The sequence below is a fragment of the Acerihabitans sp. genome (genome assembly GCF_036398755.1).
Classification (GTDB): Bacteria; Pseudomonadota; Gammaproteobacteria; order Enterobacterales; family Enterobacteriaceae; genus Acerihabitans.
Genome location: NZ_DASWOM010000017.1, coordinates 1 through 174,926, shown reverse-complemented (window position 1 = coordinate 174,926; position 174,926 = coordinate 1). Strand labels below are relative to the sequence as shown.

At 59.5% G+C, this 174,926-nt stretch carries 148 protein-coding genes, 3 pseudogenes and 1 riboswitch; of the genes and pseudogenes, 58 read left to right on the top strand and 93 right to left on the bottom strand.

Annotated features, from left to right (window positions below; translation table 11 throughout):
* Nucleotides 1-76 precede the first annotated feature (76 nt).
* Nucleotides 77-1,015, top strand: coding sequence for an SDR family oxidoreductase (locus VGC33_RS03505; RefSeq protein ID WP_331119074.1), 939 nt, complete (start codon nt 77-79; stop codon nt 1,013-1,015).
* A gap of 458 nt (nt 1,016-1,473) precedes the next feature.
* Here VGC33_RS03505 and VGC33_RS03500 read toward each other — a convergent pair whose 3' ends face one another.
* The 5 genes from VGC33_RS03500 to VGC33_RS03480 form a co-directional block, all read right to left on the bottom strand.
* On the bottom strand, nt 1,474-2,688 hold the full coding sequence (locus VGC33_RS03500; protein WP_331119072.1) for an MFS transporter: 1,215 nt from the start codon (nt 2,686-2,688) through the stop codon (nt 1,474-1,476).
* Between the two features lie 188 nt (nt 2,689-2,876).
* Entirely contained in the window at nt 2,877-3,782 is a 906-nt protein-coding gene (locus VGC33_RS03495) for a dihydrodipicolinate synthase family protein (protein ID WP_331119070.1), read from the bottom strand.
* 128 nt (nt 3,783-3,910) lie between these two features.
* Entirely contained in the window at nt 3,911-5,128 is a 1,218-nt protein-coding gene (locus tag VGC33_RS03490) for a PfkB family carbohydrate kinase (protein ID WP_331119068.1), read from the bottom strand.
* A 527-nt stretch (nt 5,129-5,655) separates the two neighbouring features.
* Entirely contained in the window at nt 5,656-6,138 is a 483-nt protein-coding gene (locus VGC33_RS03485) for a cold shock domain-containing protein (protein WP_331119066.1), read from the bottom strand.
* Nucleotides 6,139-6,361: 223 nt separating this feature from the next.
* On the bottom strand, nt 6,362-7,270 hold the full coding sequence (locus VGC33_RS03480; RefSeq protein ID WP_331119064.1) for a LysR family transcriptional regulator: 909 nt from the start codon (nt 7,268-7,270) through the stop codon (nt 6,362-6,364).
* Nucleotides 7,271-7,666: 396 nt separating this feature from the next.
* On the opposite strand from VGC33_RS03480, the gene VGC33_RS03475 reads away from it, so the two are divergent.
* A complete protein-coding gene (locus VGC33_RS03475) occupies nt 7,667-8,359 on the top strand; it encodes an SDR family NAD(P)-dependent oxidoreductase (protein ID WP_331119062.1) in 693 nt (230 codons plus the stop codon).
* A 190-nt stretch (nt 8,360-8,549) separates the two neighbouring features.
* On the opposite strand, the gene VGC33_RS03470 is transcribed toward VGC33_RS03475, so the two are convergent.
* From VGC33_RS03470 to VGC33_RS03450, 5 genes and pseudogenes are all read right to left on the bottom strand, one after another.
* On the bottom strand, nt 8,550-9,089 hold the full coding sequence (locus VGC33_RS03470) for a DUF2058 domain-containing protein (protein ID WP_331119060.1): 540 nt from the start codon (nt 9,087-9,089) through the stop codon (nt 8,550-8,552).
* A 163-nt stretch (nt 9,090-9,252) separates the two neighbouring features.
* A pseudogene (locus VGC33_RS03465) lies at nt 9,253-9,710 on the bottom strand (helix-turn-helix domain-containing protein).
* 206 nt (nt 9,711-9,916) lie between these two features.
* Nucleotides 9,917-12,118 carry a TonB-dependent receptor gene (locus tag VGC33_RS03460; protein WP_331119058.1) on the bottom strand — a complete coding sequence of 734 codons (2,202 nt, stop codon included), beginning with the start codon at nt 12,116-12,118 and terminating at the stop codon, nt 9,917-9,919.
* A 128-nt stretch (nt 12,119-12,246) separates the two neighbouring features.
* Nucleotides 12,247-12,417 carry a hypothetical protein gene (locus tag VGC33_RS03455; protein WP_331119086.1) on the bottom strand — a complete coding sequence of 57 codons (171 nt, stop codon included), beginning with the start codon at nt 12,415-12,417 and terminating at the stop codon, nt 12,247-12,249.
* Between the two features lie 231 nt (nt 12,418-12,648).
* On the bottom strand, nt 12,649-13,359 hold the full coding sequence (locus VGC33_RS03450) for a Crp/Fnr family transcriptional regulator (RefSeq protein ID WP_331119056.1): 711 nt from the start codon (nt 13,357-13,359) through the stop codon (nt 12,649-12,651).
* A 184-nt stretch (nt 13,360-13,543) separates the two neighbouring features.
* On the opposite strand from VGC33_RS03450, the pseudogene VGC33_RS23225 reads away from it, so the two are divergent.
* Nucleotides 13,544-13,630: pseudogene (locus VGC33_RS23225) on the top strand (SAM-dependent methyltransferase); the annotation flags it as partial.
* Nucleotides 13,631-13,745: 115 nt separating this feature from the next.
* Here VGC33_RS23225 and VGC33_RS03445 read toward each other — a convergent pair.
* Together VGC33_RS03445 and VGC33_RS03440 are read right to left on the bottom strand one after the other, a co-directional pair.
* A complete protein-coding gene (locus tag VGC33_RS03445) occupies nt 13,746-14,309 on the bottom strand; it encodes a class I SAM-dependent methyltransferase (RefSeq protein ID WP_331119054.1) in 564 nt (187 codons plus the stop codon).
* Nucleotides 14,310-14,561: 252 nt separating this feature from the next.
* Nucleotides 14,562-15,203, bottom strand: coding sequence for an aspartate/glutamate racemase family protein (locus VGC33_RS03440; RefSeq protein ID WP_331119052.1), 642 nt, complete (start codon nt 15,201-15,203; stop codon nt 14,562-14,564).
* Between the two features lie 194 nt (nt 15,204-15,397).
* Here VGC33_RS03440 and VGC33_RS03435 point away from each other — a divergent pair, with 194 nt between their 5' ends.
* The 3 genes from VGC33_RS03435 to VGC33_RS03425 all read left to right on the top strand — a co-directional run bounded on the left by VGC33_RS03435 (nt 15,398) and on the right by VGC33_RS03425 (nt 17,825).
* Nucleotides 15,398-16,060: an ABC transporter permease subunit gene (locus VGC33_RS03435; RefSeq protein ID WP_331119050.1), complete on the top strand. Its 663-nt coding sequence runs from the start codon at nt 15,398-15,400 to the stop codon at nt 16,058-16,060.
* A 262-nt stretch (nt 16,061-16,322) separates the two neighbouring features.
* Nucleotides 16,323-17,204: a DMT family transporter gene (locus VGC33_RS03430; protein WP_331119048.1), complete on the top strand. Its 882-nt coding sequence runs from the start codon at nt 16,323-16,325 to the stop codon at nt 17,202-17,204.
* A 96-nt stretch (nt 17,205-17,300) separates the two neighbouring features.
* The gene (locus tag VGC33_RS03425; RefSeq protein ID WP_331119047.1) at nt 17,301-17,825 is read left to right on the top strand and encodes a 5' nucleotidase, NT5C type; all 525 of its coding nucleotides are present in this window, start codon (nt 17,301-17,303) and stop codon (nt 17,823-17,825) included.
* 19 nt (nt 17,826-17,844) lie between these two features.
* Here VGC33_RS03425 and pbpC read toward each other — a convergent pair whose 3' ends face one another.
* The 3 genes from pbpC to VGC33_RS03410 form a co-directional block, all read right to left on the bottom strand.
* On the bottom strand, nt 17,845-20,211 hold the full coding sequence (gene pbpC / locus VGC33_RS03420) for a penicillin-binding protein 1C (RefSeq protein ID WP_331119045.1): 2,367 nt from the start codon (nt 20,209-20,211) through the stop codon (nt 17,845-17,847).
* Between the two features lie 56 nt (nt 20,212-20,267).
* The gene (locus VGC33_RS03415; protein ID WP_331119043.1) at nt 20,268-26,285 is read right to left on the bottom strand and encodes an alpha-2-macroglobulin family protein; all 6,018 of its coding nucleotides are present in this window, start codon (nt 26,283-26,285) and stop codon (nt 20,268-20,270) included.
* 615 nt (nt 26,286-26,900) lie between these two features.
* Nucleotides 26,901-27,227: a YebG family protein gene (locus VGC33_RS03410; protein WP_331119041.1), complete on the bottom strand. Its 327-nt coding sequence runs from the start codon at nt 27,225-27,227 to the stop codon at nt 26,901-26,903.
* A gap of 548 nt (nt 27,228-27,775) precedes the next feature.
* A riboswitch (guanidine-I (ykkC/yxkD leader) is annotated at nt 27,776-27,893 on the top strand.
* A 68-nt stretch (nt 27,894-27,961) separates the two neighbouring features.
* Between VGC33_RS03410 and VGC33_RS03405 the strand changes: the two genes are divergently transcribed.
* The 7 genes from VGC33_RS03405 to atzF all read left to right on the top strand — a co-directional run bounded on the left by VGC33_RS03405 (nt 27,962) and on the right by atzF (nt 37,779).
* Nucleotides 27,962-29,029, top strand: coding sequence for a putative urea ABC transporter substrate-binding protein (locus VGC33_RS03405; RefSeq protein ID WP_331119039.1), 1,068 nt, complete (start codon nt 27,962-27,964; stop codon nt 29,027-29,029).
* A gap of 15 nt (nt 29,030-29,044) precedes the next feature.
* Nucleotides 29,045-29,857 carry an ABC transporter permease gene (locus VGC33_RS03400; protein ID WP_331119036.1) on the top strand — a complete coding sequence of 271 codons (813 nt, stop codon included), beginning with the start codon at nt 29,045-29,047 and terminating at the stop codon, nt 29,855-29,857.
* A gap of 10 nt (nt 29,858-29,867) precedes the next feature.
* On the top strand, nt 29,868-30,647 hold the full coding sequence (locus VGC33_RS03395; protein ID WP_331119034.1) for an ABC transporter ATP-binding protein: 780 nt from the start codon (nt 29,868-29,870) through the stop codon (nt 30,645-30,647).
* A gap of 27 nt (nt 30,648-30,674) precedes the next feature.
* The gene (locus VGC33_RS03390) at nt 30,675-31,415 is read left to right on the top strand and encodes an urea amidolyase associated protein UAAP1 (protein ID WP_331119033.1); all 741 of its coding nucleotides are present in this window, start codon (nt 30,675-30,677) and stop codon (nt 31,413-31,415) included.
* Complete coding sequence (locus VGC33_RS03385; protein WP_331119031.1) at nt 31,412-32,047, top strand: urea amidolyase associated protein UAAP2; 636 nt, start codon at nt 31,412-31,414, stop codon at nt 32,045-32,047. Before VGC33_RS03390 ends, VGC33_RS03385 begins: the two co-directional genes overlap by 4 nt.
* Nucleotides 32,048-32,150: 103 nt before the next feature.
* Nucleotides 32,151-35,885 carry an urea carboxylase gene (uca, locus tag VGC33_RS03380; protein WP_331119029.1) on the top strand — a complete coding sequence of 1,245 codons (3,735 nt, stop codon included), beginning with the start codon at nt 32,151-32,153 and terminating at the stop codon, nt 35,883-35,885.
* Between the two features lie 76 nt (nt 35,886-35,961).
* A complete protein-coding gene (gene atzF, locus VGC33_RS03375) occupies nt 35,962-37,779 on the top strand; it encodes an allophanate hydrolase (RefSeq protein WP_331119027.1) in 1,818 nt (605 codons plus the stop codon).
* A gap of 142 nt (nt 37,780-37,921) precedes the next feature.
* Here atzF and VGC33_RS03370 read toward each other — a convergent pair whose 3' ends face one another.
* From VGC33_RS03370 to VGC33_RS03335, 8 genes are read right to left on the bottom strand one after another with little or no spacing between them, the layout of a single operon-like run.
* Entirely contained in the window at nt 37,922-38,836 is a 915-nt protein-coding gene (locus VGC33_RS03370) for an MBL fold metallo-hydrolase (protein ID WP_331119025.1), read from the bottom strand.
* 32 nt (nt 38,837-38,868) lie between these two features.
* Nucleotides 38,869-39,585 (bottom strand): GntR family transcriptional regulator, encoded by a 717-nt coding sequence (locus VGC33_RS03365; RefSeq protein ID WP_331119023.1) that lies wholly within the window; start codon nt 39,583-39,585, stop codon nt 38,869-38,871.
* Nucleotides 39,586-39,608: 23 nt separating this feature from the next.
* Nucleotides 39,609-41,063 (bottom strand): zinc-binding metallopeptidase family protein, encoded by a 1,455-nt coding sequence (locus VGC33_RS03360; RefSeq protein ID WP_331119021.1) that lies wholly within the window; start codon nt 41,061-41,063, stop codon nt 39,609-39,611.
* Between the two features lie 29 nt (nt 41,064-41,092).
* The gene (locus tag VGC33_RS03355) at nt 41,093-41,740 is read right to left on the bottom strand and encodes a cysteine hydrolase family protein (protein WP_331119019.1); all 648 of its coding nucleotides are present in this window, start codon (nt 41,738-41,740) and stop codon (nt 41,093-41,095) included.
* Nucleotides 41,741-41,756: 16 nt separating this feature from the next.
* The gene (locus VGC33_RS03350) at nt 41,757-42,557 is read right to left on the bottom strand and encodes an ABC transporter permease (protein WP_331119017.1); all 801 of its coding nucleotides are present in this window, start codon (nt 42,555-42,557) and stop codon (nt 41,757-41,759) included.
* Nucleotides 42,554-43,432, bottom strand: coding sequence for an ABC transporter permease (locus tag VGC33_RS03345; RefSeq protein ID WP_331119015.1), 879 nt, complete (start codon nt 43,430-43,432; stop codon nt 42,554-42,556). The genes VGC33_RS03350 and VGC33_RS03345 overlap by 4 nt, the downstream gene beginning before the upstream one ends.
* A gap of 15 nt (nt 43,433-43,447) precedes the next feature.
* Nucleotides 43,448-44,494 carry an ABC transporter ATP-binding protein gene (locus VGC33_RS03340; protein ID WP_331119013.1) on the bottom strand — a complete coding sequence of 349 codons (1,047 nt, stop codon included), beginning with the start codon at nt 44,492-44,494 and terminating at the stop codon, nt 43,448-43,450.
* Nucleotides 44,495-44,504: 10 nt separating this feature from the next.
* Nucleotides 44,505-45,599, bottom strand: coding sequence for an ABC transporter substrate-binding protein (locus VGC33_RS03335; RefSeq protein WP_331119011.1), 1,095 nt, complete (start codon nt 45,597-45,599; stop codon nt 44,505-44,507).
* Between the two features lie 81 nt (nt 45,600-45,680).
* Between VGC33_RS03335 and VGC33_RS03330 the strand changes: the two genes are divergently transcribed.
* A complete protein-coding gene (locus VGC33_RS03330; protein ID WP_331119009.1) occupies nt 45,681-45,869 on the top strand; it encodes a hypothetical protein in 189 nt (62 codons plus the stop codon).
* 39 nt (nt 45,870-45,908) lie between these two features.
* Here the strand turns inward: VGC33_RS03330 and hxlB are convergent, their stop codons facing one another.
* The 9 genes from hxlB to VGC33_RS03285 all read right to left on the bottom strand — a co-directional run bounded on the left by hxlB (nt 45,909) and on the right by VGC33_RS03285 (nt 54,642).
* Nucleotides 45,909-46,472, bottom strand: coding sequence for a 6-phospho-3-hexuloisomerase (gene hxlB / locus VGC33_RS03325; protein WP_331119007.1), 564 nt, complete (start codon nt 46,470-46,472; stop codon nt 45,909-45,911).
* Nucleotides 46,473-46,484: 12 nt separating this feature from the next.
* Nucleotides 46,485-47,123, bottom strand: a complete 639-nt coding sequence (hxlA, locus tag VGC33_RS03320; protein ID WP_331119005.1) for a 3-hexulose-6-phosphate synthase — start codon at nt 47,121-47,123, stop codon at nt 46,485-46,487.
* A gap of 172 nt (nt 47,124-47,295) precedes the next feature.
* A complete protein-coding gene (locus VGC33_RS03315; protein WP_331119003.1) occupies nt 47,296-48,465 on the bottom strand; it encodes a mannitol dehydrogenase family protein in 1,170 nt (389 codons plus the stop codon).
* A 32-nt stretch (nt 48,466-48,497) separates the two neighbouring features.
* The gene (locus VGC33_RS03310) at nt 48,498-49,313 is read right to left on the bottom strand and encodes a PTS system mannose/fructose/sorbose family transporter subunit IID (protein WP_331119001.1); all 816 of its coding nucleotides are present in this window, start codon (nt 49,311-49,313) and stop codon (nt 48,498-48,500) included.
* Between the two features lie 9 nt (nt 49,314-49,322).
* Nucleotides 49,323-50,060, bottom strand: coding sequence for a PTS mannose/fructose/sorbose/N-acetylgalactosamine transporter subunit IIC (locus VGC33_RS03305; protein WP_331118999.1), 738 nt, complete (start codon nt 50,058-50,060; stop codon nt 49,323-49,325).
* Between the two features lie 2 nt (nt 50,061-50,062).
* Nucleotides 50,063-50,560 (bottom strand): PTS sugar transporter subunit IIB, encoded by a 498-nt coding sequence (locus tag VGC33_RS03300; protein WP_331118997.1) that lies wholly within the window; start codon nt 50,558-50,560, stop codon nt 50,063-50,065.
* A 4-nt stretch (nt 50,561-50,564) separates the two neighbouring features.
* Nucleotides 50,565-50,978 carry a PTS sugar transporter subunit IIA gene (locus tag VGC33_RS03295; protein WP_331118995.1) on the bottom strand — a complete coding sequence of 138 codons (414 nt, stop codon included), beginning with the start codon at nt 50,976-50,978 and terminating at the stop codon, nt 50,565-50,567.
* A gap of 84 nt (nt 50,979-51,062) precedes the next feature.
* Nucleotides 51,063-51,866: a sorbitol-6-phosphate dehydrogenase subunit gene (locus tag VGC33_RS03290; RefSeq protein WP_331119082.1), complete on the bottom strand. Its 804-nt coding sequence runs from the start codon at nt 51,864-51,866 to the stop codon at nt 51,063-51,065.
* Nucleotides 51,867-52,017: 151 nt separating this feature from the next.
* Nucleotides 52,018-54,642 carry a sigma 54-interacting transcriptional regulator gene (locus tag VGC33_RS03285; RefSeq protein ID WP_331118992.1) on the bottom strand — a complete coding sequence of 875 codons (2,625 nt, stop codon included), beginning with the start codon at nt 54,640-54,642 and terminating at the stop codon, nt 52,018-52,020.
* Between the two features lie 151 nt (nt 54,643-54,793).
* Between VGC33_RS03285 and VGC33_RS03280 the strand changes: the two genes are divergently transcribed.
* Nucleotides 54,794-55,732: a 5'-nucleotidase gene (locus VGC33_RS03280; RefSeq protein WP_331118990.1), complete on the top strand. Its 939-nt coding sequence runs from the start codon at nt 54,794-54,796 to the stop codon at nt 55,730-55,732.
* A 178-nt stretch (nt 55,733-55,910) separates the two neighbouring features.
* On the opposite strand, the gene VGC33_RS03275 is transcribed toward VGC33_RS03280, so the two are convergent.
* Nucleotides 55,911-56,567, bottom strand: coding sequence for a GntR family transcriptional regulator (locus tag VGC33_RS03275; RefSeq protein WP_331118988.1), 657 nt, complete (start codon nt 56,565-56,567; stop codon nt 55,911-55,913).
* A 213-nt stretch (nt 56,568-56,780) separates the two neighbouring features.
* Nucleotides 56,781-57,665, bottom strand: coding sequence for a transporter substrate-binding domain-containing protein (locus tag VGC33_RS03270; protein ID WP_331118986.1), 885 nt, complete (start codon nt 57,663-57,665; stop codon nt 56,781-56,783).
* A gap of 206 nt (nt 57,666-57,871) precedes the next feature.
* Here VGC33_RS03270 and VGC33_RS03265 point away from each other — a divergent pair, with 206 nt between their 5' ends.
* Complete coding sequence (locus tag VGC33_RS03265) at nt 57,872-59,305, top strand: flavin monoamine oxidase family protein (protein WP_331118984.1); 1,434 nt, start codon at nt 57,872-57,874, stop codon at nt 59,303-59,305.
* Between the two features lie 111 nt (nt 59,306-59,416).
* Here VGC33_RS03265 and VGC33_RS03260 read toward each other — a convergent pair whose 3' ends face one another.
* The 5 genes from VGC33_RS03260 to VGC33_RS03240 all read right to left on the bottom strand — a co-directional run bounded on the left by VGC33_RS03260 (nt 59,417) and on the right by VGC33_RS03240 (nt 64,863).
* A complete protein-coding gene (locus VGC33_RS03260) occupies nt 59,417-60,397 on the bottom strand; it encodes a dihydrodipicolinate synthase family protein (protein WP_331118982.1) in 981 nt (326 codons plus the stop codon).
* 60 nt (nt 60,398-60,457) lie between these two features.
* A complete protein-coding gene (locus VGC33_RS03255) occupies nt 60,458-61,366 on the bottom strand; it encodes a dihydrodipicolinate synthase family protein (protein ID WP_331118980.1) in 909 nt (302 codons plus the stop codon).
* Nucleotides 61,367-61,390: 24 nt separating this feature from the next.
* Nucleotides 61,391-62,452, bottom strand: coding sequence for a proline racemase family protein (locus VGC33_RS03250; RefSeq protein WP_331118978.1), 1,062 nt, complete (start codon nt 62,450-62,452; stop codon nt 61,391-61,393).
* On the bottom strand, nt 62,442-63,557 hold the full coding sequence (locus VGC33_RS03245; RefSeq protein WP_331118976.1) for a mandelate racemase/muconate lactonizing enzyme family protein: 1,116 nt from the start codon (nt 63,555-63,557) through the stop codon (nt 62,442-62,444). The genes VGC33_RS03250 and VGC33_RS03245 overlap by 11 nt, the downstream gene beginning before the upstream one ends.
* A gap of 85 nt (nt 63,558-63,642) precedes the next feature.
* Nucleotides 63,643-64,863: a D-arabinono-1,4-lactone oxidase gene (locus VGC33_RS03240; RefSeq protein WP_331118974.1), complete on the bottom strand. Its 1,221-nt coding sequence runs from the start codon at nt 64,861-64,863 to the stop codon at nt 63,643-63,645.
* Between the two features lie 141 nt (nt 64,864-65,004).
* On the opposite strand from VGC33_RS03240, the gene VGC33_RS03235 reads away from it, so the two are divergent.
* From VGC33_RS03235 to VGC33_RS03220, 4 genes are all read left to right on the top strand, one after another.
* Nucleotides 65,005-65,943 carry an amino acid ABC transporter permease gene (locus VGC33_RS03235; RefSeq protein WP_331118972.1) on the top strand — a complete coding sequence of 313 codons (939 nt, stop codon included), beginning with the start codon at nt 65,005-65,007 and terminating at the stop codon, nt 65,941-65,943.
* Nucleotides 65,944-65,945: 2 nt separating this feature from the next.
* Nucleotides 65,946-66,737, top strand: coding sequence for an amino acid ABC transporter ATP-binding protein (locus VGC33_RS03230; protein WP_331118970.1), 792 nt, complete (start codon nt 65,946-65,948; stop codon nt 66,735-66,737).
* A 20-nt stretch (nt 66,738-66,757) separates the two neighbouring features.
* Entirely contained in the window at nt 66,758-68,230 is a 1,473-nt protein-coding gene (locus VGC33_RS03225) for an aldehyde dehydrogenase (protein WP_331118968.1), read from the top strand.
* A gap of 121 nt (nt 68,231-68,351) precedes the next feature.
* Nucleotides 68,352-69,929, top strand: a complete 1,578-nt coding sequence (locus tag VGC33_RS03220) for an aldehyde dehydrogenase (NADP(+)) (RefSeq protein ID WP_331118966.1) — start codon at nt 68,352-68,354, stop codon at nt 69,927-69,929.
* A 168-nt stretch (nt 69,930-70,097) separates the two neighbouring features.
* Here VGC33_RS03220 and VGC33_RS03215 read toward each other — a convergent pair whose 3' ends face one another.
* The 7 genes from VGC33_RS03215 to VGC33_RS03185 all read right to left on the bottom strand — a co-directional run bounded on the left by VGC33_RS03215 (nt 70,098) and on the right by VGC33_RS03185 (nt 81,118).
* Nucleotides 70,098-71,144, bottom strand: a complete 1,047-nt coding sequence (locus tag VGC33_RS03215; protein WP_331118964.1) for a proline racemase family protein — start codon at nt 71,142-71,144, stop codon at nt 70,098-70,100.
* Nucleotides 71,141-72,196: a proline racemase family protein gene (locus tag VGC33_RS03210; RefSeq protein WP_331118962.1), complete on the bottom strand. Its 1,056-nt coding sequence runs from the start codon at nt 72,194-72,196 to the stop codon at nt 71,141-71,143. Before VGC33_RS03210 ends, VGC33_RS03215 begins: the two co-directional genes overlap by 4 nt.
* A 60-nt stretch (nt 72,197-72,256) precedes the next feature.
* Complete coding sequence (locus VGC33_RS03205; RefSeq protein WP_331118960.1) at nt 72,257-73,177, bottom strand: transporter substrate-binding domain-containing protein; 921 nt, start codon at nt 73,175-73,177, stop codon at nt 72,257-72,259.
* A gap of 227 nt (nt 73,178-73,404) precedes the next feature.
* On the bottom strand, nt 73,405-75,615 hold the full coding sequence (gene katG / locus VGC33_RS03200) for a catalase/peroxidase HPI (RefSeq protein ID WP_331118958.1): 2,211 nt from the start codon (nt 75,613-75,615) through the stop codon (nt 73,405-73,407).
* Between the two features lie 260 nt (nt 75,616-75,875).
* Nucleotides 75,876-78,410, bottom strand: a complete 2,535-nt coding sequence (gene treY, locus VGC33_RS03195; protein WP_331118956.1) for a malto-oligosyltrehalose synthase — start codon at nt 78,408-78,410, stop codon at nt 75,876-75,878.
* A complete protein-coding gene (gene treZ / locus VGC33_RS03190) occupies nt 78,407-80,194 on the bottom strand; it encodes a malto-oligosyltrehalose trehalohydrolase (RefSeq protein WP_331118954.1) in 1,788 nt (595 codons plus the stop codon). The genes treY and treZ overlap by 4 nt, the downstream gene beginning before the upstream one ends.
* Before the next feature lie 171 nt (nt 80,195-80,365).
* Nucleotides 80,366-81,118, bottom strand: a complete 753-nt coding sequence (locus VGC33_RS03185) for a sulfite exporter TauE/SafE family protein (protein WP_331118952.1) — start codon at nt 81,116-81,118, stop codon at nt 80,366-80,368.
* Nucleotides 81,119-81,539: 421 nt separating this feature from the next.
* On the opposite strand from VGC33_RS03185, the gene VGC33_RS03180 reads away from it, so the two are divergent.
* Entirely contained in the window at nt 81,540-81,848 is a 309-nt protein-coding gene (locus tag VGC33_RS03180; RefSeq protein WP_331119084.1) for a hypothetical protein, read from the top strand.
* Here VGC33_RS03180 and VGC33_RS03175 read toward each other — a convergent pair.
* The 8 genes from VGC33_RS03175 to VGC33_RS03140 form a co-directional block, all read right to left on the bottom strand.
* Nucleotides 81,784-82,047 (bottom strand): helix-turn-helix domain-containing protein, encoded by a 264-nt coding sequence (locus VGC33_RS03175; protein WP_331118950.1) that lies wholly within the window; start codon nt 82,045-82,047, stop codon nt 81,784-81,786. The genes VGC33_RS03180 and VGC33_RS03175 overlap by 65 nt on opposite strands.
* A gap of 186 nt (nt 82,048-82,233) precedes the next feature.
* Entirely contained in the window at nt 82,234-83,085 is an 852-nt protein-coding gene (locus VGC33_RS03170) for a PA4780 family RIO1-like protein kinase (RefSeq protein WP_331118948.1), read from the bottom strand.
* Between the two features lie 453 nt (nt 83,086-83,538).
* Nucleotides 83,539-85,137: a rhodanese homology domain-containing protein gene (locus VGC33_RS03165; RefSeq protein WP_331118946.1), complete on the bottom strand. Its 1,599-nt coding sequence runs from the start codon at nt 85,135-85,137 to the stop codon at nt 83,539-83,541.
* Entirely contained in the window at nt 85,130-85,726 is a 597-nt protein-coding gene (locus VGC33_RS03160; RefSeq protein WP_331118945.1) for a cysteine dioxygenase family protein, read from the bottom strand. The genes VGC33_RS03165 and VGC33_RS03160 overlap by 8 nt, the downstream gene beginning before the upstream one ends.
* Before the next feature lie 89 nt (nt 85,727-85,815).
* Nucleotides 85,816-86,721 (bottom strand): LysR family transcriptional regulator, encoded by a 906-nt coding sequence (locus VGC33_RS03155; protein WP_331118944.1) that lies wholly within the window; start codon nt 86,719-86,721, stop codon nt 85,816-85,818.
* A gap of 19 nt (nt 86,722-86,740) precedes the next feature.
* Entirely contained in the window at nt 86,741-88,249 is a 1,509-nt protein-coding gene (locus VGC33_RS03150; protein ID WP_331118943.1) for a tripartite tricarboxylate transporter permease, read from the bottom strand.
* An 11-nt stretch (nt 88,250-88,260) separates the two neighbouring features.
* Complete coding sequence (locus VGC33_RS03145) at nt 88,261-88,698, bottom strand: tripartite tricarboxylate transporter TctB family protein (protein ID WP_331118942.1); 438 nt, start codon at nt 88,696-88,698, stop codon at nt 88,261-88,263.
* Nucleotides 88,699-88,726: 28 nt separating this feature from the next.
* Nucleotides 88,727-89,743 (bottom strand): tripartite tricarboxylate transporter substrate binding protein, encoded by a 1,017-nt coding sequence (locus VGC33_RS03140; protein WP_331118941.1) that lies wholly within the window; start codon nt 89,741-89,743, stop codon nt 88,727-88,729.
* A gap of 489 nt (nt 89,744-90,232) precedes the next feature.
* Between VGC33_RS03140 and VGC33_RS03135 the strand changes: the two genes are divergently transcribed.
* On the top strand, nt 90,233-91,600 hold the full coding sequence (locus VGC33_RS03135; RefSeq protein WP_331118940.1) for an MmgE/PrpD family protein: 1,368 nt from the start codon (nt 90,233-90,235) through the stop codon (nt 91,598-91,600).
* Nucleotides 91,601-91,631: 31 nt separating this feature from the next.
* On the top strand, nt 91,632-92,957 hold the full coding sequence (locus tag VGC33_RS03130; protein ID WP_331118939.1) for an MmgE/PrpD family protein: 1,326 nt from the start codon (nt 91,632-91,634) through the stop codon (nt 92,955-92,957).
* Between the two features lie 92 nt (nt 92,958-93,049).
* Here VGC33_RS03130 and VGC33_RS03125 read toward each other — a convergent pair whose 3' ends face one another.
* On the bottom strand, nt 93,050-93,388 hold the full coding sequence (locus VGC33_RS03125) for a DUF7940 domain-containing protein (RefSeq protein WP_331118938.1): 339 nt from the start codon (nt 93,386-93,388) through the stop codon (nt 93,050-93,052).
* A gap of 131 nt (nt 93,389-93,519) precedes the next feature.
* Complete coding sequence (locus VGC33_RS03120; RefSeq protein WP_331118936.1) at nt 93,520-94,653, bottom strand: iron-containing alcohol dehydrogenase; 1,134 nt, start codon at nt 94,651-94,653, stop codon at nt 93,520-93,522.
* Nucleotides 94,654-95,029: 376 nt separating this feature from the next.
* Here VGC33_RS03120 and VGC33_RS03115 point away from each other — a divergent pair, with 376 nt between their 5' ends.
* Nucleotides 95,030-97,081 (top strand): hydantoinase/oxoprolinase family protein, encoded by a 2,052-nt coding sequence (locus VGC33_RS03115; RefSeq protein WP_331118934.1) that lies wholly within the window; start codon nt 95,030-95,032, stop codon nt 97,079-97,081.
* Nucleotides 97,078-98,757 carry a hydantoinase B/oxoprolinase family protein gene (locus VGC33_RS03110; RefSeq protein ID WP_331118932.1) on the top strand — a complete coding sequence of 560 codons (1,680 nt, stop codon included), beginning with the start codon at nt 97,078-97,080 and terminating at the stop codon, nt 98,755-98,757. The genes VGC33_RS03115 and VGC33_RS03110 overlap by 4 nt, the downstream gene beginning before the upstream one ends.
* 9 nt (nt 98,758-98,766) lie before the next feature.
* On the opposite strand, the gene VGC33_RS03105 is transcribed toward VGC33_RS03110, so the two are convergent.
* Nucleotides 98,767-99,501, bottom strand: a complete 735-nt coding sequence (locus tag VGC33_RS03105; RefSeq protein WP_331118929.1) for a GntR family transcriptional regulator — start codon at nt 99,499-99,501, stop codon at nt 98,767-98,769.
* 307 nt (nt 99,502-99,808) lie between these two features.
* Here VGC33_RS03105 and VGC33_RS03100 point away from each other — a divergent pair, with 307 nt between their 5' ends.
* The 4 genes from VGC33_RS03100 to VGC33_RS03085 are packed head-to-tail and all read left to right on the top strand — an operon-like array spanning nt 99,809 to nt 102,882.
* Nucleotides 99,809-100,555: an amino acid ABC transporter ATP-binding protein gene (locus tag VGC33_RS03100; RefSeq protein WP_331118927.1), complete on the top strand. Its 747-nt coding sequence runs from the start codon at nt 99,809-99,811 to the stop codon at nt 100,553-100,555.
* A 12-nt stretch (nt 100,556-100,567) separates the two neighbouring features.
* Nucleotides 100,568-101,425 carry a glutamate ABC transporter substrate-binding protein gene (locus VGC33_RS03095; protein WP_331118925.1) on the top strand — a complete coding sequence of 286 codons (858 nt, stop codon included), beginning with the start codon at nt 100,568-100,570 and terminating at the stop codon, nt 101,423-101,425.
* 18 nt (nt 101,426-101,443) lie between these two features.
* On the top strand, nt 101,444-102,091 hold the full coding sequence (locus tag VGC33_RS03090; RefSeq protein WP_331118923.1) for an amino acid ABC transporter permease: 648 nt from the start codon (nt 101,444-101,446) through the stop codon (nt 102,089-102,091).
* The gene (locus VGC33_RS03085) at nt 102,088-102,882 is read left to right on the top strand and encodes an amino acid ABC transporter permease (protein ID WP_331118921.1); all 795 of its coding nucleotides are present in this window, start codon (nt 102,088-102,090) and stop codon (nt 102,880-102,882) included. Before VGC33_RS03090 ends, VGC33_RS03085 begins: the two co-directional genes overlap by 4 nt.
* Before the next feature lie 61 nt (nt 102,883-102,943).
* Here VGC33_RS03085 and VGC33_RS03080 read toward each other — a convergent pair whose 3' ends face one another.
* From VGC33_RS03080 to VGC33_RS03045, 8 genes are read right to left on the bottom strand one after another with little or no spacing between them, the layout of a single operon-like run.
* Nucleotides 102,944-104,611, bottom strand: a complete 1,668-nt coding sequence (locus VGC33_RS03080) for a hydantoinase B/oxoprolinase family protein (RefSeq protein WP_331118919.1) — start codon at nt 104,609-104,611, stop codon at nt 102,944-102,946.
* Between the two features lies 1 nt (nt 104,612).
* Complete coding sequence (locus VGC33_RS03075) at nt 104,613-106,700, bottom strand: hydantoinase/oxoprolinase family protein (protein WP_331118917.1); 2,088 nt, start codon at nt 106,698-106,700, stop codon at nt 104,613-104,615.
* Between the two features lie 38 nt (nt 106,701-106,738).
* A complete protein-coding gene (locus VGC33_RS03070) occupies nt 106,739-107,845 on the bottom strand; it encodes a DSD1 family PLP-dependent enzyme (RefSeq protein ID WP_331118915.1) in 1,107 nt (368 codons plus the stop codon).
* Nucleotides 107,842-109,245: an MmgE/PrpD family protein gene (locus VGC33_RS03065; protein WP_331118913.1), complete on the bottom strand. Its 1,404-nt coding sequence runs from the start codon at nt 109,243-109,245 to the stop codon at nt 107,842-107,844. The genes VGC33_RS03070 and VGC33_RS03065 overlap by 4 nt, the downstream gene beginning before the upstream one ends.
* A gap of 15 nt (nt 109,246-109,260) precedes the next feature.
* A complete protein-coding gene (locus VGC33_RS03060) occupies nt 109,261-110,016 on the bottom strand; it encodes an ABC transporter ATP-binding protein (RefSeq protein WP_331118911.1) in 756 nt (251 codons plus the stop codon).
* Nucleotides 110,013-111,071: an ABC transporter substrate-binding protein gene (locus VGC33_RS03055; RefSeq protein ID WP_331118909.1), complete on the bottom strand. Its 1,059-nt coding sequence runs from the start codon at nt 111,069-111,071 to the stop codon at nt 110,013-110,015. Before VGC33_RS03055 ends, VGC33_RS03060 begins: the two co-directional genes overlap by 4 nt.
* A 35-nt stretch (nt 111,072-111,106) precedes the next feature.
* On the bottom strand, nt 111,107-111,868 hold the full coding sequence (locus VGC33_RS03050; protein ID WP_331118907.1) for an ABC transporter permease: 762 nt from the start codon (nt 111,866-111,868) through the stop codon (nt 111,107-111,109).
* Nucleotides 111,865-112,683, bottom strand: coding sequence for an ABC transporter permease (locus VGC33_RS03045; RefSeq protein ID WP_331118905.1), 819 nt, complete (start codon nt 112,681-112,683; stop codon nt 111,865-111,867). Before VGC33_RS03045 ends, VGC33_RS03050 begins: the two co-directional genes overlap by 4 nt.
* A 211-nt stretch (nt 112,684-112,894) precedes the next feature.
* Between VGC33_RS03045 and VGC33_RS03040 the strand changes: the two genes are divergently transcribed.
* Entirely contained in the window at nt 112,895-113,659 is a 765-nt protein-coding gene (locus VGC33_RS03040; RefSeq protein WP_331119080.1) for a GntR family transcriptional regulator, read from the top strand.
* A 141-nt stretch (nt 113,660-113,800) separates the two neighbouring features.
* Here the strand turns inward: VGC33_RS03040 and VGC33_RS03035 are convergent, their stop codons facing one another.
* The 5 genes from VGC33_RS03035 to VGC33_RS03015 form a co-directional block, all read right to left on the bottom strand.
* The gene (locus VGC33_RS03035) at nt 113,801-114,217 is read right to left on the bottom strand and encodes an RbsD/FucU domain-containing protein (protein ID WP_331118903.1); all 417 of its coding nucleotides are present in this window, start codon (nt 114,215-114,217) and stop codon (nt 113,801-113,803) included.
* Nucleotides 114,218-114,289: 72 nt separating this feature from the next.
* Nucleotides 114,290-115,054: an SDR family NAD(P)-dependent oxidoreductase gene (locus tag VGC33_RS03030; RefSeq protein ID WP_331118901.1), complete on the bottom strand. Its 765-nt coding sequence runs from the start codon at nt 115,052-115,054 to the stop codon at nt 114,290-114,292.
* A 176-nt stretch (nt 115,055-115,230) separates the two neighbouring features.
* On the bottom strand, nt 115,231-116,280 hold the full coding sequence (locus VGC33_RS03025) for a LacI family DNA-binding transcriptional regulator (RefSeq protein WP_331118899.1): 1,050 nt from the start codon (nt 116,278-116,280) through the stop codon (nt 115,231-115,233).
* A 34-nt stretch (nt 116,281-116,314) separates the two neighbouring features.
* Nucleotides 116,315-118,174, bottom strand: a complete 1,860-nt coding sequence (locus VGC33_RS03020) for a TRAP transporter large permease (protein WP_331118897.1) — start codon at nt 118,172-118,174, stop codon at nt 116,315-116,317.
* 78 nt (nt 118,175-118,252) lie between these two features.
* The gene (locus tag VGC33_RS03015) at nt 118,253-119,299 is read right to left on the bottom strand and encodes a TRAP transporter substrate-binding protein (RefSeq protein ID WP_331118895.1); all 1,047 of its coding nucleotides are present in this window, start codon (nt 119,297-119,299) and stop codon (nt 118,253-118,255) included.
* Between the two features lie 375 nt (nt 119,300-119,674).
* Here VGC33_RS03015 and VGC33_RS03010 point away from each other — a divergent pair, with 375 nt between their 5' ends.
* A complete protein-coding gene (locus tag VGC33_RS03010) occupies nt 119,675-121,273 on the top strand; it encodes an ABC transporter substrate-binding protein (RefSeq protein WP_331118893.1) in 1,599 nt (532 codons plus the stop codon).
* A gap of 137 nt (nt 121,274-121,410) precedes the next feature.
* Here VGC33_RS03010 and VGC33_RS03005 read toward each other — a convergent pair whose 3' ends face one another.
* From VGC33_RS03005 to hutC, 12 genes are all read right to left on the bottom strand, one after another.
* The gene (locus VGC33_RS03005) at nt 121,411-122,385 is read right to left on the bottom strand and encodes a chemotaxis protein (RefSeq protein WP_331118890.1); all 975 of its coding nucleotides are present in this window, start codon (nt 122,383-122,385) and stop codon (nt 121,411-121,413) included.
* 229 nt (nt 122,386-122,614) lie between these two features.
* Nucleotides 122,615-123,664 carry an ABC transporter substrate-binding protein gene (locus tag VGC33_RS03000; protein WP_331118888.1) on the bottom strand — a complete coding sequence of 350 codons (1,050 nt, stop codon included), beginning with the start codon at nt 123,662-123,664 and terminating at the stop codon, nt 122,615-122,617.
* A gap of 20 nt (nt 123,665-123,684) precedes the next feature.
* Nucleotides 123,685-124,680: a TauD/TfdA dioxygenase family protein gene (locus VGC33_RS02995; RefSeq protein ID WP_331118886.1), complete on the bottom strand. Its 996-nt coding sequence runs from the start codon at nt 124,678-124,680 to the stop codon at nt 123,685-123,687.
* Nucleotides 124,677-126,233, bottom strand: a complete 1,557-nt coding sequence (locus VGC33_RS02990) for an FAD-dependent oxidoreductase (protein ID WP_331118884.1) — start codon at nt 126,231-126,233, stop codon at nt 124,677-124,679. The genes VGC33_RS02995 and VGC33_RS02990 overlap by 4 nt, the downstream gene beginning before the upstream one ends.
* 17 nt (nt 126,234-126,250) lie before the next feature.
* Entirely contained in the window at nt 126,251-127,966 is a 1,716-nt protein-coding gene (locus VGC33_RS02985; RefSeq protein WP_331118882.1) for an ABC transporter permease, read from the bottom strand.
* A complete protein-coding gene (locus tag VGC33_RS02980) occupies nt 127,963-129,075 on the bottom strand; it encodes an ABC transporter ATP-binding protein (RefSeq protein WP_331118880.1) in 1,113 nt (370 codons plus the stop codon). Before VGC33_RS02980 ends, VGC33_RS02985 begins: the two co-directional genes overlap by 4 nt.
* Before the next feature lie 191 nt (nt 129,076-129,266).
* Nucleotides 129,267-130,079, bottom strand: coding sequence for a phytanoyl-CoA dioxygenase family protein (locus VGC33_RS02975; protein WP_331118878.1), 813 nt, complete (start codon nt 130,077-130,079; stop codon nt 129,267-129,269).
* A 99-nt stretch (nt 130,080-130,178) separates the two neighbouring features.
* Nucleotides 130,179-131,138, bottom strand: coding sequence for a cucumopine synthase-related protein (locus VGC33_RS02970; protein WP_331118876.1), 960 nt, complete (start codon nt 131,136-131,138; stop codon nt 130,179-130,181).
* A 60-nt stretch (nt 131,139-131,198) separates the two neighbouring features.
* A complete protein-coding gene (locus VGC33_RS02965; RefSeq protein ID WP_349256807.1) occupies nt 131,199-131,993 on the bottom strand; it encodes an amino acid ABC transporter ATP-binding protein in 795 nt (264 codons plus the stop codon).
* Nucleotides 131,990-132,781: an amino acid ABC transporter permease gene (locus VGC33_RS02960; protein ID WP_331118874.1), complete on the bottom strand. Its 792-nt coding sequence runs from the start codon at nt 132,779-132,781 to the stop codon at nt 131,990-131,992. Before VGC33_RS02960 ends, VGC33_RS02965 begins: the two co-directional genes overlap by 4 nt.
* A 35-nt stretch (nt 132,782-132,816) precedes the next feature.
* A complete protein-coding gene (locus VGC33_RS02955; protein WP_331118871.1) occupies nt 132,817-133,656 on the bottom strand; it encodes an ABC transporter substrate-binding protein in 840 nt (279 codons plus the stop codon).
* A 362-nt stretch (nt 133,657-134,018) separates the two neighbouring features.
* Nucleotides 134,019-134,846, bottom strand: a complete 828-nt coding sequence (gene hutC, locus VGC33_RS02950) for a histidine utilization transcriptional repressor HutC (protein WP_331118869.1) — start codon at nt 134,844-134,846, stop codon at nt 134,019-134,021.
* Between the two features lie 335 nt (nt 134,847-135,181).
* On the opposite strand from hutC, the gene VGC33_RS02945 reads away from it, so the two are divergent.
* From VGC33_RS02945 to hutH, 9 genes are all read left to right on the top strand, one after another.
* On the top strand, nt 135,182-137,227 hold the full coding sequence (locus tag VGC33_RS02945) for a hydantoinase/oxoprolinase family protein (RefSeq protein WP_331118867.1): 2,046 nt from the start codon (nt 135,182-135,184) through the stop codon (nt 137,225-137,227).
* Nucleotides 137,228-137,229: 2 nt separating this feature from the next.
* The gene (locus VGC33_RS02940; protein WP_331118865.1) at nt 137,230-139,197 is read left to right on the top strand and encodes a hydantoinase B/oxoprolinase family protein; all 1,968 of its coding nucleotides are present in this window, start codon (nt 137,230-137,232) and stop codon (nt 139,195-139,197) included.
* A gap of 64 nt (nt 139,198-139,261) precedes the next feature.
* Nucleotides 139,262-140,782 (top strand): ABC transporter substrate-binding protein, encoded by a 1,521-nt coding sequence (locus tag VGC33_RS02935; RefSeq protein ID WP_331118863.1) that lies wholly within the window; start codon nt 139,262-139,264, stop codon nt 140,780-140,782.
* A gap of 13 nt (nt 140,783-140,795) precedes the next feature.
* Nucleotides 140,796-141,713, top strand: coding sequence for an ABC transporter permease (locus VGC33_RS02930; RefSeq protein ID WP_331118861.1), 918 nt, complete (start codon nt 140,796-140,798; stop codon nt 141,711-141,713).
* On the top strand, nt 141,710-142,588 hold the full coding sequence (locus VGC33_RS02925; protein ID WP_331118859.1) for an ABC transporter permease: 879 nt from the start codon (nt 141,710-141,712) through the stop codon (nt 142,586-142,588). The genes VGC33_RS02930 and VGC33_RS02925 overlap by 4 nt, the downstream gene beginning before the upstream one ends.
* Before the next feature lie 4 nt (nt 142,589-142,592).
* Nucleotides 142,593-143,615 carry an ABC transporter ATP-binding protein gene (locus VGC33_RS02920; protein ID WP_331118857.1) on the top strand — a complete coding sequence of 341 codons (1,023 nt, stop codon included), beginning with the start codon at nt 142,593-142,595 and terminating at the stop codon, nt 143,613-143,615.
* Nucleotides 143,612-144,544 carry an ABC transporter ATP-binding protein gene (locus tag VGC33_RS02915; protein WP_331118855.1) on the top strand — a complete coding sequence of 311 codons (933 nt, stop codon included), beginning with the start codon at nt 143,612-143,614 and terminating at the stop codon, nt 144,542-144,544. Before VGC33_RS02920 ends, VGC33_RS02915 begins: the two co-directional genes overlap by 4 nt.
* A 133-nt stretch (nt 144,545-144,677) precedes the next feature.
* On the top strand, nt 144,678-145,631 hold the full coding sequence (locus tag VGC33_RS02910) for a cucumopine synthase-related protein (RefSeq protein WP_331118853.1): 954 nt from the start codon (nt 144,678-144,680) through the stop codon (nt 145,629-145,631).
* Nucleotides 145,632-145,734: 103 nt separating this feature from the next.
* On the top strand, nt 145,735-147,267 hold the full coding sequence (gene hutH, locus VGC33_RS02905) for a histidine ammonia-lyase (RefSeq protein ID WP_331118851.1): 1,533 nt from the start codon (nt 145,735-145,737) through the stop codon (nt 147,265-147,267).
* 176 nt (nt 147,268-147,443) lie between these two features.
* Here hutH and VGC33_RS02900 read toward each other — a convergent pair whose 3' ends face one another.
* From VGC33_RS02900 to VGC33_RS02870, 7 genes are all read right to left on the bottom strand, one after another.
* The gene (locus VGC33_RS02900) at nt 147,444-147,950 is read right to left on the bottom strand and encodes a helix-turn-helix domain-containing protein (protein ID WP_331118849.1); all 507 of its coding nucleotides are present in this window, start codon (nt 147,948-147,950) and stop codon (nt 147,444-147,446) included.
* A gap of 3 nt (nt 147,951-147,953) precedes the next feature.
* Nucleotides 147,954-148,316 (bottom strand): type II toxin-antitoxin system HigB family toxin, encoded by a 363-nt coding sequence (locus VGC33_RS02895; RefSeq protein ID WP_331118847.1) that lies wholly within the window; start codon nt 148,314-148,316, stop codon nt 147,954-147,956.
* A 216-nt stretch (nt 148,317-148,532) separates the two neighbouring features.
* Nucleotides 148,533-149,363, bottom strand: a complete 831-nt coding sequence (locus VGC33_RS02890) for an ABC transporter ATP-binding protein (protein ID WP_331118845.1) — start codon at nt 149,361-149,363, stop codon at nt 148,533-148,535.
* 6 nt (nt 149,364-149,369) lie between these two features.
* Nucleotides 149,370-150,389 (bottom strand): ABC transporter ATP-binding protein, encoded by a 1,020-nt coding sequence (locus tag VGC33_RS02885; RefSeq protein WP_331118843.1) that lies wholly within the window; start codon nt 150,387-150,389, stop codon nt 149,370-149,372.
* Entirely contained in the window at nt 150,386-151,273 is an 888-nt protein-coding gene (locus tag VGC33_RS02880) for an ABC transporter permease (RefSeq protein ID WP_331118841.1), read from the bottom strand. Before VGC33_RS02880 ends, VGC33_RS02885 begins: the two co-directional genes overlap by 4 nt.
* Nucleotides 151,273-152,229 carry an ABC transporter permease gene (locus VGC33_RS02875; RefSeq protein WP_331118839.1) on the bottom strand — a complete coding sequence of 319 codons (957 nt, stop codon included), beginning with the start codon at nt 152,227-152,229 and terminating at the stop codon, nt 151,273-151,275. The genes VGC33_RS02880 and VGC33_RS02875 overlap by 1 nt, the downstream gene beginning before the upstream one ends.
* Before the next feature lie 30 nt (nt 152,230-152,259).
* The gene (locus VGC33_RS02870; protein ID WP_331118838.1) at nt 152,260-153,777 is read right to left on the bottom strand and encodes an ABC transporter substrate-binding protein; all 1,518 of its coding nucleotides are present in this window, start codon (nt 153,775-153,777) and stop codon (nt 152,260-152,262) included.
* 154 nt (nt 153,778-153,931) lie between these two features.
* Between VGC33_RS02870 and VGC33_RS02865 the strand changes: the two genes are divergently transcribed.
* The 5 genes from VGC33_RS02865 to VGC33_RS02845 all read left to right on the top strand — a co-directional run bounded on the left by VGC33_RS02865 (nt 153,932) and on the right by VGC33_RS02845 (nt 159,389).
* Nucleotides 153,932-154,642 carry a GntR family transcriptional regulator gene (locus VGC33_RS02865; protein ID WP_331118836.1) on the top strand — a complete coding sequence of 237 codons (711 nt, stop codon included), beginning with the start codon at nt 153,932-153,934 and terminating at the stop codon, nt 154,640-154,642.
* Nucleotides 154,635-155,729: an enolase C-terminal domain-like protein gene (locus tag VGC33_RS02860; protein ID WP_331118834.1), complete on the top strand. Its 1,095-nt coding sequence runs from the start codon at nt 154,635-154,637 to the stop codon at nt 155,727-155,729. Before VGC33_RS02865 ends, VGC33_RS02860 begins: the two co-directional genes overlap by 8 nt.
* Before the next feature lie 182 nt (nt 155,730-155,911).
* Nucleotides 155,912-156,934 carry a LacI family DNA-binding transcriptional regulator gene (locus VGC33_RS02855; protein WP_331118832.1) on the top strand — a complete coding sequence of 341 codons (1,023 nt, stop codon included), beginning with the start codon at nt 155,912-155,914 and terminating at the stop codon, nt 156,932-156,934.
* Nucleotides 156,935-156,981: 47 nt separating this feature from the next.
* The gene (locus VGC33_RS02850) at nt 156,982-158,100 is read left to right on the top strand and encodes a mandelate racemase/muconate lactonizing enzyme family protein (protein WP_331118830.1); all 1,119 of its coding nucleotides are present in this window, start codon (nt 156,982-156,984) and stop codon (nt 158,098-158,100) included.
* 74 nt (nt 158,101-158,174) lie between these two features.
* A complete protein-coding gene (locus tag VGC33_RS02845; RefSeq protein ID WP_331118828.1) occupies nt 158,175-159,389 on the top strand; it encodes an MFS transporter in 1,215 nt (404 codons plus the stop codon).
* Between the two features lie 35 nt (nt 159,390-159,424).
* On the opposite strand, the gene VGC33_RS02840 is transcribed toward VGC33_RS02845, so the two are convergent.
* From VGC33_RS02840 to VGC33_RS02825, 4 genes are all read right to left on the bottom strand, one after another.
* Complete coding sequence (locus VGC33_RS02840) at nt 159,425-160,966, bottom strand: DHA2 family efflux MFS transporter permease subunit (protein WP_331119076.1); 1,542 nt, start codon at nt 160,964-160,966, stop codon at nt 159,425-159,427.
* A gap of 53 nt (nt 160,967-161,019) precedes the next feature.
* On the bottom strand, nt 161,020-162,102 hold the full coding sequence (locus VGC33_RS02835; protein ID WP_331118826.1) for an HlyD family secretion protein: 1,083 nt from the start codon (nt 162,100-162,102) through the stop codon (nt 161,020-161,022).
* On the bottom strand, nt 162,099-162,656 hold the full coding sequence (locus tag VGC33_RS02830; protein WP_331118824.1) for a winged helix-turn-helix transcriptional regulator: 558 nt from the start codon (nt 162,654-162,656) through the stop codon (nt 162,099-162,101). The genes VGC33_RS02835 and VGC33_RS02830 overlap by 4 nt, the downstream gene beginning before the upstream one ends.
* A gap of 142 nt (nt 162,657-162,798) precedes the next feature.
* On the bottom strand, nt 162,799-163,788 hold the full coding sequence (locus VGC33_RS02825) for an aldo/keto reductase (protein ID WP_331118822.1): 990 nt from the start codon (nt 163,786-163,788) through the stop codon (nt 162,799-162,801).
* A 168-nt stretch (nt 163,789-163,956) separates the two neighbouring features.
* Between VGC33_RS02825 and VGC33_RS02820 the strand changes: the two genes are divergently transcribed.
* From VGC33_RS02820 to VGC33_RS02765, 13 genes and pseudogenes are all read left to right on the top strand, one after another.
* Nucleotides 163,957-164,643 carry a GntR family transcriptional regulator gene (locus tag VGC33_RS02820; RefSeq protein ID WP_331118820.1) on the top strand — a complete coding sequence of 229 codons (687 nt, stop codon included), beginning with the start codon at nt 163,957-163,959 and terminating at the stop codon, nt 164,641-164,643.
* A 280-nt stretch (nt 164,644-164,923) separates the two neighbouring features.
* A pseudogene (locus VGC33_RS23220) lies at nt 164,924-165,118 on the top strand (hypothetical protein); the annotation flags it as partial.
* 93 nt (nt 165,119-165,211) lie between these two features.
* The gene (locus tag VGC33_RS02815; RefSeq protein ID WP_331118818.1) at nt 165,212-165,781 is read left to right on the top strand and encodes a MurR/RpiR family transcriptional regulator; all 570 of its coding nucleotides are present in this window, start codon (nt 165,212-165,214) and stop codon (nt 165,779-165,781) included.
* A gap of 104 nt (nt 165,782-165,885) precedes the next feature.
* Nucleotides 165,886-166,710: an alpha/beta fold hydrolase gene (locus tag VGC33_RS02810; RefSeq protein WP_331118815.1), complete on the top strand. Its 825-nt coding sequence runs from the start codon at nt 165,886-165,888 to the stop codon at nt 166,708-166,710.
* Between the two features lie 21 nt (nt 166,711-166,731).
* Nucleotides 166,732-168,102, top strand: a complete 1,371-nt coding sequence (gene dcuC / locus VGC33_RS02805) for a C4-dicarboxylate transporter DcuC (RefSeq protein WP_331118813.1) — start codon at nt 166,732-166,734, stop codon at nt 168,100-168,102.
* A gap of 307 nt (nt 168,103-168,409) precedes the next feature.
* Entirely contained in the window at nt 168,410-170,122 is a 1,713-nt protein-coding gene (locus VGC33_RS02800; RefSeq protein ID WP_331118811.1) for a nitrilase-related carbon-nitrogen hydrolase, read from the top strand.
* A 17-nt stretch (nt 170,123-170,139) separates the two neighbouring features.
* Nucleotides 170,140-171,303: a transporter substrate-binding protein gene (locus VGC33_RS02795; RefSeq protein ID WP_331118808.1), complete on the top strand. Its 1,164-nt coding sequence runs from the start codon at nt 170,140-170,142 to the stop codon at nt 171,301-171,303.
* 20 nt (nt 171,304-171,323) lie between these two features.
* Nucleotides 171,324-171,938 (top strand): ANTAR domain-containing response regulator, encoded by a 615-nt coding sequence (locus tag VGC33_RS02790; protein ID WP_331118806.1) that lies wholly within the window; start codon nt 171,324-171,326, stop codon nt 171,936-171,938.
* A 394-nt stretch (nt 171,939-172,332) separates the two neighbouring features.
* Nucleotides 172,333-172,956 (top strand): nitrile hydratase subunit alpha, encoded by a 624-nt coding sequence (nthA, locus tag VGC33_RS02785; protein WP_331118804.1) that lies wholly within the window; start codon nt 172,333-172,335, stop codon nt 172,954-172,956.
* A 13-nt stretch (nt 172,957-172,969) separates the two neighbouring features.
* Nucleotides 172,970-173,287, top strand: coding sequence for a hypothetical protein (locus VGC33_RS02780; RefSeq protein ID WP_331118802.1), 318 nt, complete (start codon nt 172,970-172,972; stop codon nt 173,285-173,287).
* A complete protein-coding gene (locus VGC33_RS02775; RefSeq protein WP_331118800.1) occupies nt 173,284-173,637 on the top strand; it encodes an SH3-like domain-containing protein in 354 nt (117 codons plus the stop codon). The genes VGC33_RS02780 and VGC33_RS02775 overlap by 4 nt, the downstream gene beginning before the upstream one ends.
* 12 nt (nt 173,638-173,649) lie before the next feature.
* Nucleotides 173,650-174,141 (top strand): nitrile hydratase accessory protein, encoded by a 492-nt coding sequence (locus VGC33_RS02770; RefSeq protein WP_331118797.1) that lies wholly within the window; start codon nt 173,650-173,652, stop codon nt 174,139-174,141.
* Between the two features lie 137 nt (nt 174,142-174,278).
* A partial coding sequence (locus VGC33_RS02765; protein ID WP_414636876.1) for an ABC transporter permease occupies nt 174,279-174,926 on the top strand: 648 nt, incomplete at its 3' end.

Below are 174,926 nucleotides of genomic sequence, written 5' to 3'. Positions count from 1 at the left end.
ATCGGCTCAGGCAGCATGGCTGAGCGCCCCCGTAGCACCACTTTCTCGCACCATATCACTCACAAGGAGCAGTAATATGCGCGTTTTTGTTACTGGCGGGACCGGCCATATCGGTTCGTACATCATCCCCGAGCTCGTCGCGGCCGGACACGAGGTCACTGGCCTGGCCCGGTCGGACACGGCCGCGGCCGCAGTGTCCGCGCTCGGCGCCAAGGTGCGCCGCGGGGAACTTTCCGACCTCGATGGACTCAAGGCGGCGGCGGCGGCCGCTGACGGCGTCATCCACGTTGCGCACAGGCAAGACCTGCTTCCCTCCGGCGGGATCGACGCCGTGGCCGCCGCGGAACTCCAGATCATGCTGGCATACGGCGAGGCATTGGCCGGAACCGGAAAGCCGCTGGTCGTATCGGGGAGCATTGGCTCGCCCGGTTGGGAAAACCTGGGCCGGCCGGCCACCGAGGAAGACCCGGCGCTTCCCGGTGGCGATGCTTACCAGGGAACCCTGCGGGTTCGCAATCGTGTGGAACTCGCCGTGGTCGGCCTCGCGGAGCGCGGCGTGCGGTCTTCGGTGGTGCGCATTGCCACCATCGCGCACAGCACGACCGATGCCGGCTTCCTCCCGCTGCTAATTGGACTCGCGAAGGAGAAGGGCGTCGTCGGCTATCCCGGGGACGGCGCGAACCTGTGGCCGGCCGTGCATAGCCGCGACCTCGCCTCCTTGTTCCGTCTGGCACTGGAGAAGGGTCCGGCGGGCAAATATTGGCACGGGATTGAGGGCGCGGGCATCCGGTTCCGCGCGATAGCCGAAGCCATTGGCAGCCGCCTCGGCCTGCCGGCCGTGAGCATTCCCGCGGACGTGCTGATGCTGCCGGGGTACTTTGGGTTCCTCGCGAATTTGGTCACGCTGGACCTCCCGGCGTCCAACGCCATCACGCGCCAGGTTCTCGGCTGGGAACCTTCTCAGCCCAGCCTGCTCGCCGATTTGGACAACGGCCATTATTTCCCTGTCGGCTGATGAGCTGACGGCTGGGAGCCGGGTCGCAACGAGTCCGGCGAACAGCAATGTCGTGATGCCGTGGTCCGTTCGACCAAAGACTCTGTCGACCCGGGCGTGGCGGGAAGGGCGAGTGCTAATAGCCAGAGCGCCGATGGCCATTGAATACGAACGACGAAATGTGGGAATGCGTTACCTCTTCGATCAATCGGGGGAAGATGGGAAAGCTTAATCCGATCCCTACCGCATCAAGCCCGATGGTAGCAAAAATGACGACAAGGGGGTTGGTCATAGGAGGGATGGAGCCATTGGCTCCCCGCCAAAAAAGAAACCGCCAGACGGACCATCATCATCGAGCGTAGCTGCCCTGACGATGCCCTTAGCGGCTTCGGCTGGGGCACGATCATCGTTATCATCATCCCGTTCGGGATGAGTGCTGACAGGACCCGCTATCAGACCACCCTCCCCCTCGTTTAGGGTCACTCACCCGCTTCGTTACGCAGCGCCAGGGCGCACAAGGCCGACAACAGGGCGATACCAATCATATACACCACAACCATGTGGTAGTTGTGGTACTGCACCAGCAGCGCGGTCGCCACCAACGGTGAAATCCCGCCGCCGAGTATCGGTCCGATTTGCTGTACCAGGGAAAGTCCGCTATAGCGGATATTGGCGGGGAAGAGCTCCGAGAAAAAAGCGCCTTGGGCGCCATAGACCGAGCCGTGCCCCAAGGCTAAACCCGCTGCGATCGCCAGATAAATCAGCCAGACATCGCCGCTGTTGAGCAGAAGAAAAAACGGGTATGCCAGCAACGCCTGGAAGATCATGCCCGCGATATAGATTTTCCGCCGGCCGAAACGATCGCTGAGCGCACCGAAAACCGGCAGAGTAAAACACTCGATAAAGCAGGCCAGCAAGACACCGTTTAGTATTAATTGACTGGGCAATTGCAGCACGTTAACACAATAGCTGATGACAAATACCGCATAAATATTAAACAGACCACTTTCCGCAATCTTGGCGCCAATACCGTAAATCACGTTGCGATGATGATTTTTTACCGCTTCGAATGCCGGCACGTTAACCGTTTTTCCCGCCTGCAGCACACGTTTAAATGCCGGCGTCTCCTCGATATGAAAGCGTATAAATAGCCCCAGCGCCAATAAAACAATGCTCAGCAGGAAAGGAATGCGCCATCCCCAGGCGAGAAAGCCCTCCTGTGACATAACGCTGTTTAATACGCCGATCAATACAATCGGCAAAAGAAATCCGGCGGGCACGCCGATATGCATAAGTGAGCTGTAAAAGCCTCTTTTTTGTGGCGGCGCATGCTCCACCATCATGGTCATGCCGCCTCCGTACTCCCCGCCGATGCCAATACCCTGCAGAACACGCAGTATCACCAGGATAACCGGCGCCCAGATGCCGATCTGCGCATAAGGCGGGATCAGGCCTATCAGGAAGGTACCGGCCCCCATAATCATCAGGGTAATCAGCAGCATTATTTTCCGGCCAAGACGATCGCCAAAATGGCCGAATAAAATACCCCCCAGGGGGCGTGCGCAATAACCGACAAAATACGTGGCAAACGCCGCGAGCGAGCCAATAAGCGGATCGTGGCTGGGGAAAAATATTTTATTAAATACCAGCGCGGTTGAAGTGGTATAGAGCGTAAAATCATAATATTCAATCATGGTGCCAACAGCACTGGCTAACGCAACTTTACGCATATCCTGAGATGAGGACGGCGTAGAGACATTAAGTTTAATACTACTTTCCTCAATGTTCATTTTATATTCTCCAATCACTTGTGTTGGTGGAAGCCGACCAACGATCGCGGGTTGCCCGGCGCAAACCGCACGGGCAACCCGTCTCCCGCCAGTTAAAGAAGATCGGCCAGCAATTTATCCACTTTCTTTTTATTTGCGTCATCCAACGCGCGCAGGGGCCGGCGTGGTAAACCCACCTCCAGCCCCTGCGCGGCCAACACATATTTACAAATCTCCTGCCAATGGGGAACGCCATTAACCTTATCGTAAAAGAAATAATCGATAAAAGGCTGCATTTTATATTGCTGCCGGTTGGCCTTTTCCACATCTTTTTCCTTCACGCAAATATCAAACAGTTGGCGACAGGGTTGCGGCAGAATGCCGGGGAAGCCGCTTAACCAACCGTCGGCCTTGGCTAATAGCGCCTCCATGGCGGCATAATCATGGCCATAAAAAACGTCCAGCCGATCGCCGCAGTGGAATTTAAGTTCATGGACCCGATTGGCATCCCCGTGGGCCGCCTTAATCGAATTGATAACACCTTCATTGAGTAACGTCTCAATCTCGACCGGGGTAAGCTCATAGCCGGCAAACCAGGGATTATTATAAATCATAATATTGATATCTATATTTCGACGCAGCTCGCGAAAATGGTCCATTACCGCGCGTTTATGCGGATTCAGGTAAAACGGCAAAATAACCATTACCCCATCGGCCCCCACATCTTGGGCAAATTTACTTAATTCGACGGTGTGTAATGTGGCATAACGGCCGGTTCCGCAATAAACAGGTACCTCGCCGTCAATAAACCTGACCACATGTTCGATAATCTCCTTTTGCTCATTCATTTCCATGGCAATATTTTCGCCGGTGCTGCCACAGATAGATAAACTATGCGCACCCTGGTCGATCAACCAACGCAAATATTTTTCCATCCCTTTTTTATCATAGGATTGATCGGATTGCCAAATCGTCATTGATGCCGGCATTACGCCAAATGCTTTCTTAATTTCTTTCATTCTCATACTCCGAGGTTATTTTCAACTAGATCAACATAAGACCCGGCGCATCATCACAAATATAAATGATAACGGCAGGCAGCGGTAACACGCATCCTGGATAGGTATGGTTTATAACCAAATGCTAATTAAACTAATTCGTAGTGGCTTGTTCTTCTTTTTAAACGATAATTAATCTCCTCGCCGCTGGGCATATTGGCCGCGCCTTCTTTTTCCACCACCAATGAGGCAAATGCCGATGCGTAATTAATGCAATACAGAATATTCTCCCCTTTGGCCATCATTGCTGAAAACGCTCCGCAAAAGGCATCGCCCGCGCCGGTGGTATCGATCTGCACCGACGTATAGGCGGGAAAATGATAAAAAGACGAATCGAAATACAGCAGCGCGCCAAAACCGCCCATGGTGATAATCACCGTATTGACACCCAGGGCGTGAATTACCTTGGCCGCCAACTTGGCCGAATCCAGATCCTGCACCTCGATGCCGGAAAGCCGGGTGGCCGCGATAACATTGGGAATAATAATATTGACCATCGGCAGGCAGGACTTTATTTCTTCGGTGATGGGGGCCGGATTTAATATCACCATGACATTTAAAAGATTGGCCAACTTTATGGCGCTGGTAACCGCACTGATATTATTACCCGTATGGAGTAAAAAAATATCCGCCGCGGATAATTCCTGGTACATCGCCGCGATTTCAAGATCGGTGATTTTTTTATTCGCCCCCGGGCTGATGGCGATAATACTTTCCCCATGCTCTTGGGAAACATAAATAACCGAGCAACCCGTCGATGCTTCCGGCGTTTGGTACAGCGTGAAGGAATTGATGCCCGATGACACCAAATGATCGTGGGCCATCTGGCTGAACTGGTCAGTACCGACTTTTGCGACAAAGTGCACCCAGGCGCCGGCCGCCGACGCCGCCAGAGCCTGGTTTGCGCCCTTTCCACCGGGACCAAAAGAAATATCCGACGCCAGCAGCAATTCTTCCCCGTGCGTCGGCAGGTGGTCGACCTTGGTGATGATATCGACAAAAAATGTGCCGAGGATACAGACTTTACCCGAGTGCTGTTTATTCTCAGGCGCTGCGCATGGACGCTTAACATTGCGGATAATCTGGCCGATGCCGTTTTTGTCATCCCTGGTCAGTTGCGTTAACAAGGCATGATGAACAAAAGCCGCGCCGCCATGCACGCGTTTTATCAAACCAAAGGACGCCAGGTAAGCCAAATCATTGCGAACGGTTCTGCTGGATATGGAAAATAACGCCGCCAGCGCGTCAACGCTTACCACATTATGAGCTTTGATATAAACCAGGATATTTTCCCGTCTATGCTTCATATACATCATCAGCCTCCGGTTCGCAGGTCTAAGCGTCAACCCCGCTATGCGACCATTAAAAACTAGTCGATACAGTGGGGTAAAAAATTGACTTAGATCATGGTGTCAAAAACCAAATGGAAGCAAATGGCAACGTCGGTTATCACGCCGGCATGGTTGTCCGTACTGCAAAATTCGCGCGGAAAGCATATCCCGCAGGCCAACCTGCCGAAAAACCGCAACGCCGGTAGGAAATATCTCGCGGTTTTGAATCAGGGCTGAGCGATGTATTACGGTTGAATATTGCCTTTGGTCAATTAAAAAAACAGTTGATCAAATGAATTGCTCAGTTAGCCAGAATGGAACCAAGGTATTCCTAGCGATATTGTACCCTCAGGCCATATTTGACTTTATATGCTAGACGCGAATAGCGGCGTAAACTCAGGACCGTATTGACGCTTGCATATATCATATCGGTCAGTAAGCAATGCCGATACGCTGCTTATGCCCGGCGCAGGATCCCGGCACAGGGCCAGCCGGCAATTATGTCAGACCTTGAGCAGTTTCACCGTGGCATCCACGTCTATCTCATCTTCCGAAAAGATTAACGTCGTTCCCTGGAAGGTGGTGATCGCCAGTTTTTTCAGCGAGCGCATTTCGCCAGGCTTCGCGGCTGATTTCGGCCTGATGCTATTCATCAGTACCCCTACGGACAGTACCGCGGTTTCTTTATCGATGCGGGTATCGGCAGACACTTCTTCGCTGTAAACCAGGTAAGACCTGATCGACGTAAGCTTAAGGCGTTCACCCGCGATATAGATGTACTTGCTTTCCGGTACGACTTTCACAGCATACGCCGACAAGCCCTTGTTATTAGTGGTGGCTTCGAACGTCACCACCGCATCTTTCTTGATAAGCTCCGGGTTGGCGACCTTAATCACATGAAAATAACGGTTATCACCGTTTTCATCTTTGATAAATCCAAAACCTTTATCTTTAAACCACGTTGTGATCGTTCCGTTCATCGCCATTACCCCTACTTGATCGTTTATCTACTCAGTTTTTGCAGCGCGCAGTGTAAAGCACAATGCCTGCGCAGACTATGATTTTGCAATGGCAATCCATCGACTCGTGGTAGTTTTTACCGAACGCTCGGCCAACTCCAGACAAAGATGGGCAAGCGGTGCGCGACTGATCGAATTTGTTACCGTCATGAGTTTCTGCATTTCGGACGGCTCGTCAAAAAGAGAGTCATCAGCACGCGACCACCGAAGAGACAAAATCCAGGAAGGTACTGGTTTTAGCCGGGAGATGATTGCGCGACGGATAGAGTGCGTAAAGTGGAAAAACTTCGTTAGACCATTCAGGTAACAAATTGACCAGTTTCCCTTGCGCCAATAAATGTTCGATGCCCAGCTCCATGACCTGAGCTATACCATATCCTGCCAGACAGGCTCCATGCATAGTGCCGACATTATTGACAATAAGCTGGCCACTTAGCGTCAGCGATGTTATTTCCTTGCCGCGTTTAAATTCCCAGGTAAAGAGTTTGCCGGTCTCCGGGGAGCGAAATTGAATGCAGGAATGTTCGGGTAATGCCAAATCGTCTGGGGTAATGGGTTTTCCATGCTGCTCAATATAAGCAGGCGAAGCGACTGTGAGAATACGGGTATCAAGTAACTTACGCGCAACCAATGTCGAGGATTTATGTTCGCCGAAACGAATCGCCAGGTCAAATCCCTCGGCAACCAGATCACCCAGTTGTTCACGCGTGGCAAGTTCAACCTGCAACTCCGGATATTGGCGCAGAAAGCCTCCCAATTGTGGTCCGAGTATCAGTCTTGAAAAGAACGGATGCACATTGACCCGCAAACGTCCACGTACCGCAGTGCTACCCTCTAGAGCACAAGCCGCGGCATCTTCCAGCCCGGCAAGTAACGGAGCAATTTGCTGAAAAAAACGGTGCCCCTCATCGGTTAAGGCTATCGATCGGGTGGTACGGTCAAACAGACGGATACCAAGCCGGCCTTCCAGCCGGACGATCGCGCGGCTTACGCCTGAGGGGGACATATCCAGCGCCTCGGCAGCAGCGGCAAAACTCCCCCCGTTTACCACCGCAGAGAGTACGCCCATGCCATTTAACATCCGCTCGTCGAATGCCATTTTTCCACCTCTCTTCTGGCTAGTTGGGGCCTCTCAATATGAAGACTCATGACATTTTGTCACGGGTTACCTATTATTCATATCATTTTTGCCCAACGGGACCCGGTGGGATCAATATCAATATGTTGTCATTATTAATGATTTTTTGTCACTTTAAATATGACAATCATGATATGGATTAACTCATTTTTGCGCCGTAGACTCTGCACCCGTCACCATTGATACATTAAAGCGTCCGTACCGCGCTGGAGTCAACGCGCCCGGGTGGTGTGACTACCACCTGGGCGCGCAGGTCGCACAGCAGCATCTGCTGACGCCGCTGGGAATGATGGCTGGAACCGGGAATCGCACTGAACACATTGATTAAAAAACATTTTCTGAACAACCGGAGATTTTATGAGTACGATGGCAAAGCAACCCGTTGCATTAATTATTGGGGCCAGTCGCGGCCTGGGGCTGGGGTTAACCGAACGTTTTCTGGAACGCGACTGGCGAGTCATTGCGACTGAGCGTGAGGATACTACCCGTGCTGATCTGCGCCAGCTCGCTGCACGCGACCCGCGTTTGTCTGTCGAAACGCTGGACATGAACAGCGAAGAGTCGCTCGCGGCATTACATTCTCACCTGGCAGGGAAAACGCTGGATCTGCTGATGGTGAACGCCGGTACGGCGGGTTCTCCTGATGAATCTTTCGCTCAGCGGCTGTTGGCGGTAATGCGTACCAACGTCGCTGGTGCAATGTCCGCTGTGCGCATCCTGTCACCGAACGTCCGAGCGGGTGGTGTGGTCGCCGTGATGTCATCGGAACTGGCAAGCATCGCGGGGAATACGCAAGGCGGCTGGGAACCTTATCGTTCCAGTAAATCGGCTCTGAATCAGTCACTGCGCAGCTATATCGCGGAAAACCCACTGGTGCCCTGGTCATTGACAGCGGTAGCGCCCGGTTGGGTACGTACTGAACTGGGTGGCCCCGATGCGCTACTGGATGTCGACACCAGTACACGCGGCGTCACGGAAATGTTGATGACCCGTTTTAACCAGAAAGGCATCGCTTTCCTAAATTACCAGGGAAAAACGCTGGAATGGTGAGTAACCATTGCCATTGATGATTGTGGAAACACAGTAGCTTTTGAGACTGAGGAACACTATCTCACCCCCCTATTCCGACACTATCCCTGTTTCAGCCGGTACCGCCGGTTAAGGGGCCACTGGTTTTGCCATGTTACCGGTCTTGCCGCAAACAGGGGTATTCCGCCCGGTTGAAGAAACAGGTGATTGACTACCACATTAAATCATCGGGCACTTTAAAATCGGCATACGGATCTTCTTCATCTTGCTCTTCCTGACTAAGCGCGCTGTTTAATACGATACTGTACGCATCTCGCTGGGCAATTTTATCGGCTACGCTTGCGGGGATAATAGCGTATTCACTCACGCCACTGTTATCAACAACCAAACGGGCAATGGCGAGACGACCACTAATCAGCTGGGCTTGGGTTGTCTTATCCACATCTATTTTTTTAATTAAATTATTATCTGTGAAGTTGAAACCAATATTACCTTTTGAAATGTCGACTCTGTTCATTTCAATTAACTGTTTCACCTGAGCTTTATATTCTTTAGATAAAGCAGCCTGTTTTTGCTGTTCGCTTAGCTGTTTATCACGTTCAAGCTGTGCTTTTTTATTTTCTTCCACAGCTTCCCTTGCCTCACGGGCCTGAGCGCGTGATTTTTTAGCCGTCTTCTGGACTTTGGCTATTTTTTTGCTGGTCACTAATCCCGCTTTGAGCATCTGCTCTTGTAAGGTAAGTTTTGTCATCGTCGTTTCTAAGCAAGTTGAATGATTTGTGGGATTATACCTGTAATTTTTGTGGCTGTACCAGGTTGAAGTGTAATCCCCCCCGAATGCGGCGACGCGATTGATCGTCAGCTCGGACGGCACCCATCACCACGGTCCGCTGTTCCCCTAGGTTACCGCTGATTTAGTTAATCATCGCATTGCCCTTTTTTATCTTGGCAACATCTCCTGAGGGAGGATGGCCAAAAAATCGCGCATATTCCCGGCTGAATTGAGTATGGCGTTGATATCCCACCGATAAGGCGACGTTTGTCATGGTAGCGCTTGTCGTGGTTAGTTTTGACCGGGCATGCATCAGCCGGATACGTTTCTGATATTGCACCGGGCTAAGCGCTGTAACCGCCCGGATGTGGCGATGGAATGCCGAAACACTCAGCGCGGCCTGTTCTGCCAGATCCTCTCCCCGACCCTCATGCTTTTCGAGCCGGTCAGGATCAGGTTAATCATCGGTTCATAAACGGCAGACAGCCTGTGTTCAGGAATGTCTCCCCGCACCATCGCCAGACGCGGTATACCTGTTTCAATGCGCTGATTGCCAGCCCCGGGGGCGGGCTCGCGCAGTTCCCGTAATCGTTTTTCCATTTTCGACAAATAGCATGCCGCCGTACCGGTAACAAGAGAAAAGCAGGCTCAGGCAACGCTCAAACAGGAATGCATAAGCCATGAGCCAGCGCGAAAACCCATGGCTGATCCATGTCGGGTACGGCTCCGCTGAAATCCATCCAGCTGGAGCGCGACATTACGATAACCCACGCGACTGCGCGGCACATTGGCTCTGCGACAAAGGCTTAGAAATCGTAGCTCATCGACACTTTCAGGGTGCGCGGCGCGCCCTGGAAAACATAGGTGCCGTTGTCTTCAATGCCAGACCAGTATTTCTCGTCGGTGACATTATCCACACCGACACGCCACACCATTTCATTCTCATCCTGGTTCAGACGGGTGCGGTAGCGAACGCCCAGATCCAGCGTGGTATAGTCATCGATTTTCTTGGTATTCGCCGAGTTCGCATATTGTGAACCCGAATGCGTGACGCGCGCGGTCGCGGTGAGGCCGTCTACCGGTTTGATGTCATACTCCGCGCCCAGCACCGCGTAGAATTTTGGAACGCCGATGGCATTTTTGCCGTCGTAGGTACCGCTGTTCGTTTTGACCATCTCCGGGTCGATCCAGGTTGCACCGGTGTTAAGACGCAGGCCAAGCACCGGTTCGCCGAATACGTTCAGCTCAACGCCGCGGTTACGCTGTTCGCCGTCGAGCGCATAACGCAGGGTGGCGTCATCCTGGATGGCGGAGGGTTTCTTGATTTCAAACAGCGCCAGCGTGCCGCCGATCCGACCGAAATCCGTTTTCACGCCCACTTCGTTCTGTTTTGAGTGTGCAATACCGGTGGTCTGTCCGTAATTGGACGATCCGATAGGCGCCACGCTACCCGGCTGTAGCGCTTCGGTATGGTTGGCATACAAGGAGACTTCTTCAATCGGCTTGTACACCACGCCGTAGGTCGGCATCCAGCGGTCGTCGGTAAAACGCGAGGTGGTATCTTCGTCGCCGGTCGAGTTGCTGTAGTTGCGTACCCACACTTTCTGATAACGGGCGCCGACGGTGAACAGTAGGTGGTCATCCAGCACGCCCAGGGTATCGGCCATCAGCCAGCCTTGAGTGCGGTTGCGCGAGGTCGTCAGCGGATCGGTGTAATCGCCGCCGAAATAAGCATTATCCGGTGCGGGGACACCATGGTTATGATAAATATTCGTGGTCGGGTTATTCGCCGACATACGCCATGCGGTGTTATCGCTTTTCAAGAGCGCGGAATAGCCCAGGTTCACTTTGTGCGATACGGCACCGGTATCAAAGTTACCGCGAATACCGGCCATGCCGCTGTAGGCGTTTATAATGCGGTTGACGTCCAGGCGGCCTGCGGTGGCATCGCCGTTGGCGTTAAGCAGCTTTGGCGCGCTGTAAAGACCTTCCTCATGCGCGTGCTGCGCGCCGAATGCGCCATAGGCCGTCCAGGCATCGGTCAAATCGTACTCGGCGCGCGCGACGCCGAATTCGTTGTCGATATCGCTGTGGCTCCATTTCTGGCTGTAATTTTTGCTGGGGTCCGGCACCTCGGGAACGAAGTCAACGCCGCTGATGTTGAGGCCGGTAGTGCCGCCGTGGAAGGTCTTTTTCTGATAGCCCACGTCGAGCGAGGTCCGCAAACGCTCGCCACGGTAATCCAGCCCTAAGGACAGCAGCGTAGTACGACGTTTGTCGTCATCCACCGGCGCTTCACCTTCACGATGCAGCAGGTTCACGCGCGCGCCAAACTGGTTGCTGTCGCCAAAGCGACGACCCAGATCCAGCGAGCCTCCGACCTGTGAATGGGTGGTGTAGTCGACACCCACACGCGTCAGCGGCGTGTCTTCGGCATGTTTCGGCTCCAGATTTATCATGCCGCCCACGCCGCTGCCCGCGGCGCCGTTCAGCAAGGCATTGGCGCCTTTGAAGATTTCCACGCGGTCAAGCATTTGCGTGTCGACAACCTGGCGCGGGACGATGCCCGGCAGGCCGCCCAGGGTCACATCGTCGCCATCCAGGTTGAAACCGCGAATACGGTAGGTTTCAGCGAAGTTACCGTAACCCTGCGAACTTTTCACGCCCGCATCATTGGCGATCGCTTCCGCAACGGTTTTCGCCTGGGTATCCTGTACCGCTTTGGCGGTATAGCCGATGACGTTGAACGGCACGTCCATCGCCTTTTGTTCGCCCAGCATCCCCAGACGCCCGCCGTGCGCGATCTGGCCGTCAAGATAGGCGGGGACCAGCTCATCGCCACCGGGTTTGAAATCGCCGGCCGGTGCCGCCTGCACAATAATTGTATCTTCCTGGGCTTTTTTGGTGGTGGTCGCCGTCGTCGCCGCACAGGCGGAATGAGCTACCGCGCCGATAGACAGCGCAAGCAATGTCTTGCGCAAAGGAGAGTTGTTTTTCGCGTTGTTCATTATTGACTCATATATAAGAGCAAGTGGCTATGATGGCCTGGTGCCAGGCCGGTTAAATGGCTTGTTCGGTGAAATACGGAGCACGCCGTGTCCGTACCGCCGGTAGCATGATCTTTATTAACGGCTTGCTAAATGGGCACGAACAGGCGCCCGGTCTGTTCAGCCCCAGCGATATTCAGCAGCAACGTGTCTTTGCCGCCCGGCGGTGTCCAACGGTATTCGATAAAGTTATTGCGCGGGATAATCCCCGTGATTTCGCCGCCGCCCTCGGCGGCGTAAATGCGTTGGGGACGAGTCAAATCAGGGCGGGATCGGCAACGGCATACGGCACCCCCCGGGCGGGTTTGAAACCAGTTTTCATGGCATGCGTTCAGCGGCATCACAAATGGTAATGATAGTGATAATGATACGCATTATGTTTGTTTTATCAAGAATAATTACTGTTGGTAACTAAAACAACGGTTATGGCGGCTAAAGGGAAAGCGAAATAAAGGGCGCGCCCTGCCTTCCATCCCGGCATCGGCAGGTTTTTAAAAATCGCGTTTAGCGGACAGGGTCAATTCCCTGAGACGTTCGGCGGCAAGGATCCTCACTTGCCGTCCCTGCACCGTGATATCACCCCGCCGGCGCCAGTCGGACAACATGCGGCTTAGGGTCTCAAGCCTCACCCCGAGCTGCGTGGCCAACTGCGCGCGACTGACGGGAAGAGTCACATACAGGCTTCCGGCGTTTTCACTCAACGCCACCAGATATGCCGCCAGACGTTCAGCGGTAGAACTTGACGTCAGCCAGTCGACTTGATTGATAACCCCATACAGCTGATTGCAAAAATAACTCAACAGCCGCAGAGAAAATTCCGGATAGCGCAGGCAGATGTCCTTGAGCAATGTACTGGGTATGAGCAGCGCATTTCCTCCCTCCACCGCCTGAGCGTTCATCGGAAAACGACCGTGTTGCATAAAGACCGCCGCCAGCGCCACAACATCGCCTTGCCTTGATTGGCCGAAAATTTTTTCTTCCCCCGCCACCGTAACGCGAAACACTTTGACCATGCCGCTTTCAAGCAGCAGGCAATGCGCCATGGCATCGCCTTCGCGAAACAAGGTCTGGCCTGGCCTGAAGTTTATGCGCCGGCAATGCGCCGATAAATTAATCCGTTCGCTTTCGGGCAACATGGCGAACCATTGTTGTCTGCTCAGGGCGACAACGGCATTGGGCGGGGGCTTTTTGACATTTGTCATTGGCGTTGCTTTATCCGGTCTGATAACAAGAAGGAAAAAAATGATAATCATTCCCGAAAATACACTGTTTTCTTAACGGCGAATATCATCGCCGACCAAAATATTAATCCCCTCACCGGCGCATGATATCCCTGGTCTGATTCCCCCTGCCGTTGTCCGCAAGACGGCCGATATTCCCCATAAACCATGGGCGGACAACCGTATGGATGTGGTTATCAATAAAGCCATGTTGACGATGTACGTTGATAAAGCCATGTGGCGTCTGGTGGCAAGAGCACTTTCGCGTACTCTGTTTCGTGAGGCGGGATTAAGCCGGGTTGAGACGCATCAGGGGGATATGTCTTTGATTTTTGCGATGGCAAAAAAATTAACGCCCTACGCGTGCACTATTTGCAGAAACTCAAAATACAGTGATTCGGGCAACCGGTCATATCCCTGCCTACCAGGACAAAACCGGCGGCGACCACCTCTTCCTGCGCCTTCTGGGGGGGAACCTGCGACTGCTCGCTATTTAGATCGACAATCATGACCCGTACGCTGTCGCCCGTTTGCTCATAAAGATGCTTAAGAAACGTTTGCCGCGATGTGATGAACCGGTAAACGTTGGCCATAAACACCACATCCACGTCCGGCGGCAAACAAGGATCGTCGGACTTGCAAGGGCGAATGTCGATGTTGCGGCGCCCTTCTTTCGCAAAGCGCTTTTGCATAAAGTCCAGCATGTTGGGTTCGGTATCCAGCGCATAGACATTGCCCCGCGGCAAACGGTCGCTCAACAGGCGCGAAAAATAGCCTGTTCCCGCGCCCACATCGGCGATGATTGTATCCGGCTGCAGATGAAGAACATCAAGAATATGCGACGTTCGCTGCCATTCTTCCCGATTTTCAGCGTCGAAAATCCGGCTGAGGCGTTCCGCCTCGCTAAAACTTATCGGTGTAGGGGAAATCATAGATTCGGCAATTGGCTTTAAGGTTTGTAGTCATTAAAAATAACCCTGCGCGAGGCGCAGGCAAATGACAAATGTCAAAATCGGCGTATGGAAAAACCGCACCCGACAAAAAATGGAGCGGCGTCCCGCTGGATGCGGCTGTACCGCGGCAAAACAATGCGCGGGCCAGATTCCGGCTCAGTTGGCACCGACAGCGAACTGGCCCATCCGCCTACTGCCGGCATCCTCATCCACCGGGCAAAAGCCGGCGCGTTATTCGGGTGGCCGTGGCGCCAACTGGCTGATAAACAATCCCGCAGCGCTGACCGCATCAATGGCGATTTTGCCCAAATGCTGTCGAATGCGCTCGGCCAGGGCGATGGTGGAAAAGCCGGTGCAGGAGAAGGCAATCACCTCCGCGCCCTGGCGATAAAGCGCGTCGGCGCAGGCCAGCGCGCTTTCCCGCCCTTGCGGGGTTAACAGATCGGTGGTGTTGAAGACCCCTTCCGGCCGCGCATACGTCACCGATTCGCCGAGCAGTTGTTTAAACGGCAGCGGCGCGCCGGCCCCGATGCCCATGACCGCTACCGGCCGCTTAAGCATGGCGGCCACGCTTGCGCAGGCGCTGCCGGCGCTGATAACAGGAACGGTTACCGCCCGGCGCAGTTCCGCCAGCCCCGGATCGGCCGCACAGCTCAGGAACAGCGCATTACACCCCTCGGCCTGCAACGCCTGGCCCAGCGCAACAATCTTGGGTATCGCCAGTGCCTGGCTGGCATCATCATAAATCCCTTTATGCTGATCGGGTATGCAACGACTCAGGGAAACAACCCCATATTGCTCATGTATCAACCGGCCATGTTCTTCCACAAAGGTCCGATCGTCATGAGTTAATACCCTGATAATACCCAGCATAAAAAAACTCCTATCAATAACAACGATGTGCTATGGCCGCGGTGTCGCAGCCCGAAATCCGACCAACACCATAAAACCCCGGGCGGTAAAACGCAAGATTTTGCCACCGCGCACGCCGGCTTTCCGGCGATACGCCAGCACGCGGATATTGATCCCCGCCAGCCGCTCGGCGCGCTGAGCATCGCCGGCAGCAGATGGTGGAAATCGCCCGCGCCGTCGGCGAGGATGCGCGCGTCCTGGTGCTTGACGAGCCGGTACAGGAATTATCCGGCGGCAACCAGCAAAAGGCGGCGCGTCTGGCCGGGGTGCGGGTCAATCGCATCACCACATCGGTATATGTCATTGCCGGAATCTGCTCGGGCCTGGCGGGCATTATCTTTGCGGCGCGGGTTATCTCGGCCCAGCCCACCGCGGGCACCGGCGCCTTCGATCTTGAGCTCTGCCGCGGCACCGCCCTGGGGGTAGGTTCATCGAAATGGGGCATCCGCCATTTCCGCGCCGTCGCCGATGGCGTTGAGCTGATGGCGTCCGTGAATTACGCCATCGGCGGTTTCTACGGCCCCTTTTTCACCCCGGAAAACGGACTGATCACTCCCCCCGAACATACCATAGTGGCCATTGAAACCGTGGAATGCGGACCGGTATTGCATCATTACCGCATGCACGGGCTGATTCCCGACGGCCTGCTGCCGGAATTGCGCGGCAAACGCTTCACCATCGACGGGCAATTTACTTACAACACGCCGTTCTTCCAGCGCTGCTACCGGGTCGATAGCTTCCAGACCGTGATCAACGGTCGCTCGGTAACCGATAAAATCACCGTGGGCGATGAGTTTGAGGGCGGCGCGGGCCGGTAGGTATTTGTTCACTTCGCCGCCTACGGCGGAACGCGCTATCGCGCCGGCGATCCCTACGCCATGGTCTGGTGGACTTCACTACCCTCCGGCGCTTTCCTTATTGTGCAGCGCCGCCAGTCCGGCTGGGTGAACTGGGGCAGCAACGCCGTGACGCCGCTAAATCAGCGTATGGCAGTGCTGTTTGTCTTGATTTTATACATGCAATTTATGGTCAAAACGTTCAGGATATTATAATACTCATTTTTGCAGCGATAAATCAGTCATGGGAAGCTTACAACGACGCGCGGATTTATTATTAGTCGCGACAACATTAATTGCCGGTTTTGGATGGGTTTTTTCCAAGGAGTCCTTGCAGGGAATGCCGCCGTTTGGCTTTATAGGCCTGCGTTTTTTATTAGCCGGCGTGTTCTTGCTGCCTTTTTGTGTTTGGCAGCGAAGCCGGATAGCCTTATCGGCCGTCCCCGGTATCATCGGGGTGGGCTGCCTGCAAGCGCTGTCGTTATTACTGTGGATCCTGGCGGTATCGTTGAGTCATGCGCTGGGCGAAGGCGCTTTTATCATGAGCTTATCCATGCTGTTTGTGCCCCTGGTGGCATGGGTATTGCTCAGGCTCAAACCAACGCGTCCCTTTTGGGAATCCTTGCCGCTAGCGCTGCTGGGATTGGCCATGCTGACGTTAACGCAAGGGTGGCGGATATCAGCCAGCCAGTGCTGGTTTCTTGGCGCAGCGCTGGCGCAGGCGGTCTATTTCTGCGTAAACAGCCGTTATGCCCTGTCGCTGCCCGTCCTGCCGTTAACCTGCATTCAGCTTTTTTGTACCGGCATCTGCGGCGTGATAATTTCAGTATGCTTTGAAACCTGGCCTTCCGTCATCCACGCATCGATTTGGTTGTGGTTCGTCGCCAGCGCGATTATCGCGACGTCGATACGTTTTCTGCTGCAAATAGCCGGTCAGAAACGGACCAGCGTGGCCAATGCCGCCATTATCATGGTGTTGGAACCCGTATGGACCGTTATTCTTTCCGCCCTGTGGTATGGCGAAAAAATGCCCACGCAAAAGGCGGTCGGATGCATGCTGATTATGCTCGCATTAGTCTTGTATCGCGGACGGCAATACCTGCTGCTCAAAAGACTGAACGCCTAGCGGCAAAACCCCGGTCAATTCGGTGGCCGCGCGGCGAACCGCTGCCAATTGACAGCAACCAAAATGTTCAACGCCAGAAAATGGTCAGAGGGTTAAATGAAACGAATAGCTATTGATATGGATGAAGTTATTGCAGATTTTAATAGCAAAATGGTTCCCAGCTTTAACCAGCGTTTTGCCAAAAGCATTACGCATGATGATCTTGACGGGCACACCATTCAGCAGCTTTTTCCTGAGTTGAAATCAGACATTAATATCATGATCGGTGAGTCTGATTTTTTCGCTGACCTCAGCGTTATCGTCGACAGCCAGAGCGTCATCAAGCAACTGAGTGAACGTTATGACATTTTCATCACCACCGCCGCGATGGAATTTCCTGGTTCTTTTACGGCCAAATTTCTTTGGCTGGAAAAGCATTTCCCATTTATCGATCCCATGAATATTGTCTTTTGCGGTAATAAAAGCATTCTTCACGCCGACTATCTGATTGATGATAATGCCCGTCACTTCAACGGCTTCTCCGGGGAGGGCATTCTTTTCTCCGCCCCGCATAATGCACAGGTCGAAGGATTTCGCCGGGTCAACAACTGGCAGGAGATCGCGGCGCTGTTCCTGCGCTAATGCCGGTGAAAGGGCCGCCTTAATTCACAATCTCGATATTGATCCAGCGGCTGTCGGCCCGTCCGCGATCGTCGACCGCCCGGATGCGATAGCGCCCGTTATTGACAGGCCGCCAATCGATGGCCGATTTACTGGCGGAGCTGCCAAGGTATATCTCATCGACAAACCAGTACACCGTTTTGCTATCGGCGTCCGTCACCGCATTAAATGAAATCCGGTCATTGCCCTGCTGCGATTGTCTGAGAGTATAAGTGGTGTTGAGCATGGGTGACGTAATGCGCGGTGGATTACCGCTGACGTCCGCAACGTCATCTTTACAGTGATTGACCGGTGGCTTGCGCTTTGGCAAACCGGCCTGCGCAAATACGTTTGCCAGATCCGACGGCCAGAATTCGAATACCTCGGTTCGGGTCTGGTCTTCATTGTAGGGCCGGCAGGCCACCTCGCCGGTCAGTTTATCCAACCGCACCGGGCGGTAAACCGTATCGACCTTGATCGGCGACTTGCCGGGAATAAACCAGGTTGTGCCTTTCTGTTGACACCAGGTTGTGGATAAATCCCCGCTGGCGAGGCAGATCTCGACCCGCTTGAGCTGCTTTGGAAACGGCTGTTTCGGTTCCTGCAACGCGGGATAACTGGCGTTGATGCTATCGATAATATTGAAGAACAGCGGTGCGGCGGCGTCCGCGCCGACAAACACATTATTGCCTTTGCTGTCGAAATTCCCTTCCCACACCACCAAAACATAGGGGCCGAAAATCCCGGCGCTCCATGCATCGCGAAACCCCCACGAGGTACCGGTTTTCCAGTACACCGGCAGCGTGGAGAGCCGCTGCGCCAGCGTATCGCCGGGACGACGGTGCTGGCGTAGCATATCGAGGGTAATGAAACTGGCTTCCTCGCTCAGTAACCTTGTCGGCTTCGGGGCGGGATCGTTTTTTTGCATCCGCAGCGGTTGAAGCTCGCCGCGATTCGCCAGTAACGCATACAGTTTTGCCAGTTCCTGCATCGTCACCTCGCCGCCGCCCAATACCAGCGACAGGCCATAATGGTTCTCGCTGGACATATCGGCGATGCCGGCAAGCCGCAGGAACTGATAGAACGTCGGCTGGCGAAGCTTGGAAGCGATATAGACGGCGGGAATATTACGGCTGAAGTTCAGGGCATCGGTGCCGGTGACCGGGCCGAGAAAACGCCGGTCAAAATTCTCGGGCGCGTAGGCGCCGAATGCCGACGGCACATCTTTCAGGATGGTCATCGGATGCAATACCCCCTGCTCCATCCCCAGCGCATAGATGAAGGGTTTAAGCGCCGACCCCGGCGAGCGTTTGGCCGTCGTGCCGTTCACTTGCCCCTGGATCACGCGATTGTAATAATCAGCCGACCCCACCAGCGCGCGGATGCCCATATCGCGGGTATCCACCAGCAGCACGGCGGCATTATGGATGCCGCGGCTTTCGTTACGCAGGATGAAGGCATTCACCTGCCGTTCGACAAGCCGTTGTAAACCGGCATCCAGCGTCGTGTCGATGCGAGTATCGGTGCGGATATACTGTCGATTTTGCCGGCGGAGCTGCTCGATAAAATGCGGCGCGATATAAGGCATCTGCTCGGGCTGACGCAGCGCCAGGGGTAGCCTGAACAATGCGTTCTGGCTGCCGTCGGTGGTGTAATACGTCTGCCAGCGCTGAAATAGCCGGTTGCGCGCCTGCGCCAGCCCGGCGCCCAGCACTCCGGTTTTGACATCAATACGGTAACTCGGCGATTGCGGCAACACGGCCAGCGTCAGCGCTTCCGGTAAGGTCAGATCGTTCGGCGCCTTGTTGAAATAAATCAAGCTGGCGGCGCCTATGCTTTCGATATTGCGGCCATAGGGCGCGTAGTTCAGATAGGCTTCCAGGATATCGTGTTTGGAATACGCCAATTCCAGCTGCACCGCGCGCAGTACCTGCATGATTTTGCCCGACGGCGTGCGGGTGTTCAGATGCCAGCGCATGCGCGCCAGTTGCATGGTGATGGTCGAGCCGCCCTGCCTTGTTCCTCCGGCGACGTAGCTACGCCAGAAACCCCGTATCAGGCTGAGCGGGTTGAAGCCGGGATTGTAATAAAACCAGCGATCTTCGTGCAGCAACAGGCCTTGTACCATCCATGGAGAGACCTGTTCCAGCGGTGTCCACAAACGGTAGCGGTCGTCGTTGGCAAGGGTAATACGCATCAGCGTGCCCTGCCGGTCATAATAGACCGACGAAAAGGGTAGCCCCCGCGAAAGCGGGGGATGAGGATACAAACGGCACGCCAGCACGATAAGCGCCAGGAGAAAAACCGCCATGGCGATGTTTTGCAGCAGGCGTTTAACCGCGTTGGCAACAGTGTGAAGGTTGTTCATTTTGCTACTCGGCACAGGTTACGCCCCCAGCCGCGGAAGGGGCGAGACCCGGATTATTATTTTTTAGCCGCAGCCGCGCCGTCGGCGGGCACGACCACCAGCTTACCATCGCTGACCGACAGTGCCTGAATCTCACGGTCATACATGGCTTCGCCATACGCCGGCGGGACAACGAAGCTGCCGGTGTTGGTGGCTTTGATCTGATATATAAATTCCTGCACATCGGTGCCGACGCCGCCGTAGATAACGACGCGATCTTCACGGATATCGCTGTAATCCGGCGCCCAGGTCGAACCGGAGGCAGCCAGCGGCGATTGCCATGAGGCCGAAGCGTCCGCGTCGCCGTCGTCAGACTCCGGTTCCGGCGGCGTTTGCTGTACCACTTCAAAACCGCCCGGCAATAAATCGACAATCGCCAGATTGCCTTGGCCTTGTTTCGCGTTGGCGCGGATTTTCAGATGCACGTTTATTTTCTGCCCCAGTGTCACCTCGGTCACCGGTTTGCCCTGTTCGTCGGTATAATCACGGGTAATTTCCAGACCGCGTGAGATGGCTTTTTCCGGCGCGGCCAGATCGTAACCGGCCTGCGTCACCACATACCAGGCCGGCGCGTCATTATTATTTTCAAAGCGGATAGCTTGCGCTTCGCCCGTGAAGCGCCCTGTGGCGAACAGACCCTGCAGGCTGGAAATCACCTGGGGTCCGATGGCGCTGTTTTTATCGATCTGCGTGATTTTCAGCGCGTCCGGCGCTTTGGCTTGCGCCGCCACCTGGGTGGAATAACTCTCCAGCGCCAGAATGCTCATCGCCGATGAAAACGTGGTGTAACGCTCCTCTTTGAGAGCGCGGACCATATTTTCCAGCACCTGCGGCGGAATCGAGGCTACTTTTTCAGGGAAGTGGCGGGTGATCAGATACAGCCGCGTGGCATCCTGAACCAGCGGGTCGAAGTAATTCTGCGTCCACCAGGATTTTCCATAGGCATTGCTCAGCTGTTTCCAGGTAGGCTGCAACAACGCATCGGCCTCCTTATCCATTTTCAACAGACGATAGGACGATGCCAGGTACAATGCGCCCAGATCGGTCGCCCAGCCGTCAGGATAGCGTTGCCGTAAGGCGTCCTGCACCGACGCCAGCTGGCTGGTGGTGATTTCCCCCTGGCGGGTCAACAGATAAACCGCCCACGCGCGCAGGCGTAAAAAGTATAAATCGTCTCTCTGATTAGCGGCCAGCTCGCGCAATGACGCGTTGGCCTCTTCCAGCATGCCGGCCGGCAGGGCATACCCCGAGGCTTTGGCTTCCAGCAGGAACTGCACCACATACGCCGTCACGAACGGATCGCTTTCCGGCGACGAGCGCCACAGACCGATCGCCCCGCTGTCATTCTGGCGCGAGCGCAGGACGGCCAGCATGTTTTTCAGCTCTTTACCGTTTTCTACCCGGCTTTTATTACCTTGCAGCTCCGGGTGCAGGCCCTCAAGGATCAGCGGAATCGACCGGCTGACAATCTGTTCGGAACAGTAATAGGGATAATCCGCCAGATATTGCGATAACCCGCCGGCCAGCACCAACGGCGAGTTGGAGACCGCCGCCTTGCGCACCGCGTAGGCATCGAACATCCGCCGCAGATTATCGACGCGCTGGCTGCCGCCGCTCATGCGTCCCATGATCGACTGGGTACGGAACGGCATCGCCGGACGCACCGAGGTGCTGAGGGTTCGGCGGCTGATTTTGTCCCTGGATCCGTCTTCCAGGATCCGGGCATCGAACGCCAGCGGCGCATCGCCCGGAACGGCTTTGGCGCGCAAGCGGAAGTTGATCACGCCTTCGCGTTTTTCAGCCAAAGACAGGGTTTGATCCGCGCTCCCGAGCAGCTCCAGCTGAGGAGGAACAGTCAGATGCACCACAATGGGCACCGCGCCGGCGTTCAGCCCTTCGCGATTGTTGCTGACACCGACACTGACATCGAACTCATCGCCGGGCGCGACCATCGACGGCACATTCGGCGTCATTATGACCTCGTCACGCACGGTGGCGGAGGTCTGCGCCTTACCGATTTTGTCCGCCGTCACGGAAATCGCCATTACGCGGATAGTGCCGTTAAAATAATCCGGCACCGGATAGTCGAACTGCTTCACACCGTTGACTTCGGTGATACCGGACCAGTATGCCACCGGCTTGTCGCGCTTGCGTTTGAACGGATTCACATTGAGATCCAGCCCTTCGCCGCCGTCGCCGCCCGGCGCGGCCGCCAACTGCATAAACTTGCTGAACTCCGGCAGGATCAGGTCAAGGATTTGTGAACTTTCAACACCCAATATGCGTTTGCGGAAAAAGTACTCGAGCGGATCTTTCAGGCGATAACGCGCCACCTGCAAAATGCCTTCGTCGACAGCAAACAGCGCAACCTGCTGCGGTCCATCGGTCTTCACGGTCATCGGAAGATTTTCGCCGGGTCTTATCAAGGCGGGCGCGGCGACTTCCAGCGCGTTTTGACGAGCCTGGGTGCTGATGTTGAACGGCATGACGCCGTAGCTCAGCGGGCTCATGAAAATTTCATTGGAATTCACGTCACGCACAAACTGTACGTTAATGTAGCCGTTGCCTTCCATGCCGGCCGGCACGCGGATCTTCTGCACCGAACTGGTGGTATCGGTGTGGAACCACTGCCAGCCATAGACTTTTTCCCTTTCAATGGTGATAAGCCCGCTGCCGGTATAGGGCGCGTTGATTGACACCTCGATATCTTCGCCCGGCTGGTATTTCGCCTGATTCAGATTCAGCTTGAGTTCAGCATTACGGTCCAGGGAACGGCTGAGATTGGCGTCGCCGGCGACCATATAGGCGATGCGGTTCAGTACCTTGCCCTGGGCGTCCTCAACCACCAGCACAAAGTTGCCCGGCCTGTCGGTTGCAAGCGTTATGTCATTTTTTTGCGCATTCAGCGCCAGCGGTTGTTCCGACAACCGCACTTCTTTGAGCTTCGACTGATATTTGTAGACGCCGGAATTCTGCCGGGTCAGCACGGAAATGTATTTCTGCTCAATAAGCACCGTTTTCAAATCCGGCAGCGCGATGCGTTCAAGCGAGGGATCGACGGCAACTATATCCAGTCGCCGAACGCCGGCACGCGGGATGTAGCCTAAATCGCCATCCGCTTTCACACCGACCAGATAATCATAGGGTGACACCAATACGCGCGCGGTTGCCGCGACGGAGCGCCCGCCGCCCGCCGCAAAGGCTTCCGACAGCAATTGCAGCTGATAGGTCGCGTCAGCGTAGGATCCGAGATCCAGCGGTATGTCCGCCGCGCCGTTGACATCGGTTGTGCGCTCCTCAAGCTCGGTTTCAAAGCCGTCGCTGTTGCCGCGGTTTTCATAAAACGCATATCCAGGGAACTGCCCGAAGCTGGGATACATCGGACGCAACGTCAGCTTCGACGTCACGCGCCGGCCCTGCGCCGGCGTTCCGAACAGATTCTGGACATCGATACTGGCCTGCAGCTGCGACGGTTTGACCCAGCCCTGCTTACGATCCGGTACCAGCTGCAATTTCACTTTCAGCTGATCCGGTTCGAATTCCTTCACGTTGACCGAGGTATGGCCCAGCAGCGTGGACGATTCGTTATTTTTGCCCACCAGATACAGATAGATGTTCCACTCACCCGTCGGAGAATTGTCGTCGGTGGTATAGCTCAGCTCGTTGAAGCCATTGTCGCCCAGCGCCAGCGGGATAGTGTTCATCAGTTTGTCGCGCGGGTCATGAATCTCCGCGCGCACCGGCACGCCGGCCAAGCCGGTACGCCAGTCGGCAGCGCGGGTAATCAGGCCAATATTAAACGTGTCGCCCGGCCGGTAAACACCGCGATCGGAGAACAGATAGCTGCTCAGCGCGCGCGGATCGTCCGGCGTTTCATCACCGTCGACGTCGAAACGAGAGAAGTCCAGGCCGCGGTCATTGTTACGACCCGTCGGCAGAAAAGAGACATCGCCCTCTTTTTCCACCAGGAACATGACCGGCTGGCGCTCGTTGGTATAGACATCCAGCGGTGGGAAACGCACATGGCCGTCGGCGCCGGTGGTCTGGCTCAGCAGCGTGGCGCCGTTTTTGGCGATAACCGACACTTTGGCGCCGCTGACCGGCGTACCGCTTTGGATTGACTGCACAAAGACGTCGCGGTTCTTATCCTGCGAACGCTTGGCGATAATCCCCAAATCGGTCACGACGACAAAGCGCGAATCGCCGACCGAGGCCTCCTCCGCGTATGGGTCTTCATCCTGATCCTGATTGCCGTCATCCGTGGCCGGGGCCTCTTTCTTGACCTGCGGATCCCATTGCGAAAGCGTCAGCAGGAAGACGCCGCGATGCGAACGCGGGTCGGTCGATAAATAACGCGAGAGATCGACGCCCTGATAATTCACCTCGCCCGGTTTTTCGTTATTCACCGCCGTCCGGTAGGTGAAGTGTTCGGTAAAATACTCGTCATTGAGGCGGTTGAATCCCACCGAGGAATATTCACGGCTCTTGAAGGAAACGATATGTTGCAGCTGGCTCGGGATCACCCGTTTGATATCAAGACGCAGCCCCGGCACATTACGCGCGGCGATACTGATTTGCTTGTCACCGTTCACTGACAGCAGCGACCCCTGCGACATGAATTGCAGGGATTTGGGATAATCCGGCACCTCCACGATGCGGTAGACCTTTTCCGGCATTTTATATCCGCCGGAAGAGGTCAATATATTATCGATTTCCACCAGCATAGCGCGTTGCGCCGGCGCGTCGAAGCGGAAACTGAACTGCGGCTGGTAGTCGTTTTCCGCATCATTGAGCTTGATATCCAGCGGCGTGGATGACGCGAGCACGTTGTTTTCGACGCTCGCCACATCCCAGTGGGCATAATCATCCGAGCCTTGGCCGGCTTGATGATCATTGGGATTGTGCTGCGGCAACAACCAGACTTTCACCGCGCGGCGGATATCTTTATCTTTTACCGCATCGCTGAAGGCGATAATCAACGCGCGTTCGCCTTTAGCGCCTTCGGCATCGACAACCTGCGCACGGGCTTCATTTACCCTCAGGCTGTAGAGCGTCGGTACGGAAACCCGGCTCTCGCGGGCAAGCGCGGTGGCATTGGACGGCACCGACGCTTTTACGCCCTTACCGATGGCAATATGCACCGCACCACCGTGGTCAAGGGAATTCAGCGGTTCGGAATGCACCCAGGCGTTGAGCTTTTTCTGGTCATAGACCACGGAATAATTGAGCCTGGATTCGGTCTTGGCATTGCCTTCTATCAGGCCGAGGGCGATCTGCTTTTCGAAACTGGCGACATCGACCGGCGCGTTGAATTTGACGTTGAAAATCGCGCTTCGCTTTTGCGGGTCCCGCGGGTCCTGGTAATACTCGGCCTGGCCAAGGGTATAATCGAACGCCGGCGCGCTGAATTCATACCGGGTGACACGCAGCTTGATGTGCGGCGCAAGCAACAGGTCGGGCCTGAAATCCACCTCATAGCCGGCGCCCATCGGCAGCGGACTTTTCGGCGTGAAGACCAGCGTGCCGCCGCTCGCCCATCGCCACTCCCCCTCGACGGCCGGTTTCAGCGCTATGCCTTTGTCCACCACTTTGCCGATGTCGGTCAGCGGTGCGGCGGAGTGGTTGAACGTAAAAAACACCTGCTGCGGCGCAGGCATTTGCGCCGCATAATTCACCGCTTGCGGGTTAATGACGCGCAAATCGGTATTTTGCAATACCATCGGCGCCGGCTCGATCGGCCGCGGCCGGTTCTGCCACCAGTGCCAGCCGTAAACCGCCGAGCCGGCGGCGCACAGCAGGACCAGCATCGTCAGGCCGATGGCTTTTGGATGCCGGTCCACCCCGCCTTCGAGATACCGCCAGCCGCGCCTGAGCCAGCCGGACATCGCCAGCCACCAGGCCGGCGCGCGCCAGTCGATATTACCGACAACCGGCTTGAGAACGCGGCCCAGCAGACCCAGAATAATGGACAATATCCAAAGAAGGCATTTTATCAGGGTAAAGGGCAAACGTAGCAAGAATCTGAGTAAATCCATTTTAGAGGTACCCCTAATCCCTTTAAGGGATAATTGTTCAGCTTAATAATAAAATGATATGAATTAATCTACTAACAAAAAAAGTTTGCCCCTGTCGCGCGGGCCGCCTTTAATCGGGCCGCCGTGATGAACAAACAGCGTGCTGTTATATTTGGTCCTTAATAATTTCGAAGGCATAAAAAATTTATTTTAACCCCCCATGATATAAAGTTTTCTGGAGACCCCAATATCCGCGACGCTACATCATCAACGGCGGAAGTTAAAGAATACCATTATTAAGATGCCGGCACACTGCGGCCGGCAATTATTTGAATATGATGCCGGTCACATATTCAACAACGGCATTATAATTCCGCTATTCGTGCATTGCCGGGAATAACATGCGCCCGGTCTGGTGCGGGTCGCGACCAAATTTCCGGCTTATCATCTGAAAATAATGGGGGTGGGCGTTCGATTGGCTCCGATAGCGAAGAGCGCCGACAGGGCAATCTGGCGAGAGAACCGGACTGGCCAAAAAATGTGTTCTGGCGGAAATGAGCTGCCTGTTAAGACATCAACGCCGTAAGAGTTACCACTAACGGCGCTGTTTCGAACGCGTACCCTCGTCGGAGGCGATCAGGCCGCTTTCACCGCTCTGATTTTTTTTGTGTCGGCATCGGCTTCGTCGCTTTCCGGCTCATCCGCAGCAGCCTGAGCGCCGGCGGCCTCCGGCGATTTGCTGGTACGCAGGATATGCTGAACGTCATCTTTATGCTCGGCCAGATAAAGACCCAGATTTTCAGCCTGTGTTTCATCCAGTTGCGTTACGCTGTTCAACAACCAGTGGCTGAACGCTTCGGCCATATCGAGCATCTTGTCGTAGGCCTCGGCTTCTTTCTTACTGGCAAATGTCATTTTTTCTTCACCTTTTCTGACGACCACAAATTTTATTTCAATAGCCATAACCGCCTCCATAACTGTAATTATAACCAGTGTACCAGCAAGCGCCGCTCATCGTCCACAACACATTCCGCCATGCCGATCGCGGTGGGCCGAGTACATCGTCGTGCGCGGGGATGATGGACCCTGCGGGATAATCGCCCGTACACACAGAAAATACCGGCGGCTGACGCGTTGGCTTCAGATAATGGCCGTGTGGGCACATCTGTCCCGGTTCCACGCGCATGTTAAAATTTTTCAGCGTCCCGCCCCGTTCAGCCGCCGCCCGCATCTTCGCCCCGCCAAGGTGCAGCCATCCCCTTTTAGTGCATCCGCCCGCCCGTCCGGCCGTTTTTTTGGCCGCGCGCGCAAGAATACGGCGATGCGCCGCGCGGCTTTGGTCTTTTTTTATCAGAAAAAATGTCGCCCAATATGATATAACCTATTGATAAATATTGATTATATTGATAGAGGTCACTTGACCCCGCCGGCCGATGATAGGAAATGGCAGGTTTTTTGCTTTAGACAAAGGGCAGGAGCGACAGCGGGTGACCGGTGTTGCCATACAATCTACAACAGGTCACTAGGGTTCCGGTTCGTTTATCGAATGTCTGGTCCGAGAGCGACCGACCACCATTTGACGGTTAATACCCTCTGGCGGTTACACGGCGGGATAAAAGCCCGGGAGGCCAAGGCGAGACGAGTTCTCGCCGCTGCCCTCCTGTGTCTATTTGTCTTTGTCAACGTCAGAGGTGTTTATGATAACGCTTTTCAAACGATATTTATTGCCCTGCGCGCTCTCCTTAGCCGTCGTGTTCAGCCAGGTGGCGTCCGCCGCCGATAAACCCGCCTTTAAAATCTGTTGGTCCATTTATGCCGGATGGATGCCATGGGATTTCGCCCAGCGATCGGGGATCGTAAAAAAATGGGCCGATAAATATGGCATCGATATTCAGTTCGTTCAGGTCAACGATTACATCGAATCCGTTAATCAGTATACCTCGGGCGGTTTCGACGGTTGCACCATGACCAATATGGACGCGCTGACCATTCCCGCCGTCGGCGGCGTCGACAGCACCGCGCTTATCGTCGGCGATTATTCCAACGGTAATGACGGCATCCTGCTCAAGGGCCAGGGGGATATCCGCTCGCTGAAAGGCCAGCCGGTCAACCTGGTGGAACTGTCCGTATCCCATTACCTGTTGGCCCGCGCGCTGGCGAAAAACGGCATGAGCGAAAAAGATATCAAGGTGGTCAACACCGCCGACGCCGATCTGGTGGCGGCGTTCAGCACGCCCGAAGTGAAATCCATCGTCACCTGGAATCCGCTGCTGGCCGCGGCCAAACAGCAGCCCGATAGCCATGAAATCTTCTCTTCCGCTCAAATCCCCGGCGAAATCCTCGACCTGCTGGTGGTTAATAGCGACCGGCTCAAGGCGCATCCGGAACTGGGCAAGGCCCTGACCGGCGCCTGGTATGAAACCTTGGGCGCCATCAGCGGCGACGGCGCCGCCGCCATCGCGGCCAGAACCATGATGGGTCAGGCGTCGGGCACCGATCTGGCGGGCTTCGACCAGCAGCTGGCGGCCACCTTTTTGTTCAAGGACCCGCGGCAGGCGCTGGAATTCGTCCAGGGGAAAAACCTGCTCGCCACCATGCAATCGGTCGCGGAGTTCTCGTTTAAGCACGGACTGCTGGGCAACGGGGCGCCGGGCGCCGACGTGGTCGGCATCAGCGCGCCGGCCGGGGCATGGGGCAACGCCGCCAATATCAAGCTGCGTTTCACCGATACGTTCGTGAAGCTGGCCGCCGCTGGCCAGCTGTAAACCAGGAGTCTTCCGATGCGCAAGCTGATCAACTATCAACCGCAGCGGCTTTCCCGCAGCCTGTTGGGCGTTTTGCCGCTGCTGTTACTGCTGCTGGTCTATCTGATTGCGTCGGATGCCCGCCTGACGGCCAATGCCGCCGATAAACTGCTGCCGGGCTTTAATAGCATGGGCGATGCCATCTATCGCATGGCGTTGCAACCCGACCCGCGCACCGGCTTGTACCTGCTGTGGGCCGATACCCTGGCCAGCCTGACCCGCCTGCTGTCGGCCATGGCCATCAGCGCGCTGGCCGGCCTGCTTTTCGGGCTGTTCTGCGGCGCGCTGCCGCTGGTCAGGGCGGCGCTGTCGCCGCTGGTGATGCTGGCGGCGCTGATCCCCCCGCTGGCGATCCTGCCGATCCTGTTTATCTGCTTCGGCCTGGGGGAGTTATCCAAAGTCATGCTGATCGTTATCGGCGTCACGCCGTTTATCGCCCGGGATTTACAGCAGCGGGTGGAAAGCATTCCGCCCGAGCAGTTGATCAAGGCGCAGACGCTGAGCGCCCACAGCGCGCAGATCCTCTGGCGGGTGATCCTGCCGCAGATACTGCCCAGGCTGCTGGAGGCGGTGCGCTTATCCCTGGGGTCCGCCTGGCTGTTCCTGATCGCCGCCGAAGCGATCGCCTCCACCGAGGGGGTGGGCTATCGCATTTTCCTGATGCGCCGGTATCTGGCCATGGACGTCATTTTGCCTTACGTGGCCTGGATCACGCTGCTGGCCTTCGCCCTGGACGCCGTGCTGCGTGGCGCCAGCCGCCGCTGCTGGCCCTGGTATCACGTTAAATAAGGAACCGCTTATGAGCCTGTTAAGCCTGCGCCGGCTGGAAAAGCATTATGGCCGGCAGGTCGTGCTGGAAAGGATGAACGCCGACGTGGAGGAAGGGGAATTTATCTCCATCGTCGGCGCCTCCGGCTGCGGCAAAACCACCTTTCTGAATATGATGCTGGGCATCGAACCGCCCAGCCGCGGCGAACTGTTGCTTGATGGCCGCCCGATTCCGCAGGAGCCGGGGGAAGATCGCGGGGTGGTGTTTCAGCGCTACTCGGTGTTCCCCCATCTGAGCGCGCTGGAAAACGTCATGCTCGGCGGCGAGTTCAGCCAGGCCCGCTGGCTGGGGCGGACCTGGGGCGCCCGGCGCCGCGCCATTGCCGTCGAGGCGCGGGCCATGCTGCAACAGGTGGGGCTGGAACATGCCGCCGATAAATATCCACACCAGCTTTCCGGCGGGATGCAGCAGCGCCTGGCCCTGGCGCAGGCGCTGACTAAAAAACCGCGCATCCTGCTGCTCGACGAGCCGTTCGGCGCGCTCGACCCCGGCATCCGGCGCGAAATGCACCAATTGATTACCGATCTGTGGCGGCGGCATCGGCTGACGATTTTTATGATTACCCACGATTTGCGCGAGGGGTTTTCCCTGGGTTCGCGGCTGTGGGTGTTCGACAAAGTACGCCACGACGCCCAGGCGCCGGACGCCTGGGGCGCCAGCATTACCTATGACATCCGGTTGGACCGCGCGCCGGCCGGGCTGGAACAGCGGATCAGCGCCAGCGTTTATCCGCCGCGGCACGTGGCCTGAACCGGCTTTAGCTATAAAGGAGACATCATGACCGAGAACATCACCACCGAATACCGCACGGTTATACCGGCCGGTGCGCACTGGTCGCTGCGCGTGCGCCGCGGCGGCGCCCTGCGCCTGACGGATCTACAGGGGGGCGCCAACGTGGGTTTGCTGTTTTATAACCCGGAAAACCTGCTGGAGCGCTATAACGCCCCCGATACCCTAAAATGCCAGCATACGTTTCGCCTGACCGCCGGCCACTGCCTGTATTCGGATATGGGCCGCATTTTTTGCGGCATTGAACGCGACGATTTCGGCTGGCACGACACGGTATGCGGCGCCATGAACGCCGCGTCGACCCTGGCGCGTTTTGGCGCGGCGGATTACCAGCAGGCGCGCAATGAACGCCACCAAAACGGCTATGACAGTTTCCTGGTGGAACTGGCCAAGTACGGGCTGGGCAAGCGGGACATGGCCGCCTGCGTGAATCTGTTTTCCCGGGTCGGCGCCGACGACGACGGCAACCTGCGGCTGGTGCCGGCCTCATTGCCCGGCGCGGCGGTAACGCTGCGTTTCGCCATGGATACGCTGGTGATCCTGCATACCTGCCCCCACCCGCTCAGCGCGGCGCGGCAATATCCCCGCGGCCCGGTGGAGATCGCCCTGCCGGCCGGCAGCGCCCCGTTGCCCCCCGCCTGTCTGGCGCGCGAGGAAAACCAGCGCGGCATGGCCAATAATGCCCTCTATTATTTCGGCGAATCCGCCCGTACAGGAGTTCCATCATGATCGTCACCAGCTCCCTGCGTCATCAGGACGCGTACTACCGGCAACGGATCAATGCCGGCGATTATTGGCTGTACCGCCTGGAAGCGGGCCGGACGCTGCGCATTACCGATTGCGAAGGAAATCAGGCGGCGGATACCCTGTTTTTTAACGCCGACGATACCGCCGAACGCTACAGCATGATGGATACGGTGCGCGGCCAGAATAATCTGTTCCTGAGCACCGGCAGCGTGCTGCGTTCCAACGAGGACCGGCCGATGCTGGCCATCGTGGCCGATACCTGCGGTCGCCATGATACCCTGGGCGGCGCGTGCGCCACCGAGAGCAATACCGTGCGCTACTCCCTGGAAAAGCGCCATATGCATGCCTGCCGCGACAGCTGGATGCTGGCGGTGGCCGAACATCCCGAATACGGCCTGACCAAGCGTGATATTACCCATAATATCAATTTCTTCATGAATGTACCGGTGACCGCCGATGGCGGACTGACCTTTGCCGACGGCATCTCCGCGCCGGGTAAATACGTGGAGCTGGAGGCGCTGATGAATGTGCTGGTGCTGATCTCCAATTGCCCGCAGCTCAATAACCCGTGCAACGGCTATAACCCCACCCCCATCGAGGTGAGCCTGTGGTAGGCGGGACCGGCACCCGATCAAGGCGCGCCGCGGGACGTCCCGCCGGCAACCGCGCCATGCATAATCGCAGGACGACCTGCCGGGCATTAAAAGAGAGTTAAGCATGTTCAATTGCATCCTGATTGCCAATCGCGGCGCCATTGCGGTGCGCATTATCCGCACGCTGCGCGCCATGGGTATCCGGGCGGTGGCGGTATATGCCGAAGCGGACCGGCATTCGCTGCACGTGCGCCAGGCGGACGAAGCCCATAGCCTGGGGGACGGCAGCGTGCGCGAGACCTATCTCTGCCAGGATAAACTGCTGGCGATTGCCGCGCGCTGCGGGGCGCAGGCGGTGCATCCCGGTTATGGCTTTCTCAGCGAAAACGCGCAATTCGTCACCCGCTGCGCTGAGCAAAATCTGGTGTTCCTCGGCCCCACCGCGGAGCAAATGCGGATTTTCGGCCTGAAACACCGAGCCAGAGAACTGGCCGAACGGCAGGAGATCCCGTTATTGCCGGGCAGCGGATTATTAGCGGACGTTGCCGGCGCCCTGGCCGCCGCGCAACGCATCGGCTATCCGGTCATGCTGAAAAGCACCGCCGGTGGCGGCGGCATCGGCATGCAGCGCTGCGACGATGCCGATGCACTGCGCGACGCCTTTGAGCGGGTCCGGCGGCTGGCGGGCAATAATTTCGCCGACGACGGGGTGTTTCTGGAAAAATTCGTGGCGGCGGCGCGCCATATCGAAGTGCAGATTTTCGGCGACGGCGAAGGGAACGTGATTGCCCTGGGTGAACGGGACTGCTCCGCGCAGCGCCGCAACCAAAAGGTGCTGGAGGAAACCCCGGCGCCCCATCTGCCCGAGCCGGTGCGCCAGGCATTGCGCGCCGCCGCCATACGCCTGGGCCGGGCGGCCGATTACCGCAGCGCCGGCACCGTGGAATATGTCTACGATGTGGACAGCGCAGCGTTTTATTTTCTGGAGATGAATACCCGGCTCCAGGTGGAGCACGGCGTCACCGAAATGGTCTACGGCGTGGATCTGGTGCGCTGGATGGTGGAGCTGGGAGCCGAATGCCTGCCGCCGCTGGCTTCCCTGGCGGTGGGCGCGCCTGACGGCCACGCCATCCAGGTCAGGCTGTATGCCGAGGACCCGGCCAAAGAATTCCGCCCCTGCGCCGGGCTGCTGAGCCGGGTGGATTTTCCCGCCGCGGCGGACGGCGCCGAGCTGCGCATCGACCGTTGGGTGGAGAGCGGCAGCGACGTTTCGCCCCATTACGATCCCATGCTGGCCAAAGTGATAGTGCGCGGCGCGGATCGGGCCGCGGCGCTGCGGGCGCTGGCCGCCGTCCTGGCCGGCACGACGCTTTATGGCATCGAAACCAATCTCGGTTATCTGCGCCATCTGCTGGCGCTGCCCGCGCTGCGCCGGGGCGAAGTGCTGACGTCCACGCTGGGCGCGGTGCGCTACCGCCCCGCCACCCTGGATGTTATCGCCCCCGGCACCCTGACCAGCATTCAGGATTTTCCCGGCCGCGCCGGCTACTGGCACGTGGGCGTGCCGCCGTCAGGCCCGTTCGACAGCCGTTCGTTCCGCCTGGGCAACCGGCTGCTGGGCAACGACGAGCGCGCCGCCGGCCTGGAAATCACCCTGCGCGGACCGGTGCTGCGTCTGAATCATGACTGCGCGCTGGCGATTACCGGCGCGCCTATCGACGCGACGCTGGACGGCCGGCCGCTGCCCATGTGGCGGCAGGTCCGGGCGCGCGGCGGCCAGGTGCTGGCGCTGGGGGCGATCGCCGGCGACGGCTGCCGCAGCTATCTGCTGCTGGCCGGCGGGCTGCAGTGCCCCGAATATCTCGGCAGCCGCAGCACTTTTACCCTCGGCCATTTCGGCGGGCACGGGGGACGGGCGCTGCGCAGCGGCGATGTGCTGCATCTGGCGGCGCCCGGGACGGGAGGGGCGGCGCGATTTCCCGCTGCCTTGCCCGCCCCCCTGCCGGCGCATCTGCGTCCGGATTTGGACGGTGTGCGCCAGCTGCGGGTGATTTACGGCCCGCACGGGGCGCCGGAATTTTTTACCGGGGCGGATATCGAGCGTTTTTTTTCCGCCACGTGGCAGGTGCATTACAACTCCAGCCGCACCGGGATCCGGCTTATCGGTCCCAAACCTCAATGGGCGCGCAGCGATGGCGGCGAAGCGGGTATGCATCCGTCCAATATCCACGATAACGCCTATGCGTTCGGCACGGTGGATTTTACCGGCGATATGCCGGTGATCCTCGGCCCGGATGGCCCGTCGCTGGGCGGTTTTGTCTGCCCGGCGACCGTTATACACGCCGATCTGTGGCGGCTGGGCCAGCTGAAGTCCGGCGACCGGCTGCGTTTCGTACCGGTATCCCTGGCCCAGGCCGACCGCCTGGCCCGGGAGGCTGAAGCCGAAGCCGGCGCAGACACCCCCTGGATGTATCCGGCTGCGGCGCGGGAAATAAACCCGCCGCCATCGCCCGCGGATACGGCCGCCGTGCCGGAGCAGAGGTCCGCCGGCGCGCAAACCGTTCGCGCGCCGCGGGTAAATACCGCCGACGGCGAGCTTGACCCGCCGATCCTGTGGCGACGCGCGGCGCGGGATGCGCTGCCGTCGGTTGCCTACCGCGCCGCCGGCGACCGCTTTATTCTGGTGGAGTACGGCGAGCAGGTTCTGGATATAACGCTGCGGTTTCGCGCCCACGCGCTGATGCAATGGCTGGAGCAGCATGCCCTGGCCGGGGTGCAGGAGCTGACGCCGGGTATCCGCTCGCTGCAAATCCACTTTGATAGCCTGGCCTGCCCGCGCGGCGACCTGATCGCGCACTTGCAGCGGGGCGAACGGGAACTCGGTGATTTACGCCAGGTGGTGGTGCCGTCGCGCACCGTCTGGCTGCCCCTGAGCTGGGACGACGACGCCTGCCGCCAGGCTATCGAAAAATATACCCAGTCGGTGCGTCCCGGCGCGCCCTGGTGTCCGAGCAATATCGAATTTATCCGCCGCATCAATGGACTGGACTCGGTGGAGCAGGTCAAGGACATCGTCTTCAGCGCCCGCTACCTGGTGATGGGGCTGGGAGATGTCTATCTCGGCGCCCCGGTGGCCACGCCGCTGGACCCGCGCCATCGTCTGGTGACCACCAAATACAATCCGGCCCGCACCTGGACCGCCGAGAACTCGGTAGGCATCGGCGGCGCGTATCTGTGCGTTTATGGCATGGAAGGTCCGGGCGGCTACCAGTTTGTCGGGCGCACGGTGCAAATGTGGAACCGCGATCGCCAGACCGCGGATTTTACCCGGCCTTGGCTGCTGCGCTTTTTCGATCAGATCCGTTTTTATCCGGTGAGCGCGCAGGCGTTGCAGGATTTGCGCCAGCGTTTTCCCTACGGCCAAAGCCCGTTGCGCATCGAGGAGGGCAGCTTCCGGCTGGCGGACTATCAGCAATTACTGCTGGATCAGCAGGCGGAGATCGCCGGGTTCCAGCAGCGGCGCCTGCGGGCATTCGACGCCGAACTGGCCCGCTGGCGCGCCGACGGACAATTTACCTTCGACAGCGCGCTGCCGGATGAACCGTTGCCGGCGACCGAACTGCTGCCGGAGGGCTGCGTCGGGGTGGACAGCCAGGTGGCCGGCAATATCTGGCAGTGGCTGGTGCGACCGGGAGACCGGGTCAGCGCGGGACAAACCCTGGGTATCCTGGAATCCATGAAAATGGAAATCCCGATACCCGCTCCGGTGCCCGGCACTATCCGCAGCTTGTCCCGCCAAGCGGGACATCAGGTACAGGCGGGGCAACTGCTGCTGGTCATTGAGGAACTCCCGGCCTAGGCGCGGGGTTCCAGTCCAGCTCAATAATCAATGCGCGGCTTTGCTCCGGTGAGGCCGCCCTATATGGATGCGATTTATGCACACTATCACCATCGGTACTCTACAGGCATGGCGGGACTTTTATGGCGAGCGCGCCGCGCCGCGCCTCATCAGGGAAACGGTAAGCGCGCTGGTCGCGCAGTTTGACGCGCGGGATACCGCCTGGATTTATCTGCCCACGGCGGATCGGCTGGCCGGGCAATTCGATGAACTGGAAGCGCGTCTGGCCGCCCTGGACGGCGACCGGTCATCGCTGCCGCTGTACGGCATTCCCTTTGCCGTCAAAGATAATATCGATGTGGCCGGCTGGCCCACCAGCGCGGCCTGTCCGGGATTTATTTATCAGGCCGGGCAAGACGCCCATGTGGTGGCGCGGCTGCGGGCCGCGGGAGCCATTGTGGTCGGCAAAACCAATCTCGATCAGTTCGCCACCGGTTTGGTGGGGACGCGTTCCCCTTACGGCGTGGTGCCGAACAGTTTTAATCCGGCCTATGTCAGCGGCGGATCCAGCTCCGGCTCGGCCTCGGTGGTGGCCCGCGGCCTGGTGCCTTTCGCACTCGGCACCGATACCGCCGGCTCCGGGCGCGTGCCGGCCGGGTTTAACAATATCGTCGGGCTTAAGCCTACCAAAGGGTGGTTATCCAATCGCGGCGTGGTGCCCGCCTGCCGTCTGAATGACTGCGTCTCGATTTTAGCGCTGACCGTGGCGGACGCGCGGGAAGTGGCGGCGGCGGCCGGCGGTTACGACGCCGGGGATGCCTATTCCCGGCATAACCCCTTTACCGCGCCGGCGGCGCTGCCCGCCGCCCCGCGTTTTGCGCTGCCGGATCGCCTGGAATTTTTCGGCGACCGGGACAGCGAGCGGGCGTTTGCGCAGGCAGTGGAATCTTTGACCGCCTGCGGCGCCGTGCTGGAGACCATCGATTTCGCCCCGTTCAGCCAACTGGCCGAGCAGCTCTACGCCAGCGCCTGGGTGGCGGAGCGCACCGTGGCGGTGGGCGAGATGCTGGCGCAAGGCGCCGGCGCGATGGACCCGGTGGTGCGGGAGATCGTGGGCAACGGCAATAATTTCAGCGCCGCCGATGCCTGGCGGGCCGAATATCTGCGCGCCGAGCTGGCGCGGACCATCAACCAGACCCTGGCGGGCTATGACGCGCTGGTGGTGCCCACCTCCCCCACTATCCGCACCCTGGAAGAAATGAAACACCAACCGGTGCGCTACAATTCGCAGTTCGGTTTTTACACCAATTTTACCAATCTGGCGGATTTGTGCGCCCTGGCGCTGCCGGCGGGGATGCGCGCCGACGGGCTGCCCGCCGGCATTACGCTGGTGGCCCCGGCCTGGCACGACGATGCGCTGGCAAGCTTTGGCCTGCGCTTTCAGCAAACCCTGCAATTACCGCTGGGCGCCACCGGCCTGCCGCTGCCGGCCCCCTCCGCCGGAACGGATGCGCCGCCTGCGCCGGCCGGCCAGGTGCGGGTGGCGGTAGTGGGCGCCCACCTGAGCGGCATGCCGCTTAATTTCCAGCTGACCGGGCGCCAGGGCGTGCTGGTGGAACAGGCCGCCACCGCCGCCTGCTACCGCCTGTATGCCCTGGCGGACAGCCGGCCGCCCAAGCCTGGCCTGGTCAAATCGGAATCCGGGGCCAGTATCGCGGTGGAACTGTGGGATATACCCTTGGCGCGCTTCGGCGAGTTTGTCGCCGAAATCCCGGCGCCCCTGGGCATCGGCACCCTGACGTTAGCGGACGGGCGCAGCGTTAAAGGATTTATTTGCGAACCGCTGGGGCTAAAAGGCGCCAGGGATATTACCGGATTCGGCGGCTGGAAGGCCTATCAGGCCCGCGGGGAATAACCAGGACTGTGCCGGCCCGCGCGGCCGGCAAAGGCGCCGCGCTTCCGGGCTGCGTTAACGCGTAATGCCGCTGGCCGGCGCAGGCGTCGACGGCCAACGGCGCGCCGCAAGTCCGCGCCGCGGCTTCAGTATGCCGCCGGCGCTATTTGCCGTCGGCGCTATTTGCCTTGACCGCGGCCAGCGCCAGCATCTGGCGGATATTATTGCGATGCACCGGTTCATACGGCGCGAAGTAGGCTATCGCCCCGGTGGCGAACGCCCCGGCGGCGAACTCCTCCAGCGGCAGTTCGGCCAGCTCCGGTCGCTCGACCAGCTCCAGCAGGCGTTCGGTGTAACGCTGGGTGGCGGTAATCAGGTTGCGCCCGTATCCGCCCGCCGCGATCGTCGCGTAACGACCGTGATTGGGTAAAATCCAGTCGAATTCCCAGGTCATAAACTGCGCCAGGCCGCGTAAATGAGGGTTAAGTCTGGCGGGCTCGGCCACGTAGGTCAGGGGATCTTCCAGGGTATCGCCGGCCAGCACCAGCCGCAGCGCGGGGATCGCCACCAGCACGCCATCACGGCTGTGAATATCCAGCTGGCGCAGTTCCAGCTCAAGCTTGCCCACCCGCAGCGCCAATTGCCCTTCGAAGGTGGTGGTGGGTAAAATCAGCGGACGGATGGGCGGTGCGCCGTGCTCCAACTGTTCCCGATGTTCAATCAGCAATTGCCGGGTCAGCTCGCAGGCGATGATTTCGCAGTCGGCGAATACCTGGTTGCCCGCCACGTGATCGGTATGCCAATGACTGAGCACCACGCGAATCGAGGTGACGCCCTCCTCTTCCAGCGTGCGGCGAATCACCCGCGCGTGATCCTGCGTCATATGGGTGTCGTAGACCACGGCCTCGGCCCCGTCGACGATGGCATAGCTGGCGGTTCCCAGCGAGTAGGCGCCGTTATCCAGCCAATTATCCTGTTCGGAATACAGCCGCTTGCCCGCGATGCGGCCGTCGTAAAACGCGATGATACCCGGCCAGGGGCGGCAGATTTTCATGGTGGCGGCGAGTGAGGTCGGCATGGTTAATCTCTACCTTGTCGGTTGGTTGGTTTTTATAGCGGCGTGCGCGCCATGCTCAACATGTGCAATGTAATATTGCGCACCACCAGTTTACTGGCCAGTATATGCTCCGTCAGCAACCGCTGCGCCTGCGGCAGTTGCCGCGCCAGGATCGCCTGCAAAATGGCGTTGTGCTCCTGGTAGGTGGCGGCGATACGCACCGGCTGGGTAAAATCCAGTCGCCGGATAATGCGGATTTTTTCGGTCACTTCCCAATGCATGGTGGTCAGCTGCCGGTTGCCGGTGGTTTCCACCAGCGCGTTATGGAAGCGCTCATCCAGCGCGGACGCGTCGGCGCAGGCGGTAAGCTGCCGCGCCGGGGGGACCATCCACGCGGCGCGCAGTTCGTCCAGCTGCGCCGGATAGACATCGGCCTGCGCCCGTTCGCACAGGCGCTGCACCGCCGCCAGTTCCAGTACGATGCGGACATCGTACAATTCTTCAAAATGACGAAAATCAAACGGCCGCACCTGCCAGCCGCTGCGAAAATACACTTCCAGGTAGCCCTCGCGTTCCAGGCGAAACAGCGCCTGGCGCACCGGCGTGCGGCTGACTTCCATGCGCCGGGCGATATCCCCTTCGCTGAAACGATCGCCGGGCATCAGCCGCAGTTCAAAGATATCATCGCGCAGCTGCGCATAAATACGTTCGGCGATGCCTTCGGGACGGTCCTTGACCGGCCGATCTTGTGGGTCAGATGTCGCTTGCATAGCCTTCCTCGGGAAATCCAGCGTTATTTATTGATAGCCGTTCCACTGATAGTCGCCCCATCGATTGCCGACCCGGCCGCGCCGCCATCGGCCGAGCTTTCGCCCTCGGTCCAGGTGGCGTCCCAGAAACTGCGCGGATTGCCGGTCAGGGTGAGCCAGGCGCCCAGGCGCGGCGGGCTTAACTCCCGGCCGCCTACGCGCCGGGTTAATTCATCCTTGGCCTGGGCGACCAGCGCCGGTTGCGCCAGCAGCCGGACGCAGGCGATGGCCAGCGCCTCCGAGGCCATTAACGCTCCGGCCCGGCCCGCCTGATGCCCGGTCAGCGCGGTCCAGCCCCAATGATGGATCGGCACCTGCTGCGGAAACGCCCAGTTCACCCGGCCCAGGGGGATGCGCCAACTGACTTCGCCGTCATCCTGGCAGAAGTAGTCCTGCCCCTCGTCATAAAGGGCCAGGCCGCGGTCCAGTTGCATCGCCTGTCCCGGCGCGCAGGCCGTCGACAGGCTCTCCATCCAGGCCAGATCCGCGTCGTCCCACCGCGGCGGCCCCACCGTGCGCAGGCCGTCGAACAGCACCTGGCCCAGCGCCGCGTTGGGCAGGTAGCCCCGGCAGCTGGCAATGGGCAGATGGCGCCAGGCCAGGCCGGCGCGCTCCGCCACCGATCGGCACAGATCGATAACCGCATCGTACACCTCTTGCGCCCGCGCCACATCCGGATGACGCAGGGTAAAATAGAGCCTGACGTCGTCCGGCACCACCCCGGCCATATGCATATTGCCGCGTATCACATGCTTAAGCGGGGTATCGGCATAACGCCGGCCCAGTTCGCGCAAGGCGACAATGGCATCTTCCGCGCCTTCCAGGGCGTTGATTTTACCATTGAAACCGCCGTGGCTGCTCTCGCCGAGAAAAACGAATTCCCCGGTGGCGGCTGACTGGCACGGCCGGGAGATAGCGCCGTTCTGGTAATCGCCGTGCGAGGTGAGCAGCGCGTCGCAGCCGGCAAACGCGCCGGTGTGAAACAGCGCCACCTTGCCCCACAGGATCTCTTCCGCCGGGCAGCCGATCACCCGGATTTCCCCGCCCAGTCCCGCCCGCTGCGCCGCATCGGCGGCGGCGATGGCCGCGCCGGCATTGGTGGGACCGATCTGGTTATGCCCGCAGGCATGGCCCGCCTCCTGGGGCAGCGGCGCGCGCTGCGCGCTGCAGGCGTTGGCCAACCCCGGCAGGGCATCGTACTCCGCCAGAATGCCGATGCACGGCCCCGGCCCCAGGTATTTGCGGGCGATAAAGGCGGTGGGAATGCCGTTAACCCCGCGCTCCACGCTAAATCCGTGGCCTTCCAGCCATGCGCACAGCGCCTTTGCCGCGCCGTACTCCATGCACGGCAGTTCGGGCGAATTCCAGAGCACGCCATAGTGGCGCTCTATTTCCTCACGCACCGCCCGCCAGGCGGTGCGGACCAGGGATGTCTGCATGGAACCCTCCTGTTTAGCTGACTTCCGGTTTACGCCGACGCCTGCAGCGGCAATGCGCCGCGGCCGTGTTCGCCAAAGGCGGCAATCATCTCTACGGCGCTGCGCCGGGCCCCGTGCTGCAAATATTCCATCGCGGTCAGCGCGGCCTGATGGGCCGCCAGGTCCGACCCGCCGACGCAGTCTTCCACCACCCGGCAGTGGTAATCGCTTTGATGGCCGTCGGCAAAGGTGTAATGGATGCACACATTGGTCAGCCCGCCTACCAGGATCAGGGTTTCCGCTTTCAATCCGCGCAGCAATATCGGTAAATCGGTGCCGATAAACCCGGAATAACGGCGTTTTTGGATCACATAATCATCCGGGCGCAGTCCCACCACGTCGGCGGCGATCTCGGTGCTTTCCCAGCCTTCAACCAAATGCTCGTCCTCGTCCCCGTCCAGCTCGCGGCCGAAATCCACGCCGGACGGGCGATGGACTTCCTGTAAAAAAATAATCGGCACCCCATTGGCGCGCGCCGCGTCAATCACGCCGCGCGCGCGTTGCATGTTGGGGATCATGCCCGGCATGGAGGCGATGCCGCAGGTGTCGTCCTCGCTCAGGCCGCCTTTTTGTATATCGACCACAATCAACACGGGCCGGCCGACAATAATCGGGTTATTTTTACGTTTTGCCGTCATGGTATTCCCTTTAAGGTTAATGTTTGCCGCCCAGCAGCCTGGGCAAATTGTCCAGCCAGGCGATGGCGATAAACCCCATCAGACCGACCAGCATAAATAGCACCGCCCCGACGCACATGGTGGGGGTAAAACCGGTCCGCAGGCTGGAAAACACCTTGACCGGCAGGGTTTCAACCGTAAATCCGGCCACCATATAGGCAATCAGATACTCATTCATGCTCAGGATGGCGACGAAAATCAGGCTGGATGCGATATAGGGCGTAATCAGCGGCAATACGATGCCGCTGATGATATGGCGCTGGCGCGCGCCCAGCGTCCTGGCGGCCTCCACCAGGCTGGAGTCGATTTGTTTAAACCCCAGGCTGAGCAGCACCAGCGGCAGGGCCAGAAAGGTCATGCCGTGGCTGATAATGGTGTTTTCAATCTGCCCCACGTGGCGCAAGAACCCCCACAACAGCATAAAAAGGATGGCGATAATCACCGGCGGCAGCATAAAAGGCATGGTGCCGGCGCCGCTTAATAACCGCGCCAGACGCGAACGCCGCTGCCAGGCGATAAACGCCAGCGGCAAAGCGATGCTGGTGGCCAGGAGCGAGGCCAGCGCGGCGATGGCCACGGAACGTTCGAAGGCCGCCACCCAGCCGGGATCGGAAAAAAAGTCCTGATACCAGCGCAGGCTCCAGGCGTCCGGCGGAAACACCATCCTGGACGTGGCGTTAAAACTGATGGCCACCACCACGCACAGCGGCATGGCGATAAACAGGGCCAGCAGCAACAGCAGCAGGCGTTGGGACATCAAGGCCACTAGACGATTCATACGGTCTCCCCTTTCGCGCTGAACTTCGCCACGCCGCCGATCAGCAGCAGCGTCACCGCCAGCAGCAGCACCGATATCGCCGCCGCCATCGGCATATTATGTCCGCTCATGGCGGTTTCACTGATGACCACGCCGATGGTCCAGTTGCCGGGACCGCCCAATACCAGCGGAGCGACGTACGACCCCAGGGTAAAAACCAGGCTCATGATATAAGCCGCCCCGAGCGGCTTGCCGATAAGCGGCAGCAGCACGCTGCAAAATGCGCGCAGCGGCCTGGCGCCGAGGGTGCGGGCCGCCTCCAGATAACTGTGATCGAAACGGGACATGGCGGGATAGAGCGTCAGGATATTGAACGGGATCACCATATAGGTAATGCAGGCCACCATGCCGCCGAAGCTGGGCAACAGCGAAACAGGCTTGTCCAGCAGCCCCGCCAGCACCGCCAGATTGGAAATCCCGGCCTTTTTCGACAGCAGGATTTGCCAGGCAAACGTAATAAGCACCTCCGACAGGGCGAAGGTGCTCAGCAGGGCAATCAGCCAGACAACCTGCCCGCGCCGCGACATACCCGCAATCGACCAGGCGGTGGGCAGCGCCACCAGCAAACTGATGCTGGCCACGATAAAGGCCAGCATCACCGAAAACCCGATAGCGTCCAGCACCACCGGCTGCAGCAGTTGACCGTAGGCATGCAGGGTAAAACCGCTGCCCTCGATGGCGTTCGGGTCCAGCCGCGAAACGCTGGCGCGCAGCAGCAGCACAAAGGGGATGGCGATAAATACCAGGATCATCGCCAGCGGCCACAGCAGGCCCCAGCCGGGGCGCCGCCGCGCCACGGGCGACGCCGGGGCGCGGGAATGAACAACAGTCGACATAACGTACCTCGGCGGCTAATGGGAGAGCAATTGCGCGGCGTCGGCGGGGAAACTGACGCCGATACGGGTGTACGCCGACAGCGGGCGCCAGTGGGCGGCGGTGGTGCTGGCCAAAATATCCGTGTGCTGGCAGCGCAGCCGGATATCAATGCTGCTGCCCAGATCGCGCACCTGCACGATATCGCCCTGCAGCAGGCCGGTCCCCGGCGCACCGAGCAGCACATCCTCCGGGCGGATGCATAAGGTGGCGGTGGCGCCCGCCGCCACGTCCGCCGGCACGCGCGCCACGGCCAGGGTGGCGTCGCCCAGGCGTACCTCGCCGCCGCCCAGGGATTGCACCTCGAACAGATTGCTCTGGCCGATAAAATTAGCGACGAACCGGTTGGCCGGCTGGTGGTAAATTTCGCTGGGCGTGCCGATTTGCTGTACCCGGCCGTTGGCCATCACCACGATGCGATCGGCGATGGTCATGGCTTCCCGCTGGTCGTGGGTGACAAAAATAGTGGTGATTTTCAGCTTCTGCTGCAACCGGCGGATTTCCAGTTGCATATGATCGCGCAGCCGCGCATCCAGCGCCGACAGCGGTTCATCCATTAAAAACACCGCCGGCTGCTGCGCCAGGGCGCGGGCAATGGCCACCCGCTGCCGCTGGCCGCCGGACAATTGATCGATACGCCGCTGGCCGACCCCGTCCAGATCGATCAGGGATAATAATTCGGCGACCCGCGCCTGGCGCTCGCTGGCCACGATGCCCTTGATCTTCAGGCTATATCCTATATTTTCCGCCACGCTAAGGTGGGGAAATAGCGCCAGCGCCTGGAATACCATGCCGAAATTGCGTTCATGCACCGGCCGGCGGGTAATATCCTGCCCTTCCAGCACGATGGCGCCCGAATCGGGCTGCTCCAGCCCGGCTATGATGCGCATCAGGGTGGTTTTGCCGCATCCCGACGGCCCGAGGAAGCACACCAGCTCGCCCCGGGGCACATGCAGGGAAATATGGTCCACCGCCGGCTGCGTACCGTACATCTTGGTGATCTCCACCACCGCTAACCCGTTCATCGCAAGCTCCTCAGACGGTCAGCATTTTCAGAAACTGCTGCGCCAGATAGTCGGCATACTTCACCTTGACGGCGGCATTGACCAAAATGGGCGTGGATTCCGACGACACGGCGGCGAATTCGGCGTCCGTCAGGTTGAGTTTGGCGCGCGGGAGCAGCGGCGCGGCGCCGACGCCCCGGGCAATCAGCTGATGGCATTCCGGCGTGCAGCTCCAGTTAAGGAACTCCTGCGCCTCGTCGGCGGACTGGCCGGCCTTGGGCAAACACCAGGAGTTAAATCCCTGCACCGCCCCTTCCTGCGGGAAGGTGGACAGTACCGGCGTGCCTTCGCCTTTCATGATCATCGACACATCGTGGTAGTACAAACCGCCCTTCACCTCATCGTTTTGCAAGGCGGTTTGCATGGTGCCTTCATCGGTCCACCAGATTTTGGCGTTGGGTTTCAACTCGGCTATCTTGGCGATGACCTGGTCGATGCCTTCTTTGGTTTGCAGCGTTTTACCGCCTTCAAAGAACGTGGCGGCGGTGATTTCCAGCAATACCGTCGAGGCGCCCCCCTGCAATCCCCAGGCCTGGGGATTCTTTTCCCACAGCGCCCGCCAACTGGTGGGGGCGGTCGACACCTCCTCCGTATTGGTGACAAACGTCAGGTACCAGCCCATGGCCGCGACATTATCCACATCCGCGCCCGTCTCCTGGCGATAGGCCGGCATCAGGTTGCCCAGATTCGGCACTTTGCCGGCGGCAACGGATTTCCACAGACCCTGGCTGCGTCCGCGCAGCAGATCGCTTTGCTGGACGCAGCAAATATCCATCGGCACCGACCCGGCTTTATTGGATTGGCTCAGTTGCATCAGGAACTGCTCGCTGGCGGATTGCGGCGACGACACAACCTTGATGCCGGTGGCCTGGGTAAAAGCCGGATAAACATGTTCCTTAAAGGCCTTTTCAAAAAATCCGCCGAAGTTGGAAATGCGCACGCTGCGCTCTTTGGCAAAGGCGGGAGCCATCGACAGGCCCGCGGCGCCGGCCAGCGTAGCGATACCCATGCCTTTTAACAGACCCCGGCGGGAGATCCCCTGGCCGCTTGCTTTTTTTTTCATCATGTCTTCAACCCGACCTCATGCAGTGTGATTAATAAACACCCTTTTAAACTTTCCCGCCCCGTTCAACGGAGAATGCGGAGAATGATTAAACTTGTATACCATCTTATATATATGCTGGTATGCAAGAGCTATGCCAAAGGGAAGTTCATTGATTTATCGGGTTTTATTCAAAAAAAGCGCGGCCATGCACTGGCGCTGTGCACCTACTGTGCCGGCGGGGCGCCATATTTTGGTGCAATAAAGGCGGGAAAAACCGGCATGATGGCGTGAGGGAACCCGGCGGAGCGTCCCGCCGGGTTCCCTGTCTTTTCATTCCAGATTGGCATGGCGGCAATACATTTGCGCGTCCGTCTGTTGTTTGATTTCTTTCAATTTGATAATGACGCTATCATAGATTAACCAACTCAACTGTTCGAACGAGGAGCCGGACGGCTGTACCGAATCGGCCTTTTGGGAGAGCTCTTCACTTTTGGCGGTCACGCCGGGAATTTTAACGCATACCGAGGATAACGCGCCGATGGTATGCTCGGGGAAAATCGTTAAGGTCGCGATTTTAGCCTGTTGCTTATGCGCTTTTTGCGCCATGGAGACCAAACTTGCCGTTTCTCCCGAGCCCGATCCTATCACCAGTAGATCATTTTTCTGGATGGACGGCGTCGTGGGTTCGCCGACAAAATACACGGTGAAACCCAGGTGCATCAGCCGGTTGGCAAACGCCCGGGCGGCAAACCCGGAACGCCCGGCACCGGCGACAAACACCCGCCCGGCATTCAGGGTTACATCGCACAGTTTGTCCACGCTCGCCCCGTCCACCTGTAAGGCATCTTCAGACAGCTCTTTGATAATAGAGAGAAGATATTGACAATGCGCCATTTTATTCACTCCTTATGATAGATGCTGCAGCATGGCCTGCTTGATGAGGCGGGCCTCTTGCGCCGGATCGGCGGCATGGGTAATGGCCGAACCGACAATAACAATATCGGGCCGCAGGACGGCATACTCCTCAATGGTTTTGCTGTTGATTCCCCCCGCCACGGAAACTTTTGCACGCGTGACATGCTTGAGCATGATTTTGAGATCCTCAATGGGATGCCGCCCCGCCGCTTGCTGATCCGCCCCGGTGTGCACCGCCAGGATATGCGCGCCGGCGGCTTCCATTTCCCGGATCCGGGCCGGCAGGTCATCCACGCAAATCATATCCACCACCACCTGCCGGTGATACTCATGGGCTGCCCGTAAACAGGCTTTTACCGTCAGGATATCCGTCACCCCCAAGACCGTGACATAGTCAGCGCCGGCTTCAAACGCCAATGTCGATTCCAGATAACCGCCATCCATGATTTTTTCATCGGCGAGAATTTCTTTACCGGGGAAGCGCGATTTGAATTGCCGTACCGCATTCATTCCCTCATCGATAACAAACGGCGTACCAATTTCAATAATATCGACGTAATCAATGACTTTTTCCGCCAATGCCAACGCATCCACCAGCTTTAACTCGTCAAGGGCCAATTGAAGTTTCATACAGTCATTCCTTATTTACATATTGATTAAGAAAACCACCGCACCGTCTATTTCGTTTGAATAAGCTTTATTGGCTTGCATACTGGCCACCAGCTTTACGGCAATAAGGAATCCTTCTTTATTAGTAAAAGACATCGTCCTCACGCGTAACGGAATATAATTTCAGTTCAAATTAACGGTGCGTATTTTTAATTTCTTTTAACCTGGCATAGCATTGAACAATTTCCCGATGCATACGCGACGCATCCCCAATACCGGTATAGCGCGTGACGGCTTTGCCGATGCCCTGTTGCTGAATAGCCGCCTGCAATTCATTGCATTGTTCATCCATCGGATTCTCGAATAAAAACGCCGCAGCGATCCCCGCCAATAAGGCGCTATTTTCTAATCCCGCGGCCTCGCACTGCGCGCAGGGCCCGACCAGGCGGTCATTGGGCGACAGTTTACGGATGGGCGAGCGGCATACCCGGCTTATGGTGTCCCTGATGCCGGGGGTTTTAAACCGGTTAATGGCAAAATCGATATAACGGTCCAGATCGTCACGGCTGAAATCATATTTATGGCTTAGCAGGTCCGCCGCCTCCCCCATGGCGTTTTTCACTGCAAGAACCTGCGTATCGTCGGCAAAGACGTCCTGGATAATGTCGTAGCCCAGTACATACCCCATGTAGCCGGCCCAGGCGTGGCCGCCGTTAATCACATAGAGCTTGCGCTCCAGGTATTGCTGCAAACCAGCGGTATAAACGGCGCCGGTAATGGGTGGTTTTTCCGGATCGGCCAGCCGGCTGCGTTCAATAACCAGCTCGTATTCCACGCCGATATCCACCGTATCCTTGCCGTCGCGGCGGGAATTCAGCACCATGCGGTCAACGGCGGTATTGGGAAAACAGGCTAACGCGTCCAGCGCCGGCGCCGTTAGGCTGTTGTCCAGATCAAGCACGGCCCGGCGCAGCATATCGCCGTTGAACAAGGCGTTTTCACAGGTGATGATATTGATTCTTGCTTTGTGCCGATGCCGCCTTTCTTTCAGCCCGTCCAGTATCACCGGGGCGATTTTCGCCAGATTGTCGGCCCAGACCGAGGTGGTGATAATGTCCGCCTCGACGAACAGCGCACGTATTTTTTCCCGGTCCGTCAGTGGGGACCAGGCGGTACAGCGATCAATGGATTTTTTTTCATAGCCCTTTTCAATAATGTATAAATCATAACCATTGTCATGATTGATTTGTTTATTGAGTTCAGTATTGACATCAACAAAGGCAATGGCATAACCGTCATTGTGCAATAAATCGCCAATAAAACCCCGGCCGATACTGCCCGCACCAAAATGAATGGCGTTCATGACTCCTCCTGTTTAAGGACGGCATTCATGGATTAAAATAATCCCACCAATGAACCCGCTATAGAGATAAAAATAATCAACACCATTATGATGGTGAAATTCTGGTTCTTTTTCAGCAGCCACCAATAAATACCGAACACCGCCAGCAGGGGTAATATTCCCGGGACAATATTATCAATGACATTTTGCAATACAAATGGTTTGTTCCCTGAACCAAAGCTGAATTGGATGGGCGTGCTGATTTTCACATAGGTGGATGACAACGCCCCCATCATGAATAAACCCAGGGTGCTGGCGCCGGTGATCAGGGTTTTTATATGGCCGGACTGCAAAATTTCCCTGATGGACGCCTGCCCGGTGCGGTAACCGTAGGCGGCGAGCTTGCGCCCCACCACAATCTGGATGATCGGCAATAACAGCAGGAAGAATGCCCCCAGAATACTGCCGTTGGTTGAAAGCGTCACCGCCAGGCCGAAAATAATCGGTTTTAGCGTGGCCCAGTCGATAGAGTCGCCAATGCCCGCCATCGGCCCCATCAGCCCGGTTTTAATGCCGGTGATGGCGTCATCGTCAATATCGGCGCCATTGGCTTTCTGCTCTTCCATCGCAATCACGATACCGTTGATGGGAGCGCCATAAACGGCTTCGGTGTTATAAAACACCAGATGACGCTTAAGGGCCTGCTTCAAATCTTCTTCATCCGGGTAAAGCTTTTCCAGAATGGGGATCAGCGACGTGACAAAACCCAGCGCCTGTAAGCGTTCATAGGAAATGCCCATTTCAGCGACGATATAATAATAGAGCCAGCTGTTCTTGACGTCTTTTTCAGTAATCAGTTTCTTTTCCATTTTTCCGCCTCACGCTTCTTTTTTGTTCTGGTAATGAGCCAACAACAGTACCGCGCTCAGGCCGAAGATCGCCGCGCCGAATACCGGAATACCGCTGAACTGCACGAGGAAATAGCCGATGATAAACCATGGCATCAGCTCCTTTTTGCCGATGACGAACATGGTCAGCGCAAAGCCCAGCGCCGGCAGCAATCCGCCCGCGACGCTGAAGCCGTGAATCAGCCATGGCGGTACGCTATTGAGAAAATTATTGATGGTGTCCTTACCGTACATATTCGCCAGAAAAGGAATGGGGAATCGCAGGAAAAATCCCAGAATGGTGGGATACACCATGGCGCACAGTTTGATCTGTGTGGTGTTGCCCTCCTCGGCGTATTTATCCGCCATATGGACAAAAAAAGCGTTGACGGTTTTGCGGAACTGATCGATAAAGACGCCCATCACCCCTACCGGCACGGCGATGGCGATGGCCAGTTCCGGGCTTAGGCCGGTATTGAGCGCCAGGGGTATGGCAATCAGGCCGGCCAGGCAATCATCGGCCGGCAGGTTGGAGCCGGCGGCGACCAAACCGATATACAATATCTGTATGGCGGCGCCGATAATAATTGCCTGGGTAACGTCTTGCATCAGGATACCGATAATCAATGCCGAAAATAGCGGTTGACGGATGGCATGCGTTATCGCATAACCAATATCGGTTTTACATATCCAATACCAAAGACCGGTGAATATCGCTACTTCTAACATGATCATCCCTCTAATTTAGTAATTGCTTTTCCCAACGTCAGCCTGACTTCTTCCGGCGTCACCTGGAAATAGATATTGATGTTTCGCTGCTGGAGGTATTTTAAATCTTCCAAATCCTGATCATCGATGGAAATACCGTTCACGACACTCTTTCTATTAACGCCACCGCCCAAGCCGCCAATTTGCAATTCAGGAAAATGCTGTCCTTTTTCGATGATTCTGCGTACATTGGCGATTGATTTGAATAATATCAATACATTTTCCTTACCGTCGCTGAAATTACCCTGTGTTGCCTTTTCGATATAATCGCTTTCAGACAGCACCAGGACTTTAACGCCCGGCGGTGCCGCCATGACATAAATATCCGACAGAAAACCGTCTTTGGATAATTTATCATCGATAATGATGATTTCCGTTGCGGCAATGATATTGCGCCATTTGGTGATGACCTGGCCGTGGATCAGACGAAAATCGACTCGTACCAGTTTGATGTTCTTCATAAGATTACCTCTCATTTATTATTCTGGTAATATTTTTTATACTTTCGTTGCCCGCATCGATAATTCTCTTCGCCCATTCATCCCCCCCGGTTTCCGCGCGCGACATTTCCGCTTCGATAAGCATGGGCAAATTAAGCCCGCAGATGACCGGACACTGTTTTTTTTTGGCGAAAACCGCCGCCACGTTCGATGGTGTGCCCGCATAGATATCGGTGAGAATAATGCTGTGCGCCGGCGCGCTATCCATTACCGCCGCCACATTTTCGATCAGTTGTTCCGGCGGCATGCCCACAAGTAAAGAAAAACAGTACACATTTTCCATTTTTCCCAAAACCATTTCGCAACTATTGAGCAACTCTTTGCCAAATTGCCCGTGCGTTATAATTAAAATCCAGGGTCTGTTTTCTACATCATGCATTGGTTATACCCACCCTTTACGACGTCATTTGAAAAAATATCACTCCCGGACCACCCGCCCGGTTTAAAAAGCGGCCGGCCGGTTTTAACCTTTCGATTTTCCTCCGGTGATGTTAATGGTTGTCCCGGTGATATAACTGGAATGATCGGAGACCAGGTAGCAAACAAGGTCCGCTATTTCCTCCAGCCTGCCGCTGCGGCCAAGGGGTAGTTTTTGGCTATAATCCCCGTCTATTTCCGCCATATCGATGCCGCGGGTATAGGCCAGCGCCTTGCGGTGCAGATCGTTTCCCATCGGCGTACGCTCGTTGATGCCGGGCGCGACGCCCACCACGCGGATCCCGAAGCCGCCCAGCTCCTTGGCCCAGGAGAGGGTAAAACCCTGGACCGCGCCTTTGGTGGCGGCATAGCAGCTTTGTCCTTTCGATCCCTCCAGTCCCGCCTCGGACAGAATATTCACAATCACGCCGGACCGCTGTTTAATCATCAGCCGCGCCACTTCCTGCGAGCAGACAAACAGGCCTTTCTGGTTAACCCCCACCATAAAATCGAAATCTTCATCGGTAAGTTCATACCCCGGCTCCTTTTGGTAATAATCCACCAGCAGGCGCGCGCGGTTTACCCCGGCATTATTGATAAGGCCGTCGATACGGGTAAATTTGGCCGCGACGTTCCGCACCATGTGCTCCACGTCCCCGCGGCGGGTAATGTCGCATGTGATATAGTCCACATCAGCCAAACGTTCCGCCGCCGCCGGCTGGCTGATATCCGCCACCACGACCCGCGCCCTGTTTCCATGCAGATTTTCAACTATCTTCTTTCCTATCCCCGAATTTCCGCCGGTGACAATCACGACCTTGCGCTGTAGATCCAGCCACGTATTTTCCATCATTGCCTTTTGCCCCCACCTTTTTTTCGACGTTGGGAGAATAAGAGCAATAGGCGTGCCATGTTATATATAACAAGTAAAATCAATAAGATAGTATGTTAAAGGGAGGGTTTTAGACGCATTATCCGTTTTTAGACAGATTGCCCGACCGTTATTTAGACAGCGTCGGCAGGCCGGTTTCCGCGGTAATCCAAGGCTCCATGAGTTCATAAATCATCAGCGATTCCGTCAGCGTTAGCACCACCCGGTATTTGCGATGAAGCATTTGGAATATCTCCGGCTGGATTTCAATAAAAGCCCGCTGCTGCGGCGTGAGAATGGCATCGTCCCGGTGGCGCATGGCGTCATTTATCATCAAACGCTCGATCATCGCCGCAATATGCATAAACAGATTGATCCGCAGATAGCTTTCGAAATGGATTTTATAATACCCTTCATATTGTTTGATCACGCTGTCGATCTCCTCGATAACCACCGTTGGATTAAGGAAAGCAAGATGGCTGGCGACACCTTCGACGGTAAACAGTTTCACCACATCATCAATCAAGGGTTCAATGCGTTCCGGCGGAATCAGCCCGGTAAAATAGTTCTGCCATAACAGCGCCGACTTTTCCTTTAGCAATTGCTGGACATTGATCAGCGGGATATAGCCGACATCCAGATCGGTCGTGGTAATAATCAGCTTGGTGCCGTTCAGCGCGCTATCCGATTTGCTGAGTTTCCATTTCAGGTCATCATATTCCATCGTGACGATATCAATGCGATCATTGATAAGATAGCGCTGCACCACTTCTTTGAGCTTACGCGATATCCCGGCGCCGGAAATGCAGGAAATAATGACCTTGTTGCCTTTGACAATGCCGGCGTAATAGCGCGCCTCCACCTCATAAGCGCCTTTTATACTGTCCACTATTTCTTTCATCGACAGCCGGTGCTGGATTTTATCGGCAATATCCAGGGCCATCGAGGTGGTAACGTTGTTCATGACCAGTAAATCACCGTGCAGATGCAGCTTAATCTCTTCGTAGATTTCTTTCAGGGAACCCATGTCCACCAGGATAATCAGGCCGGTACTGTTTTTTATACTTTCCAAATGCTGAATCAGCATATCGATAATGCCGCGGGTATTCACCGAAAACGGCATATCGAACGCCTTGAGATAATAGCCCCCGGTCAATTTGTTGGCCGTGCCGGCAATACTTGACGCCGTTGCTTTGCCATGGGAGACGATAACCCCTTGCATAAACTCCTCTTTTTCCACCCCATGGTGAAACGCGGCGCTCAACAGCGGCATCATCAGGCCGATGTCCCCCTTGCCCAGCCTGGCGCTCAAAAGCGCCAGGCACTCCTCCGCCAGCATTTTGGCTTTCTGCGCGGTATAGTCGGTGATTTCACGCAGGCCGGCGATACGCTCGGGCAGCATCGGCACATTCAGACAATACACCAGACACAGATAAATGAATTTACGTAATCCCGGACCCGCCTCTATGCCGGTGTTTTCTTCCAGTTCATCCATTACCTGCGTCAGCCATTGCCAGATCACGCCGGAATAGACCCTTTCCGGCGGCAGCAATCCCTTGCCGCCGGTGAGCAGGTATTCCAGCTTGCGGGCAAACAGGGGAATATTGGCGCTGTGGCAAAATTCCTCTAGCAGCTTATCGTCATCCAGCTCATTGGCCAGCAGGCGCAACAGCACGGCGTCGTGATCCTGCCTGCCGGCGTGGCCGATGGTCAGGATATCGCGCGGGCCGTCGCCGGCGGGCAATGGCGCAGCCAGGACGAGCGCGCTTCCGTCCAGATGACGAGAATAGGCCGCCGCGCACAGCACTTTTATCTGGTTTTTGATTTCCCCGATATTACCCAGTACCGGCGTGGTGATGAGCTGATTGACCAACAGCGTATCGACGGTAATGTCCTGCCGGAGCCGTCGCGCCTCTTGCCGTATAAAGGTCTCCACCAGCGCAAGCTTCTCCGTCAGCGGACGCGCGGAAAAATTGGGCAGTTCCACCTTGATGGGAATACGCCGCCGGAAGGTGTTGAGCAACACGTTATCGGTATTTTCGGTGGTGGCGAACAGGAAACGCACCTCCACCTTGTGGGGCGTGCGGTTATCGCCTAAACGGTAGAAATAGCCTTTATCCATAAACAGGAACAGTTTCTCCTGGTTTTCCGCCGACAGGCGATGGACTTCATCGAGAAATAAAAAGCTGCCGTCCGCTTCATCCAGCAGACCCGGCCGGTCCCGATCCGCGCCGGTAAATGCGCCTTTGATGTAGCCAAACAGCGTACCCGACAGCAGCTCAGGATTATTGGCGTAATCCGCGCAGTTCAATTCCACCAGTCCCCGGCCCGCCCTGATCAGGCCTTTTTCGGCGGCATAACGGTGGATCAGGGCGGCAAGATAGCTTTTCCCTACGCCGCTCTCTCCCACCAACAGCAGCGGCAGACCGCCCGACGGATAATTTATCGCCGCCCGGCAGAGATCCACATGCTGTCGCAGGCTGCCGCAGGCGCCGATAAAAGCGTCGAAGGGGTCGGAGGTATGCCGTGTCCTGGCATCCTTTACATCATTTTCACCGTCGGCCGCCAGATAAAAACGAACCGGCCGTCCGTTCTCTTTCCGCAGTTTCCCGTCTTCGCACAAACGATTAAGGTAATGGCTGATAACACTGCGATTAAGTGAGATAAAGGATTCGCAATCCTGGGCGGTAAAACCATGGGACTTATCATGATACGCGGCGGCAACCTGCTGGAAGATCTTTTCTTTGGCACCCATGGGCTTCCTTTTTCGACACTCGACACTAAGAAAAATCTATCGATACCTGAGAATGCTGGTAAGGTATTCCAAAAATCAAGCTGCCGCTTTTATGCAGATGATCTCCATCACAGCATTTTCATTGCGGTGGACTAAAAATAAGGGAGTGTAAATGGCTTACGACCTTGAACACCGTCTGGTCATCGGTGTCGCCTCGAGTGCTGTGTTTGATTTGAAAGAATCCGATGAAATATTCAAAAGCCAGGGTGAGGAAGAATACAGAAGATTCCAGGAGGCGCACCTTAATCAAGCCCTGCCCCAAGGGATCGCCTTTCCCTTTATTAAACGCTTACTTTCCCTTAATGACCTCAGCCCTGATCCGATCAACGACCCGCTTGTTGAAGTCGTGTTGCTGTCAAGGAATGATCCCGATACCGGATTGCGGGTGATGAAAACCATCGAACATTACAAGCTCGGTATGACCAGGGCAATATTCATGCAAGGCCGTTCACCCTATGAGTATATTCCCGCGCTTAATATCGCCTTGTTTTTGTCCGCCAACAAAGCCGACGTTGACGCCGCCATCAAGGCAGGATTCCCGGCGGGACAGGTATTGGATTCAAAATTCGTCGACGATGAAACGGATGCCACGCTTAGGATCGCCTTCGATTTTGATGGCGTTCTGGCCGATGACGCCTCTGAATCCGTCATGCAAACCTCCGGGCTCGGTGAATTCCATGCCAATGAAGTGAAGAACGTGATGCAGCCGCATAATCCCGGACCGCTGAAAGAATTCCTGGTCAGGATGGCAAAAATTCAGTCCGAGGAAGAAAAACACAAGATAAAACATCCCGGTTATGCGAATCGCCTGAGGATTTCGATAGTGACCGCCAGGAACGCGCCATCGCATGAGAGAGCATTAACGACATTAAAAAGCTGGGGTGTCATGGCAAATGACGCCTTCTTTCTTGGTGGCATTGAAAAGGGTAAAGTATTGGAGATTCTTAAACCCCATATCTTTTTTGACGATCAATCCCGGCATTTACTGAGCGCGAGCGCCGTTGTGCCCTCCGTTCATATTCCTTTCGGCATAACCAATCAGGCGAAATGATACCATCCTGTTTCAAGGCGGGGTGTTATAAGGGTGGGTGTCATCGCGCGGGATATCCATTGCCCTAAGCTTGCCGGAACACTACCACCCCTGGCGGGCGATGGACGGGCGGTGTCCGCCGGCGGAATAGGGTTTTGCCGAGCGGCATAATCGCGTTAACGGCTGCCGGCGCCTGACATCAGCCCGCCCAGTCGCTCATTAAATGACTGAGATGGTTGGTCATCAGACGGGTGGTTAATTCGGTATCCCCTGATAACATAGCATCAAGGATAGGTTGATGCTCTTGCGCGGATTTCACCAGTCCGCCGCTTTCGCGCAGCGCCTTGAGCCCGTATTGCCGGGACTGATCGCGCAGGTTTTCCACCATTGTCACCAAAGGCTCATTTTCCAGCAGCGACAGCAGGCCGAGATGGAACTGGCGGTCCATTTCCAGATAACCCGCGATATTTCCTTCCTCGGCATAGCCCACCATGTCGGAGGCAATGTGGGAAAACGCCTCCCGGCGCGCTTCCACCCGCGGCGCGAGCGTGGCAAGTTTGGCCATCGACGGCACTTCAAGCAACAGGCGCAGCTCATAGACGTTACGACGCTCTTTATCGCTGAAATGCACCACGCGAAAACCGCGATTGCGCACCGTTTCCATTAATCCCTGGTTGACCAGCGTCAGCATGGCCTCGCGAACCGGGCTATTGGACACCCCTAATTCTTCGGCCAGGGCCGAGGCGGAATAAATCTGGCCCGGCGCCAGATCGCCGGACACCAGACGCAATTTAAGAATAGACAGCGCCTGATCGCGTAGATTGGCCTGCCGCAGTATAGGATGTTCCTGTTCCATTTAAACCTCAGACTGACATTTTGGTAGTCGATAACATGCTACATTTTAGCCCGAATGAAGATTCTTCTCAATATGGATTGTATTTTCTTATGACCCGGTGGAGTTAATTCCGTTCACCAGGGCCGTTATCCGGCAGTTGCCATACCGTTTCCTTATTACCATCGGTCACAGCCAACCGCCGGTTCGTCAAGCCTCCCTTCCCCGGGAGCAACGTCAGAAACTGTATTTGGGCGGCGTCGCACCTTCTTGGTAGATTTCCGCGCTGTTGACGGCGCCGAACGCCGTATCGTTCTTTTCAAGGATCCTTGCGTATTCGCCATTCTGGATCAAACGATCGTAGGCGCCTTTCAACGCTTGCAGCAGTTGAGCGGAATGAGCGTTGCGCGCCACCGCGGTCGCGGTCGGTCCCCCGCCGATTTCGCCCGAGGCGATAAGACCGGCATCAACGCGTATCGATTCCTGCGCCCCGCCACGGTTGATCAGCACACCGTCCACCCGGCCGCTGTTCAGCGCCAGCACGGCGTTATTGATTGAGGGGAACGCGCTGATCACCGAAGCCTTGCCGGTACACGTCAGCGACGCGGATTTGAGGGTGGCCAGCTCCGCGGAACCGGCCATGGCGCCGACCTTATGGCCGCAGATATCCGCCAGGGTTCTGGCCTGGAAGGATTGGCCTTTTTTTACCAGGAACGTGCTGAAATCCTGCCAGTTGGTGACAAAATCGGCGACTTTCAATCGTTCCGTCGTGACATAGAACTCACCGTAGGAAATATCATATTTATTCGACTGCAAGCCGGCCAGCGCGGTGGCGAAAGGGATCAGGTTGATAGTGGCCTTCAGCCCCAATACCGCGGCAACCGATTGTGCGAGATCCACATCCATCCCCTTAAGCACGCCGTCTTCTTTATAAGCCAGCGGTTTCCCCGTGTCCGGCACGGCGATACGCAGCTCGCCGGCGTCCTTTATGGACTGGGGCAGCAGCGCGGCCACATCATCGGCCTTGGCGATCGCGTCCTGCGACCAGGCGGGTGCGGCGGGAAGCGCGCCCGCCGCCAGCGAGGCGATCAGGCACAACACTCTGGAATGATTGAATTTCATTAAACTCTCCTGGATGACATTGAGGACGCGATACCGACCTGGGCAATAACGGATTATTGACAATAGGGTGTTACGTGTAATATATTACCCGTAACACTTAGCGGCTGCAAGCGCGATATTTCTCCCGCCGTCCGGGCCATGATCCTCCAGGGACATCCCCGCGCGGCGGAACAAATCAGCACGTAAGCGATTGAGGTGAAGCAAAAATGGTTAAACCGGAATTTGATGTCGTGATTATTGGCGGCGGCCCGTCGGGTTTGTCGGCGGCCTGGGAACTCAGGGATAAGAATATTCTGGTGCTGGAAAAATCGCACCGTCTCGGCGGACGTCTCTACTCGGTATCCCGGGGAGACTATTGGCTGAATCTCGGCGGCCATCTGTTTCCGCCGCCGGGGTCGCATATGCGCAATATCCTTCATTCCATAGGCCTGGATGTCATCAAGATCCCCGGCAATAAATTCGCGATTTATTGGGGCGGTAAAGTGTACAAGCCGAAAATGGTTTCCGCCCTGCCGCTGACCTTGTCGATGACCCTGCGAGAGCGTTTCGCCATGGCCATCAAGGGCATGCGGATTCTCAAGGCCGTAAAAGGCTGGCAAAAAGCGATGGCGCCGGTGTACGGCGAAAGTAACCAGCGCCGCCGGGCGCGGGTCGCCGGCTATCTGTCGGATAAATCCTTTCGCGAATTTATGGGCCCCCTGCCCAAACGGCTGGAAGCGCTGTTTAAATCAGCGGCGCGGCGCGCGGCGGCTGAAATGGAAGACCAGCACGCGGGGGTCGGCGTTTCTCTTTTCGGCGCCGTGTGGGCCGGTAAAGGCGATGCCATGGCGCTGAATCTGAACGGCGGTTCGGGCCGTTTCGGCGAGGTGATGATGGAGCTGCTCGGCGATCGCGTGCGCTATCACACCCAGGTGAAATCGGTCACTAAAACCGGCGACCTGGTCACGGTGGTCTATGAGACCGACGGGCGCGAACACAGCGTAACCGCCGCGGAAGTGGTGATGGCGGTACCGGCTTACCAGGCGGCGGACATCGTGCGCGATATGCCCGATGATGTTCGCCAGACCCTGCAACGCGTCCAGTACGGCCCGTTCCCCACCATGGGGATCATCACCGACGAGCCGGGTCCCATGCCCTATGACGATATCTATGCCATCACCACGCCGGACGCCTCGTTCGACATGTTTTTCAATCATGCCAACCCGCTGAGAACCGGGCCGCGCAAACCGGGCGGTAGCCTGATGGTGTATTGCGGCGGCACGCCGGCGCGCGAAATGCTCAAGCTGACCGACGATGAGATTCGCGATCGCTACCTCGCCGATATCTACACCATGTTCCCGCAATTGCAGGGGCATGTGAAGGAAACCATCGTGCAACGCTGGGTGCCGGGCAATACCTATCGCCCGGCCGGCTTCAATTTTGACCCGATGCTCGCCTACTGCGAACGCGACGACGTCAATATCCATTTCGCCGGCGACTATTTTGCCGAGATCGGCAATATGGAGATCGCCACCGGCTCCGGCCACGAAGCGGCGCGGCGCGCGCGCGCGCACCTGATGAGCCAGGCGCAAAAAAGGGCGCAGTTGAAAATCGTCGATCGGGATCTTATCGCCACCGGCCAGGTAAAGGAAAATGCCTGAACAAACCCGCGAGGCCTTTTTGTCCCACCGCGCGGCGTCGTGAACGATCCTGGGCGCGTAAAAAAGCGTGGTTTTGGCAACCACGCTGGAATATCGCGTTTGGAACCCTTTCTAAGCGGCTCGCTCCATGCCGCTTTTATAGCGCTGTACCGCCCCCGGCAATTGGCTCCATTCGGCATACCACCGGTTGAATAAGCGCAACTGCGCTTCCACGTAGCCGCGCTGGCTGTCGGTAAGCCTGTCGGTCTCATTAAAGTGCAGCGCGTACTCTTTATTCCCCTTCAGCACCATCATATATTTGAAGAACAGCACCAGATCCGGGCCGGCATCGAATGACGACAGGATCGCCAGCGCCTGCTCCAGCTCCTGCGCCCGCAGGCGCGCGTCGCTGTCGCCCGCCGCCGCGGCCAGGGAAAGATTGCACAGATGCAGCACTTCTTCGGGCAGCACGTTGCCAATGCCGGTGATGGCGCCGGTGGCGCCGCAGTTGACGAAGCCGTGTACCACGGCGGTGTCGACGCCGATCATCAGCGTGACGTCATCGTCGCGGCTGGTGATGTTCTCGGCGGCGTAGCGCAGGTCGTCCATGCCGCCGAACTCTTTAAAACCGACCAGATTGGCATGTTCGCCGCGCAAGGCGAAAAAGAGATCGGCGCGGGTGGCAAAACCATAATAGGGGCTGTTATAGATGACCGCGGGCAGATCGGGCGCGGCGGCAAGAATGGCCTTGAAGTGTTCTTTTTGCGCCGAGATCACCGAACCGCGCGACAGCACACGCGGAATCACCATCAGGCCCTTGGCCCCCACGCTCTGCGCGTGGGCGGCATGGGCCGCCGCTTGCGCGGTGTTCACCGCGCCGGTGCCGACGATGACCGGAATGCCGGCCCGGGTCAGGCGTTCCACCCCTTCCATGCGCTGCGCGTCGGTCAGCAGCGGCCAGTCGCCCATCGAACCGCAATACACCACCGCCGACATGCCCGCGCCAATCAATTCCTGCGCTTTGCGCACCAGGGCATCGAAGTCGGGTTGCCTGGCCTGCGTGCATGGCGTCATCAACGCCGGGATCACCCCGGAAAATATTTTTGCTTTCATACTACCTCTCCAATGATGGTTCTTAACGGCCGGCGTAACGGGGTTGCCGGCACCGTTGGGTTACCGGCGCGCCGCGCCGGTCAGCAATGCCGGGTCAATGGCGGCGATGGCCTGCCTGAGCGCCTCTTTCTGAGCGGCGGAATAAGGCGGGATCGGCGCGCGCACCGGCCCGACGCCCAGGCCAAGCATTTCACAGGCGGCCTTGATGCCGCTGTTGTAGCGACCCGAACCCAGCAGGCGGATTAGCGGATAAACCTGCCGCCAGAGATCCGCAACCGTCTGGTCGTCGCCGCTTTCGCTCGCGCGCTGCAGTTTCGCCAGCGCCGGCGCCATAAAGTTACCGGTGCCCATGACCATGCCGGGGGCTTTCAGCACCAGCGCGGGCAGCATCAGCACGTCTTCGCCGTTGAAAAAAGTGATTTCATCGGCGTGATCCATCAGCAGCGCGCTCATCTGCATGATGTTGGCCGACGAATCCTTGACGTATTTTACCTGCGGGATCTCCCTGGCAAGCTTCAGCAGGAATTCCACGTCGAGGTGCAGCCCGGTGGCCGGGGGAAAGTTGTAAGCGCAAATGGGCAGACTGGTGGCCGCGGCGACATCGGCGTAATACGCGAACGCCTCATCAAAACCGATGGGCTCATAGTACGGGGTCGCCAGCATGATCGCGTCGGCGCCCACGCTTTCGGCGTGCCTGGAAAGCGCAATGGCCTCCCTGGACGAAGTCGCGCCGGTATGGGCCAGTACCGTAGCCCTTCCAGCCGCCTGCTCGGCCACGATCTCGACCAAGCGTAATCGCTCCTGGTGGGAAAGAACGGAAAACTCGCCGGTGCCGCCGGCGGGAACAAAACCATCGACGCCGTCGGCGATATTTTGGTCTACAAGCTTGCGTAAAGCCGCTTCATCGATACGTTCACCATCAGCGGTGAATGGCGTAACGATAGCGGAAAGTACTCCCTTAAGGGTCATGGGCCGTGCCTCCATTGATAACAGTCAGAGTGGTGGGAAACCATCGGCGAGCTCGTCTTGCGAGTCCGCCGCGATAGTCAGAAAGCCGTTGATATAGGCACGCCCGGTCAGCGCCGGGGTGACAAAGGTACGCCCGCCGGCGCTGCGCACCCGCGCGGCCGTTACCGTAAAAGTGGAGCCGATAATGCTTTCGGTGGTAACGGTTTCCTGTGGCCGGACGTTGCCCTCGGTGACCAGTTTGGCGAACAGCGCGCTGGTGCCGGTGCCGCAGGGCGACCGGTCGATGACCCCCGGCGGCGCCACCACCACGATTTTCGCCCGCAGGGGTTGCGTGGGTTCGTAGTGGTAAAACAAGACCTGATAGACATCCAGCGCCGCGCCGGTAAGAGGGTCGGTTACGCCTTCGCGGGTATAGGTTTCACGCATTAGCCGGGCCAGCCGGACGATTTCGCTGGCGTTGTCGCGCAAAAGCGCTAAGCCGATGCGCCCGGCGTCCACCGAAATGTAATAATCGCCGCCATATAGCAGTTCAACCGGCACCCGATGGCCTTCCAGCAGGCATTCGCCGCCTCCGACCACAAAAGATTCCACATTGGTAAGCGTGACGCTGGTGAATTTTTCGCCCTCGCGTTTGGCCGTCACGCCAACCGGACCCGCCGGCGTGCGGATGCGAAATGACGTGCTGCCGGCGCTGTCGCGCCACAGATTGGGCAGGAGATCAAGCTCGACTATCACCGAGGCGAAGCCAATCATGCAGTGTCCGCACATCGGCGGATAGGAACCGGGTTCAAGGATCACCGCCCCGATATCGCAGCCGTCTTCCTGCGACATGATCGGCACCACCGCGCAGGTCAGCCCGCCGCCGCGCGGCTCATGCACTAAACGACGGCGCCAGTGGTCGGCCCGATCGCGCAGCCACCGCCGCGCGCTGTCAACGGTTGCCGCCTGCGCGGGCAAATCAATACCCGACAGCACGATGCGCGTCGGATTGCCGCCGGTGTGTGAATCCACCGCGAAGATGACCTGCCGCTCGCGGCGGTTGAGCCAATCAACGACGCTTGGCGGCAGGGCGTGGTTATCGGCCATGGTGTTCCACCCGGAACAGCGCCGCGCCTAATGACCGGGCATCAACGGTGATGCCAAGACCGGGCGCGGTGGGCGCTTTGCCCCGTCCCCGCAGGGAACGCGGGGCATAACCGGCGACATGCTCAAGCGTCCAGTCGTTGAAAAACGAGGCATGCATCAGCGCATCCGCGCGGGTGCTGGCGGCAACGTGCGCCACCGCCGCGGTCGTGACATCACCGCCCCACACATCCTCGATACAGACGGTCATGCCTAAATCCAGCGCCTGGTCGCGCATGCGCACCGCGCCGGTGATGCCGCCCAGCCGCGCCAGTTTGATATTGACCGAGACCGCGCCCGCGTCGTATTTCGCCCGGTACAGTTCCGCGGCGTTGATGACCGACTCGTCCATTACCAGCGGCAACGAACTCATGCGCTGCACCAGCGCGCAATCGGCGGTATCGCGGCAGGGCTGCTCGACAAAAATATTCAGGCCCGCCAGTTCCCGCACCGCGATTGTCGCCGACTGCAGGTTCCAGCCGCCGTTGGCGTCGGCCACAATCGTCACATCGTTGCGGCAGGCTTCCACGACGCTGCGGGTCCGCGCGGCGTCATCGAACGGATCGTTGCCCACTTTCAGTTGAAAGCGGCTGATGCCCGCCTCCCCGCGCATGCGCACAAAGGCGGCCATGTCGCCGGGGGAGGACAGCGGCACGGCTTCGTATAAAGGAAAATCCGCCTGGGTCACCCCGCCCAATAACGTGGCGATCGGCAGGTTGGCCGCTTTGCCCAGCACATCCCAACAGGCGATGTCGATGGCGCTTTTGGCGCTGTTTTGCCCCAGCAGACAAGCATTCATGCGCTGATGGACCAGCGCCAGGTTGGTCGGATCCAGTCCCAGCAGCGAGGGCGCCATAACGCGAATCCCCGCGCGCGTCCCTTCGGCAAAATCCGGCAGATAGGTGCCGCCGAGGGTGCAGCTTTCCCCCCATCCTTCCAGCCCCTCATCGGTCACGATGCGCACCAGCGTGGATGCCTGGCGCTGAGCGGCGCGGCCTTGAGACATGACATATTCGCCATGGGCGTAGGTAAGTTCATAGCCATAAACTTCAATTGCCGCGATCTTCATGGTGGTCTCGCCTGTAGTGATTGGTTATGGGTAATATATTACATTCAACATTAAGCCTGTCAATGCGCTTTTTTAATTCCCGGCGTCAGGCAAATAGCGCGGCAAAATGCGGGTTCAAAAAAAGATCGCGCGGATCCATCTGCCGGCGGATTTGCATAAAACGAGAGTAATCGGGGTAAAGTTCGCTTACCCGCGGGCGATCGAGAAAGTGCAGCTTGCCCCAGTGCGGTCGGGCCGATAGCGGACGTAACGCCCGATCCACCGCCCGCAGGAAGGGTAAATAATTGCGGCCGATGGCGCCGGAAACGGAAATGGAGGTGCTGTCGCGGCCGCTCTGCGGCGAAAGATAGCCGCTATCGGCTTTCTGCCAGCGCACCTGCAGCGGCGAGATTTCCTCGGGAAATCCGGTGCGCATCAGATATTGCATACGCTCGACCGCCTCGCGCGCGTCGGCGGCGTCCACCATGTACTCCAGTTCATGGAATTCAGCGTCGGTGGTGCCGTCGGGATAGATCCGATACGCCCGGTCCGTGCGCCGGTTAACCCCGCCCTGCGGGATGTCGGCTTCATCGGCGGGCGCTTCTTGCAGCAGTTTGACGAAACAATGATCGGCGGGCACCTCTCCCAGCTTGTACATCTGGGCGGAATGCGCCGTGGGCATCCACCAGAAAGAGAAATGCCGATACGCGCCGAGCAGGTAATCCCACTGGCGCAGTACCTCCGACATCGGCAGGATGATATTTTCCTCTTTCAGCCGGTAGGCGGGGACCAGTTGTAAGCCGACGCGCACCACCGGACCGAGCAAACCGAGCGCAACCTGGCCGGCGCGCAGGTAATCGGCGGTGTCGCCGTCGATATCCACCACCTCGCCGAGTCCATTGACGATACGCAGGCTGGTCACTCTTGATGATAGCGAACCGAACGCGGTACCCGATCCTTTGGTGCCGGTGGCGATGGCGCCGGCAATGGATTGCACGTCGATATCGCCCTGGTTTTCAATCGACAATCCCGCCGACCACAGCGGTTCGCCAAGGGCGGCAATGGTGGACCCCGCCGCGACCTGCGCCCGTTGATTCACCTTATCGATGGCAATGACGCCGCTCAGCGCGCCGAGATCCAGCAAGAGGCCGTCGGTGCGAACCACGGGCGTAAAAGAGTGGCCGCCGCCGGCTACCCGCACCGATCGTCCCTGGCTCACCGCTTCGCGAATGACGGCAATCGCCTCCTCTTCGCTTGCCGGGCGGAAAAATTTTTCCGCGGTGAAGGTTTGATTACCACCCCAGTTGGTCCATTCGAATTTAGACATTGCCCTTACTCCCATTTTTACGCGATTGAACTTGACGGATAAAAACTAAACTAACATTATGTAAACGGCTACCGGTTATCGATTACCGTAAAGTCTCACATACATCCATAGCGAGTTTCAAGTATGTTTAGGGGAACGAAAGTGACACAGACACAATTGTTAAATCGACAGGTAGTGAGAGACATCGGAGAACATGAAAGCATGCCCGTGGTGCCGCTGAAATATCATGGGCGCTGGATTGCCGCGGGGCTGCTTATTATCGTGGCGGCGGGGTTGATCGTTTCGCTGATAACCAATCCCCGCTATCAATGGCAGGTCGTTTCACGATACCTTTTCGACGCTTCGATTCTCTCCGGCCTGATGGCAACCGTCTGGCTGACGCTCGCCGCCATGAGCATCGGCATGGTCCTGGGCACCCTGCTCGCCCTGATGCGCATGTCAAAAAACCCTGTGCTCAACAGTATCTCCTTTATCTATTTATGGATGTTTCGCGGCACGCCGCTGCTGGTGCAATTGATTTTCTGGTACAACCTTTCCGCGCTTTATCCGGAGATTACCCTCGGTTTTCCGTTTGGTCCCAATTTTGGCACTTTCGACGCCAACCAGTACATTACGGTCTACGCCGCGGCGCTGCTGGGCCTAGGCCTTAATGAAGGGGCATATATGTCCGAAATCGTGCGCGCGGGCTTGAATTCAGTGCCTGGCGGACAGCGGGAAGCGGCGGAAGCGCTGGGCATGTCGAGCGTTCGCGTGATGGTGAAAATCATCCTGCCGCAGGCGATGCGAATTATCATACCACCGACCGGCAACCAGCTTATCGGCATGCTCAAGACGACGTCCCTGGTCAGCGTTATCGCCCTGCAGGAATTGCTCTACTCCGCGCAGCTTATCTATACCGCGAACTTCCAGACCATCCCGCTGCTGATTGTCGCCTCGCTGTGGTATCTGGTGCTCACCTCCGTTCTTTGCGTGCTGCAGCACTATACCGAGAAACATTTTTCCAAAAGCGATCATCATTCCTTTGCCGTGCCAGCGCCGGCGGACGAAAAAATCGACGCTCACACCGTAAGGAACGCCTGACCATGCCTCTTTCCCCATCTTACCCGCACGGCCACCACTATGCGGTGGTGGCGCGGGGCGTCGAGAAATCCTTTGGCCACCTGCCGGTGCTCAAGGGCATTGATCTTACCGTCGAGTACGGCAACGTATGCTGCATCCTCGGGCCTTCGGGATCGGGTAAAAGTACATTTTTACGCTGCATGAATCATCTTGAGCGTATTGAAAGAGGGTTATTGCAGGTAGGCGGCGAAACGGTCGGCTATCGCGAACACAACGGCAAGCTTTATGAAATGAAGAAGTCGGAAGTGGCGCGGCAACGGGCCGATATCGGCATGGTTTTCCAGAGCTTCAATTTATTTCCCCATATGACGGTGATGGAAAACATTATCGAGGCGCCGATGCACGTCAAAAAAGTGCGCAAATCGCATGCCATCGAGCAGGCGATGGTGATGCTGTCCAAGGTGGGACTGACCGGAAAGGCCAATGCCTATCCACGCACGCTTTCCGGCGGCCAGCAGCAGCGCGTCGCCATTGCCCGCGCGCTGGCGATGAAACCCAAGCTGATGCTGTTTGACGAGCCGACCAGCGCGCTCGATCCCGAACTGGTCGGCGAAGTGCTTAGCGTAATGCGCGAACTGGCCGATGAGGGCATGACCATGATCGTCGTGACCCATGAACTGGGCTTCGCCCGCGAAGTTTCCGACCAGGTGGTCTTTATGGACAACGGCGTGGTGGTGGAGCAAGGCAACCCGACGGAATTCTTCAGCCATACCAAAAATGAACGCGCCAAAGCCTTTCTTAGCAAAGTGCTATAACATTACTTTTTGGAGTGCATATGATTGCTTTACCCGAGACTGTACAGACCCGCGCTTTTATCAACGGCAACTATGTCGACGCGGAAAACCGGCAGGTTTTTGATAACTTCAATCCCGCGACCGGAAAACTGCTCAACCAGATCGCCGCCTGCTCCGCCGCCGACGTTGACAAAGCGGTAAAGGCCGCCCGCGCCGCGTTCGAGGCTGGCGAATGGAGCCGCATGGAGCCGCGTGAGCGGAAGCGCATTCTGCACACCTTTGCCAATCTCATCGAACAACACGCCGCCGAACTGGCCCTGCTGGACTCGCTGGATGCCGGCAAGCCGTTGGCGGATTGCGAAAATTTCGACCTGCCCGATGTGGTCAACAATATCCGCTGGTATGCCGAAGCCATCGATAAGGTCTTCGGTAAAATATCACCCACCGGCGCGGGCAATCTTGGCCTGATCGTTCGTGAACCGGTGGGCGTGGTCGGCATGGTGCTGCCGTGGAACTTCCCGGCGGCCACCCTGTCATGGAAAATCTCGCCGGCGCTGGCGGCGGGCAACTCGCTGGTTATCAAGCCGGCGGAGCTGGCTTCGCTGTCGACACTACGTATCGCGGGCCTGGCGCAGGAAGCGGGCATCCCCGCCGGCGTGTTCAACGTGGTGCCCGGTTTGGGCCATATAGCCGGTAAAGCCTTGGGGCTGCATAACGATGTCGATGCGCTCACCTTCACCGGCTCAACGGAAATCGGCCGTCAGTTTCTGCGCTACTCCGCCGACAGCAACCTGAAGAAAGTGGTGCTGGAATGCGGCGGCAAAAGTCCGCAGATCGTCATGGCGGATATGGCGGAGAACCTGGACGCCATCGCTGAAAACCTGGCCAACGCGGCATTTTGGAATATGGGGCAAAACTGCACCTGCGGTTCGCGCATCCTGGTGCACTCCGCCATTAAAGAACCCTTTATGCAAGCCTTTATCCGGGCCGCGCAGGTCTGGAAAACCGGCGAACCCACCGAACGCGCCACCAAACTGGGGCCGCTTATCGAGCCTGACGCCCTGGCGCGGGTGCTGAGCGCCATCGCGCAGGCCAAACAGCAAGGCGCCACCGTGGTGCACGGCGGCAACCAGGTGCGCCAGGACAGCGGCGGCTGGTTTGTCGAAGCCACGATTATCGATGGCGTCACGCCGGACATGGCCTTGGCCCGCGACGAAATTTTCGGCCCGGTGGTGGCAATCGTCACCTTCGACAGCGAGGAACAGGCGGTAAAAATAGCCAACGACTCCGCTTATGGCCTGGCGGCCACGGTGTTTTCCAATGACATCAATGTCGCCGTGCGCATGGCGCGTCAAATCCAGGCCGGCACCGTGGCGGTTAACGGTTACGGCGAAGGTGATATCACCACGCCGTTCGGCGGCTACAAAACCTCGGGTTTCGGCGGTTATGACAAAGGATTCGAAGCCTTTGATCAGTACACCCAAATGAAAACCATCTGGATATCGCTGACCTGAAGCCGAACGGCGAACATCCGCGGCCTGGCCGCGGCATGTTTGGCATAAACCGCTTTGGTCGCCATGAATACCCGCGCCGTCCATTGTCGTCATTTTTTCAACAGGTTATCAAGGTTCCGCTATGCAAATTCTGGGTGAAAACTTTATTCACGGTGAACGCAGCCGGCAAAACAGCGTTACGCTTACCAGCTATGATGCGTTTACCGGCGAGGCGCTGCCCTATACCTTTTATCAGGCCACGGAGCAGGAAGCCGTCCAGGCTTGCCTGGCCGCGGAGCAGGCTTTTGCGGCCTATCACGGCGCATCCGCGCAGGCCCGCGCCCTGTTCCTCGATACCATCGCCGATGAACTGGACGCGCTGGGCGATGAGTTTATCCATCTGACGATGCGCGAAACGGCGCTGCCCGAAGGCCGCATCCGTGGCGAGCGCGCCCGTACCAGCGGGCAAATGCGGCTATTTGCCGGCGTGCTGCGGCGCGGGGATTGTTTTGGCGCCCGCATCGATAGCGCGCAGCCGGATCGCGCCCCGCTGCCGCGCCCCGACCTGCGGCAAATAAAACGGGGCATCGGGCCGGTGGCGGTATTCGGCGCCAGCAATTTCCCCCTGGCCTTCTCCACCGCCGGCGGCGATACCGCCGCCGCCCTGGCGGCGGGCTGTCCGGTGGTCATGAAAGCGCACAATGGCCATATGGCCACCGCCGATTGCGTGGCAAGCGCCATCGTGCGCGCCGCGCGGCATACCGGCATGCCCGCCGGCGTGTTCAATATGATTTATGGCGGCGACATCGGACAGGTCCTGGTACGGCATCCGGCCATTCAGGCGGTGGGGTTTACCGGTTCGTTGAAAGGCGGTCGCGCGCTGTATGATATGGCCGCCGCGCGCCCCGATCCCATCCCGGTGTTTGCCGAAATGAGCAGCATTAATCCGATTATCCTGCTGCCCGGCGCGCTGGCGGTGCGCGGGGAAAAAATCGCCCGTGAGCTGACGGATTCGGTCATCGCCGGCTGCGGGCAATTCTGCACCAATCCGGGAATGATAATCGGCATAACGTCGCCCGACTTCAGCGCCTTTTTGCAGATGATGCGGCAAAATATCCGCCGTAGCCGGCCGCAAACCATGCTCAATCGCGGGGTGCTCGCCAGCTATGAACAGGGGCTGGCGCAATTGCATCGGCATGAGGGCATCACCCATCTCGCCGGCGAGCCGCAGCGGGGCGGGCAGGCGGTTCCCCAACTGTTCCAGGCGCAATCGGACCTGTTGACCACCGGCGATCCGCTGCTGCAGGAGGAGATTTTCGGGCCGGTCACCATCGCCGTCGCCGTGGCGGATCGGGCCGGGCTGGCGCGGGCCCTGGCGGGACTCAGGGGGCAGTTGACCGCGACGCTGATGGCGGAAACGGAAGATTTGCACCGTTTTGCCCCGCTGGTGCCCTTATTGGAACGCAAAGCCGGCCGCCTGCTGTTAAACGGTTATCCCACCGGCGTCGAGGTCTGTGACGCCATGGTGCACGGCGGTCCCTGGCCGGCGACCTCCGACGCGCGCGGCACCTCGGTGGGCACGCTGGCGATCGAGCGTTTCCTGCGCCCGGTCTGCTATCAGGATTATCCGCAGGCACTTCTGCCCGACGCGCTTAAAAACGACAATCCGCTGAACCTCTCGCGCCTGGTCAACGGCGTGTATACCCGCGAGAAAATCTGAGTTTACGCCGTGGGTTAACGAAGAAAGGCAGGACTTATCACGCTGCCGCGACCGGCGCCCCGGAAGGCTGATGACTTCCGGGGCGCTTTTCATTGATAACCCATGGGCGGTAGGCGAAGCGGGAATGGGCGCGGTTGCCGTGCGGGCACGCGCCGCCGTTCCCCGACCCTAGGCGGATCGGTTTACCGGCGGTTGCGCGTCGCTGCCGTAGCCGACGCCGAACCCCTCGGCAAAAGGGTCCTGGGGATCGAGCAGAAAGGTCGATTGCGCAATGATATGGGCGCGGCCGCGTATTTTCGGGATGATGGCCTCGACACGGTTATCGAGCGTGACGATATCCGCTATCGTGCCTTCGAACACCGAACCGATGATGCTTTCGTGCAGGAACCGGTCGCCTAGCGCCTGCCGGCGGCGATAAAACCGCTGGGCCATGCGCGCCGAGGTGCCGGTGCCGCCCGGCGAGCGGTCTACGCCGGCTTCGCCGAAGAACACCAGATTACGATAGCTGCCGGCGCTGTTTTGCTCTTCGGTAAAGATCACCATCGGTACGTGGAAAGCCTTACCGGTGGCGGGATCGGTGAGGCGCAGATCGCGGTTGACGCTATCGCGGATGGCGCGTCCCGCGCTCACCAGCTGTTCCGCAAACTCCGGCCGCACTTCCAGGGCCAAGGCCGACGCGGGAACCAGCGCGTAGTAGTTTCCGCCGAAGACGATATCCACGGTGACGGGGCCGTGCGCCGGCAAGCTTACCCTCTGGTCCGGCGCCACCATGTAAGAGGCGACGTTTTGGATCGTGACGCCTTGCACCACGCCGTCGACGACCTCGACTTCCGCGGTGACCAGGCCCGCGGGCGTATCGAATGAGATACGGGTCAGGGGTTCGGTCACCTTCACATAGCCGTTTTCCACCATCACCGTTGCGGCGCCGATGGTTCCCGCGCCGCACATCAACGGCCATCCGCCGGTTTCGATAAAGACTATCCCGATGTCGGCCCGCGGATCGCAGGGCTGCATCAGGATGCTGCCGCACATTTCCGAACTTCCCCGCGGTTCATACATCAGCAGTTTCCTGATCTCATCGCGATGTTTCATCAGGTAGGCGCGCTTTTCACTGATACGCGCGCCGGGAACGGGCGCGACCCCGCCCACCACCACCCGCGCCGGCGCGCCGGCGCTGTGGGCATCAATCACGGAATACTGGACGACTGACTTCATACGCGATCCTTACCGGCTGAAAAAGCGGGACGCTTGGCATCCGCCGCATAACCGACCCCAAACCCCTCTTGAAACGGATCTTGCGGATCGACAAAAAAGTTGCGCAGGCCGATAACAAAAGCCCGGCCTGTGATAAGCGGGGTCACCATTTCGTTTCCAGCCACGTTTTGCACGCCGGTCAGCTTGCCTTCGAAACAGGATCCGATAATGCTCTCATGGAAAAAAGGTTCATCCAATGCCAATGCCCCGCGCGCGTAAAGCTGCGCCATGCGTGCCGACGTCCCCGTTCCCCCGGGGGAACGATCGACGCCGGCCTCGCCAAACAAAACCAGGTTTCGGTGGGTGCCCGGACGCGAGCCGGGTCCCGTGAAAATCACGTTCGGGATAGGCGTCGCCGTCGCTTCCAGCGGGTGCCTGACGCTGAGGGTGGCGTTGGTGATGTCCCGCACCTGCCGCCCAATAGACACCAGGCGTTCGGCAAAAGCCGGCGTCACCGCCAGACCAAACCGCTCGGCGGGCACTATCACGTAAAAATTGCCGCCATAGGCAACGTCCACCACGACCGTGCCATGCCCCGGCAAATCGATGCTATGGTCCTTGATCGCGAGGTATGACGGTACATTCGCGAGCGAGACGCCCTGGACACTGCCGTCTTTTATCTCGATATGCGCCGTCACCAGGCCGGCGGGGGTGTCGAATACGATCGACGTCCGCGGAGCGGTCGCTTTGAACATGCCGGTCTCTATCAGCGCCGTCGCCGCGCCGATGGTGCCGGCGCCGCACATGGTCAGCCAGCCGCCGCTTTCGATGAAAACAATACCGACGTCGGCACGCGGATCGCAGGGCGCCATGATCAGGCTCCCGCTCATCTGGGAACCGCCGCGGGGTTCGTACATTAAAAGCTTACGCACATGATCGAAGTTCGCGGCCAGGTACATCCGCTTTTCATTTATGGTGTCGCCCTTGGCTTGCGGAACGCCGCCCATCACCACACGCGCTTGCGCGCCGGCGGAATGCAGATCAACAACAGAAAAGTGAGATCTCGATTGCATCAGGTCTCCCGGTGGATAAAATTGCCGATAAAATATAGCGATCGGAGGGTTTGCTACCGCCTACTCTACTTTGTAATCCGGCAGGGCATCGCCTCGCTTATAGATGGTCGGATTATTGATCATGCCGTAGTCCGTTCCCCACCGCTTATGAATTTCCGCATACTTTCCCGACGTTATCAGGTGTACATAGGCGGCCTGCAGGGCTTTAAGCAGCCCATCGCTCGACGCATTGCGCGCGACGGCCGTTGCGCAAGGCCCGCCGCCGACATGGCCGGTGGGCACAAAGGGTTGTCCCGAGGCAACCAGGGTCAGCCCGACTTCACGACCGGTCAGCACCGCCTCCACGCGTTTGCTCGACAGCGCGAGCACGGCATCCGCCATTTGCGGGAAGACGCTGACCTGCGGCGCGGGCTTGCCTTCGCTCGCGCAGCGCGCCTTGCCCGCTTCCATGGTGGGAACGCCGGAGGACCCGCCGAGGATCGCTATCTTGTGCCCGCAAACGTCCGCGATGCCTTCAGGCATATATTTGCTGCCCTTATTCACCACAAACGCATCGAAATTACTCCACTCCGTGACAAAATCAGCTACCTCGACACGGTCTTTGCGCACGAAAAATTCGCCCATGCCGATATCGTATTTCTGCGCCTGCAGCCCCAGCAGAATGGCGGGGAAATCCATGCCCTGGATTTCAGCCTTGAGTCCCATCGTCTGGGCGACCGCGGTCACCATCTCCGGGATCATGCCGACATTCTTTCCATTGACAGTAAAAGAAAAAGGCTGATATTTAGTCATGGTGGCGACGCGAAGCACCCCGCGTTTTTTTATCGCGTCGGGCACCAGCGCGGCGATCTCGGGCACAGCCTCAACGCGGCCCACCTCGCCTGTGGGCATGTTGTTAGCGGGCGCCGCGTAGGGGGCGGCGGCACACATCATCAACGCGGAGCCCATTAACGCCAGGCAGGCATTTTTTCGAAAGCGCATGACCTTTCTCCTTTATAAGTTGTTATCTGTAAGGTGTTATATATTACCGGTTGACGATAGCATGTTACGCTATTGTGTCAATACCTTTTCCCCATTTCCATGATCCGCGCGGCACTCCCTCATCGCCGGCCGGGTCGGCGGCGCTGAAATGAAAAAAAGCCCGCTGCAGGGAACTGAAGCGGGCTTTTTACCTGTGGATGTCAGTGTTTCAAACCGGTCGGCACCGTTCAGCTGGCGAATCGGTCAAGATTCATTACCTTCGTCCAGGCCGCGACGAAGTCTGTGACGAATTTTTCTTTGGCGTCACTGCTGGCGTAAACCTCCGCCGTGGCACGCAGTACGGCATTTGAACCAAACACCAGATCGGCGCGCGTGGCGATAAATTTGACCTCGCCGCTGGCGCGATCGCGTCCTTCGAATCGTTCTCCTGAAGAATCGGCGGCTTTCCATTCAGTGCCCATATCGAGCAGGTTTACAAAGAAGTCGGTATTAAGTTCACCCGGCTTGTCCGTGAAAACGCCCAGTTGACTGCCATCGTAGTTTGCTCCAATCCCCCGCAGCCCGCCGATGAGCACCGTTAACTCCGGTACGGTGAGCGTAAGCTGCTGTGCTTTGTCGATCAGGAGATTTTCCGTCGAGGTATTGGCGCTAACATCGCGATAGTTCCGGAAACCATCCGCTCTGGGTTTCAGCAATTCGAATAATTCGACATCAGTCTGATCCTGACGGGCATCCACCCGGCCCGCGGTGAAAGGCACGTCAATCTCAACGTTAACCGCTTTCGCCGCCTGCTCGACGCCAACCACGCCAGCTAGGACGATCACATCCGCCAGGGAAGCTTTCTGTGCTGACTGTTGAAGAGATTCAAGCGTCGGCAGCACGCGGGCGGCAATGGCGTTAACCTGCCATTCTCTTTGCGGCGCCAGCGCCAGCCGCGCGCCGTTTGCGCCGCCCCGTTTGTCGCCGCCGCGGAAGGTTGAAGCCGAAGCCCAGGCCACCGAGACCAGTTCTCCGGCGGTCAGGCCGCAGGCGGCAATTTTTTCTTTCAGCAGCGCGATATCGTCGGCGGTGGGGTGATACACCGGCTGCGGCAGCGGGTCTTGCCAGATTAAATCTTCTTTTGGCACCTCCGGCCCAATATAGCGCGCTTTCGGCCCCATATCCCTGTGGGTCAGTTTGTACCAGGCGCGTGCGAAGGCTTCGTTAAAGGCCTGTGGGTCGCCATGGAAACGGCGTGATATCTTCTCAAACTCCGGATCGAAACGAAGCGTCAGATCGGTGACCAGCATGGTGGGTTTATGTTTTTTCGCGGCATCGAACGCATCGGGAACACTGTCCGGCGCGTTGACCGCTTCAAACTGGATGGCGCCCGCGGGACTGCGGGTCTGCGCCCACTCGAATTTAAACAGATTTTCGAAGAAGTTATGGCTCCACTGCGTTGGCGTCTGAGACCAGGTGACTTCCAGGCCGGAAGTGATGGCGTCAGCCCCGGCGCCGGTGCCATGACTGCTTGCCCAGCCCAGGCCCTGCGCTTCAATCGGCGCGGTTTCAGGGTCAACGCCAACATGGCTGGCGGGACCCGCGCCATGCGTTTTGCCCAGCGTATGGCCGCCGGCGATTAACGCAACGATCTCTTCATCGTTCATTCCCATATTGCCGAAGGTGGCGCGGATGGCCGGGGCGGCCGAGGCGGGGTCGCCACTGTGGTTCGGGCCTTCGGGATTAACGTAGATAAGCCCCATTTCCGTTGCGCCCAACGGCGATTGCGCCAGCGATTCAGGATGGCGGTGTTCAAGCCAGGTGGTCTCGCCGCCCCAGTTCACGTCCAGATCGGGTTCCCATACGTCTTCGCGCCCGGCGCCAAAACCAAAGGTACGGAAACCGGAGTTTTCCAGGGCGACGTTGCCCGCCAGGATATAGAGGTCGGCCCAGGAAATCTTCTGGCCGTATTTTTGCTTCACCGGCCACAGCAAACGGCGCGCCTTGTCGAGGCTCACATTATCCGGCCAGGAGTTCAACGGTGCGAAGCGCTGCTGGCCGCGACCCGAACCACCGCGGCCGTCGACGGCGCGATAGGTCCCCGCGCTGTGCCACGCCAAACGGATAAAAAGACCGATATAACTGCCCCAGTCGGCGGGCCACCAGGGTTGCGAATCCGTCAACAACGCCTTGAGGTCGGCCTTGAGCGCGGAATAGTCTAATGTGGCGAATTCCTGGCGATAATCAAAGGATTCGCCCAGCGGGTTGGAGCGGGCCGAATGCTGATTGAGAAGGTCGACCCTGAGCTGGTTGGGCCACCAGTCCCGATTACTTGTCCCACCGCCGGATGTCTGGTTAACGTTTCCCTCATGGAATGGACATTTACCGGCGGATGCTTCTCTTTCTGCTTCGACAATTGGCTTTGCATCATTTGCTTCTTCATCAATAGAATTGCTCATGGCCATACTCCTTTTATGAATTCTCATTGCCACTCTATACGCGGACTTAACCCAGTCACATCTGAATCGCCCTATGTATTTGATAGACCTTGCCATGGGATTTCAGCCTTCATCCACGGGATCTGATAATGAAAGCATTCTCTCCCTGAGGTTATAGTGCCAGTTAATGACCAAAGTATTCCCTGTCTGAGACGCAAAATAAGCAAAACCTGCTTAAGATCAAACCGCCAGGCGCCGGGCCGGTCATGTTTTACCGAAAATCAAGCGCCCAACAGGATGACCGGCGAACAGCCCTCGACGGATGCCAGCCTGATCCGGTCGGTTATGAACATGGACTCATCGCTGAAAATACTGCGGTAGCGCCGGTTGGCGAGCCGCTCGGGAAGCCCGATTTCAGTATCCGGCCACAGTGCCGGCCGCAACGGGGCCGGGCTGTCGTGCAGCGCGCCGAACACCAGGCGAGGCGCGATGACGATAAGCGCCTCCCCGCGCTGCGCGCGGGCGAAAGCCAGTACGTTTGCCGCCCGCGCGCCGGAGGCGGCGAGCGGCAGGTAGTCGCCGTGGCGAAACAGCGCCGGCATCGCCTGGCGCAAACGCAGCAGCCTGGCGATGGCATGCTGCTTCAGCCGGCCGCTGCGCCAATCCTCTTCCCGGATGGCGCCCGGCTGGTCAAGCTGGTCCAGCAGCCGTTCAAGCGCGGCGAAATCCGGCTCGCGGCGGTTATCGGGATCGGCCAGGCTTAAATCCAGCGCCTCGCCGCCCTGGTAGATATCCGGTATGCCCGGCGCCGTCAGCTTGACGATGGCCTGGGTGAGGCTGTTGACCAAACCGGCGCGGACAAAGGGCTGCAGCGCGACGGAAAAATCCAGCAAAAAGGGCTGATTGTCAGGCGAGAGCAGATGGCGCGCATAATCGAGCACCGCCGTTTCATAGGTATCGTTGCTGTCGATCCAGTCGGTGCGCAGCTTCGCTTCCCGCAGCGCTTTTTCCACATAAGCCTGGAAACGCGCGTCGAGCGCCTTCAGGGCGGTCCGGTCCTGCGGCCGCAGCGTCGCCGGCCACACGCCGGCCAGCGCCTGGTAAAGCATCCATTGCACGGCCGGTTCCGGCGCCGGGCCTTTGGGGAGTGCTACGACATTGGCCTGGTTTATCCGGCGCCAGCGGGCGACGCATTCGGCCCAGAGACGCGGCGCTTCGGTAAGCGCATACAGCCGCGCGCGGGCATCCTCGCCGCGCTTGGTATCATGGGTCGAGGTGCCCGACAGCGCGTCCGGCTGCCGCTCGAGCCGGGTTTTCATGTTCGCGTGGAAGCTGTCGAGCGAGAAGGCGCTCGGCACCGGTTCGGCGCCGACTTCGTTCAGCGCCAGCGCCATGTGCTGGCGAAAAAACAAGGTGTCTTCAACCGATTTCGCCATCAGCGGGCCGGTAAGCTGCTGGAAGCGGGTGCGAAAATCGGCGGCCTCGCCGACCGCGGCCGCGCAGACCCGGCCCCTGAGGATGCGGACAAGGAAATCGAGCGCCGCGGGGTCGGGGGCGTTGGCGCCGGTCGCCACCTGGGCGGCCACCTTTTGCAGCATGGCATCGTCGCGCGGCGGCAGCCCTTGCGCCGTGCCGTAGGTGCGGTAAACCGGAAAAGCCACCAGCAGCTCGCGCAGGGCCGGCCGCGCGGTTTTTTCATCCAGCCGCGCGTCCTCCGTTCCGGCAATCGCCAAGGCGAGTTGCAGCAGCCGGGTGAATTCACCGGCGAAATTACGGTCCACCATCAGCAGCTTGGCCGCCCGCAGTTCGGCTTTCATGTCCACCGGCCTGCCCACGACATCTTCATAGGCCTGGCGCAGGGCGCCTAACCGGCCGCCATCCGTCAGCGCCTCGCTTAGCGTCGCCACGAATTCGTAGCCGGTGGTGCCGGAAACCGGCCAGTCCGCCGGCAGATGCTCGCCCTCGGCAAGAATTTTTTCGACCGTGATATAGCAGTCCGGCCCGGTTTCGCGGCGCAGCAGCTCCAGATAGCCTTTCGGGTCGGCCAGCCCGTCCACATGGTCCACCCGCAGTCCGTCGACCGCGCCGGAATGGACCAGTTCGAGGATAAGCCGGTGGGTATCGTCGAAGACCGCCTTATCCTCCACCCGCACGCCGGCGAGTCCGGTTATCTCAAAAAAACGCCGGTAGGAAAGCTCGCGCGGCGCATCCCGCCAGGACATCAGCCGATAGGGCTGGCTGTCGTGCAGCTCGGCGATGCGCGCCTTATCGGCCAGGCTCAGGATCTCGGCCTCGCGCCCCTGCCAGGTTTCGGGGGCCAGGGGGTAGTAAGTTTGATAATAATCGAACGCGGGCCTGCCGGTTTTCGGGTCGGGGCGCACGGCAAGCTCGCCGTTTTCCAGTACCGCCTCGAAGGTATCGCCAAGAAACGGCAAGGTCAGGCGCTCAGACCAGTTGATATCGAAATGCCGGGCGTAGCGGCTGTGTACGCCATGCTCGACGACATCGCGCCACCAGGGATTTTCAAGCGAGGCGGCCATGTGATTGGGCACGATATCGATGATAAGTCCCAGACCGGCGCCCCGCAACGCCGTCACCATGCGCTCGAAGCCGGCGCGGCCGCCGATCGCAGGCTCGATTTGGTTGGCGTCGGTGATATCGTAGCCGTGGGTCGAGCCGGATGTCGCGCTGAAAATCGGCGAGGCATAAAGATGGCTGACGCCGAGCCGCTTCAAATAAGGCACCAGGCCGGCGGCGCGGTCGAAGGTCATGCCGTTGCGAAACTGGATCCGGTAGGTGGCGATCGGGGTTTTCACGTTGCTGCTCCCAAGACAAGGCGGACGATAATGGCATTGCGCGGCAGGTCCTTTGCGACCTGCGGCCAGGCGAAGATCGTTTCGCCGGGCTGGTCGGGCAGCGGTCGCGGCGCTTCGCCGATATTGAGCGCCATCGACAGCGTGCCGCGCGGGAAAGTCCAGGTGACGGCGATGAAGCCCGGCGCCGTGCTCACCACCCTGCCCGCGCCTCCGCCGGCCGTGGCAAGCAACGGCACGATGTGTTTACGGCGCAGCGCCAGCAGCCCGCCGGTCAGCGCCAGCCACTCCTTGCCAACCTCGCCGCCCGGCTTCTTCCAGTCAAGCCTGGATCTCTCGAAGGTGCTCACGGCGTTGGGATCGGGCACGCTTTCGCCCTCATGGCCGACATGGCCCGCGAATTCCCTCGCGCGGCCCTCGCGGACGGCCCTGGCGAGCTGGCCGTGGAAATCGGTGAAAAACAAGAAAGGATGGGTCTCGCCATATTCCTCGCCCATGAACAACAGCGGAATATGCGGCGATAACAGCAGCGTGGCGAGCAGGACCTTGGCGCGCCCGGCGCCGGCCAGTTCAATCAGCCTTTCGCCCTGGGCGCGGTTGCCAACCTGATCGTGGTTCTGAATAAAATCCACAAAAGCGACCGGCGGCTGCGCCGTGCTCTTCACGCCGCGCTTTTCGCCGCTCTGCGGCGAAACCTCGCCCTGGTAGGCGAAACCTTCCGCCAGAACCCGGGCCAGGTGTTTTTCCGGCTCCCGGGCAAAATCCTGGTAATAAGCGTGCGTCTCGCCGGTGGCGAAGACATGGGCGGCATTATGGAAGTCATCGTTCCATTCGCCGGTGAACAGCGGCACGGCGCCGTCTTCCCCGCGTGGATGCAGGCAGATGACGTTGCGGCTGTCCTCGGTGGTCAAATGGATCGGCCGATCGGTTATTTCGGCGCGGATGCGCTCGGCTATCTCTATCAGCAGGTGCTTATCGGAAACATCCACGATATGGTCGACCGCGTCGAAGCGCAGGCCGTCAAGATGGTATTCCTTGAGCCAATACAGCGGCGCCTCCAGGATATACCGGCGGACCGCGTCGACATCATAGGCGATGCCGGCGCCCCAGGGCGTCTTACGTTCAGGGTGGAAGAAATCCGGCGCCAGCAGCGGCAGGTAATTGCCCTCCGGGCCGAAGTGATTGAGCACGATATCGAGCACCACCGACAGGCCATGGCCGTGGGCGGCATCGACGAAAGCCTTGACATCGTCCGGCGCGCCATAGGCGGAATGCGGCGCGTACAGCAGCACGCCGTCATATCCCCAGCCACGCTTGCCGCCGAACTGCGCCAGCGGCATAAGCTCTATCATGGTGATGCCCAGTCCGGCGAGATAAGGCAGTTTTTCAATCGCCGCCCGGAACGTGCCTTGCGGCGTGAATGTGCCGACATGCATCTCGTAGACCACCGTTTCTTCCCACGGACGGCCTTTCCATTGCGTGTGTTGCCAGTGGTAGCGCCTCGGATCGATGACCAGCGAAGGACCGTTGACCTCCCCCTTCTGGGCCCGGGAGGCCGGATCCGGCACCACCGTGCCGTCGGCGAGGACAAAATTATATTCAGATCCGGGAGACACGCCGCTTGCCAGCAGTTCAAACCAGCCGTCCCCGCGCCGGTTCATCTCGCTATCTTCGCCCGATAGCCTGAGCCTGACCCGGTCCTGGCCGGTCGCCCAAAGGCGAAAGCGAACCGCCCCGTCGGCCGCGTATTCGGCACCCCAGCTTTTACAAAATGATGTTGACTCCATACGATGGCCTCGTTTAATCCGGCAGTGGGCAATGCACGACATCGCGCGGTCATCGAGGCGTCTCAACACCGTCCGATTATCCCGGCCGCAGGCGGCATATGAAGAATAATCATAGACTATGAAGCGGAAATTGACGGGTCGCGCTCGCTGGAGCGCGTTTTTTTGTGACCCCTAGGCCAGCAGCATTGTCGCCGCCACCCCGAACAATACCAGGCAAAATGCCAGCTTCAGCCAGGAGACGGGCAAGCTGTGCGCCAGGGCCACCCCCCAGGACACGCTCACTATCCCGCCCAAGGCCAAGGGTAAACCAATACTCCAATCCACATGCCCGGCCTGGGCATAAGAAAACAGCGCGGCCAGTGCGCCCGGCACCACCAGCGCCAGGGCTATCCCCTGCGCCTGCGTTTGGGTGAACCCAAACAGCGCGACCAGCGCCGGCACCACCACCAACCCGCCCCCCACGGTAAAGATACCGGACATAAACCCGCTCGCCACGCCCAATACCGGCAGATATTTTGCCGACAACCGGGCGGAGGCGGCAATCGGCCGGTTGCGGCTGATAAACCACTGCCGGAGGTAATAGACCGCCAGCGCCAGCAGAAATGCGCCGAAGGCTGTTTGCAGATTCTCCCCCTTTATCGCCGTCGCCGCCTGTGCGGCGAACCAGGCGGAAACGGTGGCGAACAGGCACAGCATCAGCGTCTGCCGGAGATCGATTTTGTTGCGCTGCCGGTAACGCAGAAAACCGATCATCACATTGGGTGTCACCATAATCAGGGCCGTGCCTTGCGCCAGGTGCTGATCCATGCCGAAAAACAGGCCCAGCACCGGAATGGCTATCAATCCGCCGCCGATGCCCAGCATCCCTCCGCAGATGCCCAAACCCACGCCCAGAACAAGACAGGTCACAATCTCGGAAATCATTATCTCTACTTAAGCCGGAGGATACCGCTCGCCAGTATACCATGCCGCCAATCTGCAATGACCCCGGGTTAATGTCTTTATTCTCTCTTTAGGACTTGAATTGAATAATAATTTTATTATTATAATATAAGTATTTTCTCAATATATATTTATTGCTATGAATGTTGAAAGTGGCAATTGCGTATCGTCATTTTGAGATGTAGCTTGTAAACATGTTAATAATTAATTCACCAGCCAAAAAGTGATACATAAGGAGGTCTGACGCGATAATCCAGCGAAGTGGATCTCTGTTAATAACTTAACAATTTTTATTTGATGAGAGATTAATAATTCACATTATTTTGTGTAGCCCCTATTTTGTCTGAATATCATGCCATCGAGCCAATATATTCAACACACAGCTCATTATTAGGTAAATAATATGATAAAAACCACGCTTATACCTCTTTTTGTCATTTTTACCATGCTGACTTCCGGCTGCGCCTACATTGATAGCCGGCCTGGCGATAAGCCCTCGGCGACGTCGCCAACGTTAGTCAGTCCTCCGGGGCAGAAGCAATTTTGGAATAGCGCCAAGTTATTTGGCCCCGTCCCGGCGATATATCAAGACGAAGGCAATAAAGAATGCGCGGCACAAAAAAACGGTAAGGCAACAGGCTACCATCCTAACCCAAAAGATTATTATGGTAATTATTTTGGCAAAAGGGGCTACCTCTGCGCCTTTTATTAAATTCATGCTTATCGCCGGGTAATTCACGGCTGAACCCTGAGGCGCTTTCGTAACCTACCCTAAATGCAATCGAAGCGGCACGGCGCGGGTCGAACAGTAGCAACCAGCGCGCTTTAAGCCGGCACAGGCGCTTCTGGTATTGAATCGGCGTCATGGCGGTGATTAATTTGAAATGACGATAAAAAGCCGCGACGCTCATATTATATTAAGCCATGGCCGCAAGCTGCAAAGGTGGAGTACCAACTTGCGCCGCCCGGCAGTTCGTTTATCATGCCGCTTGAACAACGCATGCAATGGGCGCGCGCGCTAACAGGGCGGAGCTGCCGTGATAAATACCCTCGACGGATCGGTGCATCGTTTGCGGCCGGCATCCCTTCACCTGGCGTTAAAGATCGCGATCCTTCTGTGCCCGCTGGCGATCGTAGAATTCATATTCGGCGGCGATGATTTCATCGAGCAGCGAATCCACGTCGGCTTTATGCGTATCTTCGGCAAAGGTGCCGGTCAGCTGGGTTTCCGGGGTCAATTTGCCTTCCTCGAACAGCGCCCAGATTTCTTTTGCATAACGGGTTTGCAGCAACTGCGGCGCGAAGCGGCCGTAGTATTCCGTCATATTGTTCACATCGCGCGCGAACATGGATTCGGCAAGGTTGTTCGCCGCGGCATCGACGGCCTGGGGCAAGTCGATAATCACCGGCCCTTCGGCATCCATCAGCACGTTGAATTCCGAAAGATCCCCATGCACGATGCCCACGCACAGCATGCGCACGATATTGCGGATCATGGTGTCGAAATCGGCTATCGCTTGCGCCTCGGTCAGGACCACATCGCTCAGGCGCGGCGCGACCACGCCGTCGGCGTCGGTAATCAACTCCATCAGCAGCACGCCGTCCAGGCAAATATACGGCTGCGGCACACGCACGCCGGCATTCGCCAGGCGGAACAGCGCGTTGACTTCCGCCGTCTGCCAGGACTCTTCCTGCTGCTGGCGTCCGAACCTGGAGCCTTTTTGCATCGCCCGCGCGTTGCGGCTGTTGCGGACCTTGCGTCCTTCCTGATACTGCACGGCCTGCTTGAAGCTACGCTGCGTGGCCTCTTTGTAAACCTTGGCGCAACGCGTCTCTTCACCGCATAACACGGTGTAAACGTCGGCTTCTTTACCGCTTCTCAATCGACGGACCACGTCGTCTATCAGCCCGTCATCCACCAGCGGTTGGATTCTGTTTGGAATTTTCATGCAGCCTTGTACCCTATTTCAGCGCGTGAGGGAATGACCTGCGCAAAATTCTTGCGAGACAAGATCTTTCTTGCGGCACCGATCAGTGGCATTGTCCATTATCTCGCTTAAGACCCGATTGCCGCTATTATGCCACACTATTTATTGATGCTGGCCGTTAGATGGCAAGAAACGGCGTGTTTTGCCATTATGCGGGGTTTTCAATTGCTGCCGGGGCGGGGGATAAAAAGACGGGATGAGGAACAAGATTAGCGGGCCTGACCACGCTGAATTTTGTCATCTATTTGGCAAAACGGACTTTTTTATCAAAAAATATAATGCGCTAAGGGTTCGGATAGCAGGCCGGCGCGGATAGCCGGCTCGCCGCTGCCCCAAGACATTTTCGCGGCCGCCAACGCCTGGGGCGGCGGCGGCCGTTTCGGCGCGGCATTTACCGCGTTCGCCGCCTCCCGGCTATATCACCGAAAAACCATGGGTGCCGTCTTCCGCCAGTTGCGCCACCAGCCCGAACTCCCAGTCCAGGTAGGCTTGCATGGTGGGTGCCGGCACATCGGTGCCCTCGTAGGGGCGGCGATAGCGATCGATGCGCGGCGACAGCAGCCGGGTTTCACCCTGCTCCAGCGGCAGGTTCGCCGCGCGCCAGGCGGCGTTCCCCCCGTTCAGCACGTATACCGGCTTGCCGGTAAGCTGTTCCAGTTCGGCCACCGCATACCCCGCCAGCAGGCTGGTGCCGCAGGTGACGACATAGCGTTGCGCGGGCGGTAAGGCCCCCGCCGCGGCCAGCCGGTCCAGGTCCGATCGCAATACCCAGCCGGCGCCGGGAATATGGCCGTCGACATAATGGGCGCTGCCGGTAAAATCGAGCACCCGGGTATCCGCTTCGCGCAGCCAGCCGGCAAGGATCGCCGCGTCTACCCGCCGCTGCGGCGGCAATGCGGGCAGCGGCGGCGACCATTCTCCCCGTTGGCTGAAATCGTCGTCGGTCAGTCCGTCCAGCACCCAAACCCGCCAGTTCATCTGCGCCAGCCAGGAGGCGGTCATATCGGCGCGCACCCCCATGTTATCGACCAGCACGATCCGCGCGCCGCGCACGCAGGCGTAGTGGTCGGTCTCCTGCACCAGCTGGCCGCCCGGCACCGGCCGGGCGCCGGGCAAATGACCGGCGCTATATTCTTCCGGGGCGCGCACATCAAACACATAGGTGGTACTCGACTCATCGGCTAGCCACTGCGCCAGTTCCGCCATGTTCGTGCGTTTTACCCCGGCCCGGTCGGCGACCCGCCTGGCGTCTTCGGCGGCCAGGCGGCAACCGTCGGCGTCCGGCGGTCCATAGCGGCGGCGCTGGCCCTGCTCGAGGGCATAACCGGCAAGCGTCCAGCCGATGGTGCCGTTGCGCAGGGCGAATACCGGATTGGCGATGCCGGCATTGACCAGCGACTGGGCGCCGATAATGCTGCGGGTGCGCCCGGCGCAGTTGACGATGATCCGCGTTGACGGCGATGGCGCCAGATCGCGCACCCGCAATACCAGCTCCGCGCCCGGCACGCTGATGCTGCCGGGAATATTCATGGTCTGGTATTCATCAAAGCGGCGTACATCCAGCACCACCACCTCCGCCTGCCGATCCAGCAGCGCTTTCACCTGCTCCGCCGCCAGCGAAGGGGTATGGCGCTGATGCTCCACCCACTCGCCGAAAGCCTTGCTGGGGGAATTCACATCGCTGAACAGCACGCCGCCCGCCGCCCGCCAGCCGGCCAGATCATCCTCGAGCAGCGCCACATCGGTATAACCCAACGCCATCAGGCGCTCGGCGGCTCTGACCGCCAGCCCCGCGCCATTGTCATACAGGGTTATCGGGGTACCCAGGCGCGGGATGCGCGCGCGCACCTCGATCTCGAGTCTGGAAAGCGCAATATTGGCGGCAAACAGCGGATGGCCCTGTGCAAAGAGGGCCTCTTCGCGTACATCCACCAGCGCCGTTTCCCGCCGTTCCAGCAAGGCCCGGCGGATAACGCCGGATCCGCGCCGTGCCGGCGCATTCACATTAGCCATATCGTGATAAGTCCCAAATGTTAGGCAACAAGGTATTGGAGTAACCGGAGATAAAGCGTTTTTCACTGCCGTCCGGCTGGTAGGTGGCGCGCCGCACCGCGCCGATATTGGCGCCGTAGACGTGGATGCTGACGGAAACCCGATCGCCGAAGGCATTGCTCACCTGATGGATATCCCCCACCCGCGGCGACACCGCCTCCACATCGCCGGGCTCCAGCCGCACCGGATCGCCCGTCGGATGCAAACCCTCGCTGCCCCGGCTGAACAGTTGCGACTGTTCAGCGCCGCGCAGCATGCCGATCAGCCCCCAGACCCGGTGATCGTGAACCGGTGTTTTCTGACCCGGCCCCCAGACAAAACTGACTACCGAGAAGCGTTGGCGGGAATCGGCATGGAGCAGATACTGTTGATAATGATGGGGGTCCGGCCGGGCGAAAGCGTCGTCCAGCCAGTCGTCATGACTGACCAGCCCGGCCAGCAAACTCTTCCCCTGGCGGAGGATTTCGGCCTCATCCCCGGTTTCATCCAATACGGTGGCCAATTGTCCAATAAAATGGCGTAGCCGTTGGTAGTCTACTGGTGCTGTCATGATATTTTCTCCTGGATTACCCGTGTGATTTACCCTCTCGCAAGGGCGGCTGTTTACAAGGCGGATGACGCTCAAACGGCCGGCGAACGTTATTGCGCCACGGGTTCCGCCAACCCGAGCCCCGCCGCGACCGCCGCGCCGAAGCAGGCCGCCGCGTCGGCCAGCGGCCTGGGCAGGGTGGCATGCGCCAGCCAAAGCCGGTTATGCGGCTGAAAGTCCCGTAGCGGCAAAATGCGCAGCCGATTGGCGTATACGCTGCTTTCCACCAGGTAGCGCGGCAATAAACCCAGGCCGTTGCCCGCGGCAATCAGGGCGAGTTGCAGGTTGCTGCCGGTGACTTCCATATTGATGCGCATCGGCAGGCCGCGATCCTTTAGCGCACGTTCCAGGCCGGCGCGAAATCCGCAGCCCTCCGGATTCAGCACCCAGCCCCGCTGATGGCAGGCCGCCAACGTATCAGGAACCGGTTTATCGTCGCCGGCGGCGATGACCACCAGCGGTACCGGCCCCAGGTCATGGCATTGCCAGCCGTGGGGAAAAACATTGCTGGCGGGCAGCAGCAGCAAAGCCGCATCCAGCGCCCCCTTCTGCATCCCCTGCAATAGGCTGTTGCCCCAGTTGCCGCTCAGGTGCGGCTCGATATGGGGAAAGCGGCGGGTCAAGGTCTTCAGCGCCGGCAATACCCCGATGTCGGTAATGCTCTGCGGCATCCCCAGGCGCAGGACCCCGCTCGGCGGCTCATCCTGCGCCACCAACTGCCGCAACACCCCCATTTCATTACTGATACGCTGGCACTGCTGATACACGCGCAGGCCGATGGGCGTGAGCGTCAGCGGTTTGGTTTGCCGGTCGAGCAGCACGACGCCCAGGGACGCCTCCAGGCTCTGAACCCGGCGGGTGATGGCGGGCTGCGTCAGTCCCAGCAGCTCGGCCGTTTCGCGGGTCGACTGCAACTGCACCAGCGCCATAAAGGCATTCATTTCATCAAGTTTCATTGTTTTCCCGCGCCTTGAATCACACTTGCCGGCCGGCGGCGGACCGCCGGGCGCGCCAGAACGGCACCACCAGGCTCAGACCCAGTGACAATAGCGTCAGGATCAGGAACCCGATGGCGATGGGACTGGCGATAAAGACATGCATATCGCCGGCGGAAATGGTCAGCGCCTGGCGAAACGACTGCTCCAGGTTGCTGCCCAGCACCAGGGCAAGGATCATCGGCGCCAGGGGCACGTCAATCTTGCGCAGTACATAACCCAGGATGCCGAATCCCAGGATCAGATAAAGGTCAAACACGCTGGATTTAATGGCATAGACGCCGATACTGGCCACGGTAACAATGCCGGGCAACAGCATGCCGGTCGGGATGTACAGCAGCCTGACGAATAAAAATACCAGCGGCAGGTTGAGCAACAGCAACATCAGGTTGCCCAGGTACATGCTGTCCACCAGGCCCCAGACCAGCTGCGGATGGGTTTGCATCAGCAACGGCCCCGGCTGGATGCCGAACATCACGAACGCGCCCAGCAGCAGCGCCGAGGAACTGCTGCTCGGCACGCCAAGCGTCAGCAACGGCACCAGGTGCCCGCCTACCGCGGCATTATTGGCGGCCTCCGGCCCCGCCACCCCCTCGATCATCCCCTGGCCGAACCGCTCAGGCGTTTTGCTCAGCGATCGCTCCAGGCTATAGGACAATACCGTGGCGATGGTCGCGCCGCCGCCCGGCAGGATGCCTTTGGCAAAACCAAGCAGGGTGCCGCGCAGGATCGGCATGCGCGAACGCCGCCATTCCTCCCTGGTCAGCCACAGGCTGCCGCGGATGGGCTGGATTTGCGCTTCGCCTTTTAAATGGCGTTCAAAATTTATCAGCACCTCCGACAGGGCAAACAGGCCGACCGACGCCACCAGGAAAGGCACCCCCTCCTGTAATTCCGGGATAGCGCCGGTAAAACGCGGCATGCCGCTTTGCAGGTCGATGCCGATGGTCGCGATAATCAACCCCAGCACCATGGCGAACAGCCCCCGCGCCAGCGATTTTCCGCTCAGTGACGCCACGGCGCTCAGGGAAAACAGCAGCAGCATGGAAAACTCCGCCGGCCCGATGCGCAGGGCGAAGGCGGAAAACGGCACGGCGAAAAAACTCAGCAGCACGACGGCGATGGTGCCGGCGATACAGGATCCGATGGCCGACACGGCAAGCGCGGCGCCGCCGCGTCCCTGCCGCGCCATTTGGTGCCCGTCCAGCGCGGTCATGACCGAGGACGATTCGCCGGGGGTATTGATTAGAATCGATGAGGTCGACCCGCCATACATCGCGCCGTAATAAAGACCGCAGAGCATAATCAGCGCCCCGGTGGGTTCCAGTCCGAAGGTGACCGGCAGCATCAGGGCAATGCCCGCGGTCGGCCCCAGTCCCGGCAGTATGCCGACGGCGGTGCCCAATAAGCAGCCAATCAGCACATAAAACAGATTTACCGGCTGAAAAGCCACGCTAAAGCCGTGCAAAATTTGCAGGTAGGTATCCATAGCCGCCTCTATCAGGAAAAGAGCCGCCCGGCGGGCAACTGCACGTCAAGGGCATATTTGAACAGATACCAGCTCGCCAGCGAAAAAATCACCGCCACCAGCACCGCGTGGCCGCGTTTCGGATGGCACCAGCCCATGGTAATCACTAAAAACAGCAGGGTATCGAGGAGGTAGCCCAGGCGTTCAAACGCCATAAAGTACAGGGCGATGACCGCCACCGCCGCCAGTACCGGCTTCAGCGATCCGCCGGCCTTATGGCGCGGCGCAGGGTTTTTCAACCCCTCCAGCAATAGCAGCAGCGCGCAAAACAGCATGGCGATGCATAACAAACCGGGAAAAAAACGCGGGCCGATGGGATCGCCGATGCCCATCAGGGGGATCCGCTGTATTCCCCAGTAATAGCAGGCGGCGAGAATGGCGGCCGCCGCCGCGAGCATAAGGCTTATCATGGTGGTCAACTCCCGTCCCTTTTCCCGGTTAATGCGCGGTCAGGCCGAGCGCCGAGTACAGCGCCGTCAGACGTCCGGCCTCACCGTCCAGCAGTCGCGCGGCCACGTTATGATCGCCATAACCCGCATCGATATATTCCTGCTGCAGTTCGGCATGCCAGGCCGGGGTCGCGGTGATTTGCCGCAGCGCCGCGTCCCAGAAGCGCACTTGCGCGGGGGTCAGCCCCGGTGGGCCGATAACGATACGCCACCCGCTTGCCACCACATCCGCCCCCTGCTCCCGCCAGGTGGGAACATCCGCCAGCACGCCGCCCAGGCGCGCCTCGCTCGCCGATGCCAGTACCCGCAGCCGCTGGGCCTGGACAAAAGGCACAATGCTGGACGGCGTTGTGATAACCACGTCAATATGCCCGCCCAGCGTGGCGGTAACCCCTTCCGCCGCCGAATTGAAGCTGACCGCCTTGATTTTGTGGATATCGGCGCCGGCCGCGGTCGCCAGTTCCATCGCGGCGGCGAAGTTAACCGTGCCCACGCCGCTGGAGACGGAAAAGGAGACGCTGCCGGGGTCTTGCCGCAACCGGGCAATCAAATCCTTGCCGTCCTTAATGGGCGAGTCGCTGCGTACGGCAAACAGGAAATTTTCGCTGAACAGCAGCGCCAGCGGGGTAAACGCCTTATAGTCGATGGGACTGCGGCCCAGTATTTTATTGGTGACAAAGGGGGTGTTAACGACCTGGATGCTTTCCCCAACGCCGGGCTGATTCAACAGGGCATTCAGCGCCAGCGCGTGTCCGCCGCCCGGACGATTGACCACCTCACCGCCGGCGGGCGCCAGTCCGGCGCGCTTCAGGCCGTCGCTTACCATCCTGGCGGTACGGTCCATGGAACCGCCGGGACCGACCCCCACCAGCACCTGAACGGGACGCTGCGGCCGCCAGTCCTCGCTATCGGCGCCGTGCGCCAGCGTGGCAAAAAATAACACCATGGTTATAGGCAGATATAAATGCCGATGAATACCGGACCTCTGTAAACGAAGCGTTTTCATTGCCTATCCCTTTTAAACAATTATTTTCAGAAATTGAGCCAAACACATTTCACAATAAAACCGTCAGCCAGCGGACCCTACCATCCGCCGTAAGATAAATAAAATGCATTTTATCGCTAAGTTAATATGCAAAAAGAAAATAATCATTTATCGCCCTTGGCCCAGGATTAATTCCCGGGGGAAAAACGGCACCGGCATACAGGGTTTTTTTTATTAAATACTTATATATCATCATATTAATTACACCACCGTTTGTATCTTTCTTCGCATTCCTTGCCGATAATGATTTTTTTTCACCGCCCATAGCGGCCCTTAGAAAACATATAGCTTAACTTAGCCGATAATATCATAAATATAAATCATATTAATAACGCCTAACATCATGATATTTTATAATCCTCACGCTATCCCGATGGGCACTTTTCCGCAACGGTAATGTAAATTGCGGGTGCGTATTGCCTTTTGGTTATGACTGATTAAGGAAAAGAAATGCCCGCGACACCCCCTTTATCTGACGCCCATCCGCGCGCCGGACAATTAATTCGCTTTATTCAGCAAGCGCGCGACCAAACGTTTCCCGATGAGGTACTGCAAGAGGCGAAACGCGCCCTGATTGATTATCTGGGCGTCGCTATCGGCGCGGTCCATGACCCGGCCGTCAAGGCGGTCAGGCAGGTGGCGCTGCAATGGCAGGCCAGGGGCCGGGCGCAAATCATTCTTGGCGAGCGGACCGCGCCTGCGCTGGCGGCGCTGGTCAACGGCACCATGGCCCATGCGGCGGATTTCGACGATACCCATCCCGCCGGCGCCGGCCACCCCAGCGGCCCCTGCTGGTCCACGGCGCTGGCGCTGGCCCAGGCGCGGGACGTCACGGAACGGCAGGTATTGGCCGCCTTCATCACGGGGTATGAAATCATGGCCAAACTGGGCGGCGGCGGTCCCGGTGGGGTCGGCAGGAATTTGCAGCGCCGGGGGTTTCACCCGACCGCTATCGTCGGCCGGGTGGGCGCCGCCGCCGTGGCCGCGTCCCTGCTCGGCCTTGAGGATACCGCCTCGGCAAACGCCCTGGGCGCGGCGGCGACGATGATGGGCGGGCTGATGAAGTCCTCCGGCACCCACGGCAAGCCCTTCCACGCCGGCAAAGCGGCAATGGACGGCATTATGGCGGCGGAGCTGGCGCAGTCGGGATTTATTGCCGCTCATCATTTTTACGAGCCCGCGGGCTGGCTGAAATCCTTTATCCAGACCGGAGAGGTCGAGGTGCCGCCGTTGGATCTGGGCGAAACCTGGGAGCTGGCGTCCAACGGCTACAAGCTTTACGCCAGTTGCCGCGGCACCCATGCCTCCATTGAAACCGCGCGCGCGCTTTTTACCCGGCTCGACGGCCGCGAGATTGCCCGGGTTCAGGCCCGGGTGCATCCCATGTGCATGATCAATGCCGGCAATCCCCACCCCCGCACCCCCCTGGAGACCAAATTCAGCGTTCAGCACTGCGTCGCCCTGGCACTGTGCGGCTACGCGCTCGGAGAACAGGATTTTACCACCGACCATACCCAGGATCCCCGGGCCAGGGCACTGCTGGCAAACGTGGAGGCGCAGGCCGTGGAAGGACAGGCGCCCCATGCGTCGATAATCGATATTTGGTTTAAAAACGGCCAGCATCTGCGCGGCGAAACCGCCATCGTGCGCGGCCATGCCCTCAATCCCCTGACGCTTGATGAATTACATGAAAAATTTTCCCGCCTGACGGTGCCCGCGCTGGGCCGTGAGGACAGCGAGCGGTTATTCCAGGCCGCGGCCAGCTTTGAACAGCCCGGCTCCCTGGCCACCCTGACCGCCCTTCTTTCCGGGCGGTAAGAAGCCTGCCATTTACCGATAAGGAACGATCATGACCATCGCGTTGCAATTCGCCGGCAATATCCATCGGTTTCATCGGCGCGACTTGCCCGACGAAACGGTTGCGCGGGCGCGTTACGCCATTATCGATACCCTGGGCGTCACGCTTGCCGGCAGCCGACAGCCGGGCGCGGGTAAATTACGCGCGGTTATCGAACCCACCGCCGCCCGCGGCCTTAGCCGGGTTTTCGGCACTGATTTGCGGCTCAATGCCCTCGACGCCGCCCTGCTGAACGGCATTGCCGCCCATATGCTGGATTTCGACGACTCCAACTCCCGCCTGCACGGGCATACCTCGGTCGCCATACTGCCGGCGCTGCTGGCGCTGGCGGACGAACTGCGGGCGCCCGCGGCCGCGGTGGTAAAAGCCTATATTACCGGATTTGAGGCCGCGTCGCGTCTGGGCGACGCGGTCGGCCGTTATCAATACACACACGGCTGGCATCCCACCACTTCCATCGGCCTGTTCGCCGCCGTGGCGGCCTGCGCGGCGCTGCTAAATCTTGGCGAGACGCAAACCGCCGGCGCGCTGTCGATCGCCACCGCGCTGGCCTGCGGCATCAAAGCCAATTTCGGCAGCGAGACCAAACCGCTGGGCGTGGGCCACGCCAATCGCAATGCGCTGCTGGCCGTCAAGCTGGCGCAGCAGGATTTCAGCGCCGGCGACCTGGCGTTCGAGCATCACCACGGCTACCTTAACGTTTTCAACGACGGTGCGGATCATTATGACGTGTCATCCCTGGTGAATCCCTGGGATGGCGAGCCGGTACTGCTCGATCGCGAGAAAGGCATCAAGCAAAAGCGCTTTCCCTGCTGTTATGCCATTCTGCCGCCGTTGGACGGTATCTTATCCCTGCGCCAGGAACATCGCCTGACGCCGGACAGCATTGCCCGCGTGGTGGTGGGGGTGCATCCTATCCGCTTTGCGCATATTGACGTGCCTGCGCCGGCCACTCCGCTGGCCGCCAAGTTCAGCCTGCATTATTGCGTGGCGCGCGCGCTGGAAAACGGCCGTCTGGAACTGGACGATTTTAGCGATGAAACCCGTTTCGCCCGGCCTGATACGCGCGCGTTAATGCAGCGGGTTACGCTTGCGCGCTACCAGCGCGACAATATCGGCGGCGCCGAGGTGGCCATTGAAACCCGTGACGGGCGGCGGTTGACCACCTATATCGACAGCGCCCTGGGATCGTCCTATAACCATCCGCTGCCGCCGTCGCTGAATAAAGAAAAATTCCTGCGCTGCGCCGCGCTGGCACTGGGGGAAAACGCCGCATCGGCGTTTTATCAGCGCCTGAGCCAGGGTGAACTCTCCTGAGGCGGGAAACGCAGCGCGGATGACCGCCAACGCCAGGCCGGCGAGGAGGGAGTGCCGGCCGCCGGCAAACATGGCGGACCGTGCTTTCATGATCAGTCCTCCAGGGTCTGATTTTGTCCAGCCAGGTGCTTTTGCCGGACAAGCTGTGACACCACGCCCAGGGCGACCATCACGGCACCCAGTATGCCCAGGTAATGTTCCGGGATAAGCGACTTTACCTCAACGGGCGGCACATTCCACGCGTTCAGCGCCGCGTCGGGGAAGGACGCCACCCATGCGGTAAGGATCGAGCCGATCGAGGCCAGCCAGACCGACCATGCCTTGAACAGTTGCTTTGCATTGGCCACATATTCCAGGTTGCCGAACGCGTGGACCAGCACCACGGCGGCGGTCAACAACAAGACGATAACGAGGTAAAGGAGAAAATCCATAACCGCTTCCTACAGGCGCCGGGGGTGCCGGTAAGCATCACATCGGCGTGACGCCGGACCCGTTGCGGCGCGATCCGTTACGGGCATTTATCGCCGTCACGATGGCGGCCAGGATAAAACGCCATTCGTCGTTATTGACATTCGATGCGAAACGCCGCGCCAATCATCGCCCGGCGCTGTGCCGGCGCATAGTCAAGCAGCGAATTTTTGCTGTTGGATTTTTCCAGGCACACCGCCAGCTCTGCCCCGCTGAGCGTCAGATCATCCCGCCAGAAGGGCGCAATGGCGTTGCGGGTGATATAGGCCGATAAATACTGTTCCGGGCTGTCCTGGCTTTCTGGAAACAGCCGGACGGCCAACGCCGCCATCCGCGCCCGTTGCTCGGGCTGATCGCTGTTTGCCAGCAGTTCCAGGAACGGCAGCAGCAGCCGGCCGCAGACCTGGCCATGATGGTAGTCGCGCAGGGCGCCGACTTCGCCCGCAATGCCGTGGATGACGCCCAGCCCCGCCATGCTCAGCGTCAGGCCGCCCAGATAGGACGCCTGCATGATAGCCTCGCGCGCGTCTTCGCCGCCGTTTAGCGCCGGCCAGGCCTGGAGGAAAAGACGCATGCCGGTCAGCGACATTTCGCGCGACAGGCCGCTCGCCGTTTTGGATAAGTAGGACTCGAACAGGTGGGTGAAGGCATCGATGGCGCAGCAGGCCAGCACCGGATCCGGCGCGCCGGCCAGCAGCCGGGGATCTAGGATGGCTATCTGCGGCACCAGGTTATTGTGGCGCAGCGACGCCTTGACCTTATTGATTTGGCTATCGGTAATTACCGCGTTCTGCGTCGCTTCACTGCCGGTGCCGGCGGTGGTGGGAATGGCGATAAGCGCAAGGGTTGCGCCGCTCAGCCGGCTATCGCCCACCTTTTCCATATAGCGCAGCGTCGGCAACGGATGCTCCACCAGGGCGGCAAACGCCTTGGCGGCATCCAGCACGCTGCCGCCGCCGATGGCCACCACGCGCCGCGTTTTGCCGCGCCAGCGCGCCACCCATTGGTCGATATCCTGCGGCGACGCCTCATGGGCGACAATCTCGATGCCGGCCAGCAGAGGCGCCAGCCGGCTCGCCAGCGCGGCGTATATCGGCCCGCCAAGGAACGAGCGGCAGCTGAACAGCAGCGTCGGCCGCGGGTCGGCTTCCAGCAGGGGAATAAGCTGGCTGATGCTGCCGGCGCCAAACCAGGTTTGCCGATTGGCGATCATCAGGCTTGGGGTCATAACTTCTCCTTGGCGGGCGCGAAAACCACAGCATAATCCAGCGCCGCCCGGCAAACCAACGTTTTTCACCGCCAACCGGGGCGGCGTTCAGGGTACATATCCGCGAATGAAGCCGCGTCTGTCGCCCGCGGCGGCATTTTTCAGCGCCGGCATCGCGGGGAGGCCAACCGTCATCGGCCGGCAACCCGTTACTCCGTCCAGGGAAATCATTTTCCGGTCGTGTCATTTTATTATGACTAGTCATTAATGATCATAAATAGGAATTAAAGCCGCCACATGAGGTTTCTACCGGCGCATTCGCCATGCTGTGTTTGACACACATGACTAGTCATGTATATTGCCCTTTGACGATAACTGTTATCCGGATGAGGTTGAAATGCGAATTGGGGTTGATGTAGGGGGCACGTTTACCGATGTCGTCACGCTGGACCCGGCGGCGGGACTGCGTTTTGTCAAGACGCCCTCGGTGCCGGCCGATCCCGCCCAGGGCGTGCTTGATGGGCTGGCGCTGCTGGCGAGGGAACTCAACCAAAGCCTGGCGGAAATGCTGGCGGGTACGACGGTGTTTATCCACGGCACCACGGTGGCCACCAATATCCTGGTACAGCGCAACGGCGCCCGGACAGGCTTGATCACCACCGCCGGCTTTCGCGATCTGCTGGAATTGCGCGAAGGCACCAAAGACCATCGTTACCGCCTGCGCGATCAATTTCCCGCACCGCTGATTGAGCGGAATCTGCGTCTGGAAGTGATGGAGCGCATGGATAAGGATGGCGGCGTCGAAACGCCGCTCGACGACGCCGGGACGCTAGAGGCGATCAATAGCCTGCGCGAACGGCGGGTCGAGGCGGTGGTGGTGTGCTTCCTGCACGCCCACCGTAATCCGCGGCATGAAATCAGGGTGCGTGAGCTGATTGCGGCCAGCGGTTGGTCGCCGTTCGTGTCGCTGTCGCACGAAGTGTTATCGCGCGAAGGCGAATACGATCGGCTGTCGACGGCGGTGGTCAACGCGTATGTCGGTCCGGGACTGGACGGCTACCTGACGCGGCTGGCCGGCAATCTATCGCGCAACGGCATTCGCGCGCCGCTATTGATCATGCAATCCAACGGCGGCGTATTGCCGGCGGACGAAGCCGGGAAACGCTCGGTGGGCGCGGTGACCAGCGGGCCCGCCGGCGGCGCGATGGCCGGCGCGCTGTTTGCCGGACATTACCGTTTCCCGCGCCTGGTGGCCTATGACACCGGCGGCACCAGCACCGATATTTGCGTGATTGAAGAACAACGGCCGGTGGAAATCCAGGCCAAGCACTTGGCCGATATGAAAATCGCCGTGCCCGCCATTGATATCAACCCCCTGGCCGTCGGCGGCGGCAGCATCGCCGCGATCGACGGCGGCGGCATCCTGACCCTTGGCCCGCGCAGCGCCGGCGCCGCGCCCGGGCCCGCCTGTTTTATGAAAGGCGGCACGCGCCCGACGCTGGCCGACGCCAATCTGGTGCTCGGTTTTATCAGCGCCGATACCTTTCTGGGCGGCAGGCTTCGGCTCTCGCTACCGGCCGCCGTCACGGCCATTACAGACCATATCGCCGCGCCGCTCGGCCTGTCGGTTGAAGACGCGGCGCTCGCCGTCCATAACCTGGCCAGTTCAAAAATTACCGAGGGCATCAGGCTGGCCACCGTGCGGCGCGGCGCCGATCCGCGGGATTTCGCGCTGTTGTCCTTTGGCGGCGCCGGCGGCGTCCACGCCAGCGCCGTGGCCAGCGAGCTGGAAATTCCCGAGGCTATCATCCCACGCCAGGCCTCGGTGCTGTCGGCGCTCGGTTTCCTGGCCGCCGACGTGCGCCATGATATCCAGCGCGCGGTCGGCGGGCCGGTCGGCGGCATGGCCGCCAACGCCCTGGGCGAACTGTGCGCGCAGATGACCGAAGAGGCGCGGCGCGGCTTATCCCGTCAAGGGTTCAGCCCGGAGCACATGACGCTGCGTCTGGAAGCCGATTGCCGCTATGAACGCCAGATTCACAGCATTCCGGTGGCCATGGATGCGTTATGGCCGGCCGGCGAGCTGGACGCGCGTTTACAACAGGCATTTGAGGCGGCCTATATGGGCCTGTACCATCATATCCACGAAAGCGAACCGGCGATTATCGATCAGGTTCGCATTGCCGCCTACGGGGTGCTGCCCAGGGTCGCCCCGCCCCGGGTTGCGGATCAGGCCGGCGTCCCGGCGCCGCGGGCCGCACGCCGCGTTTACCTCAACGGTTTTCTCTCCTGCCCGGTTTACTGGTTCGACGCGCTTGGCGCCGGCGCCCGCCTGCGGGGCCCGGCGTTGATAGACTCGGCCTCCACCACCGTGTTGTTGCACCCGGGCGATTACGCCCGGGTTGACGAGATTGGCTGTCTTCACATTACCCGCGGAGAATATGCATGAACCGGCAAACAGAGATTAACCCGCTGACGCTTTCCGTGGTGCGCCATAAACTCCAGGCCATTGCCGAGGAAATGGCGGAAACCATGACCCACACCTGTTTCTCGCCGATCCTCAACCAGAACCAGGACTTTTCGACGGTGATCGCCGACCATTCAGGCAATACCGTGGCGCAGGCGGAACGCGTGCCGATCCATATGGGCGCCATGTCCTGGGCATTGAAAGCCATGATGCAGCGCTTCGGCGACGATCTGCGCCCCGGCGATATCTTTATCGCCAACGACCCCTACTCCGGCGGCAGCCATTTGCCCGATATCACCATGTCCAAGCCGGTGTTCGCCGAGGGCCGGCTGCGGCTGTGGGTATCCATCCGCGCGCACCAGGGCGATATCGGCGGCATTTCCGCCGGCGGCTACAGCGCGTCGGCGCGGGAAATATGGCATGAAGGCCTGCGCATCCCGCCGGTGCGTCTGGCAAGGGAGGACGCGGTGCACACCGATATACTGGATTTTATCGCCCTGAACTCGCGCAAACCCGGCGATTTGAAAGGGGATATCCTGGCGCAGATCGCGGCGGTCAATATCGGCGCGCGGCGGGTTTCGACCTTGCTGGCGCGCTATGGGGCCGATGAGATAAACCGATGCGTGAGCGGTATTCTCGACGCCGGCGAGCTGGGGTTGCGCCTGCTGCTTAAACGCTGTCGGCCGGGGGTTTTCACCGGCATGAGTTATCTGGAGGGCGAGGATCACGCCCGCTGGATCCCGGTGCCGGTGAGCGTGGAAATCCGCGATGGCCGCGCGGTGGTCGACCTCACCGGCTGCCCCGATCAGGTCGATAACTTTTTAAACAGTCCGCTGGCCAATACCCGCGCGGCGGTGAACGTGGCGTTTTTATACTTATGCGACGATGAACAGCAGTTGAACGACGGCAGCGCCAGGGCCATTGAATTGCGCACGCGTAAAGGCAGTCTGGTGGATCCCGTCGAGCCGGCCCCGGTCGCGGCCTGCACATCCCTGACCGCCAGCGCGATTATCGAGGCGGTGCTACAGGCAATGGCGGCGTCGCTGCCCGGCAATGTCATGGCCGGGTTCGCCCGCCGCTTTCGTTTTGCCATCGCCAGCCGCGGCCAGGACGGCGGTTCGTTTATCTGGCACTCCTTTTTCAATCGCGGCGGCGCCGGCGCCAACGCACAATTCGACGGCTGGCCGAACCTGGGCGGCATCCATAACCCCGGCGGCACGCCGTCGCCGGGCATCGAGCGTACCGAGGCCACCTATCCGCTGGTGATTGAGGAATACAGCCTGCGCCAGGACTCCTGCGGCGCCGGCGAACAGCGCGGCGGGTTGGGCGGCAAAATCGCCATCCGCTATACGGGCGCCGAGCCGGGGGTGCTCAACGTAGCGGGCGCGGGCACCGACGTGTTGCCCTACGGTTTGATGTCCGGCCGGGAGGCGCAGGGACATGAATATTATATTTTGCGCGCCGGCACGGCGACACAGCGGCTTAACGGGCGCGAAAGCGGCGTGGTGATCAGCCGAGGGGACCGCATCGTTTGCCTGTCCGCCGGCGGCGGCGGCTACGGCGATGCCGCCAGGCGCGATCCCGAGCGGGTCAAGGCCGATGTGGAGAGCGGTTATATCTCGCCGGAGCACGCCTCGCGCTTTTATGACTGGCGGTGATCCGGGGGATCACGCCGGTTTAACCGCTTTGATATGGTAGCGAATCGGGTACTGTTCGCGGAAATACGCCTCGCCGCAGATCAGCGGCCGGCGGTTTTCTCCGCTGAGCAGATAATCCCGTACCAGCACCGGCGTGCCCGCCTTGATCTGCAAATGGCCGGCGATTTCCTTGCCGGCGCCCATGACCCGGATCAGGCCGTCCACATCGGTTACCGGCAGGCCGATCTGGTTTTCCAGTATTGAATACATGGCATGATGGGTTAAGGCGTCGATGGTCAGCCGGGAGCCGATCTCCAGTGGAATATAGCGATTCTCCAGCACTGCCGGGGCGCCGTTGACCAGGCGTAAACGCACCAGGTGATAGATTTCGCCCTGTTCGGCAATCTCCAGCGCCGCCGCGACTTTCACCGGCGCTTTAAGGCGGTTAAAGGCCAGCAGGCGATATTCGATCGTGGCGCCCTTTTCGGCGATTTCGTCCTCAAAGGAACGGATGCGCGTCATATCCAGGGTGGTCGCCAGGCTTGGGGTTTTGACAAAGGTGCCCCGGCCCTTTTCGCGGCTGATGACCCCTTCGAAATCCAGCTGCTGCAAAGCGCGTACCACGGTGGATCGCGTGGTGGCGAACTCGCGGGCCAGCACTGACTCCGAGGGGAGCCTGCCGCCCGGCGGATAGCGGCCGGCGGCGATACCCGCCAGGACATGCTGATGGATCTGCTGGTACAGCGGTGTGTTTTTTTTAGTCATTTTTATTTAACTTGTTGATTAATCCCAGTTAATACCACAGCGTTTCCCCTTTGACCCGGGCGCATTGTCTCACAGGATACAGCGGGAGTGAACTGGTTCAGCGGCCCGGCCGGCGTTGGCTCGGCCGGGGCAACATGACTAGTCAAATAAAACCGCATCCTCCCTGCCAGCACATCCTTCAGCTATTTAACCATAACGTTTTCATATACCAGACGCTTAGATATTTAATATTGACTAGTCATGTAGTATAGATAGCACTCAACATAACATCCGCTTTGTTGCTCTGTCATCATCCTGTGAGGCGATAATGCCAAATACTGAAATTGTCCGGATTGAAGGCGCGGTAAAGTATTTCGGCACGTTCCGCGCCCTGGATAATATTGACCTGACCATCGCCAGGGGTGAAGTGGTGGTGGTGATAGGGCCGTCAGGCTCGGGGAAATCCACCCTGTGCCGGGTTATCAATCGGCTTGAAACCCTCGACGGCGGCCGCGTCCTTATCGACGGCGCGCCGCTGCCGCAGGAAGGCCGCCCCCTGGCGGCACTGCGCGGCCGGGTCGGCATGGTGTTCCAGTCATTTAATCTCTTTTCCCATAAAACCATTCTGGAAAACGTCACCCTGGGACCGGTCAGGGTCAAGGGCATCGCGCCGAAACTGGCGCGGCAGCGGGCGCTGAGCCTACTGGCCGGGGTCGGGGTGGCGGAACAGGCCGATAAATACCCCGCCGCGCTGTCGGGTGGCCAGCAGCAACGGGTGGCCATCGCCCGGGCATTGGCCATGCAGCCGGAAATCATACTGTTCGACGAACCCACCTCGGCGCTGGATCCGGAAATGGTCAGCGAAGTGCTGGACGTGATGCGTGATTTGGCTAAATCGGGCATTACCATGCTGGTGGTGACGCATGAAATGGGTTTTGCCAGACAGGCGGCGCACCGGGTGATTTTTATGGATCGGGGCCGTATCGTCGAACAGGACAGTCCCGATAATTTCTTTTCCTCGCCCAAAAGCCAGCGGGCGAGGGATTTTCTCTCCAAAGTCCTTCCTCACTCCTAAGGTTGAAACCACATGACTGTTCGCCTGTTTTCCCTGTGTATCGCCCTGCTGCTGACCGTTTGCAGCGCCGGCCGCGCGGCCGAAGCGCCCGCGTTCGCGCCCGGTTCCACCATGGATCGGTTATCGAAGGCTGCCACGCTGCGCATCGGCGTTAAATACGATCAGCCCTTGTTCGGCATGCGCAACCTGTCCGGGCAGCCGGAAGGTTTTGATATCGACCTGGCGAAACTTATCGCCGCCAAACTGGGTTTTCCGGCCGATAAGATTACCTGGGTCGAGACCTCGGCGCCGAACCGCGAACCGTTTTTACAGCAAGACCGCGTCGATCTGGTGATTGCCACCTATACCATTACCGAGAAACGCCGCAAGGTGGTTAACCAGGCCGGTCCCTACCTGGTGGGCGGGCAGGTGTTGATGGTCAAAAAAGGCAACCCGCAACATCTGGCGGGGCCACAGAATCTGGACGATAAAAAAACCTGCGTGCTGAGCGGTTCCACCGGCCAGAATTTTATGCTGACCCATTACCCTAAGGCGATACTGGTGCCGTTCGACGTGGTGTCCAAATGCAACGAAGCGCTTAAAAACGGTTCGGTGGACGCCATTGTCAGCCCGAACCACGTGCTGGCCGGGCTGGTAAAAGCGGATCCGCACGGCGTGGAAATGGTCGGCAAACCCTTTCTCGACGAGCCTATCGGCGTGGGCATGAACCGCAATGCGGTCGACCTGTGCAATTTTGTGCTCGACGTGCTGCGTAAAGCCGATGCGGACGGCAGCTACGCCGCCATCTACAACCGGCAGGTTAAAGCGTGGCTGGGCGGCGACGGCAAACTGCCGCCGCTGGATCCCTGCCCTCCGGCCTCCGGCGCCTGACGCGGGAGCCTTGCCGATATGGATATAGTGCTTAGGAATTATGGCGTGTTGCTCCACGGCGTGCTTATGATGCTGTCGCTGACCGGGGCGGCGCTGGCGTTCGCCTTTCCCCTGGGCATCGGGCTTGCGATAATGCGGCTGTCGCCGGTGGGCCCGTTGCGGGCCGTGGGGACGCTGTATGTCGATATCTTCCGCAATACGCCGCTGACGGTGATATTTTTCTTTTCCGCTTTTATCCTGCCGACGCTGGGATTGTCGTTTTCCTATTTCGCCTTCTCGGTCATCGCGCTGGCGGTGTATTACACCGCTTTTTATGGTGAAGCGCTGCGATCGGGCGTCAATATGGTGCCGCCCGGACAAATCGAGGCGGCCAGGGCCATCGGTCTGTCGTTTACGGCCATCCTGCGTTTTATCATCCTGCCGCAGGCGCTGCGCCATGCTTTTGCGCCGCTGATCAACGTGACCCTCGCCCTGGTGAAAAGCACCGCCATCGCTTCCGCTTTCGGGGTGGCGGAAAGCGTGTCGGTCATGGAACTGCTGATTTTGCGCGAGGGCGACGCGGTGTTTGCCATCTTGATGATCACCTGTTTGCTGTATCTGGCGGTGACGCTGCCGCTGGCATTGATCGCCGCCGCCGTTGAACGGCGCATGGGGAGCGCGCGATGAAACCCAGTGTTTTCGATGCGCCCGGACCGCTGGCTCGCCGCAACGCCCGGGCGATCGGCGCCCTGTTTATCCTGCTGTGCGCCGGCGCGGCGTGGTTTGCGCTGCGGCGGTTCAGCCACGCCGGCATGCTGTCGGCCGAGGTGTGGGCGGTGCTGCTGAATACCGATTTGCAGACATTGCTGGCGCAAGGCTTAACGGCGACCTTTCAGGTGGCCATGACCGCCGGCGCGCTGTCCCTGCTGGCCGGCATTATTATCGCCGCCGCGCAGCTGTTGCTTGAGAACGCCGCCGGCCGTGTTGTCCTGCGGGCGTGGGTCGAGATTTTCCGCTGCCTGCCGCTGCTGCTGTTGATTTATTTTGTCTATTTCGCCGCGCCGGTGGTGGGCGCGTCGGTGTCGACCTTTTGGTCGCTGGTGGCGGGCCTGGTGCTGTACAACAGCGCGGTGATAGCCGTAATCGTCAGCGCCGGCATTCAGGCGTTGCCGCCGGGCCAGGCCGAGGCCGGGGCCGCCATCGGCCTGAGAAGACATGAAATATTCACCGCCATTCAGCTGCCGCAGGCGGTGCGCGCCATGCTGCCGGCATTGATAAGCCAGATGGTGGTGCTGCTAAAGGAAACCTCGCTGGGATTTATCATCGGCTATACCGAGTTCCTGCGTAATGCCCGCACCGCGGTGGAGTATCTCGGCAATAGCTATTCCCTGCCGGTGTATACCATGATGGCGCTGGTGTATATCGTCATAAACTGCCTGCTATCGCGAGCGGCGACCCTGGCGCAAAAAAAAGCCTGATCCCGGCCATCGGCTGGTGACGACGGCGGGAACAGGCGTTTATCAACCGCCCGGCCAGGGCTTAGCGCGCGCTGTAGGCCGCTTGGGCATGGGCGGCGGTGATTTTCTCCTCCAGGAGATCCCGCTCAAGCGACGCCGGGTCGCGCAATCGCGCCTCGCCATACCCGCCGGCGCCGGCCATTTCAGCGCGCAGCACCTCGCCGGCGTTGAACACGCGAATAAATTTCGACGGTAAATCCCGCTCATCGGACTGCCCGGGATTCAGCACATTGCGCGCGCCCCCGCCAGGACCGCCGCCCAGCAAGCCCCAGGGCCGCGAGGTGAAACGGTCGGCGCGGATCTGCACATTGACGTTATCCACCAGGAACCGGTACTGGCGCACCATGCCCAGCGCGCCGCGGTATTGGCCCACGCCGCCGGTATCCGGCAGAAAGCCGTACTCCTCGATGCGCAGCGGATTTTCCGCCTCGATAAGTTCCACCGGCACATTGGCCAGATTACCGATGCAATAGGGTCCGGCATCCTGACCGTCGCTGCGCGGCCCGCCGCCCAGGCCGGTATTGTTGTGGAACTCGAGGTGCAGGAAGCGCCGGCCGTCGCCATCGTTGCCGGAGGCGGCGATGGCGAATTCCGAACCGCCGGCGCAGGCGGGCAACCGGTCCGGGATGAGCTTCGCCAGCGCGCCGAGCACGATGGAACGCAGGCGGAAGCCCACCTGGCCGCGCGAGCCGACCGCCGCGGGGAACAGCACGTCGACAAACGTGCCGGGACGGGTGATAACGTCAATGGCGCGGTACAGGCCGGCGTTATTGGGGATGGCCTCCGCCAGCACCGTACGGATGGCGGCGTAGGCGCAGGATACGGTAAAGGCGCGGTTGCAGTGCACGGCGCCGCCCAGATCGTCGTCGGTCTCGCTGAAGTCGGCGATAATGCGGCCGCCGTGTTTTTTAAGCTTCAGATGAATGCGCACCGGACCATGGCCGGCGCCGTCGTCGTCATTCCACTCCTCGAACTCCACCTCGCCGTCCGGCAACTGCGCCAGGCTGTCGCGCGTCAGTTTCTCGGCGTAGTCGATAAGCGAGTCCAGGTAGGCGTCAAACTGATCCGCGCCCCACTGGCCGGCCATTTTTTCCACTTCGTTTGCCGCCTGTTCGAGCGCCGCCAGCTGCGCGCGCACATCGCCCATCACCCTTTCCGGCACCCGGGTGTTATATTCGATGATGCGCATCAGGTCGGCATCCGCCCGCCCGCCGCGCACCAGCTTGACCGGCGGGATACGCAGCCCCTCCTCGAAGATTTCCATGCTGTCGGCGGCATTGCCGCCCGGCACCCGCCCGCCCAGATCGCTGTGATGCAGGATCAGGCTGACGAAAGCGACGCGACGGCCGGCGATAAACACCGGCCGGAAGGTGAAAATATCATTGAGGTGGCTACAGCCCGAATAGGGATCGTTGCTGGCCAGCACGTCCCCGGGCTGGATGTCCTCGCCAAAATGCGCCATGCAGGCGTCAAGGGCCGGCATCACCACGCCCAGATGCACCGGCACCGCCAGGCCCTGCGCCACCAGCCTGCCCCGCCCGTCGCAAATGGCGGCGGAGAAGTCCATGCTGTTCTTGACATTGGAGGTACGGGCGGTACGGATCATGCGCACCAGCGTATTATCCGCCGTGGTGACCAGGGCGTTTTTCAATAATTCGCGTTTAATCGGATCGATGATTATCTGGGTCATATTATGCCTGTACGGTAGTTAACAGAACGTTGTTCCAGTCGTCGCGCGCCGCCTGCCAGCCGGGACGCACCACGATGGTGGTGTCATATTCCTCGACGATAAGCGGACCGGCCGTCGGGGTGGAGGTCAACGCATCCCGGGCGATAACCGGGGTGTCCAGCCAGCCGGCGGCGTCGAAAAACGCCTGGCGCGAATGGGTTTCGACCTTTTTTTCGCCATGGCGCCGCACGCGATCGGGCATGCGCTGCCGGTCGGGCACGCCGCGGCATACCAGCTTGAGCGCCACGAATTGCAGCGCCTCATGGGGCGACGCATAACCGAAGACATGCTGGTGTTCGCGATGGAACGCCGCCGCCAGCGCCGCCAGATCCACCGCGCCGGTGGGGATTTCAATGGTCAGCGGCGAAGTCTGGCCGAGATAACGCAAATCGGCGAAACGGGTCAGCATCTGCCGCGCCGGCAGGCTATAGCCTTCATGCTCAAGCATGCCGAGGCCCCGGCTTTGCAGCGGGTCGAACGCCGCCGCCATGCCCGCCGGGTCCACGTCATCCAGCCGGTGATAAAACGCCGTCACCAGTTGATGCTCCACGTCGGCGAACAGCATGCCCAGCGCGCTGAACAGCCCGGCGACCGGCGGGATAATGATACGCGTCATCCCCGAGGCTTCCGCCAGCGAGCAGGCGTGCACCGGGCCATTGCCGCCGATGGCCAGCATGGCGTATTGCGAGGGATCGCGTCCCTTTTCCGATGAGACGCCGCGCAGCGCGCGCAGCATGGCGGCATCGGCAATGGTGTGGATACCGGCGGCGGTTTCGGTGGCCGAGAGACCGATTTGCCCGCCGAGCGCGGCAATCACCGCGCGCGCGCCTTCGCTGTCCAGCGCCAGTTCGCCGCTGACCAGCGCCCGCGGGTTAAGATAGCCCAGCAGCAAATTGGCGTCGGTCACCGTCGCCTGGGTGCCGCCGCGGCCGTAGGCAACCGGTCCCGGCTCGGCGCCCGCGCTGCGCGGCCCCACCTGCAGGCCGCCGGCGCTGTCGCTGGCGGCGATGCTGCCGCCGCCGGCGCCGACTTCCGCGATGTCGATGGTGGGCACCTGCACCGGATAGCCCGCGCCTTTAATCATGCGGGTGCCGAGCGCGGCCCCGCCGCCCACCTCGGTTTCCGGACACAGCGCGTAGGCGAAGTCTTCGATGATCGTCGCCTTGGCGGTGGTGCCGCCCATATCGAACACAATCATATCGCCCTCGCCGATATGCCGGCCCAGGCGAGCGCTGCCCAGCACGCCGGCCGCCGGGCCGCTTTCGATAATATCGATAGGCTGGCGCGCCACCACATCGCCGGGGGAAATGCCGCCGCTGGACTGCATAATCATCAGCGGCGCCTCGATGCCCAGCCGGGCAAGCCGGGTTTTCAGCGCCTCGACGTAGCGCCCGACCACCGGGCGGATATAGGCATTGACCACGGTGGTGCTGGTGCGTTCATACTCGCCCAGCTGCGGCAGCAGATCCACCGAGGCGGTGACGGTAATGTCGGGCAGCCTGGCGGCGATATAGGCCGCGGCCGCCCGCTCGTGATCGGGATTGACATAGGAGTTGACCAGCGTCACCGCCGCCGCCTCCACGCCTTCCCGGCGAAAGATCGCCACCGCCGCGTCCAGGTCCGCGGTTTCCAGCGGGGTTACCACCTTTCCGCGCGCGTCAATCCGCTCCGTCACTTCGCAGCGCAGCTGGCGCGGCACCAGAGGCGCTGGTTTTTTATAGTCGATGTCATAGAGGCGGGGGGTGCGAAAGCGCCCGATTTCCAGCACATCGCGAAATCCTTTGGTGGTCACCAGACCGACCCGGGCGCCCTTGCGCTCTATAATGGTATTGGTGGCGACAGTGGTGGCGTGGACGAACTCGCGTATATCCCCGCCCTTGATATTGAGCGACGACAGCAGCGCCGCGACGCCGTCTTCGATGGCCTGGCTATAGTCGCGCGGCGTGGACAAGACTTTTTTGCTGAATATGGTGCCATCGTCGGCGATCAGCACCACGTCGGTGAAGGTGCCGCCGATATCCACCCCTAAACGATAAGTTGACTGGGTCATAACGCTCTCTTTAATCTTAAAATGAACATCGCCGCGCATCAGCGCAAACGCGACTGTATCGGGATCGGCCATTCGGCGGCTATCACGCCGTCACGCGCGCCATAGATCCGGTCGTGCAGATGCACGGTGGTATCGCCATACCCCACCACCCAGCGCAGGCGGTCGCCCACCCTGGGCAACGGGCAGGGTTCCTTCAGCTCGACCTTGCCGTGTTCGGCGGAAAACCCCACGCTGTCCACCGGCGGCAATGCCAGCGGGATCGGCATGCCGGCGTCGCTGCTCAACGCCTTTTTCCCGGCATCGCAGATAATGCGCGTGGGGGTCGGCCGGCTGGTTACGGTGGTGAGCAGCGTCAGCCCGTACTCCAGCGGCACATGGTAGAGTTCGCGATAATGCACATCGCCGAAAATACCGCCGCCGGCCTGAATTTCGGTGACGCCGGGCAGCGCCGCCGCGCTCTGGTAGGTGCCGGTGCCGCCACAGCTCACCACCGCGATGGCGATGCCGTGCCGGCGGCACAGTTCGGCGCTGTCGGTCAGCAGGCCGACGGACGCCGCGATGGCGGCCTGTTTTTCCCGCGCATCGGCGATACGGGTGGTATGCCCTTCCCAGGTCATCATGCCGCGCAGGCGCAGCGACGGGTGGCCGGCGATAACGCGGGCCAGGGCCAGCACCGGTTGTCCGGGCGCCACCCCGGCGCGGCGGGTGCCGGTATCCACCTCGATCATCACCTCAAGGCTGACGCCGGCCAGGTCGGCGGCCCGCGCCAGCTCAAGCACATTGTCGGCGCCGTCCACCGCCACGGCGACCACGGCGCCGCTACGGCGCAGCGCCATCAGGCGCGCCGTTTTCAGTGGGCCGACAATCTGGTTGGCAATAAGGATATCGGTGATGCCGGCGGCAGCCATCACCTCCGCTTCGGCAAGCTTGGCGCAGGTGATGCCGCAGGCGCCGTTGGCCAGTTGCAAACGGGCGATATCCGGCGATTTATGGGTTTTACAGTGCGGCCGCCACTGCACGCCGGCGGCGCGGCAGGTGTCGGCGATACGCGCCAGATTGCGCGCCATGATGGCCATATCCACCACCAGAGCGGGTGTGTCCAGCGCCGACAGCGGCTGGCCGATAAGGCTTGGCGAAGGGATCATCGCGCGCCTCCGGCGTCCTGGCAGGCGATGAACAGGCTTATCACCAGCGTCATGCTTTCCTGCTGTTCAAGGGACAGCAGCACCTTTTCCAGCACGCCGACGCGCCCAGCGGGGGTCTGCCAGCCGTAGCGCAGGTTGGCGCGAAACTTTTCCAGCACCTCCCGCTCGCTTAACGGATCGTCCGGCGCGCCCTTCATGGTCAGGCTGGCGATGTCCCGTATTGCGCCATCGGCCAGGCGCAGGCGGATGCGGGCGGGCGGCACCGCGGTGGGGGCAAAATCCGCCGCCACCACGCAGCGCAGACGGCTGGCCCAGGCGGTGGCGTCGCGCCGCACCTGTTCGGGGGCGAAACTGTCGATGCCGACCGCGCCGTCGGTCAATGCCGCCGCGAACGCATAGGCGGCGTTAAACTGCGCATGTACCGTCGGCGTCGGATGCAACCGCTCGAACGGCGCGCCGACGATCTGGTGATTAACCCGGCCCAGTTCAATCACGCCGCCGTCGATATCACAAGGCCTGATGCCCTCGGCGCGCAACGCCAGCGCCAGCTGGATGGTGGTATGGGTACAGCGGCAGCAGGGCCAGGGCTTCATGCTGAGGTCGAGCAAATGCCAGCGTTGTCCCCAGTCCGCCATTAATATCTCCGGCGACACTTCCCCGCGCTCGTGCAGGGCGAACAGGCCGGCGTTGCCCTCCAAGAAACGATGAGGGCCGGTGATGCCGTGGCGCGCCAGTTGGGCGGCCAGCACGCCCGAGCGCGCGGCGAAGCCGGGGCCGACGCGTTTTGCCAGTACCCCGTCGGCGATAAACTGGGTCGTGCCGCTCATTTGCACATAGGCCAGCCCCATGGCGTTAAGCGTTTGCGGCGCATCCAGCCCAAAGACCTTGGCCGCCGCCGCCGCCGCGCTGATGCAGCCCAGCGCGGTGGTGGGATGCCAGCCTTTGCCCAGCGAGTTATAGCAGGTCAGTCCCAGACGGCAAAAGACTTCCACGCCCACCGCCAGTGCGGCCAGGGCGGTTTTGCCGCTGACCCGGCCGTGAGCTTCGGCGGCGGCCAGCACCGCCGGCAGGATCACGCAAAAGACATGCACCCGCGCCGGATCGTGCTGATCGTCAAAATCCAGGCTGTGCGCCGCGGCGGCGTTGGCCAGCGCCGCGCTGACCGGGTTGACCCGCCGGCCGTTATGCAACAGCGTGGCGCAGCCGCCGCTTTCCCACTCGGTCAGCGCCGCCAGTAATTCCTCCATGCCGGGGGCGCGGGCGGCGGCGGCGATAACGCCGAAGGTATCAAGGGTAAAGCGTTTTACCGTGCTGACCACCGCCGGCGGCAGCGAATCATAATCAATTGCGGCGATGATTGTCGCCAGCTCCCGTCCGCAGGACGGCCATTGTTGTTCCATCAGGGTCAAAGCCTCTCAATCGTTGCGGTCATGACGCAGCAGTTCGCTGATATGCTGGCGTAGCTGTACAAAAAGCGGATCCCATTTCATGGCATCGCGCCGCGGCCTCTCGAACGGCACCTTAATCTCTTCCAGCACCCGCGCCGGGCGCTTGCTGTAGACCAGGATGCGGTCGGCCAGGTAGAGGGCTTCCTCGATGCCATGGGTGACGAACAGCACCATTTTCGGCTCCGCTTCCCAGATGCGCAGCAGTTCGTCCTGCAGCAAATCACGGGTCTGCACATCCAGCGCGCCGAAGGGTTCATCCATCATCAAAAGCGTCGGCTTGATGCAAAAAGCGCGGGCGATGCCCACCCGTTGCTGCATGCCGCCGGATAGCTGATGCGGCCAGGCATGGTAAAAGCCTTGCAATCCCACCATGTCGAGATATTCCCTGGCTCTCGCCAGCCGCTCCTTTTTTGCCACGCCCATCAGCTCCAGGCCGAACGCGACGTTATCCAGCGCGGAGCGCCAGGGCAGCAGGTCCGAGCCCTGGAATACCATGCCGCGTCCTTTGCCGGGCCGGCCGGTGATATCTTCGCCGTCGAGCACTACCGACCCGCCATCCGCCGGTAATAAGCCGTTGATGATTTGCAGCAGGGTGGATTTGCCGCAGCCGGACGGTCCCAGCAGGGCGACAAACTCCCCCGCCGCCACGTCCAGCGACTGCCCGGCCAGCACCGGGGTGCCGTTAAAGGATTTATCGATACCGGTAACGGTAAGGTGGGTCATGGCGCCCCCAGCTCTTTCAGCGCCCGATCCAGCCAGGTGCGGTCTATCAGGGTATTGAGATCAACCGTGCCTTTGAGCGCGCCGGCGCGCTGGTAGACGGGGATGACTTTCGCCATCTGCTCGACGGTCAGCGAGGCCATATCGGGTGGAAACGCATGGATGCCGGTGGTCAGGCTCTGCCAGACCGGGCGCAGGACATCGTCGCCGGCGCTTTTCAGGTCTTTTGACGACGCCCACTTGCCGACCTGGGATTTATACCAACCGTAGTCGTTATCGGTCTGACGGAAGGCGGTGAGGATAGACTTAAGCACCGCCACCGCCGCGTCCTGGTTCTCTTTCACCTTAAGCCAATCGGCGGTGGTAATGATTACCGCGCTGAACCAGTTATCGTATTCTTCCCAGGGGCGCACCAGGATGCCGAAATCGCCGCGGCCTTTAACGCCCTTTAGCTGTTCCGCCTGCTCGATATGCATCGGCACCGCGTCCACCCGGCCCGCCAGCAGCGCCCGCATCCGGTCGCCGGAGCTGCCCATTTCGATAAAGTTGATTTTTTTGGCGTCGATGCCGTGCTTGTCCAGTACCCCTTGCAGCATCACATACATAAAATCGCCGATGCTGTTCACCGCCACCGATACCGAATCGCCGCCCAGATCCGCCAGGGTCTTGATCCGGTCGAGATTGGCGACAATCACCTGCGAGGTATTGCTGTAGGACAGGCCGATAATGCGTACCTCGGCGCCCGCCTCCGCCGCGGTGAGGGTCGAGGCGATATCGGCGTCGCCCAAATCCGCCCCGCCGGTCACCACCTCCTGCACGATCTGGCTGATTTTGGCGGTCGGCTGCATGGCGGGCATGGCGAAACCCGCCGTGGCGGGAAGCAGCTCGCGCAGCGCCGCCTGCAACGGCACGTTCACCGCCGCCGCCGAAGCCAGGGTATTGATTTTCAGCACCCGCCCCGGCGCGGCCAGGACCCGCCGCAGCGGATTAAAGGCCAGTACGCCGGCGGCTCCCAGGCCCAGACGCAAGGCCTGTCGACGATTGATGTTATGTACCATGTTCTGTGCTCCTCGGAGTGTGGGAAAATGAACAGCTAATGATCGGTACGGCTGGCGTACCAGGGTGCCGCCAAGCGCCCAATCCACCGCAGAATGCCGGTGGCCGTTACGCTTATCAGCATCAGCATGACAATCAGGGCGAACAGCGGCGCGGTGGACAGATCCAGTCCGGCATCGTTGATCAGGCCGCCGAAGCCGGTGCTGATAAACATCTCGGCGGTGACCATGGCGCGCAGGGAATGGGTGAGCCCGATGCGCGCGGCCACCAGCAGATAGGGAAACAGCGCCGGCAGCATAATCAGCCGAAAGCGCTGGACGCCGCTGGCGCCGAACGAGCGGCCCACATTCATCAGCCGCGCCGGCAGATCCCGGGCGGCCTGCTGCATGGTCATCACCACGTACCACAGGGTGGCGACAAACACGATGGCCACGCACATCAGCGTGCCGCGTCCCATCAGCAGGATAAACAGCGGCACCAGCGCGGCGGCGGACACCACGATAAACATCGACGCCCAGGGCTTCACCACCGCCAGAACCCAGCGCGAGCGTCCCATCATGATGCCCAGCGCAATCCCCACCGCCAGCGCCAGCAGATAACCGGCCATCATCTGCGCCAGCATGGCGGCCAGCGCACGCCAGAAATCCGCCTCCCGCAGCAGCGCCAGCCAGGACTGCGCCACCGACCACGGCGTGGCCAGCAAGGCATCGCCCAGACGCATGCCGCCGAATTGCCAGGCGATTAACGCCAGCGCGCAGCCGGCCAGGTTCATCAACAACGGGGAATAGGTCAGTTTCATAACGCCTCCGCAGGCAGCCAGCGGCACACCCGGCGTTCGATAATCAGCAGCAGTTCCTGTAGCAGCAGGCCGAGCAGGCAGAGCACAAACAGCACGCCCAGCACCCCGGCGCTGTCGAAGCGCGCGGCGGACTGCTTCATGATGGCGCCCAGGTTGACCGTCGCCAGAAACAGCTCGGCGGTGATCATGGCGTTCACCGCCCGCACCGCGCCGATGCGCAGCGCGGTAAACAAAAACGGCAGCGATTCGGGGATCAGGATCAGGGTGACCCGCTGGCGGCGCGAGGCGTTGAACGCGCGGCCGACGTCAAGCAGCCTGCGCTCGACGTTGCGGGTGCCGGCGTCGATAATAATCAGCATGTCGAACAGGCACATGATCACCACCAGCGCCACGCGGGCTTCAAAATACAGGCCGAACCAAATCATGATAAACGGCGCCCAGGCCACGCTCGGCACCGCATATATCAGCGTCACCAACGGATCGAACAGATCGTGCACCGCGCGGACGCGGCCCATCAGCATGCCGAGCGGCAGCGCAATCGCCAGGGCGATGGCGTATCCGAGCAGCATATGGCGCGAAGCGTCCAGCAACGCCTTCGGCAGTTCACCGGAGAAGGTTAATTGCCACAGCCGCTCAATCACCTTGTGCGGCGGCGCCAGGATAAAACCGGCATACTGTCTTGATACCGCCAGCCAGATCAGCATTCCCGCCGCTATCGAGGCCAGATAGATCAAACCGTACGCACGTTTACCGCCAAGGAGGCGGGTTCTCGCGCCACGGCCTTTGCGGGTAAAATTTTCCGCTATGTCAGTCATGATGACCTCTTTATGCCCGGTAACAATGTCGCACGCGCCAGACGATGGATAAGCGCGCGCAGACTAATGACTAATTGACTATGCATTTAGCGCGCCAACGTTTTTTATAGCGGCAAAATAATAGTGAAATACGGGCGGATGGCAGGGAAAATAATCGCAGACCGCGGAGTTGTTCGCTTTAACCGGCGGAAAGGTATAATTTATATTGTCTATGCATTTAAGCGAGAACACGATGGCCGACCCCACCCATTTGCCGATTTATGTCCGCATTCAGCAGTTTATCCGCAGCCAGATCGCCGGCGGACGGCTGCGGGAAGGCGATCGCATCGCCACCGAACTCGAGCTGGCCCGGCATTTCGACACCTCGCGGGCCACCGTGGCGCGCGCCATACAGCAACTGGTTTACGAAGGGGTTATCCTGCGTCGCCCGGGCAGCGGCAGCTTTGTGTCCACCCGCGCCATCACCGCGCCGCTACAGCTGACGCGGGTCTACTCGTTTGAGGATAAGCTCTCGGCCGAAGGCGCCAGCATCGACTATCAAATCCTTGCCTTTTCCAGCCAATCGGCCAGCGAAACCTGGGCGCATCAACTGCACCTCGATGCCGGCGGACTGGTTTACCAACTGCGGCGCCTGCGCATCGTGTCCCGCCGCCGGATGAGCCTGGAGGTGCGTATTTTCCCCGCCGCCCTCGGCCAGCGCATGACGGTGGAAATGCTGCAAAATCAGTCGGTTCACCAGATCCTGGCGAGTTTATCCATGCCGGTAAGGCATGTGGAAGGCAAAATCCGCGCCTGTCTGGCCGACGGCGCGCTGGCGCAGGATATGGATGTGAGGGAAGGCAGCGCGCTGCTGGTGCGCGACTATGTTTTGACCGGCGATGGCCGACATCCGCTGGTGTGCGGGGAATCCTATTATCGGCCGGATTTTCATATCGATTACCAGGTGGAGGATACCGGGCGGATGGAACAGCCATAACGGCAAAAAAAGCCGTCGGCGGACCAAATCAGTGCATTAAATGCACTGTCCTGGAGCAATCGCGCCATATCCCGCCGCTATCCCCGCGCTATGGCCGTTCAATGGCCATGTTGGATTTTCTGAAGATCCAAGGGCGGGTGTTTACGCCACCACCCCCACGGTGATGATGAGATTAGCGAAGCGCTTCGCCTCGCCCGAGGCGATAACCAGCAGCGTATCCTGTGATTTGGCAAGGGCATAAAATTCATTTCTGCCGACATAAGCGATATCGGTATCCGCCGGCAGCAGCGCTTTATATTCCGCCGCAATCGTATTATTAAAGTCGGCGGGATATTCCATAAAGGTCACGGTTTCTATATTAATGTATTTGACGATCTTCTCCAGGATAACCGTGCTGCGTATCATGCCGGGCGCCAGGTTAAGGTAGATAATCTCGGCGTCACGCGCCGAGTTGGTGACAAATGAATAGTTACTGTCGGCAATGACAATATTGGTCTTGTGCCCGCATTTAGCCAGACCGCTTAATAACTGAGGGTGCAATATTTCAGATTTGATCATGATGTTTCCTGGAAAAATGCCAAGCGTATCGCCGCCGGGCAAAGCGATCCCTGCCCGTCGGCGAGTGAAATATTACATGCGGTAAATACCGCCGTTAATATCTATCGTGGCCCCGGATACGAAACCATTATATTCCGACGCCAGAAATCTGATCACCCGGGCAACATCTTCAGCGCTACCGGCCCTGCCCAGCGGAATGGCGCTGATGGTTTCATCGGCAGATTCTTTGGTGGTGTGCTGATTATGGAACCGGGTGCCCAGAATCAGTCCTGGCGCCACCGCGTTAACCCTGATGCCATACTGGCCCAGTTCGGCCGCCAGAGAGCGGGTCCAGGCCAGAACGGCCCCTTTGGTGGTGGAATAGGCCAGCGACCCCGAATGGCCGCCAGAGCGGCCGGCCAGCGAGGCCAGGTTGACGATGCTTGCGCCGTCCGGCGCCTGTTTCAAATAAGGCAGCGCACTTTGCGTCACATTCAGCATGGTGGTCATATTGACGTCGATGACTGTTTTCCAGAATTGGCTGTCTATTTCACCCAGCCATTTCCGGGCGATAATGCCGCCGACATTATTAATCAGGATGTCGATGCCGCCTAAAAATTCCGCCGCCGCCAATATGCATTTTTTGGCATCGTCTTCATCGGTTAAATCAGCAAATCCATACGCGGCTTTTTGTCCCAAAGAGGTCGCCAGCGCAACCAGTGCTTTAGGACTCTCCTCATCGCTAAAATAATGGATATAAATATCACAGCCCGCTTCGATCAGCTCGGTGGCCGTCGCTTTGCCAATGCCTTGTTCCGCACCGGTAATAAAAACTTTTTTTCCTGATAAAGCGCCCATGGTGATCTCCTGTTTTCAGTGTAAACGTCTGCGAATGATAAATTGCTCGCGGGTGCATCGGTTATTGCCTCAAGCGCTTTCTCCCGCGCCGGGCAATAGTGAGCCCTACCCTCTATGGCTAATTAAATTTCCCCGGGTGGTCGCGACTATTTGTACCCGGGGTTTACTTGGAAAAATTAATATCCAGTACGGTCAATGACCGATTGGCGACAAATCAACTGGGGAGGAAATAAAAACTCTCCCGGCGTAATCGCCGGATTTTCAATTCTGGCCAACAGCCTTTCCACCATCTTGGCGACCATTTCCGTTAATGGCGGCATCACGGAGGTCAGCGCGGGGTGGACCAAATCCGCCAGCGGGATATTATCGATGCCGATGACGGAAATATCCTGCGGAATACGCACGCCGGCGTCCCGCAGCCCGGCCATCAGTCCGATACCCAGCGCATCGTTGATTGCCACAATGCCATCCGGGCGCGGGATCTGTTGCAACACTTTGGCCGCCAGGGTTCGCCCCAGCTCGGTCATTTCAGTATCGCCATAGGCCACGAGAGCCTTACCCTCGATGACCTGGGCGCGATCCATCAGTCCGTGGTCCCTGGCCGCGGATAAAAAACCTTCGATTTTATGCGCGCGGCTGATGGTCAGAAAGGCTTCGGTGACAAACGCCAGTTGCAGGCACCCCCGCGCAATCAGATGTTCCGCCGCCATGCGGCCGGCCGCGACGTTATCCATCGACACGCTGTCGAAGGGCAGGTTCCCGAGCAGCGCATCGCTTGGCATGCGGCTGTCGTAGTTCACCATCACCAGACCGAGCCTGGCGGCATTGGCGAAGTGCGGGCGCTCCATTGCGCTGGCCGCCACAATCACCCCCTGCACGCCATGCGCGAACATATCTTCCAGAAAGGCCTGTTCCTCGTCTTCCTGGCGGTAGGTATTGCCCAACAGCACCCGATACTGGCGCGCTTTGGCGGCCCGGTCGACTTCGCGGGTCAATACCGCGAAGCTGGGGTTGACGATGGACGGAACCAGTAAACCAATCATCCTGGCCTGTCCGGTCTTGAGCTGCTGCGCCACCCGATTGGGATGATAGTTTAGCTCCTGCATGGTCTGCCTGATGCGTTCCAACGTTTCCAAACGCATCTGGTCGGTGCGGCCGTTGAGTACATTGGAAACGCTACTCACAGAAACACCGGCGTGGCGCGCAACATCCCGAATATTTGCCATACATTCCCTCTTCACGTTGCCGTCCGAAACGATATCAATACCCGGCCAGCCGGGGCAGCCAGGTGCTGAGCGTCGGCACCAGGGCGACCACAATAATCCCGAACAGCGAGACAGCCAGATATTTAAGCATGGGTCGAATCACATTTTTCATTTCCACCCCGCAAATGGCGCAGGTGGTGTATAGCCCCAATCCGATGGGCGGAGAGAATAGACCGAACCCCATGGCAAGAATCATCACAATACCAAAATGCAGCGGGTTGAATCCCAATTGCATGGCGATAGGCACCAGTATGGGGGCGAAGATGATCAGCGCCGGCGCGCCTTCCAATACGGCGCCGAATATGATCAGGAGGACAATCGTCAGCATCAGGAATACCCAGGCGCCATGCTCCATGCCGATGCCGACCAGGAATTCGGCGATTTTCTGCGGGATCATCTGAATGGTCAGCACATAGGAGAGGCTGGTCGCGCAGGCCACGATAAACAGTAGCACCCCCGACATGGCGGCGGTATCGATAAACATTTTCACCGTTGCGCGCAAGGTCAGTTCGCCAAACGCCAGCCGGCCGACGACAATGGCGTAGATCACGGCAAAGGCCGAAATTTCGGTCGACGTGGCGATGCCCATCATCACGCCGCGGCCAATCATGAAAATCATCGCCAGGCCGACGATGGCGCCGAGCCACAGTTGCAGGCGCGGGCGCATCTGCGGGTAGGCATCGCTGATGTTGATTTTACCGCCGAAGCGGTTGGCCGCAATCAATAGCAGCACCAGCAGGCAGGCGGCCGGAACCAGCCCGGCGATAAACAGTGCGCCGATGGAGAGGTTCGCCACGAATCCGAGGACTATCAAGTTGACGCAGGGCGGAATCGTCTCGGCCACCACCGCGGACGCGGCAAACACCCCGGCGGCTTCTTCGCTATCTTGCTTCGCGCGGCGCACCGCCGGCATCAATACCCCGCCCACGGCGGCGACATCCGCCAGTTTGGAGCCGGAAATACCGGAGAAGAACGCCATCGACAGTACGGTGGTCATGTTCAGGCCGCCGCGAAAGCGGCCCATGCCGCGCACCACCAGCTCAACCAGACGGGTCGACATGCCGTTGATTTCCATGGCGGCGCCGGCCAGGAGAAAAAACGGAATCGCCAGCAGTACAAAGTGGTCCACGCCCGCGATAACCTGCTGGGAAAAAAACACGAACGGCAGCGACGGATCGCAGATAAAAAACACCATCGCCGACATGCCCAGCGTAAACGCAATAGGCACGCCCGCCAGGATGCCCAGCAGGAAACACAACAGCATGAATCCCGCCGCGGCGGTTGAAGGGTCGGGCATCAGGGACAGTTTCAGGTAGCCCAGCAGGGCCAAAGCCAGAATACCCGCGCCGCTGAGCAGCACGACTCTGGCGCGTTCGCGCAGGGCGTGTTCAAGCGCCGCCACCATCATTACCACCGAGCCTATCAGCACCGGAATCACGTAGATGATTTGCGGCAGGCCGGTTTCCGTCGTTTGCATCCGGGACGCCTGCCCCAGGTCATAGCTGGAAACCACCAGCCCGACGGCGACCAGAAACAAGACCCAGCGGCTGGCGTGAACGATATAAGGCCTTATTTTTTCGGGAATAAACCGCAAAAACAGATCGACACCAATATGGCCGCCGCGCCCGGTGGAGGTGGCGACCCCGAAGAACACCAGCGCGATCATCATGGCGCGCGCCACTTCCTCCGCCCACTCGATGGGGGAATGCAGCGCATAGCGCCAGATGACCGAGAGAAACACCACCAACACGTTAATCAGCAAAACCAGGGCGCCCGCCCAGGAGGTCACCGTTGTCAGGAATTTACTGAGCCGGCTGAGATAAACCAGCGGTCCCGCGAGATCTTTTGTGGCCATTGTCGTGTCTACCATGTTGAACCTCTCAATGGTTCCGGTCAGAAGATGGCCCGGCATAAAGCCCGGGCCACTGGAACATTACTGCGCGCCTGCGGAGGAACCGGCCGCGTTGATGTCGTCGACGACCGGCTTCATCTGCGGGTATTTGGCCAGGAAATCATCCCAGACCGGTTTGACTTCGCCGCGCAGGTAATCACGATCGATTTCACGGAAAACCATGCCTTGCGCTTTCAGTTTTTCCACCGCCTGCCGCTCGATTACGCCGGATTGCTGGCGTTCGTACAGCGTGGCCTCTTTTGCCGCCGCCAGCAGTTCGGGGCGCAGCGGTTCCGGGATCTGCTGGAAGCTGTTGTTATTCATGGCAATCATGATGGGGTTATAAATGTGCTGCGTCAGCGTGGCGTTTTTGGCGATTTCATAAAATTTGTTGGCCAGCACGGTGGCGGAATCATGTTCCAGACCGTCGATAACCCCCATTTGCAGGCTGGAATAAACCTCCCCGCCCGGCATGGGGATGGCCACCGCGCCCATATGGTTAATGGTGGCGATAAAATTGGGAACCGGGAGTACGCGTATTTTCAGGTTTTTCAGATCCTCGGGTTTCTCGATCGGTTTTTTGGTGTAGATATTTCTGGCGCCCAGGTTGTAGGCGTAGCTAAGCACCACGACGTTGGCCTTTTTCAGCATCAGGTCAGACAGGATGGTGCCCGCCGGACCATCCAGCGCTTTGCCTACCTGATCGAAGTTTTTAAACAAATAGCCCAGATCCAGTACGCTGATTTCCGGCACCAGGGTTGCCCAGATGGAGGTCCCGGAGATCATCATATTGATGGCGCCGATGCGTACCTGTTGGGTGGCATCGGCTTCTTTGCCCAGCATGCCGTTTGGAAAATAGTTGAGCTTGATTTGGTCTTTCAGATGCGGATTGCTCTCGATATTGGCTTGAAAACGTTTAAACCAAATGTAGTGCGCCGAGTTTTCGTCCGCCGTCAGCGAAGAATAAACGCGCAGATTTACGGCGGCTTGCGCCTGGGTAAACGCGCCGCCGGCAGCGGACAACATCGAGCTTAAGAAGATACAGACCAGTGCTTTGTGCAAAATGGGGTGCCGTAGAGTATTCATCATCAGATCCTTCAGCATGGGCGTGCAAAATTATCATTCCCGACAATTAAAAAGGGGGCTGGCGGGAGTAAAGGGTTGGCAATCTTTTTTTCTGTAACGTTACACTAAAACGTCACAGTGGACGATATAGAGGAATTTTTGCCCGATCAACCGTTGATTGGTGAAATGGATAAGGGAAGTATTTATTTTGTGAGGCAAGCCAAAACTGCGGTGATACAGCGAAAAAATGATACAAAGTTCAGAAGGTGTTTAGTCACAGTTTACTAAACGTCTGGAACAGGAAAAACTTTAGCCGCAGAAGATTTTTCCGTTTCAGCGAACGCCGCATATAATGTCTTGGGAAATCACCACCGTTTTTATCTTATGAAGGCATTAAAAATGGATTTACGCAAAACCTCTCTCGCACTGCTGATGGCCGCGCTGCTGCCGGCCGGCAGCGCACTGGCGGCGGCCAACGATGTGCTGGTCTACTGCTCCGAAGCCTCGCCGGAATCGTTTAACCCGCAGATAGCCAGCTCCGGGCCGTCTTTTGTCGCCAGCTCGCAGGTACTGTATAACCGCCTGATAACCTTCAGGGAAAGCGATAACCTGCCCGTCCCTTCCCTGGCCACCGCCTGGACCATCAGCCCCGACGGCAAAACCTACACCTTTACCCTGCGCCCGGGGGTCAAGTTCAACAGCAATAAATATTTCACCCCTACCCGCGATTTTAACGCCGACGACGTTATTTTTTCCGTCCTGCGGCAGAAAGACGACAATCACCCCTACCATAAGGTATCCCAGGCCACCTATGAGTATTTCAACGACGTCGGCCTCGGCGCCCTTATCCAGGACGTCAAAAAACTGGACGACCAGCATGTCCGGTTTACTCTGAGCAAACCCGACGCCACATTCCTGGCTGACTGGGGCATGGACTTTACCTCCATTCTCTCCGCGGAATACGCCGACGCCATGTTGAAAGCCGGCACGCCGGAGCGGGTGGACACCGACCCGATCGGTACCGGTCCGTATAACCTGAAAGACTATAAAGTCGACTCCTTGATCCGTTACGAGGCCAATCCGCATTACTGGCAGGGCGAGGTGCCGACCAAGCGCCTGATTTTTTCCATCACCCCCAACGTCAGCACCCGGCTTGCCAAGCTGGAAAAAAATGAATGCCAGATTATTCCCGCGCCCAGCCCGGTCAATTTTGACGAAATCAAAAACAATAAGGACCTGGCGCTGCACAGCGTGGACGGCATGAACGTGGGCTACCTGGCGTTCAATACCCGCAAACAACCCTTCGATAACCTCCTGGTGCGCCAGGCGTTGAACTATGCGGTGGATAAAAAAGCGATTGTTAACGCGGTATTCCTCGGTTCCGGGACGGTGGCGAAATCGCCGATTCCGCCCAATATGCTCGGTTACGATAAGGATCTCGCCGATTACCCCTACGATCCGGCCAAGGCCCGGGAATTGCTGAAACAGGCGGGGTTGGCGCAGGGTTTTACCACCGACCTGTGGTCTATGCCGGTGCAGCGCCCCTATAACCCCAATTCCCGCCGCATTGCGGAAATGATCCAAAGCGATTGGGCCAAGGTGGGTGTGACGGCAAAAATCGTTACCTTTGAATGGGGCGAATACCTGGCCGGCCTGCGCAAGGGCGAACACGCCTCCGCGCTGTTCGGCTGGATGTCCGATAACGGCGACCCGGATAATTTCGCCAATGTCCTGCTGGGGTGCGACAGTATCAACAGCGGATCCAACGCGGCGTTTTGGTGTGATAAGCAATATGACGCGTTGATAAAACAGGCCAAGGCCATAAGCGATCCGGCCCAGCGCGCCGCGCTGTACCGTCAAGCGCAGGGCGTGTTCCATCAACAGGCGCCCTGGGTGCCGCTGGCGAACGGTCAAACCTTTTACGCCACGCGCACCAATGTCACCGGCTACAGCGTCAGTCTCAACGGCAGCGATTTTTCCAAAGCCAAACTGAACTGAGCAAAGGGCATTTGGCGCCAGGGCGCTTAAATGCCGCAATGCAAGGCGGTGTATGGCCTTGCATCGCGGGCAGCGGGCTTGCGCCGCCGGCCGCGCCCCGGCACGCGGCGGCGCATGCCCGCCGTTTTTCGTCGCGCTTAGGCGACAGCCGCCGCCCTGACCGCCAGCACCTGCTGGATAGCGGTTTCCAATTCGTCGATGTCGAATTTTGCCACATACGCGTCGGCCCCCACCTTGCGCACGTGATCCTCATTGGCGCTGCCGGACAAGGACGAATGGATAATCACGGGTATATTTTTCAGGAACTCATCGCGTTTGATATTCAGCGTCAGGGTAAAGCCATCCATCTCCGGCATTTCCAAATCGGTTAATACAAACGCGATTTTATCGGCGACGGGTTTGCCTTCCGCGCGCGCCTCTTGCGCCAGCTTATTGATTTTATTCCAGGCTTCCAGGCCGGTGATGTGCGTTTCGAAGGGGACCTGCATCATCTTCAGTCCCTGTTCCAGCATCGAGCGGGCAACTTTGGAGTCTTCCGCCACAATGGCCACCGACCCCGGTTTCAGGGTAAAGGTACGCTTGTTTTCGCTGTTCAGATGGGCGGTGCGATTAGCCGGAATGATGTCATACAAGATTTGCTCGACATCCAGCACCAAGGCCAGCGGATTGTCCTTTTTATCATTGTTCAGGCGCGCGATGCTGGTGATATTGCGGCTACTGACCCCCGCCTCGGCCGCCATGACCTGGCTCCATTCAAGTCGGACGATATCGTCGACGGACTCTACCGCGAAGGCCTGGGTACTGCGCGCATATTCCGTTACCAGCACGATGTTCAATCCGGTTTTCGGTACGCAGCCGATGATGGCCGGCAGATCGATGACCGGAATAATTTCGCCGCGGATATTCGCCATGCCCATCAGCGGGGACACCATGCCCGCGGCCTTGGTAAGCTTCGGCATCGGCACGATTTCACGCAGCTTGAAGACGTTGATACCGTATAATTCGGTGTGTTCTTCATCGGGTGGCGTCCCCAGGCGGAATAACAATAGTTCAAATCGGTTTGATGAGGTGAGATTGGTTCTCTCCTCCACCTCTTGTTGAAAATTATCCATACTTTCCCCAATGAAAAACAACGATTGATGTGTGGAAACAAGGCGAAATGACTGATTCGGAAAATAAGGAACGACGCAACCGGTATTGTTATCGGCCGGCGGCGGCAAATACTTAATAAGTGGAGTGGGTAATTCGTGGCGCCCGGCGGTTGGGGAGTGACGATTTACGCTTGGCGACCGCGTCCGTCTCGCAAGCCGGACGCGCATCGCCAACCCCCGGGCGGCATGCTCAGTAGCGGTTAAAGGTTTTGCTAAAGCGGGTCAGGAAGGCCTTTGAGTTCTCGCCGCCGATGTCCACATCGCCGCTTTCCGGTTTCAGCGTGTCGAGCTTCGGTAAATGGCCCGGCGCCCTGGCGTCGGGATGCGTGGGCCAATAGGCGCCGGCCTGCGCCACCAGTTCCTGGCCTTCTACGCTTGTCAGCACATCCAGCAGCAGTTTGCCCGCGTTCGGATGCGGCGAGTGGGCAAAGGCGCCCACCGGCTGCGTTACCGTGATGGCGCCCTCGTCCAGCACATAAAAATCAATCGGCTGGCCCTTCTCCCTGGCGGTAATCACATTTTGCGACGACACCATCGGCGACAGCACGCGCTCGCCGGTGGCTATCAGTCGCGCCGAATCGGCATTGCCGCGGGTGAACAGAATATCCTGACGCGACAAGGCATCCAGCGTGTCCCACTTCAGCTTGCCGTTGTTAAGCAAGGCGAGGAAAAACGCCTGGTTCGACGCGGCGACCTTGGGATCGCCCAGCAGCAGCTTGCCTTTCCATTTCGGGTCGGCAAAAGCCGGCAGGTTTGTCGGCAACTGTGATTTGTCCGGGAAGGCCTGGGTATTGTAGGCCGCCGTCAGCAGGCTGACGGCCGTGGTATACCACGCGCCGTCGGCATCTTTATATTGTGGCGGAATGCTGTCGAAGTTACTGACCTTATACGGCGCGTAGTAGCCCTTTTTTTTCCATTCAGTGGCCACAAAGGGTTCATTGATCATCACCACATCGGCCAGGGTTTTGCCCGCGGCCTTTTCCGACTCGATGGTGGGGATAAGGTCAAGGGATTGCTTTTGCACGATTTTCAAGGCGATATCCGGGAAATTTTGTTGCCAGTAATTTTGCAACTGGCGATTGGTATCCTGGCGAAAGGTATTATAAAACACCACCTCTTTTTCCGGCCGCGCGGCGGCATACTGCGCGGCGAAACGCTGGTCCAGCGGTTCTGCCCGCGCGCCGGAAACGGCCAGCGCGCATAACGACAGGGCGGCGATAAATAAACGACGGTTAAGCATAGGTTCTTGTTCCCATTCAATTAGCGTGTTTCGGCGCGCGTTGCCCGGCGCCGCGGCGTATCGGCCATCAAGGCCTGGCCCTGGAATTGCGTGCGCAGCATGACGCGCCGCCGCGTCTCGTCGATAGGCGTGCGGTAGTGCATGGAATAGCGGTTGTCCCAAATCAGCACATCACCCGGCGTCCAGCTATGGGTCCACGTCAGGCTCTCATGCGTGGCGGCCGCCCACAGCTTATCGAGCAGGGCCTCGCTTTCCGACAGCGGGATGCCGTCGATAAACTGCGAGGGGTACACCCGCCGGCGGCCGAGATAGAGCGCCCGCCTGCCGCTGTGCGGATGGCGGATCACCAGCGGATGAAAGGGTCCCGGCACCTCTTCGGGACGCGTCGGCAGGCTTAGGCCGGGGCGCAGCATGCCGGCGCTGTTGCGGCTGGCGTCATGTTTGGCCCACAGGCCGGCGATATCCCGCCGCAGCGCCTCCGGCAGGCCTTCATAAGCGAGATATTGGTTGGAGAACGAGGTATGCCCACTGTCCGCCGGGGCCTCCAGCGCATAGAGCATGCTGCCCACCGGCGGTTGTTCTATATAAGAGTTATCGGAGTGCCAGACCACTTCCAGGCTGCCCAGTCCGTCGTTTTCGCGCGCCGGCTTGCCGTCCGGCCCCAGGTTGGTATTGAGCATGATTTCCGGAAATTCGTCGTCCTGCACAATGCCGGCGGAACGGATAAAACGACGGTTGGCCCCTTCCTGCGGCTGGCCGAATACGGACGCGGCGCGCAGGAATTCGCCGGGCTGGAGAGCCTGGCGCGGGAACAGCAGCACCAGATGATCCTGCCACGCCTGGCGCAGCGCCCCGGCAATGGCATCGTCCAGCGGCTGCGACAAATCGATGCCGCGCACCACGGCGCCCAGCGACGCGCCGGTCGGGCGGATGTCCAGACGGTTAATGTCGTTTACCGGCGCCGGGCGCGTCGGGAGGGGGAAAGTCAACTGCCCCAGACGATGGCTACTGTTCATGATAACTCCCGTGGGATGAGGGCGGCGGCGTGTTTCCCCGCCACCTGGCCGGTAATAAAGCACTCGGCCAGATTACCCGCGCCGAGATAAAGAAAGCCCCAGATACTGCCGAGTTCGCCGGCGGTATAGAGGCGGGCGATGGGTTCCTTAAACGGATTAAGCACCCGTTGCGACGCGTCGTGGGCGGGGCCGCCCTGGGTGTTGTTGACCAGCGGCCACAGGCGGCCGACATAAAATGGCGCCGTTCGCACCGGCAGCATACTGGCCCCCGGCCGCGCGAAGTCCTCGTCCAACCCCTCGGCGCACTGCCGGTTCCAGCGCTCCAGGCTCGCGCGCAGGGTGTTGGCGTCGGCGCCGATAAGCGCCGCCAGTTCCTCCAGCGTGTCCGCTTTTTGCAGGATGCCGTTTTCCACTTCCTTCAGGTTGTCGTCGCTCCAGACATAGGGCTCCACGGCGCGATCGTTTAGCACCGCCTGCCCCAGCGGATAGCGTTTGCGCCCCTCCTCGTCCACCACCAGAAAGGCCGGGATATGGGGAAAGCGCTGCGTCACCGGGTCAAACTGATCCAGGGGACGATGGCCGGTATCCTGTAGGTAAGGATGGTATTCATTCATAAAACGCCGCCCGGACTGGTTCAGCACGATCCAGGACATCGCCACCTCGGGCGTATTCACCTCGGGCGTCCAGTCCGGCAGCCGTTTTACCCGCAGGGCGAAGGGATAATCGGCATCGACATGGCGAAAGCCATAGGAACCGTGAAAATGCCACATATGCCACAGATCGGCGCCCGCCGCCTGCGCCATGCGGATGCCGTCGCCGGTATTGGCGCGGGTGGCCGCCGGCATCACCGGCCGGATTTGCCAATACTTACGCTGCATTTCCGGATCCGACTCAAAGCCGCCGGTCGCCAGTATCACCCCCCGGCGCGCGCCGATACGGCGCGTTAGCCCCTGCTGGCTCACCTCGATGCCGGCCACTTCGCCGTCGATGATAATCAGGCGCCGCGCCGCCGTTTCCAGCCGTACGGTAATGTCGCGGGCGCGAATATTATCATGCAGCAGCTTAAAGACATTCGGCCCCAGCAGGCGGCCGCGGGCGTGGGGATATTCCTTGCGCGCGTCAAAACCCGGAATCTGCGCCACTTCGACTATGCCCAGCGCCTCATGGCCCGGAAAAGGGTAGTTGCCGCCGCGATCGCGCACCCGGATGGCGGCGTCGTTGATTTTCGCCAGGTTGCGAAAATAGGTTTCCAGCCCCAGCATGCCCTCGGTCATCATATCTATCACGTCGTCGGGCACATCCGGACCGACGGTTTTGCGCAGGTACGCCCGTCCTTGTTGCCGATCGGTCACCGTGCGCACGCCGCCGCCGGCGCAAATGGAAATACCGCCCGGGTCGGGCATTTTTTCAAGCAGCAGCACGCGCGCGCCGCTGTCATGCGCCGCCAGCGCGGCGGCGCCGCCGGCAAAACCGAATCCCACCACCACCACGTCAAACACCTCGTCGAAGCCTTGACCGGCAACGCCGTCCTGATTGCTGTTGTTTATGCTCATTATGTATTCACCAAAGATTAATCACTGACTGACAGGGTTCGGCCCGACGCCTTGCTCACGATACCGAGCACCAGCATGCTGATGGCGATGATAATGACCGACAGGGTGGCTCCCAGCTCGATGGACCCATCGGAAATGTATTGCATGATGACGGTGGACATCACCTGGGAATCCGTTTGCGCCAACATCACCGACATCGACAGTTCGCGGATGCTCAGTGAAAAGACCAGCACCCAGCCGATGCCCACCGACACTTTCAGCAGCGGCAGCGTGATGTCCAGGATCACGCGCAGCCAGCCGGCGCCGGCGATACGGGCGGCTTCCTCCAGTTCCACCGCGATCTGGCGCAGCGCGGTGCGCGCCAGCACAAAGGCGACGGGCAGCTGTTTGGCGGTGTAGGCAATCAGCAGCAGGGTCAGCGTACCGTACAGAAGGTTTACGTATCCCAGCATCATGCCGACGCCGAAGGCGATGGACGGGAAACCATAGGCAATCATGATAAGCACCGTGATCACGCCGCGTCCCGGCAACTGCGTGCGCTCCACCACCCAGGCGCACACCACGGCCAGGCAGGCGCACAGGGTCGCGGTGGCGACGGCCAGCATCAGGCTGTTTTTCAGCGCGGTAAAAGCGACCTCCCGCTGCCCGAACACATACCGATAGTGGTCCAGCGCCAGGTTATGCCAGGAAATACCCAGCCCCAGCACCTTGATCATCGACAGCACCACCAGCGACAGCACCGGCAGCACCACGCTGACCAACAGGACCACCACCACCAGCGCCAGCATGGCCCAGCGCCAGCGTCCCAGCGCCACCGCCTGGCCTTGGGTCACCTTGCCGCTCAGCGTGCGGAAATCGTCGCGGCCGATAAACAGCCGCTGTACTCCCAGGCACAACAGGGTATACAGCACGATGGGCACCGCTATGGCCGCGGCCATGTTCAGGTGCGGCGGGAAGGTCATGAGATCATAAAGCCGGGTGGTCAGCACGGAAAAATTGGCCATGGTACCGATAACCGACGGCGCGCCAAACGAGGAGAGCGTGTCCAGCATCACCAGGATGGTGCTGGCGAGGATGGCCGGCAGCACCAGGGGCAAGGTAATGGTCAGCGCGCTGCGCAGACGTCCCGCGCCCAGCACGCGCGCGGCCTGTTCATAGCTGGCGTCGACGTTATTGAGCGCCGATAGTACGGAAAAAAACACCAGCGGATACAGATGTATGGTTTCAATCAATACCAGGCCGTTGAAACTGATGATATTCAACGGCGGCGCGTCCAGGTCGAACAGGTGCCGCAACACAATATTCAGATAACCGGCGTTGGGCGCCGCCAGGAAGATCCAGGCGATAACGGTAATAAACGTCGGGATGACGAAGGTCACGCCCACCGCGGCAATGATAAGCCCTTTGCCGGGAGTGTCGGTACGGGCGACAATCCACGCCAGAAGCGTGCCGATAAACGTGGCGCCCAGCACTACGCTTACCACCAGCCGCAGCGAGTTCCAGGCGGCCGCCAGCATACCGGGTTCAATCAGCAGGGTATGAAAGGTATCAAGAGTGAAATGCCCCTCCGCCGACGTCAGGCTGAAGGCGAACAGCCAGCCGAGCGGCCAGGCGACAATAGCCAGCAGCACCAGGATCGCGGCGCCGATAATCAGCCATTTCACCCCCTGCAGCGGAATTCCCGCGCCGAAACGGGAGGACGCCGGCGCCGGCAGCGCCTCCATGCGGCTCATGGCATCACCCAGGCGCGATCGTCTTCCACCACGACGCCAAGCGGGCCGTCGCCCGGGGGAAGATCGCGGAATTCCGCGGACAGCGGCGCATGGTCCAGCAGCAGGGTGACTTCATGATAATTCCCTAAAAACAGGCCGCTGGCCCTTGGCAACGCGATGCCCTGCGCGCTCAGCTGGAAATCCTGCGCGCGGATCACCACGTCCCGATATTGGCCCAGCCAGCCGGCGCGGGGACTGTCGGCCCCGGTGCGCGCCCAGAAGCGCAAGCCAAGGGCCAGCTCCATCCTGACGCGCGGCCGGAACGGGTCCACTTCCACCACTTTGCCCTGCAGGATATTGGCCTTACCGATAAAACCGGCGACGAACGCGGTGCGCGGCTGTTGCCAGATTTCTTGCGGCGAGCCTATCTGTTCGATGCGCCCGGCATTCATCACCACGATGCGATCCGCCAGTACCAGCGCTTCTTCCTGATCGTGGGTGACATGCAGCATGGCCACGCCCACCCGTTGCTGCAAGGCTTTCAGTTCCGCGCGCATCACGTGACGCATGGCGGCGTCCAGGTTGGACAGGGGTTCATCCAGCAACAGCAGCGAGGGTTCCGTCACCAGCGCCCGCGCCAACGCCACCCGCTGCTGCTGGCCGCCGCTCAGATCGGCGGGCTTGCGGTCGCTGTAGCCGCGCAGGTTCACCACCGTCAGCATGCTGTTGACCCGGCGGACGATCTCGTCCTTTTTGACGCCCTGGATTTGCAAACCGTAGGCGACATTATGGAATACCGTCTTATGCGGCCAGATGGCATAGTTCTGAAACATCATGCCAAGCTGGCGTTTTTCCGGCGGCAGCATAAAGCGCGCGCCGGCGGCCAGACGGCCGTTTAACAGGATTTCGCCGTCATCAGGCTGGAGAAACCCGGCCACCATGCGCAGCGTGGTGGTTTTGCCGCAGCCGCTGGGACCCAGCAACACCACCACTTCACCCGGCGCGACGGCGAGATTGATACCGTCCACCGCGCGGCGTCCGCCCAAGGTTTTACTCAACGCGCGCAGGGCCAGCCGGGGGAATGAGGCATAGTCCGTTGCCTCCGGGATCGATGAGGATACAGCCGCCAAAATCTCGCTCCACATGTTAATGCTGTTGCATATTTGTCACTTTATGGGGGTAATATAGATAACTTACCGGTTACAACTAACGATAAAATCCGGCAAAGCTTATATCGAAACCGGCAAAACGGCGCCAGAACGGCGCCGTTGGTAGGCTTTCGCGTGAGGTTTGGCGCGGGAGGATAGCGCCGGGTTAGCGCCTATACTGGCGGCGTAGCCCGCCAGACGACCGGAAACGCAGGGCAATCCACCGCCCCGCCGTCCTGCGGGGCGTCGTGTAACGGCACCGGCGGCGACATTTTCCCGCGGCGATAGCGGAAGACCGCGTCGTCACCGGTCCAGCGGGTGGACAACACCCGGCGCGGCGCGGCCTCGGCATTGCCGGCGGCGCCGTGCAGGGTCAGGCCATGGAACACCAGGCAGTCGCCGGCTTCCAGCGCCCAGCCGATGATAGGGTAATCTTGCCGGTGCGCTTCGATATCCGGCAGGATGTCCCAGCTTTCGTCGTCGCCTTCGCGCAGCTCCCCGGTGGCGAAGTGCCGGGGACGAAACCATTTACCCCAGCGGTGCGAGCCGGCGACAAATTCCAGCGCGGTGGCGCGCGTCACGGCGCCGGTTGGCAGCCACAGGGTGCAAAAGTCATTGCCGTCCACCGGGCTATAGGGCTGATCCTGATGCCACAGGGTGCGCTGGGAAGCGCCGGGCATTTTGGCCAGCACGTGATCGTGAAGAAAGTTGATTTTGCCGGCGCCCAGCAAGCCGGCGGCAATCTCCATGGCGGGCGATTGGCGGACAAACCGCTCGATGGCCGCGATCCGCCGCCAGTTATCGCTGTCCTGAAAAAACAGTTTGGTCTCGGGGTCGGTATAACGGCCGTGATCGCTGGGCGCGGCGATATTCGCCATGATGCCCTGTTCCACCTTTTCCAGCCAGTGGCGGGAAAAGGCCTGGCGGATAACAACGGCGCCGTCGCGCTGAAAGGCCGCTTTATCCTGCGGTGTAATCGTCAACATATTGCCTCCCGGCTGAATGCGACGCACGGCGCGGCGCAGGCCGTTTCGCCGTAACGTGGGCATTGCGGCCTGCTGAACGCGGGTGCGTGGCAATCAGTTTCAGACTTTTTCAGGATTCCAGCGGCCCGGGAATTCCTGGCCGCCGAGCTGGCGGTTATAGAACATGCCTAAATACCAGGGGAAATAGTGATACGACCAGGCACATAAACGGTTACCGTATTTCAGGAAAGCCCGCAGCAGCTCCTGCAGTTCTTCTTTGGTTTGCGCCGCGTCCACCGCCTCGCGCAATATGCCGGCATATTCTTCCAGCTGATATAAACCGCTGACGCCCAGATAGCTGGAATACGGCACGTCGAATTCGCGCAGCGTGGTTTTAAAATCCTGAACCGACAGCGTCTTAGTCAGCGTCAGTAACGGGTACATGGTATACATAATATAATCACGCAGCATACCGTTGGCGAAATCCCAGGCGGTAAAATACTGGCCGTAGGTTCCCGTTGATTCAACCTGTCCCAAACGAATGGCGCGCAGGTCCGCGGGTTCCTCCAGCTGGATTTTTTCCGCTTCGGCTAAAAAGCGTTTCGCCGCGTCGGTGGTGGCGGCGGGTGCGCGCGGCACGCCGGAGTGGGCGTCTTTATCATGGGCGCTGACCTCGACAAACAGCATATCCTTTTGCCAGAAGAGGTTATTCCATACCGCCTTGCCCACATCCGGCAATAAATGGCAATATTCCGCCAACACCTGGCCTAATACCGGCTGGGCTAACGGCTCCAGGCCGACGCCATATTGAATGGACATTTTATTGCCCGTTGACTGTGAATAACGCAGCCGTCCCACCGGGCAATCGGTAATCAATTCGCGATGATGCACCGGCGCGCTGCTGACGATCGGCGTCCAGGCATACATGGACGCGCCGGAGACCACCGGATGCGCCTGGAGCACTTTAAACGGCAGGTGTTGCCAAAACTCCTCGCACAGCTCGGGATTCTTTTCGTCATTCAATTCCGCGACCACGGTAACGCCCAGGTCGGGCCAGCTTATATCAATTAAACGTCCCATCTTTCTTTATTCCTCATTGATAAAAAATATGTTGTCTTGTCTCTCACCGTCGGGCGATGCTTATATCTTGTGTAAAACCTTATTCAGAAAGGTCCGCGTGCGGGGATTTTCCGGCGCGGTGAATATTTTTTGCGGCGGCCCCTGCTCGATTATCTCGCCGCCGTCCATGATGACCACCCGGTCGGCAACGTTCCTGGCAAACTCCATTTCATGGGTCACCACGATCATGGTCATGCCCTGTAACGCCAGATCCTGCATTACGCTGAGCACTTCGCCAATCATCTCGGGGTCCAGCGCGCTGGTGGGTTCATCAAACAGCATGACCTCCGGGTTCATCGCCAACGCGCGCGCAATCGCCACGCGCTGCTGTTGCCCGCCGGATAACTGCGAGGGGTAATGGGTCAATTTATCCGCCAGGCCAACCCGGGCCAATAATTCCGCGGCCTGGTCGCGCGCCTTTTTTTTATTCATGCGCAGCACGCTTACCGGCGCTTCCATCACGTTTTGCAGGGCGGTCATATGGGAAAACAGATTAAAGCGCTGAAACACCATGCCGATGCGCCGGCGCAGCATGGCGATATTTTTCTCGCTGTCTTCCTTCATCAGGCCGTTTTTCAGGCGGTACCCCATCAGGGCGCCGCCGACGTGGATGGTGCCCTGCTGTATTTTCTCCAGCCGGTTGATGCAGCGGATAAGCGTGGTTTTACCCGAACCCGAGGGGCCGATAATGACCATGGTTTCGCCGGATTTCACCGTTAACGATACATTGCGCAATACCGGCAAATCACCATAAAACTTCATGACGTCCCGGCAGACGACCGCATCGGGTAGGTTATCTGATTGGTTAGCGCTCATTGGCGAACTCCGCTAAAAGAGAGGTGGTTTTTTTTGGCGCGCCGCTTTACGCTTGCCGCGGTTAAATGCCGGTTCAAATTCTTTTCCAGCAACATCTGAATAGCGGTCCAGCACGCGGTCAGCAGCAAATAATAAATAGAGATGCCAAGATAAACCTCAAATGTCATAAAGGTGGCGGCCTGTAATTGCTCCGCGACGCGAAACATTTCCGCTACGCCGATAATACTGAGCAATGCCGTTGTCTTAAGCATATTATTAAACTGATTGCCCAACGCCGGCACAATCACCGGAATGGTCTGCGGCAGGATAATGCGCCGCATCAATAACCGGGGGGGCATGCCAAGCGCTTTTGCCGCCTCGGACTGGCCGCTGTCAATGGATATAATGCCGGCGCGGGTAATCTCGCTCATATAAGCCGCCTCATGCAGGGCGAAGGAGACAATACCGGCGACCACCGCGCCGGAAATCATAAAAGACCCCAACGGCATAACGGCGGGGAATATATCAAAGCCCAATAGATAGGGCAGGCCAAAATAAATAAGGACTAATTGCACTAATACCGGCGTGCCGCGAAAAAACCATATATAAAGTTGATTAAACACCTTCAAAAGCCCTATGCGGCTCATTCCCGCCATCGCTAATGTTATGCCTAATACCGTACCCATAAGCTGCGACAGTACGGCGGAAATAATGGTTAATACCAAACCCTGAAATAAAACGGCCGGCGGATGAAAGACAAAGTTCAGGAAAAATTCCGAATTGAATTGCATATGTATCTGATTTAGCAAGGTATGCTCCTTACGGCATGGCCGTCCTTACCCGGTCAATCGCAGGGGTGCCCGCTGTCGCACAAGGTTACGCCGTGTTCAATGCCCCATTTCTGGACGATTTTCGTCATTGCGCCGGAGGCGTCCAGTTCATCCATTGCCGCCTGGACCGACTGATGCAGTGCGGTGTTGTTTTTCAACATCGCCGCCACCCAGGTTTTGGCGGGCACCGGCATATCGACGGTCTGGAATTTGTTTTTGGCTTTCGACATATAAAAATTGATGACCACCGTATCGCCGACCATGGCATCGGCGCGTCCCAGCAGCAAATCATGGAAAGCGGCGACGTTGGTGCCCAATGAAACCAGGGTAATCGGCGGTTTGCCTTCGCTTACCAGTTTGTCGCTTATCTGCTTGACCACCGACTCATTGCGGCTGCCCATTAACGCCGCCACCCTGCGCCCGGAGAGATCTTCAAACGACGCCAGATGCAGGGGGTTGCCTTTCACCACCAGCAGGCCGGATTTTACCCGCCAATAGTCCACCAGGGCGTAGCGCTGCGCGCGCTCCGGGGTTTTTCCCAGGCTGGCTATCACCAGGTCGCACTTGCCGGTGTCCAGGGCGGCAAAAATGCCGGAAAACTGATAATTATCAATATGGGTTTGCACGCCCATGGCCTTGCCCAGCGCATTCATGATATCCACCGCGGCGCCGCTTGGGGTTTTGCCGTCGTCGGCCATGCCTTCCGCCGGCGGGTTTTCCAGGTCGGAACAAAAGGTCAACTGCCCTTTTGCCTTGATATCCGCCGGTGCGGCGACGGCGGCGTTTGCCCACTGTGGCGCGACGCCGAACGACAGGCTTAACACGGTACCGATAATCAATTGTTTTTTATTCACCCTGCTCTCCCGACACCTTGGTTGCTGTTGATAACGTCGTCTCACGAGAATCTTATCCAGGCCGTTAACATCTTTTTAACCCGATGAAACTGAACATACAGCCAGGAAAACCGGGCGTCAAGTTATGTATATACAAATAAGATTATAATATGGCTAACTTTTACCCTATTTGAAATTAAAATCATTTAATTTATTGATTTTAAATGAAATTAATATTTTATTAGGGTATATACATTATCTTTTTAATGTATTGATCATAGGCAGGAAAAACTCGGCGCGGGCAGGAACGGCGGAGCAAGGCGCGCATTTGACGGTGAGGATGCGATCCTCGTTGCGCGCCCGCCCCCGCAAGGGGATGCGCATCAGTCCGGGCTGGGCGTGTCCCGCTGCATATTGGCCGGGCTCGGCCCGAACCGCACCAGGAAGCGGTGGCGCTCGCCGGGATAAATCAGGCGCACGAAGGTGATCAATTCCCCCGACAGCCAGGTGCGCCGGGCAATGGATATACACGCCGTGCCGGGTGATACCGACAATTGCCGCGCCAGCACATCATCGGCGGAAATGGCGCGCAGCGAATGCTCGCCTTCCGACCAGGGAACGTTGCTTAACAGCCAGCTGCCGGGCGGCATCTCGATAAACTCCTCTTCCGCCGCTTCCGGCACCACCGCCAGATTGATCTGGCGCGCCTCGAGGGCAAAAGGCAGGTTATCGGCAAAATGCATCACATCAATGCATAACATGCGCGCGTTAACCGGAATGCCGATATGTTCCGCCTCGACCGCGTCGGTAATAGTGCGGATGCCGCGCGACAGTTGCGAGAAACTGTACATGCTGTCGCTGGCCAGGACTTCGGCGCGAATATCCTGAATCGCCAGCAGCGGTTCCTCAGCCCGCGGCATGGCGACAAACGAGCCTTTCCTGCGCTGGCGCACAATCATCCCGGCGGCCACCAGGGTCGACAACGCTTTATTCACCGTCATGCGCGAGCATTGATAAACCGCCATCAATTCCTGCTCGGTGGGTACCCGATCGCCGGGATGCCATTCGTTACTGAGGATTTTATTTTTAATATCGTTCTGGATGCCCTGGTGGATGGGCAAGGGTTTGACGCGGGAACGTTTAGGTATCAGCGGGCTTAGCTCGGCGTGGGAAGGCGTTGCCTTGTGCACGGGTGTCTCATTTTTGCTCATAATGGTATTTTCCCAAAGTATCAGCGATTAAGTATATACAAAACAAAAAGCAAATTCCCGCTATCATTTTTTCTTATTCCTTTTTCACCCTGGTTTTATGTATATACATAAAACAACCGTATATGAACAGGCGACCCCAGCCGGATAAACACATTAATTTACTGTTTTTATGCTGTTTTATCATAGGATATTCATATGGATATTGCTCCATTTTTCATCGTAATGATATTTACATCGCGAATTTTTATTATATTGTATATACCAATAAACGACAATCATGGCGCCGGTCCACGTCTGGACGCGGCGCATCAGGCGGCGGAACAAGGGTTAATCTTATGCTAAGAGTGGGGGTTGATATCGGGGGCACGTTCACCGACTTTGTGGTCTGGCGCAGCGACGCGCGGCAGGCGCCGTTAACCTGTTTTAAAGTGCCTTCCACCCCGCCCCGCTTCGCCGATGGTTTTATCCAGGGATTCGAGCGTTTGATGTCTGAACTGGCCGTGGGGCCGGATGAGCCGGTGGTGGTGATGCACGGCACCACCGTCAGCACCAACGCCGTCATCGAGCGTTCGCAACCGCCGGTCGCCCTGTTCGTTACCCAGGGGTTCCGCGATATTCTTGAACTGCAGCGCCTGCGCCTGCTCGATCCCACCAATTTGCGCGGGACCCGCGGCCTGCCTTTGATTGAGCGCCACCAGGTAGTTGAAATCCGCGAACGCATGGCGGCCGACGGCGGCATTATCGAGGCGCTGTCGGCGGAATCGGTGGCCGCGGCGGTGGCGCGGGTCGTCGAGGCCGGCATCGGCGGCGTCGCCATCGCCTTTATCAACAGCTATCAGGATCCCCGCCATGAGCAGCAGGCGCGCACGCTTATCCATCAGCTCGCGCCCGAGCTGGATGTCTGCCTGTCCAGCGAGGTCTGGCCGCGCCCCGGCGAATACGAGCGGGCGGTCAATGCGTTGCTTAACCTGTACGTCAAACCGCGGATGTCGTCTTACCTGGAGCAGATCGAACGCTATTTGACCAGTCGGTTGCGCCACGTCCAGCTGTTTATTACCCGCTCCAACGGCGGGGCCATGTCCGCGCGCGAGGCGCGCCATTTCCCGGTGCATACCCTGCTTTCCGGTCCCGCCTCCGGGGTGACGGCGGCGCAGCTGATTACCCGCGCGGCGCCGGAAAAGCATTACCTGACGATGGATATGGGCGGCACCAGCACCGACATTTCCCTGATCCGCGCCGGCATGCCGTCGGTGGTGGACCAAACCGAGGTCGGCGAGTTCCCCCTGACCATGCCGGTGACCGGCATTGAGGCGATAGGCGCCGGCGGCGGCTCCATCGGGCGTTTTGACGGGCCGGTGTTCCGCATCGGTCCCAAAAGCGCCGGGGCCTGGCCCGGACCCGCCTGTTTCGCGCGTGGCGGCAGCGAGCCCACCGTTACCGACGCCTATTTATTATGCGGATATCTGGATGCCGGCGCGTTTCTCGGCGGCGAGATGCGCCTGGATGCCGACGCGGCCCGCGCCGCCTTTGCACCCCTGGCCGAGCGGATGGCGGCGACGGCGATAGACGCGGCCGGCGCCGCCATAACCATCGCCACCTCCAATATGGTCGCCAGCGTGCTGCCCTACCTGGCCCGCCACGGGGTCGATCCGCAGGATGTCACCCTGGTGGCCTTTGGCGGCAACGGCGCCATTCACGGTCCGCTGCTGGCCTCGGAGATCGGCATTCCACGGATTATCGTGCCCAATAACCCGTCGGTATTCTGCGCCGTCGGCGGCGTGGTCGCGGAACTGACCCATGACATCATCGCCATCGTGCAGCAGGGCGCGATGGACACCACACGTTTGCGGCAAACCTTTGCCGGGCTGGCGGACGCCGCCAGGGCCTGGCTGGGGCGGCAAACCGATCCCGCCAATGTACTGGACATCGCCCTGGAGTACTGGGCGGATATGCGCTATCGCGGCCAGTCCTTCCAGATCCCGGTGCGCATGGCGGCGGCCGACGGCATCGGCACCGCGGACGCCGTGGCGGCGTTTCACGATGAGCATTTGCGTTTGCACAGCCATGCCGACAGACAGGCGCCGGTGGAATTTATCGAACTGCGGGTGCGGGTGCGCGGCGCGCTCGACGCCCCCGGCGGCAACGCGGCGGCGCAGTCGGCCAGCGGCGGCCGGCCGCGGCCGCGCGGCTTTCGCCAGTTGCATATCGGCACGGCATTGCTGAAGGACTGCCCGGTCTATGACCGCGCCGGACTGGGGGTTGACGCCTGCGTGTCCGGGCCGTGCATCATCAGCCAAAGCGACGCCACCCTGCTGGTGCCGCCCTTTTTTACCGCCAGGGTACAAGCCGGCGGCGACATCATCCTGACGCAGGAGCATTGATTGTGGATCCCATTCAAACGGTGATTATGAATAATCGCTTTAACGCCATTGTCGAAGAGGCATCCGTTACCCTGTACCGCACCGCCCATACCACATTCGTCAAACTGGTGCAGGATTTCCAATGCGGGCTGGCGACGCCCGAGGGCGAGATGTTCGCCTATCCCAGCCACAACGGCGTGAACGCCTTTATCGGCCTGCCGGTATCCGGCGGCCTGAACGGCATCGGCGTGGAGCATCTCGAGCCGGGGGATTGCATTATCACCAACGACCCCTTTAGCACCGACGGGATGGTGACGCATATCATGGATGTCTCCATGGTGCGGCCGATTTTTGTCGATGATGAACTGGTGGCCCTGGCCTGGTCGTTCGTGCATGCCTCCGATATCGGCGGCGCGGTGCCGGGCAGTATCTCCCCGGCGTTTACCGAGGTGTTTCAGGAAGGTTTGCGCGTCCGGCCGACCAAACTCTACAAACGCGGGCAGCTGGATTGCGCCATTCGCAATATTTTTATCGATAACAGCCGCATCGCCGATGAGCTGTGGGGCGATTTCCAGGCCATGATATCGGCGCTGGCCAGTATGGATAAGCGGATGAATCAACTGTGCCGGCGTTATGGCGTGGCGGGGGTACGCGCGGGCATGGAAGCGTCGATGGCCTTGGCCGACGCCAAGACCCGTCAGGTTATTCGCCTTATCCCCAACGGGGATTATCCCTTTGCCGATTATGTCGAAGGCATGAGCGAGGGCGACTTTATCCATATCCACGCCGTAATGCGCGTGCGCGACGAGCGCATCGTGTTTGACTTCAGCGGCACCGACCCGCAGGTGGCGGCGGCGTTTAACTACGTCACCGGCGCGCGCGCCCATCCCTATACGCTGCAGGCGTTTATCTATTATATCCTGACCCGCGAACCCGAGGCGCCGCGTAACGCCGGCCTGCTGCGATCGCTTGAGGTTATCGCCCCGCGCGGCACGGTGATTAACGCCGAGTTCCCGGCGGCCGGCGGCTCGCGTGTCACCACCAGCACCCGCGTTTACGATGTGATTCTAGGCTGCCTCAACGCCGCGCTGGCCGACGGTCTTACCGCGGCCGGTCCCGGAATGTCGGGGGTTGTCGTGGTGTCGGCTAAAGATCCCCACGGCGAGGGCAACCGCGTCAGCGTGATCAATCCCTTGTGCGGCGGCGGCGGCGGCCGCTTCGGCATCGACGGCACCGACGGGGTGGATTCCCGCTCCGGTTACCTGCGCACCGTACCCGCCGAAACCATCGAGGCCGAGACGGTGATGCGGGTAAAACGCTACGGCCTGGTCACCGACAGCCAGGCGCCCGGCCGCTGGCAGAGCGGCGCCGCCATTGCCCTGGAACTGGAAAACACCGGCCCCGAGGCGGTGATGACGGTACGCGGCATGAATCGTTTCTATTTTCAGTCCTGGGGCGCGCGCGGCGGGCAATGCGGCCATTTGGGATCGGTCGTGCTCAATCCCGGCACCGATGATGAACGCAACCTGGGCAAAATTGACGTCCTGAAAATGCAACGCCACGATGTGGTTCGCCTGACCTCTCCTTCGGGCGGCGGCTTTGGCGACCCTTTTCTGCGCGACCCGGACCAGGTAGCCCATGATGTGCGGCGCGGCCTGGTGTCCGTTCACCAGGCCGGGGCCGGTTATGGCGTGGCGGTGGACGAAAGCGGCCGGATCGACCCCGCCGCCACCGCGGCGCTGCGCGCCGGGCATACGCGCACAGCGCACGGTCTGTTTACCCTTGGCGGCGCGCGCGATCGCCTGGACCGGATCTGGCCGCGCGAGATCCGGGCGGCGCTGGCCACCAGCCTGATGCGCGAGGAGCGACGTCTGCGCCAGCCGTTGCGCCTGGCGGTCATCAAACGCCTGACCGCGGAAAACCGGCCGGTCAGTCTGGCGCTGATGGCTGAGGCCATCGCGCAAGAATTGCAGTACATCAGGATGCACTAATCGTCCCCATCGCTCCGTTCTCTCATACTGGAGATCAAACATGTATCATGTTCAGAGACTTGCCTTGTCAGGTAGGACGCGCAAATTACGGCTGCTGGGCTGCGCCGTCTTGTTATCGGGCGCCTGCGGGCTGCCGGCGGGCGCGCTGGCGGATACCGTCAATATCGCCTTTTCCGCCGCGGTGACCACGCTTGATCCGCAGCAGGCCACGGTAGTGCAGACTGATTTAAGCGTGATAAGCCATATCTACTCGCCGCTGGTGATCCGTAACCCCGACCTCGGCATTACCGGGGTGGTGGCGCAATCCTGGCGCGCCGTCGACGATACGACCTGGGACTTCAAGCTGCGCCCCGGCATCACCTTCGCCAACGGCAAGCCGCTGGATGCCGCGGTGGTGAAGTGGAACTTTGATCATCTTCTCGATCCGGCGCATAAAACCCGCGTCAAGGAATGGTATAGCCTTATCGATCGTGTCGACGTCGTGGCCCCCGACGAGGTGAAAATCATTACGCGCGTGCCCTTTCCGGGGCTGGTGGCGCAGTTGAGCATGCTGTTCATGATGGAGCCGGGATGGACCGCGACCCACGACCCCAGCCGCGAGGCGATGGGCAGCGGCCCTTATCAGCTGGCGGAATACGTGCCGGGCGAGCGGGTGGTGCTGACCCCCAACCCGGCCTATTTCGGCACTCGGGCGTTCAACACCCCGCCGCCCCATGACAAGGTGGTGCTGCGCATGATAAGCGAACCGGCGGTACGGGTATCGGCCCTGCTGGCCGGCGAGCTGGACCTGGCGCTTGACATCCCGCCCACCGATATCGAACGCATCAACGACAGCGGCGTCGCCCACGCCGGCTGGGGCGAAAGCAGCCGGGCGATGATCATCAAAATGAACAACCTCAAGCCGCCCTTCGCCAATAACCTCAAGCTGCGCCAGGCGATGAATTACGCCATCGATCGCCAGGGTATTATCGACGCCATCTATAATGGTCACGGCGCCGTCAGTAAAGGCCAGCTGCTGTCGCCGATGTATTTCGGCTACAACGATAAGCTGCAGCCCTACCCCTACGATCCGGACAAGGCGCGCAGGCTTATCGCCGAGTCGGGATTGCCGCAGCCGATTTCCTTCGAGCTGCAGGTGCCGCTGGGACGTTATCTGTTAAGCCAGGAAATCGGCCAGGTGATTGCCGCCCAGTTGCAGGAGGTGGGGCTGAATGTCGGCATAAAGGAAATGGAGTACGCCAACTGGTCCAACGCCTATACCCGCGGCGATATGGGCCAGGCCGCATTTTTAGGCCAGGCCTGGCCGACGCTGGACGCCGACGGGCTGCTGGGCCTGTACCTGCCCACCGACCCGGGCGCTTACTGGAAGGATGACGTTTTTGCCGACCTGGTGATGAAGGGACGCTCGACGGTCGATAAGACAAAGCGCGCCGCCTGGTACCAGCAGGCGACCGAACGGATGCGGGAACAGGCGCCGCTGGTATTTTTGTTTAACCAGCCGCTGACCTACGCCACGTCGAATAAATTCACCTGGCGGGTGCGCGGCGACGACTGGGTGCGGGTCTTCGATTTAGTGGCCAAATAACGGGCGGTGGCGCGTGGCGAAATATATCCTGTCCCGGCTGCTGGAAGTTCTGGCGGCCGTGTTCGGCCTGGTGACCATTATTTTCCTGGTGTCGCGGTTACTGGGGGATCCGGTGTCGTTATTGCTGCCCCAGGGCGCCAGCGCCGCCGATATGCAGGCCCTGCGCGAGCAGTTGGGCCTCCAGCGTCCGTTGCTTGAGCAATATCTGCGTTTTCTCGGCCATGCGCTGTCCGGCGATTTCGGCCAATCCTTTTTCTACCAGCATTCGGCGCTGGCCATTGTGCTGGAACGGATGCCGGCCACGCTTACGCTGGCGGCGCTTTCCGCGCTGGTGGGCATCCTGGCGGGATGCCTGGCGGGTCTGGTGGCCGCGCTTTATCGCAACTCGGTGTGGGAATTCATGGTATTGACCCTGGCGATGCTCGGGCAGGCCACGCCGGCGTTTTGGCTGGCGATTATGCTGATCCTGGTATTCTGCGTCGACCTTGGCTGGCTGCCCACCGGCGGCACCGGCGGCGCGCTGCATCTTGTTTTACCCACCGCCGTGATGTCGATTTTTGTCGCCGCCAATATCACCCGCCTGTTCCGCTCCAGCCTGCTTGACGTCATGAGCGAGGATTATATTCGCACGGCGCACGCCAAGGGCCTGCCCGCACGGACGATCATGACCTGGCACCTGGCGCGCAACGCCATGCTGCCGGTGGTGACCATGAGCGGACTGCTGGTGGGCGAGATGCTGGGGGGATCGGTGGTGGTCGAGACCATTTTTTCCTGGCCCGGCGTCGGCAGGCTGATTGTCGAGGCGGTGGCGAACCGTGATTTTCCGGTGATCCAGGCGGGGGTGATGGTGGTGTCATGCCTGTTCCTGCTGGTGAGCCTGGGGGTGGATGTGCTCTATAGCCTGCTTGACCCGCGCGTGAGGCAAACATGATGACAATGGCCAACGGGATGCGCGCCCTGGGGCGGCGCATGGGGTCGAGCACCATCGGTGTTGTCGGCTGGCTTATCATGGCGCTATTACTGCTGGGCGTGCTGTCCACTTTCGTCATAGACCTGCCCAGCCCGGTGCACGGCAATCTGGCCCAGCGGCTGCTGCCGCCCAGCTACCGTTTTTTTGCGCCAAGCGCCCATCCGCTGGGAACCGACCAGTTGGGCCGGGATATGCTGAGCCGCCTGCTTTACGGCAGCAGGGTTTCGCTGATGGTGGGTTTTAACGCCGTGCTGATTGGCGGCATGATCGGCGTGACGGTGGGGATGATCTCGGGTTACGCCGGCGGCGTTACCGACCGTCTGCTGATGCGTATCGTCGATATGCAGCTGTCGATACCGCTGATTTTACTGGCGCTGATCGTTATCGCCGCCACCGGCCCCAGCCTGGGCAACCTGATTATCGTCCTGGCCCTGACCAGTTGGATCCGCTACGCCCGCCTGGTGCGCGGCCAGGTGCTGGCCCTGCGGCAACGGGAATTTGTCCTGTCGGCGGTGGCCGTCGGCGCCCGTCCCTGGCATATCCTGCGCTACTATATTCTGCCGAATATCCTGACGCCCATCCTGGTGATCGCCACCCTGGAGTTTTCTCGCGTGATCCTGCTGGAGGCCAGCCTGAGCTTTCTCGGGCTGGGCGTGCAGCCGCCCTGGCCCAGCTGGGGCCGCATGCTGGCGGAAGGACGCGCCTATATCGCCACCGCCTGGTGGGTCACCACCCTGCCGGGGCTGGCGATAGTCGTGACGGTGATGGGCGCCAACTTTATCGGCGACTGGCTGCGCGATTATTTCGATCCCAAACTGAAGTCCTCCGGGGAGTGACGCCATGCAACCCTTGCTCGATGTGCGCAATCTCACCGTGGCCATGCCGGCCGGACGCGGCGCGGCGCCGGTCAGGATTATCGACGATATCAGCTACAGCCTGGAGGATAACCAGACCCTGGGCATCGTCGGCGAAAGCGGCAGCGGCAAAAGCATGCAGGCGCTGGCGCTGCTTGGATTATTGCCGCCGCGCAGCCGCGCCCTGGTCCATGGCGAAGTGATGTTCCAGGGACACAATCTGCTGACCCTGTCGCAGAACGCGCTGCGCGCCGTTCGCGGCGCGCAGATCGGCATGATTTTCCAAGAGCCGATGACCTCGCTTAATCCGGTGCTGACCATCGGCCGGCAGTTGGCGGAACCCCTGGTGCATCATATGGGGATGAGCCACGCCAGGGCGCGCCGGCGCGCCGTCGACCTGTTGAGCCTGGTGGGCATTACCGACGCCGCCCGGCGCGTCAGGCAATATCCGTTCCAGTTTTCCGGCGGCATGCGCCAGCGGGTGATGATCGCCATGGCGATCGCCTGCAAACCCAAACTGTTGATCGGCGATGAGCCGACCACCGCGCTCGATGTCACTATCCAGGCGCAGATTATTGCGCTTATCCGCGATCTGCGTGAAGAATTGAAAATGTCGATTATCTGGATCACCCACGACATGGGCGTGGTGGCCGCGATGGCGGACCGGATGCAGGTGCTCTATGCCGGGAAAATCATGGAAATGGGGCCGGTGGAGCAGGTCTTCAGCGCGCCCCGCAGCGCCTATACCTGGTCGCTGCTGCAATCGATACCCGGCCGGGGACAGCGCCCCCGGGAACCGCTGTTCCAGATAGCCGGACAGCCGGTGGACCCGGCGCGCCGGCCCCCCGGCGATCCTTTTGCGCCGCGCAATCCATTCGCCACCGCGCGCTGTTTTGCCCAAGCGCCGCCGCTACGTCCCGTTTCGCCCGATGACTCCCGCCATCTGGTGGCGGCCTGGTACGATCTGCCCCGCTGCCTGGCGGAACTGGATAAGGGAAACGCACCATGAACGGCCTGATCCCATCACCCCCGCCGCTGCTGCGGGTGGAAGGTTTATGTAAAGACTATACCGCCGGCGCCTCATTCGTGGGTGCGCGCACGGTGCTCAGGGCGGTAGACGGCGTCAGTTTTTCGCTGGAGCGGGGAGAAACCCTGGGGCTGGTGGGCGAGTCCGGATCGGGCAAAAGCACGGTGGCGCGCTGCGTGATGCAGCTTGAGCGGCCGACCGGCGGCCGGGTCGTGCTTAACGGCCAGGACCTGGTCGGCATGGGCCCGTCCGCGCTGCGACCGCTGCGTAAAGTCATGCAGATCATCTTCCAGGACCCCTATTCTTCCCTTAACCCGCGGATGACGGTGGGCCGTTTTGTCGCCGATCCCATGATAATCCATGAGGGCAAAATACCGCGCGAGGCGCTCGCGCAGCGCGTGCGCGCCCTGTTTGCCAAAGTCGGACTGGACGCGCGCCATATCAGCCGTTATCCGCATGAATTTTCCGGCGGCCAGCGCCAGCGCGTTTGCATTGCCCGGGCGCTCGCCCTGTCGCCGCAGCTGATCGTGGCCGATGAGCCGATAACGGCCCTGGACGTTTCCATCCAGGCGCAAATCATCAACCTGCTGCAGCGGCTGCAGGATGAACAGGGCCTGGCGTATCTGTTTATTTCCCACGACCTGGGCATGGTGCGCCATATCTGCCACCGGGTGGCCGTTATGCTGCGGGGGCTGATTGTGGAAACCGGCCCCGCCGACGCCATTTTCCAGGATGCCCGCCATCCTTATACCCAGGCGTTGCTGAGCGCGACCCTGGAAGCCGACCCCGGCCGGGAACGGACTAAAACGCGTCTGTTTTTTGACGCCGCCCAGCGTGAAGGACAGGCCGCCGGTTTTATGAAAGAGGTGACCCCCGGCCACTTTGTCAGGGAGTATGCGCCGTCGCGCTGAAGAAAAGTCCACCGCCCGCTATTAATTGTATATACATAAAGATTTATTGTATATACAATAATCCTGTCCGCGCCGTCGCGCCTTAAGGGCCGCCGGCGCACGTGTTGCCGAGAAACCATGACAGGAGAACGTAATGAGCTATACCAGCCTGGCGGACGTGATCGATCACGTTCGTAGCCATACCGCGGCCATGGCCCGCAAAGAGCCGGAGGAGATCTACGCCTTTCGCACCGGCACCCTGGAAAATCAGGCGGGCAGCTACGGCCAGTATTTCGGTACCTGGGATATCGCCGCCGGCATGATACGCGATTATTCCATGTATACGTATTATCCCTTGCTGCAAATCATTGAAAACCCTGAAATAACGCTGCCGCAGTTCTGTTTCATCCTGGATAGTTTTGACCATCCCTACAGCAATTACCTGCGCTACAGCGGGTTCCCGCAGCTGGGCAAACTGGCGCTGGCGCTGCGGGAATGGCTGCCGCGGGCGACCACGCGCCAGCAGGCGATAGAGGCCATCCGGGCGTTTTGTATCTATACCGATACGTTTGCCGCCTGGTCATTCCATTATTTCCCCTGGGGACTGGGCAAGCAATTTACCTATGCCAACGCCGAAGCCGCCGCGCCATCGGTTGCCGATATATCGCGGCGGGTGCGGATCAAACCGGGCCGGAAAATCCGCCTGACCTGGCAACCGCTGGATATTACCGTGGATGCCTATCTGGCGGTGAACGAAAACCCGCAATTATGCCAGGACCTGATAGCGGCCCTGCCGTTTACCGTCCTGCAGGATCATGCCGTGGTCACCGGCGAATCCATGTACGCCTGGTGTCCGCTGGTGTCCACCGCGCCGATACAGGTGCGCGAACGCATCTGCGACGCGCCTAAGGGGCGGCTGCGTTTTTCCCAATCCACCGGTCAAAAATTTATCGTGCAGTACGGACCGACCACCGAGGATCTGGCCCAGCCGGTGCTGGGCGAAGTGATACCCGAGCATGCCGATCGCCTGGATAGCGTCGGCGCCGAAGTATGGAAAAGCACCTTTGAAACCAAAACCCCCATCTGGCTGACCGTCGAGCTGGCCTGACCAAAAGGCGACCGGGCGGCGGACGCCGGCGTTTGCCAGGCAAAACCGGCCCGCCCCCTTGCCGTCGCCGCAAGGTTGATGATTTCATTTCCAGGAAAAGATGATGACCATTATTTTAAAACCCGGCGCCGTTACGCTGGCTGAACTTGAATCTATTTACCGGTCCGACGTGGCCGTCCGGCTTGACCCGGCGATGGAGCCGGCCATCCAGCGCAGCGCGGCGCGCGTGGCGGACATCGTGCGTGGCGACGCGGCGGTCTACGGCATCAACACCGGCTTTGGCAAATTGGCCTCGGTGCGCATTCGCGCCGATGAAGTCGTGACGCTGCAACGCAATCTGATTTTGTCGCACTGCTGCGGCGTGGGCGACGCGCTGGCCAAACCAGTGGTGCGCCTTATCATGGCGCTGAAACTGATTTCGCTCGGCCGGGGCGCATCGGGCGTGCGTTATGACGTCATTCGTCTGATTGAAGCCATGCTGGCCCAGGATATCATGCCGGTTATCCCCGGCCAGGGATCGGTTGGCGCATCCGGGGATCTGGCGCCGTTGGCGCATATGGTGGCCGCCATGATAGGCGAAGGCGACGTGGATCTGCGCGGCCAGCGCATGCCGGCGGCGCAGGCGCTGGCACAGGCCGGGCTGCGGCCCCTCGTCCTGGCGGCCAAAGAGGGACTGGCCTTGATCAACGGTACCCAGGCGTCCACCGCGCTGGCGCTGAAAGGGTTGTTCGGGGCGCATCGGGCGCTGCAATCGGCGCTGATTTCCGGCGCGCTGACCACCGATGCGCTGATGGGCTCCACCGCGCCGTTCCATGACGAAATCCATCAGCTGCGCGGCCACCCCGGGCAGATTGACGCGGCGCGCGCCCTGAATCTGCTGCTGTCCGGGTCGGAAATCCGCGTAAGCCATCTGGATGGCGACGAACGGGTACAGGATCCTTATTGCATCCGCTGCCAGCCGCAGGTGGAGGGCGCGGCGCTGGACCTGATTCGCCAGGTGGCCGTCACGCTCGGGCGCGAAGCGAACGCCGTTACCGACAACCCGCTGCTGTTATCCGATAATAGCGTGGTGTCCGGCGGCAATTTCCACGCGGAGCCGGTGGCCTTCGCCGCGGATATCCTGGCGCTGGCCATTTCCGAAATTGGCGCTATCGCCCAGCGTCGTATCGCCCTGCTGGTTGATCCGGCCATGAGTTTTGGCCTGCCCGCCTTTCTGGTCGCCGCGCCCGGCCTCAACTCCGGCATGATGATTGCCGAGGTTACCTCCGCCGCGTTGATGAGTGAAAACAAGCAGATGACCCATCCGGCATCGGTCGACTCCACCCCGACCTCCGCCAATCAGGAAGACCATGTCTCCATGGCCTGCCACGGCGCGATGCGGTTGGGCAAAATGCTGGATAATCTGTACGCCATCCTCGGCATTGAAGCCATGGCCGCCGTTCAGGGTCTTGAATTCAGGCTGCCGCTGCGCACCAGCACGCCGTTGGAAACGGTGAGGCAATGCCTAAGGGAGCGAATTGCGCCGCTGACGGTGGACCGGTATATGGCGGGCGATATCGCCATCGCGGCGCAATGCGTGGCGACCGGCGCGTTAATCGCAAGCGTTGTGGACCAGGCTATACTGCCGTCGCTTTAACGTTCGTCGCGTTGATCAGCGACGGTGTCCTTGTCGCCTCGGCGGGCGAAATACTCGCCGAACCGCCATAGACCATGCCGCGAGCCGCCAGCGCCCCTTCCAGGCCTTGCAAGGTGGCGGCAACCGTCCGGATTTACCCTGATGTGATCACCAACAGACGCCGAGGGAAAGCGCCATCAGGCGGGATTGGCAGCCGCGGGCGATGCCGTGGCGACATTCTCGCCCATAAAGGTTTCGTTGGGGACAGAAAAAAACTCGGCAAATCCCTTTATCTGCGCCACGGTCATCGAACGCTTGCCGTGGAGAATTTCCGATACCACGCTTTGCGTGGCGACGGCGCGCAGTTCAACCTGTTTGGTTCCCCGATCCCGCATAAGAGAGGCTAATGCTTCGGCCGGGCTCACGTTCGGCAACCGAAGATGTTTCATTTCATATTCATAAACGCGATCGGTAACGGCATCGGCGCATTTGGCGGCAAAATGATCCGCATCCGTCGCATGGGAATACAGCTCGTCGATTAACGCCATCCGCCCACGCAAGTCGCTGTCGTCTTCCACCGGCGCCATGCAGGCTGAAAAAAGCCCGGATAATAAAGCCAGCTGATCGGCTGCTGATTCAAGCATCAACGGCAGATTGGCGATAAGCCCGTTCAACTGGATGGAACTGAGTGCTACTGGGGTCATAACTCACCTTTTTGACTTGGTTTGATCGCGCCACCATTTGTCATAACCGGCGTGTGAACAAACATCCTTGACAAAGAGTGTTCCTGAATCAGGATTGAGCCAAGCAATAATCCGGCACTGGTTTTTATGAATATCAAAGACATAAATATCAAGCGGACCCTTTCTGCTCTCGGGTTTCAACCGTGCGTGAGCGACACGGTCGACATTCCAGCCGGAGACCTGAAGCCAATGCGACCGGATTTGCGCCCAGGATACAAACCGCAGGGCGGGTTTATTAAAAACATCCAGCCATAACTTAAGTCCCACTTTCCACTGCGCATGTCTTTCCATGGCGTCAGCAATTGCCCGTGCGGTAATCACCCTCATCCTTGCCCCTTACTTTATCGCAAATCGCGATATTTGTCCACACATTTTCAGGTTTCCTTGCGCCCGCCGGCGTCAGGCGTTGCGCTCCCTTGTTTATCAGGCTGGTGGTGGTTTTACGTCGCAATAATACGTTGGTCTACGGCGCAGCGAAAGGACATGCGACGCTTTCGCCGGGGCGTTCAGCGGTTACATGTCCATTTTGCGGCGCAGTGCGCATCACCGCGGTTCAGCCGGCGGAATGGCCGCCAGCAGCGCCCGGGTATAGGGATGGGCCGGCGCGCTGAAAATCTGTTCCCGACCGCCGGTTTCCACGATGCGCCCCTGGTACATGACGGCGATGCGCGGCGCCATATAGCGCACCACGCGTAAGTCATGGGAGATGAACAGGTAGGCCAGGCCATGATCCCGCTGCAGTGTTTTCAGCAGGTTGAGGATCTGCGCCTGTATCGATACGTCCAGCGCGGAAACCGGCTCGTCAAGGATCAGCAGCCGTGGCCTTAGCGCCAGCGCGCGGGCGATACCGATGCGCTGGCGCTGGCCGCCGGAAAACTCCGCCGGGTAGCGTTGCGCCAGCGCCGGGTCCAGCCCCACCTGGCGCATCAGCGCATAAATCCGGCTTTGCCGCTCAGGCGCGGTGCCGATACGATGCACGATAAGCGGCTCGCCGATAATATCGAAGGCGGTCATGCGCCGGTTAAGAGACGCGTAGGGATCCTGGAAGACTATCTGGAAATCGCGGCACAGCCGGGCGTCTCGGCGCCGGTTGAGCGCGGTAATGTCCTGCCCGTCGAACCACACGCGCCCGGCGGTGGGACGCGTCAGTCCCACCAATATCGCGCTCAGGGTGGTTTTGCCGCAGCCCGATTCCCCGACCAAACCCAGGGTTTCTCCGGCGTTCAGCGTAAAATCGACGCCATCCACCGCCTTCACGGCGGGCGCGCGGCGAAAACCGCCTCCGCTGGGCGGGTAATGCTTTACGATGCCCTCGACCCGCAGTAGAGGCGTTGGCGCGGCGGGTTCGGCGCGAGGTCTAGCTGCGAGCGACATAGGCGATTAATTCCTTTCCATGGGGGCCGGCGCGGCCAGTTCATCAGCAAAATGGCAGGCGCTGGCCTGTGTGGTATCGGCTCCGGCCGCGCGCAGCGGCGGTATCTGGTCGGCGCAGATCGCCCGTTGCCGGCAGAGCCGGCAGCGCGGGCGAAAGGCGCAGCCGGCGGGCAGACGGGATAACAGCGGCGGCTCGCCGGCGATTGCCGCCAGCGGACTGTCCACATCGCCGTCCAGGCGGGGAATACTGCCCAGCAAGGCGCGGGTGTAGGGATGGCGCGGCGCGCGGAATATCTCCTTCGCGCGCCCCTGTTCGACGATTCGGCCGGCATACATCACCACCACCCGGTCGGCGTACTGCGCCACCAGTCCCATATCGTGGGTGATAAGCAACAGCGCCGCGCCGGTCAGCCGGCAGGCGGCGCGCATGCTCGCCATAACCTGCGCCTGCACGGTAACATCCAGCGCGGTGGTCGGCTCGTCGGCGATAATCAGCCGGGGATGGTTTACCAGCGCGATGGCGATCAGGATGCGCTGGCACAGCCCGCCCGACATTTCATGGGGAAAACGTTTCATTTTATCCGCCGCGTCGCGAATCCCCACCAGCGACAGCACCTCTTGCGCCCGGCTGTCGCGCTGCCGGCGGGTTAGAGAGGGCTGATGACGCTTGATGCTTTCGGTTATCTGCCGGCCAATGGTCAGCACCGGGTTAAGCGAGGACATCGGATCCTGGAAAATCATGGCGATCTCATCGCCGTAAAGCCCGGCGCGGCGCGCCGGCAAATCATGGCCGTTAAATCGCATTTCGCCGGCACCCACCTGGATGCCCGCCGGCAATAGCGACATCAGCGCCAGCGCCGTCAAGGTTTTGCCCGAACCGGATTCCCCGACGATGCACAGGGTCTCGCCGCGTTCGACGCTGAAAGAAATAGTATCGACAGCCCGGTGACGCTCCCGCCCGGTGGCGAGATCGACGCATAATCCCTCGACCTCCAGCAGCGGCGGCGGTGCTTGATGTCGGTTCATGATGGCCTTCCCAGCGGATCCAGCGCTTTGTGCAGCGCGTCCCCCAGTTGATTAAGCGCCAGCACCAGAAGCAGCAGCAACAGGCCGGGCGCCACGGCATACAGCGGCGCCGTCGCCAGGTAATCCCGACTGCTGCTGAGCATCGACCCCCAGGACGCCGCCGGCGGCTTGATGCCCAGGCCGATAAAGGACAGCGACGCCTCCAGCAAAATGCCATGGCCCGCCGCCGACGCCAGCTGCGAGATGACCACGCCGATGCTGTTGGGCAGCACGTGGCGCAGCATGATACGCCACAGGCCGCTGCCCTGCACCACCGCCGCCCTCACATAGTCAAGCTCGCGCTCGCGCAGCACCGATGCGCGCATCAGGCGGGCAAAAATAGGGATATTCACCAGCGCCACCGCGATACAGATTTGCGCCAGCCCGGCGCCCAGTATCGCCACCGTCATGACCGCCAGCAAAATGCCGGGATAGGCCAGCAGGATATCGCAGCCGCGCATCAGCAACGCGTCAAGCCAGCGGGGTCCCATGCCGGCAACCAGCCCCGCCGCGATGCCCAATCCCGCGCCCAGGCTCACGCTGATAAACCCCACCAGCAGCGAAATACGCGATCCAAACAGCACCCGGCTGAGCAGATCGCGCGACAGTTCGTCGGTGCCGAGCCAATGACCGCCGGTACCGGCCGGCACCAGCCGCAGGCCGGCAAACTGGGCGTCGGGATCGCAGGGCGCCAGCCAGGGCGCGAACAGGGCCGCACAGGTGATAATCACCACGCCGCACAGACCGAACAGACCGGCCGGCGTGGCCAGGACCGCCCTTAGCAGCCGCAGCCGGCCGGGTTTGGCCACCGGCGCGGCGGCAATCTCCAGGCTGTCGATACTCATCACGAACTCCCCCTTGCCAATCGGATGCGCGGATCGACGGCGCCATACAGCACATCGACCGCCAGGTTCAGCATCAGGAAAAACAGCACCAGCACGATAAGGATCCCCTGCACCATGCCGTAATCACGATTGATAATGGACTGCACCAGCAGGCGTCCGATACCGGGCCAGGCGAATACCGACTCGATAACCACCGCCCCGCCCAGCATACGGCCCAGCAGAATGCCGGTCATGGTGACTACCGGCAGCAGCGAGTTACGCAGCACATGCCAGTAAATAATATGCGCGCGGCCCAAGCCCTTGGCGCGGGCGGTGCGGATATAGCCTTCGCCCAGCGTGTCGATCACCGCGCCGCGGGTCGATCGCACCAGTACCGCCGCGCCATGCAGGCCCAGCGTCAGGGTAGGCAGCACCAGCGCCCGCGCAAAACCGGCCACCGACTCATCCAGGCTGACGAATCCTCCCGGCGGCAACCAGCCCAGGGTGACGGCGAACAGCAGGATAGCCAGCATGCCGAACCAGAAATTGGGCGTGGCGACCGCCACGGAGGAGAAAACCGATGCCAGCCAGTCCACGGCCCCGCCCTGATACAGGCCGGCGGCCAGGCCCAGCGGCACGCCCACCGCCAACGCGCCGAGCAGCGCCGTGGCGGCAAGCAACAGTGAATACGGCAGGCGGCTGAAAATCAGCTCGCTGTTATCACGGTGATAGATATAGGACACGCCAAAATCACCGCGCGCCATATGCCCCAGCCAGGCGCCGTATTGCACCGGCAGCGACCGGTCAAGCCCATATTCCACCCGGATGCGCTGCACATCCTGCCCGGTGGCGTCCGGTCCGGCGATAAGTTCAGCCGGGTCTCCCGGCATGGCGCGCACCACCGCGAAAACGATGATGCTCGACACCAGCAGCACCGGGATCCATTGCATCAGCCGGCGCAGCAGATAAGCGGTCATAGGCTACTCCACCCTGGCGGTCATCATGGTTTATTGAAAGGCGGCGCCGGTGAGGATCGGCATGCCGTCAAGATTAAAGCGCACGCCGGTCAGCCCCTTGGCGGAGGCCCACAGCACCGGCAGGGTCGCCACCGGCAATACCCAGTTTTCCTGCAGCATAAAACTGTCGATGCGCCGCCAGGCCAAATCGGTTTGTTCACCTGGCGGCTGGGAGGTGACCAGGGCCACGTCATCCTGGTACTGCCGGGACTTGACGCCGGCCAGGTTATCGGTGGCGCGGAAAATCACCGCCGACATCAGGATGGTGGACGGGCCGCGACCGGCGCGGGCGTAGACATGGGCCGCCAGTTGGAAATCCCCTTTGCGCAGACGGGAAATATAGGCGGCCTCGGACATCTCGACGATATTGGCCTTCAGGCCGATATCCCTCAGCGCGCTTTGCAGCATCTGCGCCATCGCGCCTATCTGGGGTTCCGACTGGCTGCGCGACATCAGCGACACTTCCGCGCCGGTGGCGCCCGCCTGCTGTATCAGCCGTCTGGCCTGGTCCAGATCGTGGACGCAGTCATTTTCATGTCCCGCCGCTTCGCGCCGGCTGAAGTGCGGCCAGGGCAGGCATTTCACCTGGGCGTCGGGGCCGGCGATATCATGGGCGATACGCGCGCGATCCAGCGCCAGGCCGATGGCGCGCCGCACCTCGGGTTTATCCAGCGGCGGGGTTTGGGTATTAAGCGTAATATCCAGTACCCGCCCCTCCACGGTGGCGGCGCCGGTAGCGAAACCGGCCGATGCCAGCTGTTCGGCGCCCTCCCGGTCAAGGGAGGGGAGAAAATCCACCGTGCCGGCGCGCAGCTGCATCACCCCGGACTGCTGATCGGGGATCACTTTAAGGGTAATTTTTTTCAACGCCGGACGCGGGCCCCAATAGGCCTCGTTGCGCACAAATACCGCGTCTTCTCCCGGCAGGTAGCGGCTCAGTTTAAACGGACCGGTGCCGTTGCCGCCGGTTTTGATTTTTTTAGGCGCGCTGCCGTCGATAATAAACGCCAGATCCAATAAATCGAAAATGGCGTCCGAGGCGCCGGCAAAATGCAGCACCACGGTGTGCTCGTCCGGGGTATCGATACTGTCGATCATTTTGGCCAGCGGCAGGATATTCGCGCCGTTGACCGGATCGCGGGCATAATTCAGGCTGAACGCCACATCCTTGGCGGTAAACGGCCGGCCGTCATGGAACGTCACGCCGTCCCTAAGCGTCAGCGTCAGCGTCTTGCCGTCGTCGGAGCGAGACCATGATCGCGCCAGCTCCGGCTGCGGACGCCCGTCGGCATCCAGGCGGATAAGCGTATCATACAGCAGGTGCGTCAGCACAAACGTACCCATGCGCAGCTCTGTCGGATCAAAGGAGGTGATATCGGCGCTTTGCCCTATCACCAGGGTGTCGCGCGCCGCGGCCAGCGCCTTGCCGCCCACGGACCCCAGGCCTAGCAGCAGCGCCAGCAGCAGGCCGCCGGCGCGGACCCGGCCGCTCAACATGTTCAACGTCATACAATCCCTCATGCTCGATTTAACGATGGACCAACTAACGGCAAATACATTATTTGATCAAATTATTATCTGTTGTTGCACGAATACTATTGAATAAAGCCGCTGTATAAAAGAAAATAAACAAAATGCTCATATGATTTGATCAAATATGGTTATGCGAAAATTAGATAAGCAACCCCAGGACAGCGACGCGGACATTACCGACCGGTTAAGAGACGCCATTATCAACCGGCAGGAATTCGATGCCGGCGCGCCGCTGCGCATCGACGCGCTGGCCACGCGCTTCGGCGTGTCCCATATGCCGATACGCGCGGCGCTGCAGCGCCTGGAAAGCGAAGGACTGATTGTCGCCCAGCCCAATAAGGGCGCGCGGGTGGTGGCGGTGGACGACGCCTTCGTCGCCGAATTGCTCGATGTGCGCATGCTGATTGAAAGCTACCTGGCGCGCCGCGCCGCCGAGCGTATGACGCCACAGCGCCTCGCGCAGTTGGAAACGCTGCGGGCGCAACACGAGGAAGCGGTCTCACGCGGCGACGCCGCCGTGGCGCTGGCGGCCAATAGGGATTTCCACGCCGCCATCCATCAGATTGCCGCCAATCGCGACGCCAGCCTGATCCTCGAACGGCATTGGCGCCTGATCCGCGCCCTGTGGAAACGCTACGGCTATCAAGCCGACCGTTTCGCGGGCGTGGTGGCGGATCATCGGCTGCTGCTGGCGGCATTTACCGCCGGCGACGGCGAAGCGGCCGCCGCCGTCACCGCCGCCCATACCGCGCGCGCCAAGCTGGTCTTGCTCGGCCGTATGCGCGAAAACGCCCCGCCCGCGCACCGGCCCGCCGCTCACGCTAAGGAAGCCCATGAATAAGCTGCGCATTACCGCGCTGGATCTGGTGCATTGTCCGGTCACCGCCAAAACCACCTGGTCTTTTATCCAGCTGACGCGGGCGGACGGCGTGAGCGGCTGGGGCGAGGCCAGCTGGGTACGCGAGCCGGGGGCGCTTGATCCCTGCCATGCCAACGCCCGGCGAGATCTGCTCGGGCGGCCATGGGGAAGCCTTGACGCCTATATTGCCCGGGACACCCGCGGCGTGCCGCAGGCGGCGATTGCCAGCGCCCTGGAACAGGCGCTGTGGGATATCCGCGGCAAAGACCGGGCCGATTACGCGGCGTCGCTGATGGGCGGCGGTTACCGCACCCGGATCCCGCTGTACGCCAACATCAATCGCAGCATTAATGAGCGCAACGAAGCGGGTTTCGCCCGGGCGGGGCTAAAAGCGCGGGCGGCGGGATTCAGCCGTATCAAGATAGCGCCCTTTGACGGCCTGACCCCGGATACCCTCCATACGCCGCCGGGCCGCCAGCGGCTGCACCAAGGACTGGCGCGGGTGGCGGCTACCCGCGCCGCCATCGGCCCGGACGCCGCGCTGTATGTGGATTGCCACTGGCGCTTCGACCGCCTGGGCGCATCGGCGGTATTAAAGGAGCTGGCGGCCCTGGGCGTGAGCTGGTTTGAATGCCCGCTGGCGGAAACGCCGGAGAATATCCCGGCGCTGAAACTTTTGCGCGGCGAGGCCAATTCCCTGGGCATGCGCCTGGCCGGCCTGGAGGAACTGACGCATCCGCAGGCGTTTCGTCCCTGGCTCGCCGCCGGCGCTTACGACGTGGTGATGCCTGATGTGAAATACGCGCGCGGCATTGCCGGGGTGACGGCGGTCGCCGCGCTTGCGGCCTATTACGGCGCCGGCTGCGCGCCGCATAATCCCAGCGGACCCGTCGCCCACGCCGCCAGCCTGGTGGCCTGCGCCATTAGCGCGGATATTGAACAATTAGAACATCAATTTGATGAAACGCCGGCCTTCTGGCGCCTGATGGACGCCGATTTTCCCCGCCCGGCGGGCGGGGCCAGCATAACGCCGACCCATGCCGGACTGGGCACGGCGCTCAGGTGGTGAACAAAGACAATACCTGTCGCGCCGCGCCCGATGGCGGCGGGGAAATCTACCCCGCCGCCTTGATGACAAACTGCCCCGAACGGCGTCTGTAAGCCGAATCATCATTTTGCGCCAGCGATCACAGTATTATCCTCAAGCGCCGGGCTACCATTTAGGTAATCGATTACCTAACTTTGATAACCATGACAAAACCCATAGCAATCCGTGATGTCGCCCTGGCGGCGGGTGTCTCCACCGCCACGGTATCACGTTATATGAACGGCAAGTTTCATGCGATGAGCGCGGATACCCGTTTGCGCATTGAAAGCGTGATTGAAGATATGGGCTATAAACCCAACGATGTGGCGCGCACCTTGCGCAGCACCAAAAGCAATACCATCGCGGTAATTGTCTCCGATATCCTCAACCCCTATTCCATCGCCATCCTGCAGGGCATCGAGGAAACCTGCGCGGCGCTGGGCTATACCATTTTTGTCTGTAATTCAAAAGAATTGCCGGAAAAAGAAAAAGAATTTATCGAGCTGATGCTGGCCAAACGCGTCGATGGTTTTGTGATTAATACCACCGGCGGCAATGACGAACTGATTGCCGCGCTGGCCGGCCATACCCCCGTGGCGCTGGTCGGACGTAAAGTCGGCCGGGGCGCGGTGGAAGCAATCACCGTCGATAATACCCAGGGCATGACCCTGGCGGTGGATCATCTGCTGGCGCAACGCTGCCAAACGCTGGCGCTGCTGAGTCCGCTCACCGCCGGCATAAGCCCCCGTATTGAGCGCGTCGAGGCCTTCCGGACGCTGGCCGCGCGGGCCGTCGGGCGTAGCATCGACAGCGATATCCAAATTATAGAGCGGATCCAGGTGCAGCCGGTCTCCGACGCGCTGCAACGGATTATGGCGCGGCGCGACCCGCGGCGACGGCTGGGCATTATTGCCACCAACGGCATGCTGGCCCTGGCGGTGCTCAAGGCGGCCAAAGCGCTGGGATACGCCATCCCCGCCGATTTCCTGTTTATCGGTTTTGACGATACCGAATGGGCCTCGGTCAGCCATCCCAGCCTGACGGTAATATCACAACCGACTTACGAGGTCGGGGCCGCCGTGGCGAAAAGATTGATAATCAATTTGATTAAAAAAGAACCGCGTGACGGACCGGAGGTCGTTGAATTACCGGTCAGGCTTATCGCTCGCGACTCAACCCGGAATTAATTTTTAGCCATAGGGTAATCGATTACCTTCTTAGACAGGAGCCAACAATGCAGATTCGAGAAATCAAGACTTACGTGGTGGTACAACAACTGGATACGCAGTTTGGCATGTCCCAGTGGCTATGGGATAGCCGGGCCAGTTGCCTGCTGGAAATCATCACCGACGAGGGCGTCATCGGCTGGGGAGAATGCTTTGGCCCGGCCAGGGCCAACGCCGCGCTTATCAACGAACTCTTCGCGCCGCTGCTTATCGGGCAAGATCCTTTGCAGCGCGCGCCGCTATGGGAAACCCTCTACAACCGCACCCGGGAATTCGGCCGCAAGGGCATAGCGGTTTCCGCCCTGTCGGGCATCGATATCGCGTTATGGGATATTGCCGGCAAGGTGTTAGGGCAGCCCATCGCGGCGTTATTGGGCGGCGCCGTCGCGCGGCCGGTAACCGCCTATGCGTCGTCATTTTATTACGCCAATGACCCCCGTTACGCGCTGGAAAAGGACGCCGACCAGGCGCTGCAACAAGGATACCGGGCCTTCAAAATGAAAGTGGGCGGCCTGCGGCTAAGCGAGGACGCGCAGCGGGTGGCGCGGGTGCGCCGGCTTATCGGACCCGAGGCCAGCCTGGCGGTGGACGCCAACCGCGCCTATACCGCGCGTGAAGCCATTCAGCTAGGCAAGATGATTGAGCAGCACGATATCTCCTGGTTCGAGGAGCCGGTGCTGCCGGATGATTTCGCCGGTTATCGGGAAGTGAGAAGCGCGCTCAATATCCGCATCGCCGGCGGCGAATCGGAATTTACCCGGTTTGGTTTCAGGTCATTTCTCGAGCAGCGCTGCGTGGACATCGCCCAGCCGGATGTCGCCGCCTGCGGCGGGCTGAGCGAAGCGCTGAACATCGCCGTCATGGCCACCGCCTTCGGCGTCGATTGCTATCCACATCTCTGGGGCTCCGCCATTTCCCTGGCCGCCACGCTGCATTTAATTTCCGCCATACCGGTGGCGGTGCCGTCGATGGTAAGGGAGCGGCCGCTGCTGGAGCTCGATCGGGCGCCCAACGTCTTTCGCGAGCAGCTTTCCGATTTAGTCATCGGGCCGTCGATGCCGGTGCCGCACAAGCCGGGCCTGGGCATTGAAATAGACCGGGACCTTATCCGGCGCTACGCGGTATAACACGGCCGACGCTATGGCCCGGCCGGAGCACCCTGCAACGCAACAGACATAACCAACACAGAATGGGAAATTTTATGCGTCATTCAAAATGGTACCGTATCGGCGGCACATTAATGATTGGGCTATTTGTCGCTTATCTCGATCGTTCGAATCTCTCTATTGCGCTGCCCGGCATGGAGCGCGATCTGGGCTTTTCCGGCGCGGCGACCAAAAGCCTGGCCTTGACCGGCTTTCTTATCGGCTATGCGTTATCGAATTTTTTCGGCGGTTTTCTTACCTACAAGCTCAATCCCAAGACCACGATAGTCAGCATGGTCCTGCTCTGGTCGCTGGCCCAGGTGATGACCGCCTGGGTGACCTCGCCCACCCTGTTGATTATCTATCGCATTATTCTCGGCATTGCCGAAGGCATTTATTGGCCACAGCAATTCCGTTTCGCCCGCGCCTGGTTTACCAAAGACGAAATCACCCGGGGAACCAATCTTATCCAGTTTTACGGCCAGTTCCTGGCGCTGGCGCTGGGGTTCCTGATCCTTACGCCTATTTATGACGCCCTGGGCTGGGAATGGATTTTTTATATTACCGGCGGGCTGGGCCTGTTTATCGTGGTGCCGCTATTTTTGATCTTCTTGAAAAATGCACCGGACAGCGGCAGCGAGGCGGCGGACGAGGAAGCGCGTCCCAACGAAAAACTGACCTTCAGATCGCTTGGCGGCTATCCTTTCCTGCTGCTGATATTCAGCTATTTCGCCAACGGCATGCTGTTCTGGGGCATTACGCTGTTTATCCCCATGCTGGTCCATTCCCTGGGCTTTACCGGCCTGTGGCAGGGATTTGCCAGTTCCCTGCCCTATATGCTGGCGATTGTCTTCGCCATCCCGATGTCCTATATCAGCGATCGCACCCAGAAACGCGGTCTGATTGCCGCCTCGGGATTAACCGTCGCCGGCATTTTGCTGGTCATATTGCCTGTCATCGACAATCCGGTGGCCAAAATGGCGTTGATTACCCTGGCGATCGCCTATTTCACCAGCAGCTATACCACCAATATCTGGTCGATTATCACCTCAAGCGTCAAGCCCGCGGCGGTAGGCCCGGCGGCCGGGGTCATTAACGGCATTGGCGCCGGCGGCGGCGGCACCACCGCGGGTTTTATCGTCGGCGTGCTGTACAGCAACACCGGTTCCTATCTGGCGGGATTCAGCGTCATCGGCGCGGTAGCCATCCTGGGCGGGCTTGCCGTCTATGTCTATACCAAAATCCAGCGCGCGGAGACCGGCACGCGGTAACCCGTGGCGCGGCGCCACCATCCTGCCCGACAGGCTTAATGCGCGGGCGGCGGCGCGGGCGTTTTGGCCATTTTTTTCATCAACGGCACCATGGCGGCGGCGATGATAAAACAACACATAATGGCCATAAACGTATCGCTGAAGGTTAAGGTGCGCGCCTCGCGGTAGGTCAGCGTCCAGAGCTGGCGCAACGCGGCGGTGGCGGCGTAGGACGTGTCGTAGCCGAGGCGGATAAATTGCCCGGCCAGGGTATCGAGCATGGCGTTCATCGCGTCGTTGGGCGCCGCCAGGGCTTCCGCCAGTCGGGCGAAATGCAGATTGGTACGGTCGTTAAGCAAGGTGGCGCACCAGGCAATACCGATGGCGCCCCCCAGGTTACGCATTAAATTAAATAAACCCGAGGCCATTTTCAGCCGTTCCGGCGCCAGGCCGCCCAACGTCAGCGTCACCACCGGCGCGACGGAGAATTGCTGCGCCATACCGCGAAAGGCCTGGGGTATCAGCAGTTCCCGCGCCCCCCAATCATGGGTAATCGGCATAAAGTTCCACATGGAAAAGGCAAAACAGGCAAGTCCGAACATCAACAGCCAGCGCAGATCGATCCGGTTGGCGAAAAAGGAATATACCGGGATGGACAGGACCTGGAAGATGCCGGTGGAAAAAACCGCCACGCCGATCTGCAGCGCGCTGAACCCCCGAACCTGGCCGAGGAACAGCGGCGTCAGGTAGATAGTGGCGAAAATACCGACGCCGGTGATAAAGGAGAAAAAACAGCCGAGGGCGAAGTTGCGCTCCTTCAACGCGCGCAGATCGACAATCGGCCGGGCAAACGTCAGCGAGCGCCAAATAAACAGTACCCCCGCCACGGCGGAAATCCAGGCGGTGGTCAAAATGGCGCTGTCGCCAAACCAATCCCAGCGCGGCCCTTCTTCCAGCGTATACTCAAGGCAGCCCAGGCACAGCGCCAGCAGCGCGATGCCCAGGTAATCCGCGCCGCGCAGCAGCGCCAGGTTGGCCCGGTCAATCCGGACCATCAGCGGCACGGCGATGGCGACAAAGGCGCCCGGCACCAAATTGATAAAAAACAGCCAGTGCCAAGAGTAGTTGTCGGTTATCCAGCCGCCCACCGTCGGCCCAAGCGTCGGCGCAAGCGACGCGATGCCGCCGACGGTGGCGGCGGCAAACACCCGCTGCGGCCCGGCAAAAAAAATAAAGGCGGTGGTGAACACCAGCGGGATCATCGAACCGCCGAGAAATCCCTGCAACGCCCGAAAAGCAATCATGCTCTGGATATTCCAGGCCCAGCCGCACAGCAGGCTTGACAAGGTAAAACCGATGGCGGAAACGCAGAACAGCCAGCGGGTGGACATCACATGCGCCAACCAGCCGGAAAGCGGGATGACGATGATTTCGGCAATCAGATAAGCGGTCTGAACCCAAACGGTTTCATCGGTGCCCGCCGATAGGCCGCCGCCGATATCCTTTAACGACGCCGAAACAATCTGGATATCCAGCAAGGCGATAAACATGCCGACGCACATGGTGGAAAACGCAAATATCCTGGTGGACAACGTCATGCCGGCCGGCAGCGACGCCACCGAGGAATGGGCGGCCGCCGCGGTGGCGCCGCTCACGGGCGCCCCGTATCGCGGCTGTCGATGGCGGCGCTCACCGACAGGCCTGGCCGCAGCAGGCCCAGCGTGCCGTCCACGCTGTCGAGATTGATGCGCACCGGCACGCGCTGGACGATTTTGGTAAAATTGCCGGTGGCGTTTTCCGTCGGCAGTACGCTGAACTGAGCGCCGGTAGCCGGAGCCAGGCTGCCGACCGTGCCATGAAATACCCGTCCGGGCTGGATATCGGCCCGTACCGTGGCGCGCTGTCCGGGGCGCATTTCCGCCAGCTGATCTTCTTTAAAATTGGCGTCCACCCATAATCCCCGCGCGGGAATGATCACCAACAGCTGGCTGCCGGCGGCGGCCCAGGCGCCCAGTCTGGCCCGCCGGTTGCCCACCACGCCGTTTATCGGGGCGCGGATCTGGCTGTATTCCACATTAAGCCGCGCCAGATCGCGTTCGGCCACCGCCTGATCCAGCGCGGCCAGGATCTGTCCTTTCTCGCTATCGGTTACCGCCAGCTGGCGCTGTGCCGCCAGCAGCGCCGCCCGGGCCTGCTGGCCGTCGGCCGCCGCTTGCCGGTAGTCGGCTTGGGCTTTTTGCAGGCTTTGCACCGAGACGGCGTCGGACAACTGCAGTTTTTGATAGCGCTCCAGATCATGGCGCGTGCGCTCTGTTTGCGCGTCATAACCGGCAATGGTGGCCCTGGCCTGATCGATCATCGCTTCCTTCAAACTGCGCGTCGAGGCCAGATTGACCAGAGCGGCCTGTTGCGCGGCGATTTCCCCTTCCGTTTTCGCAAGCGCCGCCCGGTAATCCCGATCGTCGAGCCGCAGCAGCACATCGCCGGCATGTACCGCCTGGTTATCGGTGACCTCCATGCTGGCGACATATCCCGCCACTTTGGCGCTGATGGTGGTGATATCACCGCCGACATAGGCGTCGTCGGTGGTTTGCACAAAACGGCTTTGGGTCCACCAGTGATAACCGTAACCGGCAAGTATTGCCGATCCGGCCAACAGCGCGGTTAACATGAGCGCGTGGCGTTTTTTCACGCCGCGCGCCGGTGAGGCGTTGGCGCTTATGGGAGCGTTCATCGGGGTATCCTGTCAGGTGCGCTGTTTGGCGGGGGGTTAAAACGCGCCTTGTCATCCCCGGCGGCCTCTTTGTGTTTCAGAAAATCCATGCGGTAACGCATTTGCTCGCCGGCCATCGGCCCCGGACCCACCCGATAGGTATCGGCGGTGATGCGCTGCCCGGTTACGGCATCGACCAGAACGGGCTGCGCCGGCACATTGGTTTCACGGTTGACCAGCTGCGAGGCTATGCCCTCGGGAGCGAAATGGGCATTGCCCCAGGCCAGCAACGCCCATAACACCGGCCGGAAGTCGCGTCCGGCCGCCGTCAGGTGATATTCATGGCGGGGCGGTTTTTCGCTGTACTGTTTGCGTGCCAGCAGTCCGCTTTCCACCAGCTCGTTAAGCCGGCGCGTCAGCATATTGGGGGCGATTTTCAGGCTGGCCTCGAATTCATAAAATCGCGTCAGGCCGTAAAAGGCATCGCGCAGGATAAGGATACTCCACCACTCGCCCACCCGGCCTAAGCTGCGGGCGATGGGACAGGGCATGGCGCTGAAATCGGTCTTGGTCATGGGCGAATTCTCCGGCCGGTCACTATCATGTTGAAAGTAGCATACAGCCAGTGACTATCATCATGCAAGTTAATACCTCCAGCAGTGTCTATGCGATGTCATAAAGGGCACTGGCCATATCACTCAGCGGCCCCGCCGGACATCAGGCCAGGGCAATCAGTTCCCGCATCTGCCGCGGCGTCAGCGCCGGCCCGGTCGCCGCCGCCGCGTTTTCCGCCATATACCTGGGATTGCCCGTGCCCGGTATGGCGCAGGTGACGGCGGGATTGGCGAGCACGAACCTCAGCGCCAGCTGCGCCCACGACACGGCGCCGGCGTCCCCGGCCCAGGCGGGCAGCGGCGTCGATCCCAGGCGCCTTAGCAGCCCCCCGCCGCCAAACGGCGTATTGCAGATCACCGCGATCCCTTTGTCCCGCGCCAGGGGGAGCAGCCGCCGTTCGGCCGCGCGATCGTCCAGGGCATAGTTAATCTGCAGAAAATCCAGCGGCGTAATGTTGATTACGTTCTCCAGCGCCTCGTACGCCGAGGAGGTATAGTGCGTGACGCCGATATAACGTATGCGCCCCGCCGCCTTCATCTCGCGCAGGGTCGGCAGGTGCGTTTGCCAGTCCAGCAGATTATGGATCTGCATCAGGTCGATACGATCGGTTTGCAACAGACGGAATGAATCCTCCATCTGGCGGATACCGGCCTCGCGCCCGGAGGTCCATACCTTGGTGGCGAGAAACGTCTGGGGCCGGGGCTGGCGTGCGCCCAGCAGTTCGCCGGTGGTGCGCTCCGCCCGTCCGTACATGGGGGAACTGTCGATAACGCTGCCGCCGGCGGCGAACAGCGCATCCAACACGGCGGGAAGCCGCGCATAGTCCGTGCCGCCCGGGGAGACATCAAAGCCGCGATAGGTGCCAAGGCCGATAACCGGCAGCGCCTCGCGCGAGGAAGGGATGGTACGGGTCGGCATAACCGTTGCTCCTGGTAAAGGGGATTGCGGGGACGCCGGGGACGCGCCAAAAGCAACGCCGCCGGCGCCCAGGGCGTTCCAGGCCGCCCATCCGGCGCCAAGGCACAATAGCCGGCGGCGGGATAACGACGCCATCGTCAGCCGGCCATGGCGGGATAGGGTCTGGTTTTGCATCGTTTGATCCTTGCGGGCTGTTTGCCCGCCGTTATTAACGCGACGACTGCCATTAATATTAGCCGGCGCCATCCGACATAACAGTAACAGCGGGTGTAACATCCCTTTAGACTTACCGGCAATTGTAATATATTCACCTTAGCTATCTGATAAAACGGACCATACCGTATGTCGCTCACTCATATCCTCCATGCCGGCGAGCCGGTAAATCAGCAGATTTATCGCTACCTGCGCCAGGAGATTGTCACCTGCATCATCCCGCCGGGTTCCCTGCTTTCCGAAAAAGAGATCTCCGCGCGATTTAACGTCTCGCGCCAGCCGGTGCGCGAAGCGTTTATTAAACTGGCGGAAACCGGCCTGGTCCAGGTATTACCCCAACGCGGCACCTTCGTGCGTAAAATTTCCGCCAGGCTGGTGGAAGACGGGCGTTTTATTCGCGAATCGCTGGAAAGCGCCGTGGTACGCCGCGCCGCCAAACAGGCCCGGCCGGATTATCTGGAACGGTTGGAATATAATCTGGAGTTGCAAACGCGCTCGGCGCAAAAACATGATAGCAATGAGTTCCTGCGGCTTGATGACGACTTCCACCGGCTTATCGCCGGCAGTATTGATTGCGCCCTGGCTTGGGAAACGGTGGAAAATATCAAGGCGGCCATGGACCGGGTGCGTTTTCTGACGTTAAGCGAAGTCTCGCCGCCGGACCGGCTTATCGAGCAGCATCATCATATTTTCAACGCCATCAAAGCCAAAGACGCCGACATCGCCGAACAGGCGATGCGTCTTCATTTGCAGGAAATGATTTTCTCCATCACGCCCATCAGCGAGCGCAACGGCGAATGGTTTGAGGACGACTGACCCGCGCGCCGGGATGGCGTGGTGATCAATAACGGCGCGCGACGCCGGGCGCGGGAACAGCCGGCCCGCGCCGCCGCCGCGCGTTACCTCGTTATGCCGTCTCAGGCACGATTTACGGCACCGTCTAAGGCCAGCGCCTGCAACACCGCGGACAAGCACCGGCATACGGAATTAATGAGATGTGCCACACACTTTTGACAAGGGAAAGTTTAATTCCCCTTTTTTATCTCTTCGGTTTGTTATTAATTGAGGAAGGGATTTACGGCGGGGGAAAAACGGTATGAACAAAACAGAGTTCTCTCAGCGTATAGCAAAAATAGATAACCCGACCGCGACGGAACAGCGCATTATTGAGTATTTCGATAAGCATTTTTTGTCGATACCCTATAGTAAAGTCATTGATATTTGTGAAGAAATAAACATCGCCAAATCTACCTTGGGGCGGTTTATGATAAAAATCGGCTTTAATGGCTTTCAGGACTTTAAAAAATCTACCATTAAGCCTGGGCAACGCAGAAATGTATCGCCCATCGAACGATTTAATAAAGACCAGCATATAAAAAACGGTATGGAATATATTGGCAAGCACTTCAATGAAATAACCGCCAACATCAACAATACTTTTGAAAAAATTGATAAGCGAGACCTCGAAAAAACCATCAGTCTGATTTGCGATCCACAAAAAAAATTATATGTTATCGGCAGCGCAACGGCGCACACGCTGGCCGAGTATTTTTATCTGCTGGGCAGGTATATCAAGAAAGATATCATTTTGCTTGATGCCAACATCGCCAATTTGCCGCATAAGCTGGTGGATGCGCGCAAGGGCGACGTGTTGCTGGCGATATCCTATTACCGGTTCTCCAGCGTCACCACCCGCCTTATCCGCTGGTTTTACCAGCACCGGGGAGATACGGTGGTCATTACCGATCGCGCGGTCAATCCCTTCAGTCATTTCGCCACCGCCCTGTTGCTGATGGACAGTCAGCATAACGGCTTGTTCAACAGCCGCAGCGCCGGATTCGTGCTGGTTGAAGCGCTGGTGAATTATATGGGTGAGGTCATGGGAAATGAGTTGGGTGATAATTTCAAGGTTATGGAATCGTTATTCGAGGAATTTAACGTTTTTAATAAATAAACGCCGACGGCGCGCGCGCATTATTTTTTCAGACAATATGTAAAGGGTGCCGACCGGGCGCCCGTCATCCCTACATCATTTATTACGCAGAAGAGGCTTTGCCTATGAACGCTGAAAGCAACGACGTACCCGTTTGCCCCGGGCAACAGACTATTGCCACCTCCCAGGGGAATTTGTCATTCCGCTCCCGTGGCGAGGGCGAGGTGATCCTTTTTTTACACGGTCTGCTGGGCAGCGCCAAAGCCTGGGCGTTCCAGTTCGCCGCGCTGTCGCCCGCCTATAAGGTGATGGCCTGGGACGCTCCGGGTTATGGCGAATCCGCGCTGGTGGCGGAGGATATCGACGCCTACGAGCAAATGCTGCATGAACTGGTCCTGACCTGCGGAGATCAAAAAATCTCGCTGGTGGGGCACTCCATGGGCGGGACGGTAGCCAGCCGTTATGCCGCCCGGCATCCCGACAAAATAAAGTGCCTGGTATTGTCCTGCACCCATCCGGGTTATGCGGCGCCCAAGAGCGCGCCTGGCTCGGAAAAACTGCAAAAACGCATGCGGGAACTGGCGGAGATCGGTCCCGAGGCCTATGGCCGGAACCGGGCCCGCGACCTGTTGCCGTTCCCGGAGGTGCCGGCGTCCGTGTTGTCCTATGCGGCGGAAATAGCGGCACAGACCCGCCCGGAAGGGCTGGCGCGCGCCTCCAGGATGCTGCAGCTGGCCGATAATCGACCGCTGCTGCCGTTGATAACGGTGCCAACCCTGATCTTAACCGGCGAAAAAGACCCGGTGGTACAGCCACGGTTAGCCGCCGATCTGCTAAAGCTGGTGCCGTTTACCCGGCATATCGACATGCCCGGCCTGGGGCACGCGCCGTATTTCCAGGCGCCCGATTATTACAACGCGCTGCTGGACGATTTTATATCCCATAACTGAATACGCTAAAAGGGTGAATTGATGACCGGCTTCTTAATAGGCGCAATCATTACGATTTGCGCCGCCTGGTTTATTATAAAAAATTACCAGCCACAGACGGTATTGCTACTGGCGGGGTTATCCTTGCTGCTTATTACGGCAATTTTTTTTCCGCAACAGTCGATATTGTACGGACCGGCTAAATCCACCGGCTGGATTGGCTGGGATATTTTTGCTTTTGTCAAAGAGTCATTGGCGACCCAGGTGGCCGGCATCGGTTTGATTATCATGGCCGCCGGGGGATTTGCCGATTATATGGATCATATCAAAGCCTCGAACGCCATGGTCGATACCTGCATCAAACCGTTGCAGATGATCAAGGCGCCTTATGTCATCCTGGCGATCGGGTATATCTTATCGCAGTTATTGCATGTCGCCATTTCCAGCGCGGCGGGACTTGCCATGCTGCTGCTGGTGACATTTTTCCCGGTGCTGGTGCGCCTGGGGGTGAGCAAGGCGGCGGCGGCCTCGATGATTGGCATGTCGGCGTTTATGGATCTCGGCCCGGCGGTGGGCACGGCCAATCTGGCCGCCAAGCACGCCGGCATGGAGGCGGCGGTGTATTTTGCCCATTATCAGCTGCCGCTGGCCATGGGCGTCATGGCCACGGTCGCGGTGCTGATATTTTTCACCGCGCGATATTTTGACGCCAAGGACGGAGCGGTGATGGCCGCCCAACCGCCTGAACCCGCCGTGGGGCAAGAGACGGCCCGCGCTCCGGCGTTTTATGCCCTGCTGCCGGTGTTTCCGGTGGTATTGGTGATTGTCTTCAGTCCGTTATTGGTCAGCGCCATCAAGATCGATGTGGTCACCGCCATGATCATCGGGACGCTGCTGGCATTTGCCTGCGAACTGCTGGTGAAACGCGATTTCAAGGTTGCCTGTAAAGGCGTGCAGGTGTTCTTTAAAGGCATGGGGACGATGTTTACCAGCATTGTCTCCCTGCTGGTCTGCGCGGACGTGTTTGCCCAGGGATTGCAGATTATCGGCGCCGTGGATTATATCATCAACACCGTGCAGACCGCCGGCTTCGGTTTTGGCGGCATGACCGTGGTGATGGCGCTGCTGGTGTGCGTCACCGCCGCGCTGACGGGTTCCGGCGTGGCGGCGTTTTTCTCGTTTTCCGGACTGGCGCCCGGCATCGCGGCCAAATTCGGCGAAAGCGCGGTGAGCATGATTTTACCGATGCAGTTGATGGCGGGAATGGGCCGGTCGATATCCCCTGTCGCGGGTGTGATTATCGCCGTCAGCAAGGCGGGGGAATGCTCGCCGTTTATGATTGTGCGCCGGACCTTTATCCCCGCCGTCGGCGGCATGGCCGCGATGCTTATCATCAACGGCATATTCAACTGAAAACGCCGCCGGCGCCCGGCATGCCAAAACAGTGCAGCGGGCGCGCAAACGCACCGCCGCAGTGAAATCCACCGCGGCTACGGCGAGGGACGCCGGCGGTATTTAAATTTAATGAATTGATCTAAAACAAGTTTTAAAAAAAACTGATTTTCGGGCATGCAAATTGCTTGCTTACCTGCATTGCCCGGCGCTCCGTAGACCTCTTCTGTGCGGAAGGTAGGACGTCATAACACATGAATCTGGCAAAGATGCCCTGTCAACCGTAACGGTTGATGGGGCTTTTTTTTTACCCAAGGAGCGCGTGAGAATGATCAAAGAACCTGTTTCCGTCGCCGCAATTCAGTTCGAACCCACCCAATTCCGTAAAGAAGACAATATCCTCAGGCTGCTGGACCTGGCGGGGGAAGCCGCGGCTAACGGCGCGCGCCTGATCGTCATGCCGGAAATGGGCACCACCGGCTATTGCTGGATGGATCGGGAAGAGGTCGCCGGCTATGTCGAGACGGTGCCCGGCGCCACCACCGATCGTTTTGGCCTGCTGGCGGCGCGCCATCAATGTTACCTGGTGGTCGGTTTGCCTGAGGTGGACGCGCGCAGCGGGCTGTATTACAACTGTGCGGTGCTGATAGGTCCCAGCGGCGTTATCGGCAAACACCGTAAAACCCATCCGTATATTTCGGAGCCCAAATGGGCGGCGAACGGTGATTTGGGGCACCAAGTGTTCCCTACCCCGCTCGGCAATATTGCGCTGCTGATTTGCATGGACATTCATTTTATCGAAACCGCCCGCCTGGCCGGCCTACAGGACGCGGACGTCATCTGCCATATCAGCAACTGGCTGGCCGAGCGCACGCCCGCGCCTTACTGGATCAATCGCGCCTATGAAAACGACTGCTACCTGATTGAAAGCAATCGCTGGGGACGGGAACGCGGCGTCCAGTTCAGCGGCGGCAGCTGCATTATCGAACCCAACGGCCATGTCCAGTCCTGGCGCGATACCGGCGACGGTATCGTCTGTGGGTTGTTGCATCCCGATGCCCAGCGCCGCAGCGTGCTGACGGAACGCCGGCCCGAGCTGTACAAGGAGCTGATGACCAATACCTTTATGTGGAACCCGCTGGATTTCTTCGGCCTGTACGCCACCAAGCCGCTGCCCAAGGGCAAACGCTCCCGCGTCGCGGTGGGTCAATTCGAACCCGACCCGGATATTAACGTCAATCTCGGCCTTATCGGGCAACTGGCCGCCAGGGCAAAAGCGCAGGGCGCCGAGCTGCTGACGCTGCCCGAGCTTTGCCTCACCGGCCCCTACCGGACACCCGCCGGCGCCATTACGCCGCAACACGCGGCCGTCAATGCCCTGATGGACCTGTGCGCTCGCCTGCGGCTGTACCTGGTGGCGGGCATGGCGGAAGATGACGGCGAAGGCGGACGCTATAATTCGGCGTTGTTGATCGGCCCGGACGGCGTGCAGGGGGTGTACCGCAAAATCCATTTAACCGCGCAGGACAAGACCTGGGCCACGCCCGGCAGCGTCTGGAAAACCTTTGATATTCCCTGCGGGCGCATCGGCCTGCTGATAGGCCATGACCTTGATTTTCCCGAGGCCGGGCGGATCCTGGCGATGCGCGGCTGCGACATTATCGCCTGCCCGGCGGCGCTGGATCTGCCGGGACCGGCGGAACATCCCGGCACCACCGTGCCCCACGATTACCCCATCGCCACCGGGGCGTCCCGCCACCACTGGCTGTTAACCCGGGTGCGGGCCGGGGAAAACAATGTCTATCTAAGTTATGCCAATGCCAATCCGTCGGGACTTAGCGGCATTTTCGGGCCGGATACGTTTGTCTGGCCCAGGGGCGAGGCGCTGGTCACTGAAGCCCAGGGCCTGGCCGTGCTGGACATCGATACCAGCAACCTGGACTCGGCTTATCCCACCAATGTGGTGCGCCGCAAAGATCTGGTCGCCATGCGCCAGCCCCATTATTACCAGCCTTTGATACAGGTCGCAGGCAACCAATAAGGTTATACGAGGTGAATATGTTTTCAGCAGATAACCATCCGGCGCCGGGCCCGGGCCGATCGAAAGCCACCATCCCGGTGGGCGTGCTGTATTCGGTGTCCGGTCAATATGGCGGTATCGGGCGGGAAATGCTTAACGGCATTATGCTGGCCATCGAGGAAGTGAATGCCAGCAAAAATTTTAACTTTACCCTGGCGCCGGTCATCTACGATCCCGGCTGCAACCTGGATAACTATTATCGCCATTGCCATGACCTGCTGTACCGGCACGGGGTAAAGCATATCGTCGGCTGTTACACCTCCGCTTCACGCAAACTGATTTTGCCGCTGGTCGAGGGCGCAAACGCCCTGCTGTGGCATACCGCGCGCTACGAGGGTTTTGAAAGCAGCAATCATGTTATGTACCTGGGCGCCGTGCCCAACCAGCACGTGCTGCCGATGCTCGACTATGTTATCAATCATTATCCGGCGGAGATATACCACGTCGGCTCGGACTATATCTGGTCGGAAGAAATCGATCGCATCATCCGCGACGCGCTGGATGCCCGTGGCGGCACCCTGGTCCACAGCCGGTTTCTGGCGCTCGGCGATACCGAGGTGGAACAGGTCATCCTGGATATCATCCGCCGCCGCCCGCCGGTAATCATGGTCACGCTGGTCGGCATTTCGGCCTACCGTTTTTACCGCGTCTGGAAAACCATGGAGCGGCAGCATGAATTCCTGCGTTCGTCCTCCATCGCGCGGCTCAGCCTGACGCTGTGCGAGTCGGAGGTGGCGATGGTGGGCGCGGACGCGCTGGAGGGATACCTGGTTTCCGCCGTGTATTTCCAAAGTATCGACAACGAGCAGAACCGGCGGTTTGTCCGGTGCTATCGCCGCCGTTTCGGCGAAAACGCCGCCCCCACGGTGGACGCCGAGGCCGCATGGATGTGCGGACACTTTTTAGCCAAGGGCATTAACCGGTGCGGCAGCGACGAGACGTCGGCGGTGCGCGAGGCGGTATACGCCGAAAGCCTGTCGGCGCCGAACGGCATCACCCGCATCAATCGGGAAAATAACCATGCCAGCCTGACGCCGCGCCTGGCGCGGCTTGGCGACGACGGGCGCTTTCATCTGCTTTGGCAATCCCCCGGCCCGGTAATTCCAGACCCCTGGTTAACCTGGTCCGATTTTACGTTATAGCCGGCCGCGCGAGGTGTTGAGTGCAAGAGGCAAAAAAACGACTGGTGGTGCGAGGATTGAAAATTGCGCTGTTCGGCTGCGCGCCTCGTGACGAAAAAAACCTGCTGCTGCAGTTCCAGCGTCTGGGCATCGAGGGCAACAGCTTTATGGATTTTCATGATGACGTGTTCCGCGATCGTTATGACAGCGTGATTTTTGACTCCGATAATAGCGTCCTTATCAAGCAGATCAGCCTGGGCACGTGGCCGTCATTGCCCAAAATCGCGCTGATGGGACTGGAGACCCCGTCCCGCTTGTCGTGGGTCATCGATCAGGAGGTGGACGGCTGCCTGCGCAAGCCGGTCAAGACCGATGGCATTTTATCCACCATCATCCTGGCGCGGCATCATTATGAACGCCATCAGGCGCACCTGGACGCCCTCAGGCAACAGGACATTCGCATCCGTTCGCGCCGTTTCCTGTTGTCGGCGCAAATAGTATTGATGCGGGAATTTCATCACAGCGAACAGCAATCCTATGAATTACTGCGGCGGCTGGCCACCGAGCACCAGCAAACGGTGGAGGAATTCTGCATCGTTTTTTTATCGCGCCAGCAGGAATGGTTATGCCGGTTGAAATCGCGCTCTGTGCAATAGGTCCTTGCGCGCCCGCGGCCGACAGGGGTGATGCGCACCACCTTGGTGACCGGCCTGCACTTAAACGGTACAAGGAAACAACCCGTTCGGCACCCGCGGCGGCCACGGTAATACAGGTTTCATTCAATAGCCTGTTTAATAACAATAAATCTACAAAGTACACATTGGCATCTATATTGCTTAACAAGGACATCAGGTGAATTTTTATTTTTCCGACGTCCAGGCCCGTTGATATTCGTTATAGATAGTGTCAGAGAGTAAACATCACGCCGGCAAAGATGCCCCCGCAGCTCGCAAGAGTTGCCGGGGCTTTTTTTTTGCACGGTATTTCCCGCGGCCGGTGCGTGTTACCCGGCGCAAAGGCCGCAAAAACCGAGCAACAAGAGGAATGACAATGAGCGATATTCTGGAGCCCACCGCGCCACCTAATATTCCGACCTTACGGATTAAAGCTATTCAGTCCTTATTGATTGAAAAAGGCTATCTCAAAGCGGAAGCGGTGGATGAAATCATCGATATCTTTGAACATCGTTTCGGTCCGAAGAACGGCGCCAGGGTGGTGGCCAAAGCCTGGAGCGACCCGTCCTACCGGCAGCGGCTGCTGGATGATGCCACCTCGGCCATTGCCGAGCTGGGTTTTACCGGGCTGGAAGGCGCCCATATGTTCGTGGCCGAAAATACCGAAACGGTACACAACATGGTGGTATGCACGCTGTGTTCTTGCTATCCCTGGCCGACCCTGGGCCTGCCGCCCACCTGGTACAAAGCGCCGCAGTATCGCTCGCGGGCGGTCATCGAGCCCCGCGCGGTGCTGGAAGAGTTTAACGTGCGGCTGCCGGACAGCGTTGAAATCCGGGTGTGGGACAGCAACGCCGAGATCCGCTATATGATCCTGCCGCGACGTCCGGCCGGCAGCGAAGGCATGAGCGAGGAACAACTGGCCGCCCTGGTCAGCCGCGACGCGATGATCGGCACCGCCGTGCTGCCCCCCGTAGGCCCCCTGGTAACCCAAGCCTGAACAGGAGAAAACGATGAATTCAATTCATGATGTAGGCGGCATGCATAACCTCGGCCCGGTGGCGATAAATCCCGGCGAGCCGGTTTTCAAGGCGCCATGGGAGAAACAGGTTTTTTCCACCATCGGCCTGTATTTTGCCGGCGGCCTGTGCCCCATTGATGAATTCCGCCACGCCATCGAGGTGATGGATCCCGCGGAATATCTCAGTACGCCCTATTACGTACACTGGTACCACGCGATGGAAACGCTGGGCATCGAAAACGGCCTATTCACCCGGGAAGAGCTGGAAGACAAGGTTCGGCAGTTGGCGCAGCAGGAGAAAACAGCATGAAAATCCTGGAAAAAGAGCAGGTGTACGCCGCGGTGAAAACCAATCCGGTTTATGTGCGCCCCACCGATTTGCCGATCCGTTTCACCGCCGGCGATCGGGTACAGGCAAAAAATATCCATCCGCGGGGCCATACCCGCCTGCCGCGCTATGTTCGCGGCAAGACGGGCACGGTGGTGCGCCGCCACGGCTCCTTCGTGTTTCCCGATACCTTTGCCCACGGCAAGGGGGAAAAACCACAGCATGTCTACAGCGTGCGCTTCGAGGCGCGGGAACTGTGGGGCGAGCAGGCCGAGGATAATTCCGCGGTCTATCTCGATCTGTGGGATGACTATATTGTTCCGGCAACCTGAGAGGAGCGCAGCATGACGACGATAACCACATCATCACCCGCCGGCGCGACCCAGGACGAACCGGAAATGGCGTTCGGCGAACCGTGGCAGGCGGAAGCCTTCGCCACCGCCCTGCAACTGTCGCGCAACGGATTCTACCGCTGGGAAGAATGGGTGGCGGTGTTCGCGCGTACCATCAGGCAACAGCCGCAGCGGCCGGACGAAACCCTGGGGGACGCCTATTATCGCCAGTGGCTGAGCGCGCTGGAAACGCTGCTGCAAGGCAAAGCGCTGTTGTCCGGCGGTGATGTCGACGCGCGCCAGGCGTTGTGGCAACTGGCCTATCTGCACACCCCGCATGGACAACCGGTTTCGCTGCATCGCGTGGCGCACATCTCCGATCCGTGCGCCACCCTGGACCGGGTCGCCGACCCGCGGTTGACCCATCACCATCACCATCACAGCCACGCGCCGGGGGGCCGGATCGCCCCCACGCCGATTACGGTGGTGCCGGGCGCGGGCTGAGCAGGCCTTCACGCCAGGGAATGGCGTAAACCGCAGGGAAAACACGATGGCACAGCGCACAGATGCGCGCCGGTCCGACGCCCCGGCCCGCCGTTTCGCCTGACCATCCGGCCCCAATAAACACAGGAAGCTCGACTATGAGTGATGTATCGCAGGGCCTTTCCCGGAAGGTCCCGGGCGCCCCTCGGCCCGGAAAAGGCCAGCGCCCGGCGTTGCGCGGCGCGGCGCTGGCAATTGTGGTGTATGTTTTCATGTATCTGCTGTACGGCTGGTCGGAACCCGGCGCGTTCAGCGCCTTCGCCGTCGCCGACCTGGTCAATAACGCCGCGCCGCTGGCGCTGGCCGCCGCCGGGCAAACGCTGGTGGTGCTGACCCGGGGGTTCGATTTATCGCTGGTGGGCGTGATCTCCATCGCCAACGTATTAACCGCCATGGTCCCGTTCGACGGGCCGGGCGGCGCGCTGTGCAGCCTGCTGCTCTGTATGGGCGCCGGGGGACTGGTTGGCCTGCTCAATGGTTATCTGGTGGCCTATCGCGGCATCCAGAGCATCGCCGCCACGCTGGGCACCATGATTATCGGCCAGGGCATCGCCCTGCTCCTGCTGCCGGTGCCCGGCGGCGCGGTATCGGAGTTCGTCAGCGACGGCCTGACGGGCATGCTGTGGCAAAGCCTGCCGGTGTCCGCCCTGGTGCTGGCGTTTTTTGCCCTGGTCTGGCTGCTTATCAAGCGTACCGACACCGGCGTCGCCTTTTATGCGGTGGGCGCCGATGAAACCGCCGCCGCG

Excerpts from the sequence above, each read along its gene's own strand:
- VGC33_RS03505 (WP_331119074.1), top strand. The coding sequence starts at position 77 with ATGCGCGTTTTTGTTACTGGCGGGACCGGCCATATCGGTTCGTACATC.
- VGC33_RS03500 (WP_331119072.1), bottom strand. The coding sequence starts at position 2,688 with ATGATTGAATATTATGATTTTACGCTCTATACCACTTCAACCGCGCTG.
- VGC33_RS03495 (WP_331119070.1), bottom strand. The coding sequence starts at position 3,782 with ATGAAAGAAATTAAGAAAGCATTTGGCGTAATGCCGGCATCAATGACG.
- VGC33_RS03490 (WP_331119068.1), bottom strand. The coding sequence starts at position 5,128 with ATGAAGCATAGACGGGAAAATATCCTGGTTTATATCAAAGCTCATAAT.
- VGC33_RS03485 (WP_331119066.1), bottom strand. The coding sequence starts at position 6,138 with ATGGCGATGAACGGAACGATCACAACGTGGTTTAAAGATAAAGGTTTT.
- VGC33_RS03480 (WP_331119064.1), bottom strand. The coding sequence starts at position 7,270 with ATGGCATTCGACGAGCGGATGTTAAATGGCATGGGCGTACTCTCTGCG.
- VGC33_RS03475 (WP_331119062.1), top strand. The coding sequence starts at position 7,667 with ATGAGTACGATGGCAAAGCAACCCGTTGCATTAATTATTGGGGCCAGT.
- VGC33_RS03470 (WP_331119060.1), bottom strand. The coding sequence starts at position 9,089 with ATGACAAAACTTACCTTACAAGAGCAGATGCTCAAAGCGGGATTAGTG.
- VGC33_RS03460 (WP_331119058.1), bottom strand. The coding sequence starts at position 12,118 with ATGAACAACGCGAAAAACAACTCTCCTTTGCGCAAGACATTGCTTGCG.
- VGC33_RS03450 (WP_331119056.1), bottom strand. The coding sequence starts at position 13,359 with ATGACAAATGTCAAAAAGCCCCCGCCCAATGCCGTTGTCGCCCTGAGC.
- VGC33_RS03445 (WP_331119054.1), bottom strand. The coding sequence starts at position 14,309 with ATGATTTCCCCTACACCGATAAGTTTTAGCGAGGCGGAACGCCTCAGC.
- VGC33_RS03440 (WP_331119052.1), bottom strand. The coding sequence starts at position 15,203 with ATGCTGGGTATTATCAGGGTATTAACTCATGACGATCGGACCTTTGTG.
- VGC33_RS03435 (WP_331119050.1), top strand. The coding sequence starts at position 15,398 with ATGGTGGAAATCGCCCGCGCCGTCGGCGAGGATGCGCGCGTCCTGGTG.
- VGC33_RS03430 (WP_331119048.1), top strand. The coding sequence starts at position 16,323 with ATGGGAAGCTTACAACGACGCGCGGATTTATTATTAGTCGCGACAACA.
- VGC33_RS03425 (WP_331119047.1), top strand. The coding sequence starts at position 17,301 with ATGAAACGAATAGCTATTGATATGGATGAAGTTATTGCAGATTTTAAT.
- pbpC (WP_331119045.1), bottom strand. The coding sequence starts at position 20,211 with ATGAACAACCTTCACACTGTTGCCAACGCGGTTAAACGCCTGCTGCAA.
- VGC33_RS03415 (WP_331119043.1), bottom strand. The coding sequence starts at position 26,285 with ATGGATTTACTCAGATTCTTGCTACGTTTGCCCTTTACCCTGATAAAA.
- VGC33_RS03410 (WP_331119041.1), bottom strand. The coding sequence starts at position 27,227 with ATGGCTATTGAAATAAAATTTGTGGTCGTCAGAAAAGGTGAAGAAAAA.
- VGC33_RS03405 (WP_331119039.1), top strand. The coding sequence starts at position 27,962 with ATGATAACGCTTTTCAAACGATATTTATTGCCCTGCGCGCTCTCCTTA.
- VGC33_RS03400 (WP_331119036.1), top strand. The coding sequence starts at position 29,045 with ATGCGCAAGCTGATCAACTATCAACCGCAGCGGCTTTCCCGCAGCCTG.
- VGC33_RS03395 (WP_331119034.1), top strand. The coding sequence starts at position 29,868 with ATGAGCCTGTTAAGCCTGCGCCGGCTGGAAAAGCATTATGGCCGGCAG.
- VGC33_RS03390 (WP_331119033.1), top strand. The coding sequence starts at position 30,675 with ATGACCGAGAACATCACCACCGAATACCGCACGGTTATACCGGCCGGT.
- VGC33_RS03385 (WP_331119031.1), top strand. The coding sequence starts at position 31,412 with ATGATCGTCACCAGCTCCCTGCGTCATCAGGACGCGTACTACCGGCAA.
- uca (WP_331119029.1), top strand. The coding sequence starts at position 32,151 with ATGTTCAATTGCATCCTGATTGCCAATCGCGGCGCCATTGCGGTGCGC.
- atzF (WP_331119027.1), top strand. The coding sequence starts at position 35,962 with ATGCACACTATCACCATCGGTACTCTACAGGCATGGCGGGACTTTTAT.
- VGC33_RS03370 (WP_331119025.1), bottom strand. The coding sequence starts at position 38,836 with ATGCCGACCTCACTCGCCGCCACCATGAAAATCTGCCGCCCCTGGCCG.
- VGC33_RS03365 (WP_331119023.1), bottom strand. The coding sequence starts at position 39,585 with ATGCAAGCGACATCTGACCCACAAGATCGGCCGGTCAAGGACCGTCCC.
- VGC33_RS03360 (WP_331119021.1), bottom strand. The coding sequence starts at position 41,063 with ATGCAGACATCCCTGGTCCGCACCGCCTGGCGGGCGGTGCGTGAGGAA.
- VGC33_RS03355 (WP_331119019.1), bottom strand. The coding sequence starts at position 41,740 with ATGACGGCAAAACGTAAAAATAACCCGATTATTGTCGGCCGGCCCGTG.
- VGC33_RS03350 (WP_331119017.1), bottom strand. The coding sequence starts at position 42,557 with ATGAATCGTCTAGTGGCCTTGATGTCCCAACGCCTGCTGCTGTTGCTG.
- VGC33_RS03345 (WP_331119015.1), bottom strand. The coding sequence starts at position 43,432 with ATGTCGACTGTTGTTCATTCCCGCGCCCCGGCGTCGCCCGTGGCGCGG.
- VGC33_RS03340 (WP_331119013.1), bottom strand. The coding sequence starts at position 44,494 with ATGAACGGGTTAGCGGTGGTGGAGATCACCAAGATGTACGGTACGCAG.
- VGC33_RS03335 (WP_331119011.1), bottom strand. The coding sequence starts at position 45,599 with ATGATGAAAAAAAAAGCAAGCGGCCAGGGGATCTCCCGCCGGGGTCTG.
- VGC33_RS03330 (WP_331119009.1), top strand. The coding sequence starts at position 45,681 with ATGATTAAACTTGTATACCATCTTATATATATGCTGGTATGCAAGAGC.
- hxlB (WP_331119007.1), bottom strand. The coding sequence starts at position 46,472 with ATGGCGCATTGTCAATATCTTCTCTCTATTATCAAAGAGCTGTCTGAA.
- hxlA (WP_331119005.1), bottom strand. The coding sequence starts at position 47,123 with ATGAAACTTCAATTGGCCCTTGACGAGTTAAAGCTGGTGGATGCGTTG.
- VGC33_RS03315 (WP_331119003.1), bottom strand. The coding sequence starts at position 48,465 with ATGAACGCCATTCATTTTGGTGCGGGCAGTATCGGCCGGGGTTTTATT.
- VGC33_RS03310 (WP_331119001.1), bottom strand. The coding sequence starts at position 49,313 with ATGGAAAAGAAACTGATTACTGAAAAAGACGTCAAGAACAGCTGGCTC.
- VGC33_RS03305 (WP_331118999.1), bottom strand. The coding sequence starts at position 50,060 with ATGTTAGAAGTAGCGATATTCACCGGTCTTTGGTATTGGATATGTAAA.
- VGC33_RS03300 (WP_331118997.1), bottom strand. The coding sequence starts at position 50,560 with ATGAAGAACATCAAACTGGTACGAGTCGATTTTCGTCTGATCCACGGC.
- VGC33_RS03295 (WP_331118995.1), bottom strand. The coding sequence starts at position 50,978 with ATGCATGATGTAGAAAACAGACCCTGGATTTTAATTATAACGCACGGG.
- VGC33_RS03290 (WP_331119082.1), bottom strand. The coding sequence starts at position 51,866 with ATGGAAAATACGTGGCTGGATCTACAGCGCAAGGTCGTGATTGTCACC.
- VGC33_RS03285 (WP_331118992.1), bottom strand. The coding sequence starts at position 54,642 with ATGGGTGCCAAAGAAAAGATCTTCCAGCAGGTTGCCGCCGCGTATCAT.
- VGC33_RS03280 (WP_331118990.1), top strand. The coding sequence starts at position 54,794 with ATGGCTTACGACCTTGAACACCGTCTGGTCATCGGTGTCGCCTCGAGT.
- VGC33_RS03275 (WP_331118988.1), bottom strand. The coding sequence starts at position 56,567 with ATGGAACAGGAACATCCTATACTGCGGCAGGCCAATCTACGCGATCAG.
- VGC33_RS03270 (WP_331118986.1), bottom strand. The coding sequence starts at position 57,665 with ATGAAATTCAATCATTCCAGAGTGTTGTGCCTGATCGCCTCGCTGGCG.
- VGC33_RS03265 (WP_331118984.1), top strand. The coding sequence starts at position 57,872 with ATGGTTAAACCGGAATTTGATGTCGTGATTATTGGCGGCGGCCCGTCG.
- VGC33_RS03260 (WP_331118982.1), bottom strand. The coding sequence starts at position 60,397 with ATGAAAGCAAAAATATTTTCCGGGGTGATCCCGGCGTTGATGACGCCA.
- VGC33_RS03255 (WP_331118980.1), bottom strand. The coding sequence starts at position 61,366 with ATGACCCTTAAGGGAGTACTTTCCGCTATCGTTACGCCATTCACCGCT.
- VGC33_RS03250 (WP_331118978.1), bottom strand. The coding sequence starts at position 62,452 with ATGGCCGATAACCACGCCCTGCCGCCAAGCGTCGTTGATTGGCTCAAC.
- VGC33_RS03245 (WP_331118976.1), bottom strand. The coding sequence starts at position 63,557 with ATGAAGATCGCGGCAATTGAAGTTTATGGCTATGAACTTACCTACGCC.
- VGC33_RS03240 (WP_331118974.1), bottom strand. The coding sequence starts at position 64,863 with ATGTCTAAATTCGAATGGACCAACTGGGGTGGTAATCAAACCTTCACC.
- VGC33_RS03230 (WP_331118970.1), top strand. The coding sequence starts at position 65,946 with ATGCCTCTTTCCCCATCTTACCCGCACGGCCACCACTATGCGGTGGTG.
- VGC33_RS03225 (WP_331118968.1), top strand. The coding sequence starts at position 66,758 with ATGATTGCTTTACCCGAGACTGTACAGACCCGCGCTTTTATCAACGGC.
- VGC33_RS03220 (WP_331118966.1), top strand. The coding sequence starts at position 68,352 with ATGCAAATTCTGGGTGAAAACTTTATTCACGGTGAACGCAGCCGGCAA.
- VGC33_RS03215 (WP_331118964.1), bottom strand. The coding sequence starts at position 71,144 with ATGAAGTCAGTCGTCCAGTATTCCGTGATTGATGCCCACAGCGCCGGC.
- VGC33_RS03210 (WP_331118962.1), bottom strand. The coding sequence starts at position 72,196 with ATGCAATCGAGATCTCACTTTTCTGTTGTTGATCTGCATTCCGCCGGC.
- VGC33_RS03205 (WP_331118960.1), bottom strand. The coding sequence starts at position 73,177 with ATGCGCTTTCGAAAAAATGCCTGCCTGGCGTTAATGGGCTCCGCGTTG.
- katG (WP_331118958.1), bottom strand. The coding sequence starts at position 75,615 with ATGAGCAATTCTATTGATGAAGAAGCAAATGATGCAAAGCCAATTGTC.
- treZ (WP_331118954.1), bottom strand. The coding sequence starts at position 80,194 with ATGGAGTCAACATCATTTTGTAAAAGCTGGGGTGCCGAATACGCGGCC.
- VGC33_RS03185 (WP_331118952.1), bottom strand. The coding sequence starts at position 81,118 with ATGATTTCCGAGATTGTGACCTGTCTTGTTCTGGGCGTGGGTTTGGGC.
- VGC33_RS03180 (WP_331119084.1), top strand. The coding sequence starts at position 81,540 with ATGATAAAAACCACGCTTATACCTCTTTTTGTCATTTTTACCATGCTG.
- VGC33_RS03175 (WP_331118950.1), bottom strand. The coding sequence starts at position 82,047 with ATGAGCGTCGCGGCTTTTTATCGTCATTTCAAATTAATCACCGCCATG.
- VGC33_RS03170 (WP_331118948.1), bottom strand. The coding sequence starts at position 83,085 with ATGAAAATTCCAAACAGAATCCAACCGCTGGTGGATGACGGGCTGATA.
- VGC33_RS03165 (WP_331118946.1), bottom strand. The coding sequence starts at position 85,137 with ATGGCTAATGTGAATGCGCCGGCACGGCGCGGATCCGGCGTTATCCGC.
- VGC33_RS03160 (WP_331118945.1), bottom strand. The coding sequence starts at position 85,726 with ATGACAGCACCAGTAGACTACCAACGGCTACGCCATTTTATTGGACAA.
- VGC33_RS03155 (WP_331118944.1), bottom strand. The coding sequence starts at position 86,721 with ATGAAACTTGATGAAATGAATGCCTTTATGGCGCTGGTGCAGTTGCAG.
- VGC33_RS03150 (WP_331118943.1), bottom strand. The coding sequence starts at position 88,249 with ATGGATACCTACCTGCAAATTTTGCACGGCTTTAGCGTGGCTTTTCAG.
- VGC33_RS03145 (WP_331118942.1), bottom strand. The coding sequence starts at position 88,698 with ATGATAAGCCTTATGCTCGCGGCGGCGGCCGCCATTCTCGCCGCCTGC.
- VGC33_RS03140 (WP_331118941.1), bottom strand. The coding sequence starts at position 89,743 with ATGAAAACGCTTCGTTTACAGAGGTCCGGTATTCATCGGCATTTATAT.
- VGC33_RS03135 (WP_331118940.1), top strand. The coding sequence starts at position 90,233 with ATGCCCGCGACACCCCCTTTATCTGACGCCCATCCGCGCGCCGGACAA.
- VGC33_RS03130 (WP_331118939.1), top strand. The coding sequence starts at position 91,632 with ATGACCATCGCGTTGCAATTCGCCGGCAATATCCATCGGTTTCATCGG.
- VGC33_RS03125 (WP_331118938.1), bottom strand. The coding sequence starts at position 93,388 with ATGGATTTTCTCCTTTACCTCGTTATCGTCTTGTTGTTGACCGCCGCC.
- VGC33_RS03120 (WP_331118936.1), bottom strand. The coding sequence starts at position 94,653 with ATGACCCCAAGCCTGATGATCGCCAATCGGCAAACCTGGTTTGGCGCC.
- VGC33_RS03115 (WP_331118934.1), top strand. The coding sequence starts at position 95,030 with ATGCGAATTGGGGTTGATGTAGGGGGCACGTTTACCGATGTCGTCACG.
- VGC33_RS03110 (WP_331118932.1), top strand. The coding sequence starts at position 97,078 with ATGAACCGGCAAACAGAGATTAACCCGCTGACGCTTTCCGTGGTGCGC.
- VGC33_RS03105 (WP_331118929.1), bottom strand. The coding sequence starts at position 99,501 with ATGACTAAAAAAAACACACCGCTGTACCAGCAGATCCATCAGCATGTC.
- VGC33_RS03100 (WP_331118927.1), top strand. The coding sequence starts at position 99,809 with ATGCCAAATACTGAAATTGTCCGGATTGAAGGCGCGGTAAAGTATTTC.
- VGC33_RS03095 (WP_331118925.1), top strand. The coding sequence starts at position 100,568 with ATGACTGTTCGCCTGTTTTCCCTGTGTATCGCCCTGCTGCTGACCGTT.
- VGC33_RS03090 (WP_331118923.1), top strand. The coding sequence starts at position 101,444 with ATGGATATAGTGCTTAGGAATTATGGCGTGTTGCTCCACGGCGTGCTT.
- VGC33_RS03085 (WP_331118921.1), top strand. The coding sequence starts at position 102,088 with ATGAAACCCAGTGTTTTCGATGCGCCCGGACCGCTGGCTCGCCGCAAC.
- VGC33_RS03080 (WP_331118919.1), bottom strand. The coding sequence starts at position 104,611 with ATGACCCAGATAATCATCGATCCGATTAAACGCGAATTATTGAAAAAC.
- VGC33_RS03075 (WP_331118917.1), bottom strand. The coding sequence starts at position 106,700 with ATGACCCAGTCAACTTATCGTTTAGGGGTGGATATCGGCGGCACCTTC.
- VGC33_RS03070 (WP_331118915.1), bottom strand. The coding sequence starts at position 107,845 with ATGATCCCTTCGCCAAGCCTTATCGGCCAGCCGCTGTCGGCGCTGGAC.
- VGC33_RS03065 (WP_331118913.1), bottom strand. The coding sequence starts at position 109,245 with ATGGAACAACAATGGCCGTCCTGCGGACGGGAGCTGGCGACAATCATC.
- VGC33_RS03060 (WP_331118911.1), bottom strand. The coding sequence starts at position 110,016 with ATGACCCACCTTACCGTTACCGGTATCGATAAATCCTTTAACGGCACC.
- VGC33_RS03055 (WP_331118909.1), bottom strand. The coding sequence starts at position 111,071 with ATGGTACATAACATCAATCGTCGACAGGCCTTGCGTCTGGGCCTGGGA.
- VGC33_RS03050 (WP_331118907.1), bottom strand. The coding sequence starts at position 111,868 with ATGAAACTGACCTATTCCCCGTTGTTGATGAACCTGGCCGGCTGCGCG.
- VGC33_RS03045 (WP_331118905.1), bottom strand. The coding sequence starts at position 112,683 with ATGACTGACATAGCGGAAAATTTTACCCGCAAAGGCCGTGGCGCGAGA.
- VGC33_RS03040 (WP_331119080.1), top strand. The coding sequence starts at position 112,895 with ATGCATTTAAGCGAGAACACGATGGCCGACCCCACCCATTTGCCGATT.
- VGC33_RS03035 (WP_331118903.1), bottom strand. The coding sequence starts at position 114,217 with ATGATCAAATCTGAAATATTGCACCCTCAGTTATTAAGCGGTCTGGCT.
- VGC33_RS03030 (WP_331118901.1), bottom strand. The coding sequence starts at position 115,054 with ATGGGCGCTTTATCAGGAAAAAAAGTTTTTATTACCGGTGCGGAACAA.
- VGC33_RS03025 (WP_331118899.1), bottom strand. The coding sequence starts at position 116,280 with ATGGCAAATATTCGGGATGTTGCGCGCCACGCCGGTGTTTCTGTGAGT.
- VGC33_RS03020 (WP_331118897.1), bottom strand. The coding sequence starts at position 118,174 with ATGGCCACAAAAGATCTCGCGGGACCGCTGGTTTATCTCAGCCGGCTC.
- VGC33_RS03015 (WP_331118895.1), bottom strand. The coding sequence starts at position 119,299 with ATGATGAATACTCTACGGCACCCCATTTTGCACAAAGCACTGGTCTGT.
- VGC33_RS03010 (WP_331118893.1), top strand. The coding sequence starts at position 119,675 with ATGGATTTACGCAAAACCTCTCTCGCACTGCTGATGGCCGCGCTGCTG.
- VGC33_RS03005 (WP_331118890.1), bottom strand. The coding sequence starts at position 122,385 with ATGGATAATTTTCAACAAGAGGTGGAGGAGAGAACCAATCTCACCTCA.
- VGC33_RS03000 (WP_331118888.1), bottom strand. The coding sequence starts at position 123,664 with ATGCTTAACCGTCGTTTATTTATCGCCGCCCTGTCGTTATGCGCGCTG.
- VGC33_RS02995 (WP_331118886.1), bottom strand. The coding sequence starts at position 124,680 with ATGAACAGTAGCCATCGTCTGGGGCAGTTGACTTTCCCCCTCCCGACG.
- VGC33_RS02990 (WP_331118884.1), bottom strand. The coding sequence starts at position 126,233 with ATGAGCATAAACAACAGCAATCAGGACGGCGTTGCCGGTCAAGGCTTC.
- VGC33_RS02985 (WP_331118882.1), bottom strand. The coding sequence starts at position 127,966 with ATGAGCCGCATGGAGGCGCTGCCGGCGCCGGCGTCCTCCCGTTTCGGC.
- VGC33_RS02975 (WP_331118878.1), bottom strand. The coding sequence starts at position 130,079 with ATGTTGACGATTACACCGCAGGATAAAGCGGCCTTTCAGCGCGACGGC.
- VGC33_RS02970 (WP_331118876.1), bottom strand. The coding sequence starts at position 131,138 with ATGGGACGTTTAATTGATATAAGCTGGCCCGACCTGGGCGTTACCGTG.
- VGC33_RS02965 (WP_349256807.1), bottom strand. The coding sequence starts at position 131,993 with ATGAGCGCTAACCAATCAGATAACCTACCCGATGCGGTCGTCTGCCGG.
- hutC (WP_331118869.1), bottom strand. The coding sequence starts at position 134,846 with ATGAGCAAAAATGAGACACCCGTGCACAAGGCAACGCCTTCCCACGCC.
- VGC33_RS02945 (WP_331118867.1), top strand. The coding sequence starts at position 135,182 with ATGCTAAGAGTGGGGGTTGATATCGGGGGCACGTTCACCGACTTTGTG.
- VGC33_RS02925 (WP_331118859.1), top strand. The coding sequence starts at position 141,710 with ATGATGACAATGGCCAACGGGATGCGCGCCCTGGGGCGGCGCATGGGG.
- VGC33_RS02920 (WP_331118857.1), top strand. The coding sequence starts at position 142,593 with ATGCAACCCTTGCTCGATGTGCGCAATCTCACCGTGGCCATGCCGGCC.
- VGC33_RS02915 (WP_331118855.1), top strand. The coding sequence starts at position 143,612 with ATGAACGGCCTGATCCCATCACCCCCGCCGCTGCTGCGGGTGGAAGGT.
- VGC33_RS02910 (WP_331118853.1), top strand. The coding sequence starts at position 144,678 with ATGAGCTATACCAGCCTGGCGGACGTGATCGATCACGTTCGTAGCCAT.
- hutH (WP_331118851.1), top strand. The coding sequence starts at position 145,735 with ATGACCATTATTTTAAAACCCGGCGCCGTTACGCTGGCTGAACTTGAA.
- VGC33_RS02900 (WP_331118849.1), bottom strand. The coding sequence starts at position 147,950 with ATGACCCCAGTAGCACTCAGTTCCATCCAGTTGAACGGGCTTATCGCC.
- VGC33_RS02895 (WP_331118847.1), bottom strand. The coding sequence starts at position 148,316 with ATGAGGGTGATTACCGCACGGGCAATTGCTGACGCCATGGAAAGACAT.
- VGC33_RS02890 (WP_331118845.1), bottom strand. The coding sequence starts at position 149,363 with ATGTCGCTCGCAGCTAGACCTCGCGCCGAACCCGCCGCGCCAACGCCT.
- VGC33_RS02885 (WP_331118843.1), bottom strand. The coding sequence starts at position 150,389 with ATGAACCGACATCAAGCACCGCCGCCGCTGCTGGAGGTCGAGGGATTA.
- VGC33_RS02880 (WP_331118841.1), bottom strand. The coding sequence starts at position 151,273 with ATGAGTATCGACAGCCTGGAGATTGCCGCCGCGCCGGTGGCCAAACCC.
- VGC33_RS02875 (WP_331118839.1), bottom strand. The coding sequence starts at position 152,229 with ATGACCGCTTATCTGCTGCGCCGGCTGATGCAATGGATCCCGGTGCTG.
- VGC33_RS02870 (WP_331118838.1), bottom strand. The coding sequence starts at position 153,777 with ATGACGTTGAACATGTTGAGCGGCCGGGTCCGCGCCGGCGGCCTGCTG.
- VGC33_RS02865 (WP_331118836.1), top strand. The coding sequence starts at position 153,932 with ATGCGAAAATTAGATAAGCAACCCCAGGACAGCGACGCGGACATTACC.
- VGC33_RS02860 (WP_331118834.1), top strand. The coding sequence starts at position 154,635 with ATGAATAAGCTGCGCATTACCGCGCTGGATCTGGTGCATTGTCCGGTC.
- VGC33_RS02855 (WP_331118832.1), top strand. The coding sequence starts at position 155,912 with ATGACAAAACCCATAGCAATCCGTGATGTCGCCCTGGCGGCGGGTGTC.
- VGC33_RS02850 (WP_331118830.1), top strand. The coding sequence starts at position 156,982 with ATGCAGATTCGAGAAATCAAGACTTACGTGGTGGTACAACAACTGGAT.
- VGC33_RS02845 (WP_331118828.1), top strand. The coding sequence starts at position 158,175 with ATGCGTCATTCAAAATGGTACCGTATCGGCGGCACATTAATGATTGGG.
- VGC33_RS02840 (WP_331119076.1), bottom strand. The coding sequence starts at position 160,966 with ATGACGTTGTCCACCAGGATATTTGCGTTTTCCACCATGTGCGTCGGC.
- VGC33_RS02835 (WP_331118826.1), bottom strand. The coding sequence starts at position 162,102 with ATGAACGCTCCCATAAGCGCCAACGCCTCACCGGCGCGCGGCGTGAAA.
- VGC33_RS02830 (WP_331118824.1), bottom strand. The coding sequence starts at position 162,656 with ATGACCAAGACCGATTTCAGCGCCATGCCCTGTCCCATCGCCCGCAGC.
- VGC33_RS02825 (WP_331118822.1), bottom strand. The coding sequence starts at position 163,788 with ATGCAAAACCAGACCCTATCCCGCCATGGCCGGCTGACGATGGCGTCG.
- VGC33_RS02820 (WP_331118820.1), top strand. The coding sequence starts at position 163,957 with ATGTCGCTCACTCATATCCTCCATGCCGGCGAGCCGGTAAATCAGCAG.
- VGC33_RS02815 (WP_331118818.1), top strand. The coding sequence starts at position 165,212 with ATGGAATATATTGGCAAGCACTTCAATGAAATAACCGCCAACATCAAC.
- VGC33_RS02810 (WP_331118815.1), top strand. The coding sequence starts at position 165,886 with ATGAACGCTGAAAGCAACGACGTACCCGTTTGCCCCGGGCAACAGACT.
- dcuC (WP_331118813.1), top strand. The coding sequence starts at position 166,732 with ATGACCGGCTTCTTAATAGGCGCAATCATTACGATTTGCGCCGCCTGG.
- VGC33_RS02800 (WP_331118811.1), top strand. The coding sequence starts at position 168,410 with ATGATCAAAGAACCTGTTTCCGTCGCCGCAATTCAGTTCGAACCCACC.
- VGC33_RS02795 (WP_331118808.1), top strand. The coding sequence starts at position 170,140 with ATGTTTTCAGCAGATAACCATCCGGCGCCGGGCCCGGGCCGATCGAAA.
- nthA (WP_331118804.1), top strand. The coding sequence starts at position 172,333 with ATGAGCGATATTCTGGAGCCCACCGCGCCACCTAATATTCCGACCTTA.
- VGC33_RS02780 (WP_331118802.1), top strand. The coding sequence starts at position 172,970 with ATGAATTCAATTCATGATGTAGGCGGCATGCATAACCTCGGCCCGGTG.
- VGC33_RS02775 (WP_331118800.1), top strand. The coding sequence starts at position 173,284 with ATGAAAATCCTGGAAAAAGAGCAGGTGTACGCCGCGGTGAAAACCAAT.
- VGC33_RS02770 (WP_331118797.1), top strand. The coding sequence starts at position 173,650 with ATGACGACGATAACCACATCATCACCCGCCGGCGCGACCCAGGACGAA.